The sequence below is a fragment of the Nonomuraea sp. B1E8 genome, from assembly GCF_039871515.1.
GTDB lineage: Bacteria > Actinomycetota > Actinomycetes > Streptosporangiales > Streptosporangiaceae > Nonomuraea.
The window spans coordinates 170,148-396,039 of sequence record NZ_JBDPLS010000004.1; the positions used below are offsets into that span (position 1 = coordinate 170,148).

The 225,892-nt window shown below is 72.1% G+C and carries 215 protein-coding genes, 1 tRNA gene and 1 pseudogene (2 of these 217 only partly in view); 104 read left to right on the plus strand and 113 right to left on the minus strand.

Going from position 1 to position 225,892, the window contains the following annotated elements; translation table 11 throughout:
* Positions 1-484, plus strand: the 3' portion of a protein-coding gene (locus ABGA98_RS15740; RefSeq protein WP_347619026.1) for a hypothetical protein. 119 nt of this gene lie to the left of the window's left edge; 484 of the gene's 603 nt are visible here — the last part of the coding sequence; the start codon falls outside the window, past its left edge; its stop codon occupies positions 482-484.
* On the opposite strand, the gene ABGA98_RS15745 is transcribed toward ABGA98_RS15740, so the two are convergent.
* The 5 genes from ABGA98_RS15745 to ABGA98_RS15765 form a co-directional block, all read right to left on the minus strand.
* Positions 461-1,318: an alpha/beta fold hydrolase gene (locus ABGA98_RS15745; protein WP_347619027.1), complete on the minus strand. Its 858-nt coding sequence runs from the start codon at positions 1,316-1,318 to the stop codon at positions 461-463. The genes ABGA98_RS15740 and ABGA98_RS15745 overlap by 24 nt on opposite strands.
* Before the next feature lie 56 nt (positions 1,319-1,374).
* Positions 1,375-1,839 carry a UTRA domain-containing protein gene (locus tag ABGA98_RS15750; RefSeq protein WP_347619028.1) on the minus strand — a complete coding sequence of 155 codons (465 nt, stop codon included), beginning with the start codon at positions 1,837-1,839 and terminating at the stop codon, positions 1,375-1,377.
* Positions 1,764-2,156, minus strand: coding sequence for a hypothetical protein (locus ABGA98_RS15755; RefSeq protein WP_347619029.1), 393 nt, complete (start codon positions 2,154-2,156; stop codon positions 1,764-1,766). Before ABGA98_RS15755 ends, ABGA98_RS15750 begins: the two co-directional genes overlap by 76 nt.
* 89 nt (positions 2,157-2,245) lie before the next feature.
* Positions 2,246-2,614, minus strand: coding sequence for a DoxX family protein (locus ABGA98_RS15760; protein WP_347619030.1), 369 nt, complete (start codon positions 2,612-2,614; stop codon positions 2,246-2,248).
* The gene (locus ABGA98_RS15765) at positions 2,611-2,907 is read right to left on the minus strand and encodes a hypothetical protein (RefSeq protein WP_347619031.1); all 297 of its coding nucleotides are present in this window, start codon (positions 2,905-2,907) and stop codon (positions 2,611-2,613) included. Before ABGA98_RS15765 ends, ABGA98_RS15760 begins: the two co-directional genes overlap by 4 nt.
* An 89-nt stretch (positions 2,908-2,996) precedes the next feature.
* Here ABGA98_RS15765 and ABGA98_RS15770 point away from each other — a divergent pair, with 89 nt between their 5' ends.
* Positions 2,997-3,878 (plus strand): sigma-70 family RNA polymerase sigma factor, encoded by an 882-nt coding sequence (locus tag ABGA98_RS15770; protein ID WP_347619032.1) that lies wholly within the window; start codon positions 2,997-2,999, stop codon positions 3,876-3,878.
* A gap of 123 nt (positions 3,879-4,001) precedes the next feature.
* On the opposite strand, the gene ABGA98_RS15775 is transcribed toward ABGA98_RS15770, so the two are convergent.
* From ABGA98_RS15775 to ABGA98_RS15800, 6 genes are all read right to left on the minus strand, one after another.
* Positions 4,002-4,664, minus strand: coding sequence for a response regulator transcription factor (locus tag ABGA98_RS15775; protein WP_347619033.1), 663 nt, complete (start codon positions 4,662-4,664; stop codon positions 4,002-4,004).
* Positions 4,661-5,452, minus strand: coding sequence for a histidine kinase (locus ABGA98_RS15780; protein WP_347619034.1), 792 nt, complete (start codon positions 5,450-5,452; stop codon positions 4,661-4,663). The genes ABGA98_RS15775 and ABGA98_RS15780 overlap by 4 nt, the downstream gene beginning before the upstream one ends.
* On the minus strand, positions 5,413-5,901 hold the full coding sequence (locus ABGA98_RS15785; protein ID WP_347619035.1) for a hypothetical protein: 489 nt from the start codon (positions 5,899-5,901) through the stop codon (positions 5,413-5,415). Before ABGA98_RS15785 ends, ABGA98_RS15780 begins: the two co-directional genes overlap by 40 nt.
* A 23-nt stretch (positions 5,902-5,924) precedes the next feature.
* A complete protein-coding gene (locus ABGA98_RS15790; RefSeq protein ID WP_347619036.1) occupies positions 5,925-6,938 on the minus strand; it encodes a DUF418 domain-containing protein in 1,014 nt (337 codons plus the stop codon).
* A 230-nt stretch (positions 6,939-7,168) separates the two neighbouring features.
* Positions 7,169-7,789, minus strand: coding sequence for a TetR/AcrR family transcriptional regulator (locus tag ABGA98_RS15795; protein WP_347619037.1), 621 nt, complete (start codon positions 7,787-7,789; stop codon positions 7,169-7,171).
* Positions 7,790-7,793: 4 nt separating this feature from the next.
* Positions 7,794-8,762 (minus strand): aldo/keto reductase, encoded by a 969-nt coding sequence (locus ABGA98_RS15800; protein WP_347619038.1) that lies wholly within the window; start codon positions 8,760-8,762, stop codon positions 7,794-7,796.
* 292 nt (positions 8,763-9,054) lie between these two features.
* Here ABGA98_RS15800 and ABGA98_RS15805 point away from each other — a divergent pair, with 292 nt between their 5' ends.
* Complete coding sequence (locus tag ABGA98_RS15805; protein WP_347619039.1) at positions 9,055-9,738, plus strand: hypothetical protein; 684 nt, start codon at positions 9,055-9,057, stop codon at positions 9,736-9,738.
* Positions 9,739-9,899: 161 nt separating this feature from the next.
* On the opposite strand, the gene ABGA98_RS15810 is transcribed toward ABGA98_RS15805, so the two are convergent.
* The 3 genes from ABGA98_RS15810 to ABGA98_RS15820 all read right to left on the minus strand — a co-directional run bounded on the left by ABGA98_RS15810 (position 9,900) and on the right by ABGA98_RS15820 (position 13,002).
* Positions 9,900-10,892, minus strand: a complete 993-nt coding sequence (locus tag ABGA98_RS15810) for a magnesium and cobalt transport protein CorA (protein ID WP_347619040.1) — start codon at positions 10,890-10,892, stop codon at positions 9,900-9,902.
* An 18-nt stretch (positions 10,893-10,910) separates the two neighbouring features.
* Positions 10,911-11,915, minus strand: a complete 1,005-nt coding sequence (locus ABGA98_RS15815) for an NAD-dependent epimerase/dehydratase family protein (protein WP_347619041.1) — start codon at positions 11,913-11,915, stop codon at positions 10,911-10,913.
* 289 nt (positions 11,916-12,204) lie between these two features.
* Complete coding sequence (locus ABGA98_RS15820) at positions 12,205-13,002, minus strand: MBL fold metallo-hydrolase (RefSeq protein WP_347619042.1); 798 nt, start codon at positions 13,000-13,002, stop codon at positions 12,205-12,207.
* 46 nt (positions 13,003-13,048) lie between these two features.
* Here ABGA98_RS15820 and ABGA98_RS15825 point away from each other — a divergent pair, with 46 nt between their 5' ends.
* Positions 13,049-13,462, plus strand: coding sequence for a MerR family transcriptional regulator (locus ABGA98_RS15825; RefSeq protein ID WP_347619043.1), 414 nt, complete (start codon positions 13,049-13,051; stop codon positions 13,460-13,462).
* A 47-nt stretch (positions 13,463-13,509) separates the two neighbouring features.
* Here ABGA98_RS15825 and ABGA98_RS15830 read toward each other — a convergent pair whose 3' ends face one another.
* The 5 genes from ABGA98_RS15830 to ABGA98_RS15850 form a co-directional block, all read right to left on the minus strand.
* Complete coding sequence (locus ABGA98_RS15830; protein ID WP_347619044.1) at positions 13,510-14,181, minus strand: response regulator transcription factor; 672 nt, start codon at positions 14,179-14,181, stop codon at positions 13,510-13,512.
* Positions 14,178-15,506 (minus strand): sensor histidine kinase, encoded by a 1,329-nt coding sequence (locus ABGA98_RS15835; RefSeq protein WP_347619045.1) that lies wholly within the window; start codon positions 15,504-15,506, stop codon positions 14,178-14,180. Before ABGA98_RS15835 ends, ABGA98_RS15830 begins: the two co-directional genes overlap by 4 nt.
* A 50-nt stretch (positions 15,507-15,556) precedes the next feature.
* Complete coding sequence (locus ABGA98_RS15840; RefSeq protein WP_347619046.1) at positions 15,557-16,819, minus strand: acyltransferase; 1,263 nt, start codon at positions 16,817-16,819, stop codon at positions 15,557-15,559.
* Positions 16,812-17,765 carry an alpha/beta hydrolase gene (locus ABGA98_RS15845; RefSeq protein WP_347619047.1) on the minus strand — a complete coding sequence of 318 codons (954 nt, stop codon included), beginning with the start codon at positions 17,763-17,765 and terminating at the stop codon, positions 16,812-16,814. The genes ABGA98_RS15840 and ABGA98_RS15845 overlap by 8 nt, the downstream gene beginning before the upstream one ends.
* Before the next feature lie 140 nt (positions 17,766-17,905).
* Entirely contained in the window at positions 17,906-18,742 is an 837-nt protein-coding gene (locus ABGA98_RS15850) for a M23 family metallopeptidase (RefSeq protein WP_347619048.1), read from the minus strand.
* Between the two features lie 239 nt (positions 18,743-18,981).
* Here ABGA98_RS15850 and ABGA98_RS15855 point away from each other — a divergent pair, with 239 nt between their 5' ends.
* The 3 genes from ABGA98_RS15855 to ABGA98_RS15865 are packed head-to-tail and all read left to right on the plus strand — an operon-like array spanning position 18,982 to position 20,443.
* Positions 18,982-19,560, plus strand: a complete 579-nt coding sequence (locus ABGA98_RS15855) for a phosphoheptose isomerase (RefSeq protein ID WP_347619049.1) — start codon at positions 18,982-18,984, stop codon at positions 19,558-19,560.
* The gene (locus ABGA98_RS15860) at positions 19,557-19,847 is read left to right on the plus strand and encodes a HypC/HybG/HupF family hydrogenase formation chaperone (RefSeq protein WP_347619050.1); all 291 of its coding nucleotides are present in this window, start codon (positions 19,557-19,559) and stop codon (positions 19,845-19,847) included. The genes ABGA98_RS15855 and ABGA98_RS15860 overlap by 4 nt, the downstream gene beginning before the upstream one ends.
* A complete protein-coding gene (locus ABGA98_RS15865; protein ID WP_347619051.1) occupies positions 19,844-20,443 on the plus strand; it encodes an SIS domain-containing protein in 600 nt (199 codons plus the stop codon). The genes ABGA98_RS15860 and ABGA98_RS15865 overlap by 4 nt, the downstream gene beginning before the upstream one ends.
* Here ABGA98_RS15865 and hypE read toward each other — a convergent pair.
* The 13 genes from hypE to hypF all read right to left on the minus strand — a co-directional run bounded on the left by hypE (position 20,426) and on the right by hypF (position 32,576).
* Positions 20,426-21,499 carry a hydrogenase expression/formation protein HypE gene (gene hypE, locus ABGA98_RS15870; RefSeq protein WP_347619052.1) on the minus strand — a complete coding sequence of 358 codons (1,074 nt, stop codon included), beginning with the start codon at positions 21,497-21,499 and terminating at the stop codon, positions 20,426-20,428. The genes ABGA98_RS15865 and hypE overlap by 18 nt on opposite strands.
* The gene (gene hypD, locus ABGA98_RS15875) at positions 21,496-22,644 is read right to left on the minus strand and encodes a hydrogenase formation protein HypD (protein ID WP_347619053.1); all 1,149 of its coding nucleotides are present in this window, start codon (positions 22,642-22,644) and stop codon (positions 21,496-21,498) included. The genes hypE and hypD overlap by 4 nt, the downstream gene beginning before the upstream one ends.
* 22 nt (positions 22,645-22,666) lie before the next feature.
* Complete coding sequence (locus tag ABGA98_RS15880; RefSeq protein WP_347619054.1) at positions 22,667-22,939, minus strand: HypC/HybG/HupF family hydrogenase formation chaperone; 273 nt, start codon at positions 22,937-22,939, stop codon at positions 22,667-22,669.
* Positions 22,917-23,282: a hydrogenase maturation nickel metallochaperone HypA gene (locus ABGA98_RS15885; RefSeq protein ID WP_347619055.1), complete on the minus strand. Its 366-nt coding sequence runs from the start codon at positions 23,280-23,282 to the stop codon at positions 22,917-22,919. Before ABGA98_RS15885 ends, ABGA98_RS15880 begins: the two co-directional genes overlap by 23 nt.
* A gap of 125 nt (positions 23,283-23,407) precedes the next feature.
* A complete protein-coding gene (locus ABGA98_RS15890; RefSeq protein ID WP_347619056.1) occupies positions 23,408-24,235 on the minus strand; it encodes a hydrogenase maturation protease in 828 nt (275 codons plus the stop codon).
* Positions 24,232-25,317 (minus strand): hypothetical protein, encoded by a 1,086-nt coding sequence (locus ABGA98_RS15895; RefSeq protein ID WP_347619057.1) that lies wholly within the window; start codon positions 25,315-25,317, stop codon positions 24,232-24,234. The genes ABGA98_RS15890 and ABGA98_RS15895 overlap by 4 nt, the downstream gene beginning before the upstream one ends.
* 6 nt (positions 25,318-25,323) lie before the next feature.
* The gene (locus ABGA98_RS15900) at positions 25,324-25,962 is read right to left on the minus strand and encodes a DUF6084 family protein (protein WP_347619058.1); all 639 of its coding nucleotides are present in this window, start codon (positions 25,960-25,962) and stop codon (positions 25,324-25,326) included.
* A gap of 5 nt (positions 25,963-25,967) precedes the next feature.
* On the minus strand, positions 25,968-26,186 hold the full coding sequence (locus ABGA98_RS15905; protein ID WP_347619059.1) for a hypothetical protein: 219 nt from the start codon (positions 26,184-26,186) through the stop codon (positions 25,968-25,970).
* Complete coding sequence (locus ABGA98_RS15910; protein WP_347619060.1) at positions 26,183-26,827, minus strand: DUF5947 family protein; 645 nt, start codon at positions 26,825-26,827, stop codon at positions 26,183-26,185. The genes ABGA98_RS15905 and ABGA98_RS15910 overlap by 4 nt, the downstream gene beginning before the upstream one ends.
* Positions 26,824-27,279: a hypothetical protein gene (locus tag ABGA98_RS15915; protein WP_347619061.1), complete on the minus strand. Its 456-nt coding sequence runs from the start codon at positions 27,277-27,279 to the stop codon at positions 26,824-26,826. The genes ABGA98_RS15910 and ABGA98_RS15915 overlap by 4 nt, the downstream gene beginning before the upstream one ends.
* 9 nt (positions 27,280-27,288) lie before the next feature.
* Complete coding sequence (locus ABGA98_RS15920; RefSeq protein ID WP_347619062.1) at positions 27,289-29,094, minus strand: nickel-dependent hydrogenase large subunit; 1,806 nt, start codon at positions 29,092-29,094, stop codon at positions 27,289-27,291.
* A 15-nt stretch (positions 29,095-29,109) separates the two neighbouring features.
* Positions 29,110-30,156, minus strand: a complete 1,047-nt coding sequence (locus ABGA98_RS15925) for a hydrogenase expression protein HypE (RefSeq protein ID WP_347619063.1) — start codon at positions 30,154-30,156, stop codon at positions 29,110-29,112.
* A gap of 143 nt (positions 30,157-30,299) precedes the next feature.
* Positions 30,300-32,576 (minus strand): carbamoyltransferase HypF, encoded by a 2,277-nt coding sequence (gene hypF, locus ABGA98_RS15930; protein ID WP_347619064.1) that lies wholly within the window; start codon positions 32,574-32,576, stop codon positions 30,300-30,302.
* A gap of 146 nt (positions 32,577-32,722) precedes the next feature.
* Between hypF and ABGA98_RS15935 the strand changes: the two genes are divergently transcribed.
* Positions 32,723-34,558 carry a glycoside hydrolase family 15 protein gene (locus tag ABGA98_RS15935; RefSeq protein ID WP_347619065.1) on the plus strand — a complete coding sequence of 612 codons (1,836 nt, stop codon included), beginning with the start codon at positions 32,723-32,725 and terminating at the stop codon, positions 34,556-34,558.
* A 33-nt stretch (positions 34,559-34,591) separates the two neighbouring features.
* Here ABGA98_RS15935 and ABGA98_RS15940 read toward each other — a convergent pair whose 3' ends face one another.
* Positions 34,592-35,671, minus strand: a complete 1,080-nt coding sequence (locus tag ABGA98_RS15940; protein ID WP_347619066.1) for a LacI family DNA-binding transcriptional regulator — start codon at positions 35,669-35,671, stop codon at positions 34,592-34,594.
* A 448-nt stretch (positions 35,672-36,119) separates the two neighbouring features.
* Between ABGA98_RS15940 and ABGA98_RS15945 the strand changes: the two genes are divergently transcribed.
* The 7 genes from ABGA98_RS15945 to nrfD all read left to right on the plus strand — a co-directional run bounded on the left by ABGA98_RS15945 (position 36,120) and on the right by nrfD (position 46,650).
* On the plus strand, positions 36,120-36,938 hold the full coding sequence (locus tag ABGA98_RS15945) for a sugar ABC transporter permease (protein WP_347619457.1): 819 nt from the start codon (positions 36,120-36,122) through the stop codon (positions 36,936-36,938).
* Positions 36,928-37,782, plus strand: coding sequence for a carbohydrate ABC transporter permease (locus ABGA98_RS15950; protein ID WP_347619067.1), 855 nt, complete (start codon positions 36,928-36,930; stop codon positions 37,780-37,782). The genes ABGA98_RS15945 and ABGA98_RS15950 overlap by 11 nt, the downstream gene beginning before the upstream one ends.
* A gap of 77 nt (positions 37,783-37,859) precedes the next feature.
* Entirely contained in the window at positions 37,860-39,146 is a 1,287-nt protein-coding gene (locus ABGA98_RS15955; protein WP_347619068.1) for an ABC transporter substrate-binding protein, read from the plus strand.
* Complete coding sequence (locus ABGA98_RS15960; RefSeq protein ID WP_347619069.1) at positions 39,143-41,206, plus strand: hypothetical protein; 2,064 nt, start codon at positions 39,143-39,145, stop codon at positions 41,204-41,206. The genes ABGA98_RS15955 and ABGA98_RS15960 overlap by 4 nt, the downstream gene beginning before the upstream one ends.
* Positions 41,207-41,571: 365 nt before the next feature.
* The gene (fdh, locus tag ABGA98_RS15965) at positions 41,572-44,748 is read left to right on the plus strand and encodes a formate dehydrogenase (RefSeq protein WP_347619070.1); all 3,177 of its coding nucleotides are present in this window, start codon (positions 41,572-41,574) and stop codon (positions 44,746-44,748) included.
* Positions 44,741-45,538 (plus strand): 4Fe-4S dicluster domain-containing protein, encoded by a 798-nt coding sequence (locus ABGA98_RS15970; protein ID WP_347619071.1) that lies wholly within the window; start codon positions 44,741-44,743, stop codon positions 45,536-45,538. The genes fdh and ABGA98_RS15970 overlap by 8 nt, the downstream gene beginning before the upstream one ends.
* On the plus strand, positions 45,535-46,650 hold the full coding sequence (gene nrfD / locus ABGA98_RS15975) for an NrfD/PsrC family molybdoenzyme membrane anchor subunit (protein WP_347619072.1): 1,116 nt from the start codon (positions 45,535-45,537) through the stop codon (positions 46,648-46,650). Before ABGA98_RS15970 ends, nrfD begins: the two co-directional genes overlap by 4 nt.
* A 48-nt stretch (positions 46,651-46,698) precedes the next feature.
* Here the strand turns inward: nrfD and selD are convergent, their stop codons facing one another.
* The gene (selD, locus tag ABGA98_RS15980) at positions 46,699-47,727 is read right to left on the minus strand and encodes a selenide, water dikinase SelD (protein ID WP_347619073.1); all 1,029 of its coding nucleotides are present in this window, start codon (positions 47,725-47,727) and stop codon (positions 46,699-46,701) included.
* Positions 47,728-47,794: 67 nt separating this feature from the next.
* Here selD and ABGA98_RS15985 point away from each other — a divergent pair.
* From ABGA98_RS15985 to ABGA98_RS15995, 3 genes are all read left to right on the plus strand, one after another.
* Positions 47,795-47,888, plus strand: a tRNA-Sec gene (locus ABGA98_RS15985).
* A 14-nt stretch (positions 47,889-47,902) separates the two neighbouring features.
* Positions 47,903-49,201 carry an L-seryl-tRNA(Sec) selenium transferase gene (gene selA / locus ABGA98_RS15990; protein WP_347619074.1) on the plus strand — a complete coding sequence of 433 codons (1,299 nt, stop codon included), beginning with the start codon at positions 47,903-47,905 and terminating at the stop codon, positions 49,199-49,201.
* Positions 49,201-51,000 (plus strand): SelB C-terminal domain-containing protein, encoded by a 1,800-nt coding sequence (locus ABGA98_RS15995; protein WP_347619075.1) that lies wholly within the window; start codon positions 49,201-49,203, stop codon positions 50,998-51,000. Before selA ends, ABGA98_RS15995 begins: the two co-directional genes overlap by 1 nt.
* A gap of 7 nt (positions 51,001-51,007) precedes the next feature.
* On the opposite strand, the gene ABGA98_RS16000 is transcribed toward ABGA98_RS15995, so the two are convergent.
* The 3 genes from ABGA98_RS16000 to chrA are packed head-to-tail and all read right to left on the minus strand — an operon-like array spanning position 51,008 to position 53,412.
* Complete coding sequence (locus ABGA98_RS16000; protein ID WP_347619076.1) at positions 51,008-51,394, minus strand: VOC family protein; 387 nt, start codon at positions 51,392-51,394, stop codon at positions 51,008-51,010.
* The gene (locus ABGA98_RS16005; RefSeq protein ID WP_347619077.1) at positions 51,391-52,191 is read right to left on the minus strand and encodes an ArsR family transcriptional regulator; all 801 of its coding nucleotides are present in this window, start codon (positions 52,189-52,191) and stop codon (positions 51,391-51,393) included. The genes ABGA98_RS16000 and ABGA98_RS16005 overlap by 4 nt, the downstream gene beginning before the upstream one ends.
* 33 nt (positions 52,192-52,224) lie before the next feature.
* Positions 52,225-53,412 carry a chromate efflux transporter gene (chrA, locus tag ABGA98_RS16010; RefSeq protein WP_347619078.1) on the minus strand — a complete coding sequence of 396 codons (1,188 nt, stop codon included), beginning with the start codon at positions 53,410-53,412 and terminating at the stop codon, positions 52,225-52,227.
* 135 nt (positions 53,413-53,547) lie between these two features.
* On the opposite strand from chrA, the gene ABGA98_RS16015 reads away from it, so the two are divergent.
* Together ABGA98_RS16015 and ABGA98_RS16020 are read left to right on the plus strand one after the other, a co-directional pair.
* Positions 53,548-54,177, plus strand: a complete 630-nt coding sequence (locus ABGA98_RS16015) for a TetR family transcriptional regulator (protein WP_347619079.1) — start codon at positions 53,548-53,550, stop codon at positions 54,175-54,177.
* 39 nt (positions 54,178-54,216) lie between these two features.
* The gene (locus tag ABGA98_RS16020; RefSeq protein WP_347619080.1) at positions 54,217-55,386 is read left to right on the plus strand and encodes a cytochrome P450; all 1,170 of its coding nucleotides are present in this window, start codon (positions 54,217-54,219) and stop codon (positions 55,384-55,386) included.
* A gap of 53 nt (positions 55,387-55,439) precedes the next feature.
* On the opposite strand, the gene ABGA98_RS16025 is transcribed toward ABGA98_RS16020, so the two are convergent.
* The 5 genes from ABGA98_RS16025 to ABGA98_RS16045 all read right to left on the minus strand — a co-directional run bounded on the left by ABGA98_RS16025 (position 55,440) and on the right by ABGA98_RS16045 (position 59,341).
* Positions 55,440-56,651: a cytochrome P450 gene (locus tag ABGA98_RS16025; RefSeq protein WP_347619081.1), complete on the minus strand. Its 1,212-nt coding sequence runs from the start codon at positions 56,649-56,651 to the stop codon at positions 55,440-55,442.
* 9 nt (positions 56,652-56,660) lie between these two features.
* On the minus strand, positions 56,661-57,320 hold the full coding sequence (locus ABGA98_RS16030; RefSeq protein ID WP_347619082.1) for a helix-turn-helix domain-containing protein: 660 nt from the start codon (positions 57,318-57,320) through the stop codon (positions 56,661-56,663).
* 146 nt (positions 57,321-57,466) lie between these two features.
* A complete protein-coding gene (locus ABGA98_RS16035; RefSeq protein WP_347619083.1) occupies positions 57,467-57,904 on the minus strand; it encodes a hypothetical protein in 438 nt (145 codons plus the stop codon).
* The gene (locus tag ABGA98_RS16040; RefSeq protein ID WP_347619084.1) at positions 57,904-58,584 is read right to left on the minus strand and encodes a TetR/AcrR family transcriptional regulator; all 681 of its coding nucleotides are present in this window, start codon (positions 58,582-58,584) and stop codon (positions 57,904-57,906) included. Before ABGA98_RS16040 ends, ABGA98_RS16035 begins: the two co-directional genes overlap by 1 nt.
* 136 nt (positions 58,585-58,720) lie before the next feature.
* A complete protein-coding gene (locus ABGA98_RS16045; protein WP_347619085.1) occupies positions 58,721-59,341 on the minus strand; it encodes a TetR/AcrR family transcriptional regulator in 621 nt (206 codons plus the stop codon).
* Positions 59,342-59,456: 115 nt separating this feature from the next.
* Between ABGA98_RS16045 and ABGA98_RS16050 the strand changes: the two genes are divergently transcribed.
* The gene (locus ABGA98_RS16050; RefSeq protein WP_347619086.1) at positions 59,457-60,992 is read left to right on the plus strand and encodes an FAD-dependent monooxygenase; all 1,536 of its coding nucleotides are present in this window, start codon (positions 59,457-59,459) and stop codon (positions 60,990-60,992) included.
* 21 nt (positions 60,993-61,013) lie between these two features.
* On the opposite strand, the gene ABGA98_RS16055 is transcribed toward ABGA98_RS16050, so the two are convergent.
* The gene (locus tag ABGA98_RS16055; RefSeq protein ID WP_347619087.1) at positions 61,014-62,663 is read right to left on the minus strand and encodes a cytochrome bc complex cytochrome b subunit; all 1,650 of its coding nucleotides are present in this window, start codon (positions 62,661-62,663) and stop codon (positions 61,014-61,016) included.
* Positions 62,664-62,980: 317 nt separating this feature from the next.
* Here ABGA98_RS16055 and ABGA98_RS16060 point away from each other — a divergent pair, with 317 nt between their 5' ends.
* Both ABGA98_RS16060 and secD read left to right on the plus strand, forming a co-directional pair.
* The gene (locus tag ABGA98_RS16060) at positions 62,981-63,325 is read left to right on the plus strand and encodes a hypothetical protein (RefSeq protein WP_347619088.1); all 345 of its coding nucleotides are present in this window, start codon (positions 62,981-62,983) and stop codon (positions 63,323-63,325) included.
* 38 nt (positions 63,326-63,363) lie between these two features.
* Positions 63,364-65,607, plus strand: coding sequence for a protein translocase subunit SecD (gene secD, locus ABGA98_RS16065; RefSeq protein WP_347619089.1), 2,244 nt, complete (start codon positions 63,364-63,366; stop codon positions 65,605-65,607).
* A 141-nt stretch (positions 65,608-65,748) separates the two neighbouring features.
* On the opposite strand, the gene ABGA98_RS16070 is transcribed toward secD, so the two are convergent.
* From ABGA98_RS16070 to ABGA98_RS16080, 3 genes are all read right to left on the minus strand, one after another.
* Positions 65,749-66,708: a nitronate monooxygenase gene (locus ABGA98_RS16070; RefSeq protein WP_347619090.1), complete on the minus strand. Its 960-nt coding sequence runs from the start codon at positions 66,706-66,708 to the stop codon at positions 65,749-65,751.
* Positions 66,709-66,951: 243 nt separating this feature from the next.
* Positions 66,952-68,133: a hypothetical protein gene (locus ABGA98_RS16075; RefSeq protein ID WP_347619091.1), complete on the minus strand. Its 1,182-nt coding sequence runs from the start codon at positions 68,131-68,133 to the stop codon at positions 66,952-66,954.
* Positions 68,134-68,231: 98 nt separating this feature from the next.
* Positions 68,232-69,227, minus strand: coding sequence for a LacI family DNA-binding transcriptional regulator (locus ABGA98_RS16080; RefSeq protein ID WP_347619092.1), 996 nt, complete (start codon positions 69,225-69,227; stop codon positions 68,232-68,234).
* Between the two features lie 435 nt (positions 69,228-69,662).
* Here ABGA98_RS16080 and ABGA98_RS16085 point away from each other — a divergent pair, with 435 nt between their 5' ends.
* The 5 genes from ABGA98_RS16085 to ABGA98_RS16105 are packed head-to-tail and all read left to right on the plus strand — an operon-like array spanning position 69,663 to position 75,283.
* The gene (locus tag ABGA98_RS16085; RefSeq protein ID WP_347619093.1) at positions 69,663-71,183 is read left to right on the plus strand and encodes an extracellular solute-binding protein; all 1,521 of its coding nucleotides are present in this window, start codon (positions 69,663-69,665) and stop codon (positions 71,181-71,183) included.
* A 28-nt stretch (positions 71,184-71,211) separates the two neighbouring features.
* Positions 71,212-72,180: a sugar ABC transporter permease gene (locus ABGA98_RS16090; protein ID WP_347619094.1), complete on the plus strand. Its 969-nt coding sequence runs from the start codon at positions 71,212-71,214 to the stop codon at positions 72,178-72,180.
* Positions 72,177-73,052, plus strand: a complete 876-nt coding sequence (locus ABGA98_RS16095; protein ID WP_347619095.1) for a carbohydrate ABC transporter permease — start codon at positions 72,177-72,179, stop codon at positions 73,050-73,052. Before ABGA98_RS16090 ends, ABGA98_RS16095 begins: the two co-directional genes overlap by 4 nt.
* Positions 73,049-74,698, plus strand: coding sequence for an alpha-L-arabinofuranosidase C-terminal domain-containing protein (locus ABGA98_RS16100; protein WP_347619096.1), 1,650 nt, complete (start codon positions 73,049-73,051; stop codon positions 74,696-74,698). The genes ABGA98_RS16095 and ABGA98_RS16100 overlap by 4 nt, the downstream gene beginning before the upstream one ends.
* Positions 74,699-74,737: 39 nt before the next feature.
* The gene (locus ABGA98_RS16105) at positions 74,738-75,283 is read left to right on the plus strand and encodes a hypothetical protein (protein ID WP_347619097.1); all 546 of its coding nucleotides are present in this window, start codon (positions 74,738-74,740) and stop codon (positions 75,281-75,283) included.
* A 42-nt stretch (positions 75,284-75,325) separates the two neighbouring features.
* On the opposite strand, the gene ABGA98_RS16110 is transcribed toward ABGA98_RS16105, so the two are convergent.
* The gene (locus ABGA98_RS16110) at positions 75,326-76,300 is read right to left on the minus strand and encodes an aldo/keto reductase (protein WP_347619098.1); all 975 of its coding nucleotides are present in this window, start codon (positions 76,298-76,300) and stop codon (positions 75,326-75,328) included.
* A 164-nt stretch (positions 76,301-76,464) separates the two neighbouring features.
* On the opposite strand from ABGA98_RS16110, the gene ABGA98_RS16115 reads away from it, so the two are divergent.
* Together ABGA98_RS16115 and ABGA98_RS16120 are read left to right on the plus strand one after the other, a co-directional pair.
* The gene (locus ABGA98_RS16115; RefSeq protein ID WP_347619099.1) at positions 76,465-77,043 is read left to right on the plus strand and encodes a TetR/AcrR family transcriptional regulator; all 579 of its coding nucleotides are present in this window, start codon (positions 76,465-76,467) and stop codon (positions 77,041-77,043) included.
* Between the two features lie 70 nt (positions 77,044-77,113).
* A complete protein-coding gene (locus ABGA98_RS16120; protein WP_347619100.1) occupies positions 77,114-78,286 on the plus strand; it encodes an MFS transporter in 1,173 nt (390 codons plus the stop codon).
* Positions 78,287-78,422: 136 nt separating this feature from the next.
* Here the strand turns inward: ABGA98_RS16120 and ABGA98_RS16125 are convergent, their stop codons facing one another.
* Positions 78,423-78,578 (minus strand): hypothetical protein, encoded by a 156-nt coding sequence (locus tag ABGA98_RS16125; protein WP_347619101.1) that lies wholly within the window; start codon positions 78,576-78,578, stop codon positions 78,423-78,425.
* Between the two features lie 123 nt (positions 78,579-78,701).
* On the opposite strand from ABGA98_RS16125, the gene ABGA98_RS16130 reads away from it, so the two are divergent.
* Positions 78,702-79,463: a hypothetical protein gene (locus ABGA98_RS16130; RefSeq protein ID WP_347619102.1), complete on the plus strand. Its 762-nt coding sequence runs from the start codon at positions 78,702-78,704 to the stop codon at positions 79,461-79,463.
* 111 nt (positions 79,464-79,574) lie between these two features.
* Here the strand turns inward: ABGA98_RS16130 and ABGA98_RS16135 are convergent, their stop codons facing one another.
* The 6 genes from ABGA98_RS16135 to ABGA98_RS16160 all read right to left on the minus strand — a co-directional run bounded on the left by ABGA98_RS16135 (position 79,575) and on the right by ABGA98_RS16160 (position 85,023).
* Positions 79,575-81,692, minus strand: a complete 2,118-nt coding sequence (locus ABGA98_RS16135; protein WP_347619103.1) for a DEAD/DEAH box helicase — start codon at positions 81,690-81,692, stop codon at positions 79,575-79,577.
* Between the two features lie 147 nt (positions 81,693-81,839).
* Positions 81,840-82,283 (minus strand): CBS domain-containing protein, encoded by a 444-nt coding sequence (locus tag ABGA98_RS16140; protein ID WP_347619104.1) that lies wholly within the window; start codon positions 82,281-82,283, stop codon positions 81,840-81,842.
* A gap of 28 nt (positions 82,284-82,311) precedes the next feature.
* Positions 82,312-82,974, minus strand: a complete 663-nt coding sequence (locus ABGA98_RS16145; RefSeq protein WP_132599844.1) for a TrkA family potassium uptake protein — start codon at positions 82,972-82,974, stop codon at positions 82,312-82,314.
* Positions 82,967-84,319 carry a potassium transporter TrkG gene (locus ABGA98_RS16150; RefSeq protein ID WP_347619105.1) on the minus strand — a complete coding sequence of 451 codons (1,353 nt, stop codon included), beginning with the start codon at positions 84,317-84,319 and terminating at the stop codon, positions 82,967-82,969. The genes ABGA98_RS16145 and ABGA98_RS16150 overlap by 8 nt, the downstream gene beginning before the upstream one ends.
* Positions 84,320-84,475: 156 nt before the next feature.
* The gene (locus ABGA98_RS16155; protein ID WP_347619106.1) at positions 84,476-84,805 is read right to left on the minus strand and encodes a DUF3140 domain-containing protein; all 330 of its coding nucleotides are present in this window, start codon (positions 84,803-84,805) and stop codon (positions 84,476-84,478) included.
* Entirely contained in the window at positions 84,802-85,023 is a 222-nt protein-coding gene (locus ABGA98_RS16160) for a DUF2945 domain-containing protein (RefSeq protein ID WP_347619107.1), read from the minus strand. Before ABGA98_RS16160 ends, ABGA98_RS16155 begins: the two co-directional genes overlap by 4 nt.
* A gap of 170 nt (positions 85,024-85,193) precedes the next feature.
* Here ABGA98_RS16160 and ABGA98_RS16165 point away from each other — a divergent pair, with 170 nt between their 5' ends.
* Positions 85,194-85,748: an NADAR family protein gene (locus ABGA98_RS16165; RefSeq protein ID WP_347619458.1), complete on the plus strand. Its 555-nt coding sequence runs from the start codon at positions 85,194-85,196 to the stop codon at positions 85,746-85,748.
* A 156-nt stretch (positions 85,749-85,904) separates the two neighbouring features.
* Here the strand turns inward: ABGA98_RS16165 and ABGA98_RS16170 are convergent, their stop codons facing one another.
* The 3 genes from ABGA98_RS16170 to ABGA98_RS16180 form a co-directional block, all read right to left on the minus strand.
* Entirely contained in the window at positions 85,905-86,450 is a 546-nt protein-coding gene (locus ABGA98_RS16170) for an RNA 2'-phosphotransferase (protein WP_347619108.1), read from the minus strand.
* A gap of 55 nt (positions 86,451-86,505) precedes the next feature.
* Complete coding sequence (locus ABGA98_RS16175) at positions 86,506-88,632, minus strand: ATP-dependent RecD-like DNA helicase (protein WP_347619109.1); 2,127 nt, start codon at positions 88,630-88,632, stop codon at positions 86,506-86,508.
* Positions 88,633-88,725: 93 nt separating this feature from the next.
* Complete coding sequence (locus ABGA98_RS16180; protein ID WP_347619110.1) at positions 88,726-89,859, minus strand: acetate kinase; 1,134 nt, start codon at positions 89,857-89,859, stop codon at positions 88,726-88,728.
* Between the two features lie 121 nt (positions 89,860-89,980).
* Here ABGA98_RS16180 and ABGA98_RS16185 point away from each other — a divergent pair, with 121 nt between their 5' ends.
* From ABGA98_RS16185 to ABGA98_RS16200, 4 genes are read left to right on the plus strand one after another with little or no spacing between them, the layout of a single operon-like run.
* A complete protein-coding gene (locus tag ABGA98_RS16185) occupies positions 89,981-90,469 on the plus strand; it encodes a 2Fe-2S iron-sulfur cluster-binding protein (RefSeq protein WP_347619111.1) in 489 nt (162 codons plus the stop codon).
* Positions 90,466-91,437 (plus strand): xanthine dehydrogenase family protein subunit M, encoded by a 972-nt coding sequence (locus tag ABGA98_RS16190; RefSeq protein ID WP_347619112.1) that lies wholly within the window; start codon positions 90,466-90,468, stop codon positions 91,435-91,437. Before ABGA98_RS16185 ends, ABGA98_RS16190 begins: the two co-directional genes overlap by 4 nt.
* Positions 91,434-93,464: a xanthine dehydrogenase family protein molybdopterin-binding subunit gene (locus ABGA98_RS16195; protein ID WP_347619113.1), complete on the plus strand. Its 2,031-nt coding sequence runs from the start codon at positions 91,434-91,436 to the stop codon at positions 93,462-93,464. The genes ABGA98_RS16190 and ABGA98_RS16195 overlap by 4 nt, the downstream gene beginning before the upstream one ends.
* A gap of 45 nt (positions 93,465-93,509) precedes the next feature.
* Positions 93,510-93,740, plus strand: coding sequence for a hypothetical protein (locus tag ABGA98_RS16200; RefSeq protein WP_347619114.1), 231 nt, complete (start codon positions 93,510-93,512; stop codon positions 93,738-93,740).
* Here ABGA98_RS16200 and ABGA98_RS16205 read toward each other — a convergent pair.
* The 7 genes from ABGA98_RS16205 to ABGA98_RS16235 form a co-directional block, all read right to left on the minus strand.
* Positions 93,668-94,006: a monovalent cation/H(+) antiporter subunit G gene (locus tag ABGA98_RS16205; protein ID WP_347619115.1), complete on the minus strand. Its 339-nt coding sequence runs from the start codon at positions 94,004-94,006 to the stop codon at positions 93,668-93,670. The genes ABGA98_RS16200 and ABGA98_RS16205 overlap by 73 nt on opposite strands.
* Positions 94,003-94,263 (minus strand): monovalent cation/H+ antiporter complex subunit F, encoded by a 261-nt coding sequence (locus tag ABGA98_RS16210; RefSeq protein WP_347619116.1) that lies wholly within the window; start codon positions 94,261-94,263, stop codon positions 94,003-94,005. The genes ABGA98_RS16205 and ABGA98_RS16210 overlap by 4 nt, the downstream gene beginning before the upstream one ends.
* A complete protein-coding gene (locus ABGA98_RS16215; RefSeq protein WP_347619117.1) occupies positions 94,260-94,799 on the minus strand; it encodes a Na+/H+ antiporter subunit E in 540 nt (179 codons plus the stop codon). Before ABGA98_RS16215 ends, ABGA98_RS16210 begins: the two co-directional genes overlap by 4 nt.
* The gene (locus tag ABGA98_RS16220; protein WP_347619118.1) at positions 94,796-96,364 is read right to left on the minus strand and encodes a Na+/H+ antiporter subunit D; all 1,569 of its coding nucleotides are present in this window, start codon (positions 96,362-96,364) and stop codon (positions 94,796-94,798) included. The genes ABGA98_RS16215 and ABGA98_RS16220 overlap by 4 nt, the downstream gene beginning before the upstream one ends.
* Positions 96,365-96,398: 34 nt before the next feature.
* A complete protein-coding gene (locus ABGA98_RS16225; RefSeq protein ID WP_347619119.1) occupies positions 96,399-97,217 on the minus strand; it encodes a Na(+)/H(+) antiporter subunit C in 819 nt (272 codons plus the stop codon).
* Positions 97,214-99,976, minus strand: a complete 2,763-nt coding sequence (locus ABGA98_RS16230) for a Na+/H+ antiporter subunit A (protein ID WP_347619120.1) — start codon at positions 99,974-99,976, stop codon at positions 97,214-97,216. The genes ABGA98_RS16225 and ABGA98_RS16230 overlap by 4 nt, the downstream gene beginning before the upstream one ends.
* A 197-nt stretch (positions 99,977-100,173) precedes the next feature.
* Positions 100,174-100,593 (minus strand): SRPBCC family protein, encoded by a 420-nt coding sequence (locus ABGA98_RS16235; RefSeq protein ID WP_347619121.1) that lies wholly within the window; start codon positions 100,591-100,593, stop codon positions 100,174-100,176.
* Positions 100,594-100,764: 171 nt separating this feature from the next.
* Between ABGA98_RS16235 and ABGA98_RS16240 the strand changes: the two genes are divergently transcribed.
* The 4 genes from ABGA98_RS16240 to ABGA98_RS16255 all read left to right on the plus strand — a co-directional run bounded on the left by ABGA98_RS16240 (position 100,765) and on the right by ABGA98_RS16255 (position 108,290).
* On the plus strand, positions 100,765-102,396 hold the full coding sequence (locus ABGA98_RS16240) for a TIGR02677 family protein (RefSeq protein WP_347619122.1): 1,632 nt from the start codon (positions 100,765-100,767) through the stop codon (positions 102,394-102,396).
* Positions 102,393-103,607, plus strand: coding sequence for a TIGR02678 family protein (locus ABGA98_RS16245; protein ID WP_347619123.1), 1,215 nt, complete (start codon positions 102,393-102,395; stop codon positions 103,605-103,607). The genes ABGA98_RS16240 and ABGA98_RS16245 overlap by 4 nt, the downstream gene beginning before the upstream one ends.
* The gene (locus ABGA98_RS16250; RefSeq protein ID WP_347619124.1) at positions 103,604-107,686 is read left to right on the plus strand and encodes a TIGR02680 family protein; all 4,083 of its coding nucleotides are present in this window, start codon (positions 103,604-103,606) and stop codon (positions 107,684-107,686) included. Before ABGA98_RS16245 ends, ABGA98_RS16250 begins: the two co-directional genes overlap by 4 nt.
* A gap of 133 nt (positions 107,687-107,819) precedes the next feature.
* Entirely contained in the window at positions 107,820-108,290 is a 471-nt protein-coding gene (locus tag ABGA98_RS16255; RefSeq protein ID WP_347619125.1) for an ATP-binding protein, read from the plus strand.
* A 61-nt stretch (positions 108,291-108,351) separates the two neighbouring features.
* Here ABGA98_RS16255 and ABGA98_RS16260 read toward each other — a convergent pair whose 3' ends face one another.
* Complete coding sequence (locus ABGA98_RS16260) at positions 108,352-109,317, minus strand: helix-turn-helix domain-containing protein (RefSeq protein WP_347619126.1); 966 nt, start codon at positions 109,315-109,317, stop codon at positions 108,352-108,354.
* 136 nt (positions 109,318-109,453) lie between these two features.
* Between ABGA98_RS16260 and ABGA98_RS16265 the strand changes: the two genes are divergently transcribed.
* Positions 109,454-112,864 carry a S8 family serine peptidase gene (locus ABGA98_RS16265; protein ID WP_347619127.1) on the plus strand — a complete coding sequence of 1,137 codons (3,411 nt, stop codon included), beginning with the start codon at positions 109,454-109,456 and terminating at the stop codon, positions 112,862-112,864.
* 104 nt (positions 112,865-112,968) lie between these two features.
* Here ABGA98_RS16265 and ABGA98_RS16270 read toward each other — a convergent pair whose 3' ends face one another.
* The 4 genes from ABGA98_RS16270 to ABGA98_RS16285 are packed head-to-tail and all read right to left on the minus strand — an operon-like array spanning position 112,969 to position 116,797.
* The gene (locus tag ABGA98_RS16270; protein ID WP_347619128.1) at positions 112,969-113,979 is read right to left on the minus strand and encodes a LacI family DNA-binding transcriptional regulator; all 1,011 of its coding nucleotides are present in this window, start codon (positions 113,977-113,979) and stop codon (positions 112,969-112,971) included.
* A gap of 51 nt (positions 113,980-114,030) precedes the next feature.
* A complete protein-coding gene (locus ABGA98_RS16275) occupies positions 114,031-114,843 on the minus strand; it encodes an ATP-binding cassette domain-containing protein (RefSeq protein ID WP_347619129.1) in 813 nt (270 codons plus the stop codon).
* Complete coding sequence (locus tag ABGA98_RS16280; protein ID WP_347619130.1) at positions 114,840-115,802, minus strand: ABC transporter permease; 963 nt, start codon at positions 115,800-115,802, stop codon at positions 114,840-114,842. Before ABGA98_RS16280 ends, ABGA98_RS16275 begins: the two co-directional genes overlap by 4 nt.
* A gap of 11 nt (positions 115,803-115,813) precedes the next feature.
* Positions 115,814-116,797 (minus strand): sugar ABC transporter substrate-binding protein, encoded by a 984-nt coding sequence (locus tag ABGA98_RS16285; RefSeq protein ID WP_347619131.1) that lies wholly within the window; start codon positions 116,795-116,797, stop codon positions 115,814-115,816.
* Between the two features lie 148 nt (positions 116,798-116,945).
* Between ABGA98_RS16285 and ABGA98_RS16290 the strand changes: the two genes are divergently transcribed.
* Positions 116,946-118,034 carry a carbohydrate kinase gene (locus ABGA98_RS16290; protein ID WP_347619132.1) on the plus strand — a complete coding sequence of 363 codons (1,089 nt, stop codon included), beginning with the start codon at positions 116,946-116,948 and terminating at the stop codon, positions 118,032-118,034.
* A 106-nt stretch (positions 118,035-118,140) separates the two neighbouring features.
* On the opposite strand, the gene ABGA98_RS16295 is transcribed toward ABGA98_RS16290, so the two are convergent.
* Together ABGA98_RS16295 and ABGA98_RS16300 are read right to left on the minus strand one after the other, a co-directional pair.
* On the minus strand, positions 118,141-118,965 hold the full coding sequence (locus tag ABGA98_RS16295; RefSeq protein ID WP_347619133.1) for a PIG-L family deacetylase: 825 nt from the start codon (positions 118,963-118,965) through the stop codon (positions 118,141-118,143).
* A gap of 131 nt (positions 118,966-119,096) precedes the next feature.
* Complete coding sequence (locus ABGA98_RS16300; protein ID WP_347619134.1) at positions 119,097-120,497, minus strand: tetratricopeptide repeat protein; 1,401 nt, start codon at positions 120,495-120,497, stop codon at positions 119,097-119,099.
* A gap of 353 nt (positions 120,498-120,850) precedes the next feature.
* Here ABGA98_RS16300 and ABGA98_RS16305 point away from each other — a divergent pair, with 353 nt between their 5' ends.
* Positions 120,851-121,450: a TetR/AcrR family transcriptional regulator gene (locus tag ABGA98_RS16305; protein ID WP_347619135.1), complete on the plus strand. Its 600-nt coding sequence runs from the start codon at positions 120,851-120,853 to the stop codon at positions 121,448-121,450.
* Complete coding sequence (locus tag ABGA98_RS16310) at positions 121,447-122,172, plus strand: phytanoyl-CoA dioxygenase family protein (RefSeq protein WP_347619136.1); 726 nt, start codon at positions 121,447-121,449, stop codon at positions 122,170-122,172. The genes ABGA98_RS16305 and ABGA98_RS16310 overlap by 4 nt, the downstream gene beginning before the upstream one ends.
* Positions 122,173-122,230: 58 nt before the next feature.
* Here the strand turns inward: ABGA98_RS16310 and gdhA are convergent, their stop codons facing one another.
* Positions 122,231-123,571, minus strand: coding sequence for an NADP-specific glutamate dehydrogenase (gene gdhA, locus ABGA98_RS16315; RefSeq protein ID WP_347619137.1), 1,341 nt, complete (start codon positions 123,569-123,571; stop codon positions 122,231-122,233).
* A gap of 229 nt (positions 123,572-123,800) precedes the next feature.
* On the opposite strand from gdhA, the gene ABGA98_RS16320 reads away from it, so the two are divergent.
* Entirely contained in the window at positions 123,801-124,541 is a 741-nt protein-coding gene (locus ABGA98_RS16320; RefSeq protein ID WP_347619138.1) for an SDR family oxidoreductase, read from the plus strand.
* Between the two features lie 30 nt (positions 124,542-124,571).
* Positions 124,572-124,982, plus strand: a complete 411-nt coding sequence (locus ABGA98_RS16325) for a cupin domain-containing protein (protein ID WP_347619139.1) — start codon at positions 124,572-124,574, stop codon at positions 124,980-124,982.
* Positions 124,983-124,992: 10 nt separating this feature from the next.
* Here the strand turns inward: ABGA98_RS16325 and ABGA98_RS16330 are convergent, their stop codons facing one another.
* Positions 124,993-125,880: a TIGR03620 family F420-dependent LLM class oxidoreductase gene (locus tag ABGA98_RS16330; RefSeq protein WP_347619140.1), complete on the minus strand. Its 888-nt coding sequence runs from the start codon at positions 125,878-125,880 to the stop codon at positions 124,993-124,995.
* A 96-nt stretch (positions 125,881-125,976) separates the two neighbouring features.
* On the opposite strand from ABGA98_RS16330, the gene ABGA98_RS16335 reads away from it, so the two are divergent.
* The 3 genes from ABGA98_RS16335 (at position 125,977) to ABGA98_RS16345 (ending at position 128,311) form a co-directional block, all read left to right on the plus strand.
* Positions 125,977-126,576 (plus strand): TetR family transcriptional regulator, encoded by a 600-nt coding sequence (locus ABGA98_RS16335; protein ID WP_347619141.1) that lies wholly within the window; start codon positions 125,977-125,979, stop codon positions 126,574-126,576.
* Between the two features lie 200 nt (positions 126,577-126,776).
* Positions 126,777-128,165 carry an OFA family MFS transporter gene (locus ABGA98_RS16340; protein ID WP_347619142.1) on the plus strand — a complete coding sequence of 463 codons (1,389 nt, stop codon included), beginning with the start codon at positions 126,777-126,779 and terminating at the stop codon, positions 128,163-128,165.
* Complete coding sequence (locus tag ABGA98_RS16345; protein WP_347619143.1) at positions 128,162-128,311, plus strand: hypothetical protein; 150 nt, start codon at positions 128,162-128,164, stop codon at positions 128,309-128,311. The genes ABGA98_RS16340 and ABGA98_RS16345 overlap by 4 nt, the downstream gene beginning before the upstream one ends.
* Before the next feature lie 30 nt (positions 128,312-128,341).
* Here the strand turns inward: ABGA98_RS16345 and ABGA98_RS16350 are convergent, their stop codons facing one another.
* The 5 genes from ABGA98_RS16350 to ABGA98_RS16370 all read right to left on the minus strand — a co-directional run bounded on the left by ABGA98_RS16350 (position 128,342) and on the right by ABGA98_RS16370 (position 131,927).
* A complete protein-coding gene (locus tag ABGA98_RS16350) occupies positions 128,342-129,619 on the minus strand; it encodes a cytochrome P450 (protein ID WP_347619144.1) in 1,278 nt (425 codons plus the stop codon).
* Position 129,620: 1 nt separating this feature from the next.
* A complete protein-coding gene (locus ABGA98_RS16355; protein ID WP_347619145.1) occupies positions 129,621-129,821 on the minus strand; it encodes a ferredoxin in 201 nt (66 codons plus the stop codon).
* Positions 129,818-130,435 (minus strand): TetR/AcrR family transcriptional regulator, encoded by a 618-nt coding sequence (locus ABGA98_RS16360; RefSeq protein ID WP_347619146.1) that lies wholly within the window; start codon positions 130,433-130,435, stop codon positions 129,818-129,820. Before ABGA98_RS16360 ends, ABGA98_RS16355 begins: the two co-directional genes overlap by 4 nt.
* 89 nt (positions 130,436-130,524) lie before the next feature.
* A complete protein-coding gene (locus ABGA98_RS16365) occupies positions 130,525-130,869 on the minus strand; it encodes a hypothetical protein (RefSeq protein WP_347619147.1) in 345 nt (114 codons plus the stop codon).
* 50 nt (positions 130,870-130,919) lie between these two features.
* On the minus strand, positions 130,920-131,927 hold the full coding sequence (locus ABGA98_RS16370; RefSeq protein WP_347619148.1) for a hypothetical protein: 1,008 nt from the start codon (positions 131,925-131,927) through the stop codon (positions 130,920-130,922).
* 92 nt (positions 131,928-132,019) lie between these two features.
* Between ABGA98_RS16370 and ABGA98_RS16375 the strand changes: the two genes are divergently transcribed.
* Entirely contained in the window at positions 132,020-132,610 is a 591-nt protein-coding gene (locus ABGA98_RS16375; RefSeq protein ID WP_347619149.1) for a TetR/AcrR family transcriptional regulator, read from the plus strand.
* A gap of 253 nt (positions 132,611-132,863) precedes the next feature.
* Here the strand turns inward: ABGA98_RS16375 and ABGA98_RS16380 are convergent, their stop codons facing one another.
* On the minus strand, positions 132,864-133,838 hold the full coding sequence (locus ABGA98_RS16380; RefSeq protein ID WP_347619150.1) for an aldo/keto reductase: 975 nt from the start codon (positions 133,836-133,838) through the stop codon (positions 132,864-132,866).
* An 88-nt stretch (positions 133,839-133,926) separates the two neighbouring features.
* Between ABGA98_RS16380 and ABGA98_RS16385 the strand changes: the two genes are divergently transcribed.
* From ABGA98_RS16385 to ABGA98_RS16440, 12 genes are all read left to right on the plus strand, one after another.
* A complete protein-coding gene (locus ABGA98_RS16385; protein ID WP_347619151.1) occupies positions 133,927-134,556 on the plus strand; it encodes a TetR/AcrR family transcriptional regulator in 630 nt (209 codons plus the stop codon).
* 683 nt (positions 134,557-135,239) lie between these two features.
* Entirely contained in the window at positions 135,240-136,169 is a 930-nt protein-coding gene (locus ABGA98_RS16390; protein ID WP_347619152.1) for an NAD-dependent epimerase/dehydratase family protein, read from the plus strand.
* Between the two features lie 288 nt (positions 136,170-136,457).
* Positions 136,458-137,219, plus strand: coding sequence for a class I SAM-dependent methyltransferase (locus ABGA98_RS16395; RefSeq protein WP_347619153.1), 762 nt, complete (start codon positions 136,458-136,460; stop codon positions 137,217-137,219).
* Positions 137,220-137,735: 516 nt separating this feature from the next.
* Positions 137,736-138,629, plus strand: coding sequence for an ROK family protein (locus ABGA98_RS16400; protein ID WP_347619154.1), 894 nt, complete (start codon positions 137,736-137,738; stop codon positions 138,627-138,629).
* Entirely contained in the window at positions 138,626-139,744 is a 1,119-nt protein-coding gene (gene nagA / locus ABGA98_RS16405) for an N-acetylglucosamine-6-phosphate deacetylase (protein ID WP_347619155.1), read from the plus strand. Before ABGA98_RS16400 ends, nagA begins: the two co-directional genes overlap by 4 nt.
* A gap of 84 nt (positions 139,745-139,828) precedes the next feature.
* A complete protein-coding gene (locus ABGA98_RS16410; RefSeq protein ID WP_347619156.1) occupies positions 139,829-140,524 on the plus strand; it encodes a GntR family transcriptional regulator in 696 nt (231 codons plus the stop codon).
* A 17-nt stretch (positions 140,525-140,541) separates the two neighbouring features.
* Positions 140,542-141,885, plus strand: coding sequence for an extracellular solute-binding protein (locus ABGA98_RS16415; RefSeq protein WP_347619157.1), 1,344 nt, complete (start codon positions 140,542-140,544; stop codon positions 141,883-141,885).
* Positions 141,882-142,838: a sugar ABC transporter permease gene (locus ABGA98_RS16420; protein WP_347619158.1), complete on the plus strand. Its 957-nt coding sequence runs from the start codon at positions 141,882-141,884 to the stop codon at positions 142,836-142,838. The genes ABGA98_RS16415 and ABGA98_RS16420 overlap by 4 nt, the downstream gene beginning before the upstream one ends.
* A gap of 67 nt (positions 142,839-142,905) precedes the next feature.
* A complete protein-coding gene (locus ABGA98_RS16425; RefSeq protein WP_347619159.1) occupies positions 142,906-143,745 on the plus strand; it encodes a carbohydrate ABC transporter permease in 840 nt (279 codons plus the stop codon).
* A 5-nt stretch (positions 143,746-143,750) separates the two neighbouring features.
* Positions 143,751-145,082 carry a Gfo/Idh/MocA family oxidoreductase gene (locus ABGA98_RS16430; RefSeq protein WP_347619160.1) on the plus strand — a complete coding sequence of 444 codons (1,332 nt, stop codon included), beginning with the start codon at positions 143,751-143,753 and terminating at the stop codon, positions 145,080-145,082.
* Positions 145,079-146,644 carry an alpha-amylase family glycosyl hydrolase gene (locus ABGA98_RS16435; RefSeq protein ID WP_347619161.1) on the plus strand — a complete coding sequence of 522 codons (1,566 nt, stop codon included), beginning with the start codon at positions 145,079-145,081 and terminating at the stop codon, positions 146,642-146,644. The genes ABGA98_RS16430 and ABGA98_RS16435 overlap by 4 nt, the downstream gene beginning before the upstream one ends.
* On the plus strand, positions 146,641-147,462 hold the full coding sequence (locus ABGA98_RS16440) for an endonuclease/exonuclease/phosphatase family protein (RefSeq protein WP_347619162.1): 822 nt from the start codon (positions 146,641-146,643) through the stop codon (positions 147,460-147,462). Before ABGA98_RS16435 ends, ABGA98_RS16440 begins: the two co-directional genes overlap by 4 nt.
* A gap of 20 nt (positions 147,463-147,482) precedes the next feature.
* Here ABGA98_RS16440 and ABGA98_RS16445 read toward each other — a convergent pair whose 3' ends face one another.
* Positions 147,483-148,469: a WYL domain-containing protein gene (locus ABGA98_RS16445; protein WP_347619163.1), complete on the minus strand. Its 987-nt coding sequence runs from the start codon at positions 148,467-148,469 to the stop codon at positions 147,483-147,485.
* Between the two features lie 63 nt (positions 148,470-148,532).
* On the opposite strand from ABGA98_RS16445, the gene ABGA98_RS16450 reads away from it, so the two are divergent.
* A complete protein-coding gene (locus ABGA98_RS16450) occupies positions 148,533-149,678 on the plus strand; it encodes an epoxide hydrolase family protein (protein WP_347619164.1) in 1,146 nt (381 codons plus the stop codon).
* A gap of 59 nt (positions 149,679-149,737) precedes the next feature.
* Here the strand turns inward: ABGA98_RS16450 and ABGA98_RS16455 are convergent, their stop codons facing one another.
* From ABGA98_RS16455 to ABGA98_RS16515, 13 genes are all read right to left on the minus strand, one after another.
* Positions 149,738-150,382: a dihydrofolate reductase family protein gene (locus ABGA98_RS16455; protein ID WP_347619165.1), complete on the minus strand. Its 645-nt coding sequence runs from the start codon at positions 150,380-150,382 to the stop codon at positions 149,738-149,740.
* On the minus strand, positions 150,379-150,855 hold the full coding sequence (locus tag ABGA98_RS16460) for an SRPBCC domain-containing protein (RefSeq protein ID WP_347619166.1): 477 nt from the start codon (positions 150,853-150,855) through the stop codon (positions 150,379-150,381). The genes ABGA98_RS16455 and ABGA98_RS16460 overlap by 4 nt, the downstream gene beginning before the upstream one ends.
* Positions 150,852-151,190, minus strand: a complete 339-nt coding sequence (locus ABGA98_RS16465; RefSeq protein ID WP_347619167.1) for a helix-turn-helix transcriptional regulator — start codon at positions 151,188-151,190, stop codon at positions 150,852-150,854. The genes ABGA98_RS16460 and ABGA98_RS16465 overlap by 4 nt, the downstream gene beginning before the upstream one ends.
* 72 nt (positions 151,191-151,262) lie before the next feature.
* Positions 151,263-152,003, minus strand: a complete 741-nt coding sequence (locus tag ABGA98_RS16470) for an ABC transporter permease (RefSeq protein WP_347619168.1) — start codon at positions 152,001-152,003, stop codon at positions 151,263-151,265.
* Positions 151,996-152,877, minus strand: a complete 882-nt coding sequence (locus tag ABGA98_RS16475; protein ID WP_347619169.1) for an ABC transporter ATP-binding protein — start codon at positions 152,875-152,877, stop codon at positions 151,996-151,998. The genes ABGA98_RS16470 and ABGA98_RS16475 overlap by 8 nt, the downstream gene beginning before the upstream one ends.
* A 38-nt stretch (positions 152,878-152,915) precedes the next feature.
* Positions 152,916-153,338 (minus strand): DUF6069 family protein, encoded by a 423-nt coding sequence (locus ABGA98_RS16480; protein ID WP_347619170.1) that lies wholly within the window; start codon positions 153,336-153,338, stop codon positions 152,916-152,918.
* 195 nt (positions 153,339-153,533) lie between these two features.
* Positions 153,534-154,916 carry an amidase gene (locus ABGA98_RS16485; protein WP_347619171.1) on the minus strand — a complete coding sequence of 461 codons (1,383 nt, stop codon included), beginning with the start codon at positions 154,914-154,916 and terminating at the stop codon, positions 153,534-153,536.
* 57 nt (positions 154,917-154,973) lie between these two features.
* Entirely contained in the window at positions 154,974-155,777 is an 804-nt protein-coding gene (locus ABGA98_RS16490) for an amino acid ABC transporter permease (protein ID WP_347619172.1), read from the minus strand.
* On the minus strand, positions 155,774-156,442 hold the full coding sequence (locus tag ABGA98_RS16495) for an amino acid ABC transporter permease (RefSeq protein ID WP_347619173.1): 669 nt from the start codon (positions 156,440-156,442) through the stop codon (positions 155,774-155,776). The genes ABGA98_RS16490 and ABGA98_RS16495 overlap by 4 nt, the downstream gene beginning before the upstream one ends.
* A gap of 4 nt (positions 156,443-156,446) precedes the next feature.
* Positions 156,447-157,274: a glutamate ABC transporter substrate-binding protein gene (locus ABGA98_RS16500; protein ID WP_347619174.1), complete on the minus strand. Its 828-nt coding sequence runs from the start codon at positions 157,272-157,274 to the stop codon at positions 156,447-156,449.
* Between the two features lie 8 nt (positions 157,275-157,282).
* Positions 157,283-158,026, minus strand: a complete 744-nt coding sequence (locus ABGA98_RS16505) for an amino acid ABC transporter ATP-binding protein (protein WP_347619175.1) — start codon at positions 158,024-158,026, stop codon at positions 157,283-157,285.
* An 88-nt stretch (positions 158,027-158,114) separates the two neighbouring features.
* Entirely contained in the window at positions 158,115-158,936 is an 822-nt protein-coding gene (locus ABGA98_RS16510; protein WP_347619176.1) for a glutamate ABC transporter substrate-binding protein, read from the minus strand.
* Positions 158,933-159,619, minus strand: a complete 687-nt coding sequence (locus tag ABGA98_RS16515; RefSeq protein WP_347619177.1) for a response regulator — start codon at positions 159,617-159,619, stop codon at positions 158,933-158,935. Before ABGA98_RS16515 ends, ABGA98_RS16510 begins: the two co-directional genes overlap by 4 nt.
* Positions 159,620-159,777: 158 nt before the next feature.
* Here ABGA98_RS16515 and ABGA98_RS16520 point away from each other — a divergent pair, with 158 nt between their 5' ends.
* The 7 genes and pseudogenes from ABGA98_RS16520 (at position 159,778) to ABGA98_RS16550 (ending at position 167,037) form a co-directional block, all read left to right on the plus strand.
* Positions 159,778-162,606 (plus strand): response regulator, encoded by a 2,829-nt coding sequence (locus ABGA98_RS16520; protein WP_347619178.1) that lies wholly within the window; start codon positions 159,778-159,780, stop codon positions 162,604-162,606.
* A gap of 272 nt (positions 162,607-162,878) precedes the next feature.
* Positions 162,879-163,382, plus strand: a complete 504-nt coding sequence (locus ABGA98_RS16525; protein WP_347619179.1) for a hypothetical protein — start codon at positions 162,879-162,881, stop codon at positions 163,380-163,382.
* Entirely contained in the window at positions 163,382-164,260 is an 879-nt protein-coding gene (locus tag ABGA98_RS16530; protein WP_347619180.1) for a hypothetical protein, read from the plus strand. The genes ABGA98_RS16525 and ABGA98_RS16530 overlap by 1 nt, the downstream gene beginning before the upstream one ends.
* A gap of 12 nt (positions 164,261-164,272) precedes the next feature.
* Positions 164,273-164,584 carry a YbaB/EbfC family nucleoid-associated protein gene (locus ABGA98_RS16535; protein ID WP_347619181.1) on the plus strand — a complete coding sequence of 104 codons (312 nt, stop codon included), beginning with the start codon at positions 164,273-164,275 and terminating at the stop codon, positions 164,582-164,584.
* A gap of 22 nt (positions 164,585-164,606) precedes the next feature.
* Positions 164,607-164,843 (plus strand): annotated as a pseudogene (locus ABGA98_RS16540) (LuxR C-terminal-related transcriptional regulator); the annotation flags it as partial.
* Between the two features lie 76 nt (positions 164,844-164,919).
* Positions 164,920-165,741 (plus strand): aldo/keto reductase, encoded by an 822-nt coding sequence (locus ABGA98_RS16545; protein ID WP_347619182.1) that lies wholly within the window; start codon positions 164,920-164,922, stop codon positions 165,739-165,741.
* A gap of 96 nt (positions 165,742-165,837) precedes the next feature.
* Positions 165,838-167,037, plus strand: a complete 1,200-nt coding sequence (locus ABGA98_RS16550) for a sigma-70 family RNA polymerase sigma factor (RefSeq protein WP_347619183.1) — start codon at positions 165,838-165,840, stop codon at positions 167,035-167,037.
* Here ABGA98_RS16550 and ABGA98_RS16555 read toward each other — a convergent pair.
* Positions 167,034-167,780: a maleylpyruvate isomerase family mycothiol-dependent enzyme gene (locus ABGA98_RS16555; protein WP_347619184.1), complete on the minus strand. Its 747-nt coding sequence runs from the start codon at positions 167,778-167,780 to the stop codon at positions 167,034-167,036. The two genes, ABGA98_RS16550 and ABGA98_RS16555, sit on opposite strands and share 4 nt — an antisense overlap.
* Before the next feature lie 63 nt (positions 167,781-167,843).
* On the opposite strand from ABGA98_RS16555, the gene ABGA98_RS16560 reads away from it, so the two are divergent.
* A complete protein-coding gene (locus tag ABGA98_RS16560) occupies positions 167,844-168,758 on the plus strand; it encodes a MerR family transcriptional regulator (RefSeq protein ID WP_347619185.1) in 915 nt (304 codons plus the stop codon).
* Here the strand turns inward: ABGA98_RS16560 and ABGA98_RS16565 are convergent.
* Complete coding sequence (locus ABGA98_RS16565) at positions 168,748-170,001, minus strand: MFS transporter (protein ID WP_347619186.1); 1,254 nt, start codon at positions 169,999-170,001, stop codon at positions 168,748-168,750. The two genes, ABGA98_RS16560 and ABGA98_RS16565, sit on opposite strands and share 11 nt — an antisense overlap.
* 66 nt (positions 170,002-170,067) lie before the next feature.
* On the opposite strand from ABGA98_RS16565, the gene ABGA98_RS16570 reads away from it, so the two are divergent.
* Positions 170,068-171,018, plus strand: a complete 951-nt coding sequence (locus ABGA98_RS16570; protein WP_347619459.1) for a LysR substrate-binding domain-containing protein — start codon at positions 170,068-170,070, stop codon at positions 171,016-171,018.
* Positions 171,019-171,171: 153 nt separating this feature from the next.
* On the opposite strand, the gene ABGA98_RS16575 is transcribed toward ABGA98_RS16570, so the two are convergent.
* A complete protein-coding gene (locus ABGA98_RS16575) occupies positions 171,172-171,807 on the minus strand; it encodes a class I SAM-dependent methyltransferase (protein WP_347619187.1) in 636 nt (211 codons plus the stop codon).
* Positions 171,808-172,025: 218 nt separating this feature from the next.
* On the opposite strand from ABGA98_RS16575, the gene ABGA98_RS16580 reads away from it, so the two are divergent.
* Positions 172,026-173,543, plus strand: a complete 1,518-nt coding sequence (locus ABGA98_RS16580) for an acyl-CoA synthetase (protein ID WP_347619188.1) — start codon at positions 172,026-172,028, stop codon at positions 173,541-173,543.
* A 44-nt stretch (positions 173,544-173,587) separates the two neighbouring features.
* Here ABGA98_RS16580 and ABGA98_RS16585 read toward each other — a convergent pair whose 3' ends face one another.
* The 4 genes from ABGA98_RS16585 to ABGA98_RS16600 form a co-directional block, all read right to left on the minus strand.
* Positions 173,588-174,595 (minus strand): hypothetical protein, encoded by a 1,008-nt coding sequence (locus ABGA98_RS16585; protein WP_347619189.1) that lies wholly within the window; start codon positions 174,593-174,595, stop codon positions 173,588-173,590.
* The gene (locus ABGA98_RS16590) at positions 174,592-175,116 is read right to left on the minus strand and encodes a SigE family RNA polymerase sigma factor (protein WP_347619460.1); all 525 of its coding nucleotides are present in this window, start codon (positions 175,114-175,116) and stop codon (positions 174,592-174,594) included. The genes ABGA98_RS16585 and ABGA98_RS16590 overlap by 4 nt, the downstream gene beginning before the upstream one ends.
* 63 nt (positions 175,117-175,179) lie before the next feature.
* Positions 175,180-176,145, minus strand: coding sequence for an adenylate/guanylate cyclase domain-containing protein (locus ABGA98_RS16595; RefSeq protein WP_347619190.1), 966 nt, complete (start codon positions 176,143-176,145; stop codon positions 175,180-175,182).
* A 57-nt stretch (positions 176,146-176,202) separates the two neighbouring features.
* Complete coding sequence (locus ABGA98_RS16600) at positions 176,203-176,949, minus strand: FadR/GntR family transcriptional regulator (RefSeq protein ID WP_347619191.1); 747 nt, start codon at positions 176,947-176,949, stop codon at positions 176,203-176,205.
* A gap of 85 nt (positions 176,950-177,034) precedes the next feature.
* Here ABGA98_RS16600 and ABGA98_RS16605 point away from each other — a divergent pair, with 85 nt between their 5' ends.
* From ABGA98_RS16605 to ABGA98_RS16640, 8 genes are read left to right on the plus strand one after another with little or no spacing between them, the layout of a single operon-like run.
* Complete coding sequence (locus ABGA98_RS16605) at positions 177,035-178,528, plus strand: ABC transporter substrate-binding protein (RefSeq protein ID WP_347619192.1); 1,494 nt, start codon at positions 177,035-177,037, stop codon at positions 178,526-178,528.
* The gene (locus ABGA98_RS16610; RefSeq protein ID WP_347619193.1) at positions 178,525-179,463 is read left to right on the plus strand and encodes an ABC transporter permease; all 939 of its coding nucleotides are present in this window, start codon (positions 178,525-178,527) and stop codon (positions 179,461-179,463) included. The genes ABGA98_RS16605 and ABGA98_RS16610 overlap by 4 nt, the downstream gene beginning before the upstream one ends.
* Before the next feature lie 13 nt (positions 179,464-179,476).
* Positions 179,477-180,301: an ABC transporter permease gene (locus ABGA98_RS16615; protein ID WP_347619194.1), complete on the plus strand. Its 825-nt coding sequence runs from the start codon at positions 179,477-179,479 to the stop codon at positions 180,299-180,301.
* Positions 180,298-181,218, plus strand: coding sequence for an ABC transporter ATP-binding protein (locus tag ABGA98_RS16620; protein ID WP_347619195.1), 921 nt, complete (start codon positions 180,298-180,300; stop codon positions 181,216-181,218). Before ABGA98_RS16615 ends, ABGA98_RS16620 begins: the two co-directional genes overlap by 4 nt.
* Complete coding sequence (locus tag ABGA98_RS16625; protein ID WP_347619196.1) at positions 181,187-181,987, plus strand: ATP-binding cassette domain-containing protein; 801 nt, start codon at positions 181,187-181,189, stop codon at positions 181,985-181,987. Before ABGA98_RS16620 ends, ABGA98_RS16625 begins: the two co-directional genes overlap by 32 nt.
* Complete coding sequence (locus tag ABGA98_RS16630; protein WP_347619197.1) at positions 181,984-183,162, plus strand: M20 family metallopeptidase; 1,179 nt, start codon at positions 181,984-181,986, stop codon at positions 183,160-183,162. Before ABGA98_RS16625 ends, ABGA98_RS16630 begins: the two co-directional genes overlap by 4 nt.
* Positions 183,162-184,232, plus strand: coding sequence for a P1 family peptidase (locus tag ABGA98_RS16635; RefSeq protein WP_347619198.1), 1,071 nt, complete (start codon positions 183,162-183,164; stop codon positions 184,230-184,232). Before ABGA98_RS16630 ends, ABGA98_RS16635 begins: the two co-directional genes overlap by 1 nt.
* Positions 184,229-185,662 (plus strand): aldehyde dehydrogenase family protein, encoded by a 1,434-nt coding sequence (locus ABGA98_RS16640; RefSeq protein ID WP_347619199.1) that lies wholly within the window; start codon positions 184,229-184,231, stop codon positions 185,660-185,662. The genes ABGA98_RS16635 and ABGA98_RS16640 overlap by 4 nt, the downstream gene beginning before the upstream one ends.
* Before the next feature lie 191 nt (positions 185,663-185,853).
* Here ABGA98_RS16640 and ABGA98_RS16645 read toward each other — a convergent pair whose 3' ends face one another.
* Positions 185,854-186,615 carry an SDR family NAD(P)-dependent oxidoreductase gene (locus ABGA98_RS16645; RefSeq protein ID WP_347619200.1) on the minus strand — a complete coding sequence of 254 codons (762 nt, stop codon included), beginning with the start codon at positions 186,613-186,615 and terminating at the stop codon, positions 185,854-185,856.
* A gap of 44 nt (positions 186,616-186,659) precedes the next feature.
* The gene (locus ABGA98_RS16650; protein WP_347619201.1) at positions 186,660-187,193 is read right to left on the minus strand and encodes a GNAT family N-acetyltransferase; all 534 of its coding nucleotides are present in this window, start codon (positions 187,191-187,193) and stop codon (positions 186,660-186,662) included.
* A 120-nt stretch (positions 187,194-187,313) separates the two neighbouring features.
* On the opposite strand from ABGA98_RS16650, the gene ABGA98_RS16655 reads away from it, so the two are divergent.
* From ABGA98_RS16655 to ABGA98_RS16665, 3 genes are all read left to right on the plus strand, one after another.
* Entirely contained in the window at positions 187,314-188,150 is an 837-nt protein-coding gene (locus ABGA98_RS16655) for a MurR/RpiR family transcriptional regulator (RefSeq protein WP_347619202.1), read from the plus strand.
* Between the two features lie 12 nt (positions 188,151-188,162).
* A complete protein-coding gene (locus ABGA98_RS16660) occupies positions 188,163-189,011 on the plus strand; it encodes an aldo/keto reductase (RefSeq protein ID WP_347619203.1) in 849 nt (282 codons plus the stop codon).
* A gap of 108 nt (positions 189,012-189,119) precedes the next feature.
* A complete protein-coding gene (locus ABGA98_RS16665) occupies positions 189,120-189,647 on the plus strand; it encodes a type II toxin-antitoxin system prevent-host-death family antitoxin (RefSeq protein WP_347619204.1) in 528 nt (175 codons plus the stop codon).
* Here ABGA98_RS16665 and ABGA98_RS16670 read toward each other — a convergent pair whose 3' ends face one another.
* Positions 189,648-189,830 (minus strand): DUF1918 domain-containing protein, encoded by a 183-nt coding sequence (locus tag ABGA98_RS16670; protein WP_347619205.1) that lies wholly within the window; start codon positions 189,828-189,830, stop codon positions 189,648-189,650.
* A 90-nt stretch (positions 189,831-189,920) separates the two neighbouring features.
* A complete protein-coding gene (locus tag ABGA98_RS16675) occupies positions 189,921-190,787 on the minus strand; it encodes an NAD(P)-binding domain-containing protein (protein ID WP_347619206.1) in 867 nt (288 codons plus the stop codon).
* Positions 190,788-190,847: 60 nt separating this feature from the next.
* On the opposite strand from ABGA98_RS16675, the gene ABGA98_RS16680 reads away from it, so the two are divergent.
* The 6 genes from ABGA98_RS16680 to ABGA98_RS16705 all read left to right on the plus strand — a co-directional run bounded on the left by ABGA98_RS16680 (position 190,848) and on the right by ABGA98_RS16705 (position 201,254).
* Positions 190,848-191,510 (plus strand): TetR/AcrR family transcriptional regulator, encoded by a 663-nt coding sequence (locus ABGA98_RS16680; protein ID WP_347619207.1) that lies wholly within the window; start codon positions 190,848-190,850, stop codon positions 191,508-191,510.
* A 156-nt stretch (positions 191,511-191,666) separates the two neighbouring features.
* On the plus strand, positions 191,667-193,193 hold the full coding sequence (locus ABGA98_RS16685; protein ID WP_347619208.1) for a CehA/McbA family metallohydrolase: 1,527 nt from the start codon (positions 191,667-191,669) through the stop codon (positions 193,191-193,193).
* Positions 193,194-193,220: 27 nt separating this feature from the next.
* A complete protein-coding gene (locus tag ABGA98_RS16690; RefSeq protein ID WP_347619209.1) occupies positions 193,221-194,231 on the plus strand; it encodes an extracellular solute-binding protein in 1,011 nt (336 codons plus the stop codon).
* Positions 194,231-195,925, plus strand: coding sequence for an iron ABC transporter permease (locus tag ABGA98_RS16695; protein ID WP_347619210.1), 1,695 nt, complete (start codon positions 194,231-194,233; stop codon positions 195,923-195,925). Before ABGA98_RS16690 ends, ABGA98_RS16695 begins: the two co-directional genes overlap by 1 nt.
* 13 nt (positions 195,926-195,938) lie before the next feature.
* Positions 195,939-196,979, plus strand: coding sequence for an ABC transporter ATP-binding protein (locus tag ABGA98_RS16700; protein ID WP_347619211.1), 1,041 nt, complete (start codon positions 195,939-195,941; stop codon positions 196,977-196,979).
* 225 nt (positions 196,980-197,204) lie between these two features.
* A complete protein-coding gene (locus ABGA98_RS16705; protein WP_347619212.1) occupies positions 197,205-201,254 on the plus strand; it encodes a hypothetical protein in 4,050 nt (1,349 codons plus the stop codon).
* Positions 201,255-201,308: 54 nt separating this feature from the next.
* Here ABGA98_RS16705 and ABGA98_RS16710 read toward each other — a convergent pair whose 3' ends face one another.
* Entirely contained in the window at positions 201,309-201,584 is a 276-nt protein-coding gene (locus tag ABGA98_RS16710) for a hypothetical protein (protein WP_347619213.1), read from the minus strand.
* A 119-nt stretch (positions 201,585-201,703) separates the two neighbouring features.
* On the opposite strand from ABGA98_RS16710, the gene ABGA98_RS16715 reads away from it, so the two are divergent.
* Positions 201,704-202,684, plus strand: coding sequence for an acetylxylan esterase (locus ABGA98_RS16715; RefSeq protein ID WP_347619214.1), 981 nt, complete (start codon positions 201,704-201,706; stop codon positions 202,682-202,684).
* 54 nt (positions 202,685-202,738) lie between these two features.
* Here ABGA98_RS16715 and ABGA98_RS16720 read toward each other — a convergent pair whose 3' ends face one another.
* Entirely contained in the window at positions 202,739-203,026 is a 288-nt protein-coding gene (locus tag ABGA98_RS16720) for a Fe-S cluster assembly protein HesB (RefSeq protein ID WP_347619215.1), read from the minus strand.
* Between the two features lie 241 nt (positions 203,027-203,267).
* Between ABGA98_RS16720 and ABGA98_RS16725 the strand changes: the two genes are divergently transcribed.
* Positions 203,268-204,251, plus strand: a complete 984-nt coding sequence (locus ABGA98_RS16725; RefSeq protein ID WP_347619216.1) for a PRC and DUF2382 domain-containing protein — start codon at positions 203,268-203,270, stop codon at positions 204,249-204,251.
* Between the two features lie 175 nt (positions 204,252-204,426).
* On the opposite strand, the gene ABGA98_RS16730 is transcribed toward ABGA98_RS16725, so the two are convergent.
* Positions 204,427-206,184: an exo-alpha-sialidase gene (locus tag ABGA98_RS16730; protein ID WP_347619217.1), complete on the minus strand. Its 1,758-nt coding sequence runs from the start codon at positions 206,182-206,184 to the stop codon at positions 204,427-204,429.
* Positions 206,185-206,414: 230 nt separating this feature from the next.
* Between ABGA98_RS16730 and ABGA98_RS16735 the strand changes: the two genes are divergently transcribed.
* The 8 genes from ABGA98_RS16735 to ABGA98_RS16770 all read left to right on the plus strand — a co-directional run bounded on the left by ABGA98_RS16735 (position 206,415) and on the right by ABGA98_RS16770 (position 214,655).
* The gene (locus ABGA98_RS16735; protein ID WP_347619218.1) at positions 206,415-207,314 is read left to right on the plus strand and encodes a hypothetical protein; all 900 of its coding nucleotides are present in this window, start codon (positions 206,415-206,417) and stop codon (positions 207,312-207,314) included.
* A 69-nt stretch (positions 207,315-207,383) separates the two neighbouring features.
* Entirely contained in the window at positions 207,384-207,677 is a 294-nt protein-coding gene (locus tag ABGA98_RS16740; RefSeq protein WP_347619219.1) for a hypothetical protein, read from the plus strand.
* 42 nt (positions 207,678-207,719) lie between these two features.
* The gene (locus ABGA98_RS16745; protein ID WP_347619220.1) at positions 207,720-209,120 is read left to right on the plus strand and encodes an FAD-binding oxidoreductase; all 1,401 of its coding nucleotides are present in this window, start codon (positions 207,720-207,722) and stop codon (positions 209,118-209,120) included.
* Between the two features lie 194 nt (positions 209,121-209,314).
* The gene (locus tag ABGA98_RS16750; protein ID WP_347619221.1) at positions 209,315-210,850 is read left to right on the plus strand and encodes an MFS transporter; all 1,536 of its coding nucleotides are present in this window, start codon (positions 209,315-209,317) and stop codon (positions 210,848-210,850) included.
* 25 nt (positions 210,851-210,875) lie between these two features.
* Positions 210,876-212,015 (plus strand): FAD-dependent monooxygenase, encoded by a 1,140-nt coding sequence (locus ABGA98_RS16755; protein WP_347619222.1) that lies wholly within the window; start codon positions 210,876-210,878, stop codon positions 212,013-212,015.
* 269 nt (positions 212,016-212,284) lie between these two features.
* A complete protein-coding gene (locus ABGA98_RS16760) occupies positions 212,285-213,253 on the plus strand; it encodes an acyl-CoA desaturase (protein ID WP_347619461.1) in 969 nt (322 codons plus the stop codon).
* Between the two features lie 128 nt (positions 213,254-213,381).
* Positions 213,382-213,954, plus strand: coding sequence for a hypothetical protein (locus ABGA98_RS16765; RefSeq protein ID WP_347619223.1), 573 nt, complete (start codon positions 213,382-213,384; stop codon positions 213,952-213,954).
* Between the two features lie 77 nt (positions 213,955-214,031).
* Positions 214,032-214,655, plus strand: coding sequence for a copper resistance protein CopC (locus ABGA98_RS16770; RefSeq protein WP_347619224.1), 624 nt, complete (start codon positions 214,032-214,034; stop codon positions 214,653-214,655).
* A 15-nt stretch (positions 214,656-214,670) separates the two neighbouring features.
* Here the strand turns inward: ABGA98_RS16770 and ABGA98_RS16775 are convergent, their stop codons facing one another.
* The gene (locus tag ABGA98_RS16775; RefSeq protein WP_347619462.1) at positions 214,671-215,657 is read right to left on the minus strand and encodes an aldo/keto reductase; all 987 of its coding nucleotides are present in this window, start codon (positions 215,655-215,657) and stop codon (positions 214,671-214,673) included.
* A gap of 169 nt (positions 215,658-215,826) precedes the next feature.
* On the opposite strand from ABGA98_RS16775, the gene ABGA98_RS16780 reads away from it, so the two are divergent.
* On the plus strand, positions 215,827-216,684 hold the full coding sequence (locus ABGA98_RS16780; RefSeq protein WP_347619225.1) for a helix-turn-helix transcriptional regulator: 858 nt from the start codon (positions 215,827-215,829) through the stop codon (positions 216,682-216,684).
* Positions 216,685-216,696: 12 nt separating this feature from the next.
* Here the strand turns inward: ABGA98_RS16780 and ABGA98_RS16785 are convergent, their stop codons facing one another.
* The 3 genes from ABGA98_RS16785 to ABGA98_RS16795 are packed head-to-tail and all read right to left on the minus strand — an operon-like array spanning position 216,697 to position 218,968.
* Positions 216,697-217,290: a pentapeptide repeat-containing protein gene (locus ABGA98_RS16785; protein WP_347619226.1), complete on the minus strand. Its 594-nt coding sequence runs from the start codon at positions 217,288-217,290 to the stop codon at positions 216,697-216,699.
* A 17-nt stretch (positions 217,291-217,307) separates the two neighbouring features.
* Positions 217,308-218,468, minus strand: coding sequence for a cation:proton antiporter (locus ABGA98_RS16790; RefSeq protein WP_347619227.1), 1,161 nt, complete (start codon positions 218,466-218,468; stop codon positions 217,308-217,310).
* A gap of 8 nt (positions 218,469-218,476) precedes the next feature.
* Complete coding sequence (locus tag ABGA98_RS16795; protein ID WP_347619228.1) at positions 218,477-218,968, minus strand: cation:proton antiporter regulatory subunit; 492 nt, start codon at positions 218,966-218,968, stop codon at positions 218,477-218,479.
* 225 nt (positions 218,969-219,193) lie between these two features.
* On the opposite strand from ABGA98_RS16795, the gene ABGA98_RS16800 reads away from it, so the two are divergent.
* A complete protein-coding gene (locus ABGA98_RS16800) occupies positions 219,194-219,604 on the plus strand; it encodes an ATP-binding protein (RefSeq protein WP_347619229.1) in 411 nt (136 codons plus the stop codon).
* Positions 219,605-219,789: 185 nt separating this feature from the next.
* Here ABGA98_RS16800 and ABGA98_RS16805 read toward each other — a convergent pair whose 3' ends face one another.
* Complete coding sequence (locus ABGA98_RS16805; protein WP_347619230.1) at positions 219,790-222,093, minus strand: phosphoketolase family protein; 2,304 nt, start codon at positions 222,091-222,093, stop codon at positions 219,790-219,792.
* Positions 222,094-222,268: 175 nt separating this feature from the next.
* On the opposite strand from ABGA98_RS16805, the gene pgi reads away from it, so the two are divergent.
* A complete protein-coding gene (gene pgi / locus ABGA98_RS16810) occupies positions 222,269-223,912 on the plus strand; it encodes a glucose-6-phosphate isomerase (protein WP_347619231.1) in 1,644 nt (547 codons plus the stop codon).
* A gap of 48 nt (positions 223,913-223,960) precedes the next feature.
* The gene (locus ABGA98_RS16815) at positions 223,961-224,596 is read left to right on the plus strand and encodes a LysE family translocator (RefSeq protein WP_347619232.1); all 636 of its coding nucleotides are present in this window, start codon (positions 223,961-223,963) and stop codon (positions 224,594-224,596) included.
* Here ABGA98_RS16815 and ABGA98_RS16820 read toward each other — a convergent pair whose 3' ends face one another.
* Positions 224,597-225,892 carry the 3' portion of an amino acid permease gene (locus tag ABGA98_RS16820; protein WP_347619233.1) on the minus strand. 78 nt of this gene lie beyond the right edge of the window, so only the last 1,296 of its 1,374 coding nucleotides appear in the window; its start codon lies off the right edge, out of view; it ends in the stop codon at positions 224,597-224,599.

The window sequence follows — 225,892 nt, forward strand, 5'->3', positions numbered from 1 at the left end:
CCGGGCTGAAGCGCTGCAGCAGCAAGCGTTGGGTTTGGCCATGCTGGGGGAGCCGGTACGCGACGTCGAGATGAGGCTCGACGAAGCGCGCGAGCTGTTACCTCAGGTCTCGCAGCAGGAGCCGGGGACGCTGGGCAGCTACTTCACGGAGCACATGCTGTTGCTGCGCAGCAGCGCGTGCTTCACCGAGGCCGGCAAGCCCGCCAAGGCGGCGGAGATCCTTGGGGAGATCATCGCCAGCGGCAGCCTGTCGTATCGCGATGTCGGCTATTTCCAGGCTCGTCACGCGGCTGCGCTGGCTCTGATCGGCGAACCAGATGAGGCGGCCACGCTGGGGCTCGCCGCGGCGCGCGTTGCCCGAGCAACTCGCTCGGGACGCACGACAACCGTCTTGGGCGACATGCTGCAGGCGATGGATCGCTGGCGGCGTCGGCCGCCGCTGCGCGCCCTGCAGAATTTTCTAGCTGATCGTCCTGGCGCTTAGGTGGTCGTCACGCAGCCATCCGGCGACTGTACGAATCACCGACGCCTGCCATGCCTGGCTCCGGGGGTTCAAATATTGAGGGTCGTCGTGGACGGCAAACGTGTGCTGCGCGCCCTCGACCTCGACCAGGTCGCAGGGTGCGGTGAACTGTGGCACAGCTGCGCGGGAGGACTCGATCGGTACGAGGGTGTCCTTGGTGCCGTGCACGATGAGGGTCGGGGCCTTGATCGAGCCGAGGACGGTGTGCGGCTGTAGCCAGAAGACCTCGTTGAGGAGGGGTCGGCCGTGCTTCAGGGTGGGTGTGAAGGTGATGGCTCCCTGCTCGGTGAGCTGGCGGGCCATGTCTTCGTCCAGGTAGTCGTCATGCCAGTAGGGGCGGCTGTCGATGGTGCGCTTCTTGTAGTCGAGCTGGGGATTGAACAGCACCAGTCGGGACACGTCGTCAGGCCGGTGGGCGGCGTAGTAGCCGCAGATCCCGCCGCCGAAGCTCGTGCCGAGCAGGCTCAGTCTGCTGGCTCCGGTTCTCTCGTGGGCCTGCCGCAATGCGACACGGATGTCGTTGAGGATGGTCGCGAGGGTCAGTTCTTCCTGCCGGCCCTCGCTCTCCCCGTGACCACGCAGGTCGAAGCGCAGGGACGCCAAGCCGTGGGCGCTCAACCCTGCGGCCAGCCGGGCGAAGAAACCGGCTTCGTGGCGGGTCACTCCGCCGCCGTGTACCAGGGTGACGACATGATCAGATGGTTCATCTGGTGTGACAAGCGTTCCGGCAAGCTGTTGGCCGTCGAGTGTCCGGAAGGTGATCTCGTGCTCCGATGAAGTCACCGTCAGCAGCATAGGCACGGCCCTGGACCGGTGGAAGTATCCGCGACGGCCTGGCGGGGAGGCGCAGTTCAGGGCGAAGTACGTGGCAGCCGCTGGTCCGCGATGCGGACGCGCTGCGGGTTGACGAGACGGCGCAGCAGTTGAAAGGGCTGACCGGTGTTGTTGTGGGTGATGCGGGTGATGTCCAGCAGGGGACTGCCGCGGCTGACCTTTAGCTTCGACGACTCTTCCTGGCCGGCTGGGCGGATGCGGATGCGCACGTCCACGACGCCGGACGACCGTTCGACGTCGAAAGCCGCGTCGTGTAGCTCTGCGGGTACGTACGTCCGGTCGAGGCACACGAGCTGGCCACCGATGTCGCCGTGATCTTCCCACGTCATGACGGGTGTGCCTGGCTCAAGAGGGAGGCCTCCGGCGACCTCCTCGGGTGCGGACTCCTCGCGCGTGGCGTGCGAGGTCAGGTGGCCAGTGCTTCCGGTTCGTCGGCAGGCGGCCGCCCATGCGGCGGGTTCGTCGCGACGGTCGATGGCCATGGCGATCTCGATGGCGACGGCGGATCTTGGACGATCATGCCTCGGTTGGCTACGCGCCAGATCAGGCTTTCCGCCTTGAGTTCTTTCATGGCGCGGGTGATGACGTGCCTGCCGACGCTGCCGACCCCCGGCTCGAAGCGGATGGTGTACCAGCAGTCGCCAGAGTCGCCGCTCACCTCGACTTGCGGGTCGAAGTACCCGAAGTCTGTTCCGGATGGCAGCGGATAAGCCTGGATGCGGCCCACCATGCGCGCCAGCCGGTGGTCATTGATCCACACCGGTGCCTTGACGATCGCCGCGAGCAGTAAGAGCGGCACTAATAGCAAGGCCAGGCAGCCGCTTCGGCGAGCCATTCGCGAATGACTGGACTTCTGCGGTGGTGCGGGTGCGGGCGGGTCCCGCACGATCAGGCGAGCGACCCACCGAAGTGCGCGCCGGCAGCCACTGCCAGGAAGAGGAAGACCACCGGGAAGCCGAGGTTGTGAAACACACGCGCGCGGACATGGGCGAGGACGGCTCCGACGAAGAACAGCACGAGCCCCGAGGCAGCGGCGAGCCCGAGGAGAGGCCAGCCGAGCAGCCCGAGCACGAGCCCTACGACCCCGGAGCCCTCAACGACCGCGAGGTAGGGGATCCACCGCGGATCGAGGCCGACCTCGGCACAGTTACGCACCACGAACTGAGCCGAGACCGCCTTCGCGATCACCTCGAAGGCGTTGGCGAGGATGCAGGCGAGAGTCGCGATGAACAGCCCGATGCCGAGTGCCGTGGTCAACGGGCATACCGCCCCAGCAGCGTCACTGGTCGCGGAGGTATCGGCGCGCCGGCCCACTCCGCGACCTTGGCCCTGAACGCGAGGGCCTCCTGGATGTCGAGGAGCGGATTGATGTCCGCGTCGGCAAGGTGGAGGGTCAGCAGGAACTCCGTGCCGTCCGCCACCCGCACGGCTGTGTAGTCAAGGCCGGTCGGTGCTGCTTCCTCGATTGCGGCGAACAACTTCTTGATGGCCGCTTCCGCTTCCGGAGCCTGTTCGGATGTGGTGTTGAATCGGACAATCTGTACGCTCATGTGTGTCTCCTCAAGGAGGTGTGCTCGTCAGGTAGCCGGTCTCTCTCACCCCTCCTGACGTTGAGCACACGCGAAAGGTGACCTCACCCATGAAACTGGTCGAACACTTCGAGGCGTCTCGTCCCCGGCTGATGTCGCTGGCCCACCGGATCGTGGGCTCGTATCACGACGCCGAGGACGCGGTCCAGACCGCCTGGACGCGGGTCCAGGCGGCCGGGGCGGCCGACGTCGCCAACCTGGACGGCTGGTTCACCACGGTGACCGCGCGTCTGTGCCTGGACCTGCTGCGGGCACGTGAGCGACGTGGCGAACTCCCCTTGCGCTCCGATGACATCGCCGGCGGAAGGATCAGTGCCGACGAGACGTTCCTTCGCCGTGAAGAAGTGTCCAGAGCCCTGCTGGTGCTGCTCGACGAACTCTCGCCCAGACAGCGAGTGGCGTACGTGTTGCACGATCTCTTCGCCATCCCGTTCGATCAGGTCGCCGCGGCGCTCGACACGAACGCGGTCTCGGCGAAGAAGCTGGCCAGTCGTGCGCGCGCACGGCTGCGCGACGTGCGACCTGTCGTACGCCGCCACGACGCGGAAGAAAACGAGATCATCGAGGCGTTCCTGGCAGCCGCACGCGGCGGCGACATCGCACGACTCGTCACCTTGATGGCTCCCGACGTTGTCCGTACCGCTGACCTTTCCCTGCTCCCGGCAGGCTCCGCAACGGAAGTCCGGGGGGCAGCGGCGGTCGCGGAAGAGACGAGGATCTTCGTCGACCGCATCGCCATCGCGGCTCCGGTCCTCATCGCGGGGCGGCCCGGCGCGGTCATCGCACCCGGCGGCCACGCGTACGCGCTCATCCGCTTCCGCATCGACGCCGGTCTCATCACGAAGATCGAGATCACTCCGTACGCGGCCGGCACGATGTCACTGCGCGACCAGCCACGAGATCCCGTCCTTATCGGCCAGCGCAGCAGGTGATCAGAGGGCCGCCCCCAGGCGTGCTGTGCGGCGCCAGGGCCGAGGGCCGGATCCGTGAGTGACCGGGACGGGTGTCGAACTTCGTCGGGTCCGGCGCCGCGATCACCATCGGCATGACTTCGGTCATGTGCCGGGCTCGACGACCCCGTGCTCGTACGCGTAGATGACCGCCTGCACACGGTCACGGCAGCCGATCTTGGGGAGGAGGTTGGCCACGTGGGTCTTGACCGTCGAGACGCTGACCGTCAAGGCTTCGGCGATCTCCACGTTGGACCGGCCTCTGGCGATGAGCTCCAGTGTGTCGCGCTCTCGCACCGTCAGCTCCGGCAGCAACTCCACGGTCCGCGGACGTTTCGAGGTGCGGGCGAACTCGGCGATGAGCCGCCGCGTGACACCGGGCGCGACCAGGCCTTGGCCCGAGGCGACCACTCGGACCGCCTCCACCAGGTCGTCGGGTTCGACGTCCTTCAGCAGGAAGCCGCGCGCCCCGCCGCGCAAGGCGGCGAAGACGTACTCGTCGAGGTCGAACGTCGTCACGACGAGCACGGCGACGGGCTGCTCGATCCCCGGCCCCGCGAGTCGCTCGGTGGCGGCCAGCCCATCGAGCACGGGCATCCGGACGTCCATGAGCACCAGGTCGGGCCGCAGCCGCCTGGCGAGGCGAACGGCCTCATCCCCGTCGGCGGCCTCCCCCACGATCCGGAGATCGGGCTCCGATTCCAGGATCGTGCGAAAGCCGGTGCGCACGACCGCTTGGTCGTCGGCGATCACGATGTCGACGGTCATGGCCGCTCCAACGGAAATGTGGCGCTGACCAGCCAGCCGCCGTCGGGTTGTGGTCCGATGGTGAGCTCACCGCCCGCGTGGTTCACGCGCTCGCGCATGCCGAGCAGGCCGTGTCCGCCGTTCGGCTCGACGGGAGGCGGGGTGCGGGTGGGGCTCGAGTTGCGTACAGCGACTACGAACTCGGCGTCGCCGAAGGCCGTGGTCACGCTGACCGATGCTCCCGGGGAGTGCCGCCTGGCGTTGACCAGCGCCTCGCGCACGAGGCGCGAGGCGGCCAGATCGACGGTGACGGGCAGCGGGCGCGGCTCGCCTGTGGCGCGCAACTCGACGTCCATGCCTGTGGTACGGGAACGGCGGACGGTCTCCTCCAGACCCGCCAGGGTTGGCGCCCTGCCACCGGCGGAGTCGAGATCCGTCCCGGTCTCGCTCTCGCGCATGATCCCCACCAGGGCGCGCATCGACACCAGCGTGTCACGCCCCTGTGCCCTGATCGCGCGCAGCGTGGCCCTGGCCGCGGCCGGGTTGCGATCGAGCAGACGGTCGGCCGCACCCGCCTGGACGACGATCGCCGACAGATCGTGGGCCGCGATGTCGTGCAGTTCCCTGGCGATTCTGGCGCGCTCCTCCGCAACGGCGGCCCTGGCGCGTTCCTCCTGCTCGCCCGCGATACGCGCGGCCCCCCTCGTCTTCGCGGCCCGCCTGGACCGAACGGAGAACCCCAAGGTGGCCGGCAGCAGGTAAGCCGCGGTCACGGCCGCGGCCATGCCCGGCGCGTCGCCCCGCGCCACTCCCCAGAACGTGAGCAGCCCGCCGTGGTCGCGCCGGCGGCGCTCAGGAGCAGACCGCCGAGCATGTGGCCCGCCGCGCAGGCGGAGACCACGACGGTGGCCCTGACCTGCGGCAGGCGGCTCGCCACTGTGTAGGAACAGAACAGCACACCGACCCCGATCAGCGCGGAGCGGGTCGGTGGCAACATGCTCACCAGCGGGATCACGGTGGCGGCCACGAGAGCGGGCACGGCGTGGCTGCGCCGGAAGGCTATGGTGGCGAGGTCGGCGAGGGCCAGCAGGTGACTGACACCGAACGCCCAGCCCGGCAGCCCGGCCATCCGGGCGTCGTCGAGGACGAACGCCAGCCGCGCCGTGACGACGACGGCCAGCACCGCCGCCACCGGGACGTCCCGGCCCTCGGGCAGACCGGCCCTGGGCCGCGCCATCGCCATGCCCTTCCTGCTCACCCTCGCTTCGCCGGCCCTTCCCGTCATCCCGCTTCGACGGCCTGTCCCGTCGCGCGAGCCCGGCTCGCGCCACCACGGATCGGCAGCCGCCGCCAGTACGTCGCACACCGCCACGTCCACTCCAACGGGCCGTAACCGAACCGGCGCAACCACAGGTTACTCACCACGGCCTGGACGAGCAGGATGCCAACGCCGAGCAGCGCCGAGGCCGGCCACCGCTCCGAACCGGGCAGGCCCATCGTCGTGCCCGCGGGGACGAAGATCAGAGCGGCGCTGAAGTAGTTCGTCAACGCCATCCTGCCCATCGGGGCCAGCACCCACGACAGCACGGCGCCCACCGGCGTACGCAGCAGGAGCAGGAACACCGCGAGGTAGCAGCAAGCGGTCGCCAGCGACACCGTCAACCCGAGCCGGATCTGCGCGAGTTCGGGCAAGGGCAGGGTGACGAGCCAGACCCCCAGCCCCCACACGGCCACGGCAGCGACGCCCATGACCACCAGACGGCCTGGGCGGTCGCCAAGGGACTCGTGCACTCGCCACTCCGCCGCGGCGAATCCGAGCGCGAACAGCCCGGGCAGCATCCCCAGCCCGCCCACCCCTGCCAGGATCCCCGCCGCGGTCAGCGTGACGGCCACGGCGAGGAGCGCCCGGCGCGGGAGGTAGCTGAGTGGCAGGAGCACCAGCAGACCGGTGACGGCGAACGGCAGCAGCACCTCGCCGGGTTGGAGCAGGTGGAGCACTCCACCGAGGACGCCCAGCGCGACGAGCCTCCGCACGAGCAGCACCCTCGGACGGCTCGTGCGTCTGGCGGCCGAGGTGAGGAAGATGCCGAAGCCCACACCGAACAGCAGGTAGAAGATGGGGTAGAAGCGGCCGTAGAACAGCAGGAGGAGCGGGGTGGGCAGCTCGCCCGCGTACGCGAACATCTCCATGGTCTGGGGAATGTTGATGAAGATGATGCCGCACAGGGCGAAGCCGCGCAGCGCGTCGAGGGCGGCGATCCGCCTGTGCGGGCGATCCGGGCCAAGTGGAAGCATGCGACCAGGATGACGAGCGGGGGACCGCGTCCGCTTCGGGCGCGTGGCCATTTCCTTCTCGTTCCCGTGGCCGATTCCGCTTCCTCCTCAGGACCCCTGGATGACGTTGACCGTGATCCCGCGCGGGCGCTCGCCGCCCCGATGCCCCGCGATCCACCGGTCACCAGCGCGACCTTTCCCTCAAGGCTGTGGACCTTCTGGCCGTCCACGGGCTCCCGGCCGGTCCATGTTCAGCTGGTGAGGGACGCGCGGCCGTCGATGAGCGCGAGCGTGGCGGCGGCCGCGCGTTGAACCGCACGCTCCACGCCCTGCTCGCCGGTGCCGAACATGCCCAGGTGCAGGAGTTCGGCGTGGCCGTGCGCGGTGGCTGCGACGGCCAGCCCGAGCGCCTCGGCGGCCACCGGATCATCCGCCGACAGGGCCATGGCCCCTGCCTGGAAGGCCTCCTTCACGGGGCGGGACGCCTGTTCCAGCTCCGGTTCGCTGGCCGTCGACCACATGCCGAACAGCGTCTCGAACAGCGCCCGGTGCTTCGCGGCGAACCGCACGTATCCCCTGGCCACAGCGACCAGCCGATCCTGCGGTGCGCTGCCGCCGCGTTCCGCGGTGACGGCTTCGACCAGGAGGTTCGCCGCGCGTACGCCGACCGCGAGCAGCAGCTCGTCGCGATCGGTGAAGTGGCGGTAGGGCGCGCTGAGCGCGACACCCAACTGCCTGCTCGCCTCCGCCATGGAAAAGGCCTGCACACCTCGTTCGGCGACCAGCTCCATGGCGGTTTCGATGAGCGCAGCGCGCAGGTCGCCGTGGTGGTAGCGGTCACGCTTGGTCGTTCGGGACACCTGTCGGGGCATGGTCTCAGATTAACGACAGCTCATCCAGCGTACGGATCTCGCTCTCGGTCAGCCGGAAACTCATCGTGCCCGCCGCCTCGGCCGCCTGCCCGGGTTTGGAGGCGCCAGGGATGGCCACGACCGTGTCACCGTACCGGGTGATCAGCCAATTGAGCGCCACCTGGGAGATCGTGGCGCCGTGCTCCTCACCGATGCGGCGCATGGCGTTGATGAGCGGAGCGGTGCGTGCGAGTCCTCGGTCGCTCAGCCGGCTGCGGGAGAGGATCCTGCGCGCCGGCGGCGCAGACCTGGCCAGGCTCACGTTGCCGTGGTACCGCCCGGTGAGCACTCCGCCCTCCAGAGGCGAGTACGCGATGAGCGTGACGCCCAGCCTTCGTGCGGCCTCCAGCACGCCGTCCTGCTCGATCTTCCGGTGCAGCAGACTGATCCGCACCTGATTGGAGGCCAGCGTGACGCCTTCGGCGGCCAGCACGTCGTGGGCGAGCACGAGCTGCCGAGCGGAGAAGTTGGACACGCCGACCGCACCGATCGTGCCTTCCCTGAACAGCCTCGCCATGACTTTGAGCTGGGCGGGGATGCTCGACAGGCTCCCGCTGGGGAAATGGATCTGGTGCAGAGCGATGGGATGGCCACCCAGGTGCTTCAATCGGTCGCCGACGGTCGCGGCGATGCTGGCAGCGGTGCGCAGATGCGGCGTCCACTTCGTCGCGACGCTGACCTGCCCGGGGGCGAGACCACACTGCTGCAACGCGGTGGAGAGGGTCTCCTCCGATCGGCCCCTGCCGTACATCTCGGCGGTGTCGAACCACGTCACCCCGTTGTCGAGGGCGGCGCGCACGACCGAGGTGGCCATCTCCTGGTCGATCGGATTGATGATCAGGCGCGTGTAATTGGCTGTGCCGGCGAACTGCATGCACCCCAGTCCGATGGGGCTGATCTCGATGTCCGTCCTGCCGAGCTGCCGCACGTTCATGTGATTAGCATTCACATTGTGAAATGCTATCACATTTCGGCTTGATCAACGGGTCCGGATTGGAGCCCCTGACGGCGCGGGCTTATGGACGTCGGCGAGGGCTGGACGCGACTGGAGTTCGGACGGGAGGCAGAGAAGCAAGGGCCGCGAGGTCTGCCGACCATGCCCCCGACCGTAGCCAACCCGTCCCCATCGGCATCCATCTCAGCCTCGTTTCGGCTCCATCCGAAACGGCTCGACCGGTCCGAGTCCGCGATCGGAAAATCGTCGGATGACGACGAGCAGGGGACGCATGGATTTCCCGGATATCGTGTCCACCGCCCGGGCCACGGGCTTCGCTCTTGGGGGGCTCGGTGTGCTGGCGGCGTTGTTGATGTTCCTGGTTCCTGTGGTGGCCGGTGGCCCGCCAGGGTCGTTCGTCGGGTGGCCGGTGGCTCACTTCCTGGGGACGCCGACGACGGTTGAGGTGCCCGCGGACTGCGAAATCGGCCCGTCACGTCGCCGGAGCTCCAGCGAGCCGACCGTCACCTGCCCGGGCGCTGCTTGGTCGGTCGATGGCCGTGAGGACGGCGGCACGTTGTACGGGCGCCTCAGCCAGCTCTCCCAGTCCGAGATGGGCGATCGGGTCGAGGCCCGGGTGTTCAACGGGTCCGCCTATCTGCACCCGTCCGCGGGACGGTACGGGGTCGCGGTGGTGACGCTGGTTCTCATCGGCTTCGGGTTGCTGGCCGCCTTACTCACCGTTCCGCTGTGGGCCGCCCGGCGTTTCGGCGGCGCCTGGAGTGCCGGCGACTGGGATGTCGACGATCTCATGACATTCGGGGTCGTCGGGCTGGCCCTGGCGGCGTCAGCCGGTGCGGCGATGGGCTACCTGACGGCTGAGGACACCACGGACCGGCTCTGGGCCGGTGCGCTGGTGGCCGCAGCCGCCATCGGGGTCGTGGTGAAGGTGCGCAGATGGCGCGCCGAACGTTAGCGGTGGCGCCGCTCGGTGCTGCCATGCTTCCGCGCGCCACCGATGAGTTCCGGTCCGCGCGATGGTCTCATCGTGCATGAGCGAACAAGCACCCAGCACGACCACGAACCACGACCGTTACGGAGACGCGGAGCCGTGGCGCGGCGGGAGCGGGTGGCGCTTCACAACCAGCCGCTTCTGCGCAACAACCGGTGGACGACGATCACGGCGACGACCATGAGGAACAGGCTCAGCGGGTAGCCGAGCGACCAGTGCAGTTCGGGCATGTGGTCGAAGTTCATGCCGTAGATCCCGGCGATCATGGTGGGGACCGCGATGACGGCCGCCCATGAGGAGATCTTGCGCATGTCGGCGTTCTGCTGCATGGCCACCTTGTTCTGGTCACGCCCCACCAGGGCCAGGTGAGCGCTCAGGGCGCTGGTGAGCAGTTCGTTGTGCTCGTCGACCTGGGAGTCCACGCGCAGCAGATGATCCAGGACGTCACGGAAGTGGTCGCGGGTGCCGTCGCACAACGCCACCCGGCCCTTCACGATCTCCTCCAGCACGGGCACCAGCGGGTCCTGGGCGGTCCGGAACTCCAGGACCTCACGCTTGAGCGAGTAGATGTCGGCGGTGACGTCGTCGCGCTCGCCGCTGAAGACGCGCCGTTCCAGCGCGATGAGGTCGAGCTCGACCTCGTGGGAGATCTCGGCGTAGGTGTCGACGACCTGGTCGCAGATCGCGTAGAGCACCCCGGCCGGGCCGGTCGACAGCAGGTCGGGATCGGCTTCGACCCGCCGCCGCACCCCGCCCAGCGGATTGGCCTGGCCGTGGCGGACGCTGATGACGAAGTCGCTCCCCAGGAAGAGGTTGATCTCGCCGACCTCGATGTCGGAGGTCTCCTCGACGTACAGCAGCGGCTTGAGCACCACGAACAGGGTGTCGTCGTAGCGCTCGAGCTTGGGCCGCTGATGGGCGTGGATCGCGTCCTCCACCGCCAGCGGGTGCAGCCGCACCTCACGGGTGATCAGATCGAACTCCTCCTGCGTGGGCTCGTGCAGGCCGATCCACAGGAAGCTGTCGCCCCTGGCCCGGGCGGCGCTGAAGGCTTCGCTGATGTCGCCGCTGACGGTCTCACGCACACCACCGCGGTAGATGGCCTTGTCCACAATCATGGTGAGATTGTCGCGCGGTCACCGGCGTGCGGCCTGTCGGCCGAGGGCGTCGAGGAGTGCGCGCTCGCGCTCGGCGCTGAGGCCGGCGCGTCGTTCGCGGTCGAGGCCCTGCTCGCGTTCCCAGGCCAGCGTGGCGGACACCAGCTCGGCCCGGGGCCGATGGCGCAGCCCCGCCGCCTGCGCCGCGGCGCCGCTCCTGCACGACCATCCTTCCCAGCCCGGTTCGACCAGCCACATCGGCAGCGACTCCGCTCCCATGTACTGGGTCACGCCGTGCTCGAGCAGCCAGGCCGATTCGGCGGTGACGACCGGGCCGGTGTGCCCGCCGGCGGTGCGGCACAGCTCGATCCACTCGTCGAACGGGACGACGGGGCCGACGGCGTTATAGGTGCCGATGGTGCCCCGCTCCGCGGCGTCGAGCAGCCAGGCGGCGAGGTCGCGTACGTCGATGACCTGCGTCGGCTGGTCCGGCGTGGCCGGAACCAGCATCGGCCCGTGCGGGTCGCGCGCGGCACGGGCCACCCAGTAGCCGGAGCGCCCGCTGTGGTCGCCGGGGCCGCCGATGAGACCGGCGCGGGCGATGAGGAGGCGGTCGCCCACGGCGGCCGCCGACGCCTGCTCGCAGGCGACCTTCGCCTCGCCGTAGAGTGCGCGGTCGGCCTCGGCGCGGTCGGTCGGAGCCAGGAGGGGCGCGGACTCGTCCATGCCAGGCTCGGCGTGGGAGGCGTAGGCGTTGCCGGAGGAGACATAGGCCCAGTGCCGGGCCCTGCCGCCCAGCGCGGCGAGCGCCTCGCGCACGAAGCCCGGCTGCCACGACACCTCGATGACCGCGTCCCAGTCGCGGCCGAGCAGCGGCGCGTACGCCGAAGGGTCACGCCGGTCGGCGGCCACCAGGGCCGCGCCGTCGGCCACCGCCCCGCTCTCGCCGCGCGCCAGGCACGTCACCTGGTGCCCCCGCTCGATCGCCTGCCGGGAAACCTCCCGGCCCACCCATGCCGTCCCGCCCAGAACCACGATGTCCATCCCGCCACCCAAGCACCGCAAGTGCCCAGGCGCCCAGGCGGGTTCACCGACAGCGGACCCGGTTCGCTGTCAGCGCACGGAAGGCGCGCCTTCAGGACCTGTACGGGGTTCGGATCAGTGGGACTCGCAGGTGCCTGGCCTGCGGTCATGGTGAGCCACCGCCATGGCGAGTGGATAGCTCACCGAGGACGAGTGGTCCCTGATCGAGCCGCACCTGCCCGCGGGCGAGCGCGGCCCGGCGGCGAGCCCGGCGAGGCAAAGCCTACGGCCTGAAGATCCGAACCTCGTACTAGCGGTAGCGGGCCAGTTCCCACGGGTCGTGCGCGGAGAACGTCTCGACCTCGCCGGCGCGGTCGCGCACCAGCTCGCGCAGCCGGGCCTGGGTGCCGAGCCGCAGGTCGCGATGGACTTCTGAACCCGTCTGGACGAGGTCAAGCAGCGGGTGCGGCTCTTTCGGCGACTCAAGCTCGCGGTGGTAGTAATAGGCGTCGCCGCAGTGCAGGAGCCACCGATCGTCGTCCCGCACGGCAACCCCGGTGTGGCCGCGGGTGTGCCCGCCGAGCGGGATCAGCTTGATCTCCGGCGGCAACCCCTCCGGCTGCACCGCGGTGAAGCCGAACCACTCCTCCCCGGGGGTGGGGGAGTAGGTGACCCAGTCGGGGCCGTGGGCCCAGTGGGCGGAGCGGTAGCGAAAGCCGGGTGCCTCGGCCAGCGCCGCCTCGAGCTCGGCGGCCAGCACGTGGACCCGTGCGCCGGGGAAGTCGGGAAGGCCGCCACAGTGGTCCACGTCCAAGTGGGTCACGATGATGTGGCGCACGTCGGACGGCGCGTGGCCGAGCCGGGCGACCTGGCGGACGGCCGTCTCCTCCTCGTCGAGGACGGGCTGTGCCATCTCGACCCACGAGGTGCCGAGCGTGCCATCCGGATCGCGGACGTCGCCGAGGCCCAGTCCGGTCTCGACCAGCACCAGGCCGTCGGCGTCGGTTTCGATCAGCAGGCAGTGGTTCACCGCAGGCGCGGGCAGCGGGCCATCGTAGGTGGCTTCGATCGTCCGGACGGACCCGCAGTTCAGGTGATGAATCTTCATGCGCCTAGACTGCGACTTGAAGCGCGGTTCAAGTCAAGGAGAGTCGATGGACGAGGTGTTGCTGGACATCGCCGAGGTGGCGCGGCGGTTCGGGCTGGCGCCTTCGGCGCTGCGGTTCTACGAGAAGAAGGGACTGATCGCCGCGGCGGGACGCAACGGGCTTCGCCGCACCTACCACCCGGACGTACTGGAACGCCTGGAGCTGATCACGTGCGCGCGGCACGCCGGATTCACCGTCGCCGAGATCGGCCGATTCCTTTCGGCCCGACCCGGTGACCCTGACCTGCGTGTCCGCATGGACGCCAAGGCCCGCGACCTCGACGAGCAGATCGGCCGGCTCGCCAGGCTGCGCGACAGCCTCCGGCACGCCGCCGTCTGCGACCACGAGCCGATCGTCGAATGCCCCGACTTCAAGCGGGCCATCGGTGATGGGTCCGCCGGATCGATTCTCCACCTCTGACCTCGGGGTCTGATCGGTGGCACCGGAGGGGCGACTCCGTACAGGTCCTAGTAACCCGACGGGCGCACCAGCCCCGTCTCGTACGCGTAGACGGCCGCCTGGGTGCGGTCACGCAGCCCGAGCTTGACCAGGATCCTGCTCACATGGGTCTTGACGGTCTGCTCGGCGACGACCAGGCGCTCGGCGATCTCCGCGTTCGACAAGCCCTGGGCGATCAGCGACAACACCTCGGTCTCGCGTTCCGTCAGGTCGCCCACGCGCTCCTTCAGCGGGGCGCGCGGCGCGCCGCTCATCCGGGAGAACTCGGCGATCAGGCGTTTGGTGACGTTCGGCGCGAGCAGGGCGTCCCCGGCCGCGACCACCCGCACCGCGTGGGCCAGGTCGGCCGCCGACGCCTCCTTGAGCAGGAAGCCGGAGGCGCCCGCCCGCAGCGCCTCGTAGACGTAGTCGTCCAGGTCGAAGGTGGTCAGGACCAGGACCTTCACGGTCGCGTCCGGCTGCCCGGCGATGCGGCGGGTCGCCTCGATGCCGCCCAGCTCGGGCATCCGCACGTCCATGAGCACCACGTCGGGCTCCAGCTCGGCGACCTTCGCGACGGCGTCGAGGCCGTTGACGGCCTGGCCGACGACCTCGATGTCGGGCTCGGCGTTCAGCAGCACGGTGAAACCTTGACGGACCATCACCTGGTCGTCGGCTATGAGCACACGGATTCTGGTCATGGGGTGGCCTCGATGCCTTTCTCCGCGTCTTCACCCGTGTCCTTCTCCGTGCCGACCGGAAGGAACACGCTGACCTCGTAACCGCCGTCCGGCGTGGGCCCCGTGACGAGGTCGCCGCCCAGCATGGCCGCGCGCTCGCGCATGCCCAGCAGCCCGTGATCCGCCCCGGGGGAGGACGGGACCGGCGCGCCGGGTGCGGCGTTGACGATCCTGAGGGTGAGGGCGTCGGGCCGGTAGGACAGCCGGACCGTCACCGGCGTGTCCGGCGCGTGCCGCATGGCGTTGCTGAGCGCCTCCTGCACGATCCTGAACGCCGACAGCTCCACCCCGGGCGACAGCGGGCGCGGCGTGCCCGCGATCTCGGTGGTGAGGGCCACACCCGCGCCGCGCACGTTCGCGAACAACTCGTCGAGCCGGTCGAGCGTGGGCTGCGGCGCGTCCCCGGGCGGGTCCTGCGCGCGCAGGACCCCGAGGACCCGGCGGAGCTCGGTCAGCGCCTCCACGGCGTTCTCGCGGATGCCCGCGAGGTTCTCCTTCAGCTCGTCGGGCGGGTCCGCCACCAGGTGCGGCGCCACCTGCGCCTGGATGGAGATCACCGACATGTGGTGTGCGACCACGTCGTGCAGCTCGCGGGCGATCCTGCTGCGCTCCTCCAGCAGCGTGCGGCGGGCCCGCTCCTCGGCCGTCAGCTCCTCCTGCGCCTCCAGACGGGTACGGGTGGTCCTGAGCGCGCGCACCCCCGCCCCGACCGCGACCGCGGCCGCGTCGACCACCGGGGCCACCAGCACTCCGCCGCTCCCGTTGCTCAAGGGCAGGAACACGACGCAGAGCACGACCGCCAGCGTGGTGATCGCCAGCGCCTGGGCCGTGACCCGGGGGCGCACCCGCAGCGCCAGCAGGAACATCACACCGGCCTGCAGCGCGATGCCGGAGCCCGTCCACGGGTACGCCACCGCGTCGTGGATCACGGGCCTGAAAGCCACCTCGTGCGAGGTGATCATCCAGGGGAAACTCTCGGTCCACGGAAGATAGGTCATTCCCGTACGTGCGCCGATGACCATGACGGCGATCGACGCCCACCAGGCGGGCAGCGGGCGGGACATCGCCAGCACGAGGATCGCCGCGTGGATCATGGCGAGCAGCGGAACCGTCGGGTCGATGCCCTCCCCATCGGGGAGCAGGCCCATGGCCAGCGCGTAGACGATGACCAGAACGTGCGGGAGGCGGGACAGCCCGCGCGGACGCGACATGCGGGGAAGGGGGTCGGCGCGGGCCGTCCACAGGTCCGCGCGTACGGCGTCGAGGGCTCGTCGCAGCCTGCCCACCTCGCCTACGTCCCCTCCGCCCTCGACTCCGCCCTCGACCCGCCCCCCGGTCAGGATGATCCAGCATGCAGGCGCTCCGCAACCGGCCCGGCGGGCGATCGTACCCGCTCGTGACCGCGGAACGCCGCGCAGCACACCAGCAGCGCCACCGCGAACGCCGGAAGCCAGGCCACCCGGGCGAGCACCCAGTCCGGCCCGTCGGGGACGGTGTGCAGCCCGGTCCACGGCGTCGAGCCCGCGGCGAGCAGGGCGAGCGAGGCGACCGCGATCATCGCGGTCTGGTGCCACAGGAAGATCGTCATCGCCGCCAGGTTCGCGAGCGCCACCGCAACCCAGGCGGCGGGGCGGCGCAGCAGCCGCCGCAGCGGGCCGAGCAGCAGCAGGGCCGCGCCGCTCTGGGCGATCCCGAAGGTGACGGCCGCCAGCGAGGGCGGGTCGAGGTTGGACAGCGGCGCCCCCGGCACGCCGACCATGGTGGCGGGGTAGCCGCCCCACCCGACGAGCGCGACGGCGGCGGCCCCGCCGCCGAGCAGCAGCGCCCACCCGGTCGCGCGCCCCTGCAGGCGGTCACGGGCCCAGGCCGCCCCGACGCAGTACGGCACCAGCCACCCGGCCGCCACGCTGACCCACCAGAGCGAGCCGCCCGCGAGCCCGGCCGGCAGGCCCTCCGCGAGGCCGCCGAACCTGACCAGGTCGACGCACGCGACCACGGCGAGCGGCCAGGCCGGGTGCAGCCTCGACACCAGCGGGGTCGCCGCGGTCAACGCCGCGAACACCAGCAGGAACCACATCGGCGACAGCACGAGCTTGACCAGCGCCTGCACGCTCTCCAGCCGCGCCCCGACGGCCAGCATCACCAGGGCCGCCCCCGCCCACACCGCCGCTACGACCACCGCCGGCCGGAACAGCCGGGCCACCCGCCCGGCCAGCCACCGCCCGTACGGCACCCCCTCCGCACGGGCACGGCGGTGGGAACGCGTCCCCACCAGCCCGCCCACCAGGAAGAAGACCGCCAGAGTCTGGAACACCCACGACAGCGGCGCGAGCTGCGGCATGTGCCGCAGCGGGCTGGCGACCCGCACGGTCCCGCTCTCCACGACCAGCGCGGTCACCATCCAGTGCCCGGCCACCACGCCGAGGATGGCCAGGGCGCGCAGGGCGTCGAGGGCGCGGTCGCGGCCGTCCGGGGTCGCGGCGTCGATCCGCGCGGTGAGGTCACGCAGTCGTGCGGGTCGTGCGGACGCGGTCCGCGCGGTGAGGTCACGCAGTCGTGCGGGTCGTGCGGACGCGGTCCGCGCGGTGAGGTCACGCATCGGCGCCGGCCTGCCCGGACACGATCCGCGTGATGCTCCCCAGCGCCTTCGATCCGGGCGCCAGGTAGTCGCTGTGCCCGCCGCCGCCCGCCGCGAAGATCCGGGCGCCGAACCGGGGCGACGCCGGGTCGGCGCCCAGCCCCACCGTGACGAACGGTAACGCGACCGACCCATGCGGCAGGCCCGCGACCCAGTCTCCCGCCGTGCGCCCCGCCCACACCGTGGCCGGGGTACGCAGCGCGGCGGCGTCGGGCACGCCCGCGCCGGGGCTGCCGAACAGGACGATGCCGGCGACGTCCAGCCCCGGCGCGGCCAGGCCGCACACCACGGAGCCGTAGGAGTGGCACAGGAGCGTGACCCGGGCGCCCGGCCTGGCCGCGCGCAGCTCCCGTACGAAGGCGCGCAGGCGGGGAGCGGCCTCGGCGGCGCGGTGCGGGGTCACCGCCTGGAGGCTCACGCTGCTCGGCGTGGGGTAGCCGAGCCAGGCGACCACGGTCGACCGGTCGCCGAGCGCGTCATGGAGGCGCAATGAGCCGCCGCGCAACATCCCGTACTTGTCCAGGTCGATGCCGGCGCCCGGGACCATCACGGCGATCCGCTCGGCGGCGGCCAGGTCGCCGAGAACCTCCACCGCCCGGCCGCCGTCCCGGCCGTCGAAGGCCAGGAACCGCCGCGCGGGGCCGGCCATCTCCCGCAGCCGGGCGGCCCGCCACCGGTGGCCGTGCCTGGCCGCCGTCCGTTCGGCGGCCAGGATCTCCGCGCGGGCGGACGCGTACCGCCGGGCGAGCTCGGACGGGGTCGCGGCGGACAGCGGGGCCACGGGGGCGGGCGCGGGCGCCGGAACCGCCCCTGGGCGGGTCACGCCGCTGATCGGCCCCGCCACCGAGGCGGTGACGAGCGTGGTGAGCAGGACGCGGCGCAGGCTGCCTCGCCGGCGGGTCGCCATGGGCGGTGATCCTTCCGTGCCGGAGACGTACTCGGGCCTCGAAGGTATGGATCATCGCGACTAACCGGCGTCCCGCTGCGGGGTGCACCTCCGGCGTAGCTCTGACGTATTACGGGGTGCAGGCTCCGCGCGCGTGACGGTCAGCGCGCCGGTGACAACAGGGGCTGCCGCTTGCTCGGGACGCTTCGGCGGGTGGTGCCGTCCGGAAGGATCTCCTCGAACGCGAACGGAAGTCCGGCCGCGATGGACGGGTGCGCGTTGTCCATGAGCTGAAAGTGCAGATGCGGCTCGCTGGAGTTGCCCGAGTTGCCGCACTGCCCGATCAGCTGACCGGCCTCGACCCGCTCACCCTTGTGGACCTGGACCGAGCCGCGCTTGAGGTGGGCGAACGCGGCGTACACGCCGTCGCCGAGGTCGAGGATCACGTGGTTGCCGAGCACGCCACCCGGGCCTGCCAGCTCGCGCACGACACCCTCGGCCATGCTGTAGACCAGCGCGGGCCAGGAGTTGCGGCTCAGGTGGTCGCGCCAGAAGTCCCTGGCGGCGACGACGGTGCCGGCGGCGGGCGCGTGGATCGGGCGGCCGAAGCCGGGGAACGTCTCGGGACGGCTCATCAACGGCGCGCGCACCACGGCCTTCCACTCGGTGTCCTCGTCCGGCCAGTTGACCAGGTCCACCGCGTACGTCTGGCCGTAGGCGTGCAGGCCGTGGCTGGGCACCTTGTCGGCCGGGCTGTTGACCGCGAGCCAGCGTCCCCGCACGGGGCTGGCGATCGGGATCGGCGCGCGTTCGACGGAGCCCGCGGGCAGGAACATCGAGGCGAAGCCGGCCAGGAACAGGATCACGCCCGCCACGCTCAGCAGGGGGACGTGGTGGACGAACTCGCCGATCGCCAGGAGCAGGCCGGTGATGATCATCGGCATCCGGATCCGGGCGAGGATGACCGGGAACATGACGTCCTCTCGATGGGGGATCACGTCTGCGCCGCCACGCGGGCGGCGGCATGAGGATCTACCCGCGTCGCGGGCACACAGTCGTACGGACCTCCGGCGGCGGCCTCATGGCGCGGGCCGGAAGGCGGGGACCGTGGCGGGGTCACGTGGGGAAACTTGCCGGGACCTTGCCGGACCCCTTGCGGGAAACGCCGCGCCGGCCGCGCGGGACCACGGTGGAATGGGCGGTGTCGTGGTACGCGGGGGGAAGGCGGGATGGCGGGATGGCCGGAGTGCTCTATCGGATCCGCGCCGGCCGGGAGTCCGCCGGTCGGGCGCTAATGGCCGACGCCGGCGCCGTGGTCGAGGCCGCGGCCGCCATGGCCGGGCGGTTCCGTCGGGGGAGCAGGCTGCTGACCTTCGGCCGGGGCGCGGCGGCGGCCGACGCGGCGCACGTGGCGGTGGAGTTCAGCCACCCGGTGATCGTCGGCAAGCCCGCGCTTCCCGCGCATTGCCTGGGCGGCGATCCCGGCCTGCTGCCGGTGCTGGGACGGCCGGGTGACATCGCCGTGGGCGTGCTCCCGGCCGCCGGCGACTTCGACGCCGCCCGCGAGCTGGACATGCTGACCGTCGCCCTGGTGGCGAGCGCGACCCGTGACACGCCTGCGACAGCGGCGGGCGAGTCGGTGGCCGGGGCGAGGGCGGGTGCGGTCGCGGGGGTGACGGGAGCCGGCGTCGCGGCCGAGCACGTGCTGGCCGCGCACAGTGATGATCCGCTGATCGTGCGGGAGATCCACATCACGGTGTACCACCTGCTGTGGGAGCTGGCGCACGTGTTCCTGGAGTCGGAGGAGGGCTCGTGACCGGCGGCGGTGACGAAGAGGCGGCACCGTTCTGCGACTCGTGCGTGACGTGCGGCGACGTCGCCGTGCGCGTACGCGTCGTCGGCCTGCTGCCCGGCGGGCTGGCGCTGGTCGGCACAGGCGCGGGCATGGGCGCGGGCACGGGCACGGATACAGGCGGCGCGGGTACAGGGGCGGGCACGGGTACGGAGGAGATCAGCGTGGCGCTGGTGGAGGCGCGCGTCGGCGACACGGTGCTGGTGCACGCGGGCGAGGCGATCGCCGTGGTGGAGAGGGCGGAAGCATGACCGAGACGATGTACCCGTTCCTGCGGCGCGACCCGCTGGACGTGCGGGCGTCCACCGAGGAGAAGGCCCGCGAGAGCCTGGAGCTGCGGCGGCGGGTGCTCAACGAGCTGTTGACGCCGCTGGCGGTGGCCGCGGCGGAGCTGGCGGCCGCGTTCCGCGCCGGGGGGCGGCTGTTCGCCTTCGGCAACGGCGGCAGCAGCACGGACGCGCAGTCGATGGCCGACCTCTGCACCGCGCACGGCCTGCCGGCGGTGTCGCTGACCGGCGACGCGGCGCTCGTGACGGCGCTCGGCAACGACGTCGGGTTCGACGTGGTGTTCGCCCGCCAGCTCGCCGCGCTCGGCGGTCCCGGCGACATCGCCTGCGCGCTGTCGACCAGCGGCGGCTCGGCGAACGTGCTGCGCGGCCTGGCCCAGGCCAGGAGCCAGGGCATGACGACCGTCGGCTTCGCCGGCTCGGGAGGCGGGCGCATGGCAGAGGAACGGCTGGCCGAGCACCTGTTCGTCATCCCGTCGTCGTCGGTGCACCGGATCCAGGAGGCGCAGGCGACGCTCTACCACGTGCTGGCCGAGCTGGTCTCAGCAGATGCGCGGTAGCGGATCGCCCACCAGCACGTCGACCACCCGGGTGCCGCCGAAGGCGGTGCGCAGCAGCACCAGCCCCGGTGGGTCGGCGGCGACCGTCCCGACGATCGCGGCCTCGGCGCCCAGCGGGTGGGCGCGCAGCGTGTCGAGGGCCTCCCCGGCGTGCTCGCCGTCGACCACGGCCACGAAGCGGCCCTCGCAGGCGACGTAGAGAGGGTCGAGACCGAGCAGCTCGCACACTCCGGTCACCTCGGGGTGTACGGGGACCTGGTCCTCCTGCAGCACCACGGCCACCTCGGACGCGCGGGCCACCTCGTTGAGCACGGTGGCCACCCCGCCCCGGGTGGCGTCCCGCAGGGTTCTGACGTGCCGCGGCATCGCCATGAGCAGCTCGGCGACGATGCCGTGCAGCGGCGCGGTGTCGGACGTGATCGCCGCCTCGATGCCGAAGTCGTCCCTGGCCAGCATGATGGCGGCCCCGTGAGCGCCGATCGGGCCCGACACGATGACCGCGTCACCCGGCCGCGCGCCCGAGGCCGACAGCGTGACCGGCTGCTCGACGACGCCGACCCCGGCCGTGGTGACGTAGCAGCCGTCGGCCTTGCCGCGCTGGACGACCTTGGTGTCACCGGTGACGATCGTCACCTGTGCCTCCGCCGCGGCCGCCGCCATCGAGGCGGTGATGCGCCGCAGGTCGGCGACGGGGAAGCCCTCTTCGAGGATGAAGCCCGCCGACAGGTGGGCCGGGCGGGCACCGCACATGGCCAGATCGTTCACGGTGCCGTTGACGGCCAGGTCGCCGATGTCTCCGCCGGGGAAGAACAGCGGCGAGACCACGTACGAGTCCGTGGTGAAGGCCACGGGACCGTCGCCGAGCCGCACGAGCGCGCCGTCGTCCAGCGGGGCGAGCATCGGGTTGCGGAACGCCTCCAGGAAGACGGCCTCGATCAGGGTCTGGGTGGCCTTGCCTCCGGCGCCGTGGGCGAGCGTGATGCGCTCCTCCCTGACGACGGGCTTGCGCCGCCGCATCCGCTCGATGCGGTCGAGCACCTGCTGCTCGCGGGTCACGGCCGGCTCGCCTCCCTCGGCTGGCGCGCCGCCGCGCTGATCTGCTCGCGGCTGAACCGCCCGAAGTTGTAGTACGCGGCACACGCGCCCTCGGAGGAGACCATGCACGTCCCGATGGGCGTCTCCGGGGTGCAGGCGGTGCCGAACACCTTGCACTCCCACGGCTTGAGCACGCCCTTGAGCACTTCGCCGCACTGGCACGACCTGGGGTCGGCGACGCGGAGGCCGGGCAGGTCGAAGACCCGTTCGGCGTCGAAGGCGGCGTACTCGTCGGCCATGGCGAGGGCGGAGTGGGCGATGAAGCCCAGCCCGCGCCACTCGAAGTGCGGCCGCAGCCGCATCACCTGGCCCATGGCCGACAGCGCGATGCGGTTGCCGTCCCAGGGCACCACGCGGGCGTACTGGTTCTCCACCTCGCAGCGGTCCTCGGCGAGCTGCCCGAGCAGCATGTGCACCGAGGTGAGGATGTCGAGCGGCTCGAAGCCGGCCACCACCAGCGGCTTGCGGTAGTCGCGGGCGATGAACTCGTACGGCCGGCAGCCGATCACCGCCGAGACGTGACCGGGGCCGATGAACCCGTCGAGGCGCAGGTCAGGCGAGTCGAGGATGGCCTTGATCGCCGGGATGATCATGACATGGTTGCAGAAGACGGAGAAGTTGCCGAGACCCTCGGCCGCGGCCCGCAGCACGGTCATGGCGGTGGAGGGCGCTGTGGTCTCGAAGCCGATGGCCATGAACACGACCCGCCGGTCCGGGTTGGCCCGCGCGATCTTCAGCGCGTCCAGCGGGGAGTACACCATCCGGATGTCGGCCCCCGCGGCCTTGGCGTCCAGGAACGACCCCGATCCGCCCGGCACGCGCATCATGTCGCCGAACGACGTCATGATCACGTCCGGCTGCCGGGCGATGTGGATGGCGTCGTCCACCCGGCCCATCGGGATCACGCAGACCGGGCAGCCGGGGCCGTGCACGAGGTTCACCTCGGACGGCAGGTGATCCTCCAGGCCGTGCTTGTAGATGGTGTGCGTGTGGCCGCCGCACACCTCCATGAACGTGTACCGGCGCCCCGGCCGGCAGCTTTCGGCGATCCGCTCGGCCAGCGCCCGCGCCCGGCCCGCGTCGCGGTACTCATCGACGAACCGCATCCGTGCCCCCTGGTTGTCCCGGTTACCCGATGTCCGAGCCGCGCAGCGCGTCGAGCTCGTCCGTGTACGGCTGCCCGAGCCCTTCGAGGTAGTCGAACACCGCCTGCGCCTCCCGCTCGGAGATCTTCGACAGCGCGAACCCGACGTGCACGAGCACCCAGTCGCCGGGCCGCAGCCCCTCGTCGGCGAGCAGGCCGACGTTGACGCGCCGGCGCACGCCGCTCACGTCGACGACGGCCAGGTCCTCGTGCTCCGGGGAGAACTCGACCAGCTCACCGGGGATGCCCAGGCACATCGGCCGCCTCCTCGCCGAAGGTGACCGATTCCAGGACCAGCTCGTCGCCGCCACTGAGGTCGACGCCCTCGTCGCCGCAGAGCGGGCAGGCCGCCAGCGGGTCGGCCGACTCGGAGCGGCCGCCGCACGCGCGGCAGCCCACCGTCATCGGCGTGATGACCAGCTCCACCACGGCGTCCTGGACGGCGGTGCCGGCCGCGGCCAGCGTGAAGGCCTGCCCGAAGGCGGCGTCCACGACGGCGTGGCGGGCGCCGACCCGCACCCGCGCGGCCGTGACCCGCCTGCCCGCCGCCCGCCGCTCGATCAGCTCGACCAGGCCCTCGCACATCCCGATCTCGTGCATGCCGTCCTACATTCGTTTGATCTTCATGTACCGGTGGATCTCCGGCCATTGGTGGACGACGATCGCCACCAGCCCGCCGAGCGCGACCAGCTTCACCACGCGCTTCTTCCACATCTCACATCACCTCACCGTGGGAGCGGATCCCGGGAACCAGGCCCGGCGTTTTCCGCAATCATTTCCATAACCAGGGACTTCACGAGGCCGGCCGCCGTCCCGACCATGGCGCGTACCGGCTCGCTGAGCTCGAACAGCGCCTCGTCGGCGGTGGCCGGCTCGCAGCAGACGACCCGCACCCGGGCGGGCAGGTGTCCCATCCGCCGGGCCAGCCGCAGGACGCCGACCGGGTCCATGCCGTGCCCTTCCAGGGGCCCTCCCGAGGACGCCTCACCGTCGCCCGGCAGGTCGGGTTCGAGCACGGTGAGCGTGCCGGGGGCGTGGCCGCGTGGCGCCGCGTCCACGAAGATCACGCCCGTGTAGGCGCGCTGGAGCGCGTAGGCCAGGTCCATGCCGCGGATGCCGAAGTCGACGACGTCCGCGCCCGGGACGGCGGGCCCTTCGGCCAGGTGGCGGGCCACCTCGACGCCGAAGCCGTCGTCGCCGAGAAAGACGTTGCCGATGCCGGCGACCAGGATCCGGGCGCCGCCCGGCCGCTCCTGGTGCTCGCCCATCGGCTCGATCTCCTCGGCGGAGTAGAAGAACCGGTGCCCGGGCATCTTGGCCTCGCCCAGGTCGCGTCCGGGATCGTCGGCGAGCGTGACCGCGACGTGCAGGGCGCCCTCGTCGTCCTGCTCCACGCTCTCCACGACCGCCACCCGGCCGTCGAGGACGAGGTCGAAGACGTCGGTCCGGCTTCTCGGCCGCAGCCTGACCAGGCTGCCGGGGCCGACCACCGTCCCGTCCACGATCACCTCGCCGGGGCCGCGCCCGGCCATCCGCGTCCAGAAGTCGTTCATGCCTGTGGCTCCGTCCTGCGCATGAGACCGTGCAGGCGCATCAGGTCCTCGGGTGCGAGCGCGGTGCAGCGGTCGAGGATCGCGCGGGCGCGCGGGTCGCCGTCGCGGATCTCCTGCCGCTCCTGGTCGCTGAGCGCGAGCACGCTCAGCGTGAGCAACTGGTCGATCTCGGTGTTGTCGAAGAGGTCGCCGGGGCTCTCGGGCGCGATCTCCGGGTGGTCGTACAGGATGATCGGCGACGCCAGGACGGTGTGCCGGTCGCCGTGCGGCCCTACGAGCACCGGCCAGGCACCCTCGTTGCGGCACGCCTCGGCGTGTTCGCGCAGCTCGGGCGGCGGATCCATGAGCGAGACGAACCGGGCCCGCGGCCCGTGCAGCACGGTGTGCGCGGAGACCAGCGTGCGGCGCAGCGCGTCGGCGCGGGTGCCCGGACCCCAGGGCGTGGTGTTGACCACCTCCACGGCGATCGTGAACAGGCCGGGTCCCAGCCGCCGGGCGCTCGCCTCGATCCGGCCGCGCAGCGCCTCCCAGCTGCGCACCACCGTCCCCGCCTGCCCGCCCGCCCCAGGAGACAGCCCGGTCGGCGGCCCGGTCGGCAACCCGGTCGGCAACTCGGTCGGCGGCTCGACCGGCAGGTCGGCCGGCGGCGCGGGCGCCCGGTCCGTGGCGCCGCCGGGCCCGTGCAGCGGCTCGATCCGGCGTCCGGCGGGCAGGTCGATGGCCGTGACGGCCGGGCCCCGCGCCAGCTCGTCCACGACGAGGCCGGGCATGGTCAGCTCGCGTTCCCGCGCCTCCTCGCCGGACAGGCGGCCGGGGCCGCCGGCGACCGGCTCGCGGGTGACGACGTGCAGGAACCGTACGCACACGTCGACGGTGTCGCCGGGCTCCGCTTCGACGAGGCATTCCGTGCGCATCCGCCAGCGGTCGCCCTCGTGGGCCCGGCCGTACGCCTCCGGGTGCACGCCGCCGATCGTCCAGCGGTGCCGGTTCTTCAGCGACGACTCGCGGTACGGCCACAGCAGGTAGCCCTCGTACAGCACGGCCTGGGCGATCTGCCGGACCTGATTCGTCTGCGGGTCCATGCGCGGTCAGCCTCCGCTCGTTTCCAACAGCGACCTGACCGTGTCGTCCCATCCGAGCAGGGTGTGCCGCACCCGGTGCGCGTACAGGCGGTCGAACGTGTCGCGCTCCAGCCGGATCCAGGCCGTGCGCGGGAAGTGGCGGTCCATGAGCTCCTTCCACACCCGCACGGGCATGCGGTGGTCCGCCTCGGTGTCCCACGGCAGGCAGGCCGCCTGCAGGCGGCCGTCGTCGAGGTAGAAGACGGTGCCGGTGAACAGGAACCGCAGCGGCGCCTCCCCGCCGGGCAGGCCGTGCAGGTAGGTGGCCGCGGCCACGTCGAAGTCGTAGGTGCACGGGACGGTGAGCGTCGCCTGGGTGCTGCCGGTGAAGGCGGGCACGTGGGTGACGGTCCGCGCCCACAGCAGGCTGGACACGTTGCGCCCCCACGTCTCGGGCGGGCCGAACAGCCCTTCGAGCCGCCTTCGCGCGTCCTCGTCGTAGTCGCGCGCGTCGGCGTCGATGCGCAGCTGCGTGGCCAGCGTGAGCGCGCGGACCGGCGCGTCGGCGTGCACGCGCAGCCGGAAGTCCAGGGCGGGCGCGGCGGCCGGAGCGGCCGGCTCGACGCCGTGGACCTCGATCCGCACGGCCGGTGCTGTCGGTGGCATCGTGATCAGGCGGGCGACAGGTTGGGCATGTCGGGGTCGATGGGATCGTGTTTGCGTGGACTGATGCCGGTCGAGCGCCGGGCCGTGGAGCGGCCGTCGGGCAGGTGGCCCTCCTGCTTGTCGTAGTTGCCGCGGCTGTTGCCCTCCTTGACGCCCTTCACGTGTGAGGAGGCGTCGGGGTGCACGTCGGGGCGGCCCGTCCTGATCGGGTGTTTCTTGCTCACGCTGGGCTCCTGGTGTCGGTGGCCGGTACGGTGACGGACCGGTCGTCGAGGTCGGTGAAGAATGTGGCGAGGTGCCGGCGCATGTCCTGGCCGCCGGTCAGCCCGCGCCAGCGGGCCCGGATGGTCCCCACGAGCGCGTAACAGTCGTCCAGCGGCACGATCCACGCGCCGCGGTCGCGGTCGACGAGCAGGGCCTCCACGTCCTGGCGCAGCTGCGCGAGCACCGGGTTGTCCCGCACCAGCAGGTCCCAGGCCGCCGGGTCGGCGGGCGCCCGCACCGCACCCGCCGGGCTGGGGTAGAACTGGACGACCCCCCCGGAGGCCGAGTCGCGCACCAGGCACACCATGCGCACCGGGGCGCCCAGCCGCGCCCAGACCGGCTCGGCAAGCACGAAGCCGCTCAGCCGCCGGCGCTGGTCCGGCACCAGGACGAGATGCCCGCCACCGGCCGCCACGTGGTCGAACAACACCTGGCAGGCCCGGCACGCGCAGCGCAGCTCGCGGGACGGCAGCTCCAGCAGGTGGCGGTGCACGTCCGGCAGCGCCTCGCCGCACACCGCGCACGCCTCCGCCTGACGGGACGGCTCCGGCTCGCGCGCCTGCCGCGCCTGCGCGGCGAGCCGGCGCAGCAGGCCGGTCACGGCGCTCGCGGGCCGGAACGCACGGCCAGGCTCTCGACCGGGATCAGCGGCGTCTCCCCGCGTTCGACCTCGATGTCGACGTGCTCGATCTCCGGGGCGGCGGCGCGTACCGCCTCCCGCAGGGCCGTCGTCGCCGCCTCGGACGAGGAGCGGCAGCCGGCGGGGCGCACGCGCAGCCGTACCAGGTCGTCCTCGACGGCGAGCACCTCGGCCGAGCCGCCGATCGCCGCCTGCACGCGGGCCCGCACGTCCACCGGATGCAGGTCGTGCAGCAGCAGCAGCGGCGCCACCGACTCGTCGGCGGCCAGCCGCGCCGCCTGCTCGTCCTCCAGGACCGCCATGACACGGGCCAGGCCCTCGCCGTACAGGTCGAGCAGCTCCTTGACGAGCTCGACCGCGTCAGGGCCGGCCTCGTCGAGCATGACCTCGATCCGCGCGATGCGATCGTCCATCCCCCGCCCCTAACCGGAGAGACTTGCGCCGAAGGTGGGGGAGTGCACCTGTTTGAGCTCCTTGCCGCCGCCCAGGTACATGTGCACGCCGCACGGCAGGCAGGGGTCGAAGCTTCGCACCGTACGCATGATGTCGATGCCCTTGAAGTCCTCGGGCCCGTTCTCCTCGAAGATCGGCAACCCCTGCACCGCGTCCTCGTACGGCCCCGGCGTGCCGTACATGTCGCGCGGGCTGGCGTTCCACGGCGTCGGCGGGTACGGATGGTAGTTGGCGATCTTGCCGTCGCGGATCACCATGTGGTGCGACAGCACGCCCCGCACCGCCTCGTGGAAGCCGCAGCCGATCGCGTCGTCCGGCACGTCGAAGTCGGAGAACACCTGCGTGCGGCCGGCCCGCACCTCTCCCAGCGCCTGATCGAGGAAGTGCACCGCCATCGCCGCCGCGTACGCGACGAAGTACGCGCGGGCCCGGTTGCGCTCGATGGTGTTGGCCCAGCGCGGCACCTTCCACTCCAGCCGCATCTCCGGCAGGGAGCCGCTCTTGGGCAGGTTGATCTCCACGCTCCGGCCCGTGGCGCGTACCGTGCCGGTGTCGACCAGGCCCGCGAGCGCCGTCGACCACAACCGCGCCAGCGGGCCGCCGCCGGTGTCGAGCGCCAGGTGGTCGCCGGTGCGCTGGTCGTACCAGCGCGGGCTCATCACCCAGCTGTAGTTGCCGTGCTCCAGGTCGCGTTTCTGCGGCTTGGGCAGGGTCGTCTGGTTCCACGGGTGGCGCTGGTCCACCGGGTTGCCGAGCGGGTCTTGGGTGACGAACGTCTCCTCGGACTGCCAGTCGTCGTAGTAGGAGCTGCCCAGCAGGATCCGGATGCCGAGGTTGATGTCCACCAGGTTGGTGGTCAGCAGTTCGTCGTCCAGGACGATGCCCGGCGTGACGAACATCTTCCTGCCCCACGCGTTCATGGTCCGGTAGTCGTAGTCGACCGCGGACGGATCCTGGAAGGCGCCCCAGCAGCCGAGCATCACCCGCCGGCGGCCGACCTCCTCGTAGCCGGGCAGCGCCTCGTAGAAGAAGTCGAACAGGTCGTCGTTCATCGGGACGGCCTTCTTCACGAAGTCGAGCACCCGCAGCAGCCGCACCAGGTAGTCGGTGAACACCTGGGGCGTCGCCACCGTGCCCACGCCGCCCGGGTAGAGCGTCGACGGGTGCACGTGCCGGCCCTCCATCAGGCAGCACATCTCCCTGGTCACCCTGCTGACCTGCAGCGCCTCCTTGTAGACGGAGCCGCTGAACGGGTTGAACGCGCGCATGATGTCGGCGATCGTGCGGAAGCCGTGCACCCCGGCGTTCGGCGCCTCCGCGGTCTCCGCCCGCCGCAGCAGGCTGGGGTTGGTCTCCTTGACCATCTGCTCGCAGTAGTCGACGAAGACCAGGTTGTCCTGGAAGAGGGTGTGGTCGAACATGTACTCGGCCGCTTCGCCCAGGTTGATGATCCACTCGGCCAGGGGCGGGGGTTTGACCCCGTACGCCATGTTCTGGGCGTAGATCGAGCAGACCGCATGGTTGTCACCGCAGATGCCGCAGATACGGCTCGTGATGAAGTGCGCGTCGCGCGGATCCTTGCCCTTCATGAACACGCTGTAGCCGCGGAACAGCGACGAGGTGCTCTTGCACTCGACGACCTCGCGGTTCTTGAAGTCGATCTTGGTGTAGATGCCCAGGTTGCCGATGATCCTCGTGATCGGGTCCCAGGACATCTCCACCAGCTCGCGGGACTCGCCCGCCTGCTGCCTGGCGCCCGCTGTACGGGTTGTCACCTCGCCACTCTCCCTTTAGCCGTTTCCCCAGCGCGGGTCGTACCCGCTCGTCAGCCTGCGGCGGTTGTGACGCCACTTCGGTTCCTTGTTGGCCGTGTTGTTCGTGATCGACCGCATCTTGCGGATCAGTGAGCCGTACGCGCCGCTGACCGCCGCCGACACCGATCCGCCGGGGGGTTCGTCCATGAACGGCATGAACTTGTCGGGGAAACCGGGCATGGTGCAGGCGATGCAGATGCCGCCCACGTTGGGGCAGCCGCCGACGCCGTCCATCCAGCCGCGCTTGGTGACGTTGCAGTTGACCACCGGGCCCCAGCAGCCGACGCGCACCAGGCACTTGGGAGAGTTGTAGTCGTGGGCGAAGTCGCCCTGCTCGTAGTAGCCGCCCCGGTCGCAGCCCTCGTGCACGGTCTTGCCGAACAACCAGGTGGGCCGGAGCATCTCGTCGAGCGGGATGGTGGGGGCCATCCCCGCCGCCTGGTAGAGCAGCCAGGTCAGGGTCTCCATGAAGTTGTCCGGCTGCACGGGGCAGCCGGGCACGTTGACGATGGGCAGGCCGCCGGCCGAGCGGAAGTCCTTGCCGAGGTAGTCGGCCAGCCCCATGCAGCCGGTCGGGTTGCCGGCCATGGCGTGGATGCCGCCGTACGTGGCGCAGGTGCCGATGGCGACGACCGCCCAGGCCTTGGGAGCCAGCCGGTCGATCCACTCGTTCACCGTGATGGGCTCGCCGGTGACCGGGTCGTTGCCCATCGACGTCCAGTAGCCGTCGCCGTTGATCTTCTCGTTGGGGATCGACCCCTCGACCACGAGGATGAACGGGCCGAGCTCGTCCTGATGGGCCTGGTGGAAGGCGGCCATGAAGGCGTCGCCCACCTCGGTCGCCAGAACCTTGTTGTGCAGGTGCACCTTGGGCAGCCCCGGCACGAGCCCCAGCAGCACGTCCTCCAGGCTCGGCAGGGACGCCGCGGTGACGGAGACGGTGTCGCCGTCGCAGCTCATCCCCTCCGAGGTCCACAGGATGTGAAGCTCGTCCAGACCTGTTGGCGTCTGAGTGGTCGTCATGGCCCAAGCCCCTTTCGTGGCCGGATGCAGAGATTCCGGTCCGGTGTCGTGATGTGCCCGGACGGTAGCTCTACGTAGCGGACATACCGCCCTTGATGCCGGCCGAAACCTCGCTGACCTGCGCGGAGGCCGAACGCGCCCGGCTACCGGAAGAGGTCGCGGGCGGCGGCGACGGCTGCCTGGCCGAGGCTGATGCCGCCGTCGCCGGCCGGAACGCCCGCATGGGTGAGCACTCTGAACCCGGCGCGCTCCAGCCGCTCCACCGTGCGCTCCACCAGCAGCACGTTCTGGAAGACGCCACCGGACAGCGCCACCGTCGTCAGCCCCGTCTCCTCGCGCAGCGCCGTGCAGCAGCGCACGATGAGCTCGCGGACGCCGTTGTGGAAGCGGGCGGACACGACCGGCGGGCCGGCGCCCCCGGCCAGGTCCTCCAGCGCCGCCCGCACCAGGTCCGCGCCGGCGACCACGAGCACCCCGTCGTGCCGCACGATGCCCGCCGGGTAGGCGCCGCGTTCCAGGGGGTCGGCGAGCTGCTCCAGCTCGATCGCGGCCTGCCCCTCGTACGTGATCGTGTCGCGCACGCCGGCCAGTGCCGCCACGGCGTCGAACAGGCGCCCGGCGCTCGAGGTCAGCGGCGCCGCCGCCCCGCCGCGCCTGGCCAGCGCGGTCACGCTCTCCCACCGGGCGCCTGCGCGGCGGGCCACGGCCGTCTCCGCCGCGCCGTCCAGGCCCGCCAGGTAGGCGGCGGCCATCCGCCACGGCTGCCTGACCGCCACCTCGCCGCCCGGCATCGGAACGGGCGCCAGATGCCCGGCCCGCTCGAACGACACCAGGTCGGCCAGGAGGAACTCGCCGCCCCACAACGTCCCGTCGGCGCCGTAGCCGAGGCCGTCGAACGCGACGCCGATCACCCGGCCGTGCTCGCCGTTGTCCGCCAGGCACGAGGCGATGTGCGCGTGGTGGTGCTGCACCGGGACCGGTTCGGCGTCCGGCAGGCTCAGGGCGTACCGGGTGGACGGGTAGTCCGGATGGAGGTCGTGCGCGGCCACCTCGGGACGCACGCCGAGCAGGGCCGAGAAGTGCTCGATCCCCGCCGCGTACGCCCGCAGCGTCTCGTAGCCCTCCAGGTCGCCGAGATGCGGGGAGACGACCGCGTGCCGCCCCCTCACCAGGCAGAACGTGTTCTTCAGCGCCGCGCCGCAGCCGAGGACCGGCCGGGGCGCCTCCCACGCCAGCGTGAACGGGGCCGGGGCGTGGCCGCGCGAGCGCCGCAGGAGCGTGCCCCTGCCCCGGACCACCCGCGCCACCGAGTCGTCGGCCCGCAGGTGGATGGGACGGTCGTGGGTCAGGAACGCGTCCGCCATGCCTCCGAGCCGGTCGAGGGCGGCGCGGTCGTCGTACTCGATCGGCTCGCCGGCGAGGTTCGCGCTCGTCAGCACGATGGGCGCGCCCGTCTCCGCGAGCAGCAGGTGGTGCAGCGGCGTGTACGGCAGCATCAGCCCGAGGTGACGCTGCCCGGGGGCGACCGCGCCCGCCACGGCCCCGGAGACGTCCGTGCGGCGCGGCAGCAGCACGATGGGGCGCTCGCGGCCGGTCAGGAGCGCCCGCGCCACCGCGTCCACCTCGCACAGCAGGCGGGCCTGCGCCAGGTCGGCCACCATGACGGCGAACGGCTTGTCCGCCCGCCGCTTGCGCCGCCGCAGCTCCGCGGCGGCCCGCTCGTCGGAGGCCACGACCGCCAGGTGGTAGCCGCCGAGGCCCTTCACCGCCAGCACCCCGCCTCCGCGCAGCACCCGGGCGGCGGCGGCCGGCACGTCGCCGCCGGCCCGCGGGGCGTCCCGCGCGTCCACCAGCCTGAGCGCCGGGCCGCAGGCCGGGCAGCAGACGGGCTGGGCGTGGAAGCGCCGGTCGGCGGGGTCGTGGTATTCGGCCAGGCAGGCGTCGCACATGGCGAAGCCCGCCATCGTGGTCAGCGGCCGGTCGTACGGCAGGGCCCGGGTGATCGTCAGCCGTGGCCCGCAGTTGACGCAGTTGACGAAGGGGTAGCGGTAGCGCCGGTCGGTGGGGTCGGCCAGCTCCGCCAGGCAGTCGGCGCACGTCGCGATGTCGGGCGAGACCAGCGTGCGCGGCGTTCCCGAGCGCTCGCTCGCCACGATCAGGAACCGGCCGTCGCCTCCGGCGGCCGCCCGGCCGCTCGGGGTGACGGTCACGCGCTCGATCGCGGCCAGCGGGGGCGCGTCGCGTTCGAGCCGCGTCAGGAACTCGGCGATCCGGTCGCGCTCGCCGTCCAGTTCGACGAAGACGCCGCGGGCGTCGTTGCCGACCCGGCCCGCCAGCCCGAGCCGGGTGGCGAGCCCGTGCACGAACGGGCGGAACCCCACCCCCTGGACCACGCCCTCGACCCGGACCCGCACCCCCATCGGGCCAGTGTGCACCGGAAGGCGGCGGGATCGGGGCAGCCCCGCCGACACCTGGCACGCCCATGACGGTTCGCACCGCCGGATCGGGGGAGAGACGGCGGCGCAACCGTGGGTAGGGGCAGCGCGACGCCGGAGAAGAGGTTGCCATGGCCGAGACATCCGATCGGGGGGCCCGCGGCGGGCCCGCCCGTTACCTGCCGATCGCCGAGCACGGCCTGATCGGCGACCTGCGCACCGTGGCGCTGGTGGGCACCGACGGCACCATCGACTGGTACTGCTGCCCGACCTTCGACTCGCCCAGCGTCTTCGGCTCGATCCTCGACGCCGGCAAGGGCGGAGCGTTCGAACTGGCCGCGAGTGTGCCCGCGAAGACCAAGCAGTTCTACTTCCCTGACACCAACGTCCTGATCACCCGGTTCTTCACCGAGGGCGGGGTGGGCGAGATCCAGGACTTCATGCCGGTGACCACCGACTCGGGCGAGGCCCGCCGCCACCGGCTCATCCGGCGGGTGATCTGCGTGCGCGGGTCGATCCCGTTCCACGCGCGGGTCGCGCCCCGGTTCGGCTACGCGGCGCAGCCGCACCACGTGCGCGAGCACGACGGGATGGTGCTGTTCGAGTCGGAGGACCTGTCGCTGGCGCTGACCGCCACGGTGCCGGTCGAATGCGACGACCTGGACGCCAGGGCGGCCTTCACCCTCGACGAGGGCGAGTCGCAGGTGTTCGCGCTCGACCAGGTCGGCGGCGACGTGATGCCGCGCTCGTGCCCGTACGCCGAGGCCGAGGCCGAGTTCGCCGCCACGGTGACGTTCTGGCGGCGGTGGTTGTCCGCCTCCCGCTACCACGGCCGGTGGCGGGAGATGGTGCACCGGTCCGCGCTGACCCTCAAGCTGCTCACGTACGCGCCGACGGGCGCGATCGTCGCCGCGCCGACGACGAGCCTGCCCGAGCAGATCGGCGGCGAGCGCAACTGGGACTACCGCTACCTGTGGGTACGCGATGCCGCCTTCGCCGTGTACGCCCTGCTCCGGCTGGGGTTCACCGGCGAGGCCGAGGCGTTCATGAACTTCCTGACCCGGCGCGTCACCCGGTGCGCCGACGGCCCTTCCGGGCCACTTCAGATCATGTACGGCATCGACGGGCGTACCGACCTGCCCGAACGCGAGCTCGACCACCTGGAAGGACACCAGGGCTCCGCCCCCGTGCGCGTCGGGAACGCCGCCGCGGGCCAGCTCCAGCTCGACATCTACGGAGCGCTCATCGACTCCATCTACCTCTACGACAAGTGGGGGCAGCCCATCTCCAGCGACCACTGGGACGAGGTCTGCGGCCTGGTGGACTGGGTGTGCGACCACTGGGACCAGCCCGACGAGGGCGTCTGGGAGACCCGCGGCGGGCGCAGGAACTTCCTCTACTCGCGGCTGATGTGCTGGGTGGCGATCGAGCGGGCCATGCGGGTGGCCATCCGGCGCGGCCTGCCCGCCGACATCCCGCGCTGGCGGCTCGTCCGCGACGCGATCTACCGCACCCTCATGAGCCGCGGCTGGTCCAAGGAGCTCAAGGCGTTCGTGCAGTACGAGGACGCCGACGTGCTCGACGCCGCTGTCCTCATGATGCCGCTGGTGAAGTTCGTCTCGCCCACCGACCCGAAGTGGCTGGCCACCCTCGACGCGCTCACCGCCGAGCTGGTGTCCGACTCGCTGGTCTACCGCTACGACCCGAAGGCCAGCCCGGACGGCCTGCGCGGGGAGGAGGGCACGTTCTCCATCTGCTCGTTCTGGTACGTCGAGGCGCTCGTGCGCGCGGGCCGCGTGGAGGAGGGCAGGCTGGCGTTCGAGAAGATGCTGACCTACGCCAACCACGTGGGCCTGTACGCCGAGGAGATCAGCCGCAACGGCGAGCAGCAGGGCAACTTCCCGCAGGCCTTCACCCACCTGGCGCTGATCAGCGCGGCGTTCAACCTCGACCGCGCGCTCGGCTGAGGCTCGGCCCGCGGCCCAGGGGAGGTCCCGCTCCTAGGACGGCGCCGGCCCCGTGCTGTCGCGGATGAGCAGCCGGGGCTGGAAGCGCACGTTGTAGCCGCCGCTCTCGCCGTTCATCAGCGCCCACAGCCGGTCCCACGCCTGCCGGCCCAGCTCGTTCTTGGGGATCGACACCGTGGTCAGCGGGGGAGTGGTGTAGCGGGCGAACGGGATGTCGTCGAACCCGGTGACGGACACGTCGCCGGGCACCCGCACGCCCAGCTCGTGCAGGCCGGTCAGCGCCCCGGAGGCCACCATGTCGTTGAACGCCACCACCGCGCTCGCGCCGCACTCCAGCACCGCGCCGGCCGCGGCGTGGCCGTCGTCGAACATCGAGCCGCACGGCAGCTCCGTCAGCGTGAACCCCGGGCTGCGGGCCGCCGCGGCGCGCAGCGCGGCGAGCCGCAGCGCGTGCGAGGAGCTGGCCTCGGGACCGCTCAGGTAGGCCAGGTGGCGGTGGCCGAGGCCGGTGAGGTGGGAGACCAGGTCGTCGATGCCCGCGACGTTGTCGACCGACAGCGACGGGGCGGCCAGGCCGGGGACGTCGCGGTAGACGAGCACGAAGGGCGCCAGGCGGTCGCTGAGCTCGCGCAGCCGCTCGTCGGGGGCGCGCGGAGAGGCCAGCACGAGCCCGTCGGAGTTGCGCCGCGCCTCGATCGCCAGGATCGTCTCCTCCTCGACGTCCTCGTTGGACTCGGCCACCAGCAGCTGGCGTCCTGCCTTGCCCGCGGCCTGGCTGAGCCCGCGCAGCACGCCCTGGAACAGCGGGTTGGCCAGGTCGGGGACCACGAGGGAGACCGTGCCCGTGCGGCCGAGCGCGAGGCTGCGGGCGGCCACGCTCGGCTCGTAGTCGAGCGCCTGCGCGGCCGCGCGCACGCGGGCGGCGAGCTCCGGCTTGACGGTGGTGGAGCCGTTCATCACCCGCGACACGGTGGCGCGGGAGACGCCCGCGGCCTCGGCGACCCGGCTGATGGTCGGCGCGCCCGCCGGCCGTGGCCCCCGCCTCCCGGCCGATCCCGGCCGGAGGGCCGGCTCCTCCCGGTCCTCTGCACGCTCTCCGGTTCCTGCCCTCATCCGCTCCCCCAGCATGACTGCGGCCGTTCCGCCTGCATGCATTAAACCGCCGAGCCGTGACGAGCGCGCCCGCGGCCGGGCGCGCTCGCAAGATACCGGTTTCTGGAGAGGGCTGCAATCGGTTGTCCCAGAGGCCGGAGGGAAATTCCGTCCGGCATCGCCGCAGCTCAGTGCTTCGCTCGACAAGCGTTGACACCTTCTGGTGGCTCTGTTAGAAACTGGTTACTCACTGGCCGGGCGGCACCTTGGCCCCGGTCGCCCTGACGCGCGCATCCCCCGCGCGATTGGCAAAGGGTGGTCTATGAGCAACCGTTCGACCCCGGCCATCGCCCCGCCCGAGCGAGAGCCCCCTCTCGCGCGGGGGAGGCGGCGGCGACGGCGGTCCTCGCCGAGCGGCCCCGCGCGCGACCGCATCGGCTACCTCTTCCTGACGCCGTGGTTCATCGGCATGGCGCTGTTCACCGTGGGGCCGATCCTGGCCTCCCTCTACCTGTCGTTCACCGAATACACCCTGCTCAAGCCGCCCGAGTGGCTGGGGCTGGACAACTACCGGCAGATGCTGGCCGATCCGCGGCTGCACAAGTCGCTCGCGGTCACGTTCGTCTACGTGTTCGTGTCGGTGCCCGTCCAGCTGGTCCTGGCGCTGGCGCTGGCGCTGCTGCTCAACCGGGGCGTGCGCGGGCTGAGCTTCTACCGCTCGGTCTACTACCTGCCGTCGCTGCTCGCCGGCAGCGTGTCCGTCGCGATCCTGTGGCGGCAGATCTTCGGCAAGGAGGGCCTGGTCAACCAGGTGCTCGCGATGGCCGGCTTCGAGGGCGTCAGCTGGGTCGCCCACCCCGACTTCGCCCTGGGCACGCTCGTCGTGCTCAACGCGTGGACGTTCGGCGCGCCGATGGTGATCTTCCTGGCCGGGCTGCGCCAGATCCCGCACTCCTACTACGAGGCGGCGGAGGTCGACGGCGCCGGCCCGGTGTCGAGGTTCTTCCGCATCACGCTCCCCCTGCTGACGCCGATCATCTTCTTCAACCTCGTGCTGCAGCTGATCGGCGCCTTCCAGAGCTTCACCCAGGCGTTCGTGATCAGCGGTGGTCGCGGCGGCCCGTCCGACGCCACCCTGCTCTACACGCTCTACCTCTACGAGCGCGGCTTCGGCTCCTTCGACATGGGCTACGCCTCCGCGATGGCGTGGGTGCTGCTGGCCATCATCGCCGTCCTGACCGGGCTCAACTTCCTCTTCGCCAAGCGGTGGGTGTTCTATGGCAACTGAGCCGAGTCCTTCGCGCCGCCGCCGGTCGTGGCGGCTGCCGAGGCACGTGCTGCTCATCGGCTTCGGGCTGGTGATGCTCTATCCGCTGTTGTGGATGGTGTCCAGCTCCGTCAAGCCCACCGAGACGATCTTCCGTGACCCCTCGATCTGGCCGACCGAGCTCGACCTGGGCAACTACGTCGAGGGCTGGGGGGCGCTGAGCCACCCGTTCCACTTCTACCTGTGGAACTCCGCGGTGATCGCGGTCCTCGCGGTGGCCGGCAACCTGCTGTCGTGCTCGCTGGCGGCCTACGCGTTCGCCCGGCTGAGGTTTTGGGGCCGCAACCTCTTCTTCGCCGCGATGCTGGCCACGCTGATGTTGCCCATCCACGTGCTCATCGTTCCGCAGTACGTGCTGTTCTCCCAGCTCGACTGGATCAACACCAACCTGCCGCTGGTCGTGCCGAAGTTCCTGGCGCACGACGCGTTCTTCATCTTCCTGATGGTGCAGTTCATCCGCGGCCTGCCCAGCGAGCTCGACGAGGCGGCCCGCATCGACGGCTGCGGCCACATCAGGATCTACTGGCGGATCATCATCCCGCTGTCGGTTCCCGCGCTGGCGACCTCGGCGCTGTTCACGTTCATCTGGACCTGGAACGACTTCTTCAGCCAGCTCATCTTCCTGACCGATCCCGAGCTGTGGACGATGCCGGTGGCGCTGCGGTCGTTCATGGACGGCCAGGGTGAGACGGCCTGGGGCGAGTTGTTCGCCATGTCCATCGTCGGGCTGATGCCCATCTTCGGCTTCTTCCTCGCCGGTCAGCGTTACCTGACCCAGGGCATCGCGACCACGGGCTTCAAGTGAGCCCGGCACGGCATGTCTCGCGGGCGTCGCCGCACGGGCGATTAAAACGTTCTATCCCAGGAGAAAGGAAAGGGCCCATGTCACGAAGGTCCAGAAGGCTCGCGGCGCTCTGCCTGGCCGGCGTCATGCTGGCGGTCTCCGCCTGCGGCGGCGGGTCGTCCGAGAGCGACGACGGCACCGTGGAGCTGCGCTTCGGCTGGTGGGGCAACAACGACCGCGCCGAAGCCACCCAGAAGGTCATCGACGCGTTCGAGGCCAAGAACCCCGGCATCAAGGTCAAGGGCTCCTACACCGACTTCAACTCCTACTTCGACCGGCTGGCCACCGAGGTGGCCGCCGGGCGCGCGCCCGACGTCATCACGCTCGGCGGCGCCTACCCGCGCGAGTACGGCGACCGCGGCGCCCTGCTCGACCTGTCCAAGGTGACGCTCAAGACCGACAAGATCGGTGCGGCGGCCCTGGACAACGGCACGTTCGGCGGCGTCCAGTACGGTGTTCCCTCCGGGGTCAACACGATCGCCACCGTGATCAACCCCGCCGTGTTCGAGAAGGCGGGCGTGGAGGTGCCCGACGGCGACACCTGGACCTGGGACGACTTCGAGCGCATCACCAAGGAACTGGCCGGCAAGCTGCCCAAGGGCACGTTCGCGCTGGCCGACCCCACCAGGACCGACATGCTGGACGTCTACTCGCGCCAGCGCGGCGAGGCCCTCTACACCGCCGACGGCAAGGTCGGCATCAGCGCCGCGACGCTGGTCGACTGGTGGACGATGACCCTCGAACTCCGAGACGCCGGGGCGACCCCGCCGGCCTCGCAGACGGCCGAGCTCATCACCCAGCCCGCCCCCGAGCAGTCGCTGATGGGCCGCGGCCTGGCCGCGATGCAGTTCGACTGGAGCAACCAGCTCACCTCGCTGACCAAGGCCGCGGGGACGCCGCTGAAGCTCATCCGCGTGCCCGGCGAGACCGGCGCCACCCAGCCGGGCATGTGGCTCCAGGCGTCGCAGATCTACAGCATCAACGCCAGGAGCGAACACCAGGAGGAGGCGGCCACGTTCGTGGACTTCCTGGTGAACAGCCCCGACGCCGGGAAGATCATCCTCGCCGACCGCGGGATCCCGGCCAACTCCGACGTACGGCAGGCCATCGCGAGCGTGCTCGGCGAGGAGGAGAAGGCCCAGGCCGAGTTCATCGACGACCTGACGCCCAAGGCCGGCCCGCCGCTGGTGATCGGGCCCGCGGGCTCCACCGACACGCCCAAGATCCTCGACCGGGTCAACGCCGAGGTGCTGTTCGACCGGCAGAGGCCGGCCGAGGCGGCCGCCGACTTCATCCAGCAGGTCGGGACGGCGATCCAGCAGTGACCGGGGCCGGGATCGACCGCCGTGCGCTCGTCGGCCGGCACGCGGTCGAGGTGACGCGGATCGTGCCGGAGTCGCCGCTGTCGGTGGGCAACGGGGAGTTCTGCTGCACGGTCGACGTCACCGGGTTGCAGACCTTCCCGGACGCCTACCCGGTCGAGGACCGCACCGCCGCCGCGCCGGGGACGCTGCTGGCCACCATGTCCGCGTGGGGCTGGCACAGTGTACCCGGCGCGTACGACCCGGCGGAGACGACCCGCACGTACGACACGCCGCGCGGGCCGGTGCCGTACGTGGACATGGCAGGCGACCTGAGCGGCTCGGGCGAGTCGCCCGCCTCGGCCGCCGAGGCGTGGCTGCGGGCGAACCCGCACCGGCTGGACCTCGGCCGGATCGGGTTCGCCGCGACCGCCGGCCCGCCGCTGACCCCCGGCGACCTCACCGGGATCCACCAGCGGCTCGACCTGTGGACCGGCGTGATCACCAGCCGTTACCTGCTGCGTGGCGCGCCGGTCCGGGTCACCACCGCCTGCCATCCCGAGCGCGACGTGCTCGCCGTGCGGGTCGAGTCGCCGCTGCTGGCCAGCGGTCTCGCGGTGCGGCTGGCGTTCCCGTACGGGTCGCAGGCGTGGGGGAACGCGGCCGACTGGTCGCGTCCCGGCGCGCACACCTCGAAAGTGCGGCACTCTCCGGGCGGGTGCACGGTGGAGCGGGTGCTCGACGGCACCGCGTACGACGTGGCGGTGGCCATGACCGGCGGCGGCCGGGCCGCGCCGGACGGTCCGCACGAGGTGCTGCTCACCTTCACCGAGCCGGCCGCCGAGCTGGTGGTCGCCTTCACGCCCGCCGGCGGCGGCCAGCTCCCCCGCTTCGGCGAGGTCGCCGCCGCCTCCGGCCGCCACTGGGCGCGCTTCTGGAGCACGGGCGGCGCGGTGGACCTGTCGGGCGCCGGCGACGCGCGGGCTCCCGAGCTCGAACGCCGCGTCGTGCTGTCGCAGTACCTCACCGCGATCCACTGCGCCGGCTCCACCCCTCCGGCGGAGACCGGGCTGATGGCCAACAGCTGGCGGGGCCGCTTCCACCTGGAGATGCACTGGTGGCACGCGGCGCACTTCCCCCTGTGGGGGCGGGCGGCGCTGCTCGAACGCAGCCTCGGCTGGTACGCCTCCATCCTGCCGCGGGCCCGCGAGACGGCCAGGGCACAGGGGTGCCCGGGGGCGCGCTGGCCCAAGCAGGTCGGCCCCGACGGGCGGGAGAGCCCCAGCCCGATCGGGCCGTTCCTGCTCTGGCAGCAGCCGCATCCGATCTTCCTGGCCGAGCTGGTGCGCCGCGCGACCGGCCCCCGGGCGCTGGCCGAGTACGCCGGCATCGTGCTCGACACGGCCGCGTTCATGGCCGCCTTCGCGACCGAAGGGCCCGGCGGGCACGGGCTCGGGCCGCCGCTGGTGCCGGCCCAGGAGTCGTACGCGGACGTGCGGGCGAGCGCCGCCAACCCGACGTTCGAGCTCGCGTACTGGTCGTGGGCGCTGGAGGTGGCCCAGCGCTGGCGGCGGCTGCTGGGCCTGCCGCCCGAGCCGGTGTGGGCGCAGGTCGCCGCCGGCATGGCCCGCCCGCTGGTCCGCGACGGGGTCTACGCCGCGATGGACGCCCCGCCGTACACGGTGCGGGACGACCACCCGTCCATGCTGTACGCCCTGGGCTTCGTCCCGCCCACCCGGCTCATCGACCCGGGGATCATGCGCGCGACGCTGCGCGACGTGCTCGCCACCTGGGACTGGGAGAGCACCTGGGGCTGGGACTACCCGGCCATCGCCATGACCGCGACCCGGCTCGGCGAGCCGGGGACGGCGGTGGACGCCCTGCTGATGCCCGTGGCCAAGAACGCCTGCCTGCCGAACGGCCACAACCGGCAGACCGCGTCCCTGCCCGTCTACCTGCCGGGCAACGGCGGCCTCCTGGCGGCGGTCGCCCTCATGGCCAGGGGCTGGGACGGCGGCCCGCCCGCCCCCGGGTTTCCCGCCTCCTGGCAGATCCGCCACGAGGGCCTGCTGCCGCTGCCCTGACCCTTCCCGAAAGGGGCAACGGACGGCCCTGATAGGGGAAAGGCGAAATTGAGGGGCTTCCGCCCGGCCAGATGGCAGGGCACAGCAGGTGGAGATGGCGAAGCCGAGGGTCGCGGCCGGTGTCGTCAACCCGGCGGACGCGGCGGTCCCGCTGCGGGGCCTGCGGCGCGCCCGGCTCAAACCGGGGGAGGCGACCGGGGTCGCTCGGGGACGCGGCGGCGGTGCCCGACCTGACCCGCCCGGGATCGGTGTGCCCGCAGACCGCCCAGCACGCGATGCGGCAGGGCCACGCCGGGGCCGTTGCGTGCCCCGAATTTGACTGAGCCGCCCGAATGGGCGAGTCCCAAACGGGCAGAAGCCGCATCATGCCAGGAAGGGGATGGCTGGCCCGGTGGCCGGTGATTCGCCAGCTCACGGGCGAGGACGGCAGGAGCGAAGCGGCCCGATCGGCCCGCACCGACGCTCTGCGCCCCCGCACCGAGGACGCCGGCACGGTCGCCCGCTCGATCTGCCCCTACTGCGCCGTCGGGTGCGGCCAGCTCGTCTACGTCAAGGACGGTGAGGTCACCCAGATCGAGGGAGATCCCGACTCGCCCATCTCCCGAGGCCGGCTGTGCCCCAAGGGCTCGGCCAGCAAGCAGCTCGTCACCCATCCGGGCCGCCAGACCGAGGTGCTCTACCGCAGGCCGCACGGCACCGCCTGGGAGCGGCTCGACCTGGACACCGCGATGGAGATGATCGCCGACCGGGTGGCGCGCACCCGGCGGGAGACCTGGGAGGAGACCCACGAGGGCAAGGTCGTGCGCCGCACGCTGGGCATCGCCAGCCTGGGCGGGGCGACGCTCGACGACGAAGAGAACTACCTCATGAAGAAGCTCTACACCGCCCTCGGAGCCATCCAGGTCGAGAACCAGGCCCGCATTTGACACTCCTCCACCGTCCCCGGTCTGGGGACCAGCTTCGGGCGTGGCGGCGCGACCACCTTCCAGCAGGACCTGGCAGGCGCGGACTGCATCGTCATCCAGGGCTCCAACATGGCCGAATGCCACCCCGTCGGTTTCCAGTGGGTGATGGAGGCGAAGGCCCGCGGGGCCAGGGTCTACCACGTCGACCCGCGCTTCACCCGTACGAGCGCGCTGGCCGACCGGCACCTGCCGATCCGCGTGGGCAGTGACATCGTGCTGCTCGGCGCGCTGATCAACCACGTGCTGGAGAACGAGCTGGACTTCCGCGAGTACGTGCTGGCCTACACCAACGCCGCCACGATCGTGTCCGAGGACTTCCGCGACACCGAGGACCTCGACGGCCTGTTCTCCGGCTGGGACCGGGAGACGGCCACGTACGACCCGCGGAGCTGGGCGTACGAGCCCGCGGGTGAGCGGCCCCCGGCCGATCAGGCGGAGGGCGGGCCCGAGCACGCCGAGGCGGCCGGCGCGGACACCTACGGGGCGGGCGGACCCGGCGCGCACCCCAGCCCGCGCACCGACCCGACGCTGACCCACCCGCGCTGCGTCTACCAGATCGTGAAACGGCATTTCGCCCGCTACACCCCGGAGCTGGTCGAGCGGCTGTGCGGCATCCCGCGCGACGGCTTCGCCGAGCTGGCCGAGGCGGTGACCGCCAACTCCGGCCGCGAGCGCACCACCGCCTGGGTCTACTCGGTCGGCTGGACCCAGCACACCGTCGGCGCGCAGTACATCCGCACCGCCTCGATCCTGCAGCTCCTCCTCGGCAACATGGGACGGCCCGGCGGCGGCATCCTGGCGCTGCGCGGCCACGCCAGCATCCAGGGCTCGACCGACATCCCGACGCTGTTCAACATCCTGCCCGGCTACCTGAACATGCCGCACGCCGAGCGGCACCGCGGCCTCGACCACTACCTGGAGGTGGAGGGCGGCACGACGGGCTTCTGGGGCAACCGGCGCTCCTACATGGTGAGCCTGCTCAAGGCGTGGTGGGGCGAGGCCGCCACCGAGGAGAACGACTTCTGCTTCGGCCACCTGCCGCGCATGACCGGCGACCACGGCCACTACACCACCGTGATGGGCCAGATCGACGGCACCGTGAAGGGCTATTTCGTGGTCGGGGAGAACCCCGCCGTCGGCTCCTCCGGCGGCCGCGCTCAGCGCCTCGGCCTGGCCAACCTCGACTGGCTCGTCGTCCGGGACCTGACCCTGGTGGAGACCGCCACGTTCTGGCTGGACGGCCCGGAGCTGGAGACGGGCGAGCTGCGCACCGAGGACATCGGCACCGAGGTGTTCTTCCTGCCCGCCGCGAGCCACGTGGAGAAGGAGGGCACGTTCACCAACACCCAGCGGCTGCTCCAGTGGCGGGAGAAGGCGCTCGACCCGCCCGGCGACTGCCGCAGCGAGCTGTGGTTCTACCACCACCTCGGCAAGCTCCTCAGACAGCGGATGACCGGCGACGAGATCGACCGGCCGGTACGCGAGCTGACCTGGGACTACCCGGAGCACGGCGTGCACCGCGAACCCTCGGCCGAGGCCGTGCTCCGCGAGATCAACGGGGTCGGCCCCGACGGGCGGGCCCTGTCGAACTCCACGCAGCTCCAGCCCGACGGCTCCACGACCTGCGGCTGCTGGATCTACTGCGGCGTGTACGCCGACGAGGTCAACCAGGCCGCCCGCCGCCGCCCCGGCCGGGAGCAGAGCGCCGTGGCGCCCGAATGGGGCTGGGCCTGGCCGGCCAACCGGCGCATCCTCTACAACCGGGCCTCCGCCGACCCCGAGGGCCGCCCGTGGAGCGAGCGCAAGGCGTACGTGTGGTGGGACGCCGAGCGCGGCGAGTGGACCGGGGACGACGTGCCCGACTGCGAGATCGGCAAGCCGCCCGGCTACGTGCCGCCCGAAGGCGCCCGCGCCCAGGCCGCGCTCGCCGGGACCGACCCGTTCATCATGCAGTCCGACGGCAAGGGCTGGCTGTACGTGCCGGCCGGACTCGTCGACGGACCGCTGCCCGCCCACTACGAACCTCACGAGTCGCCGGTCGCCAACCCGCTCTACACCCAGCAGGCCAACCCGGCCCGCCGCACCTACCACCGGCCCGAGAGCCCGTACAACGCGCCGGGGGGACGGTTCCCGTACGTGCTGACGACGTACCGGCTGACCGAGCACCACACGGCGGGCGCGATGAGCCGGCCGCTGGCCTACCTGGCCGAGTTGCAGCCCGAGCTGTTCTGCGAGGTGTCCCCGCAGCTCGCCGGTGAGGTGGGACTGGTCAACGGCGGCTGGGCCACGATCGTGACCAGCCGCGCCGTGGTGGAGGCCAGGGTGCTGGTCACCGGGCGGATGCGGCCGCTGCGCGTCGGGGGCGGGATCGTGCACCAGGTCGGGCTGCCGTACCACTGGGGGTGGGGCGGACGCGGGTTGGTCACCGGTGACGTCGTCAACGACCTGATGCCGCTGGTGCTCGACCCGAACGTCTACATCCAGGAGGGCAAGGCCATGACCTGTGACGTGCGGCCGGGCCGCCGGCCGAGGGGCCGGGCGGCGCTGGACCTGCTGGAGAGGTACCGCCATGGCTGAGCGGATGGGGTTCTTCACCGACACGAGCGTCTGCATCGGGTGCAAGGCGTGCGAGGTCGCCTGCAAGGAGTGGAACCAGATCCCCGACGACGGCTTCGTCTTCGAGGCGACCTCCTACGACAACACCGGCATGCTGGGGGCGAACACCTGGCGGCACGTCGCCTTCATCGAGCAGTCACGGCCGGTGCGCGCCGGCGACGAGGAGGGCGTGGACCGGTGGCTGATGTCCTCCGACGTGTGCAAGCACTGCACGCACGCCGCCTGCCTGGACGTCTGCCCGACCGGGGCGCTGTTCAGGACCGAGTTCGACACGGTGGTGGTGCAGTCCGACATCTGCAACGGGTGCGGCTACTGCGTGCCCGCCTGCCCGTACGGCGTGATCGACCGGCGGGAGGACGACGGGCGGGCCTGGAAGTGCACGATGTGCTACGACCGCCAGCTCGGCGGCCTCGAACCGGCCTGCGCCAAGGCGTGCCCCACCGACTCGATCCAGTTCGGGCCGCTCGACGAGCTGCGGGAGCGCGCCGAGGAACGGGTGACCCGCCTGCGCGCCGACGGCCACGGGGAGGCCCGCCTGTACGGCGAGAGCCCCGGCGACGGCGTGGGCGGCGCGGGGGCGTTCTTCCTGCTGCTGGACGAGCCCGAGGTGTACGGCCTGCCGCCGGATCCCGTGGTGACCACCCGTGACCTGCCGGCCATGTGGCGCTGGGCGGGCGCGGCCGCGCTGTCGGCGGTGGGCGCCGTGGCCCTCGCCTTCCTCGGGCCGTCGCGCAGGGGGGAGCGGCGGTGACGCGGGAGCGGGCGGTGGTGCCGGAGGCGGAGTTCCGGTCCTACTACGGTCGCCCGGTGCTCAAGCCGCCCATCTGGCACGAGCCCCACATGCCGACATATCTCTATCTGGGAGGGATGTCGGGAGCCTCGTCCACCATCGCCGTCATGGCCCGGCTGACCGGCCACACCCGCCTGGACCGCACCGCCCGCATCGCGGCGGCGGCCGGGGCGTCCCTCGGAGCCGCCCTGCTCGCCGCCGAGCTGGGCAGGCCGGAACGGTTCCTCAACATGTTGCGGGTCTTCAAGCCCACCTCCCCGATGAGCGTCGGCTCGTGGATCCTCACCGCCCAGAGCGGGCTGTCGGCGGTCGCCCTTCCCGGCGCCCTTCCCGGCGCCCTTCCCGGCGCCCTTCCCGGCGCCCTTCCCGGCGCCCTTCCCGGCGCCCTTCCCGGCGCCCTGCCCGGCATCCTGCCCCGCGCCCTGACCGGCATCCTGCCGGCCGCCGGAGACGCGGCGCTGCTGGCCACCGGGGTGACCGGGCCGCTGACCGCCACCTACACCGCCGTCCTGGTCGCCGACACCGCCGTGCCCGCCTGGCACGAGGCGTACCGGGAGCTGCCGTTCCTGTTCGCGGGCAGCGCGATGGCCGCGGCGGGCGCGGTCGCCATGCTCGGCACGCCCCGGGCCCAGGCCGGCCCGGCCCGTGCCGTCGCCGCGCTCGGGGCGGCCACGGAGATGGTCGCGGGCGAGGTGCTGGAACGGCGGCTCGGGTTCGTCGGGGAGCCGTACCGGACGGGCCGGGCCGGCCGGCTCATGCGTGCCGGGCGTGCCCTGACGGCGGGTGGCGGGCTGCTCGCGGTGGTCGCGGGGCGCAGCCGCGCCCTCACCGCCCTGGCCGGGGTCGCCCTCACGGCGGGTTCCCTGTGCACCCGCTTCGGTGTCCTGGAAGCGGGCCGCGCCTCGGCCGCCGACCCGAAGTACACCGTCGTCCCCCAACGCCAACGCCTCGACGCGGCCTCGGCACCCGCTCCCGACGGCGGCGGCCTCCACGCCGGACGCCTCACGCACGACGCCGGCTCCGACGGCGGCGGCCATCGTGCAGGACACCTCCCGCACGACGCCGGTGCCTGAGGCGGGGCCGTCGCGGGGCACGTCTCCCACGCGCCGCTGCCCGAGGCGTCAGCGCAGGCGGAGGTGAGGGCCGTCCAAGGGGACCAGCTCGCCGATGACCGGCGCGCCCGGGACCTCGCCGGCGACCAGCAGGCCGCCCGACGTCTGGGCGTCGGCCAGCAGCAGGAGCTCGTCCTCGCCGAAGCCGCCAGGGTCGAGCCGGGGCCGTACCCAGTCGAGGTTGCGGCGGGTGCCGCCGCTCACGTAGCCGTCGCGCAGCGCCTGCCGGGCGCCCTCCAGGTACGGCACCGCCGCCACGTCCACCACGGCCGTCACGCCGCTCGCCCGGCAGAGCTTGTACAGGTGCCCGAGCAGGCCGAAGCCGGTCACGTCCGTGGCGCACTCCACCCCGGCGGCCAGCGCGGCCCGCGCGGCGTCGCGGTTCAGCGTGATCATCGTGTTCACCGCCTGCGCGAACGCCTCGCCCGTCGCCTTGTGCCGCGTGTTGAGCACGCCGATGCCGAGCGGCTTGGTCAGCGAGATCGGCAGGCCGGGCCGGGCGGCGTCGATGCGCAGCAGCCGTGCCGGGTCGGCCAGGCCGGTGACCGCCATGCCGTACTTCGGCTCCGGATCGTCCACGCTGTGGCCGCCGGACACGTGGCAGCCGGCCTCCCGCGCCACGTCCAGGCCGCCGCGCAGCACCTCCTTCACCAGATCGAGCGGCAGCCGATCGCGGGGCCAGCCGAGCAGGTTCACCGCGACGAGGGGCTCCCCGCCGACCGCGTACACGTCGGACAGGGCGTTGGCCGCCGCGACGCGCCCCCAGTCGTACGGGTCGTCCACCACGGGTGTGAAGAAGTCGGCGGTGACCACGACCGCCCGGTCACCGCCGATCCCCACCACGGCGGCGTCGTCCCCGTCGTCCAGTCCCACGATCAGCTCCCCGGCCGGTGTGCCTGCGGCGCCGGGACGCGGCGCTCGCAGACCGGCGACGACGGCCTCCAGCTCGCCGGGCGGAATCTTGCAGGCGCAGCCGCCTCCGTGCGCGTACCGCGTCAGCCGGACTGGGCCGTCCTCCACCACGTTCGCCGATGTCATGGCCGTCCTCACTGCAGTTCGCGTGTGCCGCCGGGTCACCTACCCCGTGGTGGGTAGGTTCTCCCCTGGAGGCGTCTGGGCGCCTGGTGGCCCCCGCGGTCTTCAAAACCGACGAGGCCGAGGTCCTCGGCCTGGCGGGTTCGATTCCCGTCCGCCTCCGCTTATGTTCGGGAACATGGACCGTCGCAGGCTGGTGCCGCGCACCGACGCCGTGCTCGCCGACCCGCGCCTGGTGGAGGCGGGCGGGCGGCTGGGCAGGCCGGTGGTCAAGGCGGCGGTGGCGGCTGCCCAGGATCGGGCGCGGCAGGGCGAGATCGGTCCCGGGGACGTGGCCGACGCGGCGGTGGCGGCGCTCCCGGCGCACGCGGCCAGCCTGCGCCCGGTCGTCAATGCCACGGGCGTACTGATCCACACCAACCTCGGCCGGGCGTCGCTGTCGGCGGCGGCCGTCGCGGCGATGACCGCCGCCGCGGGGCCCGCCGACGTGGAGTTCGACCTGGTGACGGGCGCCAGGGCACGGCGGGGACGGGGCGCGGTCGAGGCGCTCGCCGCGGCCGTTCCCGCCGCGGCGGCCGTCCATGTCGTCAACAACAACGCCGCCGCTCTCGTCCTGGTCGCCACCGCGCTCGCCGCCGGGCGGGAGATCGTCATCAGCCGCGGCGAGCTGGTGGAGATCGGTGACGGGTTCCGCATCCCCGACCTGCTCGCCTCCACCGGGGCGCGGCTGCGCGAGGTGGGCACCACCAACCGCACCTCCGCCCGCGACTACGCCGACGCGGTGGGGCCGCTGACGGGGTTCGTGCTCAAGGTCCACCCGTCGAACTTCCGGATCGAGGGCTTCACCGGCGCCGCCGAGGTGCCGGAGCTGACCGGGCTGGGCGTGCCCGTCGTCGTGGACATCGGCTCGGGCCTGCTGGTCCGCGAGCCGCTGCTGCCCGCGGAACCGGACGCCACCACCATGATCGAGTCGGGTGCCGACCTGGTGACGGCCAGCGGTGACAAGCTGCTCGGCGGGCCGCAGGCGGGGCTCCTGCTGGGCCGCGGCGACCTGGTCGAACGTTGCCGCCGGCACCCGCTCGCCCGCGCGCTGCGGGTGGACAAGCTCACGCTCGCCGCGCTGGAGGCGACGCTGCGCGGTCCCGTACCGCCGGTCCGGGAGGCGCTGCACGCCGTCCCGGCGGCGCTGGCCGGGCGCGCCGAAGTCCTGGCCGGCCGGCTGGCCGGCGCCGGGGTCGACGCGTCGAGCGTGCCGAGCACGGCCGCCGTTGGGGGTGGCGGCGCGCCCGGCGTGAGGCTGCCGAGCGCCGCCGTGAGCCTGCCCGAACGGCTCGCCGTGCCGCTGCGCACGGGCGATCCGCCGGTCGTCGGCCGGATCGAGCACGCTCGCCTGCTGCTGGACCTGCGCACCGTCCCGCCCGAGCGCGACGACGACGTGGAGCGCGCGGTGCTGGCGGCCGCGGAGGTGCGGGGCTGATGCACGTCGTGGCCACCGCGGGGCACGTCGACCACGGCAAGTCCACCCTGGTACGCGCGCTCACCGGCATGGAGCCCGACCGGCTGGACGAGGAACGCCGGCGCGGCCTGACCATCGAGCTCGGCTACGCGTGGACGGCGCTCCCGTCGGGCGAACGGCTCGCGTTCGTGGACGTCCCGGGTCACGAACGGTTCCTCGCCACGATGCTCGCGGGGGTCGGGCCCGTGCCGGCCGTCATGTTCGTGGTGGCGGCCGACGAGGGGTGGATGCCCCAGTCGGAGGAGCACCTGGTGGCCCTGGAGGCCCTCGGGGTACGACACTGCCTGCTCGTGGTGACCCGGTCCGACCTCGCCGATCCGGCCCCGGTGGTCGCCCAGGCCCTCGCCCGCCTGGACACGGCCGGCCTCGGCGAGGTGGAGGCGGTCGCCGTGAGCGGGCGCACCGGCCAGGGGCTGCCCGAGCTGCGGCAGGCGCTGGACCGGCTCGTGAGCGGGCTGCCCCGCCCCGATCCGGCCGCAGCGGTACGGCTCTGGATCGACCGGGCGTTCAGCGTCACCGGCAGCGGAACGGTGATCACCGGCACGCTGCCCGCCGGAACGGTCTCGGTGGGCGACGAACTGCTGCTCGCCGGCGAGCCGGTGCGGGTGAGAGGGCTCGAGTCGCTCAAGGAGCCGCGGGGGACGGTGACCGGGGTCGCGAGGGTGGCGGTCAACCTGCGCGGCCATGACGTCCCTGGGCGCGGGCACGCGCTCGTCACGCCGGGCGGCTGGACGTCCACGGACCTGGTGGACGTCCGCCTCTCCCACGTCGGGGCCCACGTCGGAGGGCTGCGGCGCGAGGCCGCCGGGTTGCCCAGGCGGTTGACGGTCCACATCGGGTCGGCGGCGGTGGCGGCCGAGGCGCGGCCGCTCGCCGGGCGCGTCGTACGGCTGCGGCTGGCCCGGCCGGTGCCGCTGCACCTCGGCGACGTGCTGCTGCTGCGTGACCCCGGACGCGACCGGTCGGAGATGCGGGTGCTCGCCGGGGCGAGCGTCCTCGACGTGCGCCCGCCCGCCCTGGGCCGCAGGGGCGCCGCCAGGCAGCGCGCGGCCTTCCTGGAGTCGGCGCTGCTGGACGAGGCCCTGCCGGAGGCCTTCGCGCCCGGCACGGCGTACGCGTTGCGCCTGCACCGGTTGTTGCGCGCCGCCGACCTGCGTGCGATGGGCGTCGCGCCGGACGCTCCCGGAATGTCAGGGGAGTGGCACGCCGACCCGGGGCACTGGAAGGATCTGGGCCGGCGGCTCGTGGCGGCGGTGCGGCACTACGCGGCCGGCCATCCCCTCGATCCCGCCATGCCGATCGAGGCAGCCCGCCACGAGCTGGGCCTGCCCGACCGGCGGCTGGTCGCCCCGCTGGTACGGCCGCCGCTCGCGCTCGCCGGAGGGCGGATCGTGGCCGGGCCCGCGGGCCTGCCGGAGCGGGTGGCCAGGGCGGTCGAGCGGATGAGGCGGGACCTGGCGGCGCGGCCCTTCCACGCGCCGGACGCGGGCCGGCTGGCGGAGCTGGGCCTGGGCCCGCGGGAACTGGCCGCGGCCGAACGGGCCGGGAGCCTGCTGCGCGTGGGCGAAGGAGTCGCGCTGTTGCCGGGAGCCGACGCGCGGGCGGCCGAGCTGCTGAGCCGGCTGCCGCAACCGTTCACGGTCAGCCAGGCCAGACAGGCCCTCGACACCACCCGCCGCGTCGTCGTGCCGCTGCTCGAACACCTCGACAGAGCCGGCCTCACCGAACGGGTGGACGAGGTGCACCGGCGCTGCAGATGATCGTGGCTCAGCGCCCGGCGGGCTCGAACAGCTCGACGAGATTGCCGGCCGGGTCGGCGAGCAGGATCTGGCGCCCGCCCGGCCCCGCGACGACCTCGCCGCGGAAGGACAGCCCGGCGGTTCGCAACCGGCCGATCTCGGCGTCGAGGTCGTGGACGGTGAGATGGATGCGGTTGCGGCCCGGCGCGGCGGATCCCTCAGGCGTGGCCCGGGCGCCGGAGCTTTCCGGCCCGGACAGCAGCAGCCGCAGCGGGCCGCGGACCACGTCGGCGAAGGCGGGCGCGGGGTTGGCGCGCAGGGTGAAGCCGAGGTGGGTGGTGTAGAAGCGCACGGCGGCGGCCACGTCGTCGACGATGTAGCGGACGCCGGCGAGTTCGGCGGGTGGTGAGGTCATGGCGTTTCCTCCGGGTCGGCGGTGCGGGTGAGAACGGGCAGCAGGTAGCGGATGCGGGTGTCGATCTCCTCCGCCGTGCGCAGGAAGGCGGGGTAGCTCGCCTGATCGTCGTCGCCCGGCGCGGCCGGGTCGGGGATGCTCCAGTGCGCCGGCCGCGGCCGGCCGCCGAACACGGGATGCACCTCGCGGACCTTGTCGCACAGGCTGATCAGGTGATCGAAACGGCGGTGGGCCACGGTGTCGAGATGGCGCGTCCGCCGGTCGGGCAGGTCGACGCCGTAGTGCTCGCGCAGGACGCGTACGGCGTTGGGATGCACGTGCGGTTTCGGGTGGCTGCCGGCGCTGGTCACCTCCACGTGCCCGCCGCTGCGGTGGCGCAGCAGCGCGGCGGCGATCGGCGAGCGGGCGCTGTTGCCGGTGCACGCGAACAACACCCGGGGAGACGCCGGGAGCTCGCCGGATGGCGGGGTGGGCGGCGGGGCGGGTGGCGGGGCGGGATCGAGGCGCAGCGCCGGATGGAGGGCGGCGCCCGCCTCGGTCAGCGCGTGCGCGCAGCGATCGAGGTCGAGGTGGTAATAGCTGTCGCGGGCGTCGAAGCCGCTGCGACGGGCGGTGACCAGCCCGCTTCCGCGCAGCAGCCGCAGATGGTAGGAGATCAGGTTCTGCGGGTGGCCGAGCAGCTCGACGAGCTCACGCACCCGGTGGTCGCCGGTGGCCAGCGCGGCCAGCAGCCGCCATCGCAGGGGGTGGGCGGCCATGCGTACGAACGCCGGGGCGGTTCGGCCGGTGGGCACCATGCCGCCAGAATACATCAAAACCATTTGATGGGCTCAGGAGAGCAGCGTGCGGGCCAGCCCGACGGCGGCGCCGCCGGCGATCAGCCAGGCGTTGTTGAGCCTGGTCGTCCAGAGCAGCACCAGGCTGAGCACCGCTATGGCCGCGGTCAGCGGGTCGACGACGGCCGTGCGGGCGAGCTGGTAGGAGACCCCGGCCATGAGCGCCAGCGCCGCGGCGTTCACCCCGTCGAGCAGGGCGGACGCCCACCCGCTCGAGCGCAGCCAGCCGGTGAGCCGGGTGAGCAGGCCGACGAAGACGAACGACGGCAGGAAGATGGCCACGGTGGCCAGGAACGCCCCGATCGGTCCCGCGACGACATAGCCCACGAAGGTGGCGGTGGTGAACACCGGCCCAGGGGTCACCTGCCCGATGGAGACGGCGTCGGCGAGCTGCTGCGAGGTGAGCCAGCCGAGCCGCTCGACGAAATCCCCGCGCAGGAAGGCCAGCAGCACGTAACCGCTGCCGTACAGCACCGAGCCGATCTTCAGCATGGTGAGGAACAGCTGCGTCAGCTGACCTCCGGTCGGGTCGGGGAAGAGGGGAGATCCGCCGAAGGCGAGCATGGGGGCGGCAAGCACGCCGGGCAGCCGGTTCTGGCCGCCGGGCGGGCGGCGCGGCAGGCGTACGGCGAACGCCAGCAGCGCCCCGGCCGCCAGGATCAGCAGCTCGTTGACCCCCGCCAGGTAGGCGGCCAGCGCGGCGAGGGCCAGGGCGGCCAGCCACCCGGTCTTGATCACCGTGCGCCACAGGCCGAACAGGGCGTGGGCGATGATGGCGATCACCGCCGGGACGACGCCGTACAGGAGGCCCTCGGCCGCGGGCGTGCTGCCGTAGGTGACGTAGGCCCAGGCCAGGGCGGTGACGATGAGCGCGGCAGGCAGGATGAAGCAGACCCCGGCTGCGACGAGACCGCGCATGCGCGCACGGTCGTGGCCCAGGTGGATGGCCAGCTCGGTGGAGTTGGGCCCCGGGATCAGGTTGGTCGCGCCCATCAGGTCGGCGAAGCGCTCGTCACTCACCCAGCCGCGGCGGCGCACCACCTCGTCGCGCATCATCGCGGTGTGCGCGGCCGGGCCGCCGAAGGCGATGGTGCCCAGCTTGAGGAAGAGCAGCGCCACCTCCCGCACCGCGTGCCAGGACGCCCTCGCCTCGCCGGAACCTCCGGTGACGTGCTCGCTCATCGCCGCGGTCCTTCCTCTGGTGTGGCCCGCCGCGGCGACTCTATCAAATCCATTTGATGTAACAGTATGGCGTGGATCAAATGTACGGGCTGACCAATTGTACAATCTGCTGGCCGTTTGGTTATTATACTGAGCATGAGGTCAGACACGGACGATCTCAAGGCACGTGCCAGGATCAGGAACGCCGCCCTGGAGCTGTTCGGGGCCGAGGGCGTCAGCGGGGTGAGCCTGCGTGCGGTCGCCGCCCGTGCCGGCGTCTCCCACGCCCTGGTCCTGCACCATTTCGGCAGCAAGGAGGGCCTGCGCAAGGAGTGCGACGCGTACGTGATCTCGCTCGTGCGCGGCGGCCCCGGCGTCGAGGCGCTGGAGGACACGGCGGGGTTGGCGGCGATGCTGGAGGCCGCCGGCCCCGTGCGGAGATATCTCGGCCGGGCGTTCCTCGACGGCACACCGGAGGCGGCTGCGCTCTACGACGAGATCGTCGAGACCACCGAGCGGTGGCTGGAGCGGGGCGTGGCCGAGGGGTGGGCACGGCCGAGCCAGGACCCGCGCGCCCGCGCCGCCATCTACGTGACCTGGCTGCTCGCCCCGCTGGCCTTCGGCGAGCACCTGTCGCGGGTGCTCGGCCTTCCGGACCCGCACGACATGGACGCCACGTTGCGTTACTCGCGGGCCGGCATCGAGATCTTCACCGACGGCGTGTTCGCCGACGACCGCGCTCTGACGGCCTGGGAGGCGGTCAGGAAGGAGCGGCGGGCGCGGTGACGGCGCTGCCGCCACGACCACCTTCCCCACCGAGGAGACATGACCATGACCGACATCGCCGGTTTGCTGACCGCCCCCGACAGAGACGCGTTCCTGGCCGATCTGGCCAGGCAGGGGCCGGTGTGCCGCGGCACCTACATCGACGGCACCCCCGTCTGGCTGGTGACCGGCTATCCCGAGAGCGTCGCGGTGCTCACGGATCCGCGGTTCAGCAGCGACATCACCCGGCAGTCCGCGATCGACCTGGCCGCCGTCGCCGGGCTGCCCGACGACGTCGCCCCCTACCTGCTGCGCACGCTGGGCGTCAACGATCCGCCCGACCACACCAGGCTGCGGCGGCTGGTGTCGCGGGAGTTCACCGCCCGCCGGGTGGAGAAATTGCGCCCGCGCATCCAGGAGATCGTCGACGCGTTGGTGTCCGGCCTGCCCGAGGAGTTCGACCTCATCGAGCGCTTCGCCTACCCCCTGCCGGTCCAGGTGATCTGCGAGTTGCTCGGCGTTCCGGCGCAGGACCGCGGCACGTGGCGTTCCTGGGCCGCCGACCTCGGGGCGTTCGACGTGGAAAAGGTCGCGGCCGGTGCCAGGGGCCTGGTCGGATACATGTCCCGGCTGATCGACGCCAAGCGCGCGGATCCCGGCGACGATCTGCTGTCAGGGCTGATCAGGGTGCAGGAGGCCGACGGAGACCGGCTCGCCGACGAGGAGCTGATCTCGATGTCGATCAGCATCCTGATGGCCGGGCACGAGACCACCGTCGGCCTCATCAGCCAGAGCGTCTGGCTCCTGCTCACCCGCCGCCTCGACCCCGGTGACATCTCCGACGCCGTCGAGGAGTTCCTGCGCTTCACGGGGAGCGCGGAGATCGCCGTCCTGCGTTACACGCTGGAGCCCGTGGAGATCGGCGGCGTGACCATCCCGCGAGGGGAGGCGGTGCAGGTGGTGTACGCGGCCGCCAACCGCGACCCTCGCCGCTTCGACCAGCCCGGCCGGCTGGACCTGAGCCGCGCCGACAACGCGCATCTCGCCTTCGGCCACGGCATCCACTACTGCCTGGGCGCGGCGCTGGCCCGGTGCGAGACGCAGATCGCCCTCGCGACCCTGCTGGACCGCTTTCCCGGGCTCACCCTGAGCGTGCCCGCCTCGAAGATCGGCTGGCAGCCCGGGATGAAGCGGGCCCTGACCTCCCTGCCGGTCCGTACGGCGCCCTGACCGGACCGCCGGCCGGGGCGGGCCCCAGGGCTCGCCCCGCCGGCGGGGCGCGGTCAGCGCGGCGGCCAGAGCAGCGGCAGGCGGCGCACTCCCGTCATGGTCGGGGTGGGGATGAACTCGACGGGCTGGTCAGGGTCGGCGCGCAGGGGGTCGAGGCGATCGAGCAGGATGTTGAGCGCGACCCGTCCTTCCAGGCGGGCCAGGGGCGCGCCCAGGCAGAAGTGGATGCCGCGGCCGAAGGCGAGATGCGGGTTGGGGTCGCGGCCGGGGTCGAAGGCGCCGGGGTCGGGGAACTGCCGGGGATCCCGGTTGGCCGGTCCCAGCCAGGCCATGACGAGCTGGTCGGCGGGTATCGTCACGCCGCCCAGGGAGGCCTCGCGGGTGGTGGATCTCGCGAGTGCGGCGAACGGGGTGAAGAAGCGCAGGGACTCCTCGATCACGGCCGGAACGGTGGAGCGGTCGGCCCGGACCCTGTCCTGCGCCTCGGGGAAGGCATCGAGGCACAGCACCGTGTTGCCGAGCAGCATCGTCGTGGTGATGTGCCCGGCGAGCAGCAGGACGATCGCGAAGTTGACCACCTGGTCGTCGGGCAGCCGTTCGCCGTCCACCTCGGCCTCGACCAGCTTGGTGAGCAGGTCGGCGCGCGGTCGCGCCCTGCGCTCCGCGGCGTGGGCGGCGAGATAGCCGGACATCTCCATCCACGGCTTCATCGCCGCCTTGAGCTCGGCCTCGCGCTCTTCCGACTGCTCGGTGAGTGAGATCTTGCTGTCACGCTCGAACAGCGCATCGGCCCACTTTTTGAACAGGGCACGGTCGCTGCTGGGCACCCCCAGCAGTTCGGCGATGACGATGACGGGAAGGGGGTAGGCCAGGTCGGTCACCAGCTCGAACCGGCCCCGTTCGGCCGCCGCGTCGAGCAGTTCGTGGGTGAGGGTGGCGATCCTCGGTTCGAGATCCGCGACCACCTTCCGGGTGAACGCGCTGCTGACCAGCTTGCGCAGCTTGCCGTGCTCCGGCGGGTCGATCTGGGTGATGAAGCCCTCCATCGAGAACTCCTCCGCCTCCGGCATCATGCTCTTGGGAATCACGCGCATGGTGTCGGAGGAGAACGTCGCCGGATCGCCCAGGATCTCCTGCAGTTCCGGATATCCGTAGACGTTCCACATCCCGGTGGCCGTGTCGAACTCGACCGGCCGGCCCGATCGCGGCCCGTGCAGCCAGAAGTGCTGCTGGGGAATGGCGTACCGCTGGACGATGTCGGCCATCGCCTCTCCTTAGTCGTAGATCCACTTTTTGTAGGGCGGGACCAGTTCCGTAAAGATCGAGATGTACTCCGTGGCCGCCGCGGCGAGCACCTCAGGCGGCGGTGCCTGCGCCGGCTCGAAGAGCTCCCGTACGGCGAAGGCGAGCGCGTCGGCCCTGGCTTCCTCGTCCACTTCGGCTTCCGTGGTCTCAGTGCCGTCGAAGATGTAGAAGCCCCCCTGTACGGCCTGCATCGTGTACCGCAGGTTGGGCACGTCGGTCCTGAGCAGCGCGTACTTCTCGGCCACCCGGTGGAAGCGCTCGGCCGCGAGGAGGTCGTGGCTGCGCATCGGGTGTTTGGCAAGCTTGCCGAGCAGATCGATGTCCGTGGTGAACATCGCCCGAAGGAGCGGCCGGCGGCTCACGGTGAGGAAGGACGCACGCGCGAAGCGGTGCGGCTGCACCTGCGCCGGATCCTGGCGCAACATCGCGGCGAACTCCTCCACGACCTCGATGGCCTCGCGGAGCAGCAGCGCCTCGAAGAGCTCCGTTTTGGTGCGCCAGTGCAGGTAGACCGTGCCCTTGCCGACCTCGGCCCGCGTGGCGATGTCTTCGACGGTGACCTTCCGGTAACCGTGCCGGAGCAGCAACTCCCCGGCCGCGTCGAGAATCCGGTCTGCCCGCTCCCGCACCAGAACTCCTTTGACTCGATGTGAAATCTGGTCAATGAGTCACACTACGCCTGTTGCCGGCCCCGTCAAGGGTTTTCACCCCAGGAGGTGCGGCGAGAGGCCGAGGATGCGTTGCGGCGCCGGGGCCTGGCCAGGTGGGACGGCGCTCAGGCGCCCGTGACGAGCATGTACAGCGCCCAGACGAACAAGGCCGTCTGGACGATGAGCTCGCGCCAGGCCAGCGCCGGGGTGGCTTGGATGGCGTACGACATGCTCTTGATGGGGGAGACGGGCGGCGGCGGAGCCTTGTCCGCGTCGAGTGGCCGGTTGAAGCGGTGGAACAGGAGCTGGGTCAAGGTCAGGCCGACCATGAGCCCGGTGATGAAGCTGAGATGTTCGAGCCCGGCTGACGCGAGCATCGCCACGAGGAGCACCGTGAAGGCGAGCAGCACGTCGTCGAACACTTTGACGGAGCGGCCGCCGCCGCTGTAGATGGCGGCGATCCGCTTGATCCGGAAGGAGTAGGGCACCACGAACAGGTTGAAGAACTTGATCAGGGCCTGCAGGGTGTACAGGCCGAGAAGGATCTTGAGCGCGACGGTCATCATGGCTCCTCTGCGAACCACTTGAGCAGGGCCGCTGGATCGACCAGCGTGAGGGATCCGGCCGGCGCGCCGAGCACCCGCTCGACCGCGTCGGTGTGCGCGGCGATGATCTCCTCGACGGTGTCCGCTGTGCCGCCGGACAGGAAGACGTCGCCGAGCGCGTCGTTGAGGTCCTGGATCATGCAGACCAGGACGTGGCCGGTCTGGTCGGGGTGCCGCACCGGGAAGACGCCCTCGTCCACCCCTGCGCGTACGATCTGCGCCAGCAGCGGCGCGATGCGCTTGGTCAGGCGGGGGCGCAGCTTCTGGCGGACGACGGCGTTGTCGTCGGAGTACCAGTACTGAAGCATCGCGACGAGCAGGTCTCGTCGTGCCAGTTTCCATCCGGCCAGTGCGTTGAGGAAACGCTGGAGCCGCTCCATCGCGGACAGTCCGGGCTCCTCCACTGCCGTGGACAGGTGGGCGCGCAGCTGGTCGGAGGTCCGCTCGATCAACGCCTCCAGCATCGCCGGCCTGGAGTCGAAGTAGTGGTAGAAGGCACCCTGTGAGACTCCCGCCTCCTGCGCGAGTTCCTGCACGCTCACCTGGGCGTAGCCCTTGGTATCGATGAGCCGCTGGGCCGCATCCAGAAGCGCGTCCCGCCGGGCCGCGTATGCCGCGGGGTTCACCGTCCGTGCCACTGTCTCACTCCATTAATAAAGCGACGCTCGCTTTATTAATATACCCACAGCACCCCGTATGGCCAGTCACAGAAGACCTGGACGCCAGTTCGTGCATGCCGTCGCGCTGTGTCGCGCCCGCCATCGGTGGCTGGAGCTACCGGCGGCAGGCCGCCAGCGCGGCCAGAATGACCTCTACGAGTGGTGTGATGTCGTCGTCCGGGGGCTCCGCGGGCTGCCACGGGGTGCGCGGCCTCAGGTAGGCCAGCCCGACCAGGCAGTCGACGGCCAGCTCGGTGTCGAGGTCGGCCGGCAGCTCGCCCCGCTCGACGGCGCGGTGGAGCAGCCGGGCTCCCGCGGAGCGGCGGGGCTGCTCCGCGCTGGTCTGCAGGGCCGCGGCCAGGCGCGGGTTCCTGGTGGCCTCGGCGGTCAGGTCGGTGAGGACGCGCATGGTCCGCGGGTCGGCCCGCAGCGCGGAAGCGTGGCGTACGAAGCCTTCGACGTCCTCGCGCAGGGCGCCGGTGTCGGGCAGCGGCACGGCCTCGTCGGCCAGGCGGGTGAGGAGCTCCAGCACCAGCGGCTCCTTGGAGGCCCAGCGCCGGTAGATGGCGGCCTTGCCGACTCCTGCGCGGCGGGCGATGGCGTCCATGGACATCCGGGCGTAGCCGCTGTCGATCAGCTCGTCCAGAGCCGCCTGGCGGATCGCGTCGGTGAGGTCGGCGCGCAGCACGGCCGCGCCTGCCGGCCGGCGGTCGGGGCCGGAGGTGGCGTCGGGCATCCGGAAGACCCTCCAATGAGACGGAACGGTTGTGTTCCATCGTAGTGGGGGCTAACGTAACGACGAAGGAACGTAACAGTTCCGTCCTGACGTCGATCATTCATAGGTGGTGGCCATGGCAGATTCCGCTGAGGTCCTGGTGGTGGGGGCCGGGCCCGCCGGTCTCGCACTGGCCTGCGCTCTACGGCTGCACGAAGTGACGGTGCGGGTGGTGGACCAGGCGCCGGGCCCGGCCACCACCTCACGCGCCAACATCCTGCACGCCCGCGGCGCCGAGGTGCTCGACCGGCTGGGCGCGCTCGGCGACCTGCCCGGCCGCTCGGCCCCCTCCCTCGTCCTGACCACCTACATCGGCGGGCGGGCCGCGATCGTCACCCGCTTCGGCGAGGCCGGCCCGGGCACGCCCAAGCCGGCGCTGGTCCTTCCCCAGACGGATATCGAGGCCCAGCTCCGCGCCCGCCTGGCGGAGCTGGGCGTCGACGTGGAATGGGGCACCGCCCTGACCGACCTCGCCGAGGACGACCACGGGGTCACCGCCGTGCTCGACGGCGGGCGCAAGGTGCGCGCCGGCTGGCTGGCAGGCTGCGACGGCAGCCACAGCACGGTGCGCAAACTGGCCGGCATCCCCTTTCCCGGCGCGCCGCTGACCGACCAGTGGCTCCTGGCCGACGTGCACGCCGGCTGGGATCTCGCCCGCGCCGGCGGACACGGGTGGGCGCACCGGGACGGGCCGCTGTTCGCCATGCCCATGCCCGGGGGCGAATCGGACGACCGGTGGCGGCTGATGGCCTACCTGCCGGGCGCCAAGGACGAGCAGCTCACCGAGCCCGAGATCCTCACGGCCTTCCGCCGCCTGGTGGGCGAGCGCGCCGGCCTCGACGGGGAGAAGATCCGCGACGCGGTCTGGGCGTCGGTCTTCCGCGTCCACCGCCGGCTGGCCGACGCCTACCGCCGGGGCCGGGTCCTGCTGGCCGGTGACGCGGCCCACATCCACAGCCCGATGGGCGGGCAGGGCATGGTCACGGGGATGGGCGACGCCGAGAACCTCGCCTGGAAGCTCGCGCTCGTCATCCAGGGCCACGCCGGCGAGCGGCTGCTGGACACCTACCAGGACGAACGCCGTCCGCTCGCGACCGAGGTGCTCCGCAACACCAGCGCCACCACCCGCCTCCAGATCGGCGACGGCCCGCTGCTGCGGCTGCTGATCAAGTGGGTGCTGGCGCCGCTGGGCAACCACCCCGCGGTGCAGCGCCGATCCACCCAGATCGCCTCGCAGCTGGGAGTGAGCTACCGCCGCGGCCCCCTGGCGGTCCGCGCCTCCGTGCTCGGGCCCGGCCGCCGTCCACGATCCGGCGACCGCGTTCCCGACCTGCGGTGCGTCGACGCGCACGGCGACGTCACCCGGCTGCATGCCGAACTGGGCGGGCGCTGGGCGTTGCTGGCCACCGGCAGCGCCGCGCCCGCATGCCGGTCGGAGGCGAGCGCGTCCCTGGGCGATCGCGTCGTCGTGCTCACACCGGCCGGCTGGCGAGACGACGAGGTCTGGCTCGTCCGTCCCGACGCGCATCTCGCCTGGCGCGGCCGGCCGGCCTCCGGCGGCCTCGGCCGCTGGCTGCGGGGCGCCCTCCAGCACGGACGCGCGCAGGCGTGACCGGCGACGACGTGGCGGACGTCAGCCTGGTGGCGCCTTCTTCTCGGGTGTCTTCGCGGCCTGTTTCTCGCCGTCGTGTTTCTCGCCGTCGTGGCCGTCGCCGTACGGGATCTGGTCCTCGCCGTACGCGCGGCTCATCCTCAGCCTGAGCCGGCCGAGCGGGCCCCGGGCGGTCTCGGGCGGGACGCGCTCGCCGTCCCCGCGCGCCCCGGGCAACATCGGGATGGCTGACCTGCCGCGCAGGTGGGCCTCGACGTCGTCCGACGGCGGTGTGTGGACCTCGACGAACTCCCCGTGGGGCAGCCGTCGGATGACGCCGGACTCCACCCCGTGATCGATGGTGGCGGCGTCCGACCGCTGCAGGCCCAGGCACAGCCGGTAGGTGACCAGGTAGGCCAGCGCCGGGCCCAGGAAGATCAGCACCCGGCCGGCGTACGTCGTCCAGTTGAGGCTGACGTTGAAGAAGGTCGCGATCAGGTCGTTGGCGCCGAGCACCAGGAGCAGGCCGTAGAACGTGATGCCGGTCACGCCGATCGCGGTGCGGTGCGGGTTGTTGCGGGGACGGTCCGCGACGTGGTGCTCGCGGCGGTCGCCGGTGATCCAGCGTTCCAGGAACGGATAGAGCACCAGGCCGGTGAGGATCAGGCCCAGCGGCGCCAGCGCCGGGATCAGCACGCTCAGCGGCAACGTGCCCGCCTGGGCGGTGCCGAAGAGGTTGATCTCCCAGGAGGGCATCATGCGCAGGGAGCCTTCGAGGAAGCCCATGTACCAGTCCGGCTGGGATCCCGCGGAGACGTCCGACGGCGTGTAGGGGCCGTACAGCCAGATGGGATTGATCTGGGTGAAGGTCGACAGCCCGGCCAGTACGGCGACCGTGAAGAGGAGGAACGCGCCTGACTTGGCCATGAAGGCGGGCAGGAGCGGCGCGCCCACCACGTTCTTCTCGGTACGGCCCTTGCCCGGCATCTGCGTGTGCTTCTGCACCCACATCAGCACCAGGTGGGCGGTGATGAGCGCGATCAGAATGCCCGGGATCAGCAGGATGTGCAGGGTGAAGAAGCGCGGGATCACGACATCGCCGGGATACTCGCCGCCGAACAGGAGGAACGACAGGTACGTGCCCACCAGCGGGAGCGACATCAGCACTCCCTGAGTGATCCGCAGCCCGGCTCCGGACAGCAGGTCGTCGGGCAGGGAGTAGCCGGTGAGCCCTTCGGCCAGGGCGAGGGTGAACAGCGCGATGCCGATCAGCCAGTTCAGCTCGCGCGGCCTGCGGTAGGCCCCGGTGAAGAACACCCGCATCATGTGCACCATCAGACTGGCGGTGAACAGCAGGGCGGCCCAGTGGTGGATCTGCCGGAGCAGCAGACCGCCGCGCACGTCGAAGGTGATCTCCAAGGTCGAGGCGTACGCCTCGGACATCATCACGCCCCTGAGCGGCGCGTAGGAGCCGTCGTAGACGACGTGTTCCATGCTGGGCGTGAACCAGAAGGTCAGGAACGTTCCGGTGAGCAGCAGGATGATGAACGAGTAGAGGGCGATCTCGCCCAGCAGGAACGACCAGTGGTCCGGAAATATCTTGCGCAGGTTGCGTTTGAGGGCGGGCGCCACCCCCAGCCGATCGTCGAGATATCCGCTCGGACCGGCGATGAATTTGGGCACTGTGTTCATGCATGGCCTCCCCGTGGGCCGCCGTGCGGCGCGGCGGGACGCGGGAGAACGTCGTCACTCCCCCCGCGGTGAGCCGCCGAAGCAACTGGTGAGCCGCATTACGGAAGCGTAGTCTCGCGACCGTCAACGGCCGGCTAAGCCGGACCGGTGTTCCGGGCAAAAGGATGGAAGTCCGGCGCGGGTCAGCTCAGCCGCCCGGCCGACGCCCGGCAGCGGGGACGGTTCGCCGGGGCCGGCGTGCCACGCCGCGCGGCGGGAATGATCCTCGTACCGGCCGCAGAGGGCTAGGCTGGGAGCTTTGAGGGGGAGGAGGAGTGATGCGCGGGAGACTGCCTGCCGCACTGGTCTTCCTCCTTTCCTGGTTCCTGCCGGCCGTCGCGCACGCGCAGCCCGTCCAGCCGGTCACCACGGTCAAGACCGCCACCTTCGCGGCCGGGCAGCCGCCCGCCGCCCGGCAGCACCCGCTCCAGCCCGCCGCCGCGCGCATATGGGCCGGCACGCACACCTTCACCGGCGCGGGCGGCGCGGCGCTGCCCGTATCCGAGCTCCTGCACGTCCGGCACGCGTGGGCCGTGGTCGTCTCCAGGCCCACCCCCGAGGCCACCGCGCAGCGCAAGCCGGTGGCCTCGCCCGCCCGCGCGCCTCCCTCCACAGTGCACTGACGATCTTTTTCCGCACGTTTTAGCCTGTGGAGGCTGCCATGTTCCGTGCGCCGTTCTGGCGTGCGGTGACGGCGCTCGCCGTCATCGCGATCTCATCCGTACTAGCGCTGTCCATGGAGCCGCGCCTGGGTCTCGACCTGCGCGGCGGCACCCAGCTCGTCTTCGAGGCGAGAGACTCACCGACCGTCAAGGCCGACGCGGCCGCCACCGACCGCGCGCTGTCCGTGCTGCGCCAGCGGGCCGACGCGCTCGGCGTGGTCGATCCCACGCTGGTCCGCTCGGGGGAGAAGCGCATCATCGTCGAGCTGCCCGGCGTGCTCGACCCGCGCAAGGCGGCCGAGGTCATCGGCCGCACCGCGCAGCTCGCGTTCCACCCCGTGACCGGCGCGGCCAAGCAGGGGGACAAGTCGGCGCTGCCCGACGAGAACGGGCAGCCGCTGAAGCTCGGGCCGCCCGCCATCACCGGCGACGGGGTGAGCGACGCCGCCGAGCAGAGCGACCCCCAGCGCGGCCCCGGGTGGTTCGTGACGCTCGACTTCCGCGACGCCGCCGCCTGGCAGCGGCTGACCGGCGCGGCCGCGTGCGAGCCGGTCGGCGACCCGAAACGCAGGGTCGCGATCGTGCTCGACAAGGAGATCATCTCCTCGCCGCCGCTCGACCCGTCGGTGGCCTGCAAGGCCGGCATTCCCGGCGGGAAGTCCGAGATCACCGGCTCGTTCACGCACCAGGAGGCCCGTGACCTCGCCGTGCTGATCAAGGGCGGCGCGCTGCCCGTCCCGCTCGCCATGGTCGAGCAGCGTACGGTGGGCCCGACGCTCGGAGAGGCGGCCATCGAGGCGAGCGCCCAGGCGGCGGTCGTGGGCCTGATCCTGACGGCCGGGTTCATCATCGCCGTCTACCGCCTGTCCGGGCTGCTGTCCACGATCGCGCTGGTCTGCTACGGCCTGATCTCCTACGCGGTGCTGGTGGCGATGGGCGCGACGCTGACGCTGCCGGGCCTGGCCGGGTTCGTGCTGGCGATCGGCATGGCCATCGACGCCAACGTGCTGGTCTTCGAACGAGCCAGGGAGGAGTACGGCCAGGCGCCCAAGAGAGGGCTGAAGTCGGCGATGGCCAAGGGCTTCAAGAACGCCTGGAGCGCCATCGCCGACTCCAACATCACCACCCTGATCGCCGCCGGCCTGCTGTTCTGGCTGGCGTCGGGTCCCGTCAAGGGCTTCGGCGTGACGCTGGCCGTCGGTGTGCTCGCCTCGCTCGTCTCCGCGATGCTCATCACCCGCGTGCTCACCGAGCTCGCCATGAACACGATGAGCCCCCGCCTGTCGGGCGTCGGCTCGCCCGGCACCGTCAGGACCTGGCTCGCCCGAAGGAACCCGCAGCTGATGAAGGCCGGAAAGGTGTGGCTGGCGGTCGCGGGCGGACTGGTCCTGGTGGCCGTCGCCGGGCTGCTCGTCCGCGGGCTGAACTTCGGCGTCGAGTTCACCGGAGGCCGGCTCGTGGAGTTCACCACGAACCGCCCGATCCCGGCAGAGGCCGCGAGTGAGGCGGTCTCGCGCGCCGGGTTGCCCACGGCGGTGGTGCAGTCCAGCGGCGACACCGTCACCGTGCGCGCGGCCGAGCTCGGCATGAACGAGGCCGCGCAGATCGAGCAGGAGCTGGAGCGGGAAGCCGGCGAGGTGACGAAGCAGCGCGAGGAGTTCATCGGCCCGAGCCTGGGTGAGGAACTGCGCCGCAACGCGCTCATCGCGCTCGGCGTGGCCGTCGCGATGCAGCTGCTCTACCTGGCGGTCAGGTTCCGGTGGACGTTCGGCGCGGCGACGGTGATCGCGCTGCTCGTGGACGTGTTCGTGGTCGCGGGCCTGTTCGCGTGGCTGGGCAAGCCGATCGACGGCGTCTTCCTCGCCGCGATGCTGACCATCGTCGGGTACTCGGTCAACGACAAGGTGGTGGTGTTCGACCGGGTGCGGGAGTTGTGGACGGCACGCCGCAAGGAGCCGTTCGCCACGTCGGTGAACGGCGCGATCCTGCAGACCATGCCGCGCACGGTCAACACCGGTCTCGGAGCGCTGTTCATCCTGATCGCGCTCATGGTCCTGGGCGGTGACTCGCTGCAGGACTTCGCGATCGCGCTGGTGGCCGGCATCGTGATGGGTACGCTGTCCTCCTCCTTCGTGGCCGGGCCGGCGTCGATCGTGTTGTCCAGGTTCGACCGGCGGCCGCCGCCCGAGCCCGCCAAGCGCCGCGCACCCGAGGCCCGAAAGGGGTCGGGCGCCGTGGTGTAGCCCGCGCTTCGGCCGGGGGCCGCTACGGTGCCCACGTCGTCCGGGGGAGGCCCGCCGTTCGCATCGCCCCGGGCGTCCGGCCGGCAGCCCGGGTTCCCCGGCGTGCGCTCCGACAGCCGCCAGGGGGTGAGGCGGCCGGGGTCAGCGGGGGGTGGTGAAGCGGGACAGCAGGGTGTCGGCGGCGGCGAAGTCCGCTACCACGTCGGCCGCCGTGCGCTGCCGCCGCACCAGGCCCACGGCCTGACCGGCGTAGACGTAGGCGGTGTCGAAGTCGCCTTCGCGACGGGCCCGCGCCAGCTCCGCCTGCGCCGCCTCGTCGCCGGCCAGCTCCGCCTCCCGGCCGGCCCACCGGTCGAAGAACGTGTTGCGCAGGGCGCGGCCGCCGTACTCGGAGGGCCAGGCGAGCCGCTGGGCCACGTCGAAGACACGCCCGTACGCGGTGCCGGTCTCGCCGGCGTCGAGGATCCGCTGCCGAGCCGCCTCCGAGGCGGTCGTCTCCGAACACCCGAGGAAGGCGGTGCCCACCCAGGCGCCCTCCGCGCCCGCGGCCAGGACGGCGGCCAGGCCACGGGCCGTGGCGATACCGCCGGCGGCGAGCACCGGCACGTCCACCACGTCCAGGACGCTCTGCAGCAGTGGCAGCGTGGCCACGTCGGCGCGCCCGTGCCCGCCGCCCTCGCCGCCGCGGGCGACGACCACGTCCACCCCGGCCCGCTCGGCGGCGCGGGCCTCGTCCGTGGTGCCCGCCTGGACGGCCACGGTGACGCCGGCCTCCCGCAGCGGTCCGACGTACGGAAGGTAGTCGCCGAAGCTGACGGACACCAGGGCGGGACGGGCCGCGAGCACCGCCTCGAACTGGCCGGGGTTGCCCGGCAGCGCCCAGGCCATCAGCCCGACGCCGTACGCCCGCCCGCTGGCGGCGGCCACGGCGGCCTGTTCGGTGACCCACTGGCCGGACGCGGTGGGGGGCACGCCGACCATGCCGAGCCCGCCCGCCCTGGAGACGGCCGCGGCGAGCCGCCCGTCGCCCACGCCCGCCATCGGCGCGCCGACGAGCGGCACATCGAGCCGGAAACGGCCGGTCAGCCAGGTGTTCGGCATCCTGTCAGCTCCTTCGGGACTCCGTGGAGCGCCTGCCGCGCTCCACGCCGGTCGTGACCATGGTGCCAACGACCCGGCCCGCACCGCACGAGGCGCAGGTGAGGGGCATGTCGCGGGCCACGCCCTGCCGCCCCCGGGACCCCGCCGGGCGCACCCGGCTGTCCGCCCCGGCCCGCCGTCCCGGCTGGCTGCCCGGCTGTCCGGCCCGTCCCGGCAGGGCTCCAGGGTGGGACGGCGGGGGAGTCACGTCCGCTGCTGGGCCTTGAAGGCGCCGAGCCAGTAGTTGGGGGCGGACGTCCCCTCTCCGCGCGGCTTGACGGTGTAGGTGGCGAAGACGCTGTTGAGCAGCCACGGGTTCTTGTCCGGGCCGAAGTTGCGCACCATCAGGTCGTCCTGCTTGAAGCCGTACGTCGCCACCGCCAGTCGGCCGGTGCCGCGGTAGAGCCGCATCTGGTCGCGCAGGAAGGTCGACTGGCTCGTGAACCACGGGCAGCTGGTCAGGAAGTCACGCCATTTGCGCTGGGGGAAGGGGTTGTCGATGGCGGCCTTGATCACCTGCCACACCTTGGTGCCGGGGGCGAATCCGTACCGCCGGGCGAAGTCCGCCGCGATGGGGTCCTCCAGGTGCTGTTTCCAGTGCCACACCAGCGAGAACTCGGTGACGAGGAACGTCTGGCCCGCGCGCATCCGCGGCAGGATGTAGTCGAGGAACGGCTGCGTGTTCTCCGGCGCGGGCACGTGGGGATGGATGTCGACGCCCTCGATCTCCGGAGTCTCACGGACGAAGGTCATCCAGCGCTCAGTGGCGGGCGTGCGGCGGTCGGCCAGGTCGAGCCGGTTGAGCGCGCCCATGTAGAGCTTGGTGCCGCAGCCCGCGCCGCAGTGCTCGCGCCGATAGCCGATCACGTGCCGGGCGACGGTCTCGTAGAAGGTGTTGAGCCGCTCGTCGCGTTCGGCGGGCAGGCTCTCGATGAACGGCTCGTTGCCGATCGTCATGATGTCGATCTTGCCCATCACGGCGGGCAGCACCCGGTCGAGGCGGGCCAGCTCCGCGGCCATCTCCTTGCTGCCGGGCGCGGGGAAGGAGGCCTGGTTGTACGGGAACTTCAGGCTCAGCAGGGTGTCGTAGCCGCGTCCTGCGGCCTCGGTGAGGGTGCGGATCGCGAAGTGATCGGCGGGGTCGGCGTCGTCGGTTGCGGGCATCGGGAAGAACCCGCGCACCCATTGGGCGCCGGCCTCCCGCAGCTCGCGGTAGTCCAGCGCGTCGAGGTTCTGGTTGAAGTTCGCCCCGAGGGCTCCGAGAGCGCGGGGCTGGACGTTCCGTACGGGCCCGCCTTCCTGGGCGGTGGCGTGGGCGGTGGCGTGGGCGGCGGTCGAGAAGGCCAGAACCGCGGTCATGGTGAGGATCGGCAGTCGGCGCAGCATGGTTGCTCCCTGGGGGATGAGCGTGTGGTCATCGGCGCACTCGTCGGGCCATGTTTGCGCTAACTCGATCGAGCTGTCAACGGCCGGCCCGCGTGGGCTCAGCGGCGCGGCGGCGCGGTGGACGCGCGGACCACCAGCTCGGGACGGACGAACCGGCTGGTGCCGGCGGCCGTGGCAGGTCCGGCGGGCGTCTCGATCTGGGCGATCAGATGCTCCAGGCAGCGGCGCCCCACCGCGGCGAGGTCCTGGCGCACCGTGGTCAGCGGCGGGGTGAGGAAGGGCGCGAAGTCGAGGTCGTCGAACCCGACGACGCTCAGGTCATCGGGCACCCGGCGGCCCAGCTCGGCCGCCGCCCGCAGGACGCCCACCGCCATCTGGTCGTTGGCGGCGAAGACGGCGGTCACGGAGTCGTCGGCCAGCAGGCGCAGTGCCGCGTCGTAGCCGGACCGCGGCGACCAGTCGCCGACGACGGGCGGCGGGATCGCGCGTCCCGCCCGCTTCAGCAGCCGCTGCCAGGCCGCCCTGCGCCGCTGCGCGGGATTGGACCCGGCGGGCCCCGCCACGTGGTGGACCGTGGCGTGCCCCAGCTCCAGGAGGTGGTCGACGGCGGCGCGGGCGCCGGCCGCCTCGTCCATGCCGAACGTCGGATGCCGGTGCGCCGCCTTGCTGTCGGCGATGACCAGGGGCACCTCGTCGGACAGCCGGAGGTGGGGGGTGTCGAGCACGCGCGCCTCGATCACGATCACGCCGTCGACCGCCCGGTCGGTGAGGCCGCGCACGGCCGCGCGCACGTCCTTCTCCGTGGGGGCGTCGACCACCGCGATGCTCACCGAGTAGCCGCGGGCCTGGGCCCCGGTCACGACGGCCTCGACGATGCGCACGTTGAGCACGGCGCTGAGGTTGAACGTGACGACGCCGATCGTGCCGAACCGGCCGGTCGCCAGCGCCCGCGCGGCGATGTTGGCGCGGTAGCCCAGCTGTTTCATGGCCGTCTCGACCTTGAGCCGGGTGGCGGCGGTCACGCGGTCGTTGCCGTTGACGACCCTGGAGACGGTCTGGCCGGAGACCCCGGCGAGTTTGGCGACGTCGGCCATGGACGGCCCTCCGGACGCTCTCGTGCCTGGTGCTCGAACCACGCCGGGCGTCTCCCTTCGTCATCGCAGCGGGCGGAGCGTACGAAAAAGGCGGGGACGGGCCGGTCAGGGCCTGGCCGCCGGCGCTCTCGACGTCGCTCAAGGACGTGTCGCCGCCGACAGCGTACATCCCCGCCCAGGGCCGCGGAAATCGTTCCCCGAGCCCTCGTGTGCTCGCTTCTCTTGTTTACGCAAACATGCATATCACGACGTCAAGCCGATCACGCCCAGCGCAGTGACAGATGCCGTCCGCGCGGAATCCTCACCGTCACCATCTTGACGCTGATGGACGGCGGACATAGGTTTGCGCAAACATAAATCCGCTTGACCGGGGGATCCCTGCGATCAGGGACGGGCGGGACAGGTCGCTGACCGAACCGACGAAGAGGAGTCGCCATGCGGCGGCAGCAACGGATCCTTGGAAACCGGCCCGGCGCCGGGAGCGCCGGGCGACCCAGCATGGGCCGGCGCCAGTTCATCGGCGGCGCCGGCGCCGCCGCACTCGCCGCGGCGCTGGCCGGATGCACGGGTGGCGGGCAGATGAGCCGGGAAAGCGGCGGTTCGAGCGGATCCCTCCAGTGGTGGGACCAGTTCCGCCCGCTGACGAAGATGTTGCAGGAGGATCTGTTCGGCCCCTACATGAAGGAGCATCCCGGGGTCACGATCGAGCGGCGCCAGATGGACGTGCCCGACCTGGGGCAGGCGCTCCAGGTCGGGCGGCGCAGCAACCAGATGCCGGACGTGCACTCGCTGGCCGGCCTGGGAACCTCCGCCGCGGCGCTGGTCAGCGAGAGCTGGTTCCAGCCGATCGGCAAGCTCGCCGACTTCAAGGGCAGCCCGGTCGGCGAGTTCCTCCATGACGGCATGCACCGCTTCGACGGCGAGATCTACTCCTTCCCCATGTTCTCCGGCCGCTGGCACGAGGCGGTGCCGTGGTACAACACCGCGATGCTCAAGCAGGCCGGGATCGACCCCGAGGAAGAGCCGGCCACCTGGGACGACCTGCGCGACGTCGCCCGGCGCCTCACCAAGGGCACCGGCGACGGCGTGTACGGGATCGTCGTGCCGAGCAAGGAGACCGAATACCTGCAGTTCCTGGTGAACCGGCTGGCCATGACCGCCGGCGCGCCCGGCGGCATCGACTGGACGACGGGCGCGTACGCCTTCGACGCCCAGCAGTACGCCGACGCCATCGAGTTCCTGACCGCCCTGCAGACCGACAAGGTCGTGCATCCCGCGTCACCGTCGATGGGCGCCCGCGACGCCCGCGCCCGCTGGGCGGCCGGTCAGGCGGGCGTGTACCTGTGGGGCGCCTGGTTCATCGGCGGCCTGCGCGTGGACGAGCCGGAGGCCGTGGAGCGCGGGGTCGGGACCTGGCACATCCCCTGCCCCGAGACGAGCAGGAACTTCGTCTACAGCCCTCCGCAGTCCGGCACCTTCTGGGTGTCGAGCCAGTCGAAGCGGGCCAAGGACGCCGCCGACCTCATGCTGCAGATGACGACCAAGGAGTTCCAGGCCAGGCTGGCCGCCGCCATGGACCAGCCGCCCGCCCTGGCCGACGTGGTGGAGGAGGCGGAGGTGCACCCGGCCTACCGGCAGTGCGTGGCCAACTTCCAGGACGACGTGCGGATCGCCCCGGCGCCCGAGGTCGCCACCCCCGGCGTCTGGCAGGTGCTCGCCGAGATGCGCGACGTCCACCCGAACCTCGGCGACATCGTCCAGTCGGTGCTGACCGGGTCGACCTCCGACGTGGCCGGCGAGCTGCGCCGCTACACCGACGCGATGAGCGCCGAGCGCGAGCGCGCCATCAAGGCCGTCCGCGAGGAGAAGGGCGTCGAGGTCGACACGAAGGCCTGGGTGTTCGCCAACTGGGACAGGAAGGCGGACTACGACCAGCAGGCCTACGCCGAGCGCTGAGCCGAGCCCGCCCGCGAACAGGAGCACGATGACAACGACAATCCGGCGGCGCGAGCGTCCGGCCGTGGCGGCCGCGCGGGACCGCGGCGGGCGCGGCCTGCTGCGCCGCCTGCGGCAGGACTGGTGGATCTACCTCTTCCTGCTCCCGACCCTCCTCGGCTACGGCGCCTACACCGTCTACCCGCTGCTGGCCTCGTGGTGGTTCGCCCTCCTCGACTGGCCGGGCTTCGCGACCGCCGGCACCTTCGTCGGCGTCGAGAACTTCGAGCGGCTCATCGGGGACGACCTCTTCTGGAACGCGTTCTGGAACTCGATCGTGTTCCTGGTGTTCGCCGTACCCCTGCGGGTGGGGCTGGCGCTGGCGCTCGCGCTCGTGCTGAACCGGAAGAAGACGCCGTTCAAGGGCTTCTTCCGCACACTGTTCTTCCTGCCGGTCGTCACCACGGGAGCCATCGTCGGCGTCGTGTTCACCCTGCTGCTCGACGCGAGCGGCCCGGTGAGCCTGGCGCTGGTCTGGTCAGGGCTGATCGACTCGCCGGCGAACTTCGCGGCCAACGCCGGCACCTCCCTCTACGCCGGGATCGCCGTGTGGGTGTGGAAGTGGCTGGGCATCACGCTGATCTACTGGCTCGCCGCGCTGCAAACGATCCCGCAGGGGGTGCACGAGGCCGCGATGATCGACGGCGCGGGCGCGTGGGCGGAGTTCCGCCACGTGACGATGCCGCTGCTCGTGCCGTTCCTCGTGATCATCACCCTGATCGACACGGTGGCCGCGTTCAACGTCTTCGACCTGATGCAGACCCTGACCGGCGGGGGCCCGTCCTTCTCATCCGAGGTGATCGAGATCTTCATCTTCCGCACGGCCTTCCAGGCCACCGTTCCCCAGCTGGGTTACGCGTCGGCGGCGGCGGTGCTGTTCGGGCTGCTGACCGTGGGCTTCGCGATCGCCCAGGCCGTCGGCATGCGCTGGGCCAGAGGAAGGACCGGGGCGTCATGACGGCGACCGCGCAGGCCGGCCCGACCTGGCGTGCCCGCCTGCTCCGCCGTCCCAGCCCGGGTCAGGTGGTGACCGTCGTCCTGCTCCTCGTGCTCGGCGGCCTGTGGGTCTACCCGTTCGCCTGGCTCGTCTCGGCGTCGCTGAAGTCCTCGCCCGAGATCTTCGGCCGCGGGCTCGCCCTGCTGCCCGAGGAGCCGGTCTGGGAGAACTACGCCCGGGCCTGGAACGAGGTGGGCTTCGCCACGTACTTCGTCAACACGCTCGTCATCACCGTGGGCACCGTGCTGCTCGTCGTCGTGCGCAGCGCGCTGGCGGGCTACGTGCTCGGACGTTACGACTTCGTCGGCAAGAAGCTGCTCATCGGGGTGTTCCTGGTCACCTTCTTCCTCCCCGAGGGGTACACGATCATCCCGATCACCCAGCTGACCGACCAGCTCGGCCTGCTCAACACGCACGCCGGCGTGATCCTCGGGCTGGGCGCGGGCGGGCAGATCGCCTCGACCCTGCTCTACGCGGGATTCTTCCGGCGGATGCCGAAGGAGCTGGAGGAGACCGCGCGCCTGGACGGCGCCGGACATTTCATAATCTTCTTCCGCGTGATGCTCCCGCTCGCCTGGCCGATCACCGCCACGGTGGTCATCCTCACGTTCCTGTTCGCCTGGAACGCCTACCTCCTGCCGCTGGTGTTCACGCTCAGCGAGCCCGGCCTGCGGACGCTGGCCGTGGGCATGACCGTCTTCGTCGGAGAACGGGGCACCGACTGGTCGGGGATGGCCGCCGCGGCGGTCATCTCGCTGATCCCGGTGATCGCCGTCTTCGTCGTGCTCCAGCGCAAGTTCGTCGACAGCATCGCGGGAGCGGTGAAGCAATGACCGGAACGGAGATCCCTGACATGCCCGTCCCCGCCCGTGAGGCGCTCGTGACGATCGACACCCGCCACCCGGAGGGCCGGATCGATGACGACGTCTACGGCCACTTCCTGGAGTCCGCCTTCTTCGGCAACATCGAGGGCGGCGTCTTCGACGAAGGGTCGCCGCTGTCCATCGACGAACCCGGCCTGCTCCAAGGCGTGCGCGCCGACGTGCTGGAGCTCTGCCGCGAACTGGCCCCCGGCCCCATCCGCTGGCCCGGCGGCAACTTCACCTCCGCCTACCACTGGGAGGACGGCGTCGGCCCGCGCGACACCCGGCCCCGCCGGCTGGAGCTGGCCTGGGGCGGGCTGGAGTCCAACCGCTTCGGCACCGACGAGTTCCTGGCCTGGTGCGAGGCCGTCGGCGCGGAGCCGTACCTCGTGCATTCCTGCCGGGACGTCGACGAGGCGGTGCGCTGGGTCGAGTACACCAACGCCGCCCAGGAGACCGCGCTCACCGGCCGGCGCGCCCGCAACGGGCGCGCCGAGCCGTGGAAGGTGAAGTACTGGGGCGTGGGCAACGAGGTCTACGGCCCGTGGCAGATGGGCCACCGCCCGCCCGAGGAGTACGCCGCCGCGGCCCGCGAGCACGCCAGGTTCATGCGCCTGGTCGACCCGGACCTCCGCCTGATCGGCGTCGGCATCCCCTGGCAGCAGGAACAGTGGACGCGCCCCCTGATGCGGCAGGCGGGCCACCTGCTCGACTACCTGTCCCTCCACCTGTACGGCGCCGGCACCCACCTGTGGACCGGAGACGACTACGACGACGTCGTCGCCCAGTCCCTCTACTTCGAGCGGGAGATCCAGTCCTACTCCCAGCTGGTCACGGCGCTCGCCGCGGAGGCCGGCCTGGACCGCCCGCCCGCGCTCGCCCTCGACGAGTGGAACATGCGCCACCTGGAGCCCGCGGCCTGGCCGGACCCGCTCCCCGGCGACGACGGCGGCATCGCCCCGCGCGAGCTCCCCGACGTGACGCCCGCTGATCGGCCGGGCCCCGTGCGGGTGAACCGGTGGAGCCCGCGTACGGTCGGCGACCTCGTCTTCTACGCCGGTGTGTTCCACGCCGTCCACCGCACCGTGGGCCTGCCTGCGCCCGTGAGCATGGCCAACCCGGTGAACCTGGTCAACGCCAACGGCGTGATCGTCGCCCGTCCCGGCGGCGCGCTGCGCTCGGCCATCTACCACGTCTGGCACCTCTACCGGCACCACACGGGCCCGACCGTGCTGCCGTCGCGGGTGGACGGCCCGGCGCGGTCGGCGGCGGTCCGGCTCGGCGACAACCGCGGCCCGGACGGGCGGCTGCTCACCGCGCCCATGACCGTCCCCTACATCGACGTGTCGGCCACCCGGGCCGACGACGGCTCCGTGCGGGTCGCGGTCGTCAACCGGCACCGCGACGAGAGCGTGCGCCTGCGGATCGTCCTCGACGGCGCCGCCGGCGAGACCCCCGTGAGCGCGCGGGTCCGCACCCTCGGGACCGGCGACCTGCACGCGGTCAACACCCTCGGGGCGCCGGACACGGTCGCGGTGCGCGATCTGGGGCAGGTCGAGGCGAGCGACGGCACGTGGGCCGTGGGCCCGCACTCGGTGACCGTGCTCGCCTTCTGAGCCGTCCGAACGACCGGCGCCCTCTGGCAGGCTGGGGGCATGCGGTTCCGGGTGCGCGAGTTCGAGCTGGCCCTGATGCACCGGATGCGCGACCTCAACGCCGGCCGGGTGGAGGACGCGCTCGCCGCCATGGGCGCGTCCAGGGCCGAGGTGCGGGCCGCGCACACCCACTGGACCCGGCTGGCCCACGCGGCGCGGGCTCCCAAGGGAGCGGCGGTCTTCCGGATGGCGCTGGGCCCGCCCCACCACGCGGGCCCGCGCGCGTTCGGCAGCCTGACCTGCGACGTGCACCGGTGGGCCCTGCCGTCGTGGCCGGGCCTGGAGTTCGAGGTGCTGACGGGGCCCGGGGGCGAGGTCTGGCACCAGTGGTTCGTCCGGCCCCGCGGCGCCGTGCGGCTGGCCTTCGCCGACCTCACCCCCTGGACGTGCGTCGTCGCCGACGTGGGCACGAGCTTTCCGGGGGCCACCTCGCTCGAGGGGCAGGCGCCGCACCACTGGTCGGTCGAGTTCGCCCACGCGGGCACGGCGTACCGTGCCCGCTTCGTGTACGGCCTCTACCAGCGTCTCGACCGGCCGGACGGCTGAGCACCGCAGGCGCCGCCGTCCGGCCGGCCGAGGGGCGGCGCGCTAGGCCGCGACGCCGGACTCCTTGGCGGCGCGGTCGATGGCCGCCAGCTCCTCGTGGGTGAAGCCGAGGTTGTCGACGGCGGCCACGTTGGCCTCCAGCTGCTCGGGGCTGGACGCGCCCACGAGCACCGAGGTGATGCGCGGGTCGCGCAGCGTCCAGGCGAGCGCGAGCTGGGCCACCGTCTGGCCGCGCGCCTCGGCCAGTTCGGACAGCGAGCGCACGAACGCCAGCACCTCCGGCGTCACCCGGTCGGCCGTGAGGAAACGCCCCTCGGCGGCGCGCGAGTCGGCGGGGATGCCGTCGAGGTAACGGTCGGTCAGCAGGCCCTGCGCCAGCGGCGAGTAGACCACGCAGCCGACGCCCTGCTCCTCGAGCACTCCCAGCAGCGAGTCCTCGATGCCCCGGTTGAGCAGGGAGTAGGACGGCTGGTGCACCAGGAGCGGGGTGCCGAGCTGGCGCAGCAGGCGGGCGGCCTGGGCGGTGCGCTCGGGGGAGAAGTTGGAGACGCCGACGTAGAGGACGCGCCCGCTGCGGACCATGTGGTCGAGCGTGGCCACCTGCTCTTCGAGCGGGGTGTCGGGGTCGTCGCGGTGCAGGTAGTAGATGTCGACGAAGTCGAGGCCGAGCCGCTCCAGCGACCTGTCGAGGGTGGCGAGCAGGTGCTTGCGGGAGTTGCCCTTGCCGTACGGGCCGTCCCACATGGGGTTGCTGCCCTTGGTCGTGACCACGACCTCGTCGCGCATCGACCGGGGGAAGATCCGGCCGAACGTGGACTCGGCGGCCCCCAGCGGGGGGCCGTACCGGTCGGCGATGTCGAAGTGGGTGATGCCGAGGTCGAGCGCCTTGTGCAGGATCGAGCGCTGGCTGTCGAGCGGCCTGCCTCCGCCGAAGTTGTGCCACAGGCCGAGCGACACGGCGGGGAGCAGGAGACCGCTGCGGCCGCACCTTCTGTACGGCTGGCGTTCGTAGTCCAAGGGTGTCCTTCCGGGGTGACGCGGAGCGAATGAAACGTTTTACGTAGCCAAGTTAAGCACTTCTTCCCCCTCGTCCGCCGCCACCCGTGCCGCGCCCGCGCGTGGCGTGGGCTGGCGCGGCATGTTCTTTACTGATCTGTACAGAATCCGGTAGCCTCCCCTCCATGGGCAGGCCACGCGAGTTCAGTGATGCGGCAGCCGTCGACGCCGCGATGGAGCTGTTCTGGGAGAAGGGGTACGAAGCGACCACCACCCAGGACCTGTGCTCCCGCACGGGGCTCGGCCGCGGCAGCCTCTACAACGCCTTCGGCAGCAAGCACCGGCTCTACGAGGCGGCGATCCGCCGCTACGCCGACACCAAGGGCGAGGCCCAGCTCGCCATGCTGGCCGAGTCCGGCTCCGTGCGCGACCGGCTGAAAGACCTGATGCTGGGCGTCATCGACGCCGACATGGCCGACCCCGGCCGGCGCGGCTGCCTGGCGCTCAACGCCGCCACCGAGTCGAGCGGGCGCACCGAGGCCGTCGCCGGGCTCGTGCGCCGCCAGTTCACCGATCTGGAGCAGGCGATCCTCCGGCTGGTGGAGGTCGGGCAGAGCACGGGCGAGCTGGCGTCCGACCGGCCGCCGCTCCAGGTGGCGCGCGCGTTCCAGAGTGCCTACTACGGTCTGCGCGTGCTCGCCAAGGTCACCGGTGACCGGCAGGCGCTGCTCGACGTCGTCGAGGGGGCCGTCGCCGCCCTGTGAACCCCGCGGGATCCGCCGCGGGGTTCGTGCTGCCGTAATTTTGTACAGATCAGTAAAGAATGGAGTCTTCGTGACCAGGACCAACGCCGGCGTGCCCGCGCTGATGCTCTGCGTCTTCGGCATCACGACCGGTGAGTTCGTCATCGCCGGCATCCTGCCCGACCTCGCTGATGACCTGACCGTGTCGATCCCGGCCGCCGGGCTGCTGGTGACGGCGTACGCGATCGGGATGATCGTCGGCGGCCCGGTGCTGACGGCGCTCAGCGCCCGCTTCCCGCGCAAGCCGCTCATCCTGGCCCTGCTCGCGATCGCCATCGCGGGAAACCTGGCCTCCGCGCTCGCGCCCGCCTATCCCGCGCTCTTCGCCGCGCGGGTGGTGACCGCGCTGGTGACGTCCACGTTCTTCGCCAACGCGATCGTCATCGCCGCCTCCACCGCCCCGCCGGACAGGCAGGCGTCCACCGTGTCCACGCTCGTCTTCGGGATGAACCTGTCGATGATCCTCGGCGCGCCCATCGGCACCCTCATCGGCGAGGCGCACGGCTGGCGCGCCACGTTCCTGGCCGTCGCCGCGTGTTGCGCGGCCGGGTGGTTGCTGGTTGCGCGGCTGGTGCCGGACGTCCGCGACGCCGCGCCGGCCACCTCCGCGGTGGCCGAGCTGCGCGTGTTCCGCAGGCGCGACGTGCTCCTCGCCATCGCCGTCACCGCCGTGGGCAACGCCGGGCTGCTCATGGTCTTCACCTTCTTCGCGCCCCTCGTCACCACCGTCACCGGGTTCGCCGCCGGCGCGGTCGCCGTCCTGCTGCTGGTGTACGGCGTGGGCGCGGCGGCCGGCAACATCGCCGGAGGCCGCCTGTCCGACATGTCGCCGATGCGGGCGCAGATCGGGCTGCTGGCCCTGCTCGCCGGGGCGCTCGTGCTCATGTGGGCGGGCAGCGGCAGCACGGCCGTCACGGCGGTGATGGTGTTCGTGGTCGGCGCGCTCGGCTTCTCCGTCATCCCCGGGATGCAGGCACGGGTGCTGGCCACCGCCGCCGCCGCGCCCACGCTGGCCATGGCGGTGAACGCCTCCGCCTACCAGCTCGCGGCGGCCTTCGCCGCCTGGCTCGGCGGCCGGGTCATCGACGCCGGGCTCGGGCTGCGCTCGCTCTACCTCGTGGCGGCGGCCGTCACGGTCGCGGGCATCGCGGTGAGCGGTTACGCCTGGCTCCGCGACCGCGGGCGAGTCGTACGCGCCGGTTGACCGCCTCCCGGCTGGACGATCACCAGCACGACCACGACCGCCCACAACACGTCGTAGCCGCCGGTGAGCATGCTCAGCGTGCGCAGCGCCGCCGGCTCGCCGGGCTCGGCCGGCGCGGCCCGCTGGCGGGGGACGATCAGCAGGGCCGGCAGGGCAGCCCCAGCCGGCCGACCGTGAGATCCAGCGGCGCCAGGGCGGCGCCCAGCTCGCTCTCGATGCGGCGGGCCAGCGTGAGCAGGACGATGGAGGTGCTGGTCACGGGCGGCCCGGGACGGTCCTCCTCGGCGGTCATCCCTTCAGAATCCCGCAGCGCGCTTCGAAAATGCTGGAAGTCTCACCGACGGCTTTATCTGATCTTTCGGTGCTCGCTGGTTGAGTGACCATCGCGACATTGATCGACCCCCTTGGAGGATCCATGAAAGCGAAGCTCGCGCTGGCCGCCCTGACCGCGCTCGCGTCCTTGACCGTCCTCGCGGCGCCCGCGTCCGCCGCCCCAGCCGACCCCGCGCCCGGCGGGCCGCAGCGGCCCCACGAGGCGGACGTCGAGGGTCCCCGCAACATCGACTCCCTGGAGGTGACGGCGACCGCCGGTCCAGGCCGCGGCGTGACGCTCGCCTGGGACCGGCGCAGCCGTGCCGGCACCGGGCAGGTGCCCGCGGGCGCCAGGCGGTTCGTGTTCCTGTTCGACCGGTCGGTGAGCTTCAACCCGGACGCCTTCCCCACCTGCGACCGCGCACTGATCGAGGAGAAGGGCGCGACCGCCTGCCCGGACGGCTCCCAGGTGGGCAGCGGACTGGCCGAGTACGCCACCGGGGAGCCGCGCGAGGTGCTCGCCTTCAACACCCGGATCGGCCGCTCGCCCGGCGTGCTGGTCGTGCTGCCCTCCACCGGCGTGGTGCTGGAGCAGACCCTGGAACGTGTGTCGCGCCCGTACCGGAAGGACTACCGGTGGGCGCTGGACGAGATCCTGCCGCCGAACGACACCCCGCCCCAGGAGCGCGCCGGCACCACCAGGTTCCGGTTGTCGTTCGGCGCCACCCGCGAGCACCACGGCCGCACCGTCGGCTTCGTGGAGACCACGGCCAAGCCCGGGTCGTCGCTGACCTTCGGGTTGTGGAGCGAGTTCGTCACGGGCCAGGTGCTGGTGCCGGTCGCGAAGGCGCGGCTCGGCCGCTGAGCGGCGGGCTCACGTCCAGGTCGCGAGGTCGCGGTCGTCCGGTGAGCCGCGGGCTCACCTCCAGGTCGCGTCGATCATCGAGGCCGGGGAGCCGGTCGTGCGGGTGTGAGCTCACCCGGTGCCGTCACCGCGGTCGAGCAGGCGGCGCTGCTCCTCCTCGACCACCTGCCGGGCCAGCGCCTGCTCCGAGATGTCCACCGCGTCGGCCGCCGACTCGGCCAGGTCGCTGCGCCGGGCGTAGGCGTCGAAGAGCCGCGACTTGCGGTGCAGGATGTCCAGCATGCGCTGGTCGACCGAGTCGACCGTGAGCAGCCGGTGCACCTGCACCTTGCGGACCTGCCCCATCCGGTGGGCGCGGCCGATCGCCTGGGTCTCCATGCTCGGCTTGACCTGCGGCTCGCACAGGATCACGACGGAGGCCGCCTGCAGGTTGAGCCCCACCCCGCCCGCCTGCACCTGGCTGAGCAGCACCGCGTGGCCCTTGGCCGCGGAGAACTCGTCGACCACCTGCTGCCGGCGCGCGGCGCCGACGTCACCCGACAGCGGCCCGTGCGCGCGGCCGTTCAGCTCCGCCCGCACGCAGGCGAGCACCGCGCGGAAGTAGGAGAACACGACCACCTTGAGCCCGTTGGCCTCGGCGTCATCGAGGAGTTCGAGCAGGCGCTTCAGCTTGGCCGAGGTGGCGGGCTCGGCGTAGGCGGCGCGGCGCATGGCCATGAAGTTGCCGTCGGACACGGCCTGCCGGTAGGCCGCGAAGTCGGCGCCGCTGAACTCCACCCACTCGTCCGCATCGACCCGGTCGGGCAGCTCGGCCAGCACGTCCTGCTGGTTGCGCCTCAGGTAGACGGGCGCGACCGCCTTCCTGAACGCCTGCGCGCCCGCCACCATGTCGCTGTTGCGCAGGCCGGCGGCCAGCTCGGGCCGCAGGTAGGAGACCAGCACGCGGAACTCCTCCACGCGGTTCTCCATCGGCGTGCCGGTCAGGAAGAGCACCCGGTCGACGCGCCGGCACCACGAGGCGACCGTCTGGGACCGTTTGGCCTGCGGGTTCTTCACGTAGTGGGCCTCGTCCACGACGAGCAGGCCGGGCACGGCCTCCGTGCCGAGCCGGTGGAGGCTGTCGAGGGTGACCACGGCGACGCCGCCCTGCCGCTCCCACTCCTGCTGGGCCGCGAGCCGGCCGGGCCCGTGCAGCGGGTGGGCGCGCAGGGTGCTGCGCGACTCGATCTCCCGCACCCAGTTGATCAGCACGCTCGTGGGGCACGCCACCAGGAAATGTGTCGCCCCTTCCGCCCTGAGGTGCGCCATCACGGCGATGGCCTCGATCGACTTGCCCAGGCCCATCTCGTCGCCGATGATCACGCGTTCCTGGGCGAGGGCGAAACGAGCGCCGAACGCCTGGTAGCCGCGGAGCGACACCCGGCGGTAGGTGTCGTCGAGCGGCTGCCCGCCGACCTTGGCCGCCAGGTCGCCGGGCAACGTGGTCTCGCCCGTCGGCAAGGGCTCCCCGGCGAGGCCGGTCAGCAGCCCGAAGTAATCCGGGGAGCGGGACTCGAAGTCCGTCCAGGCCTCCAGCTCGGACGCGGGCGGGCGCAGCAGATCGGTGGTGACCTGGGCGAGCAGCAACGGTATCTCTGCCGAGGCGTCGAGCAGGCCGGAGATCTCGGCCAGCGCGTCGCGTGCCCGCTGCCGCCGCTTGGGCAGCGTGAACCACATACGCAGGCGGCTGCGCGCCGGCCCGGCCGCGGCCAGCAGCGGCCCCAGCCGCCCGTCCAGGTCGCGGGCGGCCGCGACGGCCCGGGGCAGGTCGGGGCCCACCCGCACCAGGCGGTGCAGGGCGATCACGAGGTCGGTGACCGGCTGGTCGTGGTGCTCGACGTCGATGCGGACGCTCGCGGCGTCGGCCGCCGCCCGCTCGATCTGCCGGGCGGCCGCGTGGATGTGGCCCGCCGTCCGCGCGCCGATCCCCGGCAGCAACTGCAGCCGGTACGCCGAGGCGTCCAGCACCTGACGCACGGTGGTGTAGCCGGCCTTCTCCAGGGTGGCGACGCGCAGCCGGCCGTCGGTGACGTCCTTCAGCCGGGAGATCGGGACCGACTCCAGCTGCGCCCTGGCCGCGTCGAGGCGCACCTGGTCGAGGGCGGCGGCGGCCTGCCGGTGCACGACGGCGTGCTCGCCCAGCAGCGCGCGTGCGGCGGCGAGGAGACGGTCCGCTTCACGGAGTTCCACCGAACCTAGGATGCCGTCGCCGAGGTTGCGACCGTGTAACGGCCCGCCCAGGACACCAGGAAGGCGCAGGTCACGGCTCGGGATGCCCGGAGGGCGAAGGTCACGGCACGAAGCGGGCCGCGGCGCCGGGCGCCAGGAGGGTGGGGGCTACAGTTCGAGGGTGTGGTCGAGGAGGGATTGCAGGGTGACCGCGCCGGCCAGCCGTCCGTCGTCCACGACGGCCACGAGCGGGCTGCGCGTACGCGCCATCAGCGCCGCCAGCTCCAGCACCGTCGCCGTCACGTCGGCCACCGGCAGCTCGCGCGGCTGCTCCGGCAGGCACTCGCGTACGGTGCGCCCCCCGAGCTGCCGCAGGAAGAGGTCGGCGTGGGCCTCGTCGACCACCCGGGCCAGCGCCGGGTCCTCCCGGCAGTAGGCGGGCACCGCCAGGCGCAGCACCTGCGTGCCGGGCAGGATGCTGACCGGCATCCCGGCGCCGTCGACCAGGATGAGCCCGGGCAGGTCGCGCTCGGCCAGCAGCCTGGCCGCCTCCAGCGCCGGGGTGTCCATGGTGACGGTGGGGAACTCGACCGTGAGATCACGTGCACGCATCATGACCTCCGCAGCACGAGCCTAGCCCTCATGGCAGCTCCGCGAAGCGTTCGACCTGTTCGGTACGGCCGGAGACGAGGACCACGTCCCCGTAGGACAGCTCGGTCTCGGCGGTGGCGTAGGTGAACTCCTCGCCCGAGGGCTTGACGGCCACGATGGTGACCCCGTATTTGCGGCGCAGGTTGGACTGGCCGAGCGGGATGCCGACATACTCCTTGGGCGGCGTGGTCTTGGCCAGCGCGAAGTCGTCGTCCACCTGCATGTAGTCGAGCATCCGGCCGCTGACCAGGTGGGCGACCCGCTCGCCCATGTCGTGCTCGGGGAAGACGACGTGGTGGGCGCCGATGCGGCTGAGGATACGGCCGTGCTGGGTGCTGATGGCCTTGGCCCAGATGTCGTTGATCTCCAGTTCGACCAGCAGCGACGTGGTCAGGATGCTGGCCTCGATGTCACTGCCCACGGCCACCACCGCCTGGTAGAAGTCGGACACTCCGAGCTGGCGCAGCGCTTCGATGTCGGTGGCGTCCGCGGTCGCGATCTGGGTGATCCGCCCGGCCAGGCTCTGCGTGATCTTGGGCCGGCTGTCGATGGCCAGCACCTCGGTGCCTCGGCGCGTGAGCTCAAGCGCCAGGGACGTACCGAACCGCCCCAGCCCTATGACGACGACGGGGTCGCCTTTGTACTCAGCCAACGATGACTCGCTCCTCGGGTAGTTCGTAGTGGCGGGCGCGCCTGTTGAGTGCCAGGGCGGAGCCCAGGGTGAGAGGGCCGATCCGGCCGATGAACATCAGCGCAGTCAGCAGCAGGTGCCCGGCCGTGCCGACGGCCGGGGTGATGCCGGTGGACAGGCCCGCCGTGCCGAACGCCGAGATCACCTCGAACAGCACCTGGTCCAGCCTGTGGGGGGTGAGCGCGAGCAGCGCGTACGTCGACACGGTCACGAGCGCGACGCCCATCACCATGATCGTGACCACCTGGCGCTGCGTGGTCTCGGGAAGCCGCCGGTGACCGATGTTCACCCTGCTCTCCCCGCGAAGCTCGGCCCAGACGATGAACGCGAGCATCCCGATCGTGGTCACCTTGATGCCGCCCGCGGTGCCGGCGCTGCCGCCGCCGATGAACATCAGCAGGTCGGTGGCCAGCCAGCTCGATGGGTACATCTGCCCGATGTCGACGACGTTGAACCCGGCCGAGCGCGGCATCACCGACGTGAAGAAGGCGGCCAGCAGCTTGCCGCCGTCGTCGAGCGGGCCGAACGTCCGGGGGTTGCGCCATTCGGTGACCAGGAAGACGAGCGTGCCGAGCGCCAGCAACGTCACGGTCACCGCGACGGTGATCCTGGTCAGCACCGTCCATCTGCTCGGATGCCGCCATGACCGGGCCAGCTCGAACACCACTGGGAAGCCCAGCCCGCCGACGATGGCCGCGGTCGCGATGGTCAGGCAGATCCACGGGTCGGCGACGAACCGGGTGAAGTTGTCCGGCCAGAGCACGAACCCGGAGCTGTTGAAGGCCGAGATCGCGTGGAAGGCGCCCAGGTAGGCGGCGCGGCCTAAGGACTCGCCGTAGCCGATGACGAAGCGGCCGGTGAGCAGGACGGCGGCGACGGCCTCGCAGGCCAGGCTGAAGAGGAAGAGCTTGCGCACCAGCTTGCGCACGTCGCTCATGCTCAGCGTCTTGGTCTCCGTCTGGGCGGCGATCCGCTTCCGCAGCCCCAGCCGGCCCGAGAGGAGCAGGGTGGACAGGGTGGCAAGCGTCATGATCCCGAGGCCGCCCGCCTGGGACAGCCCGGCGATCACCACTTCGCCGAACGCCGACCAGTGTGACGCGGTGTCGACGACGGCCAGCCCGGTGACGCAGACGGCCGAGGCGGCGGTGAACAGCGCGACCACGGTGTCCGTGGCCTCGCCTTCTTCGGTGGCGACCGGTAGCGAGAGCAGGGTGGTGCCGACGGCCACGGCCAGGCCGAACGCGGCGACCACGAGCTGGGCGGGATGCCGGAATCTGGCTGGAAAGGGCGGTGTCGCGCTCATCATCGATCGCCGCCCCGCATGTCACGCATCGTGAACGCCCCTAGGGAACCCTCAGCAGGCAGTCGAAGCCGAGAGACTCCCCTGCTCACAGCGCACTACGGTAACAGCCTTCCAGGGCGCCGGCGCACCCGAGTCGTCTGACCGTGAACACGCCCCGCGTCACTTGAGTGGATCATGGCCCCAGTTCATCAGCGAGTAACGCCACCTGGACGCCTTGAGGTCGCCGGAAGGACGCTGCGCGAGATGGCGGTGGACGTAGCCGACGACCTTCTTCATGTGGTCGTAGTCGTCGTCCGTCCAGTCTCCCTTCTTCCTCCGGAGGAGGTCGACGATCTTCCTGCCGGACTCGTGGCCGACCGACTCGCCGCCGCCGTCCTTCTGTCCGACCGCCCGGGACTCGTCGGTGGCCAGCCAGCGTTCGAGCTCGCCGGCGGTCATGTTCACGGACTTGCCGAACTCGGCCGCGACCTCCCGGCGGTCCTCGCTCACGAGCCTTCCCTGCGCAGCGCCGACGGCTTGTGCACGGCCTTCTTGCCGCTCTTCTCGCTGCGCACCACGTACTGCGGCTCCTCGGGAGAGGCCGCGACCGTGCGGCCGGCCTCCTTCTGCCTCTTGGTGAGCTTCTTCTCCACCTTGCCCTTGGCGGTGGAGCCGTGGCTGCGCCAGGTGACCTCGTCACCCTCGGCCGGTTCCTTCTTCTTTCCCATGCGCTCCGGCTACCCGGCGCCCGACCGGGTAGCCCCTGGGTGCGCGTTCTTTACCCGACGGCCCGGCCCAGCGCCCGGCCGGCGCCCGGACCGGGCGGCCCGGCGCGGGACGGCTGGAGCCGGGTCGGGTCTTGTACGTTGAGGTCGTGCCAGACGAAGCCCCCCTGCCGATGACCGTCGACGAGGCGATCGCCGCGGAACGCGCCGGTCGGTCACTCAAGTTCCTCTTCTTCTGGGGCCACCGGCCGGCCCGCGACGGCGGACCGGGCCCGGGCTGCCTCAGCCAGTGGTGGCCGGTCACGTTCCACGAGGACGGGCACACGTACGCCACGGCCGAGCACTACATGATGGCGCACAAGGCGTGGTTGTTCGGTGACGAGGAAAGCGCGGCCAAGATCCTCGCCGCCGGCCACCCTGGGGAGGCCAAAGCCCTCGGCCGCACCGTGCGCGGCTTCGACGAGGCGACGTGGGACACCCACTGCTACGACATCGTGGTGCGGGGGAGCGTCGCCAAGTTCGGGCAGCACGCGGAGCTGGCCGCGTTCCTGCTGGGAACGTCGAACCGGGTGCTGGTGGAGGCGAGCCCGCTCGACCGGGTGTGGGGCATCGGCCTGGCGGCCACTGACGAGCGCGCCGCCTCGCCCGCGACGTGGACGGGCCTCAACCTGCTCGGCTTCGCTCTCATGGCCGCCCGCGACGCGCTCCGCCACGCCACCCCGCTATGACCGTCGGCCGCTCCCACCTGGGCGACGTCGTCCGGGGCGGCCGTCGGACCCGAGGGGCCGGCAGGCAGACTTCGAGCGAGCCGCAGGGAGACAGGAGGCGACGGGGCGTCTGGTAAGCGGGCACCCACACGGACCTTGGCCCGCGCTCACCGTCGATCAGCCTGAGGGGAAGCGGAGGTAGCCGGGCGGCACGTGGTCGGCCAGCCACACCCCGTTGGCGCTGCGCAGGAACACGTGCCCGTCCCTGTGCATCGCCCCGGCCGCCACCACGAGCACCACGGGAACGCCCCGGCGGCCGCCCACCCGCGTGGCCGTCTCCCGATCGGGCGACAGGTGCACGTGGTGCCGGCTCATCGGCCGCAGCCCCTCCTCCTTGATCGCCGCCACGAACCGCCTCACGGTGCCGTGATAGAGCGTCTCGGGAGGGGCGACGGCGGGCAGATCGAGGTCGACGGGCACCGAGTGCCCCTGGTTGGCCCGGATGCGGCCGTCCGCGATCGTGTAGCGCCGCTTGTCGTTGGACGCGACGACCTGACCCAACTCCGCCTCCGTGAACGGGAACCCGTGCTCGGCGGCGGCCCGCAGCAGCTCGTCGACCGGCGTCCATCCCTGGGCGTCGAGCGTCAGCCCGATGCGCTGAGGGTCGTGCCGCAGGTGCCGGGCCAGGTATTTCGAGATCCGTGTCAGGCGACGCTCGTCCACCACCCCATGGTCCCGCGCCCGTCAACCGCATGTGCCCGGGCCACGGCGGGCGACGTCAGCTCTCGAGGCTGAGAGCCAGGCGACGGGCCAGGCCGGTGTTCCTGCGCCGGCCCACCCGGTGCACCGCCAGCTCCAGCGCCTCGCGCTGGCCGACGAGCACGACCCACGCCTTGGCCCTGGTGACCAGCGTGTAGAGCAGCTTGCGCCGCAACATGACGCCCCCGGCCTCGGCCACGATCGGCGCGACCACGAACGGGTATTCGCTGCCCTGCGAGCGGTGCACGCTGATGGCGTAGGCATGGGTCAGATCGTCGAGCTCGTCGAACCCGTAGCGCACGCTCTCGCCGTCGTCGGTGCGGATCTGGATCGTCCGCTCCTCCGGGATCACCGCGGTGACGGTCGCGGTCTCGCCGTTGAAGACTCCTTTGTCGTAGTTGTTGCGGATCGGCATGACCCGGTCGCCCACCCGGAACACCGTCGCCCCCGACCAGTGCTCGGCCTTGCCGTCGGCGGCGGGGTTGCGATGGTCCTGGATCAGCCGCCCGAGCGCGACGGCGCCCGTCTCGCCCCGGCGCATCGGGCACAACACCTGGACCTGGTCGGGCTCGACCTGCTGCTTGCGCGGGATCGCCACCATCGCCAGGTGGGCGACCCGCCGGGCGACCTGCTCGGGATCGTCGAGCTCCTCGAACCAGAACCCGCCCCCCACCGCAGGCGACCGGCCGGCGCGGATGCGGTGGGCGGCGTCGACGATGCCGCTGCCGCCCGCCTGCCGGAAGACGTGGGTGAGCTGGACCCGCGGGATCTCCGTGACGCGCAGCAGGTCGGCCAGCACGTCGCCGGGACCGATGCTCGGGAGCTGGTCGCTGTCGCCGATCAGCAGCAGGTGGCTGCCGGACGGCACGGCCGCGGTCAGCCGGGTCGCCAGGTGCAGGTCGAGCATGGACGCCTCGTCGACCACGATGAGGTCGGCCTGGGCGGGCCGCTCGTCGAACAGCGTCTCGGGGTCGGGATCGGGCTGCTGGGCGAGCATCCGGTGCACGGTCATGGCCGGCAGCCCGGTGAGCTCGGACAACCGCTTGGCCGCCTTGCCCGTGGGAGCGGTGAGCGTCACCGTGCCGCCCGCGGCCCTGACGGTGGTCGCGATGGCCTTCACCGTGTGGCTCTTGCCGCACCCCGGGCCGCCGGTGAGGAGGGAGAGCGTGCTGGTCAGCGCCATGTTGACGGCGGCGCGCTGGTCGTCGTGGAGCTCAGGGTCCTCCCGGAAGGCGCGCAGCGGCAGCGTGGAGCGGGCCCGCGCCAGCCGGGTGAGCTGCTCGGTCAGCGCCACCTCGCGGGCGTGGACGTGCTTGGCGTAGGCGACCGCCTGCCCGGGCCGGTCGGGGGCGGTCTCCACGACCAGGCGGCGCTCGCCCACGAGCGCGTCGACCATCGGCCGCACCAGCTCCTCGTCCTGCTCGATCAGCTCCGCCGTCTCTCTGACCAGGGCGGCGACGGGCACGAAACAGTGGCCGTCGCGGTTGCCCGCCGCCTCGACGCGGTCGAGCAGGGCCGCCTTGACCCGCTGCGGGCTGCGCTCGGGCACCCCCGACTGCAGAGCGATCTTGTCGGCGACGCGGAAGGCGATGCCCCTGACCCGCCCGATGAGTGTGTAGGGGTCGGTGGCCAGGACCTCGTCGGCGTCGGGCCCGAACACCTGGTAGATCTTCGCGGCCAGCAGCGGGCTGACCCCCAGGCCCTGCAACGTCACCATGAGCGCGGCGATCGCCTTCTGCTCCTGCCACGCCTGGACGATCTGCCCCTGCCGCTGCGGCCCGATGTTGACCACCTCGGTGAGCCGCTCCGGCTCGGCGTCGATCACCTTGAGCGTGGCCTCGCCGAAGTGGTCGACGATCGCGTACGCCAGCCGCGGCCCGATGCCCCTGATCAGCCCCGACCCGAGGTAGATGCGGATGGCGCGGACCGACGAGGGCGTCACCCGCTCGCACGCGCTCACCGCGAACCGCCTGCCGTGGCGCGGATGCCTGCTCCAGTCGCCGGACAACCGCAGCGTCTCGCCCGGCTGCACCCCGCCCAGCGCCCGCCCGGTGGCCACGAAGCCGGGCACGCCGTCGGCGCTCATGCGCGCCACGGTGTATGCGTCCTCGCGGACGTAGACGAGCTGCTCGACCGACGCCTCCACAGCAGGGATCCAATCACCCGCCACCGACAGTCGTCCAAACGCCGGGCGCCGCGGTCAACGGCGGCGCCGGCCCGAGGGCCTGGCGGCGCTCCGTCAGGAATCCGTGTCCGCGAGGACGTCCAGGCACTCGCGGGCGAGCTGCAGCTCCTCGCGTGCCTGGACCACCAGGACGGGTACGGCGGCGCCGGGCGCGCTGACCGGCCCGTCGTCGTGGCGGTTGCCGCGTACGGGAGGCAGCACGCCGAGCAGGCCGAGACGGCCGCAGACGGCTTCGCGCACCTCGGGCTGGTCCCAGCCGATCTCCCCGGTGAACACGAGGGCGTCGATCCGCCGGAGCGAGGTGGCCGCGGCGGCGATCTCCCTGCTCACCCGGTGGCCGAACACGCGCAATGCCAGCGCGGCCGCGTCGTCACCGTCGCGCTCGGCCTTGACCAGGTCGCGCGTGTCACCGGACAGGCCGTCGGACAGGCCGAGCAGCCCCGACCGGCGCTCCAGCCCTTCGCCGAGCTCCGCCACCGACAGGTGGCCCTCCGACAGCAGCCACACCAGCATCCCCGGGTCCACGCTGCCCGAGCGCTTGCTCATGGGCAGCCCGTCGAGCGGAGTGAACCCCATCGAGGTGTCGAGGCTGCGCCCGCCCGACACCGCGCACACGGAGCAGCCGCCGCCCAGGTGCGCCAGCACCAGGTCCAGCTCCGCGAGCGGCCTGCCGAGCAGGTCGGCCACCCGGCCCGCGGCCCAGGCGTACGACAGGCCGTGGAAGCCGTACCGGCGCAGGCCGTGCCGCCTGCGCCATTCGGACGGCAGCGGATAGACCGCCGCCGCGTCCGGCAGGCCGGCGTGGAAGGCGGTGTCGGGGCAGAGCACGTGCGGCACGGCGGGCAGCTGCTCGCGGGCGGCGTCCAGCAGGGCCAGCGCGGGCGGCAGGTGCAGCGGCGCCAGGCCCGTGACGCCGCGCAACGCGGCGGCCGTCTCGTCGTCGGCGACCGCCGGGGCGCGCACGACCTCGCCGCCGTGCACCAGCCGGTGCGCCACGGCCCTGATGTCGCGGTCGAAGTGGCCGCCGAGGAACGCCGACAGCTCCTCCCGCGCGGCGTCAGGGGCGGCGGCGCGCCCAGCGTGCGCGCTGTCGATCACGCTGCCGCCCTGGACGAGATCGAGGCGCAGGCTCGACGAGCCGGCGTTCACGGTCAGGATCGCCGCGGAGTCCGTCGTCTGTTCGTCCATGGCCCGCCCCATGACCGCCGCGCTACCCGGCAGCGTCTCCGCAAAACTGGGCAAATCAAGGCTCCGTCTGGATTTGGCGTGCTCAGGATTGTTGCGCGAGGGCGTCGGGTAGTCGTGCGCCATGGACATCACCCTGAAGGTGAACGGCGCACCGCGCGCGGTCGACGTCGACCCGCGGATGTCGCTGCTCGATCTGCTGCGCGAGAGGCTGGGGCTGATCGGCGCCAAGAAGGGCTGTGACCACGGGCAGTGCGGCGCATGCACGGTCCTCGTCGACGGGCGGCGCGCCAACGCGTGCCTCGCGCTGGCGGTCGCCGTGGACGGTTCCGAGGTCACCACCGTCGAAGGGCTGGCCGAAGGGGACGACCTGCACCCGCTGCAGGCGGCCTTCATCGAACACGACGCGTTCCAGTGCGGCTACTGCACGCCGGGGCAGCTCTGCTCGGCCGTGGGCATGCTGGGGGAGCCGGGGCCGAGCGCCGTCACCGGCGATGTCGCGCTCGATCCCGAGCTGACGCCCGAGGAGATCAGGGAACGGATGAGCGGCAACCTGTGCAGGTGCGGCGCCTACGTCAACATCGTGAAGGCGATCGCCGAGGCCGCCCCGTGAAGCGCTTCGAGTACGCCCGCGCCGGCAGCCCGTCCGACGCCGTGCGCCGGTTCCGGCCCGGCACCATGTACCTGGGCGGCGGCACCAACCTGGTCGACCTCATGCGGCTCGGCGTGGCCGAGCCCGACCTGCTGGTGGACGTCAGCCGGCTGCCTCTCGACGTGATCGAGCCGGTCGGCGACCGGCTCCGCGTGGGCGCGGCCGTGCGCAACACCGATCTCGCCGCCGACCCGCTCGTGCGCACCCGCTACCCGATGCTCGCGCGGGCGGTGCTGGCCGGGGCGTCCGGGCAGGTGCGCAACATGGCGACCGTGGCCGGCAACCTGCTGCAACGCACCCGCTGCGCCTACTTCCAGGACGTGAGCAGGCCGTGCAACAAGCGCCGGCCGGGCTCCGGCTGCCCGGCCATCGAAGGCGACCACGGCAACCTGGCCGTGCTCGGCGCCTCCGGCGCGTGCGTGGCCACCCACCCGTCGGACATGGCGGTCGCGCTGGCCGCGCTGGACGCCGAGGTGCACGTCACCGGCCCGGGAGGCGACCGGATCATCCCGATGCCCGGGCTGCACCGCCTGCCGGGCGACGAGCCGGAACGTGACACGGTGCTGGAACCCGGCGACCTGATCACGGCCGTGGAGCTGCCCGCACCGCCGCCGGGGGCCTCCGCCTACCGGAAGGTGCGCGAGCGGGCGTCGTTCGCGTTCGCGCTCGTGTCCATCGCCGCCTCGCTCGACGTCGGCTCCGACGGTGTCGTGCGCGACTGCCGCATCGCGCTCGGCAGCGTGGCCCACGTCCCGTGGCGGGCCGCGCGCGCCGAGCGGCTGCTGGTCGGCGGGCCCGCCACCGGCGCGGCGTTCCTGGAGGCCGCGGAGGCCGAGCTCGGGCAGGCCCGCCCGCTGCCGCGTAACGCCTACAAGCTGCCGCTGGCCAGGAATCTGATCGTCGCGACCCTCGAGGAGCTGGCACCGTGAACCGCGTCGAGGGCCGCGTCAAGGTCACCGGGCTGGCCACGTACGCGGCCGAATACCCGGTCGAAGCCGTCGCCTACGCCTACATCGTGCAGTCGCTGGTCGCCAAGGGCCGCATCGTCCGCGTCCACGACGCCGAGGCCCGCGAGATGCCCGGCGTGCTGGCCGTGCTGTCCTGCGAGGATCCGCCCCGGCTGGCCGAGGACGCCGATGCCGAGCTGGCGCTCTTCCAGAGCCGCGACGTCGCCTACCGCGGCCAGATCGTCGCCGCCGTCGTCGCCGGCACCTACGAGAACGCCCGCGCCGCCGCCGCGGCCGTGCGCGTCGAGTACGACCCGGACGACCACGACGTCGCCCTCCGCACCGGCCATCCCGGCTTCTACCGGCCGGACGTCGTCAACCCCGATTACCCGTCCGACACCGTGAAAGGCGACGTCGAGGCGGGTCTCGCCGGCGCCGCCGCGAGCGTCGACGTGACGTACTCGACGCCTGTCCTGCACAACAACGCGATGGAGCCGCACGCCGCCCTGGCGGTGTGGGACCCCGAGGGCAGGCTGCTGGTCTACGACAGCACGCAGGGCGCGTCTCCCGACCGCGACACCATCGCGCGGACGTTCGGCCTGCGTGAGGAGGACGTGCGCGTGGTGTCCAGGCATGTCGGCGGCGGTTTCGGGTCGAAAGGCTCCACCAGGCCGCACGCCGTGCTCGCCGCCCTGGCGGCCAGGGCCGCGGGCCGCCCGGTCAAGATCGCGCTGACCCGGCAGCAGATGTTCGACGTCACCGGTTACCGCACGCCGACGATCCAGCGGCTGCGGCTCGGCGCGGACGCCGGCGGCCGGCTCACGGCGGTGGAGCACGTGGCGTACGAGCAGAGCTCGACGCTGGTGGAGTTCGCCGAGCAGACCGCGACCCCGGCCCGCGTCATGTACGCCACGCCCGCGCTGCGCACCGCGCACCGGCTGGTCCGGCTCGACGTGGCCACCCCGTCGTGGATGCGCGCGCCGGGGGAGTGCCCCGGCATGTACGCGCTCGAGTCCGCCATGGACGAGCTCGCCTGCGCCCTCGGCATGGACCCCGTCGAGCTGCGCGTCGTCAACGACGCCGACGCCGAGCCGGAGGGCGGGCTGCCGTTCAGCTCCCGCAACCTCGTCATGTGCCTGCGCGAGGGCGCCCGCCGCTTCGGCTGGCGGCACCGCGGCCCCGAGCCCGGCGTCAGGCGCGAGGGGGAGTGGCTGGTCGGCACCGGCGTGGCCGCCTCCACCTATCCGTCCAGGCGCCGCCCGGCCAGCGCGTTCGTCTTCCTGCGCGACGGTGACCACGTCGTCCAGGTGGCCGCCGCCGACATCGGCACCGGCGCCCGTACCGCGCTGGCCAGGATCGCCGCGGACACGCTCGGCGTCCCACCCGATCAGGTGCACGTCGAGCTCGGCGACAGCGACCTGCCGGAGGCGCCCGTCGCCGGCGGCTCCATGGGCACCGCCTCGTGGGGGTCGGCCGTCGTACGGGCCTGCGAGGAGCTCAGGAACGGCGACGGCAAGGAGGGCCGCGCCGACACCACCGGCGAGGTCGGGAACGACGCGCAGCTGGCCAGGCACGCCTTCGGCGCGCAGTTCGCCGAGGTCCGGGTCAGCTCCGTGACCGGCGAGATCCGCGTGCCGCGCCTGCTCGGCGTCTTCGCCGCCGGGCGCATCGTGGAGCCCAAGCTGGCCAGGTCGCAGTTCATCGGCGGGATGACGATGGGCCTCGGGATGGCGCTGATGGAGGAGACGCTCACCGACGAGGAGTTCGGCGGGTTCCTGCGCAGGGACCTGGCGCAGTATCACGTGCCCGCCTGCGCCGACGTGCCGGACGTCGAGGCGGTCTGGCTGGACGAGCAGGACGGCGAGCTCAACCCGATGGGCAGCAAGGGCATCGGCGAGATCGGCATCGTCGGCACGGCCGCGGCCATCGGCAACGCCGTGCACCACGCGACCGGTCATCGCGTGCGCGACCTGCCCATTACGCCGGTCAAGATTCTGTCAAGGTTGTAGCCGCCGCGCCGGAGGAAGGAGAGGGGCCGCTCCAACCGTTACGGCTTGGCCGGCGCGCTCGCCCTGGCCGCGTCGATGACCACGGCCAGGATGTTCGTGATCGACTACCTGTTCGACGCCGCGCCGGCCGGGGCCACCGCGGGCGTGCCGGCCCTGCCGGCGTCGTGGACCCGGTTCGGCCAGCCGGCGCTGACCAGGTCGGATCAGTCGACGGATGCGTCGCCGGGCGGCGCCGACGAGCCGTCGCCGGGCGGCGCCGACGACCCCCGGGCGTAGGACGCCCTGGCCACCATGTAGGCCGCGACCGACACGGTGATCACCTGGGAGATCCCGGCGAGGAGCAGCGGGCCGGCGGTCGCCCAGGTGGGACGGTGCAGCCACATGGCGAGCAGCACCAGCAGCACGCCCAGGACCTGCGGTTTCGTGCCGGCGTGCATACGATCCAGTGTGGTGCGGAACCGTACGAGGCCGACGCCGGCCGCCAGCGCCAGCACCGACCCCAGCAGCAGGAAGGCCGCCGCCGCCACGTCGAGCGCGCTCACCGCGACCTCCCCGAGAAGAAGCGGGCCAGCGACACCGAGCCGACGAACCCCAGCAGCGACAGCACCAGCAGGATCGGCAGGTCCGAGTAGTCGTCCATGACCACCGCGAACGCCCCCGCGCCGCACATCGCCATGGCCGTCAGCACGTCCAGGGCCACGGCCCGGTCGAGCATCGAGGGCCCGCGCCACAGCCGGAAGAGCGTGGCGGCCGCCCCGCAGCCGAGCAGGCCGATCGCCACCAGGTACACCGCCTTCACCGCAGTTCCTCCCTGTCGGCCCGGGTGCCGAAGGCCTCCACGATGCGCCTCTCCAGCGCGGTGATGTCGGCCCGCACGGCCTCGGTGACATCGCCGGGGCGCCCCAGCACGTGCACCGCCAGCTCGTGTTCCTCGGGGTAGAGCTCCGCCACCAGGCTGCCGGGCAAGGAGGTGATCGCGACCATGGTCAGGACGACCATGGACTCCGACGACGTGCGCATCCGCACGCGGACGACCTGCGTCGGCGGCGGGCCCGGATGGACCACCCAGTACACCACCCGCAGGGTCGAGACCACCCCCTCCGCGGTGAGCCAGAGCAGGAACCGCACCAGGCCGGCCGGGTTGACCCTGATGCCGGGGTCCACGGCGGGCAGCGGCAGCAGCCAGGTCACCACGATCCCGGCGGCCAGCCCGCCCAGCAGGTTGCCGGCGCTGACGTCCCCCCACAACGCCGTCCACACCAGCGTCAGCCAGGCGACCAGCGGCAGCGGCACCCGCCTGCCGAACACCCGCGGCGCCAGCACGTTCAGGTTCACCGTTCCCTCCCCAGGACCGCCGTGATGTACGGCTCGCGCTCCATCAGCTCGCTCGCCGCCCGCCCGGCCAGCGCCGACAGCGGCCCGGCGAACGCCGTGAACGACAGGCCGAGCGCCACCAGTGCCGTCACCGACACGGTCAGGGCCGCCGGCAGCGACGTCGTGGTCACCGTCGGGTCCTCGCCGGTGTCCTCCTCGCTCTCCACCACCGTGCCCACCCGCTCGGCGCGCGAAGCGCTCCAGAACGCCCTGTTCCAGGCCTTGGCGAGGGCGTACAGCGTGAGCAGGCTCGTGACGAGGCTCGCGGCCACCAGCAGGCCCGCCTGCCAGCCGCCGGCCGCCAGCCCGGCCTGCACCAGCAGCAGCTTGCCCAGGAAACCCGACATGGGCGGGATGCCCGACAGGTTCATGGCCGGCACGAAGAACAGCACCGCGATCAGCGGCGTGGCCTTCATCAGGCCGCCGAGCCTGGTCACCGACGTCGTGCCGAAACGCCGCTCGATCATCCCCGTCACCAGGAACAGGCTCGTCTGCACGGTGATGTGGTGCACCACGTAGAAGATCGCGCCGGTCAGCCCGGCCCGCGTGGACAACGCCACGCCGAACACCATGTAGCCGATGTGGCTGACCAGCGTGAACGAGAGCATGCGCTTGAGGTCGGTCTGCGCGACCGCGCCGAGCACGCCCACCAGCATGGTGGCCAGCGCCAGCCACATCAGCAGCGTCGACACCGGGCCGCCGGGGAAAAGCAGCGCCTCCAGCCGGATGATCGAGTAGACGCCGACCTTGGTGAGCAGACCGGCGAACACGGCCGTGGCCGGAGTCGGCGCGGTCGGGTAGGAGTCGGGCAACCACGCCGACATGGGGAAGATCGCCGCCTTGATCGCGAACGCCAGCAGCAGTGTCAGCTCCAGCAGCAGCTTCACGTCCTCGGGCAGCGACGGGAACCGCTCGGCGAGCTGCGCCAGCGCGAGCGTCCCCGTCGCCCCGTAGGTGACGGCCAGCGCCACCAGGAACAACATGGACGAGGCCAGGGCCATCAGCGTGTACGTCGCCCCGGCCCGGATCCTGGCTTCGGTGCCGCCGAACGTGAGCAGCACGTACGAACCGCTCAGCAGCAGCTCGAACGCCACGAACAGGTTGAACAGGTCGCCGGACAGGAACGCGTCCGCCACCCCGGCCACCATGACGAGGAAGGCCGGATGGAAGATCGCCATGGGAGCGTCGTGCTCCTGCTCGTCGTAGGCGTTGGCGACCGAGTACGCCATCACGCAGAACGTCACCGCCGACGAGATCACCAGCACCAGGGTCGAGAGGCGGTCGGCGACCAGGCAGATCCCGACCGGCGACGGCCACCCGCCCAGGGAGGTGACCAGCGGGCCGCGCGACTCGGCCGCCACCAGCAGCACCACGGACACGGCGAGCGACAGGCCGAGGGTGACGAGGCTGATGACCGACTGCAGCCGTCGCAGCCGGCCGCCGATGGCCAGCTTCACCCCGGCCGCCAGCAGCGGCAGCAGCACCGGCACGCAGATGAGGCTCTCCACGGGCAGGGAGGGCACCACGCTCAGCCCCTTTCCGCGTCGGAGTGGCGCTCCATCAGTCGTCCCCCTCCAGGTCGGGGTCCTGCGCGAGCGCCTGGCGCTCGCGCTCCTCCCTGATGGCCGCCCGCATCTGCCTGCGCGCCTCCCGCTGCCGCACCCGCAACCTCCTGCGCAGTTCCTTCACCTCGGCCGCCTGGGCCGCCCGCCGGCGGGCGTGCTCGCCGCGCAGTTCCTCGATGCGCGCGAGGTTGTCGCCCGCCCGTGCCTCCTCCCGCAGCCCGACCTCCTCGAAGCGCCGGTGCAGCTCCTCCTCCGACAGTCCCTGCTCCCGGCCCTGGCGCATCCAGTCCTCAAGCTCGTCGTGCACCCGGGTCAGGCGCCGCTCCAGGTCGGCCTCCTGCAGCCGCTCCCGCTCGGCCTGCTCGGCCTGCAGGTTCGCCAGCTCGGCCCGCTGCCGCACGAGCAGCCGGCGGTAGTCGTCCACCCTGCGCCGGACCGCGTCGCCCAGCTCGCCGCGCCGAGAGAGCAGCCGCACGCGCCGGTCCTCGGTGTCGTCCTGCACCTCGTCGGACCCCGTCAGCTGCCACGTCCGGTGCACCATGGCCAGCAGGAACGCCGTCACGCCCATGGTGATCACGATGGCGGTGAGCACCATCGCCTGCGGCAGCGGATCGGCCATCCTGGCGGGCGGCGTGACCCCCAGGAGGGGCGGGCCGCCGGCGCTGCTCCCCGCCGTGACGATCAGCAGGTTCACGCCGTTGCCGAGGACGATGACGCCGGCGAGCGCGCGTACCAGGCTCCGCTCCAGCAGCAGCGTCACCCCCGTCGTGATCATCACGAGGCAGGCCAGGAACGGCGCCAGGGAGACGGTCACGAGATCTCCCCGGCGTCGATCTGCCGGTCCAGCTCGGCGCCCAGGCCGCGCAGCACGTCCTGCACCATGCCGATCACCGACAGGTACACGCCGAGGTCGAACAGCAGCCCGGTGGACAGGTGCACGTGCCCGGCGAGCGGCACGCTCACGTCCGTGGCCAGCATGTCCAGCGCCGCCGAGCCGAACAGCAGCCCGATCAGCGCCGTGCCCGCCGACAGCGTCAGCCCGGCGCCCATCAGCACGCCCGCGTGCACCGGCACCGCCACGGCCAGCTCGTTCCGCCCGCCGGCCAGGTAGCGCACGGCGATCGCCAGCCCGGCCACGATGCCGCCGGCGAACCCGCCGCCGACCCCGCTGTGCCCGACGAACAGCAGGAACACCGAGAGCAGCAGCACCGTGTGGAACGTCAGCCTGGCCACCACGTCGAACGCCAGCACCCGCTGCCCGCGCGGAAGCGTGGAGGCCAGCCAGTGCGGCTCCGCCGGCGGGTGCTCCGCCTCCACCGGCTCGATCTGGTACGACCTGCGCCGCAGGAACACCAGGCTCGTCAGGCCCAGGGTCAGCACGACGAGCACCGTGCTCTCGCCCAGGGTGTCCCAGGCGCGGATGTCGACGATCAGCGCGGTGACGATGTTGCGGGCGCCCGCCTCCTCGGCCGCCATCGCCATGTGCGCGCCGACCGGATCGACGTCGCGCGCGCTGCTCGCGAGCATGCCCGCGCCGGTGAGGACCACCCCCACGGCCAGCCCGAGCGCGATCCTGACCGGGAACGGCAGCCGCCCCCTGCCCGGGTCGACCGGCAGCCGCCGCAGCACCAGGGCGAAGACCACCAGGAGCAGCGTCTCGGCCAGGAACTGGGTGAGCGCCAGGTCGGGCGAGCCGTGCACGAGGAACAGCAGCGCGGTCCCGTACCCCAGCATGCCGACGACGACGGCCAGGAAGATGGAGGCGCGGGCGAGCAGCGCCAGCACGGCCGTAGCCGCGACCAGCACGGTGATGACGGGCTGCTCCGGCCGCTGCCAGGCGACGACCGGCACGTCCAGGCGCGGCGCACCTCCGTAGGCGACGGAGAACACGCCGACGCCGACCGTGGCCAGCATGGTGAGCATCAGGTAGTCGGGCACCGAGCCGCGCTGCACGAAGCCGGTCAGCTGGATGGCGAAGCGGTCGAGCCCGCGCAGGACGATCCAGAAGACCTGGCTGGAGTCCAGCACGGGCAGCACCGCCCTCACCCTGGCCACCGGCTCTCTGGCCGCGAACAGCAGCACGCCGGCGGCCAGCGCCGCGGCCGACAACAACAGCGGCAGGCCGAACCCGCTCCACACCACGAGGTGGGTCTCGTGGCCGGGATCGCGGAAGGCCCCCGTGTAGGCCGACATCGCGCTCGCGTACCAGGAGGCCGCCGGCGCCAGCGCCAGCCCCAGCACCGACAGCAGCGCGGTGGGGACGAACATGGCCGCGGGCACGCGGTGCACCGGCCGCGCCGCCACCCCCGGCTTGGCGGCGAACGCCCCCCACAGGAAGCGCAGCGTGTACGCCGCCGTCAGCGCCGACCCGGCCACCACGCCCGCCAGCGCGAACGGCGCGTCCAGCAGCGACTCCAGCGCCGCCTCCTTGGCGGCGAACCCCGCCAGCGGCGGCAGACCCGCCATCGACGCCCCCGCGAGCGCCGCCGCCGCGCACACCCAGGGCATCGCCCGGCCCACCCCGCTGAGCTCGCCCGTCTCGCGGCTGCCGGCCGCGTGGTCGACGATGCCCACCACGAGGAACAGGGAGGCCTTGAACAGCGCGTGCGCCACCAGCATGGCGACCCCGGCCAGCGCGGTCGCCCGCGTTCCCGCGCCGAAGAGCGCCACGAGGAAGCCCAGCTGGCTGACCGTGCCGTAGGCCAGCAGCCGCTTGAGATCCGTCTCGCGCAGCGCCCGCCAGCCGGCGAGCACCATCGTGACCAGCCCGAGCGGCACGGCCACCGCCCGCCACAGCGCCACGTCGCCGAACGCCGGGCCGAGCCTGGCCACCAGGTACACGCCCGCCTTCACCATGGCCGCCGCGTGCAGGTACGCCGACACGGGCGTGGGCGCGGCCATCGCGGCGGGCAGCCACGTGCTGAACGGGAAGATCGCCGACTTGGCCAGCGCCCCCGTCAGCACCAGCACCAGCGCGACCGGCCCGGCCGCCGGGGGATCGGCCGCGATCGCCGACACCCGGTACGTGCCCGCCGCCTGACCGATCAGCACGAACCCCGCCAGCATGCACAGCCCGCCGAACGTGGTGATCGTCAGCGCCTTCATCGCCGCCTGCCTGCTCGCCCGGCTCACCGGGTCGTAGCCGATCAGCAGGTACGAGAAGACGGTGGTCAGCTCCCAGAACACGTACAGCAGGAGCAGGTTGTCGGCCGTCACCAGCCCCAGCATCGACCCGGCGAAGGCCACCATCACGCCGCCGTAGCGGCCGAGCCCGTCGTCGTCCGCCGGCAGGTACGCGGCGCTGTAGCCCAGCACCAGCACGCCGACGCCCGTCACCAGCGCCATCATCACCACGGCCAGCGGGTCGGCGCGGAAGTCCAGCTCCAGCTGTATCACCGGCGCCCACGTGGTGGCCTCCCGCGCGGGCAGCCCCCGCACCGCCACCCAGAGCGTGTAGACGAAGGCGGCGGCCGGCGGCACGGCCAGTACGGCGAAGGAGGCGCGTCCCATGCGGGCGGCCAGCCAGGGAGCGCAGATCGCCGCCACCGCGTGGAGGACCAGCAGCAGCTCCATGGGCTCCTCGGGCGGGAAATTCCGGTTACGTCCGCCCAATCTCTCCCGCGGTGCCCCCGCCGCCGCGCAGGCACGGCCGGGGTTGACCCGAACCTCACCACTCCCACACCCGGGTGTGGGACGGAGCCGTCAACGCCGTGGCGCCTCAGGGCGCCGGCACGCCATCCGCCTGCCGGCGACAGGAGCCGTCAGCGCGTTCAGCCGGCGTCGTCGACGCGCCGGCGCACCTCGTCGGCCAGCTGGCCCAGTGACCGGTCGAGCAGCTCGCGCACCTCGTCGGCGTGGGCCCCCGAGCCGGGCTCGTCGAGCAGCGAGATGTGCACGGTCACCTCGCTGGTGCCGCTCGCCGCGTCGGAGACCTGCAGCCAGCCGGCGTAGCCGGGATGGTCGCGCCCGCCCCACTCCACGCGCAGCTGCTCGTCCGAGGCCCGGAACAACCCTTCGTGCGGGCCCGGGCCGGGCACCAGCTCGCCGCCCGCCTCCACGGTGCCGGGGCCGCTGCCGGTCACCGTCAGGCCCTGCGGCAGCCACCTGTCCATGATCTCCACGTCGGACGCGACGCCGTACACGATCATGCTGTCGGCCGGCATGCCGCGCGTCGCCTCGAACTCCGCCATCACACCCCCCGGCACACCCCCTGGCACACCCCCTGGCACACCCCCCGGTCAATGCTCCCGCCGTACCCGTGTGATGTGCGGGCAAACAGCCGCCGGTCCGCCGGGTCCTGCCGCTACCTTTGCTGCCGGCGCGAGTCGTGCGGGTGTGTCGCGGGGGAGGGGAGCGGGGCGATGGCGGAGTTGCCACGGGTGCCGCCGGAGATGTTCCGGTTCACCACCACCGAGCGGGCCGACCTGAACACCGCCGTCCTCTGCGCCTTCGGCGAGGCCGCCGAGCGGCTCGAGACGGCGCTGACCTCGGAAGAGGTGCACGAGCGGCTGCGATCGGTGGGATGGTACGCGCCGGTCGCCGACCACGACCTGTCCGGCACGCTCAAGCAGCTGGCCGGCTGGGGGCTGCTCGACGTGATCTTCAACCACGCCGGCGGTTTCGCGACCGCCGAGGAGTACGAGCGCAGGAACCTGCACTATGCGCTGACCAGGCGCGGGGAGGCGGCGCTCGCCGGGCTGCGGCACGCGATGGCGACGCTGGACTCGGCGGGCGCGTTGCAGACCGCGGTGCTCGACGCCATCGCCGAGCGGCTGGGGGAGCTGGAGGTCCTGCTGCGCGACCCCGATCCGGGGCGCAACCGGCGCATCTTCACCTGCCTGCGGGAGCTGGAGGGGCATCTCGACGGGCTGCGCACCGACACCAGGCGGTTCAACGGCGAGCTGCAGCGGCTGCTGCGCCTCGAAGGCGCCGATCTCGCCACGTTCCACGAGGTCAAGTCCGCCATGGTGACCTATCTGCAGGAGTTCGCCACCAGCCTGGAGCAGCGCGGCGAGGCCATCGCCGCCGCCCTGGAGAAGGTCGAGGAGCACGGCGTCGGCGTGCTGCACGCGCGGGCGCTCGACGGCGCCGACCTGCCGGGGACGCCCGGCACCGACCACGCCACCCCGTGGCTGGGGGTGCGGGCGGCCAGGTGGGAGGGGCTGCGGTCGTGGTTCGCCCACCACGACGGCACCGGCGACAGCGCCGACGGCGGCGCCGACCGCAGGGCCGGGGAGCGGGTCGTGCCGCGGGTGCGGCAGCTGCACGACGTGGCCAGGCAGGCGATCGTGGCGCTGTTGCAGGTGCTCGACCGGATCACCGACTCCCGCCGCCGCTCCTCCAGCGCCGCCGCCGACTTCCGTACGCTGGCCCGCTGGTTCGCCACCGCGCCCGCCGAGCACGACGCGCACCGGCTGTGGGACGCGGCGTTCGGGCTCGGCTCGGCCCGGCACGCGCACCTCGGGCACCCCGACGCCGAGCTGATCCCCTCCGGGGTCCCCTGGTCGGAGGCCGAGCCCGTGGAGGTGTCGGCGCTGCTGCGCTCGCGCGGGCGCACCGAGCGGATGGGCCGCACGGGCAGGGTCCGCGACGTGGCCGAGCTGCGGGCCGGGCGCCGGTCGCGGGCCGAGAAGGAGCGCGCCGAGCTGGAGGCCGCATGGGCGGCGCTGGCCACCACAGGGGCGATGCGGCTGTCGCGGCTGGGGGAGCTCGACCACGAGGCGTTCGGGCGGCTGCTCGACCTCCTCGGCCGGGCCCTCGCCGAACGCCCCGACGCGACAGGGGCCCGGCGGGCCGTCACCTCCGACGGGCGCGTCGAGATCGTGCTCAGGACGCCCGGCGACGGGGCCGTCGCGGTGTTGCGCACCTCCGAAGGGTGGTTCCGCGGTCCCGACTACCTCGTCGACGTACGCGCGCTCGGCGACACCCGCGCCGCCGCGCCCGCCGCCGCGCCCGCCGCCAGGCCGGCCGGCGAGCACCGGGTGGGCGCATGAGCAGCCTCGCCAACCAGCTCGTCAGGGCCGAGAAGGAGGAGATCGCGCGGGCGATCAGGACCCTGCTCGGCCGGCCGCTCGTGTCCCGGCAGAGTGACCCCGCCGCCTTCGACCTGATCAGGAAACGCCGCCGGCCGCTCATCCAGTGGTTCGACTACTTCTGCGGCTGGCGGCTGGTCGTGGAGCCGCGCCAGGGCTACGCCCGCCTGGTCAAGGTCAGGACCGAGCCGAGCGCCACCCGGCCCGCCCGCCGCCGCCGCGCCACCAGGGCGCCCTTCGACCGCCGCCGCTACACCCTGTTCTGCCTGTGCGCGGCCGAGCTGCTCACCTCGCCGGTCACCACGATCGGCATGCTCGCCCAGCGGGTCGTGCAGGCGGCCGCCGTCGAGCCGGACGTGCCCGTGTTCGACCCGGTCAAGGCCGCCGAGCGGGCCGCCCTCGTCGATGCGCTCAAGCTGCTCGAACACCTTGGCGCGATCACCGTCATGGACGGCGCGACCGACTCCTACCTGGACGACGAGGACGCCAAGGTGCTCTACCGGGTCGACACCACCCGCGTGATCAGGCTGCTCGCCGCGCCCGTGCCGCCGTCGAGGATCGCGGCCGGGCAGGCGGGCTCCGGCACGCTCGCCGAGCTGACCGCGGCGCTCGTCGCCGAGTCCCGCTACGGCGCCGACGAGCCGACCGAAACCCAGCGCACCCTCAGGGCCCGCCACTCGCTCGTCCGCCGGCTGCTCGACGAGCCCGTCGTCTACCGCGCCGACCTGACCTCCGCCGAGTCCGGCTACGCCGCCTCGCTCACCGGCCGCCGGATCCTGCGCCGCGCCGCCGAGGAGGCCGGCTTCGTGCTCGAAGAGCGCGCCGAGGGGTTCCTGCTCATCGACCCCGACGGCACCGCCACCGACACCCGGTTCCCCGACGACGGCAGCCACGCCAAGGTGGCCGCCCTGCTGCTGCTCGACCTGCTCGTCTCGGCCGGGCCCATCACCGCCCGGCGGCTCCACGCCGAGGCGGGCGGGCTGCTGCGCCGCTTCCCGCAGTGGGCGAAGGCGTACCAGTCCGACGGCGGCGGGGCGCGGCTGGCCGCCGACGCGCTGGAGGTGCTCACGATGTTCGGGCTGGCCCGCCGCACGGGTGACCGGGTCGCCGCCCTGCCCGCCGCGGCCCGCTACCGGGTCGACCGCGGCACGGCCGTCCAGGAGGATGCATGACAGTCACCGAGCTCACGCCCTCGCGCACCGCGCAGGCCGGTGAGGACCGCTGGGTTCCCGTACGCGCGGGGATCCTGAACGTGTGGCGTTACTACGACGAGGTGTTCGAGTTCCACCGGGGGCGGCTGCTGCTGCGCGGGCCCAACGGCAGCGGCAAGTCCAAGGTCCTGGAGCTGCTGCTGCCGTACCTGCTCGACGCCAGCCTCAAGCCGAGCAGGCTGTCGACGTTCGGCGGCACCGAACGCACCATGCACTGGAACCTCATGGGCGACGGCGCCGCCGGCGCCACCCGGGTCGGCTACGTGTGGATCGAGTTCCGGCACTCCGGCGGACGCTGGTTCACCTGCGGCGCCCGGCTCCAGGCCACCGTCCACACCAAGAACGTCACCGCCGCCTACTTCACGACCGAGTCCCGCGTCGGCACCCCCGACGGCATCCGGCTCAGCGGCGAGAGCGGCCAGCCGCTGACCAAGGTCCAGCTCGCCGACGAGCTCGGCACGTCGGGCACGGTGCACGACTCCGCCGACGCCTACCGCGCCGTCGTGCGCCGGACCCTGTACCGAGGGCTCAACGAACAGCGCTACGACTCGTTGCTCACCGCGCTGCGCCAGCTCCGCACCCCCAAGCTGTCCGAACGCCTCGACCCCGGGCTGCTGTCGGAGCTGCTGTCCAGCGCGCTGCCGCCGCTCGGCGAGGGCGAGATCCACGAGATCGCGGAGGGCTTCGAGCGGCTCGACCGGCAGCGCGAGGAACTGCGGCTGCTCGACCGCGACGTGGAGGAGGCCGACCGGCTGGCCGCCCGGCAGCGCGGGTACGCCCAGCGCGTCCTGCGGGCCGCCGCCGCGGCCGTGACGTCCGCCGGCCGGACGGTGGACTCGCTGGCCGCCGAGGTCCGGGCCAAGCGGGAGGCGCTCAAGGAGGCCGAGGGCGAGCTGGACGCCGCCGCCGTGCGGCTGGCGGAGGAGGAGTCGCAGGAACTGGCGCTGGCCGCCCAGATCGAAGGGCTCAAGGAGAGCGAGGCGTACCAGGCCGGCGGCGAGCTGCACCGGCTGCGTACGGAGGCGCAGGCCGCGCACGAGACGGCGGCCCGGCTGCGTGACCAGGCCGGTGCGGCGGCCCGCGCCTCCTCCGCCAAGGAGGAGCTGGCCGCCCTGGCCCAGGACGGCGCCCGCACGGCCGCCGCGCTGGCCGGCCGCGCCAGGGGCGAGGCCCGCAGAGCGGCCGAACGCGCCGGCCTGCTCGGCGTCCACGAGGAGAGCGCACGCGCCGCCGCCCGCGACGCCCGCGCGGAGCTCGGGGACGGGCCCGGCGGCGAGGCGGCCGGCGCTCCGCCGGGCGGGCCGGACGGCGAGGAGGACGTGCGCAGGGCGCGGGAGCTGCTGCGCGCCGCCGTGTCCAGCAGGGCCGCCCAGATCAGGGAGGTCAGGGCGGGGATCGCGGACCACCACGAGGCGATCGACCGCCGCGCCACCGCCGAGCAGGACCGCGACGTCGCCAGGGACGACCTCGCCGCCGCGAGGGCCGCCCACGACCAGGCCGAGCGCCTGCGCGACGAGCGGGCCCGCGACCTGGCCACGGCCCTGGCCGAGTGGGCCGCCGGCTGCACCCAGCTCAAGCTCGATCCCGGCGAGGCGGCCGAGCCGGCCGGGTCCGAGCAGGCGGACGAGCTGGTCGGCGCCGCCCGCACCGCCGCGGCCGTCCGCTACGCCGCCCGCGAGCAGCACCTGACGGGGCTGCGCGACCGGCTGGTCGCCGAGCGCGCCGACCTGACCAAGGAGCGCGAACGCCTCAACGACCAGACCGTCCTGGCGCCCCCCGCCCCGCCCACCCGTACCGCGAGCCGGCAGGGCCGCCCTGGCGCGCCGCTGTGGCGGGCCGTGGCGTTCAGGTCAGGGCTCGACCCGGTCGCCCAGGCGGGCGTGGAGGCCGCGCTCGAAGCGGCCGGCCTGCTCGACCTGTGGCTGCTGCCCGACGGCGGGTTCGACGCGGGCGAGCACGACGCCTTCGCCGTGGCCTCGCTGGCCAAGCCCGCCCCCGGCTACAGCCTCGCGCACGTGCTGTTCACGGAGGCGGACTCGCCCGTGCCCGCCGACACCGTGCTGTCCGGCATCGCGTTCGCGCCCAGCGCGATCGGCGTCGACCATCCGGCGGTCATCGGCGCCGACGGCACGTGGCGGCTCGGCCTCGCGGCGGGCCGCTGGGTCAAGCCCGAGCCCGCCTACATCGGCGCCACCGCCCGCGAGCGGGCCAGGCGCCGCCGCATCGCCGAGCTGGACGACCGGCTCGGCGAGCTCGCGGGCACGATCGCCGAGTGCGACCACCTGCTCGCCGTCGTCGAGGGCGACCGCGACACGCTCGCCGCCGAACTGCGGCGCAGGCCCGACAGGACACCGTACGCCGAGGCGGTCCAGGAGCTCGACGGCGCGGTACGAGGCGTCGCGTTGCTCGAAGACCGGCTCCACGCCTGCGAGCAGCGCCTGCACGAGCGCGAGCGGGACGTCGCCACATCACTGCGGCGGCTCACCGAGCTGGCCGCGAGCCACGCGCTGCCCACGGGCGCACCCGCGCTCGACAACCTGGAGGAGGCGCTGCGCGCCGCGGAGATGACCGGCACCGTCTGGCACGACCGGCGCGCCGCCGCCCGCACCGCCAGGGAACGCGCCGGGCACGCGCGCGAGACCGCCCGCGAATACCAGGCTCTGGCCGTGGCGGCCGTCGAACGCGCCGAGCAGGCCGCGGCCGCCGCCGTCGTCCTGGCGGAGAAGCTGACCGCCGTCGAGTCCGCCGTCGGCGCCGAGCACCACCAGATGCTCGAACAACTCCAGGAGACCCAGGCCGCCTACCAGGCCTGCCGCCGGCTCATCAAGTCGGTCAACGAGAGCCTGGCCCGGCTCAACGCCAGGCTCGGCCGGCTCAGGGGAGAGCTCGGCACGGCGGAGGAGAAGCACGCCGAGGCGGGGCGGACGCGCGACGAGGTGTGCGAACGGTTCCGGCGGCTGGCGGCCGGCCACCTGCCGGCGGACGCGCGGGTGACGGCCGAGCCGCCCGCGGGCTCCGGGGCCAGGGCGGTGCTGGAGTCGGCCGGGGCCGTCGCCGAGCAGCTGGCGGCCGTGCCGTACGAGCAGAAGAACGTCAGGGAGGCCGAGGCGCGGCTGCAGGACGCCTTCCACCACGCCAGGGAGGTCCTCGCCGGCCGGGCCGACCTGGAGCTGGCGCCCGACGACGACGTGCAGATGCTGACCGCCACCGTGAGCGGCGTGCGGGCGGGGGCCGCGGCTCTCAGCGCGGCCCTGCGCAAGGAGCGCGACGAGCGGCGCTCCGACATCACCGAGGCGGAGCGCGACCTGTTCGACCGGACGCTGGCCGGTGACACGCGCCGGCACCTGGCCGACCGCATCAGGCAGGCGAGTGCGCTGGTCGAGGGCATGAACCAGCGCCTCGAACGTGTCCGCACCGCCTCGCGGGTGGCCGTGCGGCTGGTGTGGCAGGTCGATCCCGCGCAGTCGCCCGGCACCCGCGCCGCCCGCGACCTGCTGCTGCGCGATCCCGCCGGGCTGAGCGAGGCCGACAAGGAGGCCCTCTACGTCTTCTTCAGGGACCGCGTGGAGGAGGCGCGGGCCGACGACTCGTCGGCGAGCTGGGAGGACCAGCTCATGAAGGTGCTCGACTACACCTCCTGGCACCGTTTCGTGGTCAGGCTCGAGCGGGGCGACGGGCAGGGCTGGCAGGACCTGACCAGGAAGCTGCACGGGGCGCTGTCCGGCGGGGAGAAGGCCATCGCCCTGCACCTGCCGCTGTTCGCCGCCGTGGCCGCGCACTACCAGACCGATCCGGGGTGCCCGCGCTTCATCCTGCTCGACGAGGTGTTCGTGGGGGTCGACAGGACCAACCGGGGGCAGGTGTTCGACCTGCTGGTCGATCTGGGGCTGGATCTGGTGCTCACGTCCGACCACGAGTGGTGCGAATATCGGGAACTGGACGGGATCGCGATCCACCAGCTCATCACGGGAGACGGCGACGACGCGGTGACCACGGCCCGGTTCGTCTGGAACGGCTACCGTACGCTGCCCGCCGAATGACCGTCGCCGCGCAGGCGAGATCCGGGCTGGACACGGATTGGCAACAATGTGTGCCGTCACGGATTCCCATCCGTGCGGAAAGAGCTTACCGTAGTATGGGAGCGCTCCCAAAAAGCCGAGAGATGTGATGTGCATGCCCCTCCGCCACGGGTCCCCGCCCGCGACGCCGATCCGGACGGCGGAGCACCTGCTGCCCTCGGTGCCGGCCGGCGTCGGGGAGGCGCGCGCCCTGGTCCGCGCGGACCTGGTCGCATGGGGCCACGACGACCTGATCGACGACTGCCTCATCATCGTCAGCGAACTCGTCACCAACGCCGTGCTGTACGGCGGGTCGGCGTACGCGCTCCGCCTGGAGGACCGCGACGACCGCGTCTACGGTGAGGTGTTCGACCCCGGCGACGGCGTGCCGCGCCCGCGCTCGCCGGGGCCCGACGCGACGTCGGGGCGGGGCCTGCGGATCGTCGCGGCGATCGCCGACGACTGGGGAGTGCGGGCGGCCGACGGCGGCAAGGTCGTGTGGTTCTCGGTCACCGACCCCGCGCCGGCGCGCCCGGCGGCCCTCCAGGTGCCGCCGTCGGACGCGGAACATCCTCGCGACCATTGACGCGCTCCCGACTGCCGAGGGGAGCCGGCTCTCGGCTTCGCCGGCACATCACCCGAACGGTTCAGATCCAGCCGCGCCGGGTCGCCTCCATCGCCACCTGGAAGCGGGTTCGCGCGCCCAGCCGCCGCATCAGCTTCGTGATGTGCCGCTGCACCGTTCGCTCACTCCATCCCAGCGCACGGCTGGCCGCGCGGTCCGTCGCGCCCGACGCCAGGAGCGTGAGCAGCCGTTCCTCGTCGTCGGACAACTCCCCGACCCCCGCCGTCATCCGGACGGGCACGCTGCGCTCCCACAGCGCCTCGAACAACGCCACCAGGGCGTCCAGCAACGGTGACGGGTGGATCAGGTACGACGCCGTGACCGCGTCGTCGCCGGCCCGCAGCAGCGGGATGATGGCGAGCCGGTCGTCGGAGATGGCCAGCTTCATCGGCAGGCCGGCGGCGATCCTGGCCTGTTCCCCGTGCCGCATTCCGGCCGTCACGTCCTCCAGCCAGCCGGGGAGTTCCAGCACGCTGGTGTCGTAGATGACGCGATATTTCACACCGCGCCGGAGCAGGTTGAGCTCGATCGGGTTCGACTCGGTGTGCTGCTGCGGAGCGGCGTACGGCGGCCGGTCGAACCCGCGCATCTGCGCCCGCGTGTCCTGCTGCATCCGCACCCACCGGTGGTTGACCTCGTCGCGGCCCGAGACCACCTCGATCAGCTCGCCGGGGTGGGCGAAGCGGGTGCCGGCTCGGTAGACGTCCATCAGCGACCTGATGTGCGCGCGCACGCCGTCCAGTTCGCGTTCGCGCTCGCGCAGGATGGCCTCCAGGCTGCTGTCGGGCGAGACCGCGACGTAGCGGGTGGGCCGGCCGACCGAGCGGGTGGCCAGCCCGAGTTCCACCAGCGACTGCAGGATGCGCCGCGCGGCCGTGGCGGGCAGGTGGCAGTCGCCGACGATCTCGGTCACCGTCGCCTGCGTCCGGCGGACCAGGGCGTCGTACACCTCCTCGTCCTGGGGCCTGAGTCCGATGGCCTCGAGCACGCCGCTCCTTCTGAATGTCGGGATCACGTCATATGGCGGAAATTCGTCACACATCGATCTTGTCAGGAAATGTCGGGAGATGTCAGCGTTCCAGGTGCACCATCGGCCCCCGTGGCCACAGCACCGAAGGAGCACCATGCCGCCATCCTCCCGACGATCCGCCACGCGTCGCCTGCTCGCCTCACTGTTACCGGCCGTCATGCTCGGCGCGCTGGTAGCGGGCCCGGCCGCGGCGGAGACCCGTACCGCGGATCCGGAGGCCGCACCGAAGATCGACCAGAAGCTGACCGCGCAGCTCAAGAGTGCCGACGCGCGCGTCGAAGCGGCCGTCGTGCTGCGAGTCCCCCACACGCCGCCCGGCGCGCCGGTGTCCCGCGCCGAGGCGCGGGACACGCTGCGGCGCAGCGCCGAGGCCAGCCAGAACCCCGTGGTCCGGCTCGTCACCTCACGCGGCGACCAGGTGGTCAACACCTTCTGGCTGAAGAACATGGTCCTGGTACGGGCCACGCAGGGCACGCTGAACGCCCTGGCGGAGCTTGAGACGGTCGAGCGCATCATCCCCAACTTCACCTTGACCGCGCCCGACCCCGGGAAGGGCGCCACCACCAAGGCCGCAGGAGCCTCCACGTGGGGCATCGCCAAGATCGGCGCCGACCGGGTGAACAGCGAGCGCGGGCTCACCGGCAAGGGCGTGCACGTGGCCGTGCTCGACACCGGCATCGACATCACCCACCCCGACCTGCAGGGCAAGCTCGTCACCGCCGACCCCTCGGACCCGAGGCATCCGGGCGGCTGGATCGAGTTCGGCCGTGACGGCATGCCGGTGGCCTCGGAGCCGCACGACAGCAGCTCTCACGGGACACATGTGGCGGGCACGATCGCGGGCGGCGACGCCTCCGGCACCCGCATCGGCGTGGCGCCCGGCGTCAGCCTGATGGGCGCCCTGGTCATCCCCGGCGGGCAGGGCACCTTCGCCCAGGTGATCGCCGGCATGCAGTGGGCGATCGCGCCGTTCTCGGCCGACGGGACCAAGGTGGGCGAGCCGGCCGACATCGTCAGCATGTCGCTGGGCGGCGAGGGCTACGCCGACGAGATGATCCAGCCGGCCAGGAACATCTACTACGCGGGCGCGTTCCCGTCGTTCGCCATCGGCAACAACTGCCGCCCCGGCTCGTCGGGCAGCCCGGGCAACGTGTACGAGTCCGTGGCCGTGGGCGCGACCGACGCCGACGACAACGTGCCCGACTTCTCCTGCGGCGGGGTGGTCGACCGGACCGACTGGGTCGACGCCCCGCCCGAGTGGCCGGACTCGTACGTCGTGCCCGACGTGTCGGCGCCCGGCGTCGACGTGCTGTCGTCCATGCCCGGGGGCGGGTACCAGGCGCTCAACGGCACCTCGATGGCCACGCCGCACGTGTCGGGCACGGTCGCGCTCATGATGGAGGCCCGTCCTGACCTGACCGTGGACGCCGCGCTGGACATCTTGACCGGCACGGCCGTCTCCGACGACCGGTACGGCCCTCGCCCGAACCCCCGCGTCGGCGCCGGCCGGATCGACGCCTACGCCGCCGTCGCGGAGGCCGCGCTCGAAAGCGGCGTGCGCGGCGTCGTCACCGACGAGCGCACCCGCGGGCCGCTGGCCGGCGTGAAGGTGGCCAGGACGGACGGGCGCAGCGTCGAGACCGGCGAGGACGGGCGTTTCGAGCTGCGACTGCCCGAGGGACAGCACCGCCTGACGCTGTCCCGGTTCGGTTACGAGGACCGCACGGAGACCGTACGCGTCCGGGCCGGCCACCTCTCCGACGAGCGTATGAAACTGGAGCGTACGAACTGGGGCACGCTGTCCGGGCGGGTGACCTACGGGCCGACCGGGTCGACGGTGCCCGGCGCCACGGTCACGGTGCTCGACGTGCCCGACGACCTGTCGGCCACCACCGACAAGCACGGCCGCTACACCATCAAGGACGTCCCCTACGGCGACGACTACCGCGTCTCCGCGAACGCCCCCGGCATCTCACGCTCGGAGCCCGCGCAGACGAGCGTCGGCCGAGGAAGGAACACCACCGACCTGACCCTCCCACGGCGTCCCGGCACCGAACGGGTGTCGCTGGGTACCGACGGCCGCCAGGCCAACCACGAGACGTGGTGGCCGGAGCTGAGCGGGGACGGGAACGTCGTGGTGTACGCCAGCTTCGCCTCCAACCTCGTCAGCGACGAGGACACCAACGGCGAACTGGACATCTTCGCCACCGACCTGCGGACCAGGACGACCGAGCGGGTGTCGGTGCCGACCGGCGGAGGCCTGGGCGACTCGTTCTCCCTGTCGCCGACGGTCAGCCACGACGGGAGGTTCGTCGGCTTCACCAGCGGGTCGACCAACCTGGTGCCCGGCGACACGAACGGGCAGACCGACGCGTTCGTGCGCGACCGGCAGACCGGCACGACCGAGCGGATCTCCCTGTCGTCCGAGGGCGCCCAGGGCGACGGGCTCTCCGGCGCGCCGGACTTCTCGTCGGACGGCCGGTTCGCCGTCTTCGTCAGCGACGCCGCCAACCTCGTGCCCGGCGACACGAACGGCCGCGCCGACATCTTCCTGCGCGACCGCCAGGCCGGCACGACCGAGCGGATCTCCGTCGCCCACGACGGCTCGCAGGCGGCCGACCAGTCCCGCGAGCCGTCCATCAGCGCCGACGGCCGTTTCGTGGCCTTCCAGAGCGACGCGGACGGCCTCGTCCCCGGCGACGACAACGGCGAGACGGACGTCTTCGTCCTTGACCGCGAAACCGGCGCGCTCAAGCTGGTCGTGTCCCCGCACCCGGAGACCGACACCAGGTCCCCGGTGCTCAGCGCCGACGGCAACGCGCTGGCCTTCACCAACGGCGTCGGGCTCGGCCAGATCTATGTCCAGGACCTGACGACCGGCAAGTCCACGCTGGTGTCGGCGAACAAGGACGGAGGCGAGGCCTCCAACATGTCGTTCGCGCCGTCGCTCAGCGCCGACGGGAGCCTGGTCGCCTTCTACAGTCTCGCCGACGACATCGTCGAAGAAGACACCAACAGGTCCAACGACGTGTTCGTCCGCGACGTCGCGGCCGGCACCAGCAGGAAGATCTCAGGAGCTCCCAAGGGAGCCGAGGGCGACGGCGGGGCCGACATGCCGTCCATCAGCGCCGATGGAAGGTACGTGGCCTTCGAGAGCTCCGCGGGGAACCTCGTCGAAGGCGACACCAACCACCGCTCCGACGTCTTCGTGCACGACCTGACCCCCGGCCCCGAGCCGCTGTTCGCACCGAGCGACCTGAAGATCACCCCGGAGCACTCCCGGTCGGGGCGCGTACGGGTGCGGGCCCAGGTGAAGAACGTGGGGGAGCGGGCCGGCGAGTACGCGGCCGTCTTGCGAGTGAACGGCCAGGAGGACCAGAGCAGGACCCTGTCCCTGCGGCCGGACAAGAGCGGGCGCGTCTCGTTCGACGTACGGCGTGGCGAGCCCGGCACGTACACCGTCGACCTCGGGCCCCTGTCGGGACGGTTCACGGTCCGCCACTGACGACCGACCGGCCGGGCCGCGCGGCGCGAAGCGGCCCGGCCGGCCGGTCACCGGCGCTTTCAAGGGGCCGCGGTCACGTGCTCGTTCGCTGAGAAGGGCGGACGTCACGGGGGCGGTGGGAGCTCGCCGGAGCCGCGGACGATCAGCCGGGTGGGCACCACCTGCCTGCGGGCCTTGGAGCGGTCGCCGTCCAGCCGCGACAACACCAGCTCCGCCGCCGCGGCCCCCATCCCCGCCGGATCCTGGGCCACCACCGTCAGCGGCGGGTCGAGGACCTCGGCCAGCGGCAGGTCGTCGAACCCGACCAGCGCGACGTCGGTGCGCCGCGCCCGGGCCAGCGCCACCACCGCGCCCATCGACGCGAGGTTGTTGGCCGCGAACAACGCCGTCGGCGGGTCGCTCAGCGCCAGCAACCGCAGGGTGGCCTGGGCCGCGGCATCCTGGTCGTGCCCGGTCTCCGCCAGTGAGCGGTCGAACGGCAGCCCCGCCCGCTCGAGCGCGTCGCGGTAGCCCTGGAAACGTTCGCGGCGGGTGTAGAGGGAGGCGGGCAGGTCGCCCACGAAGCCGATGCGGCGGTGGCCGTACGCGATCAGATGGGCGACGCCGGCCCGCGAGCCCTCCCGGTTGGCGCTGACCACGCTGTCGGCGGTCAGGCCCACCGCCGGGCGGTCGAGAAAGACGATCGGCAGCCCGGCCACCCGCTCGCCGCGCAGCCGCCGGTGCTCGCTGGTGGCCGACGGGACGATCATGAGGGCGCTCACCCTGCGGGCCAGGAACGTCGCGATCAGCGACTCCTCCAGGGCGGCCGTCTCGCTCGACGAGCCGACGATGAGCGTCAGCCCGCGGGCCCTGACGGCGCTCTCGACGCCGCCCGCGACCGTGCCGAAGAACGGGTTGCCCATCTCGGGGATGACCAGGCCGATCGCGGCGTCACGCGCGCCGACCCGCATGTTGCGGGCCATCAGGTTGGGCTGGTAGCCGAGCTTCTTGACGGCCGCCAGCACGCGCTCGCGGGTCTCGACGGCGACCGGGCCGTCGTCGTTGAGCACCCGCGAGACGGTCTTGGCGGTGACGCCGACCTCGCGCGCCACATCTGTCATCGTCGGACGCCGCATCCCGCCCATGCTAATGACCCGTCACAGCGGCAGGCGGAGTACGGGAACGTGTCACGACAGCCCGATCGCCTCCGCCGCGTCCTTGTCGGTCACCACGGACCTGCCCTCCGACAGCTGGATGGCGCCCGTCATGATGGCGACCACCTCGGCCATGCTGTGGTCGCCGGGAACGATCTCGGCGACCCTGCGGCCCAGGCGCTGGATGTGGACGCGGTCGGCGATCTCGAACACGTGCGGCATGTTGTGGCTGATCAGCACCACCGGCGTGCCGCGGTCGCGGACCTGCCTGATCAGGTCGAGCACCTGGCCGGACTCCTTGACCCCGAGCGCCGCCGTGGGCTCGTCCATCACCACGACGTTCGTGGCCCACGCCACCGCCCTGGCCACGGCCACGCCCTGCCGCTGCCCGCCCGACAGCGACTCGACCGGCTGGGTGAGCGAGCGCAGCCCGATCTTGAGCTCGGCCATGTGCCTGGCCGACTCCTCGCGCATGCGCTTCTTGTCGAGCATCCGGAAGACGCGGCCGAGGATGCCCGGCTTCCGCAGCTCCCTGCCGAGGAACATGTTCGTCGCGATGTCCAGCGAGGCCGCGACCGCGAGGTCCTGGTAGACGGTCTCGATGCCGTGCCTGCGGGCGTCGAGCGGGTCGCGGAACCGCACCGGCTTCCCGTCGAGCAGGATCTCGCCGGAGTCCGGCTGCAGCGCGCCCGTCAGCGCCTTGATCAGGCTGGTCTTGCCGGCGCCGTTGTCGCCGATGACCGCGAGCACCTCGCCGGGCATCAGGTCGAAGTCGGCGCCGTCGAGCGCGGTCACGTGGCCGTACTTCTTGACCAGGCCGCGCGCCTGGAGCACGGGTGCGGTCATCGGGTCCTCCTGCGGGAGAGCTGGTCGACGGCGACGGCGAGGATCACCAGGATGCCCGTGATGAGCGTCTGGTAGATCGACGGTACGCCCATCAGCTGCAGGCCGTTCCTGAACACCCCCACGATGAGGGCTCCGACCAGGGTGCCCAGCACCATGCCCCGGCCGCCGAACAGGCTGGTGCCGCCGAGCACGACCGCCGTGATGCTGTCGAGGTTGTCGGTCTGGCCGGCCTGCGGGTCGCCCACGCCGGTACGCGAGACGAGCAGCAGGGCCGCGATGCCGTACACGAAGCCGGCCAGCGTGTAGACGCCCACGGTCAGCCGCCGCGTCCTGATGCCGGTCAGCCGGGCCACCTCGGGGTTGTTGCCCAGCGCGTACACGTGCCGGCCCCACGCGGTCGAGCCCAGCAGGTACGCGAACAGCAGGAACAGCAGGATCGTCAGCAGCGAGCCGTAGGTGACGTTCGTCTGGCCGACCTGGAACGTCTGACCGAGGAACGTCAGCAGCGGCGGCAGGTCCGTGACGGTCTGCTCGCCGGAGTAGATGTGGGTGAGCGCGAACGCCACGTTCAGCATGCCGAGCGTCACGATGAACGGCGGCAGCGAGATCCGCGTCACCAGCAGCCCGTTGACCAGCCCGAACCCGGCGCAGACCGCGAGCCCGGCGGCGACCGCGAGCAGCGGGGGCAGGCCGCTGTCCACCGCCAGCTTCGTCATCACGATGCCGCCGAACGCCATGATCGCGCCGTTGGCCAGGTCGATGCCCGCGGTGAGGATGATCAGGGTCTGCCCGATGGCCAGCGTGCCGACCACCATGACCTGCTGGATGATCAGCGAGAAGTTCGTCCCGGTGAAGAACTGGTCGGTGTTCAGGCCGAAGTACAGGCAGGCCAGCAGGAGCGCGGCGAGCGGGCCCGCGACGGGGGTGCTGATCAGGCGGCGCGGCAGCGACGCTTCCATCACGGCCACGATCAGCCCCAGCAGTTCGCCAGGCCGAAGGCGGTGTCCTCGGCCTCGACTCCGTCGGCCGCCTTGTCGGTGATCAGGGTGACGCCGGTGTCGGTGTAGCCGGAGGGCTTCTGGCCGCCCTTGGCGTACGAGGCCACCGCCTTGACACCGTCCTCGGCCATCTTGAGCGGGTACTGCTGGCTGGTCGCGGCGATCTGCCCGGACTGCACGGCCTTGACGCCGGTGCAGCCGCCGTCCACCGAGACGATCAGCACCTCCTTCTCGCGGCCCTTGGCCTTCAACGCCGTGTACGCGCCCAGCGCGGCGGGCTCGTTGATGGTGTAGACGAGGTTGATGTCGGGGGCCTTCTGCAGGCAGTTCTCCATCGCGGTCTGGCCCTTGGCCTGGTCGCCCCTGGTGTCCTGGGAACAGACGACCGACGGGTCGCCCTCCTGGATGCCGAACCCCTTCAGGAAGCCGTCGTGCCTCAGCTTGCCGACCGTGATGCCGGGGGCGAGGTCAAGAGTGGCGATCTTGGCGGGTTTGCCGGCCATGGCGGCCTTGGCGTACTGGCCGATCAGCTCGCCCGCCTTGAGGTTGTCGGTGGCGAACAGCGCGTCGGTGGCCTCCTGCGGCTCCGTGGGGGTGTCGAGGGCGATGACGAGCACGCCCGCGTCGCGCGCCTTCTTGATGGCCGGGACGATGGCCTTGGTGTCGCTCGGGGTGATGAGGATGCCCTTCACGCCGGCGGCGACCATGTTCTCGATGGCGGTGATCTGGGCGGCGTTGTCGCCGTCGAACTTGCCCGCCGCGCTCATCAGCTCCATGCCGCCGGCCTGGGCCGCCTTCTGCGCGCCCTCCTTCATCTTGACGAAGAACGGGTTGGTCTCGGTCTTGGTGATCAGTCCTACCTTGGGGGCGGCGGAGTCGCTTCCCCCGCCGCTGCCGCCGCAGCCGGTGACGAGAAGCGCGGTGACGAGGAGGCCGGCCGAAAGCTGTGCATTCATGGCGCTGTCCTATCAGGGGGGATCCGATGTCATCGTTGACATATGTCAACGTTGACATCTTCCGTGCTGCGATGATGAACTCCGATCCTGGAAACGTCAATGCCCTGCTGCCGTAACGAATCGGCAACATGCCAGAGAGGCAGGTCCGATGATCGCCGTCCTGGGCGAGTGCGTCGCCGACAGCTTCACCACGCGCCACCCGGCCGCGCCCAGCGGGCCCGCCCCCACCACGCCCGCCGACCCTGCACCGCCCGCCGGCGACCCGCCCACCCCGGTCGGCGGCGCATCGCGACCCGGCGGTGAGCCGCCGGGCGAAGGCGGTCGGCCGGTCGGTGGTGAGGTGCGGCCGGGCGAGAAGACCGAAGGGCTGGCGCTGCGGGTGCTGCCGGGCGGGGGGCCGGCGAACACGGCGGTGGCGCTGGCCAGGCTCGGCACTCCCACCCGCTTCCTGGGCCGCCTTTCGCGTGACGTGTTCGGCGAGATGTTCCGCGACCGCTTCACCGCCTCCGGCGTGGACCTGTCGGCGTGCGTCGAAGCCGAGGAGCCGAGCACGCTCTCCGTCGCCGCTCTCGACCCGCACGGACGGGCGGCCTTCACGTTCTACTCCGACGGCGCGGCGGACTGGCAGTGGCGGCCGCACGAGCTGGACGCGCGGCGCGTGGGCCCCTTCAGGTGCCTGCACACGGGCTCGATGGCACTGGTCGGAAAGCCGGGACGGGAGGCGGTCGAGGAGTTCGCGAGCTCCGCCGCCGAGCATGCGACGATCTCGATCGACCCGAACGTGCGTCCCAGCTTCGCCACCAGAGACGACTATCAGGTCACCCGCTGGTGCGAGTGGACCGACATCCTCAAGCTCAGCGACGACGACCTGGACTTCCTGCTGCCCGGCACGTCGATGGAGCGTGCCTGCGACACCTGGCACGCCGCCGGCGCCCGCCTGATCGTCGTCACCAGGGGTGCGGCGGGCGCCATGGTGTCGGTGGACGGCGAGCGGGCGGGCGTGCGGGCACCGGAGGTGGACGTGGTGGACACGGTCGGCGCTGGCGACGCCTTCACCGCCGGGCTGCTGCACGCCTTGGACGCCCAGGGCCACCTGGGCGGGCGTCTCGACGATCTGGACCTCGCGACGGCGGTGGCGGCGGCCGGCTTCGCCACCCGGGTGGCGGCCCTGACGTGCTCAGTGGCAGGCGCCAACCCACCCTGGTCCCACCAGCTCACCACCCCCGCCCCGCGATGACCCCGAAGCGACCGACCCGGCAGGACCATGGGGCGCCCGCTCCGGCATGATCCGACCGCCTCTGGCTGGCTCCGGCCAGCGGGGGACGCGACGCACGGCGGATGGATCACGTGGGGCGCAGGCCGGCGAAAAGGTCTTCCTCGCGGGCGGGGGCGTCGACCTTGCACAACTTGCGCTCGAAGGCCTCGCGGGAGAACGCCTGCTGCTGGATGTGCTCAGGCATGTCCAGCACGAAGATGCTCTGCCCCTGGCTCTCGTGCGCCTTGAGCGCCTTGAGCTTGCGCTCGGTGTAGGGGCCGACGTCGACGAGGGTGGTGACCCGCTCGTCCGGGGTGCCGAAGTCGCCGGACGGCTCGAAGCCGAGCTCGACGCCGTGCTCGCGCAGCAGCTCGAACATCTTTTTCATCTCGGCGCGGGGCATGGCCGTGTAGTAGAACTTCTCGGGGATGCCGGTCGCCTCGACGGCCGCGACCGTGACGCGGTGCGCCTGGACGTGGTCGGGATGGCCGTAACCGCCGCCGCCGGTCTCGTCGTAGGTGACCACGACCTGCGGCCGGTAGCGCTCCATCAGCGCGCCCAGCCTGGCGGCCGCCACCTCGACCGGCACGTTGGCGAACGCGCCGGCGTGGGCGTTGCCCTCCCATCCGTCCATGCCCGAGTCGCGGTAGCCGAGCAGCTCCAGGTGGTCGACGCCCAGGTGGGTGACCGACTCGCGCAGCTCGGCGAGCCGCCGCTCGGCGACCGCGGCGTCGTCGTGCCCGGCCTCGCCCGGCTTGACGCCACCCTCGGCGTCGCCCTGCTCGCCGTTGGTGCAGGTGACCAGGACGGTGCGGATGCCTTCGTCGGCGTAGCGGGCAAGGATGCCGCCAGTGCTCAGGCACTCGTCGTCGGGGTGGGCGTGCACGACCATCAGGGTGAGTTGCGGGTCCATGACCGGAACACTAGCGGCCGGTTCCGACAGTTGCGGCCCGCCGCGAGCTCGGCGCCGGCCCGGAGGCGCTCGGGGCCGGCGCTCAGGGCCGGTGTGCGCGGTGCTCGCGTACCTGGAGGATCAGCACGCCGTCACGTGCGGCCGCCGGTCCTGGCGAGGTCGCCGGCGCGGAGCCGGGCGGCCGCGGCGGCGGCGCGGCCGCCGAGGTGGTCGGCGAGCGCCGCCTGCTTGAGCCAGTTGTACGGGCTGCACGGCCGCACGTTGATCCGCTCGCTCACCAGCGCCCGCGCGACGTCACGAAGCCCCGCCCGCAGGGCCGCCTCCAGCAGCGTCTTCTGCACGGCGTCCCGCTGCGCGTGGCTGCCCCCGAACTCGTTGACCCGATGCCTGATGGGATAGAGCAGCTCCACCACCGAGGCGTGGTCGCCGCGCCCGAACGCCACGATGGCCCGGCACACCGGCAACCCGACCTGCAGCGTCATGGTGTGGTTGGTGACGCCGGGACGCGGCTCCCGCACGTACGCCTCCCGCTCCGCGATCAGCCGCTCGGCGTCGCCGATGCGACCGGCGCCGACGTACGCCATGACCGCGTGCATGTCGTTGAACGCGTAGAACGGCTCCGCCACCCGCGGCGGCCAGGCGGCGGCCAGCGCGCGCCAGCGTTCGTGCTGCTCCGAGCCCTCCAGGTGGAGGCGCCAGAGCAGGGCGGCGGCGTCGAGCAGCTCCATGCACGACTGCCCGTCCGCCAGCACCGCGTCGTAGATCTCCAGCACCCGCGCCACGTCGCCGGACTCCAGCGCGTACAGGCAGTAGTGCCACCAGGTGTGGACGTTGAAGAACGTGCCGGTGGACCAGTCGGGCAGCCGCGCGTCGAGGTAGCGCAGGCCGTGGCCGAAGCGGCCCTGCATCTCGTACGTGTGCGCCACCGCGTGGATGCCCCACACGTCGCGCGGGTTGAGCTCGACCGCGCGCAACCCCACCTCCTCCGACCGGTCGTAGTGGCCCGCCTCTTCGAGGCCGAAGGCGTACATGCCCAGGACGTGCCCGAAGTGCCGGTCGTCCGGGCGCCAGGCGTTCAGCGCGCCGCCGACGCGGTCGCGCAGCGAGCGTGCGTCGCCGGTGAAGAAGTCGATCTGGTGGCCTGCCACCAGCGCCAGGGCGTCGCGCGGGTGCTCCACGGTGATCCAGGCCAGCAGCGTGCCGCACCGCAGGAAGTCGCCGTCGAGCAGCGCCTGCACGGCGGCCACGTGCGCGCGCTCGCGGGGGAGCAGCGACGCCTCGTCGCCCGCGCGGCGGAACGCCCCGAACCGCGCCCGGGCCTCGCGCGCGTCGCCGGCCTCGGTGGTGAGCAGCCCCAGGTAGGCCGACAGGACGTTGCCCATCGGGAAGGCGGGGGAGTCGGCCAGCGCCGCCCTCGTCTCCGCGGCGACCTCTGCCCGGAAGTGCAGCAGCTCGTGGACGGCCCGGTCGTAGTGCCGCGCCGCGGCGGCGCTCGCCCCGCTCATCGCCAGGCCGTGCTGGTCGTCGAACACAGCTCCAATGTAACGGGGGGTTCACCCGTCCCGCGGGCCAGGGACCGTGCGTATCAGACCGTTCGCGTGCAGAGCTCGCATCACCTTCACACCTGCGGCGGATGCGATGCCGAACTCTTACGGGCAACGACCGGGACGGCCCGCCGGGTTCCCCGAGCCAGCTCTGTTGCCCTTCGCGCGCGACGGTCATCCCGGACCCAGCTTGACGGGGACGGCCGAAGTCCTCCCAGACCAAGCCGCGGCGAGTTACGGGGCCATCTCATGGGCACCTCCCGTCCTCGACATTGGCACGTCGGCCCGGCGCCGTCCAGTGAGGGCTGGTTAATTGAGTTGAACTCAACTAACTTGGGGGTGTGGAGCCCCTGACCGAACGCGCCGCCACCACCCGCCGCCGCATCCTCGAGGCCGCCGCGGCCGAGCTCATCGAGACCGGTGACGTCGAGGTCGCGGCCGTCGCCCGCCGCGCCGGGCTCAGCGTCGGCCTGCCCTACCGCTACTTCGGCACCCGCAGCGGGCTGATGAGCGCCCTGCTCGCCGACTTCTACGAGCGCCTCGTGACCGAGACCGTGCTCGGCCACTTCGACGGCACCACCTGGCTCGACCGCTGGCGGGCCCAGCTCACCGTGTGGGTCGACTGGGTGTACGACGAGCCGCTCGCGCCCGTCGTGCTCGGCCGCATGGTCGGCGACGCCCAGGTCGCCGCCATGGAGGCCCGCTGCGCCCGGCAGGTCATCGCCCTCGGCGCCGAGCACGTCGCCGCCGGTCAGGCCGAAGGGTGCGTCACCCCGGGCCGCGACCCCGGCCTCATGTCGGCCGCCGTCGTCGGCGGCATGCGCTCGATCCTCGCGGTCGTGCTCGACCAGGACCCGCGCCCCGGCCGGGCCGCCGTGCTCCAGGAGATCTGGGAGTTCACCACCGCCGCGCTCGGCGCCGCACGCGCGGAGGCGTCATGACCGGGACGGGGGCGATGTCCGCGCTGCACCGCGACGGCCACCTGGTCCTGCGCGACCTGCTGACCCCGGCCGGCTGCCGCCGCATCCGCGAGGAGCTGGCCCCGCTGCTCAGGCCCGCCGGCCGCGACCCGTTCCGTTCGCGCCACACCCACCGCGTGTACGGCGTGCTGCACAACACCCGCGCCACCGACCCCCTCATCGACCACCCCGGCGTGCTCGCGCTCGTCGACCGGCTGCTGCTGCCCAACTTCCTGCTCTCGCAGCTGGAGGTCGTCGAGGTGGGCCCCGGAGCGCCCGCCCGGCCGCCGGCCTACGACGACCGGCACTACCCGGTGCCCCGCCCGCGCCCCGCGCTGTCCGTCGCCGCGCTCTGGACCCTCGACCCGGGCACCACGCTCACGGTGTGGCCGGGCAGCCACCGCTGGGCGGGCCGCCATCCCGCCACGGCGGGCGTGCTGCTGGCGCCCCCGCCGGGCTCCTGCACCCTGCTCCTCGGCACGCTGTGGCACGCCCGGCCCCCGCAGCGGGGGCAGTCGCACATGACCGTCACCACGCACTACTGCGAGCCCTGGCTGCGCACGAGGGAGGCGTTCCTCCTGTCCCCGGGCAGGGACGTGGCCAGGCAGCTGAGCGCCAGGACCCGCCGCATGCTGGGGTACAGCATCCACCCGCCCGAGCTGGGGCTGGTGGACGGCATGCACCCGCACCGGCTCTTCGCCTGATCCACGCCCCGCCGGGCGGGCCTTCCGGCTCGAAGGCGGCGTTCGAAGGGGGGCGGGCTCAGATCAGGCCGAGAGCCAGCATCGCGTCGGCGACCCGCCGGAACCCGTCGATGTTGGCCCCGGCCACGTAGTCGCCCGGCATGCCGTACTCGTCGGCGGTCCGCAGGCAGCGGTCGTGGATGTCGCGCATGATCTCCTCAAGCCGGTGCTCGGAGAACTCGAACGTCCACGAGTCGCGGCTGGCGTTCTGCTGCATCTCCAGCGCGCTGGTCGCCACGCCGCCCGCGTTGGCGGCCTTGCCCGGCCCGAACGCCACGCCCGCATCCAGGAACACCTTGATGCCCTCCGGCGTGGTGGGCATGTTCGCGCCCTCGCCGACGGCGATGCAGCCGTTGCCGACCATGACGGCGGCGTCGCGGCCGGTGATCTCGTTCTGCGTGGCGGACGGCATCGCCACCTCGCACGGCACCTCCCACACGCTGCGGCCCGCCACGAAGGTGGCGTTGTGGCCGCGGCGCTCGGCGTACACGTTCAGGCGGCCGCGCTCGACCTGCTTGATCTGCTTGAGCAGGTCCAGGTCGATGCCCTTCTCGTCGAGGACGTAGCCGGAGGAGTCGGAGCACGCGACGACCCGGCCGCCGAGCTGCTCGATCTTCTCGATGGTGTAGACCGCCACGTTGCCGGAGCCGGACACCACGACGCGCCGGCCGTCGAACGACGTGCCGCGCGCTTTCAGCATCTCGTCGACGAAGAACGCGCACCCGTAGCCGGTGGCCTCCGTGCGGACCTGCGCGCCGCCGTACGCCAGGCCCTTGCCGGTGATGACGCCCGACTCGTAGCGGTTGGTGATGCGCTTGTACTGGCCGAACAGGTAGCCGATCTCCCGCCCGCCGACGCCGATGTCACCGGCGGGCACGTCGGTGTACTCGCCGATGTGCCGGTAGAGCTCCGTCATGAAGCTCTGGCAGAAGCGCATGACCTCGCGGTCGGAACGGCCCTTCGGATCGAAGTCGGAGCCGCCCTTGCCGCCGCCGATCGGCAGGCCCGTCAGGCTGTTCTTGAAGATCTGCTCGAACCCCAGGAACTTGACGATCCCGAGGTAGACCGACGGGTGGAAACGCAGCCCACCTTTGTACGGCCCCAGAGCGCCGTTGAACTCCACCCGGAAGCCGCGGTTGATCTGCACCTCGCCACGGTCGTCGGCCCACGGCACCCGGAAGATGATCTGCCGTTCGGGCTCGCAGATACGCTCTATGATCTTCGACTCGGCGTATTCGGGGTGCTTCCCGAGAACCGGGCCGATGCTCTCGAGCACCTCGCGCACAGCCTGGTGGAACTCCGTCTCACCGGGGTTGCGGCGAAGGACGTTGTCGTAGATCGACGACAGCTTCTCGTGCAACGCGTACTCCTCAGCTCACTGCATGCGTTCCTCACTGTAAGGGGAGGCTTGATGTGACCTGCACCCGTATGACCCCTTAGCGGGGATCTGGTGTCGCCTCTGTGCGCCTGGGCACCGCCGGTCAGCGGAACGCAAAATCTTCCGCGCGGGCGTCACAGGCGGGTGCGCCGCCCTGTCCTAGCTCGCGAGCGGGGGCGAACGGTGCTCCCGGCGGACGGGGAGGAACGTCATGAGGATCGTGGTCATCGGCGGGACCGGCATGATCGGGTCGAAAGTCGTGGCCAAGCTCGGCGAACGTGGCCACGAGGCGGTGCCGGCCTCGCCGAACACCGGCGTCGACACGCTCACCGGGGAAGGGCTGGAGGAGACGCTGGCCGGTACGCAGGTGGTGATCGACGTGTCGAACTCGCCGTCGTTCGAGGACGCCGCCGTACGGGAGTTCTTCGAGACCTCCACGCGCAACCTGCTGGCCGCCGAGGAGGCGGCCGGAGTCGGGCACCACGTCGCGCTGTCCGTGGTCGGCGCCCGGCGGCAGCGGGGCAAGGGCTACTTCGGGGCCAAGGCCGCCCAGGAGGAACTGATCGAGAAGTCCTCGATCCCGTTCTCGATCGTGCGCGCCACGCAGTTCTTCGAGTTCGCCCGCGGCATCGCCGACGGCGCCACCGAGGACGGCACCGTACGGATCGCGCCGGTGTGGTTCCAGCCCATCGCCGGCGAGGAGGTCGCCACGGCGGTCAGCAGGGTCGCGGAGGGCACCCCGCTGAACGGCGGCCTCGACGTCGCCGGGCCCGAGCGGGTGCTGATGGACGACTTCTTCCGCGACGCCCTGACCGCCTGGAAAGACCCGCGCCAGGTCGTCACCGACCCGGAGGCCCGTTACTTCGGCCTCCACCTCGACCAGGACACGCTGGTGCCCGTCGAGGACACGATCCGCGGCGAGATCACCTACGACGGCTGGCTCGGCGAGTAGCCCGCCCATCCCGTCAAGGAGGAACCCACCATGAGGGAACACCGATCGAACGCCTGGCAGACGGCGATCACCATCGTGCAGGAGGCAAAACCGCCGTACATTCCCGAGGGAGCGCACGAGATGACCCTGGTCGTCGAATATCCGCCCGGAGATCCCGGCGCGCCGCCGCACCGCCACTACGGACCAGCCTTCGGCTACGTGCTGGAAGGCGAGATGCTGCTGGAGCTCGAAGGCGAGCCCGAGCGGGTCGTACGCGCCGGTGAGGCGTTCTGGGAGCCCGGCGGGGACGTCATCCACTACCAGGACGGCAACAACCGCGACGACATCCCGCTCCGGTTCCTCGTGACGATGTTGTGCGAGCCCGGCAAGCCGATGCTCACCCTGGTGGACGACGAGGAGCTCGCCCAGCGAGCCGACCGGCGCGCCGCCCGCCCCGTCTGACCGCCCGCGGTCAGGCCCGGGGGAGCAGGCGGGGGGCGAGCCGCGCCAGCTGGTCGACCGTGGTCGTCAGGTCGTCGGCCAGCGGGTGGAGCAGGACGTGGTCGGCGCCGGCGGCGAGGTGCCGCTCCGCCCGGGCGGCGATGGCCTCGTCGTCCCCCCAGGCCACGATGGCGTCGACGAGGCGGTCGCTGTACCCGCCGTCGAGATCGGCGTCGCCGTACCCGAGCCTGCGGTAGTGGGCGGTGTAGGCGTTCTCGCTGCCGCCGGCGCCGAAGAGGGCGCGGATCCGTCCCCTGGCGCGGACCTCGTCGGTGTCGAGGAGGAGGGCCAGGTGCGGGATCACCAGGGGCCCGGGGCCGAGAGCGTCGCGCGCGGCCCGGGTGTGCTCGACGGGTTGCAGGAAGGGGTGGACGCCGCCGGCCCGTCCGGCGGCCAGCCGGTGCGCCTTGGGGCCGAGGGCGGCCAGGACGCGCGGGTAGCGGGCTTCCGGCAGGACGCGGGTGGCGGCCTCGTCCATGGCGTCCAGGTAGGCGCGCAGCCCGGCCAGCGGACGCTCGCCGCCGTGGCCGCCGAGGCCGAGGATCACGCGGTCGGGGTACGCCTCGGCGAGCGTGGCCGCACCGCTGTGGGTCGCCCGCGGGTCGCGCATGTTGATGTTGGCGACGCCGGCGCCCGCGACCAGTCGTTCGGTGGCGGCGAGCACCACGGCCAGCTGGGTGAGGATGTCACGCCCGGCGACGGGGGCGGCCGCGGGAGGCTCGCCCGTCCACACCGAGCCGTACCCGAGTCGCTCGATCCGCGCGAACTGCTCCCGTTGCCTGGCCACCGGCGTGTGCAGCAGCGTCATCGGCGCGATCCACACGCCGAAGCGGCCGAGGCGGTCCTGTGTCGGGGTCATCGGCACTCCTGTCCGAGCTTAGCGGAGCCAGCCTCCGCTTATTGGGAGACTACGATACGGAAGGAGGCTCCGGTTCGTGCACCCCAGGAGGCGGATGTGGCCGACACCACCACCCGGCGCGCCATGCGGGCCGACGCGCGGCGCAACCGCGACCGGCTGCTGGCCGAGGCGCGCACCGCCTTCCTGGACCACGGCACCGACGCCTCGCTGGAGGACGTCGCCGCGCGCGCCGGGGTCGGCGTCGGCACCCTCTACCGGCACTTCCCCACGCGGGAGGCGCTGCTTGCGGAGCTGCTGCGCGAACGATTCGACACCCTCGCCGCGGGCGCGCGGCAGCTCGCCGCCCACCCGTCGCCCCGCGAGGCGCTGGTCACCTGGACGCTCGACTTCGTGCGGACCACCACCGTCTACCGTGGGCTCACCGCGGCGGTGACGGCGACGCTGCACGACCCGGCCTCGGCCCTGCACGCCTCCTGCGAGACGATGCGCGGCGCGGCGACGGCGCTGCTGACCCGCGCGCAGGAGGCGGGCGAGGTGCGCGCCGACGTCGCGCCGCTGGAGTTCCTGGCCCTGGTCGCGGGCGCCTCATGGGCGCGCGAGCAGATGTCGGGGGCCGAGGTTCCCGGCGATCGCCTGCTCCTGCTGCTCTTCGAAGGTTTGGGACGCCCCGGTCAGGGAGCGTCCGACGATCAGTGACGAGCCGTGACGGCCGCCGTCGCCGGAACCGGGACGCTGACCACCTCCCACAACGTCACCCGGCCGGGAACACCACCGGTACGAGGTGGCGGGCGGGCGTGCCGGGCTTCGCACGCCGTTCGCCGACCAGATTTGACCGCTCGCCGTAAACCCGCTCCGGATGCGAAATACGGCATACCGTATGTGTTACCCGTATCTTCGTGGCAATCAGTACGAGGTTCGCGAGTCCCACAGGTTTCCTGAGCCGTTCCCGTACCGTGGCGGCCCCCACGTGGAGCCGGTGGCTGGTGCCACCCGCCGCCCTCTCCGTGCACCTGGCGATCGGGCAGGCGTACGCGTGGAGCGTGTTCAAACCGCCACTCGAATCCTCCCTCGGCCTGTCGGGCACCCAGAGCGCCCTGCCGTTCCAGCTGGGCATCGTCATGCTCGGCCTGTCGGCGGCCTTCGGCGGCACGCTGGTCGAGCGCAACGGGCCACGCTGGGCGATGTTCGTCTCGATGGCCTGCTTCTCCTCCGGGTTCCTGCTGTCCGCGCTGGGCGTGGCCACGGGACAGTACTGGCTGGTGGTGCTCGGCTACGGTTGCGTGGGAGGGATCGGGCTGGGGATCGGCTACATCTCGCCGGTCTCCACGCTGATCAAGTGGTTCCCCGACCGGCCGGGCATGGCCACCGGCATCGCGATCATGGGGTTCGGCGGGGGAGCGCTCATCGCCTCGCCGTGGTCGGCGCAGATGCTCGGCACGTTCGGCACCGGCACGGGCGGGATCGCCACGACGTTCGTCGTGCACGGCGTCGTCTACGCCGTCTTCATGTCCATGGGCGTGCTGCTGGTGCGCGTCCCCGCCGACGGGTGGACGCCGAAGGGGTGGCGACCGCGCGAGGCGGCCACGCGCCGGCTGGTCACCACCGCCGACGTCTCGGCGCGCAACGCCGTCCGCACCCCGCAGTTCTACCTGCTGTGGCTGGTGTTGTGCCTGAACGTCACCGCCGGGATCGGCATCCTGGAGAAGGCCGCGCCGATGATCGCCGACTTCTTCTCCGACACCTCCACACCCGTCGCGGCGGGAGCGGCGGCGGGCTTCGTCGCGCTGCTGTCGCTGGCGAACATGGCGGGGCGCTTCGGCTGGTCGTCCACCTCCGACCTGATCGGGCGCAAGAACATGTACCGCGTCTACCTGGGCGTGGGCGCGCTGCTCTATCTCGCGATCGCGCTGGCGGGCGACACCTCCAAGCCGCTGTTCATCATCTGCGCGCTGGGCATCCTGTCCTTCTACGGCGGCGGCTTCGCGACGGTCCCGGCGTACCTGAAGGACCTGTTCGGCACATACGAGGTCGGGGCGATCCACGGCAGGCTGCTCACCGCCTGGTCCACCGCGGGCGTGCTCGGCCCGCTGATCATCAACGCGATCGCCGACGGGCAGGAGGCCGCGGGGCGGTCGGGACCCGCGCTCTACACCACGTCCCTCTACATCATGATCGGCCTGCTCGTGATCGGCTTCGTCGCCAACGAGCTGATCAGGCCGGTGCACGACAGGTACCACGAGCGGCCACGGCAGGAGAACGTGACGGAGAAGGGGCAGGCGGTATGACGGACACGACGGCCACGACGGGCGGCGCGGACACGGCGAACCGGCGGACGGGGCTGATGGTGCTGGCATGGGCGTGGGTGGGGGTGCCGTTCACGTACGGCGTCTACCAGCTGTTCCTCAAGCTCACCCAGCTCTTCTCCGGCTGAGCGGTCCCTGGGACGCCCATGCGGCCGGCGTCACGCCCGTCCGACGCGCAGGGGCAGCGTCCGCGGCCCGCGGACCTGCCCCGTCGCCCAGGTCACCGCCGCAGGGTCGGCCAGGGAGAACTCCGGGATCCGCTCCAGCCACACCTCCAGGGCGACCCGCAGCTCCATGCGCGCCAGGTGGGAGCCCACGCAGCGGTGGATGCCCAGGCCGAACGCGACATGCCGGTTGACCTCGCGGTCGATGACGACCTCGTCCGCCCGCTCGACGTGCGCCGGGTCACGGTTGGCCGCTGGGAACGACAGCAGCACCCAGTCGTCGGCCTTCATGTCGACGCCGCGCCAGTGCATGTCCTGCTTGACCAGCCGCGCCATCGTGACCGGCGCGTACGCCCGCAGGAACTCCTCCATCGCGGTGGGCAGCAGCTCCGGCTCGGCCACCAGGCGCTCCCGGTCGGCCGGCGTCTTCGCCAGATGCCACAGGGACGCGCCGATCGCGCTCCACGTCGTGTCGATGCCGGCGATGAGCAGCAGGGCCATCGTGCCGGACACGTGCGCCGGCTGCAGCTTCTGGCCGTACAGCTCCGCCTCGATGAGGTAGGTGGTCAGGTCGTCGCGCGGGTTGTCGAGGTGGTCGCGGATCTGCTCCAGCAGGTAGTCGAACAGCTCCCCCATATGCGCCATGCGCTCCTCGGGCGGCAGGTTGACGCCCTCGAGCGCGTGCTCGATGAACGCGCGGAAGCGGGGCCCGTCCTCCGGAGGGAAGCCCAGCATGTCGGCGATGACGCGGACCGGGATGTGCTGCGCGTACTCGCGGGCCGCGTCGACGTCGCGCCGGCCCTCTAAGGCGTCGATGAGCGTGTGGCAGTAGGCCCGCGTGGCCGCCTCCCGCCTGGCGACGGCGCTCTTGGTGAACGCCGGCAGCAGCAGCCTGCGCGCGTCGCGGTGGAACGGCGGGTCGGAGGAGATCGGGGGCACGCCGCCGACCGGCGCCAGGTCGAGCGGCGGCCGGTAGTTGCTCATGATGATCGCGCGCGAGGAGAAGTGTTCGGTGTCGTAGGCGATCGCGGCGACGTCCTCGTACCGCGTCGGCAGCCAGCCGCCGCCGAACCGCTCGGTGCGCGCGATCGGGCAGCCCTGCCGCAGCTCGTCCTGGATGGGGTACGGGTCGGCGGCCCACTCGGGCTCCAGGTGGGAGAAGTCGGTCGTCCAGTCGGAGACGGGACCGGTGACGATCTCGCTGCGGGTGCCGACGAACGCGTCGTCCTGCCCGTCCCTGTAGTCCTGCGTGAAGCGCTCGTCAACGGCCATGTCAGGTCTCCTCGTGCGCGTCGATCGCCCTTTCGGGACAGTTGGCCACCGCCAGGCGCGCCGCCTCCTCCTCGCCCGGCGGAACGATGCCATGGCCGAGAACCTGCCCGTAACCCTCGTCGTCCTCGCCGAACAGGCCCGGAGCCAGGTCGTAGCAGCGCCCGTGCCCCTGGCACCGTTCGGGGTTGATCTGTACTTTCACGGGATCGACTCCTTCTTCTCTGTGATGCCCGCGGGACCGAGGACCGTCACGACACGGGCGAGCAGCTCGGCCCACTCCTCGTCGGCGACCGCGTGCAGGTCCGGCGTGACCAGCACGCTGCCCATCGCCAGCAGGAGGCAGAAGTGCGCCAGCGCGTCGGGCGACAGCGCGGGATCGAGCTCACCGTCGTCCTGGGCCCCGCGGACGAGCCCGGAGATCTGGCCGGCGCGTTCGCCGATGTAGTCGCGCATCGGCAGGGCGACCTCCTGGTCACGGGGGGCCGCGACGAGCGCCTCGACGATGAGACGGCCCCGGACGTCGGGCCTGCGGGGGAGCCGGCGGCCGATGACGAGGAGCAGCTCCGTGACCGGCCGGTTCGGGTCGGCGGCCAGCAGGTCGGCGAGCATGCTGCGGCCGTGCGCGCGCAGGGCCGCCACGAGCAGGTCCGCCTTTGAACCGAAGTGCGCGTAGAGCGCGCCGTTGCTCACCCCGGCGGCGGCCGCGATGTCGGCGACACGGGTGCCGTCGTATCCGCGCTCGGCGAAGGCGTCGGCGGCCGCGCGCAGCAGCCGCTCCCGCGTTTCCGCGGCGGTGACACCGGCGATGCGCCCCATGAACGAATTAAAAAGTCGTTCATTTGATTCGTCAAGGGCACTGTGCGGAGTTGAGGCTGTTGTCTGGCGGCCTTGAAGATGACAGTCCGTCACGCCATCTGGAAGCGGACATGCCGGTAGGCCATCGGAGTGACAGTGGGGACGTGTGCGGCAGGAGGTTCGGCTCGGGAGATGGCGGCGCTCTGGCCCCGGCGGCTGGCGTTGGTGGTGGCACCGGCGTACGGCGAGTCGTTCGCGTCGCGGGTGGATCGGATGGCCCTGCGGAACGGATGTCCGCCGTGGACGATGGCCGAGGCGTCAGGGCTGGATGTACGCGCGTCAAGTGACGTCCGTGCCCGCGAGCTAGGCGGGGCGGTCGGGCCGCGGTCGCCGTCCTCGGTGTCGAGACGCCCGGGCGAGCCCGGCGGGGCGGCCCGTGCCGACAGAGCCATCATGAACCAGGTCATCTCACGGGTGCGCCGCCCCCGATTCTCGATCGGCGGAGTCAGTGATCGCCGTGCGCGCCGGTAAAGGCGGCGCCGATCTCCGCCATCCGCTCGGCCGCGTAGCCGGGGTCGATCAACGCCTCGGGGGTGTGGAGGCCGGGCGGCACGGGGTCGCCGCGCAGGCCGAGCAGTCGCTCGACGCCGAGGGCGACGCCGAGCGCCGTCAGGGGGCGCTGCCCCTCCGGGTGGAGGAGGTAGCGGCTCGTCCTGAGTGGTGCGCCCGCGCGGTCCACGCCTTCGAGGTCGATCTTGACCTCCGTGGACGCGGGCCCGCCGCGCCGCCTGCCCGCCGATTCACCGATCGCGAACGCGAAGCGGACGTTGGGCGCACCCGTCGCGACGGCCAGGCTCGGCACGTCGAGGATGGGGACGATCTGGCCGGGCAGCACGGCGCCGTCGACACTGGTGACCTCCACCTGCGCGTCAGGGCCGCTGACCCAGTCGAAGACGCCGTCGCGGCGGACGTGCCCCGCCGAGGTGGCGGCCAGCAGGCGTGCCATGTCCGCCGTGGCCGCGGGCCCGCCGCTGTCCTGTTCGTCCAGCACGCCGCCGACCTCGATGGTGTCGAGCCTGTCGAACTCCCTGGCGAGGCCGAGCACCGCGAGGACGACGAGCCCCGCGTACCAGTGGCTGGCCAGCAGAATCGGCGCCGCGCCGGCTCGCAGGCCGGCGGCGACAACCTCGGGGCCGATGTCGACCAGGCCGCTGGAGATGCTGACGTACGGCAGGCCGCGGTCCTGTGCGTAACGCAGTCCGTTCAGGTGGCTGTCCCACACCGTTGCCACGACCGCCGAGTAGCGGTCGGTCCACTGGAGGCCGAGGTCGCCTCGCCGCAGATCGATGGTCACGGCTGTCGCGCCGCCGAGCTCGTCGGCGACCCGCCGGGCGCGGCCGAGATCGCGGCCCGCGATCGTCAACGGCAGCTCTGGGTACCACCGGCGCAGGAGGGCTGCGGTCCCCGCGCCCGCCTGGCCGGATCCGCCCATGATCAGTACGGCCTGCTCCACGGTGATGTCCTCTCGCTAACCTACATTCGCTAACCTACATTCTGTAACTTACATTTTGTAGCTTATGCTGGAAGGCGACGCAAGGGAGGACGATGGCCACGGGATCGACTCGCCTGTCCAAGCCGGCCAGGCGGGAGCAACTGCTCGACACCGCCATGGCGATCGTGCGCGCCCACGGCACCGACAGCCTCACGCTACTCAGCCTGGCGGAGGCCGCCGGAGTGAGCAGGCCGATCGTCTACGACCACTTTGGCACCCGCCCCGGCCTGCTGATTGCGCTCTACCGGCGGCTCGACGAGCGGCACCGGGCCGCCTCGGAGGAGGCCCTGCGTGACGCCCCGGCCGTCCCCCGCGAGATCGCCCGCGTCCTGAGCGCCGCCTACTTCGCCTGCGCCACCGACATGCCGGAGTGGACCGCCATCTCGGCCGCGCTCAAGGGGAACCAGGAGATGGAGGCGATCGAGCGCGAGCTGCTCGACGGCTACACGGACCTGATGGCCACCGCCCTGCGGCCGTACTCCAGGCTCACGCACGAAGCCCTCCGGCTGCGCTGCGTCGGCGCGCTGGGCGCGGCCGAGGCGATCGCCGCGGAGCTGAACCGGGGGCGGGCCACCGTCGCCGAGGCCATCGCGGCGCTGACCGACCTGACCGTCGGCAGCATCGACGCCGGAGCCCAGGACTGACGCTGTCGCGGCCCGTTGTGTGGTGGTGCTGTGGAGGTATCGGGCGGGCCCCGTGCGAAGGGTCGCCCTGGGCGGGGCGGCGTCCCTAACCCTTGATGCCGCGGCCTTCTGCCCCAGTGCCTGGCCGCGCCGGTCTTGCGCGTCGCCCGGCATCCGCTGCCCTGCGGGACCCGCCCCCGGCATCGCGTCTATCTGTCGGCTGGTGTCCGAGCCGTACCCGAATAGGAGAAAAGGCCGTGCCCGGTCAGCGAGGTCAGTCCCAAGTGGGCAGCATGCCCTCGGGGTAGCGGGCGCCGAAGCCACCGGTCGGGAGGATCTTGGCGATGCGCTTCAGGTCGGTGTCGTCGAGGGTGAGATCGGCGGCGGCCACGTTCTCCTCCAGCCGCTGGATGCTGCGGGTGCCGGGGATGGGGACGATGTCGTCGCCCTGGGTCAAGAGCCAGGCCAGGGCGAGCTGGGCGACGGTGGCGTCCTTGGTCGCGGCCAGGTCGGCGAGCCGCTGGGTGGCCTCCAGATTCTTCTCGTAGTTGCCGGGCTGGAAGCGGGCGTCCCAGGTGCGCATGTCGGTGGGGTCGTACTCGGCGCCGGGCTTGGCCTGCCCGGTGAGGAAACCCCGGCCGAGCGGCGAGTAGGCGACGAACCCGATCCCGAGCTCGCGCAGGACGGGGAAGAGGATCTCGGCGTCCCGCTCGAACAGGGAGTATTCGGTTTGCAGGACCGAGACGGGCTGTACGGCGTGCGCGCGACGGATGGTGTTCGCCCCCGCCTCGCTCAGCCCGAAGTAGCGGACCTTACCGGCGTCGATGAACTCCTTGACCGTCCCGGCTACGTCCTCGATCGGCACGTTGGGGTCGACGCGGTGCTGGTAGAGCACGTCGATGACGTCGACGCCGAGGTAACGCAGGCTGTTGTCGACGACCTCGCGGATGTGCTCGGGACGGCTGTCGACACCGCCCTCTCTGGTGCCGGTGAAGTCGAAGCCGAACTTGGTCGCGATGACGACCTCGTCGCGTATCGGTGCGAGCGCGGCGCCGACGATCCGCTCGTTCTCGCCCTGCCCGTACAGCTCGGCCGTGTCGAAGAACGTCACGCCCAGCTCGTGGGCCCGACGGATCGTCGCGATCCCCTCGTTCTCATCCGACGGCCCATAGGCCAGGGAGATGCCCATCGCGCCGTATCCCAGCGCCGACGCCGCCAGCCCCTGCCGTCCGAGGGCCCGTTGCTTCATGATGCGTCCTCATTCCCGCAGATGTAAGAGTGCTCTAACATTAAGTAAGAGTACTCTAACATTGGGAAGGGAGGGAGAATCGTTCGCCGTGAGCAGACCCACGCCGCCGAAACGCGGCTACCACCACGGCGACCTGCCCGCCGAGCTCATCCGCGAGGGCCTCGCGCTCCTGGCCGAGTCGGGCATCGCCGGTTTCTCCGTGGCGAAGGTCGCCGCCCGCGTCGGCGTGTCATCGGCCGCGCCGTACCGTCACTTCCCCGATCGGGAGGCACTGCTCGCCGCCTGCGCAGCCGCCATCATCAGCGACATCACCGAGGTTCTCGTCGAGGCGGCCGAGCGGGCGGGGCCCGATCCCGTGGACCGGCTCGCTGCCACCGCGGGCGCCTACACCCGCTTCGTCCTGGAGCACCGCGCCGGCCTCGACCTCGTCTACTCCTATGACTTCGCCGAGCCCCACCGGCCGACGGTCCAGGAGCAGAGCCGCCACCTCACGGCCGCCCTCATGCGCCTGGCCGCGGACGTGCTGCCCGCCGACACCTCCTGGGCCGACACCGCCGATTTCGTCTACGTGCACCTGTCCACCACGCACGGCTACGCCACCCTGCTCTTCAAGGGCACCCGCCCGCCACAAGGCATCGACGATCACGCAGTTCGCGCTGTCACCGCGGCCCGTGACCACATCACCGGGCATCTCCTGCGCCTGCGAAACGCCCGCTGACGAAACCGGCGACGACTCAGTAGGCCAGCGGGTGTGCAACCTGGCGATCGGCGCAATGGTTACACCCTGGCGCCACCATCGCAAGATCGCCAGTTGGTCTTTGCGATGTACGATGCGGACTCTTCCGCAGGATGGACCAAGAACGCGAGCTCCGAGAGCTGATTCTCTCCCGGCTTCAAGCGCACGGCGTCCGACTCCCTGAAGCCTCCGCGCGGAGTCATAGCCCTCTCAAGGGGACGCGATCTTCGACCGGGTACTGCCAACTTCGATGACGCGAGCGCCGATATTTCGACACCTATCGAAGTGACAGCGCCCAGGTTAGGAGCAGGCTCCACTGTCATCTTCGCTAGGTTCAGACAGGCTGTGAACGATAGATGGCCACTGGGAGCGATAGGTGGCCAATCGAGAGTGGTGGTTGGCCGGGTGTGGTGACGGCGCCAACTGACATTCCTCGCGTACGGCCGACTGGGACATCACTGCCCGTAGTCGAGACCAGGCAGCGCAATGCCGTGCCGCACGGGCTGGGCGCCGGCCCAGAGGCCCGGGTGTGCGGGAGACAGGCTCGCACCCCGAGCTGATCCGTTTTGCCGTCTCGGCAACGGAAGTTGTGGCTCGGCCAAGGGGCAACGAGGCTGGCTCCGGCTGAACGACCAGCTCCAATCGCACGAGGAAGCAGGACGCTGATGCACGTTTTCGTCACCGGAGCAAGCGGCTACATCGGTGGCACCGTCGCTACCCGATTCCTTCGGGCGGGTCACACCGTCACCGGCCTGACCCGGAACGCGGCCAAGGCAGGCGACCTTGCTCGGCTGGGCATCCAGCCGGTGGTGGGCAGCCTGGACGACGCGGGAATACTTACCAAGCACGCCGGCCGTGCCGACGCGGTCATCAACGCGGCCGACAGTGACCACCGCCGAGCAGCGGAAACACTCATCTCCGCGCTGGCCGGGTCCGGCAAGCCGCTCATCCACACCAGCGGCTCCAGCATCGTGGGCGTCGGCACCAGCGGTGAAGCATCCGAGACCATCTTTCACGAAGACCTCTTCAACCCGGACTCCACCTGGCAGCCCGAACACCCCATACGCCAAGCACGCTTCGCCATCGACCGGCTGGTCCTGGCCGCCGCGGCACAAGGAGTGCGTACCGCGGTCCTGTGTCACAGCCTGATCTATGGAGACGCACGCGGGCTGCCGAGCGACAGCGTTCTGATCGCCGCGCTGGTGCGGCAGGCGCGTTCCAGTGGGTCGGTCCAGTACGTCGGCGCGGGAGGCAACATCTGGTCCAACGTGCACCTCGACGACGTCGCCGACCTGTATCTCCTTGCCCTGGAGAAGTCGCCCCCCGGCACCTTCTACTTCGTCGAGAACGGTGAGGAATCCTTCGCCGCGATCACCAAGGCCATCGCTCGCCGCCTCGGTCTGCCCGGTCCACGGCCCTGGAACCCCGACTCCGCTGACAATGTCTGGAACCCCCAGTTCGCCATGCACGCCCTTGGCTCCAACAGCCGTGTCCGCGCCATTCGTGCCCGCGATCTGCTCGGTTGGCGCCCCCGGTACCACTCGATCCTCGACTGGATCACTGGCGCCGACCTCGATGGAACGATACGCCGATAAGCTCCGTCCGACACGTCAGCGGCGACGTTCAGTGGCTCCAGACAAGCGACCACGTTGATATCCGGTGGAGCCCGGCTCGGGGTGACTGAGCGCTTCAGCCGGCGGATTGCGCTTGAGTCGGCGAGCTCCGCGCGTTCTATGGGCGGGGACGGGCTACTTCGGCTGGCTCGATCTGCTGCGTCTTCGCTGGTGAGGGCAAGGCGGCGATTCCGGCCGGTCGAAGCGCTCAGTCACGGCGAACGGGCCATATGTCTGTGCCGCCGAGACTGCTGGGCCACAATGGCCCGCATGCCTACCATGCCCGAGGATCACGTTGAGACTGCACATCCGTCCCGATTCAACGACTACGACAGCTTCGCCGAGGGGTACACGGCCGAGAACGAGACCAGCCTCCTGAACGCGTACTACGAGCGTCCCGCGATGCTGGGACTCGCCGGGGACGTGACCGGCCGGCGCATCCTCGACGCCGGCTGCGGCTCAGGCCCTCTGTTCGCCGAGCTGCGCGATCGAGGCGCCATCGTCACCGGTGTCGACGCGAGCGCCGGGATGCTGGAGATGGCCCGGCAGCGGCTGGGCACCGACGCGGACCTGCGGGTCGCCGACCTGGCCGGCCCACTGCCCTTCCCCCACGACACCTTCGACGACGTCATCGCGTCGCTGGTGCTGCACTACCTGGAAGACTGGGGACCGACACTGGCCGAGCTCCGACGCGTGCTGAAGCCTGGTGGCAGACTCCTCGCCTCGGTCGACCATCCTTTCTCCATCGCTCTCTTTCAGCACATGGCCGGGGAGAAGCCCAAGTACTTCGAGACCCGCTGCCGGACCGAAGAATGGACCATGGGTGGGCAGGCCACCCAGATGAGATTCTGGGACCGGCCGCTGCACGCGATGACCGAAGCCTTCACCGCGGCGGGCTTTCGCATCAGCGTCGTCAGCGAACCGCCGTTCGTGCCGGAAGCCCGCGAACTGTTCCCCGAGGAGTTCCGCGAGATCGAGCCCACCCGCATGAGGTTCCTGTGCTTCTTGTTCTTCGTTCTAGAAGCCGGCTAACGGCGCCTCGTAACGATCACCTGCGGTGACTCAGCGCACCGCTCACGCACGGTGACGGGGCCGGAGGCGGGACGCGCCTTGTCCGCGGCAGATCCGCATGGGTCAGAATGTGCCGATGACGATCTCCGCTGACGACTCCGGTCCGGTCCGGATCGTGACGGCCGTTCTTCGCGACGGCGATCGGGTGCTGCTGTGTCATCGAAGCGCCGGACGAGCACGACGCTGTGGCGTGGTTCGAGACGTCCGACCTGGACAGCCTGCGTCTCGCCCATGAGTCGTATCTCTCGATGCTCACCGCCGTGCTCGTCGCGTGACGTCGCTCCGGAAGCCAGGGCGCGCGCTCAGTGGCGCCCGAAAGTCGAGAACACCTGGCGCCCGATCTCGCGAAGGAAGCCACATAGCTGGGCGACGCAGTCCATCCGCATGTGCCTTCGCAACGGTGCAGGACGCGCCGCGTAGCCCCGCAAGGTCATGACCCCGCCGGAGGAGATGGTCGGCAGGACCTACGATCGGCGCATGACAAGCCATGTGATCGCTGTGGACGTGGGCGGGACGGCGATGAAGGGGGCACTCGTCACCCGCGACGGCGATGTGGAGGCCTTCGAGCAACGCCCGACCAGACGCGAGCGAGGGCCGGAGCACGTGCTGAACAGGCTCGGGGACTTCGTGGCAGACCTGGCGGCGCGGGCGCCAGCGCCCCCGCATGCGGCCGGGGTGGCCGTTCCCGGCCTGGTGGACGAGAAAGCGGGCGTCGCCTCCCGGGCGGCGAACCTCGGCTGGCGGGACGCGCCCATCTCCGCGATGCTCGGCGAGAGGCTGGGCGTGCCGGTGGCCCTCGGGCACGACGTGCGGGCGGGCGGCCTCGCCGAGAACGTCTACGGCGCCGGGGCGCACGCGCGGAACTTCCTGTTCCTGGCGATCGGCACGGGCATCGCGGGCGCGATGATTATGGAGGGCCGGCTGTACGGCGGCGCCTGTGGCCATGCGGGAGAGGCGGGCCACATTCCGGTCCGTCCAGATGGGGAGCCCTGCGTGTGCGGGCGACGCGGATGCCTGGAGACCTACGCCTCGGCCGCCTCGATCGTCCGCCGCTACGGCAAGGGCCGCCTGCGGACGGAGGACATCTTCGCCCGCGCCGACCAGGGCGACGACCATGCGCAGCGGGTGCTGAACGAGGCGATCGAGGCGCTGGCGACAGGTCTGGCCACGTGCACGCTCCTGCTCGACCCCGAGCTCATCGTGATCGGCGGCGGCCTGGCCGGCGCGGGAGAACGGCTCCTGGATCCGCTGGCGAAGGGGCTGGCGGCCCGGCTGTCGCTCCGGGAGCCGCCGCCCATCTCGCGGGGGGCGCTGGGAATCCGCGCGTCCATGCTCGGTGCCGGAATCCTCGCCTGGAGTGTGGCGGAATGACCGATCAGATTCTCGCGGGCGCTCGCGTGGTGACCCGCTCAGACGTACTCGAACCAGGCTGGGTCCAGATCGGGGGCGGGCGCATCGCCGGTGTCGGGGCCGGGGCGCCGCCGCGCGATGGCACCCCGATCCGTGATCTCGGCGGTGGCTGGCTCCTGCCCGGGTTCGTGGACATCCACGCGCACGGCGGAGGCGGTGTGTCGGCGATCGACTCACCGGCCGACTTGGCGGCCACCGTGGCCTTCCACCGCTTACACGGAACCACCCGGACCCTGATCAGCCTGGTGTCCTCTCCCATGGAACAGATGGCCCGGGCCGCCGGTTGGGTAGCCGATCTGATGGCGAGTGAGCCCGGTGTGGCCGGGGCCCATCTCGAAGGGCCGTTCCTGTCCCACCTGCGTTGCGGGGCCCATGATCCTGATCATCTGCGCGCGCCGGCGACGGCGGAGCTGCGCAAGCTCCTGGAGGCCGGACGGGGCGGCATCCGCATGGTCACGGTCGCCCCCGAGCTTCCCGGTGGCCTGGATCTGGTCAGGGAGCTGGTGGCGTGCGACGTCATCGCCGCCGTGGGCCACACCGACGGCGACTACGCCACGTGTCGCGCGGCCTTCGAGGCCGGCGCGCGGGTGCTCACCCACACCTTCAACGGCATGCGCGGGCTGCATCACCGCGAGCCCGGGCCGTTCCTTGCGGCCTGCGAGTCGCCGGATGTCGTCCTCGAGGTCATCAACGACGGCATCCATCTGGCCGATCCCATCGTCAGGCTCATCGTGCGCCAGGCGCCCGATCGCGTCGCCCTCATCACCGACGCGTCGGCCGGGGCCGGCATGGGCGACGGCCGGTACGCGCGCGGTGCCCGGCAGGTGCAGGTGAGGGCGGGGCGCGCGGAGCTGGTCGGCAGCGGATCGCTGGCCGGCAGCACACTCACCATGGCGCAGGCGGTACGGCGGGCCGTACGCGAGGTCGGGCTGCCGGTGACCGTCGCCTCGGCCGCGGCCTCTGCCGTGCCCGCCCGGCTGCTCGGCCTGGACTGCGGACGCATCGAAGCGGGCCGCGCGGCGGAGTTCGTGGTCATGACCGACGACTTCGAGGTAAGCGAGGTGCTGGCCCATTGACTCGGCCACGACCATTGATATACCAATGGTCTACTTAAGTGGGGGGAAGGGTTTTCCGTGGCGCGTACGGCGAACAAGGCTCAGATGGTCAGGACTCTGATCGAGGCAAGGTTCATCGCCGTTCCCGGGCCCGCCACCGTGCTTCCCTCGGAGCGCCGGCTCGCCGAAGAGTTCGGCGTCGCCCGCATGACCGTTCGCGCCGCGTTGAAGCTGCTGGAGGCCGACGGGTTGATCCGCTCGGCGCCCGGGGCCAGCTACATGGTGGTTCCTCCGCAGGTGTCCAAGGGCCCGACCCTGTCGTCGTTCACCCAGGACGCGCACAAGCGCGGGTGGCGGCCGGGATCCCGGGTGATCGAACGGACCGCCTTCGACGCCGACCCGCGGCTCGCCGCCACCCTCGGGATCAAGCCCGGCGACGCCGTTTACCAGATCGGCAGGGTGCGGACCGCTGACGACACCCCGCTCAGCTACGAGCGGGTGTGCCTGCCCGCCGCCTTCGTCCCCGGACTGATCGACGAGGACCTCACCGGCTCGCTCCATCAACTGCTCGCCGATCGCTACGACATCCGGATAACCCGGCACGAGCGCACGATCACCGCGATCAACGTGGACGCGGAACAGGCCGAGCTCCTCGGCGTCAAGGAGGGCACCGCGGCCCTCTGCGTGCCCCACATCGGCTACGACCAGACCGGTCGCCGGGTCGAGCAGGTGCACGCGCTGTATCGCGGTGACCGGTACGAGTTTTCCAGCGTGACCTATCTGCGGGAGACGAACCCATGAGGAAAGTCACCTTAAGCGTGGCGACGACGGCTCTGCTGTTAACGGGAGCCTGTGGCGGCGCGGAACCTCAGGAGTCGTCCGCCGCGGCGACCCTCACCTTCTGGACACCGCACACCACGCCGGACCGGCTGGCCGTCCAGCAGTCCGTCGCGGCGAAGTTCACCAGCAAGACCGGCATCAACGTCAAGGTCGTGCCGCTCGAATCCAAACAGGCCAGCCAGAGCCTGGCGACCGGCGCCGCCTCCGGCAAAGTGCCCGACGTGATCCTTTACAGCCCCAACCTGATCGCGGCCTGGAACGCCCAGGGCTTCATCGACACCGAGGCGCCGCAGCAGATCGTCGATGAGCTGGGAGCCGACACCTTTACCGAGAGCGCCATCCGGATGGCCACGGTCGGCGGAAAGCTCGGCGCTGTGCCCAGCGACGGCTGGGGGCATGTGATCTCCTACCGCAAGGACTTGTTCAAGAGCGCGGGCCTGGAGGCTCCCGAGTCGGTCGAGGACATGGTCACCGCGGCGCAGAAGCTGGCGAAGGACGGCGTGCGGGGCATCGCGATGGGCACCCAGCCAGGCGACGGCTACACCGGCGAGGGCCTGGAGTCGCTGCTGCAGGCCGCAGGCTGCCAGCTCGTGACGAACGGCACCGTCGCCATCGACTCGCCGGAATGCGTCACCGGCCTGGACGCCGTCCAGAAGCTCGGCGCCGCAGCGGGCACCGGGGAGCTCGACGTCGCCGCCGCACGAGCCGCCTACCTCGCCGGAGACGCGGCGATGCTCCTGTTCTCCTCGCACATCGTGGACGAGGTCGCCGGCCTGGACAAGGACAACCCGGTCACGTGCGAGGAATGCAAGAAGGACCCGACGTACCTGGCGGAGAACACCGGCTTCGTGACGGCTCTCGGCACGGCTCCGCAGTACGGTCAGACGTCCAACTACGCTATTCCCCGAGGCGCGTCGGTGGAGAACGCCAAGAAGTTCGTCTCCTTCGCCATGTCCGAGGGATACGTGGAGATGTTGTCGACGGCAGCCGAGGGCCGGATCCCGATGCGGCCGGGACCGGCGAAGGGGTCCACCGAGTACCTCGACGCGTGGGCCGATCTCCCGGTCGGCAACGACCCGGCCACGAAGAAATCGATCAAGGCGGTCTACGGCGAGGACGTCGTGGACCAGCTCGCGAAGGGCGCCGCGTCGTTCGGCCGCTGGGGATGGGGCACCGACGACGCCACCCTGGCCGGCGTGGTGTTCTCCCAGGGCACCCTGTCGAAGGAGCTCGGGCCCCTGTTCAGCGGGACGTCGCCGGCCGACGTCGCGAAGAAGATGGCGGCAGAGGTCGGCTCCGTCAAGCAGGACCTGGGTGAATGACCTCGAAACGGCTGGTGTTCACCCGCTGGGGCCGCCCGCTCAACCGGTCCCAGCGGGATGACCTGCACGGCAGGTTGCTGGTCGGCCCGACCATGCTCGTCGTGCTGGCCTTCGTCGTGCTGCCCTTCCTGGCCGTCCTCCTGCTGGCGTTCGCCGATGTCCGGCTCGTCGACATCCCCCGGCTGACGCTCGACCGGCTCACGCTGACCCTGGACAACTTCCGGTCGGCCTGGGGGAGCGACAGGTTCTGGTCCGCGCTGGGCACCACGCTCGCATACGCGGCCTGCACCACCGCGGGGGCGATCACGACCGGTCTGGTGGTGGCCATGGCGCTGCGCCGGCCGTTCCGTGGTCGTGGGCTGGTCAGGGCCCTGGTGCTGATCCCGTACGTGCTGCCGGTGGTGGCGGCCACCACCATCTGGAAGACCCTGCTCAACACCGAGTACGGCCTGGTCAACGCCGTCGGCAGGCAGCTGATCGGCTGGGAGGACCCGATCGCCTTCCTCACCACCCGCAGCCAGGAGTTCGGCGGGATCCCGATCCCGGTCGCGCTGGTGACCGTGATCGCCTTCGAGGTGTGGAAGACGTTTCCGCTGGCCTTCCTCTTCATCACCGCGCGACTGCAGGTCACGCCGATGGAGCTGGAGGAGGCGGCGGCGATCGACGGCGCGGGCAAGGTCAGGGCGTTCTTCCACATCGTCCTGCCGCAACTGCGCGGCGTGATCGCCCTGCTGATCGTGCTGCGGTTCATCTGGTCCTTCCAGAACTTCAACGACATCTATCTGCTCACCGGAGGAGCGGGCGGTACCGAAGTGCTGGCCGTACGGGTGTACGAGGAACTGGTCACCCGGGCCGACATCGGCACGGCCTCGGCCACCGGGCTCCTGATGACCGCCATGCTCCTGGTGCTGCTGTTCGTGTACGCCTGGATGATCAGGGGGGAGCGGACATGAGCGAGCGCAGCGAGCGGCCGGTCGAGCACAGTCGGTTTCCGTTCACGCCGCCGGCGAAGGAGGCGGTATGAACGGCGGAGACCGCATCCTCGGGGTGCTCAAATGGCTGGTCATCACCTTGACGGTCATCGTGTGCGCGGGCCCGCTGGTCTACGGCTTCCTGCTGTCGCTGCGGCCGTTCGCGTCGGTCGCCGCGTCGCCGCTGTCGCTGATCCCTTCGGCCGAGGAGGTGACGCTGGAGGCATACCCCAGGGCGATGGGCGAGTATGGACTGGGCGGCTTCATGCTCAACTCGCTGCAGGTCGCTCTGGCGACCGTTGTGCTGGCCGTCCTGTTCAGCGTGCTCGGCGGGTACGCGGCCGTGCGGCTGGACTTCTTCGGGCGCCGCTCCGTCAACGTCCTCTTCCTGGGCGTCTACATGCTCCCCGGCATCGTCCTGGCCGTTCCGTTGTTCGTGCTGCTCAGCCGCGTGGGGCTGACCGGCACCCTGATCGGGCTGGTGCTGGTCTACATCGCCCAGACCGTGCCGGTCGCGCTCTACATGCTTCGCAACTACTTCATCGCCGTGCCCGCGAGCGTGGAGGAGGCGGCGATGATCGACGGTTGCGGGCGGCTGGCTCTCATTCGCAGGGTCGTGCTGCCGATGGCGTTGCCGGGCATCGCCGCCACGTCCCTGTACGTCTTCATGATCGCCTGGAACGAGTACCTGTTCGCGCTGCTGTTCCTCGTGCACGACCGGCCGCGCTGGACGGTGGCGCTGGGCATCTCGCAGCTCACCGAGTTCTCGGTGCCGGCCACCGTGCTGATGGCCGGGTCCATCGCGGTCACCATCCCGGTGGTCGCGGGGTTCTTCCTGGCGCAGCGGTTGTTGATCTCCGGGCTCACCGCCGGAGCGGAGAAGGGGTGAAAGACATGCCGGTTCGGCTGGGCGTCCTCGGCGCCGGGAGCCGCGGGAGGGATTCCTACGGGCGATGGATCATCCGGCATCCCGAGCGGGCGCAGATCGTGGCCGTGGCCGACCCGATCCCGGATCGCCGGGACGGTCTCGCGGCCGCGGCGGGGGTTCCGGACGAGCGCCGCTACCACGACTGGAAGCCGTTGCTGGCCGACGCCGAGCACCTGGACCTGGACGGGGTGATCGTCGCTCTGCCCGACCGCGACCATGTCGCGCCGACGCTGGAGGCGGCCCGCCGCAGCCTGGCCGTGCTCGTGGAGAAGCCCGTCTCGTCGACGCCGGCGGAGCTGGAGCAACTCGCCGACGGCGGCAGCCGCCTGAACGCGCGCATCTCCGTCGGCCACGTCATGCGCTACCAGCCGTTCTGGCAGACCCTGCACCAGCTGGTGGCTGGCGGCGCGATCGGAGACCTGGTCACCATGCGCATCGAGGAGAACATAGGTTTCTGGCACTTCGCGCACTCCTACGTGCGCGGCAACTGGCGAAACTCCTCGACGTCGAGCCCGATGGTGCTCGCCAAGACCTGTCACGACCTCGATGTGATCCGCTGGTTCGCCGGCTCCCCTCCGGTGAGCGTGTCCAGCGTGGGCGAGCTGACCTACTTCCGTCCGGAGAACGCGCCACCCGGCGCTCCTGAGCGATGCCTGGACGGCTGCCCGCACGCGGACGACTGCCCCTTCTACGCCCCCCGCTACTATGTGGACGCGCTGCGCGACGTGCACGGCTCCCCGGTGACGCTGCTGGGCGCCGACACCTCGCCGGAGGGACGGCTGCGAGCCCTCGAACACGGGCCGTACGGCCGATGCGTGTTCGCCGGCGGCAACAACGTCGTCGACCACCAGCAGACCGTGATGTCCTTTCCCAGCGGTCTCACCGCGACGCTGTCGACCTCGGCCTTCACCGGGCAGAACACCCGGACGGTGCGGCTGACGGGGACCGGCGGGGAGATCGCGGGGCATGTTCGGTCGGGGTCGGTGAAGGTCGACCTTTTCTCCCCCACCGCGGTCCTGCCCACGCTGACCCACGCCAGAGACGTCGTACGAGCCAGGCGGGGCCCCCTGCTGCACCAGACGATCGAGCTGCTCGCCGGTCCGGCCGAGGGCGAGACGAAGGATCATCGCGGCCATTCGGGCGGCGACGACGGGCTCATGGACGCCTTCGTCTCCTCGCTGACCGGCGGCGGCGCTCCGGCGACCTCTCTTGAGGCGTCGCTCGACAGCCACCGGATGGCTTTCGCGGCCGAGAGATCGCGAGTGGAAGGCCGCACGGTGCTGTGGGGGGAGACATGAGCTGGTGGCGGGGCGCCGCGATCTACCAGGTGTACCTGCGCAGCTTCGCGGACGGGAACAGCGACGGCGTGGGCGACCTCGCGGGGCTGCGCGCTCGCCTGCCGTACCTGCGCGAGCTCGGGGTGGACGCGCTCTGGCTCACCCCCTGGTACGTGTCGCCGATGGCCGACGCCGGCTACGACGTCGCGGATCACCGCGACATAGACCCCCTCTTCGGGACGCTGGCGGAGGCTGACGCCCTCATATCCGAGGCTCACGGCCACGGGCTGCGGGTGATCGTCGACATCGTCCCGAACCACACCTCCGACCGGCATCCGTGGTTTCGAGCAGCGTTGGCCGGCGGACCCGGGTCGCCGGAACGCGAGCGCTACCACTTTCGCGACGCTCCCAACGACTGGCCGTCGCGCTTCGGCGGACCCGCCTGGACCCGGGTGCCCGACGGCGAGTGGTACCTCCACCTGTTCGACTCCTCCCAGCCCGACCTCAACTGGGAGCACCCCGACGTGCGGGCGGAGTTCGAGTCGATCCTCCGGTTCTGGCTCGACCGCGGCGTGGACGGCTTCCGGATCGACGTGGCCGACCGGCTGGTGAAGGCGGACGGCCTGCCCGACCTCGGTCCCGACCCCGATCCGGTGGACCAGCCGCACGCCGACCGCCCGGGGGTCCATGAGATCTACCGCTCGTGGCGCAAGCTGCTCAACTCCTACCCGGCCGAACGGATGTTCGTCGGCGAGATCTGGGTGAGCGACCCCGCCCGCTTCGCCCGGTACCTACGCCCCGACGAGCTCCACACGGCGTTCAACTTCCCCTTCCTGCGCAGCCCTTGGGAGGCCGGTCGGCTACGCGCCGTCATCGATGCCACGCTCGCCTCGCACGCGCCCGCAGGGGCGCCTCCGACCTGGGTGCTGTCCAACCACGACGTCACCCGGCACGTGACCCGCTACGGCCGGAGCGACACCGGATACACCCAGCGGACCCGCGACGAGTCCGCCGATCTCGCGCTGGGCACCCGGCGGGGCAGGGCCGCCGCGCTGCTCACCATGGCGCTGCCCGGCAGCGTCTACCTCTATCAGGGGGACGAACTCGGCCTGTGGGAGGTCCTCGACATCCCTGCGGAGCTGCGACAGGATCCCGTGACCCGCCGTACGAACGGTGAGGAGCTCGGCCGCGACGGGTGCAGAGTGCCGATTCCCTGGGAGGGGGCGGACCCGCCGTTCGGGTTCGGCCCGGCACGCACATGGCTGCCGCAGCCGCCGGAGTGGCGGGCGCTCACGGTCGCGGCGCAGGAGCGAGACCCGGACTCGATGTTGTCGCTGTACCGGACCGCGCTGCGGATCCGCCGAGACGAGACCGTCCTCGGCGACGGCACGATGACGTGGCTGCCCGCCGGGCCCGACGTGCTCGCCTTCACCCGCGACCCCGGCTTCGCCTGCGTGGTCAACCTGTCGCGGGAGCCGATCGAACTACCCGCGCACACCCGGGTGCTGCTGCTGAGCGGCGACCTGGCCCACGGCCTGCTCCCGCCCGACACGGCGGCCTGGTTACAACAAGGAGAACCATGACACACTCCCGCGTCCGCGCCCTGATCGTCGTGCTCATTGCCGTCCTGCCCCTCGCCGCCACCCCTTCCCACGCCGACAGCGTCCGGCAGTTACGCGTCGCCACGTACAACATTCACCATGGCGTGGGCAACGACGGCAAGCTCAACCTCGAACGGATCGCGCAGGTCATCCAGGACTCCGGCGCCCGGGTGATCGGCCTCCAGGAGGTGGACCGCCACCACAGCGAGCGCTCCGACTTCGTGGACCAGGCGAAGTGGCTGGGCGCCCGGCTCGGCATGCACGCCGTCTTCGGCGCGAACATCGACCGCGATCCCCCCGAGCCCGGCGCGGAAAGGCAGCAGTACGGCACCGCCATCCTGTCCCGTTACAAGATCCGCGAGTGGCGGAACACGCTGCTCCCCCGGCCGGAAGGCGGGGAGCAGCGGGGTCTGCTGGAGGCGCGGATCAAGGTGCGCGGCGTCGACGTCCGCGTCCTCACCACGCACCTCCAGCACAATTCCCAGGTCGAGCGCATCGCCCAGGTGGCCGTCATCCGGGACCTGCTCGCCGAGTCGTCCGACCCCGTCATCTTCACCGGCGACACCAACGCCTCGCCGGACTCCGCCGAGATGGTCACGCTCAAGGAGTCCCTGGCCGACGCCTGGGACACGGCCGGCCACGGCGATGGTCTCACCTACAGCACGGACAATCCGCGCACGCGCATCGACTACGTCATGTCCTCGCCCGACGTCAGGGCGACCTCGGCCACCGTGCTGAACACCGACGCCTCGGATCACTTCCCCGTCGTGGTCGACGTCGAGCTGCCGTCACCTGCCTGATGCCCAGGGGGTGGCGGTATTCAGCGGCGGTGGGATGGCGTCCGCGCGATCTCGCTTGATCTGGCAGCGGTGGCCAGGCGGGTGGAGAGGGCGCGGATGCGGTCGATGAGCTCAGGCGGCTCGTGCACCTCGAAGTCGATGTCCATGAGAGCGACCCAGACGGCGAGTTCGTCGAGGTCGTTCGCGCCGCTGGACAACGTGCAGGACCGCCCGTCGATCGGCTCGATCGTCCCCGTCGTGGGCGGCATGTGCTCGGCGACGACCTCGGCCGGAGCGTGCATCGTGAAGCGGCCCTGGTAGCGATAGGGCGCGCTGGAGATCGACCGGGACACGTAGGTCGCCAGATCGGGGTCGGGTGGGTCCCGGGGGACGAACCGCGGTCCGTTCGGCGTCCGCAGGCTCAGGCGGTCGACCCGGTAGGTGCGCCAGTCGGCCCGGCCGGTGTCCCAGCCGAGCAGGTACCAGTGCCGCCCCGAATGGATGAGCCGGTAGGGCTCGGTGGCGCGGGCGCTCTCCTGCCCCTCACGCGTCCGGTAGTCGAACCGCAGGGTCTCGTGGTCGCGGCAGGCGGCGGCGATCGCGGTCAGGGAGGCCGGGTTCACCGCCGAGCCCGCCCGTCCCATCGGCACGGTCATCGACTGCAGGGCGTGTACGCGGTGCCGGAGCCGGGATGGCAGCACCCGCTCGAGCTTGGCCAGCGCCCGCATGGAGGTCTCCTCGATCCCCGACACCGAGCCGCCGGCCGCGGTCCGCAGTCCCACCGCGACCGCCACCGCCTCGTCGTTGTCCAACAGGAGTGGCGGCAGGTCGGCTCCCGCGCCGAGCCGGTAGCCGGGCGTGCCCACGGCGGCGTGCACGGGATAGCCGAGTTCGCGTAGCCGCCCGACGTCGCGGCGGACGGTCCGCGCGGTCACGCCGAGCCGCTCCGCCAGTTCCGCGCCCGACCACTCCCCGTGCGTCTGCAGGAGTGAGAGGAGTCTGAGCAACCGGGCCGATGTCTCCAACATGCGTTCCAGATTGCCCCATCCCTAGGACTGATCCTGTCCTAACCCGTCTCTAGCGTGTTCCCCATGACGTTCACCACGGAGATCAGCCCGTTCCGCATCGACATCGCACAATCCGAGCTCGACGACCTGCACGACCGGCTGGCGCGCACCCGCTGGCCCGACGAGCTGCCCGGCGTCGGCTGGTCGTACGGAATCCCGGTCTCGTACGTGCGGCGGCTGGCCGAATACTGGCGCAGCGGATATGACTGGCGGAAGCACGAGGCGGCGCTCAACGAATACCCGCAGTTCACCACCGAGATCGACGGCCAGAACATTCACTTCCTGCACGTGCGCTCCCCGGAGCCGGACGCGCTGCCGCTGGTCCTCACCCACGGCTGGCCCGGCTCGATCGTGGAGTTCATGAAGGTCGTCGGCCCGCTCAGCGACCCCCGCGCCCACGGCGGTGAGCCCGCCGACGCCTTCCACGTCGTCGCCCCGTCCATCCCCGGCTTCGGTTTCTCCGGCCCCACCCGCGAGACCGGCTGGGACCTGCGCCGGGTCGCCCGCGCGTGGGCCGAGCTGATGAGCCGCCTCGGCTACGAGCGCTACGGCGCCCAGGGCGGCGACAGCGGCTCGGTCATCTCCCCTGAGCTGGGCCGCGTCGCCCCCGACCGGGTGGCCGGCGTGCACGTCAACGGCGCGCTGGGCTTTCCGGCCTTCGACCCGTCCGAGATGGAGGGCCTCACCGAGACCGAGCAGGCCCGCATGCAGCTCTACGCCGACGACGACCGCTCCGGCTACGCGATCATCCAGGCCACCCGGCCGCAGACCGTCGCCTTCGGCCTGCACGATTCTCCCGCCGCCCAGCTGGCCTGGATCGCGGAGAAGTTCAAGGAGTGGACCGACCCCGCGCACGACCTGCCCGAGGACGCGGTGGACCTTGACCAGATGCTCACCGACGTGACGATCTACTGGCTGACCCGCACCGCAGCCTCGTCCGCCCGGCTCTACAAGGAGGGCTCGGCACAGTGGGGCATGCCGGTCGAGCGCTCGGAGGTCCCGCACGGGGTCGCGGTCTTCCCCGGCGACGCCGGGATCCGGCGTGTCGCCGAACGCGAGCACAACGTGATCCACTGGTCGGAGTTCGGCCGGGGCGGTCACTTCGCCGCCATGGAGGCCCCCGACCTGCTGGTCGACGACGTCCGGGCGTTCTTCCGCAAGGTCCGCTGACGGCTCGGCGTCGCGGAGCCGGCCGACCTCGCGGCGGACCAGGATGGCGGTGGCGTGGCCTACGGCGCGCCTTCCCCGGGGAGGAAGGCGGTGACGCCCTCGTACGCGCCCTGGGACGCCTGGCCTGTCGTGTCGTACTCCAGGAGCAGCAGGCCGTTCGGTGTCGCCTCGTGGCGGACCAGGCGCAGGCCGGACGTGGCGCCCGGGCCGGCGACCAGGCGGCGGCCGGTGCGCAGCAGCGTGGGCGCGACGGCGAGGCGGACCGTGTCGATCAGGCCTGCCGCCAGGAGCGCGTCGGCCAGGCGGGCGCTGCCGTGGATCTGCAGCTCGCGTCCCGGCCGTGCCTTCAGCGCGGCGAGCGCCTGGGCGGGGTCGCCGCCGAGCACGGTCGTGGGGTGCCAGGTTCCCTCGGTGAGGGTGTTCGACACGACGTATTTCGGCAACGCGTTCATGCGTTCGGCGTACGGATCGGCCGGGTCGGTGATCTTCGGCCAGTCGCGCGCGAACGCTTCGTAGGTACGGCGTCCGAACAGCAGGCCGTCGGCGAGGCCGAGCCATTCGGAGGTGCGCCGGACGAAGGTCTCGTCGATGTGGGGCACGAGCCAGCCGCCGCGGGTGAAGGCGTCGCTGGTGTCCTCGTCCGGCGAGCCCGGTGCCTGGCTGACCCCGTCGAGGGTGACGAACTGGAGCAGGACGATCTTCATCGCGGTGCCATGCTCTCGGCGAAGGCGGCCAGCTGGCGCGTGACCGAGCCCCAGCCGTCGGCGAAGCCGAGTTTCTCGTGGTGGGCACGCGATTCCGGGTCGCCGTGCCGGACGACGATCCGGTAGTCGGTGCCGTCGGGGTGGTCGCTCAGCGTGATCGTGGCGGTCATGGCGACGGGGGCGGGGGCGGCGGGGCGCCAGGCGCTGGTGATGGCGTTGGTGAAGACGATCCGTTCGGGTTCGTCCGCGGCGAGGAAGCAGGCGTCCAGGTGGGGGACGAACTCCGGCCCGCCGTCGCTCATCCGCGTCACGAACGCCCCTCCGGGCCGCGGGTCCAGGCGCTCCACCCGGCAGCGGGAGGGTGCGGGGAGCCACCACTGCTCCAGCTTGGACGGGTCGGTCCAGGCGCTCCACACGGTGGCGCGCGGGGCGCGGATGATCCGCTCAATACTGAGGTCGAGGTCGGGGTTCATGGCCTGTTCTCCTGCGGGTCGGTGACGAACTGTTCGAGACGGTCGGTGCGTTCCTGCCAGATCCGGCGCTGCTCGCCGAGCCAGTCGTCGACGAGGGCGAGGCGCTCGCGGTTGAGCACGCAGGTGCGTACCCGGCCGGTCTTGGTCGTGTGGATGAGCCCGTTCGTCTCGAGAGTCCGTACGTGCTTCATGAACGAGGGGAGGGTGATGGGGAAGTCGCGGGCGAGGTCGCCGACGCTCGTGGGACCGCGGCCGAGGCGCTGGACGACGGCGCGCCGGGTCGGGTCGGCGAGGGCGAGTAACACGCCGTCGAGCTGTGCCGAATGCTGTGCCATGAAGCTAAGTATTGCGCGAAGTGATGGTTAGCGCAAGGGCTAAGTGTTCCTGCCGTCCGCGACGGCATGCGGTCAGGTGAAACGCCGGCCCTCGTCGCGGCGGTAGGCCCAGGCGGCGGCGGCCACCATGGCGCCGGTCCAGACGGCCAGCATGACCAGCGGCACCACGCCCGGCTGAGCGCCGGTGATCGCCCACCAGATCAGCTCGGCCGCGCCCCTGGTGGGCACGTACGGCGAGACGGCCTGCACGAACCCCGGCAGGATCTGCGGCGGCAGCAGCAGCCCGCCGAGGATGGCCGTCGGGAAGAACAACAGCTGCGACACCGCCATGGCTGCCTTCGAGGTCAGCAGGAAGCCGACGCACAACCCCATCAGCATGAACGGCACCACGCCCACGACCAGCGCGCCGATCCCCAGCAGCAGCCCGGCCGGCGTGATCGTCGCCTCCGTGAACAGCGCCGCCACCACCAGCACGGGGATCACCGAGAGCAGCATGACGACCAGCGTCGACAGGATCCGCCCGGCGAAACGCGGGAGCGGGCCCGCGGGCAGCGTGCGCAGGTACGGGTTCCACGGCAGGTCGCGGTCCTGGGCGACCGCGCTGCTGAGCCCCATGAGCGCGGCCGACATGGCGCCGAAGAACATCAGCGAGCCCGTCGCCGTCGTCGCGGCCACGGGGTCCCGGCCCGCGAACGGCACCACGAACGCCACCATCGAGACGGCCGGGAAGAACGCGCTGGCCAGGATGGCGATCGGCACCCTGATCTGCTCGATCACGAGGTAGCGGGTGTGCGCGAGGACCAGGCTAGACATGTGCGGGCTCCTTCGAGGTGAGGGTGAGGAAGGCCTCCTCCAGCGTGGCCGGCCTGATCTCCAGGCCGGAGAACGGCACCCCGCTGCGTACCAGCTCCACGACCAGCCGGTCGGGGTCGTTGACGACCAGGTCGAACCGGTCGCCCGAGCGTTCGGCGCCGAGCACGCCCGGCAAGTGCGGCAGGTGCTCGGCGACGAGGGAGACGCGCCGGGTGCCCACCATGCCGCGTACGGCCCGCACGCTGTCGTCGGCCAGGACGCGGCCGTGACCGACCACCAGGACCCGTTCGGCCAGGGCCTCGACCTCCTCCAGGTAGTGGCTGGTGAGCAGCACGGTGCCGCCCTCCTCGTGGAAGGACCTGATGCCCTCCCACAGCGCCCGCCTGGCCTCGACGTCCAGGCCGGTCGTCGGCTCGTCGAGGAACACCAGCCGCGGCCTGCCCGCGAACGCCAGCGCCACCGCCAGCCGCCGCCGCTGCCCGCCGGACAGGCCGCCGACCTGCCGCCTGACCAGGTCGCCGAGGCCGAACCTGGCCAGCAGTTCGCCCGTGCCGACGTTGTCGGGGAAGTGCGCGGAGACGAAGTCGGTGATCTCGCCGACGCGCAGCGACTCGGGCAGCCCCGTCTCCTGGGGGGTCATGCCGATGCCGCGCCGCATGGCCGGGTCCAGCGGCGAGCCGCCGAACAGCTCCACCGTGCCGGACGTGGGCCGGCGCAGCCCTGCGAAGAGGTTGATGAGGGTGGACTTGCCGGCGCCGTTCGGGCCGAGCAGGCCGGCCACTTCGCCCGCTCTGATGTCGAACGAGACGTGGTCGAGTGCGAGCACGTCGCCGTAGCGGCGGGTGACGCCGATCGCCCTGGCGAGGACTGTCATGTCGGGTCTCCTGTGTGGTGGTGCCGGCGGGAGCGCGGTCATCGCCGGGCCAGCCCCGGAACGAGCACGGCGCCGACGATCAGGTGCAGCAGGAGCAGCACCAGCGTAGAGGCGGTGCCGACGGCGCTGCCCAGCGGGCCGAGCAGGGACAGGGCGAGCACGACCAGGGCGACGACCTTCCAGAGCCGGCCGGCCCGGGCGGCGAACCGCTCGAGAACGGCCAGCAGCGCCCAGCCCGCCAGCCCGGCCGCCAGGCTCGCCACCACCACCGCTGCCGGCCCGACCTGCTGGATGCCGCCGCCCATCCGCACGGTCAGCGCGGTTCCGGCCACAGGGACCGCCAGAACCCAGGCGGCCAGCGCGGCCGCGGACGCGCCGAGCGCGGTGAGCAGCCTTCTGACGGAGATGCTCATGGAGGTGGCCGGGGCGGCGTGCACGGGGGCGTTCGAGGAGGTGTCCATGACGGCCAGCCTCTCCCGCCGGCCCGGTCCGCCACATCGGGCGCGCGGTCGCGCCGTGCCCTCCCCCGGAGGGGAGCGGCTCCGCCTTTGGTAGGGGATGGGCGTGCCGCCTGCACCGAAGGTGCGACGGGTGAGGCGTGACGCCGGCCGTTCCGCTGCCGGGCAGAGAACCGGGTCCCCGCCGGGTGTACGCAGTCAGGGGCGGGCGAGGCGGGCGGCCACCTCGAACAGCAGCGACTCCCGTCCAGGGCGGCAGACGAGCTGGACCCCGACCGGCAGGCCGTCCACCGGGCCGTCCACCGGGCCGGCCGGTACGGTCAGCGCGGGCAGGCCGAGCACGTTCCACGGGCTCGTGTACGCCAGCAGGGCGGCCCGGACGGCGACCTTCTCCCCGTCGAGCACGGTCTCGCGCCGGCCGATCAGGGGCGCGGTGATCGGCACGGCCGGCAACACGAGCACGTCATGGCGGTCGAACAGCTCCCCGACCGTCCGGGCCAGCCGCTCGCGGGCGGCCATGGCGCGTACGTACCGCCAGCCGGGCATCTCGGCGGCGGCCCGCAGGCGGTCGAGCACCTCGGAGTCGAACAGCTCGGGCGCCTCGGCGAGGCGGTCGGCGTGCACGGCGGCGGCCTCGCAGCTCTGGATCGTCGTGTACGTCTCCCGCAGCTCGCCGCCGACGCCGGCGGGGAGCCGGACCTCCTCCTCCACCCCCGACGCTGCCCGCACCGCGCGCACGACGCGCGCGTCCCCGGGGAACAGCCCGGCCGGATCGAGCCACGCCACCCGCACCCGGCCGGCGTCCAGCCCTGCGTCCTGCCCGGAGTCCTGCCCGGCGACCTGCCCCGCGTCCTGCCCGGTCAGAGCGTGGTAGGCCAGCAGGCAGTCGCGGGCGTCGCCGGCGAGGACGCCGACGTGGTCGAGCGTGCGCGACAGGGGGAAGACGCCCTCCGCGGGGATGGCGTCGTACGCGGGCTTGAACCCGGCGATCCCGCACAGCGCGGACGGAATGCGGACGGAGCCGCCCGTGTCGGTGCCGAGCGCGAGCGGGACCATGCCCGCCGCCACCGCGGCCCCGCTGCCGCCGCTGGAGCCGCCCGACATGCGGGCGGGATCCCAGGGGTTGCGTGAGGGCCCGGTGGCCGAGCGGTCGCCCGTGGGGCCGTAGGCGAACTCGTGGGTCGTGGTCATGCCGACGATGACGCCACCGGCCCGGCGGAGCCGCGTCACGCAGGCCGCGTCCTGGTCGGGGACGTGCCCCGAGAAGTGCCGCGACCCCATGGTCGTGGGCAGGCCGGCGACCATGATGAGGTCTTTCACGCCGACCGGGATGCCGTGCAGCGGGCCCCGATCGGTGCCTCCGGCCAGCTCGCCGTCGGCCCGCCGGGCGGATTCCAGCGCACCGGCGGCGTCCACGGTGACGAACGCGTTGAGCGCCGGGTCGAGGCCGGCCACGGCGTCGAGCGCCTGCCGGGCCAGCTCGGTCGCGGTGGTGCGTCCCTCACGCAGGTCCTGGCCGAGCGCGGCCACGGTGCGCCCGGCGAACGGTCCGGTCCTGATGGGCTCTGGGGGTGTCGGCATGCATCCCTTTGTACGACATCCCGCCCGCCTCCCGCCGAGCGCCCCCCCGCGCCCGGGTTAGGAACGGCGGGTGGCGCTCAGCCGGTGCGCGAGGCGGTCGAGGCTGAGGTTGATGAGGATGAAGATGGCCGCGATGAGGATCGCCGCCGGGATGACGTTGGAGAAGTTGGCCGCGATCCCGTTCAGACCCCGGTCCACCAGCTCGTCATAGCCGACGATCAGCCCGAGCGCCGAGTCCTTCAGCAGCACCACGAACTGGCTGACCAGGGCCGGCATCATGGCCCGCAGCGCCTGCGGCAGCAGGACGAGCCGCATCACCTGCCCCTTGCGCATGCCCATCGCGTACGCCGCCTCCCGCTGGCCCCGCGGCAGGCTCTGCACCCCGGCCCGGATGATCTCCGCGATCACCGACCCGTTGTAGAGGGTGAGCCCGAAGACGACGGCGCTGAAGGCGGAGATGTTCGTGCCGAGCAGCGCGAACGACCCGAAGAAGGCGAAGAAGATGAGCAGGAGCAGCGGGACGGACCTGAAGAACTCCACCACGGCGGCCGCGGGCACCCGGACCCACCGGTGGTCGGACATCCGGGCGGTGGCGAACACGATCCCGAACAGCCCGGCCAGCACCACTCCGGCCACGGCCGCGGCCAGCGTCCCGGCCAGGCCGGGCAGGATGAACGTGGCCCACACGTCGCCGCGCAGCAGCGGGGTCCACTTGTCGGCGGCCCACTGGTCCTTCTCGTCGAAGCGCACGAAGACGAAGTACGCCAGCGCCAGCAGCACGATCGCCACGCCCGCGGCCAGCGTCCGGTTGCGCCGGATCCCGCGCGGCCCGGGGGGCTCGTAGAGGTTCGCGTACGTCATCGTGCCACCGCCATCCGCCGCGACAACCAGCCGAACGCCAGCCCCATGGGCAGGCACAGCAGCACGAATCCGGCGGCGAAGCCGAAGAAGATCTCGATCACCTGGTCCCCGTACGTCTCGATCATCTCGCGCATCCGCACGGACGCCTCGCTCACGCCCACCACCAGCGCGATCGTGGTGTTCTTGGTCAGCGCGATCATGATGCTGCCCAGCGGCGCCACGACGGAGCGGAACGCCTGCGGCAGCGTGATGAGCCCGAGCGTCTTGATGAAACCGAGCCCCAGCGACCTGGCGGCCTCGGCCTGGCCGACCGGCACCGTGTTGAGCCCGGAGCGCAGGGCCTCGCAGACGAACGCCGAGGTGTAGGCGGTCAGCCCGATGACGGCGAGCCAGAAGTTGTTGGTCGCGATGTCGTCGGACAGCTCCACCCCGAGGTTCGCGCCGACGCCGAGCCCGGTGAAGAGCAGCACGAGGGTGAGCGGCGTGTTGCGGGCCACGGACACGTAGACGCTCGCGGCGCCGCGCAGGGAGGCCAGCGGCGCCACCCGCATGGCCGTCAGCAGGACCCCCAGCACGAGCGAGCCGAGCGCGCTGACGGCCGTCAGCCGTACCGTCATCCAGAACGCGGCGAGGACGGTGTCGCCCTCGATCAGCAGCGCGTCCATGGGATCAGTACCGCTCCAGCTTCGGGGCCTCCGGCAGGGTGAAGCCCGAGGAGCCGACGCTGGCCTGCAGCGCCTTCGTCCAGCTCCCGTCGGAGAACATCTTCTCCAGCGCGTCGTTGACCGCCTTGCGCCCGGCCGTGTCGTCCTTCTTCAGCCCGATGCCGTACTTCTCGGTGCTGAACGGCTTGCCGACCACCTTGAGCTTGCCGCCGTGCTGGGCGGCGTAGCCGGCGAGGATCACGTCGTCGGTGGTGATGGCGTCGAGCTGGCCCCCGAGGACGCGGTCCACGCACGCCGAGTACGTCCGCTCCTCCTGCAGCTGCACCTCCTTGGCGTACTCCGTCTTGACCTTCTGCGCCGGGGTGGAGCCGGCGACGGAGCACAACTTCTTGCCGTTGAGCGCCTCCGGGCCGGTCAGCGCCGCGTCGGCGGCTCGCACCAGCAGGTCCTGCCCGGCCACGAAGTACGGCCCGGCGAAGGACACCTTCTGCTTCCTGGCGTCGGTGATGGAGTACGTGGCCACCACCATGTCCACCTGGCCCTGCTCGATGAACGCCTCCCGGTTGGCGGAGACGGTCTCCTTCCAGGTGATGTCCTTCGCCTCGACCCCGAGCTGCTTGGCGACGTAGGTGGCGACCTCGATGTCGAATCCGGAGAAGTCGCCGTTGGGGGTGCGCAGCCCGAGCCCGGGCTGGTCCGCCTTCACGCCGATGACCAGCTTCTTCTCGTTCTTGGCCTTGTCCACGACGGAGGCGTAGCTCTCCTGGCCGCCGCCGCAGGCGGTGGCCAGCGTGACGACGGCGAAAACGGCATAGAGGGATCTGCCGAACATGACACTCCTTAGTGCGTGAGGATCTTGGCGAGGAAGGACTGGGCGCGCTCGCTGCTCGGGGCGCCGAAGAAACCGTCAGGGGTGTCCTGCTCGACGATCTCGCCGTCGGCCATGAACACCACGCGGTCGGCCGCGCGCCTGGCGAAGCCCATCTCGTGGGTGACGACGACCATGGTCATGCCGTCGCGCGCCAGCGCCGTCATCACCTCGAGCACCTCGTTGACCATCTCGGGGTCGAGCGCGGAGGTGGGCTCGTCGAAGAGGATCACCTTGGGGTCCATGGCCAGCGCCCTGGCGATGGCCACCCGCTGCTGCTGCCCGCCGGAGAGCTGGGCGGGGAACTTGGCCGCCTGGCCGCCGATGCCGACCCGGTCGAGCAGTTCCCGGGCCTTGCGCACGGCCTCGTCCTTGGGCCGCCTGAGCACGTGGACCTGCCCGAGGACGACGTTGTCCAGGACGGTCTTGTGCGCGAACAGGTTGAAGGACTGGAAGACCATGCCCACCTCGGCGCGGAGCCGGGCGAGCTGCCGCCCCTCGGCGGGCAGCGGGGTCCCGTCCACGCTGATCACGCCGGAGTCGATGGTCTCCAGCCGGTTGATCGCGCGGCACAGGGTCGATTTGCCCGCCCCGGACGGGCCGATGATCACTACGACCTCGCCCTGCTTGACGGTCAGGTTCACGTCCTTGAGCACATGGTGCTCGCCGTAGCGCTTGTTGACCTGGTCCAGGACGATCAGGTCCGCCTGGGTCATGCGTCACGCTCCTCGTGTCGGTCAGCGTTGGCGTAACCGTAGGAGGCGCGTGTTCCGCGCACAGGCTTGTGAGCGTTCTGCTCAGCGATCAGCGGGGTTTCGACGATTCCGAAGTGGCGCCGGAGACCCCGATCGTGGACATGAAGGCGCGGTCCCACTGCCCGTCACGCAGCCAGCCCGCGATCAGGCCGTTGAGGTAGTCGCGGAAGACCGTGTCCTGCTTGCGGACCCCCATCCCGTACGGCTCGCGCCCGAACGGCTTGCCCACGAGCCGCAGCGTGTCGGGATGCTGGGCCATCAGCCCGTACAGGATGGTGTCGTCGGTGCTGACCGCGTCGATGCGCCCGGAGATGAGCGCCGGCACGCACACGCTGTAGACGTCGACGACCTCGAGGTCGGCGCCGGGCAGCAGGGTGCGCAGCCGATCGACGGACGTGGAGCCCTTGGCCGTGCAGACCCGCTTGCCGTCGAGGTCGGACACCTCGCGGATGGTGGAGTCGCCGGACCTGACCAGCATGTCCTGCCCGGCGTAGTAGTACGGGTCGGTGAAGGTGACCAGCTCGGCCCGGGCCGGCGTGATCGAGTACGTGGCGATGACGAGGTCCACGACCTCCTGTTTGAGGAAGTTCTCCCGCTCGCGTGACACGGTCTCGACGAAGCGGATGTTGCGTTCGCTGCCGGTGAGGTCCTTGGCCACCAGCCGGGCGATCTCCGCGTCGAAGCCGGTGATCCGCCCGCTGGCCGGGTCCTTGTAGCCGAACAGCGGCTGGTCGAACTTGATGCCCACGGTGAGGACGCCGCGATCCCTGATTCGCTTCATGGTGGAGCCCTCGGGGAACGGGCTCGCCTCGCCGCAACCCGCGGCCAGCAGGCATAACAGCACGGCGAGCAGAGCCCTGAGCGCGGTCACCGTACGCGGTACCGGTGCTGCGGGCGCCCGGTGGGGCCGTATCTCGGCCGCCCCTCCACCAGGCCGCGCTCGGCCAGGTGCTCCAGATAGCGGCGGGCGGTGGCCCGGCTGACGCCGATCAGCTCGCCGAGCTCGTGCGCGGAGGCGTCCTCGTCGACGCCGGCCAGCGCGTCGAGCACCGCCTGCTCGGTGGCGGCGGAGATGCTCTTGGGCCGGGATCCCTGGTCGAGGTGGAGCGAGCGGAAGATCCGGTCGATCTCCTGCTGTTCGGCGAAGCGGCCCCCTGACTCCAGCTGCGCGACCGTCGCCGCGTACCGCAGCAGCGTCTGCTCCAGCGTGCCCGCCCGGGTCGGCTTGACCAGGTAGTACAGGGCGCCGCGCTGGATGGCCGCGCGGACCGTGGCGGACTCCTTGCGGCCGGAGATCACGATGACGTCGGCGGGCGGCTGGTCGGGCCGGCGCAGCCGGTGCGCCACTTCCAGCCCCGGCAGGTCCGGCAGGTGCAGGTCGAGCAGGACCAGCCGGGGCGCGAAGCGGGCGGCGGCGGCGAGCGCCGCGTGCCCGCTGTGGGCGATGCCCACCACCCTGAAGCCCAGGACCCGGTTCACCTGCGCGTGCAGTGCCGCGGTGACGACCGGATCGTCGTCCACGATGAGAACGGTGATGTCCCTGGGCTCAGGCATCGCCACGCTCCTCGTCCAGCTGTTAGGGGGTTCTAGCAGCTTAGGAGGCTTTTATCACAAAAGATCGACTTTTGCTCGTTATGCTCATCACGATCCGCCGTTGACGCCCGTTTCCTCCTAGTCTGTACGCGGACGACAGCGGGAAGGGACGGACGCCGGTGAGATGGCTGCTCGCGGTCACGGCCCTGTGGACGTTACTCGGCCTGCTGCCCCTGGCACTGCTCACCTCCTCCAGCATCTCCCTGTCGGAGCGGGCGGTGCGGGACGAGGTCACCGACCGGGTCAGGACCACCGCCTCGGTGAGCCGGGTCGTGGTGGAGCAGCAGATGGACTCCCTCAAACAGCTCGTCACCGCGTTCGCGCAACGCCCCCAGGTCCGCGAGGCCGTCGGGCGCGTCACCACGACGTCCATGCGCGGCTTCCTCGACCAGCTCGAACGGCAGCGCGACGGCGTCAGCGGCCTCATCCTGATCACGCCCGACGGCGACATGATGGGCGCCGAACCGCCGAGCGGCCTGCCCCAGGACATCGGCAACACCGACTGGTACCGCGCCGTGCGCGACCGGCGGCAGGCCCACGTCTCGCAGGCGTACACGCCGACGATGGTCGGCGTGTCCAGGGCCGTCGCCGTGGCCGCGCCCATCCCGAGCGCCGACGGCGAGCGCATGCTCGGCATCCTCACGGTCGTCTACAGCCTGGACGCCATCCAGAAGTTCGCCGAGCAGGCCGCGAACGCGCAGGGCATCAGGCTGCTGATCACCGACCAGGCCGGCGTGCTCGTCGCCGACCCCGGCAGGAAGCTCTACGCCCTCACCTCCCTGCGCGAGGACCCGCGGGTCGACGCGGCGCTCGCCGGGCGCACCTGGAACGGCACGTTCCGCGGCATCGACGGCACAGTGTTGTCGGCGTCCGAGCCGATCCCCGGCATCGGCTGGACGGTCACCGCCGAGGTGCCGGCCGCCGCGGCGCTGGCCTCCGCCGAACAGCTCAGGTCCAACGTGCTCGCCGTCGCGGCCCTGCTGGCGCTGCTCATCCTCATCGGCCTCGGCCTGCAGATCCGCAGCGAGCACGGCCGCCGCCGGGCGCAGGCCACGCTGGCCAGGTACGCGGCCGAGCTGGCCGCCGCCAGGGACGACGCGGTCAACGCCTCCAGCGCGAAGTCCGAGTTCCTCGCCAAGATCAGCCACGAGATCCGCACCCCGATCAACGGCGTGCTCGGCATGAACTCCCTGCTCATGGGCACCCGGCTGGACGACGAGCAGCGCCACTACACCACCACGGCCCAGGGCGCGGCCCGGAACGTGCTGCGCCTGCTCGACGACTTCCTCGACCTGTCCAGGATCGAGGCGGGCCACCTGCAGGTCGAGGCGGCGCCGTTCGACCTCCCGCGGCTCTGCGACGAGGTGGTCGCGCCCTTCGCGCCGCACGCCTACGAGCAGGGGCTCTGGCTCACGCTCCGGCTCGACGAGGGCGTGCCGCGGCAGGTGGCCGGCGACCCCGCCCGGCTGCGCCAGGTGCTCACGAACCTGGTCGGCAACGCGCTCAAGTTCACCGTCCAGGGCGGGGTCGACCTGCACGTGACGCTGGACGAGGGCAGCCCCGGCGACGAACGGGCGGTGCTGCGGTTCGCGGTCGCCGACACCGGGATCGGCGTCGGCCCCGACGACCGTGACCGGGTCTTCGGCGTCTTCCGCCAGGTCGACTCGCCGATCACCCGCAGGACCGGCGGCAGCGGCCTGGGCCTGGCCATCAGCAGGCAGCTCATCGAGCTCATGGGCGGGCGGATCGGGCTGGACAGCGTGGAGGGCGTGGGCAGCCGGTTCTGGGCGACCCTGCCGGTCGACGTCCTGACCTGGTCGGAGCCGAAGCCCGAGGCGCTGGAGGGGCGGCGCGCGCTCGTCGCCGACCCGCGTCCCCAGGACCGCACCCTGGCAGGGAGGTCCCTGACGGAGGCGGGGCTCGCCGTCGAGGAGACCAAGGACGAGGCGTCCGCGCTGACGCTGCTACGGGCCGCCGCCGAGAGCGGGCGGCCGTACGAGCTGGCGGTCGTCGCCCTGGACCTCGGCGAGACGGAGTCGCTCGCGCACGTGATCCTCACCGACCCGCTGCTCCAGGCCACCAGCGTCGTCGTGGTCGTGACGCCGGGCCGCTCGGGGTTCGCCTGGCCGGGCGCCTCGGGGGAGCGCGCCGTGCAGTCGATCACCCGGCCGCTCAGCCGCCGCCGGCTGCTCGCCGCCGTGGAGAACGCCCTGGGCACCGCCGACGCCCCCGGCGATCCCGGTGAGGGCGCGCAGGCCGAGGGGAAGGACGGCGGCACGCGCATCCTGGTGGCCGAGGACGACGAGGTGAGCCGCCAGGTGGCGATGCTCATCCTGGAGCAGGCCGGGCACGAGGTCGAGACCGTGGACGACGGCGAGCAGGCCGTGCGGGCCGTGCTGGCCGGCGGCTACGACCTCGTGTTCATGGACTGCCAGCTGCCCGTGCTCGACGGGCTGGCCGCGACCGCGGAGATCCGCGGCCGGGAGGAGGGGCACACCCCGATCATCGCGATGACCGCGGCGGCCATGCCGGACGACCGGATCCGGTGCCTGGAGGCGGGCATGGACGACCACCTGGCCAAGCCGGTCGACTGGCCCAGGGTGCTGGCCAGGATCCCGGAGTGGGCGGCGTACTCGAGCCTGCCGCCGGAACTGGCGGGTCTGTCGCCGGAGGCGGTCGCCGACGTGGCGCAGGCATACCTCGCCACCGCGACGAGAACGTTCGACGAACTGCGGCGGGCGGGGGAGGCCGGCGACGCGGAGGAGACGGGCGCGCTCGCCCACCGGCTCAAGAGCGCCTGCGCGACCGTCGGCGCCGTCCGCGAGGCGGCGCTGTGCCAGCGCGTCGAGGACGCGGCCCGTACGGGGACCGTCGAGGGAGAGGCGATCGATGAGCTGGGCGAACTGCTCGCGGAACCTCCCTCGTGGATGAACGCCCTTTTAACATGAATTAGCGTTATATTCCTGGAGATTAGCCCTGTGCGAGGTTCGTCGCCGTCACTGTCTTCCTGTCGTCGCGTGATCGCCTACTGGTGAAGGAGGGGTCGATGGCGGATCCGTCCAGTGAGTCCGGCCCGGCAACCACCCCCGGCCCCACAGCCTCGCCCACCGGGCCACCCAGCCCGCCGGGATCCCCGACGCCGTCGGAAACGCCCACGCCTTCCGAGACGCCGACTCCTTCCGAGACGCCGACTCCTTCCGAGACGCCGACTCCTTCCGAGATGCCGACGCCGTCGGAAACCCCCACTCCTTCGGGCACCCCGAGCGGCACGCCGTCCCCGCCGGAGAGCGCGACGAGCGACCCCGCCCTGCCGCCGGAGCGCGCGCCCGCCGGACAGGCCCCGCAGTCCCCGGCCGAGTGCTCCCGCGACCAGGTCCAGATCGACTGGCGGTCGATCCGCGAACTCGCCTGGCTCTTCGACAAGACCGGCGACGAGGTGGTGGCGTTACAGCGCGGGGCCACGGCGCTGGCCGGCACGTCCGGCCTGGTCGGCGGTGACGACCAGGGCCGCACGTTCGCCGAGTGGTACGCCGACGGCTACGACTCCCTGACCGACGCCATGCGCCGCATCGCGGACAAGAGCTTCGTCTCGGCGGCCGGCCTGCGCGACTTCGAAGAGCTGTGGGACTACCTGGAACAGCAGATCATCCGGTCGCTTCCAGAGATCCCCGACCTCGCTCAGCCGCCGATCCCGCAGGCGCCACCGCCCAGGGACGGCGCCTGATGCTCGACCCCTTCCAGGCGCTCGCCTGGTTCGCCGAAGTGCACGTGCCCGAGGCCGACACGTCCAACCTGAGGGCACGCGCCAAGGCCCTGCGCGACCTGGCCGGCTCGATCGGCAGGGTCGCCGCCCGCACCGAGATGGCCGTCGCCGCGGCCCGCAGCCAGAACGACAGCCGGGCCGTGGACCGGTTCGCGGACGTGTGGCCATTGGAGCTCGCCCCCCGCTACAGGGCCCTGCAGGAGGAACTGCACGAGCTGGCCGACGGCTGCGACGAGTACGCCGACGCGGTCGACAGCCACCGGGAACAACTCTGGATCATCGGCACCCAGCTGGCCGCCCTCGCCTTCACCATGATGTTCGGCTTCATCTATCCGGCGGCCAGGTTCGCGGCGCAACGCGCGTTCAACATGCTGGTCGCCAGGGCCAAGCTGGAGCGCACCCTGTTCCAGAAGATCGTCAAGATGATCCTGGAACAGCGGATGGGCAAGCGCCGCGTCGGCACCTACATGGTGCGCGAAGGGCTCGACGCGCTGGCCGACTCCGCCACGTGGGCCGTGCTCAAGACCGGCGTGCACGCCGCCAGCTCCGCCGCCACCGGCCAGCCGATGGGCAACCTCTTCGAGTACGCGGGCAAGCACTTCGTCGCCGAGTTGGCCTACAACGGCGGCATCAAGGCCCTGAGCGACGTGCGCAGGTTCTTCCCCGCCACGAGGGTCACGGAGACGCTGCTGGGCACCGGCTCGGCAGGCCGGTTCTTCCGCCGCACCCTCTCGGCGTCCACCATCTACCCCCTCGTCATCAGCGGGGAGCTGAGCGCGGCGGGATCCCTGCGCTCGGCGATGGCGCACGCGCCGAGAGCGTTCATCTTCAAACGCTGACCGAGGAGCGAGTTGATCACACCACCGCCCACCGGCGACCCCGAGCTCGACCGCGTCCTCGCCGAGATGGCCGCCCAGACGGCCGGGTTCGAGGAGGTAACCCGCCGGCTGCAGGAGACCAGGGGACGCGGCGAGAGCGCGGGCGGGCAGGTCGCCCTCGAGGTCACGCCCGCCGGGTCGCTGGCCGCGCTGCACATCGACCCCCGCGCCATGCGGCTGGGCTCGAAGGCGCTGAGCGAGGCCATCGTGGAGGCGTACCGGCTGGCTGAGGAGGACGTGACGGGCCAGTCGTTCGACATCGCCAAGACCGTCACCGACCCCTGACGGACGCGCTCAGGAGCAGTCGCAGCAGGTCGCCCGCACCACCCACGCCGACCCGCTGAGCAGGCTGAGCCCGCGTGAGGGCGAGGTGCTGCGGCACCTGGCGCAGGGCTTCGTCAACGCCGCCATCGCCGAGCGCCTGCACGTCTCGCTCAGCACCGTGGAGAAGCACGTCAACGCCATCATGGACAAGCTCGACCTGCCCCGCGACCCCGGCTACAGCCGTCGGGTGCTGGCCGTCCTGCGCTACATCGAGGGCTGACCCTGCCCAGAGCGACGCGGGGGACGAATGCGACAAAAGTGGTTGTTTTGGGTGGGCATCGGGCAAGGATGTGGCCATGACCATCATGCTTTGCGACGGCCGCCCGATGCCGCGTCTCGGTCTGGGCACGTGGCCCATGAACGACGACGGAGCGCACCAGGCCGTGAGACACGCCATATCGCTCGGCTACCGGCTGATCGACACCGCCGCCAGCTACGGCAACGAGACCGGCGTGGGAGCCGCCGTGGCCGAGGCGAGCGTGGCCCGCGACGACCTGTTCATCACCACGAAGCTGCGCGGATCCCACCACGGCTACGACGCCGCCATGCAGGGCTTCGAGGAGAGCCGGGCCAGGCTCGGCCTCGACTACGTCGACCTGTACCTGATCCACTGGCCGCTGCCGGGTCGCGACCTCTACGTCGACACCTGGCGCGCCTTCGTCGAGTTGCGCGAGCGGGGCCTGGCCCGCTCCATCGGCGTCTCCAACTTCACCCCCGCGCAGATCGAGCGGCTGGCCGAGGCGACCGGCGTCCTGCCGGCCGTCAACCAGGTCGAGCTCCACCCCGGCCTGGCGCAGCGTGAATTGCGCGCCTGGCACGCCGAGCACGACATCGTCACCCAGTCGTGGAGCCCGCTCGGCAGCGGCTCCAAGCTGCTCGACGAACCCGTCGTCACCGACCTCGCCATCACCCATGCGCGCACCCCCGCGCAGGTCGTGCTCCGCTGGCACCTGCAGCTCGGCGCCGTGCCGATCCCCAAGTCGGCCCACCCCGAGCGCATGCGGCAGAACCTGGAGGTGTTCGACTTCAGCCTGTCGGACGCGGAGATGGCGAGGATGGCCGAGCTCGACGGCGGTGGACGGCTCGGCGGCGATCCCGAAACCCACGTCGAACTCTGACCTGATGTCGCGGACGGCGGACCCCCGATCGTCTGTCCCATGACGAACGAAGGGAAATGGGACGATGGACACCGGGGAACACGAGAAGGAGCGGTCATGACGGACGTCTCCCACGCCGCACTGGCCCGCGTGGTGCGCGAGCACGCCGGCCGGCTGGCCGCCTCGCTGGTGACGCTGCTGGGCGACTTCTCCGCCGCCGAGGACCTGGTGCAGGACGCGGTGGAGAAGGCCCTGGTGCGCTGGCCGGAGGACGGCGTGCCGGAGCGGCCCGAGGCGTGGTTGTACACCGTGGCCCGGCGGCGCGGCCTCGACCTGCTGCGCCGCGAGAGCAACCACCGCGACAAGCTGGCCCGGCTGTGCGTGCCGGAGCCTGGCGAACCCGACGGCCGGCTCCGGCTGATCTTCACCTGCTGCCATCCCGCGCTGCCGCGGCAGGCGCAGGTCGCGCTCACGCTGCGGGTGGTGTGCGGGCTGACGACCGCGCAGATCGCCGCCGCGTTCCTGACCCGGGAGAGCACGGTGGCCCAGCGCATCACCCGCGCCAAGAGGAAGATCGCGGAGGCGGGCATCCCGTACCGCGTGCCGGCGGCGGGGGAGCGGCCGGAGCGGCTGCGCGAGGTGCTCACCGTCATCTACCTGCTGTTCAACGAGGGCTACCTGTCCAGCACGCTGGAGCGGGCCCAGGCGCGTGACCTGGTCGACGACGCCGAGTGGCTGGCCTCGCTGCTGGCCGGGCTGATGCCGGACGAGCCCGAGGCGGCCGGGCTGCTGGCCCTCATCCGGCTGCACCGGGCCCGCGGCGCCGCCAGGTTCGGCGCCGACGGCCGGCTCGTGCTGCTGGCCGACCAGGACCGCTCCCTGTGGGACCACGCCGCCATCGAGGACACGATCCGGCTCCTGACCCGGACGGCACGCGCACATCGGCGTCCCGGGCCGTACCAGCTGCAGGCGGCCATCGCGGCCTGCCACGCCGAGGCCGCGTCATGGGCGGGCACCGACTGGCGGCAGATCGTCATGCTCTACGACATGCTGCTCTGCCTCGCCCCGTCGCCCGTGGCCCGGCTCAACCGCGCCATCGCCCTGCGGTACGTGGACGGCCCGGAGGCGGCGTTCACCGAGCTCAAAGACCTCGGCGAGGCGCTGGGCCGCTACCCGCTCCTCCACGCCACCCGCGCCGAGCTGCTGCGCGATCTCGGCCGCAGGGAGGAGGCCCGGCGGGCCGACGAGCGCGCCCTCGCACTGACCGCCAACCCCGCCCAGCAGGCGCTGCTGGAGGAGCGGATCGCCTGGGGTTAGAACGCGGTGTGCGCCAGCCAGTGGTCGAGCAGCGCGCGGTCGCCCGTGACGTCGCGCGGGGGCACGCGCCGGGTGAACACCAGCATGAGCTCCGTCACCGAGCCCGACACCACGACGTCGCCGTCGCCGCCCCCGCGATCGCAACGGATTCCGTCCGGCGTCCTGGTGATCATCCAGCCCTGCCCCGAGTCCGGCCGCAGCACGATCGTCTCGCCCCGGCCCCGCAGCTCGGCCAGCTCCGGCCTGAACTCCGCCGCGGCCGGCACCGCCAGCAGCCCCATCCCCTCGGAGATCACGTCGGCCGCCAGGTCGCCGGCGACGTCGAACGAGGCGCCGGTCGTGGCCGCCGCGTCATAGTGGTGGATGACGGTGTCGCCCAGCATCCTGCGCAACCAGAACACCGGCGGCGTCGGACCCGTCAGCGACCAGACCCGGGCGCCGGCGGGCGCCTCCTGGACCGCGCCGATCACCTCCTCCGCGCCGTCCCGCAGCCACCGCGCCCACGCGTCCAGAGGACCGGGATCGTCCGTGGCGGGATCGGCGATGGGCACGGGCGCGGCCTCGCGCACCAGCTCGGCCGCCCACCGGTGCGCGTGCCCGACGTGCCCGGCCAGGTCGCGCAGCCGCCACTCCGGGCACGTCGGCACCCGGGCGTCCGGGTCACCGCCGGTGACCGCGCGGGCGAACCTCGCCGTCTGCTCCCGCAACCCCTCCGCGAGCCGGGCGGTGTCCAGTGTCGTCATGGCGAAAAATCCTCTCAACGGGTACGCCGGTACCGTAGAAACTCCAGTCCGGTGGAGGTTCAAGTGGATGTGAGCAACGACACGCTCGGGATCGGCGATCTGGCGGCGCTGACCGGCGTACCGGTGCGGACCATCCGCTTCTACTGCGACGAGGGCATCATCGAGTCGGTGCGCAGTGCCGGGGGCCACCGCAGGTTCGACGGCGCCGCGGTGGAGCGGCTCGGCATGGTCAGGCGGCTGCGCGGGCTCGGCCTGGGGCTGGCCGCCATCGCGCGCGTGCTCGCCGGCGAGCGGTCCGTGGCCGAGGCGGTGGCGGAGCAGCGCGCGGCGCTCGACGTCCAGCTCGCCGGGCTGGCCTGGCGGCGGGCCGCCCTGCGCGCCGTCGAGGAGGCGGGCCCGGCCGAGCGGGCGGCCCGGCTGGATCTGCTGGCCGCGGCCGAGCAGGGCGCCGCCGCCCGCGACGAGCTGGTCGGGTTCTGGCGGCGGCAGATGGTGGCGCCCATCGCCGACGAGATGTTCGCGTCGTTCGTGGCCATGGCCGTTCCCGGCCCGCCCGCCCATCCGACCCCGCCCCAGGTCGTCGCGTACGCGGAGCTGGTCGCCCTGGTCGCCGACCGGTCGCTGACGCGCCTCCTGCGCGCGCGGGCGCTGGAGAACGTGAAGGTGATCCACGACGAGGACGAGCTGATGTACGGCGTCGGCGAGGCGTGCGCGCTGGTCGAGCCGCTCGTGATCGCAGGAGAGGCACCGCGTCCCGGGCCCGAGCTGGACCGGTTCGTGGCGGTGCACGCCACGGTGCGGAGGGTCGGCGACACCCCGGACTTCCGGCGCGAACTGCTGGCGAACGTGGCTCCCGACCGCGACCCGCGCTTCCGCCGTTACTGGCGGCTCGTGAGCGAGGTCAGCGGGGAGAAGGCCACGCTCGGCTCGACCCACCTGTGGCTGGCCGACGCGCTCGAGCGCGCCCTCACCGCCTGACCTGCGGCGCCTGCGCGGTCGGATCGTGCGGCCCGCACGGTCTGACCCGTCGTCCCCTCCCCGCGCCTGACACGAGGACGGCCAGGCCCGCCAGCAGCAGCCAGGCCGACGTCAGGACCACCAGCCAGGTCCAGCCCGCGTGCCCGTAAACGATGCCCCCTGCGGTGCCGCCCACGCCGCTCCCCAGGTAGTAGGCCAGGGTGTACATCCCGGCGGCCCGGCCGCGGGCCCGCGGCGCGGCATCGGCGGTGACCCAGGCGTTCGCGATGGCGTGTGCGGCGAAGAAGCCGGCGGTCAGCACGGCGAAGCCGAGCACGACGAACGGCAGCGCCGGATGGGCGGTCATGACGGCGCCGGCCACCGTGACCATCAGCGCCGTGACGAGGGCGGGCCTACGCCCGAGGCGGGCGGCCACCCGTCCGGCGGCGGCCGACGAGGCGGTGCCCATGGCGTACGCGAGGAAGACCAGGGACGCGGCGGCGGTGCTGAGCGAGATCGGCGGCGCGGACAGGCGGAAGCCGGCGGCGTTGTACAGCGCCACGAACGCGCCCATGCCCAGCGCGCCGACGGCGTAGGCGGCCACCGGCCGCCCCGGCCCCTCACGCGACGGCGCGGATGCCGCGACGTGGGGGTGCCGCGGCCCGTGGCCAGGGGGCGGGGACTGGTCGCGGGGGAGGGCCAGGGCGGTGAACAGCGCGCACAGCAGGGCGACGCTCGCCACGGCGAACAACGCGCCGTGCCAGCCCAGCGGGCCGGCGGCGAAGCCCGCGCCCAGCCGGCCGAGCATCCCGCCCATCGTGTTGCCCGCGATCATCGCGCCCACCGCGCCCGGCAGCCGCGCCGTGCCGAGCCGGTCGGCCAGGTACGCCGCCGCCACCCCGGCGAACCCCGCGACCGCCACCCCCTGGACCGCCCGCATCGCCAGCAGCACGGGGTACGACGGAGCCAGCGGCAGCAGCAGCCCGATCACCGCCGACCCCAGCACCGACCAGAGGATCACCCGCCGCCGCCCCGCCACCCCGGCGAGCCAGGCCAGCGGCAGCACCGTCACGGCGAGCGCGGTCGTGGCCACGCCGATGGCCAGCGACGCGCTCCCCGGATCCAGCCGGAACGCCCCTGCGAGCTGCGGCAGCACCGGCTGCGGCGCGTACAGCAGGGCGAACGACGACACCCCGGCCGCCGCCACGGCCGCGCTGACCCGCCGCGTGCCCGCGGGCAGAGCCTGAGCCTGAGTGACCACCACCCGCGCCACGCTAAGCACGGCACATAGATACGTCCAATGCAGAAACAGGCGATGATTCATACCGTGATGGATGAGTCCGACGAGCAGCTGGCCGCCCGCCTCGCCTCCGACCTCGCGCTGGTCGCGGCGGTCGGCGAGACCGGGCACGTGACCCGCGCGGCCGAGCTGCTCGGCATCCCCCAGCCGACCGCCAGCCGCCGCCTCGCCGCGCTCGCCGACCTGGTCGGCGCGCCGCTCGTGCTCCCCGAGGGCCGCGGCATCCGCCTGACCAGGGCCGGGCGCGTGCTCGCCGCCGCCTCCGCCCGCGCGCTGGGCTCGGTGACCGCGGCCGTCCGTGAGGTGCGCGAGGAGACCGACCCGGGCACGGGCCGCGTCGTCCTCGGCTTCCTGCACCTGCTCGGCCGCACGCTCGTCCCCTCCCTCATCCGCGACTTCCGCGAGCGCCATCCCCGGATCCGGTTCAGCCTGGTGCAGGGCTCGCGGCAGACCATGTTGCGGGCCGCGCGCGAGGGCGAGATCGACCTGGTGTTCCTCGCGCCCATGCCGCTGGACGATCCGGGCCTGGTCAGCAGGCGGCTCGCCGACCAGGAGCTGGTGTTGTCCGTGCCGGGCTCGCACCGGTTCGCGGCCAGGAGGCGGGTGCGGGCCGCCGAGCTGGCGGGGGAGGAACTGGTGACGCTCGAACCCGGGTACGGCCTGCGCCAGATCACCGACGACCTGTGCGCCAGGGCGGGATTCGAACCGCGGATCGTGTTCGAGGGGCAGGAGTCGGAGACCGTGCGCGGGCTCGTGGCGGCGGGGCTGGGGGTGGCGATCCTGCCCCGCTCCGGGCCGCCCGGCTCAGTCGCCGGGGTCATGGAGATCCCCCTGTCGCCGCCGCTGTTCAGGACGATCGGCGTGAGCTGGCCGGCGGGCGAGCGGCTGACCCCCGCGGCGCGGGTGTTCAGGGACCACGTGTGCGCCGGTGTGACGGACCTGGGGCCGGGATTCCGCGGCGAGCAGCCCGGCCCTTCGTGACCGGTGAGGCCGGCGAGGCTCATGGTCCAGACTGGGAGATGGCTGAAGACGGTGATGCGGGCGTGCCGGGCTCGCTGGCGAGGGTGCCGGCCGGGGGGGGGCACGGACCGCCGCCGGGAGGACGGCCTGCGGTCCGCTGATGTCGCGGGTGAGTCACGCGGGCGGCGGGCCGGCCCTCGTGGTGTAGATCGTGACGGCGTACGGGCGGTGAGGCGCCAGGTAGACCTCCTCGGTCAGCCGCGACAGCGCCGCGTCGGCGTCGAGGTAGCGGTGCAGCCGCCCGGCCTCCGGCCATGGGTGCACGGCCACGAGCACCCCGTCGCCGGGCACGAGCAGCCGGCCCAGGCGGGCGCTGGCCAGGCGCAGGCGCTCGTGGCGGCCGAGGTAGTAGAGGGTCTCCGAGCAGAACACGAGGTCGAAGCGCTGCTCGGGCACATGGGTGAGGATGTCGGCCCGGACGAAGCGCACCCGGCCGGCGCCGGGGAGCCGCCGGCGGGCCCGCGTCAGCGCCCGAGCGGAGACGTCGACCCCGACGATCTCGGCCTCGGGATAGGCGGCCGCCAGCGCGCGGGTGAAAGCGCCCTCGCTGCACCCGACCTCGACGATGCGCCGGTACGGCCTGCGCGGCACGTGTTTCAGCGTGGCCTCGTACTTCTGCCGCTCGTAGTCGTCGGTCGACAACTTCCAGGGGTCGGGGACCCGGTGCCGCCAGTCGAAGAAACGGCCGAGGACCATGCCCTGGGCCTGCGGCGGGAGCAGTGACAGGGTGCGGAACAGCGTACGGTGCATGATCTCTGGAATGGGCGGCATGGCGGTGGCGCGGCCTCTCTCGGATGAGACGCGTGAGCGTCTCCGTGAACTGAGATGACGTCGTCACCGAAGCGAGTTCCCGGATGACCACCGTCTATGCCCCGCCACCCGATGCCGGGGCATCGCGCGCGGGCGCAGGAGACGGAGAACGGTTAGGATCACCCGAACATGGTTCTGCGCGACTGAAGGATGTCTCCATGATCCGCCGGCATACCATCGCTGACCTGCTGCGGCGCTCGGCCGCCCGCCACCCCGCCAAGACCGCCGTCGTCTACGGTGATCTGCGCCAGAGTTACGCCGACCTCGATCTGATGGTCAACCGCACGGCGAATGCGCTGGCGGCGCGGGGCGTCGGCAAGGGCGACCGGTTCGCGGTGCTGAGCCACAACAACCACGCGTTCGTGGTCGCGTATTTCGCGCTGGCCCGGCTGGGCGCGATCTCCGTGCCGATCAACTTCATGCTGGGGAGCGACGAGGTCGCGTACATCCTGGAACATTCGGGCGCGACCGGGATGCTGGTGGAGGAGGGGCTGCTGCCGGTGGCCGCCGCGGCGGCGGGCCCGCGGGTCACCGTGCGCGGGGTGGTCGGCGCGGCGGCGGACGGCTGGGAGCCGTTCGCGAGCTGGGCGGCCTGCGACGACGCGTCGGAGCCGCAGGTGGACATCGCCGACGACGACCCGATCCAGCTCATGTACACCAGCGGCACCGAGTCGCGCCCCAAGGGCGCCACGCTGTCGAGCCGCAGCCTGATCTCCCAGTACGTCACGTGCGTGGCCGACGGCGAGATGAGCCCCGACGACGTCGAGGTGCACGCGCTGCCCCTCTACCACTGCGCGCAACTGCACTGTTTCCTCACGCCCGGCATATACCTGGGCGCCACCAACATCATCCTGCCGGGAGCCACCCCCTCGGTGATCCTGGCCACGATCGAGGGCGAGCGCGCGACGAAGCTGTTCTGCCCGCCCACCGTCTGGATCGGCCTCCTCCGCCACCCCGACTTCGGCCGCCGCGACCTGTCGTCGTTGCGCAAGGGCTACTACGGCGCCTCGATCATGCCCGTCGAGGTGCTGAAGGAGATCGCCACCCGCCTGCCCGAGGTGCGCCTGTTCAACTTCTACGGCCAGACGGAGATGGCCCCCGTCGCCACGATCCTCAAGCCCGACGAGCAGCTCACCCGGCTGGGCTCGGCGGGCAGGCCCGCCCTGAACGTCGAGACCAGGATCGTCGACGACGAGGACAGGCCGGTGCCGCCCGGCGTGGTCGGCGAGATCGTGCACCGCAGCCCGCACGCCATGCTCGGCTACTGGAACGACCCCGCCAAGACGGAGGAGGCGTTCCGCGGCGGCTGGTTCCACAGCGGAGACCTGGGCGTCATGGACGCCGACGGCTACCTGTCCGTGGTCGACAGGAAGAAGGACATGATCAAGTCGGGCGGCGAGAACGTGTCGAGCCGCGAGGTGGAGGAGGCCGTCTACCAGCATCCGGAGGTCGCGGAGGCGGCCGTGTTCGGCGTGCGGGACGAGCGGTGGATCGAGGCGGTGACGGCCGCCGTGGTGCTGCGCGAGGGCGCCGCGGTGACGGCCGACGAGCTGATCGCGTTCCTGCGGGAGCGGCTGGCCGCCTTCAAGACCCCGAAGCGGGTGGTGTTCGTGGACACCCTCCCCAAGAACGCCTCGGGGAAGGTGCTCAAGCGGGAACTGCGCGACAGGTTCTGACCGGCCGCCGCCGGCGGCCGGTCATCGGTGCACGCCCGGGGCGGTCACTTCACGTACGCCGCCACCGACCAGCGGACCGGCCGGTTGGTGGCCTCACCCCACAGGCTCACCTTCCCGGTGATCGTCACCTTCTCGCCCTTGGGCACGGTGTGCTGGCCCATCGCCAGCGGGAAGGGGCCGCTCTTCCAGGTGCCGCAGTCCGCGGTCGAGCCGGTGTCCTCGCCGTTGATCCGGTAGGTGAACCACATGCGACGGGCCAGGTCGCCCGTGCAGAGCTGTTCCAGGCCCAGCTTCCCGCCGGGGCTCCTGACCACCAGCTCGAACGAGCGCTCCTTCGTCCACGTGCCGCCCGTCCTGGCGGCAAGTCTCATACCGGCCAGCTTGGCAGGCGGGGAGCGCAGCTCGCCGGGCTCGACCGGCTCGGCGGGCGGCGTCCACTCGTAGACGGCCAGGCTCCAGGCGGCCCAGTGCGGCTTGAGCGGCTCGCACTTCCCGCCCTTCTTCTCGCGTACGCAGCCGTACCCGGTTATTTCGGTGTCGAAGGCGACGGTGACCTCCGTGGCGCCGTCCGGTACGACCAGCGGTCTGAGCTCCATGTCCTTCCCGCACCTCAGGGAGCCGGCCCGGTGGGGCCTGCCGTTCACGGTGATGTGCGGCGGCTGGCTCCCGGGCCTGCCCTGGCACAACCCGGCCAGGTCCAGCGGCTTTCCGGTGACGGGGACGGTGACCGACGTCTTCTCACCGCCCTTGGCCGCCAGCTCGGCCGTGGCCACCCGCCGGTACTCGGTGCCGTCGCCGGAGGTGAACGTCTCGGGCAGCTCGGCCGCGGGCCTGGCCGCCGCGGTGATCTCCCGGGCGGGGGGCTCGGCCGCGCCGGGGATGAGGGAGACGCCGGCGAGCACGGCCGCCGCCACCGCCGCGCCCGCCATCGCGCTCCGGCGGACGCGGGTCCTGCGGATGCGTGTGCGGATCTGGTCGTGCCGGTGCGGGTTCGGGGGCGCCGGGGCCTCGGCCCGTTCCCGCAGGACGTCACGCAGGTCGTGCGCGCTCATCGGTGCAGCTCCTTCACGATCGATTCGTCCACTCGCAGCTTGGCCAGCGCCTTGGCGCACTGGCTCTTGACCGTGCCCTCCTGGCAGCCGAGGATCCTGGCCACCTCGGCCACCGGCAGGTCCTCGTAGAACCGGAGCACGACCACCGCGCGCTGCCGGGCGGGCAGGCGGCCGACCGCCTGCCACAGCTCCTCCCGCTCGCCGCCGGGAGGATCGTGCGCCACGGCGTGGGGCAGGTCGTCGCTGGGCAGCTCCCTGCGCCACCTGCGCCGCCACCAGGACGTGTACGTGGTCACCAGGACCCTGCGCACGTACGCCTCGGGCTCGTCGATGCCCGGCCAGGCGAACCAGGCCTTGGCCAGTGACTCCTGCAGCAGGTCCTCGGCGACTCCCCAGTCGCGGGTCAGCAGGTACGCGGTGCGCAGCAGCCGGTCGGACCTGGTCGCCACAAAGTCATGAAATATCGCCCTATCCGCCAACGTGAGTTGCCTCCTCGAAGCTTGCTGACGGTAGTGACGCATCGAGCGCGACGCCAGGTTGCCCGCGCCGTGGAGAACCGGCGCCACCGGGCGGGGGAACCGGCGTCAGGGGGTCTCGGCGCGCGTGACCGTGAACGGCACCAGCTCGCCCAGCCCGCGTACCGACAGCCGGTCGACCGCCCGCAGCCGGAACTCCCGGTCGCCCTCGAGCTCCTCCGCCAGCTGCGGATCGGCCAGGATCGTGCCGGGCAACGACAGCGCGGTGAGCCGGCTGGCCAGGTTGACCGTGGTGCCGAACACGTCGCCCATGCGCCACATCACCGGCCCTGCCGCCAGCCCCACCCGCAGCTCCGGCATGTCCTTGCCGCGCGCGTGCGTCTCCACCAGCCGTACCGCGATGTCCGCCGCCACGTGCGCCTCGTCGGCCACGAACAACACCGAGTCGCCCAGCGTCTTGACCACCCGCCCGCCGGACGAGGTCACGATGTCGGCCGAGCGCCCCTCGAACCTGTCGACCAGCCGGGCCAGCTGGCCGAGGGTGATCTGCCGGCTCAGCCGGGTGAACGCGACCAGGTCGGCGAACCCGACGGACAGCCGCACGGCGCTCATGTCCTGGCCCGCGATGCGCCCCGCGGCGGCGGCGAGCTGGCGTTGCCAGGCGTAGACCAGCAGCCGCGCCAGGTCGGGCACCACGAGTTCGGCCCGCCTGCGCCACGCCCGCGACCGCTCCTCCAGCGGCACGCCCGCCTGGTCGAGCGACTCCACGCCCACCTCGGCCTGCGACTCGGCCAGCCTGGTGGTGGCCCGGCCGATGGAGCGGGCGATCAGCAGCATGTGCTCCTCGTCGTAGGCGCCGGAGCCGACCATGCGCAACATCGTCCTGAGCGCCTCGACGTCGGAGTCGGTGAACTCGACCGCGTCGTCGGCCACGTTGGGGAACCCGAGGGCGCGCCAGAGCCGCCGCGCGCGGTAGACCGGCACCCCCGCCATGTCGGCGACCTGGTGGCTGGTGTAGCGGCGCGGCTCGCGCAGGAACGCCTCGCGCAACGCGTCCCCATCATCGAGCGGCACGTGGGCAAGATAACATTCGGAGCCCCGGGTCAGGTGACCAGTGCGGAGTCAGCGCGATCACTCCAGCAGGGCTCGCAGGGCCGGACGCTCACCGTCCGGCACGTAGTCCGCGTAATAGTCGTACATCGCCTTGCGGGTCAGCCGGGCGGCCAGCGGCCCGTCGCCCGCGCGCACGGCGGCCAGCACCTCCTCGTGGTGCTTGATCGTCTGCCGCATCAGCGCCGGCCGGTCGGGGGCGGCGGCGAGCTTCTCCGAGATCAGCCCGAGCACGATCGAGCGGACGACGTCGGTGCAGATCTGGATCAGCTTGTTGCCGCTGGCCCGCGCCACCACGTCGTGGAAGGAGACGTCCTCGGCCACGAACGCGTCGTGGTCCGTCGCGGCGCGCATGCGCGCGACGGCCGCCCCCATCTCGTCGAGTTGCTCCTCGGTGCGCAGCCGGGCGGCCAGCAGGCTGGCCGACGAGTCGAGCACCATCCTGAACTGCACCAGCTCGGCCAGCGACAGCTCCGCCACCCTGGCCAGCGTGGTCATCGACTTGTGCAGGGCGGCGGGCGTGAACGGCAGCACCTCCGCCCCGTGGGGATCGCCGGGACGTGACCGGACCAGGCCGCGCGCCTGCAGCACCCGCAGTGCCTCGCGCACGGTGGACCGGCTGACCGAGAACTGTGCCATCAGGTCGCGTTCGCTGGGCAGCCGCTCGCCGGGGCTGAGCACGCCGCTCTCGATGGCCTCCTCGACCTGCTCCACGACCCGCTCGTAGGCGCGGACGGCACGCACCGGCTCGAACCGCGGACCACCCATGCAATCCCCCTTGACCCGAGCCGCCGACGACTGGCAATGTGCAGCCTACTGGTCCGACCAGTGCACTAGCCAGGAGGCTGAAGACATGAGGCGCATCGGCATCTGGATCGCCGTCGGCGGTCTCCTGCTGGCCACGGCCGCCTGCGGCGGCGGCGACGGCGGTGAATCCGCGTCCGGCACCCCCGAGGCACAGTCGCTGGCCGTCGGGTTCGTGGCCGAGCCGGCCAACCTCGACTTCACCTCCACCGAGGGCGCCGCGATCCCGCAGGCGCTGCTCGTCAACGTCTACGAGGGCCTGGTCAAGCTCGACCAGGCAGGCGAGATCGTGCCGCTGCTGGCCGAGAAGTGGGAGGTCTCCGACGACCGGAAGACCTACACCTTCACGCTCCGCGAGAACGTGACGTTCTCCAGCGGTGCGCCCTTCACCGCCGACGACGTGGTGTTCTCGCTCGACCGGGTGAAGTCCGACTGGAAGCTCAAGATCAAGTCGCAGCTCGACGTCGTCGACAAGGTGGAGAAGAAGGACGACTCCACCGCCGTGGTCACGCTCAAGCAGCCGAGCAACGGCTTCCTCTACTCCATGGCCACCAGGCTGGGCGCGATGTTCAGCCGCACGGGAGTGTCCGACCTGGCCGGTAAGCCCGTCGGCACCGGCCCGTACGTGCTCGGCTCGTGGCGGCGCGGCGACTCGATCAAGCTCGACGCCAACCCCTCCTACTGGGGTACGAAGCCGCCGCTGTCGTCGATCACGCTGAAATACTTCAAGGACGCGACGGCGATGAACAACGCGCTGCTCACCGGGGGCATCGACGTCATCTCCAGCGTGCAGGCGCCCGAGTCGCTGCAGCAGTTCGCCGACCCCGGCCGCTTCGAGGTCATCGAGGGCACCACCAACGGCGAGGTCGTGTTGTCGATGAACAACGGCCGCCCGCCGTTCAACGACAAGAAGGCCAGGCAGGCCGTCCGGCACGCCATCGACCACAAGGCGCTGCTCGACACCGCCTGGGCCGGGCGCGGCGGGCTGATCGGCTCGATGGTGCCGCCCACCGATCCCTGGTACGAGGACCGCACCGGCGACTACCCGTACGACCCGGCCAAGGCCAAGCAGCTGCTCGGCGGCAAGACGTACAACGTCAAGATGCGCATCCCCAACCTGCCGTACGCGGTGGCGAGCGCGCAGGTCGTCAAGTCGCAGCTGGCCCAGGTGGGCATCACGGCCGAGATCGAGCCGCTGGAGTTCCCCGCCCGCTGGCTGGACCAGGTGTTCACGAAGGGCGACTACGACCTGTCGATCATCAACCACGTCGAACCCCGAGACATGGGGATTTTCGCCGATAAGTCTTATTACTTCGGTTACGACAATCCCGAGTTCGGCAAGCTCCTCGCCTCCGCCGACCAGGGCACCGAGCAGGAGCAGGCCGACGACCTCAAGCAGGCCGCCAAGCTCCTGTCCGACGACGCCGCCGCCGACTGGCTCTTCCTCTTCCCCAACCTGATCGTGGCGAAGAAGGGCGTCACCGGCCTGCCGAAGAACGCCATCTCGGAGTCCTTCGACTTCACCGCACTCTCCAAGCAGTGACCCTTTACCTGCTCAAACGCCTGGCGGTGCTGCTCGCCAGCACCGCCGTGGCCGCTGTCGCGGTGTTCGCGTTCATGGCGCTGCTGCCCGGTGACCCGGCCGAGATCGCGCTCGGCGTCAACGCTACGCCCGAGGCGGTGGCCGCGCTGCGCGAGCAGTTCGGCACCGACCGGCCGCCCGTCGCGCAGTTCCTCGACTGGTCCGGAGGTCTCCTCCAGGGCGACTTCGGCACCTCCTACGTGACCAGCTCGCCCATCGGGCCGCAGATCGGCGACCGGCTCGGCGTGACGGCCGTGCTCGTGCTCGGCGGCATGGCCGTGGCGCTGGCCGTCGCGGTGCCGCTGGGCACGTACGCCGCCGTGCACCACCGCGACCCGCTCGGCGCGGCGATCAGCGCGGCCAGCCAGGTCGGCATCGCGATCCCGGCGTTCCTGGCCGGCATCCTGCTGGTGTTCGTGTTCGCGGTGCAGGCCCAGGTGCTGCCGTCCGGCGGCTACGTGCCCTTCGCGGAGGACCCGGGGGAGTGGCTGCGCGGCCTCCTGCTGCCGTGGGCGTCGCTCGGGCTCGTCCAGGGCGCGGTGCTCACCCGCTACGTGCGCAGCGCCGTGCTCGACGTCATGAGGGAGGACTACCTGCGCACCGCCCGCGCCAAGGGCCGCGGCAGCACCGGCGCGCTGTGGCGCCACGGGCTGCGCAACGCCTCCGTCCCCGTGGTCACCGTGCTCGGCCTGCAACTGGCCACGCTGCTGATCGGCGCGGTCGTGGTCGAGCGGGTCTTCGTCATCCCCGGGCTCGGCGACCTGCTGCTGAACGGCGTCGCAGGGCGCGACCTGCTGCTCGTCCAGGGTGTCGTGATGGTGCTGGTGGCGGCCGTCCTGCTGATCAACTTCGTGGTGGACGTCGCCTACCACCTGCTCGACCCGAGGCTGCGGTGAACCGGAGGGTGCGATGAGGGGCAGGACGAACGCCGGGCTGGTCGCCGGCGGCGTGCTCGTCGGGCTCGTGGTGCTGGCGGCCGTGGCGTCGTTCTTCTGGACGCCGCACGACCCGACGCTCGTCGACGCCGCGCAGAAGCTGCGCGAGCCGGGCGGCGGCTACCCGCTCGGCGCCGACAAGTTCGGCCGCGACACCTTCAGCCAGCTCATGGTCGGCGCGCGCACCACTCTTTACGTCGGCATCGTGGCCGTCGGCATCGCCGCCGCGCTCGGCGTCCCGCTCGGCATGATCGCCGGGATGACGCCGCGCGGCTGGCTCTCCGAGCTGATCATGCGGGTCAACGACCTGGTGTTCGCCTTCCCCGCGCTGCTGCTCGCCGTCATGTTCGGCGCGGTCTACGGTGCCGGCACGCTCACCGCCATGATCGCGATCGGGGTGGCCACCGTGCCCGCGTTCGCCCGGGTGGCCCGCGCCGCCACCCTGCAGGTCATGGTGACCGACTACGTCATGGCCGCCAGGGCCGCGGGGCGCCGGCGGCCCGCCATCGCCGTGCGGCACGTGCTGCCGAACATCGGCTCCATGCTGATCGTGCAGGCGTCGGTGTCGTTCGCGATCGCGATCCTGGCCGAGGCGGCGCTGTCGTTCCTCGGCTTCGGCACCCGCCCGCCCACGCCTTCGTGGGGCCGGATGTTGCAGGAGTCGCAGGAGTTGTTGTTCTCCACCCCGCGCCTGGCGCTCTGGCCGGGCCTGGCGATCGCGCTGGCGGTGCTCGGCTTCAACCTCCTCGGCGACGGCCTGCGCGACTATCTGGACCCGAAGCTCAGGAGGATCCGGTGAGCACGCTGAGGGTCGAGAAGCTGACCGTCAGGGCCGAATCGCTGGAGCTCGTCCGCGAGGTCTCGTTCACGATCGCGCCCGGCGAGCGGGTCGGCCTCATCGGCGAGTCGGGGTCGGGCAAGTCGCTGACCGCGCTGTCGCTCATGGGCCTGCTCCCCGAGGACGTCACCGCCTCGGGCACCGCCCGGCTGGGCGATCGCGACCTGGTCGGCGTGCCGGAGAGCCGGGTCAAGGACCTGCGCGGGCGCGAGGTGTCCATGGTCTTCCAGGAGCCCATGACCGCGCTCAACCCGCTCATGCGCGTCGGCGCCCAGGTGGCCGAGGTCATGACGCTGCACGGCACGCCGCGTCACGAGGCCCGCGAACGCGCCGTCGCGATGCTGGAACGCGTACGCCTACCCGAACCGGGCCAGGTCGCCCGCGCCTACCCCCACCAGCTCTCCGGCGGCCAGCGGCAGCGCGTCATGCTCGCCATCGCCCTCGCCAACGGACCAGGCCTGCTCATCTGCGACGAGCCCACCACCGCGCTCGACGTCACCGTGCAGAAGCAGATGCTCGAGCTGATCGCCGAGGTCGCGCCCGCGCTGCTGTTCATCACCCACGACCTCGCCGTCGTCGCCTCCGTCTGCGAGCGGGTCCTCGTCATGTACGGCGGCCGCGTCGTCGAGAGCGGCCCCATCCGCGAGGTCTTCACCCGCCCCCGCCACCGCTACACCGAAGGGCTGCTGGCCGCCTCCAAGCTCACCCCGCGCGGCACCCGGCTGCCCACCATCCAGGGCAGCGTCCCGCCGGCGGGACGGTTCCCCGGCGGCTGCGTGTTCAGGAACCGCTGCCCGCACGCCACCCCCGCGTGCGAGACGGCGCCGGCGCTGACAGGAGACGGACATGCCTTCGCATGCTGGCACCCCGCTGATTGAGGCGAGCGGCCTCAACCGCGTCTACCACCGGCCCCGCACCTCGCTCACCAGGCCGGGCGCCGCCGTCCACGCGCTGCGCGACGTGTCGCTGACCGTCCGGCGCGGGGAGCGGTTCGGCATCGTCGGCGAGTCCGGGTCGGGCAAGTCCACGCTCCTGCGCCTGCTGTGCGCGCTCGACCGGCCCACCAGCGGCTCCATCCGCTTCGACGGGCAGGAGATCGCCGGCCTGCCGGAGAAACGGCTGCGGTTCCTGCGCGAGAACCTCCAGATCGTCTTCCAGGACCCGATGAGCTCGCTCGACCCCCGCATGCGCGTACGCGACCTCGTCGCCGAGCCGCTCGTCGCCCTCGGCCTGCCGGCCGGCGACCGCGTGAGCGAACTGCTGGCCGAGGTCGGGCTGCCGCCCGAGGCCGCCGGCCGTTACCCGCACCAGTTCTCCGGCGGGCAGCGGCAGCGCATCGCGATCGCCCGCGCGCTCGCGCCCCGGCCGAAGGTGCTGGTCGCCGACGAGCCGGTGAGCGCCCTGGACGTGTCCGTACGCGGGCAGATCCTCAACCTGCTGGCCGACCTCGTCGACGAACTGGGCCTGACGCTCGTCTTCGTCTCGCACGACCTGTCCGTGGTGCGGCACGTGTGCGAGACGGTCGCGGTCATGAGCGAGGGCGAGATCGTGGAGACCGGGCCCGTGGACGACGTCTGGGAGGCGCCCGCCCACCCGTACACGCAGGAGTTGCTGCGGGCCGTACCGACATTGGAGGGTTTGTGGTGATCGAGGTCGACGCCGACGGCGTGGTGGAGTTCACGCAGGCGCTGGTGCGGATCCCCAGCACCAACGACCCGGCGCGCGGCCGCGACGAGCGGCCCGCCGCCGAACTCGTCGCGGCGAAGATGCGCGAGTGGGGCTGGGAGCCGGTCGTGTACGAGGCCGCGCCGGGACGGCCCAACGTCGTGGCGGTCGTCGAGGGCGGCGGCGGCGACGGGCCGACCCTGATGTTCGAGGGCCACACCGACGTGGTGACCGAGGGCGACCTGTCCACCTGGACCGTCGACCCGTTCGGCGGCGAGATCCGCGACGGGCGGTTGTGGGGCCGCGGCAGCGCCGACATGAAGTCCGGCCTCGCGGCCACCCTCTACGCCACCCGCGCCCTGCAGCTCGCTGGACCGTTCCCCGGCCGGATCAAGGTGTGCGCGCTCGCCGACGAGGAAGGGCTCATGATCGGCGCGCACCACTTCGTCGCCGAAGGGCTGGCGGCCGACGTGGACGGCGCGATCGTCGCCGAGCCCGAGGCGGGCGAGATCTGCGCCGTCGCCAAGGGCGCGCTGCGCCTGCGCGTCGACCTCACCGGCAGGATGGCCCACGGCGCGATGCCGCAGCACGGCCGCAACCCCATCCAGGCCGTGGGCGAGCTCCTCGCCGGCCTGCGGTCCCTGCAGGACGAGCTCCAGGCGCTGCACCCGGCGCACGAGCACCTCGGCGAGGTGTACGTGACGCCGACCGTGGTGCGGGCCGGGTCCGAGGAGCAGGTCAACGTCATCCCCGCGCTCGCCTCCGTCTTCGTCGACGTGCGGACCGTCCCCGGCGTCGAGCACAAGGCCATCGCCGACCGGGTGGCTGCCCTTGCCTCCCGCGACGGGATCATCGCCGAGGTGTCGACGCTGGTGGACCGGCCGCCGGTGGACGTGCCCGTCTCCGACCCGGTCGTCGCGGCGCTGGCCGCCGCGCACCGCACCGTGACCGGGCGGGAACCCGTGTACGGCGGCGTGCCCGGCTCGACCGACGGGACCGTGCTGACCCACTGGGGCGGCATCCCCTCCGTCGTGTACGGGCCGGGCGGCAAGTGGATCGCGCACCAGGCGGACGAGTTCGTCGAGGTCGCCGAGATCGTCCAGTGCGCCAAGGTGTTCGCCGAGGCCGCCCGCCGGTTCCTGACCGGAGACCACTGATGCGCTCGGGCCCCGCCAACGCGCTGGTGGACGTCCCCGGCCTGCGCGTCGGCCACGCGCAGCGGGTCGGCGGCGGTCACCGCACCGGCACCACCGTGGTCGTGGCGCCCGCCGGGGGCGCGGTGGCCGGGGTCGACGTGCGCGGGGCCGCGCCCGGCACCCGGGAGACGGAGCTGCTCGACCCGCGCAACCTGGTGGAACGCGTGCACGCCGTGGTGCTGTCCGGCGGGAGCGCGTTCGGGCTCGGGGCGGCGTGCGGGGTGGTGGACCGGCTCGCCGACGCGGGCGCCGGCTATCCCGTGGCGGGCGGCGCCGTACCGATCGTGCCGGCGGCCGTCATCTTCGACCTCGGGCGGGGTGGCACGTTCCGCGCCGTCCCTGACGCCGCGCTGGGCGCCGCCGCCTACGACGCCGCGTCCGCCGCAGAGTTCCCGGCCCCCGGCGGACCGCCTCTGGTGACCCAGGACGGCGGGGTGTCGTGCACGACGGCGCCGGCGACGGCGAACGGGTCGGTCGGGGCCGGAACCGGCGCGGTGGCGGGCGGGCTGGCCGGAGGCGTGGGGACGGCCAGCGCCGTGCTCCCCGACGGCACGACGGTGGCCGCCCTGGCCGTCGTGAACGCCGCGGGCTCCGTGCTCGACCCCGCCGACGCCACCCTCTCCGGCGCCAGGTACGGCCTGCCCGGGGAGTTCGCCTTGGAGGCGCCCACGCCGGAGGAGGCCGCGGCCTGGCGTCCGGAGCAGGCTCCGTCGTTCAACACCACCATCGGCGTGGTGGCCACCGACCTCACTCTCACCAAGGCCCAGTGCGGCAAGCTGGCCGCGGTCGCCCACGACGGCCTGGCCAGGGCGATCAGGCCCGCCCACACCATGACCGACGGCGACACCATCTTCGCCCTGGCCACCTGCGCCCGCCCCGCCCCCGACCACGACGTGCTCCAGGACGCCCTGGCGGCGGCGGCCGACGTGTTCAGCCGCGCCGTGGCGCACGCCGTGCTGGCCGCGACCGGCCGCGAGGGCGCGCCCGCGTACCTCGACGTGTTTCCCAGCGCCCTACGGAAAGAGCCATGAGCATCGAGCAAGCCTGGCCCGCCGGACTGCCCATCGGCGACGGATGGACGGAGACCGCGGCCACCACCGACGTGATCTTCCCCTACGACGGCACCCGGGTCGCCGCGGCCCCGCTGGGCACGCCGGCGCACGCGCGGCAGGCCCTCGACGCGGCGCTGGCCTCCGCTCCCGCCATGGCGGGGCTGCCCTCGCACGCCCGGCGGGCCGCCCTCACGCACGCCCACGACGCGCTGGAGGCGGCCCGCGAGGAGTTCGAGCGACTCCTGGTGCTGGAGACCGGCAAACCGCTGGCCGACTGCAAGGTCGAGGTCGCGAGGACGCTGGTCACCCTGGCCACGGCGGCCGAGGAGGTCGCCAGGCTGCACGGGGAGACCGTGCCGCTCGACCTGATGCCGTCGGGGGAGGGCCTGATCGGGTTCTGGACCCGCCGGCCGATCGGCGTCGTCGTCGGCATCACCGGCTTCAACTACCCGCTGCTCCTGGCCGCGCACAAGATCGCCCCGGCCGTGGCGGCCGGCTGTCCCGTGATCGTCAAGCCGGCGCCCGCGACCCCGCTGGCCACGCTCTGGCTGGTCCACCTGCTGCGCTCGGCCGGCGCGCTGCCCCCGGCCGCCGTGCAGCTCGTCACCGGGGACGTCGAGGTCGGCAGGACACTGGTGGAGGACCGGCGGATCGGCGCGGTCTCGTTCACCGGCTCGGCCGCGGCGGGCCACGCCATCGCGCGCGGCGCCGCCCCCACCAAGGTGCTGCTGGAGCTCGGCTCGAACGCGGCGCTCGTGGTGGCGGCCGACGCCGACCTGGAGGCCGCCGCCGACGCGGTCGTGCGCGGCGGCTACTACGCCTCCGGCCAGGCGTGCATCTCGGTGCAGCGGGTGCTGGTCGAGGAGCCCGTACGCGACCGGTTCGTCACCCTGCTGGCCGAGCGCGTCAAGAGCGTCACCGTCGGCGACCCGCGCCTGCCGGGCACCCGCGTCGCCCCGCTCATCGACGAGGCGGCCACCGACCGCGTGCTCGCGTGGATCTCCGCCTCGGGAGCGCGGCCGATCATCGGCGGGCACCGCGTCGGACGTGCCCTGGCGCCCACCGTGCTCGCCGACGTCCCCGACGGCGCCGACGCCTGGGACGAGGAGATCTTCGGTCCCGTGGTGTGCGTGCGCTCGGTGCCCGACCTCGACGCCGCCTTCGCCGCGGTCAACGCCTCACGGTACGGCCTGCACGCCGCGGTCCACACCCGGTCGCTGGCCACGGCCTTCGCGGCCATCGAGCGGATCGAGGCCGGGGGAGTGGTGGTCAACGACGTGCCCGGCTTCAGGGCGGACAACATGCCGTACGGCGGCGTGAAGGACTCGGGCGCCGGCCGCGAGGGCCCGCGGTTCGCCATCGAGGAGCTGACCGTCACCAGGATGGCCATCATCCGGCCACAGGTGTGACGCGCCGGCCCCGCCTCCGGTAGGCGGCGAAGGCGGCGCCGCACGGGAGCGCCGGCAGCGCCGCCAGTGGCGTGCCGGAGGCTACCTGCTCAGGGACACCCCGCCGCACGAGCTGGTGGCCGCCATCCCGAAACCGGCCCGAGCGCCGACCCGACCCGGCCGCCGAACCGGCCCGGTCGGCGCGCCTGCGGTCAGTTCGGAGGGTCGAAGCGGCCGTCCACGGCGGTCCAGCCGCCGTCGACGTACAGGACCGAGCCGGTGACGAAGCTGGCCGCGTCGCCCGCCAGGTAGACCACGGCCCCGGCCATCTCCTCCGGCGCCGCCCACCGGCCGAGCGCGCTCTTGGCGGCGTACGCGTCGTACCAACCGGGGTCGTTCTTGATCTGCTCCGTCAGCGGCGTCTCCACCACGCCAGGCGCGATCGCGTTCACCCGCACCCCGTGCGGCCCGAACTCGGCCGCGGCGGTCCGCAGCAGCTGCACCAGCCCCGCCTTGGTGGCGGAGTAGACGCTCTGCCCCGGCTCGGTGACGGACGCCCGGATCGAGGCGAACCCGATGATCGAGCCGCGCCCCCGCTCCACCATGCCCGCCCCGAACGCCCGCACCACGTCGAACGAGCCCCGCAGGTTCAGCCTCACGACCCGGTCGAACTCCTCGCCGGTGTAGTCGAGCAGCCGCTTGCGCACGTTGGTCGCGGCGGTGAACACCAGGACGTCGGCGGGCTCCTCGCCGGCGAGCCGGCGCACGGCGGCGGAGTCCAGCACGTCGACCAGCCGCGCACGGCCCGCGCATCGGCCGGCGGTCTCCTCGGCCGCGGCCAGGTCACGGTCGGCGCACACCACGGACGCCCCGTGCGCGGCCAGCGCCAGCGCAGCCTCCCTGCCGATCCCGCTTCCCGCCCCGATCACCACGGCCCGCCGCCCGTCCAGGCGGAACAGCGCGTCATATCTCATACGAGGCACCCTAACGACTGGTCAGACCAGTGCACCAGGTCCGTTCACGGCCGCCAGTCGGAGCGCAGCAGTTCGTACTCCACCTCGCCCTGGTCGGAGCCGGGAAGGGGGTCGGGCCAGTCCTCGAAGAACGTGCGGACGAACGTCAGCCCGCATTTCTCCATGACGCGCCGGGAGCCGAGGTTGACGGCCATCGTCTGCGCGAACACCCGGCGGGCCCCCTGCTGCTCGAACGCCTCGCGGATCAGCGCCCGCGAGCCCTCGGTCGCGTACCCCTTGCCCCAGGCCCGCTTGTGCAGCCGGTAGCCGAGCTCGGGTTCGTCGGCCGGCCCGCCCTCGGGCGCGCGCAGGTGGAACCAGCCGATGAACTCCCCCGAGGACTTCTCGGCGGCGGCGAAGAAGCCCGTCGCGATGAACCTGGGCAGCGTCTCGCCGACGATCACCTCGCGCGGCGTCGGCTTGCCGCCGTTGAGGTAACGCATGACGTCGGGGTCGTTGTGCAGGGCGAGGAGCAGGTCGGCGTCGGACTCGGTGAAGCGGCGCAGTGTCAGCCGCTCGGTCTCCAGGTGAACGTGCACGGGGCAACGGTAGCCAGCGGGTCGTACGGGCTCGACTGATTTTCGCGCGGCCGTCCGCGGGGCCGGGCCGTCGGCCGGCCGCCGCGCGGGCGGAATTTCGTTCTCTGCTAGCCTTCCGCTGTGGAACGAAATTCTCTGTCCGCGGCCGTGCGCGCCCGGATGCGAGGGCTGCACGCGGCCGAGGCCCGGGTCGCGCGGGTGGTGCTCGACCAGGGAGTTCACCTCGTGCACCTGAGCGTGATCGACGTCGCGAGGCTGGCCGGCACGTCGGCGTCCACGGTGGTGCGGGCGTGCCGGCGGCTGGGGTTCCAGGGCTTCCAGGAGCTGAAGATCACCGCCGCGCGGGACACGCCGCGGAGCGCCGACCCGCAGGACGACCCCGATCCCGCGGCCCGGGTGCTGGCCGCCACCGTCCGCGCCGCCCAGGAGGCGCTCGGCGGGCTGGACGTCACGCTGTCGCGCGCGAGCCTGCGCGACGCGGCCGAGGCGCTCAGTCGGGCCTCCAGGGTGCTCGTCGCGGGGACAGGCCTGTCAGGGGCCACGGCCACCGACGCCGCCTACCGGCTGCGCGCCCTCGGCCTGCCGGTGGATCTGCCGCCCGACCCGCTCACCGCCCAGCTCGCGGCCGAGCTGCTGCCCGAGCCTTCCGTCTGCCTCGCCATCAGCCACAGCGGAGCCACCCGGTCCACCGTCGACACCGCCCGCCGCGCCGGAGCGGCTGGGGCACGGGTGGTGGCGATCACCAGCTACGCCCGCTCGCCGCTGACCGAGCTGAGCACGTGGGCGCTCGTCGGCGGCGGGCAGGACCTCGTCTTCGGCATGGAGGCGGTCGCCAGCCGCCTGGCCCACCTCACCATCGTCGACGCGCTGTCGATGCTCGTGCTCGGGCTGCGCGGCGGCCCGGCCGAGCGGGCGGTGTCGGCCTCCGCCGAGGTCACGGCAAGCCACAGCTACTGAAAGGGGGCCGGGTTGACCGGCGACAGCTTCGACATCGCGGGTGTGCTGCGCGTCAGACGCCTCGGATACGGCACCGGCATGCTCACCGGTCCCGGCTACTGGGGGCCGCGCATGGAGCCCGGCCAGGCGGTGGCCCTGCTGCGCCGCGCCGTGGAGCTCGGCGTCACGCTCATCGACACGGCCGACAACTACGGCCCCGGCCTGGCGGAGGAGCTGGTCGCGCGGGCGCTGCACCCGTACCCCGGCGGGCTGGTGCTGGCGACGAAGGGCGGCGTGGTCCGCACTGCGCCGAACGTCTGGCACGTCGCCGGGCGGCCCGAGCGGCTGCGGGCCATGTGCGAGGCGAGCCTGCGCCGCCTGAGGACCGAGACGATCGACCTCTACCAGCTCCACCGGCTCGACCCGGAGGTGCCGATGGCCGACCAGCTGGGAACGCTGGCCGAGCTGCGGCGTGAGGGCAAGATCCGGCACATCGGCCTCGACACGGTCACCGCCGGGGAACTGGCGCGGGGGCTGGAGATCACGGAGATCGCCTCCGTGCAGAACCGCTACAACCTGCTCGACCGGGAGTCCGAACCGGTGCTGCGGATGTGCGAGGAACGAGGGCTGGCGTTCCTGCCGTGGTTCCCGCTGGGGAACGGCGCGCTGGCCGGGCCGGGCGCGGCCGGACCGGCGAAGGTGGCGCGGCGGCACGGCGCCACCGCCGGACAGGTGGCGCTGGCGTGGCTGCTGCACCGTTCGCCGGTCATGCTGCCCACGCCCGGCACGGGCTCCCTCGCCCACCTGGAGGACAACCTCGGCGCGGCGCACGTCTCGCTGACCCCCGACGATCTCGCCGTCCTCGACCGGCTCGGCGGCTGACGGCCGCCGCGCGTTCACGTTCCCCGGAGACGGCCCGGGGGTGCCGGTTCCGTACGGATTTCGTCGGGCGGCTTGCGGGAGTTTCGTAAGGAGGCTTCCGATCTCCGGATGATCAACATGGCACGGCCCGCGTACGACGAGCTCGTGGCCCGCCTCGGGGCGCCGCTCGGCGTGGAGGACGCCCGCGCCCGCTGGGGTGCGCTCGTGCGGGAGGCCAGGAGCGGCGCCATCACACTGATCACCCGGGAGCGCTCGGAATGGGCCGCGCTGGTGCCGCTGTCGGAGGTCTCCGGGCTGCTGAGCGGCCTGCCGCTGGTGCCGGTGTCGACGGCCCGCGGCAGGCTCGGCGACCTCGTACGCCAGGTCGCCCATCCGTACGAGCAGGAGCCGGTGCTGCTGTCCCGGCACCGACGCCCCGTCGCCGCCCTGGTCGCGGCCGCGCGGCTGGCCGACGGCCCCGCTCCGCGCCATCTGCCCGCCGCCGACGTGATGCTGCTCGGCGGCGGCACGATCGTCCTCGCCCTCGACGAGCACGGGCGGACCACCGCCAGCGTGCGCGACCAGGAGGGCGCCGAGGTCGCGTTCGGCTCGGGCGGCAACATCGCCCAGGCACTCGACGCGCTGGAGGACGACTGATCAGGCCGGCCTGATCACCGCGTCGGGTCCGGGGAAGACGAGATGCTCGCTCCCGTCCTCGAACCTGACGATGTAGGGCGGGGTACCGTCAGGGCCGCGGATCTCGATGATCTCGCCCTTCCTGTCTCCCTGGCCCACGACATGACCGTGGACGATCAGCGTGTCGCCGACGTTCGCCTGCATGGTGACTTCCCCTCGGCCGGCTCTGGAGGCTCACCCCCACATTGCACCAGGTGGGCGGCTTCGCAAAGACGACTGGCCGTGGGGGCGGGGTCAGCGTGCGAGCTCTTCCACGATGCCGGTGAAGCCCTCGTCGCCGCGGCCGTCTGCGATGCGCCGGTTGACGAGGGCCAGCAGGTGTTCGAACTGGCTGGTGCCGAGCTTGGCGGCGGCGCGTAGCCGGACGAGGTGTTCCAGCACCGGGGCGTGCTCGGTCAGCGAGGCAGGGCCCCGCGGGTAGGAGCGGTCGCGCACCTCGCGGGCCGTCTCCTGGGCCGCCGCCACGACGTAGCCCATCTGCTTGGCCGCGAACGGCGCGAACGTCTCGGGCTCGACGCCCCCGGTCCCGTTGGCCAGCGCGAGGGCGTTCAGGTAGGCGAGCGTGGTGTCGTACCAGAGGCCGAGCAGCGCGAGGTCGTACAGTCCGGCCTGGCCGGGGTCCTCGCCGACGTGGTGGGCCGTCCCGAGCGGCTCCAGTGCCGGACGGCAGGCCGCGAACGCCCGCGCCGGGCCGCTGTAGATCAGCGTGGCGGCCAGGGTGCCGATGTCCTCGGGGCCCGCCTGGACGACCGCGTCGAGATGGACGGCGCCGTGCTCGCGGGCCCACGCGGCGCTCTCGCGGGCCTCGTCGGGGGTGCCGGTGGAGAAGTCCGCCAGCGTACGGCCGGCCGCGGCCTCGCCCCCGGCGGCCAGCACCTCCATGACCGCGTCGTGGCCGGTCAGGCAGAGGACGACGAGGTCGCTCGCGGCCATGGCGTCCGCGACCGTGCCCGCGTGCCGCGCTCCGCCGGCCACGAGGGGGGCGGCCTTGGCGGGGGAGCGGTTCCAGACCGTGGTCGGGTGCCCGTGCTCCAGGAACGTGCGGGCCAGGGCCGCGCCCATGGCGCCGAGGCCGAGCACCGTCACGGAGAGATCGTTCATGGGGAGTCCTCCTTATTACATTACGGGTCGAAACGAAACATAAAGGTTAGACTCGGGCGCGTGCAACCACGTCAGGAGGGGCGGGCGCCGCGTGCGGGCCGCCCGCGCGACCCGCAGATCGGCCGGACCGTGCTGGACGCGACGCTGGCGGTGCTCGACGAGGCCGGCTACCCCCGGCTGACCATCGAGGAGGTCGCCCGGCGCGCGGGCGCGACCAAGCCGGCGATCTACCGCCGCTGGCCCGACCGGCGGCGTCTCGTCCTGGCCGCGCTGGCGACCCGGCTCGGCACAGCCCGCGCGCCCGACACCGGGTGCACGCTCTGCGACCTCAACGAGGGGATCAACGTCTTCGTCGCGGCCTTCCGGCGGATCAGGCCCGGCGTGCTGGGGCCGCTGTTCGCCGACTGCGCGGCCGAGCCGGAGGCGCGCGAGACGTTCATGACGACGTTGTTCGACCCGCCGAGAGCGGCGGTGGCCGAGATGATCGAGCGTGCGGTGGCGCGTGGCGACCTGCGGGCCGACCTCGACCGCGAGCTGGTGCTGGACATGCTGGGCTCGCTGGTGCACTACCGCGCGCTGTTCGGGCACGCGCCGGTCACCGGGGACCAGGTGGAGAGCGCCGTCGCGGCGGTGCTGGGCGGGATCGCCACCGACTACCCGGCACTGCTGGCGCACAGCCGCGAGGTCGCGGGCGATCCGCGCACCCACGCCGGCCACGGGTAGCCGGCCCCACCTCGTGAACGGCCGGCGCCCTTCTGGGGCACGCCCGGCTCGCGGGTAGACAACAGATTGCCCTTATGTCTTAACAAATGTTGACATGCCGTTCATCTGCTGGATAGAAAGCATTAACCATCCAGACAGGACGGAGGCGGGCACCGCATGATCGGGGGGACCGAGCTGCTCTCGGTGGTGACCACCCTGCCGGAGCCGGCGTTCGACCTGCACTACCTGCACTATCCGCTCGACGTCCCCGACGGGGTGAGCGAGCTGGAGCTGGTGCTGGAGTACGACAAGATCGTCGACGTCGTGCAGATCTACGCCGTGCTGCTGGAGCCCGACGGCACCTTTCGCGGCCATGTCCAGTGCCCGGGAGGTCCCGGCCCGCGCCGGCTGGCGATCAGGGTGGGCGCGGACGGCGCCGGTCCCGGCTGCGTCGCCGGGCCCGTCCCGGCCGGCCGCTGGACGGTGCGGCTCGACCTCGACCGGCACAAGGCGGCGGCGCCGTACACGCTGACCGTACGCGCGGCACGGACCCCCGCCGGGCCCGCCGCCGGCGCGGTGACCGAACCGGAGCGCGGCGCGGCGACCGGCGCCGCACCCGGCGCGGCGACCGAAGCGGCACGCGGTGCCGCGGCGGTGGCACGCGGTGTGGCGGCCAGGCCGGGAGGCCGTGAGGCGCGGCCGCGGGGGGCCGTCGGCGGCCCCGGCTGGTACCGCGGCGAGCTGCACAGCCACTCCGCGCACTCCGACGGCCGCCGGCCGGTCGCCGACCTGGTGCGCGCCGCCAAGGAGGCGGGCCTCGGCTTCCTGGCCGTCACCGACCACTTCACCGCCGCCCACTGGCCCGATCTCGACGCCCATGACGGCATCGTGCTGCTGCACTCCATGGAGCTGACCAGCCACCGCGGCCACGCCAACCTGCACGGCCTGACCCGCTGGGTCGACACCTACGTCGACCGTCCGGACCACACCATGGTCGACGTCGCGGCCGACGTGCACGAGCAGGGCGGCCTGGTCTGCGTCAACCACGCCTTCAGCGGAGACCAGGCCTGGCGGCGCTTCGACACCCCCTGGGACGCCGTCGACCTCATCGAGATCGCCCACCTCCAGCAGGGCGCCAACAACGACGCCCAGATCGGCCTGTGGGACCGCCTGCTGACCTCGGGCCACCGGGTGATCGGCGTGGCGGGCAGCGACTGCCACGACCCGGCCGACCCCGGGCAGGCGCTCGGCCAGGTGGTCACCGTCGTGCACGCGGACGAGGGCAGCGAGCACGGCATCGTCGAGGGCCTGCGGCGGGGGCGCGTGCGCGTCTGGCGAGGCGCGGACGTCGACATGCACGTCAACGGCGCCCCCATGGGCGCGACCGCCGCCGCGCCCGGCGGGCGGGTCCAGGTCGACGTGGACGTGCGGGCGGACGAGCCCGTCGTGGTGTTCGTGCTGCGCGACGGGCTGCTGATCAACGTCGTCCCCGCGGCCGACAAGCGGGGGGAGTGGCAGCGGATCACCGTCGAGGACCGCCTCGCCGCACCCGGCGGCCCCAGCGCCTGTTACCGGGCTTATTACCGGGCGGAGGTCCACGCCGACCCCGGCAGGAACGACCCCCAGTTCTGGGCGAGCTCCCTCAGGGACCACAGCTCGCTGCGGGCCGCGGGCAACCCCGTCTGGGTGCGCCCTGACGGTTGAAACCCCCCTCGTGTCAGGAGAGAGTTCATGCGGTATGCCACCACGCTCGGCGCCGGCGTGCTCGCGCTGGTCCTCACGGGCTGCTCGGGCGTGCTGACCAACAACGCCACCGCGGGCAAGAGCGACGACAAGACGGTGACGCTCTACTCGGTGAGCGGCCCCGAGGTGACCGACCCGATCCTCGCCGCGTTCAAGGCCAAGCACCCCGACATCAAGGTCAACAAGATCGGCCTGCCGGGCACCGGAGAGGCGTTCGCCCGGGTGCGGGCCGAGAAGGACCGGCCGCTCGGCGACGCGATCTGGGGTGGCTCGTCGGAGCTGTACACCGCCAACGCCGACCTCATCGCCCCCGTCGAGTTGCCGAACGACGCCGCCACCGTGGCCAAGGACCCCGCCCACATCTGGCACGCCACCGACCTGCTCTTCCAGGCGATCGCCGTGAACACCGACAAGTTCCCCGACGCGGCCGAGCACCCGAAGACGTTCGAGGACCTGGCGGAGCCGGGGTACGCGGGTGGGAAGGTGGCCTTCGCCACGCCCAAGTCGTCGGGCACCTCCTACAGCCTGCTCACCACCATGGTGACCCTGCACGACTGGGACTACGTCGACCGCTTCGTCAGGAACGCCCGCATGCTCGACGGCTCGACCGCGATGTTCAACATGGTCAAGGACGGCGAGGTCGGCACGTCGTTCATCAACGAGGACCTGGGCGCCAAGTGGATCGACGCCGGCGTGAAGATCAAGCTGATCTACCCCGAGGACGGCGTGTCCGGCCAGATCGGCTCCGCCGGCATCATCAAGGGCGCCCGGCACGAGGCGGCCGCCAAGACCCTCGTGGACTTCCTCATGTCGAAGGAGGCCCAGCAGATCATGGTCGACCAGGTGCAGCGCCGCTCGTCGCGTGGCGACGTGCCCGCGCCCAAGGGCCTGCCGGCGGTCGAAGGGCTCAAGCGGGCCGACGTCGACGAGAAGTGGGCGGCGGAGAAGAAGGACGAGATCCTCGCCAAGTTCGACGACGCCGTCAAGAGCGCCGGTTGATGGCGGCCTCCACGACCGCGCGGGGACGGCCGGGCCGGCGGTCCCGGTCGAGCTGGCGCGACCCGTGGCGGCTCGCCGGGCTGATCGCGCTGCTCATCCTGCTGATCTTCATCGTCTACCCGCAGTTGTGGATCGTCCGGGCGGCGTTCACCGACGACGCGGGCGCGTTCACGCCGGCCAGGTTCGGCGCGTTCGTCACCGACGCGCGCTTCACCGAGCCGCTGCTGCACAGCGTCGTCGTCAGCCTGGCGGTGGGGGCGGGCGCGGCGCTGGTGGCGGTGCCGCTCGCGTTCGTCGTGGCGCGTTACCGCATCCCCGGCCGGCAGGGCGTGCTCACCATGCTCACGATGGCCACCACCTCGCCGCCGTTCCTCGGCGCGTACGCGTGGCTGCTGCTGCTCGGCAGCGGCGGCATCATCACCAAGGCCGCCAGGGAGGCCGGCCTGCCCCTGCCGTTCGAGTCGATCCTCGGGGTCGGCGGGATCATCTGGGTCGGCGTGTGGTTCACCTTCGCGCTGATCTTCCTCATGGTGTACGACGCGTTCAGGGCGGTGGACCCGGCGCTGGAGGAGGCCGCGGCGTCCGTCGGGTCGACGCCGTGGCGCACCCACGCGAAGGTGACGCTGCCCCTCGCCGTGCCCGCCATCGCCACCGGCTGCTACCTGGCCGCGATGCGGATCTTCGCCGACTTCGGCACGCCCATGCTGATCGGCGGCGGCTACTCGATGTTGCCGGTCGTGGTGTACCAGAACTTCATGTCCGAGGTCGCCGCCAGCCCGGGCGTGGCCGCCACGGCCAGCCTCATGATGGTGCTCGTCTCCGGGCTGGCGCTGGTGGCCCAGCGCAGGATCGTGGCCAGGCGGTCGTTCGCCGTGACGGGAGGCAGGGGCCAGCCGCTGCGGGAGCTGCGCCGCGGCCCCAGGGTGCTGGTGCTGACCGGCATCTGGACGGCGCTGCTGCTCGGGTTCGTGCCGCACCTGGTGGTGGTGCTCACCAGCTTCCTGCGCTGGCAGTCGGGCATCCTGCAGTGGGAGCCGACGCTGGAGAACTACCGGCGGTTGTTCGAGGAGTCGTTGCAGCCCATCGTGCTGAGCTTCGTCTTCGCCGGCATCGCCTGCCTGATCGCTCTCGTGCTGGGCGTCGTGGTGGCCTACATCGTGGCGCGCAAGCGGTTCATGATCTCAGGGCCGCTGCTGAACAACCTCGTCATGGTGCCGTACATCCTGCCGGGCACGGTCTTCGCGATCGGGTTCATCCTGGCCTTCAACCACCTGCCCGTCATCCTCACCGGCACCGCGCTGATCATCGTGGTGGCGTACTTCATCCGGCGGCTGCCGTACGTGATGAAGTCGATCGAGACCGCGCTCGGGCAGGTGCACCCGTCACTGGAGGAGGCCGCGATGAGCGTGGGCGCGCCGCCGCGGCGCAGCTTCCGCGACATCGTCGTGCCGATCATCAGGCCCGCCGTCATCTCCGGCGGCACCGTCGGATTCCTGCAGATGATCACCGAGCTGTCGGCCACCGTCATGCTGTACGCGGTGCCCTGGGTGACCATGACCGTGGTCATCTTCACCAACGCGATGCAGCCGGGCAGCCCGTTCGGCGTCGCCTCGGCCATGACCACGGTGCTGCTGGTCTCGGTCTACGTCCCGCTCTACCTGCTGCGCCGTCGCTACAAGACGGTCTCCCTGTGATCCGGAGCTCATCATGGACATCAACATCGAAGGGATCTCCAAGACGTTCGGGGAGACCACCGCGCTCGAGTCGGTCGACCTGTCCGTGCCGTCGGGGCGGCTGGCCACCCTGCTCGGCGCGTCCGGCTGCGGGAAGACCACACTGCTGCGGATCATCGCCGGGTTCGAGACCGCCGACACCGGCGCCATCCGCTTCGGCGAGCGCGACATCGCCAGGGTCCCCGTCTGGAAGCGCCGCATCGGGTTCGTCTTCCAGAGCTACGCGCTCTGGCCGCACATGACGGTCGCCGAGAACGTCGCGTACGGGCTGCGGCTGCGCAAGCTGCCGAAGGAGGCCGTCGCGGACAAGGTGGCCGCGGGCCTGGCCATGGTCGGGCTGACCGGCAGGGAGCAGCACCGGCCCGGCCAGCTCTCCGGCGGCCAGCAGCAGCGCGTGGCCCTGGCCAGGGCGCTCGCCCTCGAACCGGACGTGCTGCTCATGGACGAGCCCCTGTCCAACCTCGACGCCAAGCTCCGCGTCGAGATGCGCAGGGAGATCCGCCGCATCCAGCAGGAGACCGGCATCACCGCCGTCTACGTCACCCACGACCAGGACGAGGCCCTGGAGATCTCCGACCTGGTCGCCGTCATGAACGGCGGCCGGGTCGAGCAGATCGGCGCCCCCGAGGACGTCTACGAACGGCCGGAGACCACGTTCGTGGCCTCGTTCGTCGGCAGCGTCACCCTGCTGCGCGGCCAGGTCACCGACGACGGCGAGCTCGCGCTCGGCAGCGGCGGCAAGGTCGGCTTCGGCCGGCCGCTCGGCCCGGCCGGGGCCGCCGTGCACGTGGCGCTGCGCCCCGAGGACCTGCGCATCGTCGAGAGCGGTCAGGCCCAGTTCACCGGCAAGGTCGTGCGCAGCAGCTTCCAGGGCGGCACCAGGGAGTCGGTCGCCGAGCTGCCCGGAGGGGAGCAGCTGGCCTTCGAGCACCGCCGCCCCCTGTCCACCGGCGCCACCGTGGGCCTGGTAGCCGAGAGGTTCACCGTCGTCGGCAGGGACACCGGCGTCGCCTGAGGGCTCGTCACCGTCCGCATCTTCCCGGCTGGTGGCCGCGGCTCCACCCCTACCAGCGCGGACGCGCCCTGCCGGCCGCTGCGGCGGTGACCGTGAGTGATCGTCCGGGTCAGAAAACTGGAGTTCCAATGTCCGAACCAGTTTGACGGCCAGTGAGGGGATGTGGTCGGCTCGTGACCTATGTTTCTGATGGGATGAATTAGACCGGTACGGGGAGAACGCTACATGCCGCACGCCTTCCTGCGCGTGCTCGTCTCGACGTCCATCGCAAGTGCCGCGGCCCTGGTGGCCGTGCCGCCGGCCGTCGCAGAAGCCGAGATCACCCCAGCTGGGGTCGCATCAGCCGCAGTCCAGACGGAAGCGGCGAAGGTCCGTCCCGTGCCCGCCGTGGAGGAGCCGGCGCCCGCCACGGTCACCGTGCCCACCCGCGAGTCGCTCGCGCTCCGGCCCGCCGGCGACGACAAGGTGGGGCCCCAGGCGCCCGAGGTGACCACCTCCGCCGGCCCAGGGCTCGTCCAGGAGATCACCGCCGAGGCCGCGGCCGTCCAGGAGGAGCAGGGGCTCGGCGCCAAGGCGCCCGACACGCGTGACGTGCTGCCCGACACCTCCCAGGCCGAGACGCTGACGCTCATCAAGCCGCTGGCGTCCGTGCTCAAGACGTTCGGCAAGCTCGGCAAGGCCGTGCCGGGGCTGACGTACCGGCTCTGCGTCGAGAGCGAGAGCGTGCCGGTGTCCTGCTCGATCTCCAAGCCCGTCGGCGTGCCGGTCGCCGCCGACGTCACGGGGGACGTCAAGCCCGACCTGGCCGCCGACCTCGTACCCACCGCCAGCCCCGCCAACGGCTCCGTCGGGCTCGGGTTCGCCGTCAGGCGGCTGTCGCAGGAGAACCTCAGGGCCCGCGTCTGGGCCGAGTACGACGGCAAGGTGTCGGTCGGGTTCGACGGATTGAAGCGCGGATCCTCCCTGTCGGCCAGCGACTGGGGGAACTTCACCGTCGACATGGAGGGCAGGCGGGTCAAGGCGAGCATCACCCGCAAGGAGCCCGGCGAGTCCGCGGCCATGATCGCCGGCATGACCGGGCGCAGCGCGGTGAGCCTGCGCCAGACGCCCGCCACCGAGAAGCTGACCGTCAACGCCGCGCTCGACACGCCCACCCTGGACGTCGCCGCCTCCTCGCCCGCCACGCTGGACGCGCTCGCCGTGAACGGCCGCCGCTTCGTCCACGCGGTGCTCGACAAGATGGCCGCCCGCGCCGAGGTGAGCCTGTCCGGCGGCCAGATCCGCTTCACCAGCTCGTCGAGCGTCCCGCGCGCCCGCCTGAACTCCTTCACCTACCGCGACGGGCGGCTGTCGAAGGTGGTCAGCGCCGAGCTCGAACGCGTTCCGCGCTCCTTCGTGGCGAAGTACGGCTCCGGCAAGAGCAAGCAGACCGTGTCGGTCGACGCCGGCCCGGGCCGGTCGCGGGCCGGGGCCGCCAGCCTGCTCTATTACGACAGGAACGCGTCCCAGACCGTGGTCAGGACGGAGCTGAGCGCCCTGCCGGCCAAGGTGCGCCTGGTCAACGACCTGACCAGGCATCGCGTCACGCACAAGACGAGCTCGCCGGTCGGCAGGTTCGAGGCGGTGCTGCAGCGTAACGGGGGCGCCATCTCCAGCCCGCGCGGCGGCCACGTCACCATGATCAAGAACGGTGCCGCGGTCGGGGTCTCCGCGCTGCTGTCGGGCCTGTCCGAGTTCGACGTCACGTACGGCGGCAAGCCGCACGCCCACCTGGAGGTCGACTCCGGCGGCCGCTCCTTCACCGGCGCGGCCAGTCTCGACGGCACCCACGTGGCCAGGATGGAGATCTCGAACACGCCCGCCACCGTCGACATCACGCTCGACCCCGCCGCCAGGAAGGCGGCCTTCCGGGCCAGCGGCGAGATCAAGCGCATCCACGCCGCCTACGCCAACCTGAAGTCCGGCCCCACCGTGGACGGCACGCTCGTGGGCGTGCGCGACGACGTGAAGGCGTCATGGGAGCTGGGCGAGCGGTCCACGATGCGGATCGCTGCGCCCAGGAAGCTCGACGAACTGCGGATTTATGCCAATAAAGCGTACGTGAAGCAGCCGACGGGCGAAGACCTGCAGGTGACCGCCAAGGGCTTGAGCAAGCAGGCCGAGCTCGTCGCCGACACCAGGGCGGGAACGCTCACCTGGACCGCCGCCGACCCGATCGACAAGGTGACGGCGCTGGCCAGGGTCAAGCTCGGCGACCGCTACGTCAGGGCCGCCGCCGACGTACGTGACGTGCCGGCCCGCTTCGACGCCTCGTGGAACGCCACGTCCTCCCGCTTCCGCGGCCAGTCGGGCCCCGTCGGGACGGCCGAGCTGGCCTTCACCAACCACGACGGCGCCAAGTCGCCCACCGGCCCCCACCTGGCCGCGCACTACGACGAGGCCTCCGGCGACATGGACGGCAGCGTGCTGGTCAACGGGCTCGAACGCGTCGAGTTCACCCCGGCCGCCGAAGGCTTCACCGCCGACTTCCGCTCGGCCAAGCAGACCCTCGCCGTCGACGCCGACGTCACCCGGGGCGACACCCGCTTCGGCCTGATCGGCACGCTCGGCCCCGCGCCCGGCCGCCTGGCCGTCACCTCGGCCGGCGGCAAGCTCACCTACGAGGGCTCCCGGCTCGACGTGCGCGCCCGCGCCTGGCTGGGCAAGGTCGCGGCGCTCGACCGCATGCGGGCCGCCCCCGCCCTGCCCGGCGGCGGCGTGTCCCTGGTGGACGGAGGCTGCGCCACCGGGTCGAAGGGCTGCTCACCAGGGCCCTTCTGCACGCCGCAGCGCGGCTGCTACGGGCTCCAGGGCTTCCTGGACGTGACCGGGCTGCCCGAGCGGGTCTCGGTCGACCCGGCGGGCAAGACGTTCGGGTTCTCCGGGTTCAACCCCAAGCGCGAGAGCCTGGGCGTCTACCTGGCCAGCAGCGTGCTGGCGCCCGTCCCGATCAAGGCCAGGGCCACCCTGACCGGGCTGCCCTCCAAGATCACCAGCATGGCGCTGGGGCCGTTCGACGTGGCCAAGGGCAACGCCGTGAACGCCGGATACCGCATCGAGCCCGCCGCCACCCTGGGCAGCCTCGACGTGCACGCGGAGTCGGGCGGGGTGCGCGGCAGGGTCGCGGTCGATCCGGTCCCCGCCTCCGTGGCCGTCCAGGGCACGTACGGCGCCAAGACCCGCATCCGCGTGACGAACTCCGCGGCCGTCGAGCGCCTCAGCGCCAAGGTCACCCTGCCCGGCAAGGGCACCGGCGAGCTGCGCTTCTCCGACGTGCCCGCCCGCTTCGGGGTGGACGCCGACGCCTCGGGCGCCGGGTTCGGCGTGCCGGCCGTCACGTACAAGGCGCTGGGCGGCGTCAACACCCTCGACGGCTATCTGGGCGTGGAAGGCGGTCTGATCGACCCGAAGGGCCGCCTCGGGGACGTGGCGGTCGCGGTCAGGAACCTGGCCTCGGACACCACCATCCGCATGAATCCCGACCAGTCGCTCAACCTCGTCTCGAAACCCGTCGCCACCGGCCGTATCACGCTGCGCGCCGGGCTGCGGATGGACCCGGTCGCCAAGCAGCGCATCGCGGTGAGCAAGGAGGTCCCGCACACCAAGGGCTTCCTCACCTACCAGGTGGCCGGCCAGTTCGGGCTCGGCAGGAGCTCGGTCGAGGACGTCGGGCTGTCGGTGCAGGGCATGTCGTGGTTGCGGATCAGGCCGGGCAAGATCCCGTTCGGCATGAAGGCGCCGCCCGTCCTCGGCTACGTGGCGCCCTCCTTCGAGGGGAACTACGGACGGCTGAAGCTCTCCGCCGACGGTGTCGACCTGCGGCCGGACGTCTCCCTGGACATCAGGCTGAGCAGGGACATCGGCAACGACCTCTTCCACGAGTCGGTACGGATCGGCGGCACCAAGTCGCTCGCCATGCGCCGCTACGACCAGCGGATGAGGCGCATCGGGGCCAAGCAGGAGATCAAGGCCGCCGGGTTCAGCGTGGCCTGCCTGACGGTGGACGCCAAGCCCGGCTTCGTCGCCGGGGGCGGCAAGAACTCCATCACCCTGCGCGGCGCCGACGGGCCCCAGATGGTCTCGCTGCTCGACCCCGGCGGCCAGGTGCCGGACTACGCGGTGGACCTGCTGACGCACTTCATGAGCCCGTTCCCGGGCGCGGAGTGGAAGGTGGCGAACACCAAGGCGGGCGCCTGCGACGCCGGCGGCGACTCCTCGCGACCGGAATCCCGCTGACGGCGGGGTCGGCTGGCGGCGCGGTCACGGGTCGGTGCCGGCGGGAGGGAACGGTCAGGGGAGGGAGCGGCCCAGGCGCAGCCGGACGCGGTCCCCGTGCCGCACGCTCTCGCGTACGGTCCACACACGCTCGTCGATGACGGTGCCCCTGGCCGTCATGTAGCCGCCCATCCTGAGCACCGGGCGCCCGGTGTCGTCGTTCACCAGCTGCGCCCGCGACTCGGAATCGTCGCCGAACAGCACGAGGAAGTCGAAGGCGCCGGCGGGGGCGTCCAGGACCAGGCCGGGATAGAGGTGCGAGTAGGGAACTTCGACCACGTGTTCCGTCACGGTGATCGGCTACCCGGCGGAGACGCGTTCGAACAGCCGGCCCGATACGGGGGGCGGGATAGCGCTTTCCAGTGCTATGCGATGAAATGTCATTGTTCCCGCTACAGGTTGGAGACCTCGTGCCCCTGTTCGACATGCCCCTTGAGCAACTTCGCGGCTACCTTCCCGACCGCGACGAGCCCGCCGACTTCGACGCGTTCTGGTCCCGCACCCTGGCCGAGGCCAGGGAGTCCGGCCCGGCCGCCGAGTACGTCCCGTACGACCTGCCCCTCGCCGCCGTGGACGTGTTCGACGTCTCGTTCGCCGGCTGGGGCGGTCACCGGATCAACGGCTGGTTCCTGCTGCCGAAGGGCGCGGACGGCCCGGTGCCGTGCGTGATGCACTACATCGGCTACAGCGGCGGGCGCGGGTTTCCCAAGGACCACCTGATGTGGCCGGCCGCCGGGTACGCGGTGTTCGTGATGGAGACGCGCGGCCACGGCGGCGCCAACGTGGGCAGCCCCGGCGTCACCGGCGACCCGCACGGCAGCGCGGGACCGCAGGCGCCCGGCATGATGACCCGCGGCATCCTCGATCCGGACGACTACTACTACCGGCGCGTCTTCACCGACGCCGTCAGGGCCGTGGACGCGGCGATCGAGCACCCGGCGGTCGACGCCGCGCGCATCATCGTCTCGGGCGGCAGCCAGGGCGGCGGCATCGCGCAGGCCACCGCCGCGCTGCACCCGTCGGTCAAGGCCGCGCTCATCGACGTGCCGTTCCTGACCCACTTCAGGCGCGCGGTCGAGATCACCGGGCGCGACCCGTACCAGGAGCTGGTGCGTTTCCTCGCCACCCGGCGCGACACGGCGGACCAGGTGTTCCGCACGCTGTCGTACTTCGACGGCCTGAACTTCGCGGCGCGCGGGCGGGTCCCGGCGTTGTACTCGGTGGCGCTGATGGACGACGTGTGCCCGCCGTCCACGGTGTTCGCCGCCTACAACCACTGGCAGGGTCCCAAGGAGATCACGGTGTGGCCCTGGAACAACCACGAGGGCGGCGGCGGCTTCCAGTCCGAGGAGCAGCTGCGCTATCTGGACAAGCTGCTCGGCGACGGCTGAGCGGACGCCCGCCGTGCCGGACCGCCGATCGGGTCCGGCACGGCGGAGGCCGCGTCAGGCGCTCTGCTCGGTGACCAGGAAGGACACGCTCCCCTGGTCGTCGGCTCCGGCGTCCAGAGACTTGTCCTCCAGCACGGTGGCAGCCACCGGATCGAGGTAGACCCGAGCTCCTTCCGACTCGACCACCGAGTCCGCCGGTTCCGGGGCGGTGGCCAGGGAAAGGGTGAGCGAACTCGCGCCCTCGCCCTGGGACGAGATGCGGATCCCGCTCTGAGAGGGCTCGGGCGCGGCCGCGGTCAGGTCGCGGATCGCCTGGGCTGCGTTGGCTGTCAGGGTGAGCACTACGGCTCCTCCTCACGTTCGACGTTCACGAGTTGCCTGCCCTTCCCTCCTCGCTCCGGCTCAACCCTTCGTGACCCTTTCTTTACCAAATTCTCAGGAAGGGCGCTGTCGGCACGCCGCCCCTCGGACAGGGTGCGTGATGCCCGGATCAGGCCAAAAACTGCCCGAGAGAACGTGGATTTATGGCGATATGGGGTATTTGTCCTGTTTGAAACCAGGACGAGCGCATTGGGGGATCGTCGTGGCACCGGAAACAGAGATCCGTAACCTGCTCGACTGCCACGTGGTCGGGTCGGACGGTCAGTCGATCGGCAAGGTGGGCCAGGTCTACCTCAATGATCGTTCGGGCGAGCCGGAGTGGGTGACCGTACGCACCGGGCTCTTCGGTATGAAGCAGACCTTCGTGCCTCTGGCCAACGCCCGTCGCTCGGGGGAGGAGATCAGGGTCCCCTTCGACAAGGAGATGATCAAAGGCGCGCCGAACATCGACGTCGACGACCGCCTCACGATCGAGGAGGAGGCCAATCTCTACCGCTACTACGGCATGCGGCCATCGAGTGTTCCGCAGCAGCGTGCCGGCGAACCGCGTAAGGAAAAGGCGCCGGTCACGGGGGAGCGGCCCGACAGGCCCGTGGGCGCGCCCCGCGACGACCTCATCACCGGAGGCGCGGCGGGCGGCCCAGCGGGCAAGGGGACGGCCGGAGAAGGCGCCGTGGGGGAGACGGGCCGCCGGGACTTCGCCGGCAGGACGGCCGGTCCCGGCGTCACCGGCGAAAGGCTCACCGGCGACCTCGCCGACGTCGACGACATCTCCATGACCAGGTCGGAAGAGCGGCTGCGCATCGGCAAGGAGACCAGGGAGACCGGCCGCGTCCGCCTCCACAAGTACGTCGACACCGAGACCGTCCACGAGACGGTGCCGCTCTCGCGCGAGGAGGTCGTGATCGAGCGCGAGCCCATCCGTGAAGGGGACGCGACGGCGACGCAGGAGATCGGCGAGGAAGATCGCGAGATGATCCTGCACGAGGAGCGTCCGGTCGTCGGCAAGGAGAGCCGGCCGGTCGAGCGGATCCACGTACGCAAGCGGGACGTGCAGCACGAGGAGACCGTCGAGGGCCAGATCCGCAAGGAGCGGCTGGAGATCGACGAGGACGGGGTGACCATCGACAGGGACGACGACGGGATGTTCGGCCGCGGCGGGAGTGACCTTCCCCCGGAGCGGTGACATACGGGGCAGTGGCGCCGGACGCGCCGCTGCGGACCTTACAGGCAAAAGCCCCGGTCGCTGGTGAGAGGCATCAGCGCCCGGGCTTTTCCGTGCCGCGTGGCGGGCATCAGCACTCGCGCGGCCGGTGGCGGGCCTCAGTGGCCGGGTTGCTCCGCGCGGCTGGTGGCGGGCCTCAGCGGCCGGGCGCGCGCCGCCCGGGCTCGGCCCCCGCGTACAGCTCGACCTCGTTCAGCATGCTGCACGTGCGGCCGATCTCGGGGTCGCAGTCACGCGTGCGCGTGAGAACGATCTTGACGTGCCGGCCCGTGCCCTCGACCTCCGAGTAGCGCATCGCGTAGTCGGTCCTGCCGGTGACGGTGAGCGCCGGCTCGCCCCAGGAACGGCCGTCCCGTGAGACGTACACGCGGGCTCCGGCCGGATGCCCGGGGCGCAGGCTGAGGCCGATCCGGGTGAAGGCGTACGGCCGGTCCAGATGCAGGACGTAGCGGCCGCGCCCGGCGGCGACCGCGCCCGACCAGTAGGACGTGCTGCCGTCGAAGGCCGCGGCGGGCCGTGTCCTGGGGCGGTGACGGCCGGCCCACGTCATGGTGGTGTCGATCGTGAGGTCGCCGCGCCGGCGCATCGCCGCCAGGTCCAGCAGGCCGGGGCCGGGCGGGGCCACGGTGAACAGGCGGCGCTTGATCGCGTACCAGCCGCCGTGCTCGAATCGGCCGTGCGCCGGGCACGCCGTCTCGTTGAGCAGCCCGTCGGGCCGCACGCCCGGGAGTTTGCAGTTGTCGAAGACCTGGATCAGCCGGTGCGGGCCGACGGCGGCCAGGCCGGTGTAGCCGGACGATCCGTGCGTGTCCCAGATGCCGTCGCGGTTGTGGTACGTCACCCGCGGCTCCTGCCACGCCTCGCCACGCCCGTCGGGGGAGACGGCCAGCCAGTTGTCCGGCCGCCCCGCGCTCAGCACGAGGACGCCCGCCGGGGTCAGCAGCAGTCTCGGCGCCACTCCGCGTACCACGCAGCCACCGTCAGCGGACGGGCCGGCGAGAGGGCCGGTGAAGCGCAGCTCGCGCGCGGGCGACCAGGTGCGGCCGCCGTCCACCGAGCGGCTCTGGCGCAGGGTGGAGTATGTCCCGCCGTCGTGGCGCAGCACGGCCAGCAGGCTGCCGTCCACGGTCTGCGCGAGGGCCGCCTCGGTGTAGGCGAACCCCTCGGCCGGCGTGGCGATCACCCCGCGCCGCGAGAACGTCGTCCCGCCGTCCTCGCTGGCGTACACCTCGGCCTGGTACGCCCCCGTGCCGCTGTAACGGGCGTAGAGCGTGATCAGGATCGTGCCGCCGGCGAGCTGGACCGGCGTCCCGTGCACGGCCCCGCCCGGCAGCAGGTCGCCCGGTGTGGTCAGGGTCGCCTCGGAACGCAGCCAGCTCTCGGCGTCGTCCAGCGAGGACGAGGTGAGCACGCCGAGAGCGGCCGTGTGCGGGCCTGTCCTGGCCGGGTAGTACTCGGTGGCGAAGAAGCGCCCGTCGTGCAGCTCGACGGGCGACTCGCGCAGCGGCGTGCGGCTCGGCGGGCCGAACGTGGCGCCGCCGTCGTCCGAGACCACGGCCGCGTTGGTGAGGGTCACGACCTCGTCGACGTTCGTGGTGTAGGTGACGATCACCTTCCGCTCCGGAGCTCCCCCGCGGCCGGTCACGTCGAGCACCGACACGTTCGGGAAGCCGGCGAAGTCGAGCCGCTCGGAGGCCGTGGGCTCCCGCGCGGGCGGCCGCGGAAAGGGATGGACGAGATCGGGTGAGGAAGCACTGGCGATCAGGTAACCCTCGCTCGCGGCGGGCTGGTCGGGCAGCGGGCAGTAGCCGGGCGGCGCCTGCGCCGGCGCGGGCGCGGCGGGCAGCGTCAAGGTCGCCGACAGGGCCGTGACCACGGTTGTGTGCACCAGCACCGGCCCCGCCTTTCCCCCGTACGCCAACGGTACGGACTCTAGATCACCCCGCGCCGCCAACCCGGCATTCACCTGCGGGGAGTCGCCGGTTCATGCCCGGGCGGCCGATGATTCATGCCATTCGTAAACTGACAGTTGACATAGAACCGCTGTCTGACGACGATCGAGGCGGCACCATTAAGTGTGAATTTACGTAGGTCGAAAGACCGCGGGTTCGGAGGTGGCCCCAGATGAGCATCGAGCCCAGGGCGCAAGTGGCCCCAGAGCGCGTGCTGCCAGGCCCGGTGCCCGTGGCGCCGGAGGCGGCCGCGCAGCAGCGCGTGGTCCAGCGGATCTGCGCCAGGGTGGCCCCCGAGGGCATGGAGATCGGCGTCGGCGACCTGCCGCCCGGCGGGCTGCAGGTGTGGATCGAGACGACGGTGGACGCCGGCGCCGCGCCGGAGCCGTGGGTGCTGCACCACCGCATGGCCCGCGAAGTGGCGCTGGTCGGCTGGCACTGCGAGGCGGACGCCGACCGCCTGCTGGTCCTCGGCTGGAGCGCGGCCTGCCTGCACAACCGCGTGCGCCTGCTGCAGAGCGGGCTGCGCCGCCTGGCCGACTTCGAGCACACCGCGCAGCGCGCCGTGCAGCTCGACGGGCAGGACCCGGACGGCGAGCCGCCCGCGCTGGTGGCCACGACCGTCTGCGCCTCGATCGAGCGGCGGCTGCGCTGGCCGGAGCGGCTGGCCGAGCTCGCCGGGTACGAGCGCAGCTCCGAGCTGCCGCACCTGCAGCTCCTCCTCGCGCAGGTCGCCGGCCTGGAGGCGAAGGTCGCCCGGGCCTGCGAGGAGCACCTCGTCATGGCGCGGGTGCTCGCCCGGGCCGTCTGCGAGCAGTACGCGCGGCACCGCGACCTGCCCCGCGCGCAGCGGGACGTGCTGGCGGAGTCGCGCCGCTGGGTGCACGCCAGCACCATGATCCGTGGCTCGGCCGGCGCCCGGCCGAGTGCTCCAGGCATCGGCCGCCCGCACATGGGGCTGGCCGAACGCCGCATCGCCGCGAGCGTCATCAACCACGGCGTGCCACGCGTGACCCGCGCGGCCGCCGCCCCACGGGCCGAACACCTCGGCCGCACGGAGGACGCACGCTGACCTCGATCCGCTCAAGGGCGAGCGGTCACCCGGAAAACCCCATCCGAGTCCGGTAGGAGAGCTCCCGTCATGCGAACCCCCCCGCACCTGCCCGCCCGCGCCAGGCGCGAGCACCGAGACACCGAACACCGGGACACCGAACACCGGGACACCGAACACCGGGACACCGGGCACGTCCGGCGTCACCCGTACGGCCTGCACGAGATCCCCGCGCAGGCCGGGCCGCGCGACACGCTCGTCCTCCCCGACCCCCTCCACTCCGACGAGCCCGACGAGTACGTCGAGCGGCGGCTGCTCGAGATCAGGGAGATGTCCAACCAGGCCATCGGCTCCATCGACGACCTGCTCCAGCACACTGCCTGAAGTGTGCCCCCATCGAGCGATATCTGATCTTTGAGGAGAGTCATGCAGGATCTGTCGCGACCGGAGCTGAGGTCGCGTGACGTCGGGGGACACCAGCCACGCTCCCTGGCGGGCATCGAGACGCCGCGCACGCTCGACGAGGTACGCGCGCTCGTCCGCCAGGCCATGACGGCCGGGCGCCGCCTCTACCCGATCAGCACCGGCAGGAACTGGGGCATGGGATCGGCCATGCCGGTCACCGACGACAACCTGGTCGTCGACCTCGGCGGCATGAACCGCGTACGCAGCCTCGACCTCGAGGCCGGCTTCGCGGTCATCGAGCCGGGAGTGACCCAGGCCCAGCTCGCCGAGGTGCTGCGCGGCACCCCCTGGATGCTGAACGTCACCGCCTCGTGCGCCGACACCTCCGTCATCGGCAACGCGCTCGACCGCGGCGACGGCTGCATCCGCTCCCGCGTCCACGACGTCGCCGGGATCGAGGCCGTGCTGGCCGACGGCAGCGTCGTCACCACGGGCGGGCTCGACCCCGCGGGACGCTACCACGGGCGGGTCGCCGGGCCGGACCTGACGTCCTCGTTCGTCCAGCACAACCTGGGCATCGTCACCGCCATGGCCGTCTCGCTCGTGCCGCGCCCGCAGACCATCGCCCTGGTGCACGGCCGCATCCCGCGCGACCAGGCCGGCGTCGCGGTCGGCGCGATGACCGGGTTCCTGCGCCGCGGCAACCCGGCGGAAGGGCTGATGCGGGTGCGCGAGCTGTCGCTCACGCCCGGCCACGGCGACTGGGTGCTGCCCGCCGGCGTCGACCCCTCCCTGTTCACCATCCTCGGGCCGCTCATGGGCAGCGACGCCACGGTCGAGCTGGCCGAGGAACTGCTGCGCAAGGCGCTGATCGAGGTCGAGGGCGCCGAGGCGCTGCGCGTGGTCGACGCCGCCGAGGTCGACGCCGGCGACCCGCTCCACCCCCGAGCGCTCATGGCGCAGGGCATCCCCACCTGCATGGGCGTGCACAACGCGCTCGGCGTGACCTCCTGCGACCAGATCGACGAGGGCCCGATGGGCTTCCTCGCGCTGCTGCCGCTGATGCCCATGCACGCGCGGAAGACCGAGCACGTCCTGGCCGCCCTGCAGACGGCCGTCGACGCGCACACCACCGCCCTCATGGTCGAGTGGAACCTGGTCAGCAGGCACATGGCCAACGGCGTCATGCAGATCTTCTTCGACCGCGGGGCGCCCGACGCCGCCTACCGGGCGCACCAGCTCCGCAACGACGGCAGCTGCGTCCTGCGGGCCAACGGCTGCGCCATCTACCGCTCCGACATCGACCACGCGGCCGCCGACGTCTGGTCCGAGACCAGCACCGCCAGCCTCGGCATGCTGCACCGGCTCAAGACGGCGCTCGACCCGGACGGCCTGCTCTCGCCCGGCCGGTACGGCGCCTGACCCCACCCGTCCGGCTCCGCCGTCCGCACAGCCGGAGTGTGCCAGGCGGCGGGGCGACCTGAGATCGACAGCGAAGATGGAGGGACCACGTGCGTTCGTCACCAGCGGCCGTCCGGGGAACGAGCACGGCCGGCGCAGACCGCCGACACGGCGTGATGCTGCGGCTGGTCGGTGCGGGTGTCATGTTGACGGTGATGGCCGACACCACGGCCACCACCCTGGCAGTCGGGGTGCTGCGGTACACGCCCGCCGGCGCGGGCATGCCGCTCGGTGACCTGGTCTGGCTGACCAGCGCGGCGTTCATCCCGATCGCGGCGCTGCTGGCCACCGCGGGCCGGTGGGCCGACCTGTTCGGCCGCCGGCGGGTGCTGGCCGTCGGCCTCGTGGTGTTCGTGCTGGGCGGGATCGCCGCCGTCACCGTGGAGCCCTGGTCGTACGTGCTGGCGGCGCGGGCGGTCCAGGGCGCGGGAGCGGCCGCCATGATCCCGGCCAGCCTCGGCCTGCTGCTGGGAGAGCTGCCGGAGTCGGAGCGGCGCGGCGCGATCGCGTTGTGGAGTTCCGCGTCCGGCCTCGGCTGCCTGCTCATGCAGGCGGGCGGCGGCTGGCTGGCCGCCTCCGTCGGATGGCGGGCGCTGTTCATCCCCGACGTCGTCATCGGCGTCGCGCTGCTGATCGCCTGCGCCTGGCTCCCGTCCGGCAGGCGGCCCGGCGCCAAGGGTGTCCCCGACGTGCTGGGCGCCTGGCTGCTCGCGGCCGGCATCGCGATCATCGTGCTGGCCATCTCCAAGGCGATGGCCTGGGGCACGGACGTGTTGTGGCTCGCGCTCGCCGCGCTGGCCCTGCTGGGCGGCGCGCTCGCGCAGGCCAGGCACCACCGGCTCCCCGCGATCGACCTGGCCCTGTGGCGGCGGCCCCGCTTCGTCTGGGGCTGGCTGGCGACCTGGGGCTTCGGCGCGCTGTCGTACGGGCTGCTGACCGTGCAGCCGCTCTACCTGCTGCACCTCGGCTACCCCATGCTCGAAGTGGCCATGTGGCTGACGCCCACGTCGGTGGCCGTCGTCGTGTCGAGCTTCCTGGCCGGGCGGCTCATCAAGCGCGTCGGCCCGTACGGGCTGATCTACGCGGGCTCCCTGCTCTGCGGCGGCGCCTGCGTGCTCGTCCTGGTGCAGTCAGGGCCCACCGTGTGGGGCCTGATCGCCAGCGTCGTGGTCGGGGTCGGCGTCGGCGCGCTCGCCCCCGGCACCTCCGTCGCCACGACCCTCGCCGCCAGCCCCCACCAGTACGCCTCCGCCGTCGGCTCGGCCACCATGGCGCGCATGGTCGGCGGCGCCGTGGGGGTCGCCGTGGTGTCGGTCGTCATCGACCACCCGTTCATGACCGGCCCCTTCGCCGGCCTCGCGGGCGCGCTGGCGCTGTGCGTGGCCATCTCCGTGCTGATCGGCGCTCTGGCCCTCACCAAGATCACCAAGATGCGCCCCGACCCGGGCGACGTCATGGTCAAGGTGCCGCGCAAGCTCCTGCTCGAACTGCGCATGACCCTCGCCACCGTCGCGGCGGAGGCGGACGCCCTGCTGCCGGTCGAGACCCGCACACCCCCCACCACCACCCCACCGGCCCTCCGGCCGGACGCCCAGCCGGTTCCCCCCGCGGACACCCGGATGGGCCGGGTCCCGCTGCCGCGGGCGGCCGGAACAGGCCCCCTCGCCGGCACCCGCGGGCCTGCGAACTAGTTCAACCTTCAGAAGGGCTCTCGTCATGGCAACCACATCGTGCGACGTGGCCATCGTCGGCGCCGGGCTCGGCGGCTGCTTCCTGGCCTTGTTACTGGGCCGCCGCGGACAGCGCGTCGTCGTCATCGAGCAGGGACCCTCGGTCCCCAGCGCGGGCGCCGACTTCCTCAAGCCCCCGGGCCAGCGCGTGCTCGCCCGCCACGGGCTGGCGGACCTCGTCGAACGCCATGGCCTCAGGCGTGACACCATCCGCTACTACCACGACGGCGACCCGATCAGGGAATGCCGCTTCCCCGACGGCGGCTTCCTCATCCGCCCCTACCGCGAGCTGGTCGAGCTCATCTACACCTCCTGCGCCATGGAGGGCGTCGAGTTCTGGTTCGACACGAGCATCGACGACATCGCGATCGGCGACGGCCAGGTGGAGGAGCTGACGCTCTCCGACGGCCGCACGCTCAGGGCCGGCGTCGTGATCGGCGCCGACGGCACCAAGTCGGCCGTACGCCGGGCGCTCGACATCGAGCAGCAGACGATGCCGTACGAGCGGCTGCTCATGCGGGTGGCCACCGTGCCGCTGACCGCCAGCGTCGCCCGGCTCAACCGGCTCTACCTCAGCTCCGAAGGCTGGCTCGCCTACCTCTACCCGCTCAACAGGGACCAGGCCAGGGTGTTCGTCGGCCTGCCGCCGGAGGACGACAAGGAGATCTTCCAGGACGGCATCCCCGTCCTCATCGACACCTTGAAGAAGTTCGTCACCGACAGCTCGGACGCCTTCAACGCCCTGCAGCCCGCCACCTGGCAGCGGATCAAGGTCTCGTCGCTGCGCGTGGCCGCCTACCACAAGGGCAACGCCGCGCTGCTCGGATCCGCCGCCTTCGCCTGCCACCCGATGACGGGCATGGGCATGAGCTACACGCTGCACGACGCCGAGATCCTGGCCGACGTCATCTGCACGGCCGGCGGCGACCCCGGCCTGCTCGACCGGCTGCTCTACGCCCGCTACGAGCCCCGCAGGCACGCGCACAGGGAGCTCATCGACTACGGCGACGCGCTGGCCGCCACCTTCCGCGACCGGGCCGCCTATCTCGGGGCCTTCCGCCCCGACCTGCACGTGTACGGCGACGCCGCCGCGCCCGAGGAGGTGCCGGCCCCGCAACCTATCTGAGCCGGGCGTCCCCGCCGCCCGCCCCACCCCGGAGGGCACGGCAGCCCAGGCCCAGGCGGCGGGGACGTCGTCCCGGCGTCCGTGGTAGGGCCTGCCCTACCACGGGAAAGGGTGACAGCGGGGGTCACACCCGGTCGCATCGTCCGCGATGCTGTAGGTAATCCCCGTACGACGCCTCAGCATCGGAGAAGACTTTGACCGTGGTGGACACGTCCCGTGCCCGGCCATCAGGAGAGAGAGGAAGCGACTTCGCCAAGCTGGCGCGCCGTATGGCGCAGGAGGGCCTGCTGGAGAAGCGGCCAGGCTACTACGCGGCAAGGATCACCCTGGTCGCCGGCCTGTTCGCGGGAAGCTGGGCGCTGTTCGCCTGGGTCGGCGACTCGTGGTGGCAGCTCGCCGTCGCGGTCCTCATGGCCGTGGCGTTCGGGCAGGTCACCCTGCTGGCCCACGACCTCGCGCACGGGCAGATCTCCCGCTCGCGGCGCACCAGCAGGATCGCCGGGCTGATCACCGGCAACCTCGCCATCGGGCTCAGCTACGGCTGGTGGATGGACAAGCACACCCGCCACCACGCCAACCCCAACCACGAGGACCACGACCCCGACGTCTCGCCCGACTTCCTGCTCTGGTCGGAGAAGCAGGCCGAGGCCAGCCGGGGGCTGCCCAGGTTCGTGGGCCGCTGGCAGGCGTTCCTGTTCTTTCCGCTGCTCACCCTCGAAGGGCTGAACCTGAAGGTGTCGAGCTTCCGCGCGCTGCGCAGGAAGTCGCTGAAGAACAGGAGACTCGAAGGGCTGCTGCTGACCGGCCACGTGCTGGCCTACGCGGGCGCGCTGCTGCTGGTGCTGCCGCCCGGCCTGGCGCTGGCCTTCCTCGCCGTGCACCAGGCGTGCTACGGCGTCTACCTCGGCTGCACGTTCGCGCCCAACCACAAGGGCATGCCGGTGCTCACCGCCGAGGACGAGCTGGACTTCCTCCGGCGCCAGGTGCTGACCTCCCGCAACGTCCGCGGCGGCCGCCTGGTCAACACCGCGCTCGGCGGCCTGAACTACCAGATCGAGCACCACCTCTTCCCCAGCATGCCCACCGCGAACCTGCGCAAGGCGCAGCCCATCGTCAGGGACTACTGCGAGTCGCTCGGCATCGACTACGTCGAATGCGGCCTCTTCCGGTCCTGGGGGCAGGCACTGCGCCACCTGCACGAGGTGGGCCGGCCCCTCCGGGCGACCGCCAGGGACTGACGGCCCGGTCCCCGCGAGGCGCCGGATGGCGGAACGCGGGACCCGCCAGGGCCTGACGGCCCGACCGGCGAGGCGCCGCGGGCGGTGAGAACGCGGGACCGGCCGGCCCCTGTGTAAGGATGGCGGCTGTGCCCCTTCCGTCATCACCCGCGCTCCCGGCGGCGGCCGGGCTGCGGCTCGCGCGGGCCGTCGTGTTCGCGGCCGCCTGCGGCGCGATGTCGGCGGGCGGGCACGCGCTGGCGGGCGGCGGGCCGGTGCCGCTCCCGGTCCACGGCGCCGCGGTGCTGGCGGCGCTCGGCCTGGCCTACCTGATCGACGGTCGCGAGCGCGGGCCCGTGGCGGTGCTCGCCGCGACCACGGGCACCCAGATGGTGCTGCACCAGCTCTTCGAGCGGCTGGCCCCCGCCCCCGCGTCCGAGCTCGCGCACGCGCACCCGGGGCCGGGCATGGCGCTGGTCCATCTCACGGTGGCGGCGCTGACGGCGTGGTGGCTGCACCGCGGCGAGCGCGCGTTGTGGCTCATGATCCGCCTGTACGCCACGCCGCCGCCGGTCATCCGGCTGCTCGTCGCCGCCCCCGTGGAGGTCGCCCTGCCGTCATGGCGGCCCTCCACCCCCGGCGTCCCCGCGTACACGGGGGAGATCGTCTCCGGAACGGTCAGCAGGCGCGGCCCGCCCCGAAAGGTCCAGCGTTCACGCTGAAGCCCGCCGCCCTGCCAGCATCCGGACGCCGGCGCCACGGGCGCGGTCGTCCGGGAGACCCTTTCCGGAGACCTGTCATGGCATTCCCGCCACCCACCATCCGCACATCACGCATCCGCAAGGCGGCCGTGCTCGCGGCGTTCGCCTGCCTGCTCGCCCTCGTCCTTCCCGCCGCGCCCGCCCACGCCCACGACACGCTCAAGAGCAGCTCGCCCGCCAAGGACGCCGAGGTGTCCGCGATCGAGGAGATCGAGCTCGAATACACCGCGACGGTCAAGTTCCCGTTCGTCGTGCTGCGCGACGCGGCGGGCGAGCAGGTCGGGCTCGGCGAGCCCCGGCTCGACGGGCCGAAGGTGTCCGCCGCCGTTCCGCAGCCGCTCGCCCCCGGCTCGTACGTGATCGCCTGGCGGGTCGTCTCCTCCGACGGCCACCCCATCGAGGGGGAGATCCCCTTCACCGTGAAGGGCGCGGCCGCCACCTCGTCCGCACCGCCTTCTCCCGCCCCCGCTTCCGCCGAGCCGGCCTCTTCCGGGCCCGCCACCGCGACCGGGCAGGACGCAGCCGCCTCCTCGGAGACGGCGGCGTCCGGCGTGCCCGCCTGGATCTGGGTCGCGCTGGCGGTGCTCGTCGTGCTCGGCGCGGTCGTCGCGCTCAGGGCCGCGCGCCGCCGCCCCGGAGGAGAGCAGCCGGATGCTCAGTGAAACAGGCCGGACACGTCACCGGCCGTCGAGGCGGTCGACGGCGTCGCCGTAGATGCCGGGGCTGCGGTCCACCTCGCCGATGAAGTCGCCGGGGAAACCCAGCTCGAAGCCGACCGCCGACTCCAGCCGCCGCACCGCCTCGCCGGGCAGCTCCACCTCGGTCGCCCCCAGGTTGTCCTTGAGCTGCTCGGCGCTGCTCGCGCCGAGGATCGGGTGCACCCCGCGCCGCAGCACCCACGCGATGGCCACCTGCGAGGCGGTGACGCCCAGCTCGGCGGCCACCTCCGTCACGGCAAGCGCCGCCGTACGGTCCCGCTCGGTGAGGGAGCCGGGCGACAGCCGCGACGCCGCCGCGTCCGGCGCGTTGTAGCGGCCCGACAGCACCCCGCGCGCGAGCACCCCCCACGCCGCCACGCTCATCCCGTACGCCTGCGCCATCGGCAGCAGCTCCCGCTCCACGTCCCTCGACAGCAGGCTGTACGGCACCTGCAACCCGGCGAACGGAGTCCACCCGCGCCACTCGGCCAGCGTGTTGGCCCGGCTCACCACCCAGGCGGGGGCGTCGGAGATGCCGGCGTAGAGCACCTTGCCCGCACTGACGGCGTCGTCCAGCGCCCGCATCGTCTCCTCGACCGGGGTGTGCCGGTCCCAGACGTGCACCCAGAAGAGGTCGATGTAGTCGGTGCGCAGCCGCCGCAGGCTCTGCTCCAGCGACCGGACCAGGCTCTTGCGGTGGTTGCCCGCGGCGTTCGGGTCGGTGCCGTCGATGGTGCCGGTGTACTTCGTGGCCAGGACGTAGCGGTCGCGGCGGCCCTGGAGCAGCCGGCCGACGACGTTCTCGCTCTCGCCGTACATGGAGGCGGTGTCCACGACGTTGCCGCCGGCGTCGGCGTACAGGTCGAAGATGCGCCGCACCTCCGGGGACGCCTCGCCGTAGGTCATCGCGCCGAGGAACAGCTGGGAGACCCTGAGCCCGGTACGGCCCAGCAGACGGTAACGCATCATGGGAGCACCCTCCCGGCACGCACGGCCGGCGCTCCGGCTTTCGATCGAGTCGTGGACGTCATGCGCACCACCCTCCCGGAAACCGGACGGCCGAGGGAGACCGTGCCGGGACTGGCCCTGCCGGGGCCACGATAGGGCGAGGCGGATGTTCCGTACACTCGGGCACGTGAGCGACAACGAGCTGGGCGCCTTCCTGCGCTCCCGCCGCGAGGCCGTCAAACCCGCCGACGTGGGGCTGCCCGGCGGCCAGCGCCGGCGCACGCCGGGGCTGCGCAGGTCCGAGCTGGCGACGGTGGCGGGCATCAGCGTCGAATATCTCACCAGGCTGGAGCAGGGGCGCGACCGTAACCCGTCCACGCAGGTGCTCGTCACGCTCGCCGACGCCCTGCGCATGACGCAGGAGGAGCGCCTGCACCTGCGCAACCTGGCCAAGGTGGCCGGCGGCGGCGTCGCGCTGTGCATGTCGATGGGGCAGGAGCCCTCCCACGACGTGCGTCCCACCGTGCGCGCCCTGCTCGACCGGCTGGAGCCCGCGCCCGCCGCGGTGCTCAACAGGCTGGGCGACGTGATCGCCCACACCGAGGGGTACGCGCGGCTCTTCGGGCCCCTCGGCCTCCTGGACGCGGACCCGCCCAACGTGCACAGGTTCGTGTTCGGGGACGAGCGGGCCAAGGACGCCTACCCGGAGTGGGAGCGCGTCGCGGCCGAGCACGCCGCCCGGCTGAGGCTGGTCAGCGGCTACGACGACCTCTATGTCGACGACCTGGTCTCCGAGCTGTCGTTCGCGGCGGGGGAGGCGTTCACGTCGCGGTTCGCCGCCGTGCCGCTGACGCCGCCGACGGTGCCGGTGGAGCGGGTGGCTCATCCCGGCGTCGGTGAGCTGCGGTTGTCGCGCGAGACGCTCGACCTGCCGGACGGCGAGCAGAGCGTCGTCGTCCACCTGCCGGCCGGCGCCGGCACCGCGGGCGCGCTCGACCGCCTCGCGGGCCGGGTGACGGGGGCCCTGCACGCGGTGAGCGGCTGAGCCCGCGGCCGCTCACTCGCGGACGTCGAAGCCCAGCGCGGCGGCCACGACCGTGGCCTGGAACGGGTCGATGATCGCGCCGGTCATCGTGACCGTGCGCGGGTCGAGCGTGCTGAGGTCGCTGCCGCGAAGGTCGCACCTCGTCAGGTCGGCGCCGCGCAGCGACGCCCCCGTCAGGTCGGCCCGCCGCAGCTCGGCCCGCTCCAGCCGGGCGCCCGCCAGGTCGGCCTCGCGCAGCCGGGTGCCGTGGAAGGTGCTGCCCCGCAGATCGGCCCCCGCCAGGCCGGTGTAGGACCAGTCGCCGCCCTCGACCTTCAGCAGGCCGTACGTGCAGCCGTCGAACACGCTCCCGGTGAGCTTGCACCCGGTGAACGTGGCGTCGAACAGCGAGCACCGCGTGAACGTGCAGTTGAGGAACCTCGCGTCGATGTGCTCCGACACGTTGAACCGCACGTCGCTGAAATGGCACTCCTCGAAGGAGGATCCATGGTCGACCAGCTCCGTCATGTCCACGTCCTGGAAGAGAACCCGGCGGTGGCTCTCGCCGGTGATCTCGAGCGTGTCCCAGTCCGTGGACCAGACCGTCTTCTCCGTGGGGTGTGCCATGCGAACAAGCTAGCGGATCAGGCCCGCTTCGCGATGGCGGTGATGAGGGGCTGCACGGCCTTGGCCGCCAGGGGCCCGAACGCCGCCAGGATGAGCACGTACGCCGCCGCCAGCGCCCCGAGGTCGGGGTGGGCTCCGGCGCCCACCGCAAGGCCGGCGATGACGATGTTGAACTCACCGCGCGGGATGAGCGCGATGCCCGCCCGCGCCTGGCCGGCCTTGCCGATGCCGGCCCGCCTGGCGGCGTACACGCCCGTGAGCAGCTTGGTGATCATGCTGACCAGGGCGAGCAGCGCGGCCAGCCCCGCCACCGGCAGGATCTTCGCCGGGTCGGTCTGGAAGCCGAAGAACACGAAGAACACCGCGGCGAACAGGTCGCGCAGCGGCGCCAGCAGCGCCTGAGCGTCCTCGGCCAGCTCGCCGGAGAGCGCGATGCCCACCAGGAACGCGCCGACCGCCGCCGACACCTGCAGCTGCTGGGCGAGGCCGGCGACCAGCAGGGCCAGGCCGACGACCTTGAGCAATAACACCTCGGAGTTGGGGCTGGACACGAACGCCTCGATGAAGCGCCCGAACCGCAGCGCCACGACCAGGACGATGCTGACCGTGAGCAGCGCGACGCCCACCGAGATCGCCCCGCTCACCAGGCTCAGCCCGGCCAGCATGGTCGTCAGGATCGGCAGGTAGACCGCCATCGTGAGGTCTTCGAACACCAGCAGCGACAGGACCGTCGGCGTCTCCCGGTTACCGATCCACCCCAGATCCGACAGCACCTTGGCGGTGATGCCCGACGAGGTGGCGTAGGTGACGCCGGCCATGGCCACCGCCGCGACCGGGCCCCAGCCCAGCAGCAGCGCGATGATCGCGCCGGGCGCCGCGTTGAGCACCAGGTCGACGATGCCCGCGCGGGCGTTGCTCGTGAGGCTGGTGACGAGCTCGTCGGCGTTGTACTCCAGACCCAGCGTCAGCAGCAGCAGGACCACGCCGAGCTCCGCGCCGACGGAGATGAACTCCTCGCTGGTGGCCAGCGGCAGCACGCCGCCGGTACCGAACGCCAGCCCGGCTATCAGATAGAGGGGGATGGGGGAGATGCCGCCGCGCAACGCCAGCGCGCCCAACACTCCGAGACCCAGCAGTACCGCACCGAATTCGAGGAAAAGGATCGCGGTATGGTGCACCCGCGGCCCTACCCTTCTGCCAAAATGCCGGCGACCTCGGCCGTGGTGTCCTCGCTGCCGACGACGACCACGACGTCGTCACCGGTGAAGACGAAATCGGGTCCCGGGCTGGCGAAGACCTTGCCGCTGCGCACGACGGCCACGATGGAGGCGCTCGTACGCGTGCGCACACGCGCGTCCCCCATGGGGCGTCCCACGTACGGGGAGTCCGCCGAAATCGGCAGTTGCACGCTGACCAGGCCCTCGACCTGCTCGTGCAGTTGGTTGAGCCGCTGCACGATGCGCGGCGCCCCCAGGAGCTCGGCCAGGGTGTCGGCCTCCTCGTCATTGAGCTTGACCGTATGGCAGACGGCGTCGGGGTCCTCTTTGTCGTAGATCACGAGGTCCCGGCGCCCGGTGCGGTGGGACACGATGCCGACTCGTTGTCCTTTGCGCGTCGTGAAATCGTGCCGCAGACCGATGCCGGGCAGTGCTGTTTGTTCGACCTCCACCTGTCCCACCTGTTCAAATCCGCATTTTTCCGGACAACCCTACCAATGCAATACCCGCGCTATACCCGCGCTTACCGGCCCCGCCGGCCACACCTGCGAGAGCCGGCTCGCGGCCGGTCGCGCCCCCCGTCGCGTGCTGGACGGTGACTCGTGGGAGACTGCTCAGCGGCGCAACGTGACGAACCCGTTCGACGGACGGCCGGCCGGCCGCACAAGACCCCCGAGAGCAGAGGAATGGGCAGCAAGGAGGCGCAGCCGTACACCGTGGACACCCGGTTGCCGGAGGAGATGAGCAGCATCACGGCGTCGCGGCAGATCATCGGTGAGGCTCTGGCCGCCCGCGGCTACCAGGGGCGGCACGAGGACGTCCTCCTGGTGGTGTCCGAGCTGGTCACCAACGCGCTCGTGCACGGCGACGGCCCGCCCTCGCTGCGCATGCGGGCCGACGCGTCGGACGTGCGGATCGAGGTGGGTGACACCGGTGCCGGGCTGCCCCGGCCCCGCGAGCCCGGCCCCGGCGACGGCTGGGGGCTGCACGTCGTCAGGCTGCTGTCCACCGGGTGGGGCATCGCGCCGGCCGAGAACGGCAAGACGGTGTGGTGCGAGCTCACCGCCGACCTCACCCGGAGCCCGGCAGAGCTCTGATCCGCCCGCCGCTGACGTGATCCGTCCGTAAGCGCGGCCCGTCAACGATCCGTGCCCGTTTGTCAGGGGATCCGGCGCGGTGTCCTGCTCGGGTCCCGTGCTGACACGCCCGGCCAGGCCCCTGGGGGGCGCTCGTGGGGCGCGGACGTCGATGAGCTCGTACTTGATGGACGAGGAGCCGGTGTTCAGGACGAGGATGCGGTCGGCCACGTCCAGGACCTTATGTCGGCGGGGTCCTCGCCGTGCTCGCGCGTGTGGGCGCGGGCGCGCAGCCGCTCGTCGCTCATGTGCTGGCGCAGGTGCGCCTGGGTGGAGCCGAGCCCGGGAACACGGTCGATGACGTCCATGACCAGGTGGTAGCGGTCGATGTCGTTGAGCATGCACATGTCGAAGGGCGTGGTGGTGGTGCCCTCCTCCTTGTATCCGCGCACGTGGATGTTGTCGTGGCCGGTGCGCCGGTAGGTGAGCTGGTGGATGAGCGAGGGGTAGCCGTGGAAGTTGAAGATGACCGGCCTGCCCGTCGTGAAGAGCGTGTCGAACTCGGCGTCGGACAGGCCGTGCGGGTGCTCCGACCGCGGCTGGAGACGCATGAGGTCGACGACGTTGACCACGCGCACCTTCAGCTCGGGCAGGTGCTCGCGCAGCAGCGCGGCGGCGGCGAGCGTCTCCAGGGTGGGCACGTCGCCGGCGCAGGCGAGCACCACGTCGGGCTCACCTCCCTGGTCGGTGGAGGCCCAGGGCAGGATGCCGAGGCCGCGCGTGCAGTGGGCGATGGCCTCGTCCATGGTGAACAGGTCGAGCACGGGCTGCTTGCCGGCGACGACGACGTTGACGCAGTCACGGGAGCGCAGGCACTGGTCGCCGACCGACAGCAGCGTGTTGGCGTCCGGCGGCAGGTAGACCCGCACCACGAAGGCCTTCTTGTTGACCACGACGTCGAGGAAGCCGGGGTCCTGGTGGCTGAAGCCGTTGTGGTCCTGGCGCCACACGTGCGACGACAGCAGGTACGTCAGCGACGCGACCGGCCGCCGCCACGGGATCTTCCGCGACGACTCCAGCCACTTGGCGTGCTGGTTGAACATGGAGTCGACGATGTGGATGAAGGCCTCGTAGCAGTTGAACAGCCCGTGGCGGCCGGTCAGCAGATAGCCCTCCAGCCAGCCCTGGCACAGGTGCTCGCTGAGCACCTCCATGACGCGCCCGCCGGCGCCGAGGTTCTCGTCGGTGGGCAGCAGCTCGGCGTTCCAGGCCCGGTCGGTGACCTCGAACACCTCCTGCAGCCGGTTGGAGGCGGTCTCGTCCGGCCCCATCAGCCGGAACGTGTGCGGATTCCTGGCGATCACGTCGCGCAGCAGCCCGCCGAACACCCGCGTCGGCTCGGTCTCCTGCACGGCGGGCGACTTGACCTCGACCGCGTGGGTGCGGAAGTCCGGCAGCCGCAGCGGCTTCAGCAGCTCGCCGCCGTTGGCGTGCGGGTTGGCGCTCATCCTGCGCGGTCCGGCCGGCACGGTGCCCGCGATCTCCGCGGCCGGGCGCCCGTCGGCGTCGAACAACTCCTCGGGGCGGTAGGAGCGCATCCACTCCTCCAGCATGGCCAGGTGGGCGGAGTTCTCACGTACCTTCGCCAGCGGCACCTGGTGGGCCCGCCAGGTGCCCTCGACGGGCTTGCCGTCCACCTCGCGCGGCCCGGTCCACCCCTTCGGCGTGCGCAGGATGATCATGGGGAGGCGGTCGGCGTCGCCGGCCTTGTACGCGGCCATCTCCTCCCAGGCGGTGTCGAGCGTGCCGGCCATCTCGGCGTGGTCGGGGCCGACCAGGTGGGGGCGGTGGCCGTACCCCTCCATGAGTTTGATCAGCTCGTCCTCGGGGATGCGGGCGAGCACGGCCGGGTTGGCGATCTTGTATCCGTTGAGGTGCAGGATGGGCAGCACCACGCCGTCGCGGCGGCGGTCGGTGAACTTGTTGGCGTGCCAGCCGGCGGCCAGGGGGCCGGTCTCGGCTTCGCCGTCGCCGATGACGCAGGCCACGACCAGGTCCGGGTTGTCGAAGGCGGCGCCGTAGGCGTGCGCGAGCGAGTAGCCCAGCTCGCCGCCCTCGTGGATGGAGCCGGGCGTCTCGGGCGCGACGTGACTGGGCACGCCACCCGGGAAGGAGAACTGGCGGAACAGCCGCCGCATGCCCTCGACGTCCTGTGAGACGTCGGGGTAGCGCTCGGTGTAGGAGCCCTCCAGCCAGGCGTGCGCGACCGCCGCCGGGCCGCCGTGCCCGGGACCGGCGATGTAGATCATGTCCTGGTCGCGCTCGTTGATCACCCGGTTGAGGTGGGCGAAGACGAAGTTCAGGCCCGGCGTGGTGCCCCAGTGGCCGAGCAGGCGCGGCTTGATGTGCTCGGGCCGCAGCGGCTCGCTCAGCAGCGGGTTGTCCAGCAGGTAGATCTGTCCGACCGACAGGTAGTTGGCCGCCCGCCAGTATGCGTCTATATGCTCCATGCTCTGCTGCTTCCTCTGGAGAGCGAGCTGAATCCACTTTCGCCCGGCAAGGTGTGGGACATGACAGGAGTCCTGCGTACGCAAAAGGTCTCATCCGCCACGGGCGGAATCAACCCGGGAGGGTACGTGGTTACGGGACGATGGTGATCGGTTTGGCGACGCGAGGAGGAAGAGCGTGAACGGCGACATCACCCGGAGCCAGGAGTGGGCGGCCCTCGACAAGCACCATGGCGAGCTGGCCGGCAAGCAGCTGCGCGAGCTGTTCGCGGATGACCCGGGCCGGGCCGAGCGCATGACGGCGACCGCCGGCGACCTCTACCTCGACTACTCCAAGCACCGCGCCACGCGCGAGACGATCGACCTGCTGCTGGCCCTGGCCGAGCGGGCCGGGCTGCGCGAGCGGATCGCGGCCATGTTCGGCGGCGAGCACATCAACGTCAGCGAGGACCGCGCGGTGCTGCACGTCGCGCTGCGCATGCCCCGCGAGACGCGGCTGGTGGTCGACGGCCAGGACGTCGTGGCCGACGTGCACGCCGTGCTCGACAAGATGAGCGCCTTCTCCGGCCGGATCCGCTCGAAGGAGTGGAAGGGCGCGACGGGCAGGCCCATCGAGACCGTCGTCAACATCGGCATCGGCGGCTCCGACCTGGGCCCCGCCATGGCCTACGAAGCGCTGCGCGACTACGCCGACGCGGGCATCGCGGCCAGGTTCGTCTCCAACATCGACCCGGCCGACATCACCGGCGCCCTCGCCGGGCTCGACCCCGCGACCACGCTGTTCGTGATCAGCTCCAAGACGTTCACCACGCTGGAGACGCTGACCAACGCCAGGGTCGCGCGCCGCTGGCTGGTCGGCGCGCTGGGCGAGGACGCGGTGTCCCGGCACTTCGTGGCCGTCTCCACCAACGCCGCGAAGGTCGCCGAGTTCGGCATCGACACCGACAACATGTTCGGCTTCTGGGACTGGGTCGGCGGCCGCTACTCCTTCGACGGCGCCATCGGCCTCTCGCTGATGATCGCGATCGGGCCCGAGCGGTTCCGCGAGATGCTGGCCGGTTTCCACGCCATCGACGAGCACTTCCGCACGGCGCCGTTCGAGGCCAACATGCCGGTGCTGATGGCCCTGCTCGGCATCTGGTACAACGACTTCTTCGGCGCGGAGACCCGCGCCGTGCTGCCCTACAGCCAGCGGCTGCACCGCTTCCCGGCCTACCTGCAGCAGCTCACGATGGAGTCCAACGGCAAGTCCGTGCGCGCCGACGGCACTCCCGTGACCGCCGCCACCGGCGAGATCTTCTGGGGCGAGCCGGGCACCAACGGTCAGCACGCCTTCTACCAGCTGCTCCACCAGGGCACCCGGCTGGTGCCCGCCGACTTCATCGGTTTCGCCGAGCCCTTCGAAGACCGTGAGGGCATGCACGACCGGCTCGTCGCCAACCTGCTCGCGCAGACCTCGGCGCTGGCGTTCGGCAAGACGGCCGAGGAGATCGCGCGCGAGGGCACCGCGGCCGGGATCGTCCCCCACAAGGTCATGCCGGGCAACCGCCCCTCCTCGACCATCCTCGTGCCCAGGCTGACCCCGTCCACGCTGGGCCAGCTCGTCGCCCTCTACGAGCACATCGTCTTCGTCGAGGGCGCCGTCTGGGGCGTCGACTCCTTCGACCAGTGGGGCGTCGAACTGGGCAAGAAGATGGCGCTCGACCTTGCGCCCGCGCTCACCTCCGGCGAGCCGCCGCAGGTGAGCGGGGCCGCGCTGCCCGACCCCTCCACCGAGCGGCTCGTCCGCCGGTACCGCGAGCTGCGCGGCCGCCGAGCCTGAGTCCCCGCCCCGCGTCACCGGCCAGGCGGGGCACCTAAAGTGGACGCCATGACCTCTGTGGCGCAGCTTGTCGCTTTCGGTGGGGTGGTGCTGCTCGGCGCGATGTCGCCCGGCCCCGACTTCGCGGTCGTCGTACGCCGCTCGGCCGTCTCCGGGCGCGGCCACGGCATGGCGGCGGCGACGGGGATCTCCGTGGGCGTCTTCGTCTGGGTGGTGGCCGCGGCCACCGGCGTCGCGGCGCTGCTGGCCGCCTCGGCCATGGCGTTCACCGTGGTGAAGGTGGCCGGCGTGGCCTACCTGCTCTATCTCGGGGTCAGGGCGCTGCGCGCCGCCCTGCGCCGGGGCGGCGGCCTGACGCTCGACGCGCCCGACCCGGCAGGGCAGGGCACGTGGGCGGCGTTCGCGGAAGGGCTGCTCACCAACGTGCTCAACCCCAAGGCCGCCCTGTTCTTCGTGGCCCTCATGCCCCAGTTCCTCAGCTCCGGCGCCTCGCTGCCGGACACCCTGGTGCTGTCGGTGGTCGCGCTGGCGGGCACGGTCGCGTGGTTCCTGGTGGTGGCCACCATCGTGGGGACCCTGCGCAAGGCCTTCGCCAGGCCCGCCGTACGCAGGACCGTGGACGGCCTGACGGGCGCCGCCCTGATCGCCCTCGGCGTCAAGCTGGCCACCTCCGGCAACCCGTAGCTACCCCGGTGACGCCGGGCGGCGGGAGACGACGGCGTACGCCAGGCTGACGATCACGAAGAACGGCACGCCCGCCCACCACGCCGGCCGCAGCGACTCGATGAACAACGTCGAGAAGAGCACTGCGGCGAGGAAGAGCATCACGAGGCCCGACGTGACGGGCGCGCCCCAGAGCCGGACCGGTGAGGGCGGCAGCCCCTGCGCGGCGCGGGTACGCCGGAAGGCGTGATGCGTGAGGAGGATCAGCAACCACACGACCAGCGCGCCGAACACCGACACGCCGAACAGCGCCAGGTAGGCGTCGCTCTCGCTGGCCGCCGACACGACCGCGGCGAGCGCGAGGCCGAGCGCCGACAGCGCGAGCGCGTTGCGCGGCACGCCGGCGGCGCTGAGCCGCCCGGTCCAGGCGGGGGCGTACCTGTTGGCGGCCAGCGAGTGCATCATCCTGGTGGTCAGGTAGAGGTTCGTGTTGGCGCTGGACAGCGCGGCGGTCAGCACGACGAAGTTCATGACGGTCGCCGCGGCCGGGATGCCCGCGGCGGAGAACACGCTGACGAACGGGCTCTCGGTCACGGAGCCGCCCTGGGCGGTGGTGGTCCACGGCACCACCGTGAGCACGACCGCGATGGCCAGCACGTAGAAGAGGGCCAGCCGGGTGACCATGCGGCGGGCGGCGCGCGGGATGTCGCGCACCGGGTTCTCCGACTCGGCGGCGGTGACCGAGACGACCTCGGTGCCGATGTAGCTGAACAGCACGAACACCATGGCGAGGAACAGGCCGCTCATCCCGTTGGGCAGGAACCCGTCGTGCGCGGTGAGGTTCGAGACGCCGGTGGCGTCCGCGCCGGGCAGGCCGGCGGTGACGAGCAGCACGCCGAGCAGGATGAACACGATGATCGCCACCACCTTGATCATCGCGAACCAGTACTCGACCTCGCCGAACAGCTTGACCGCGGCGGTGTTCACGACGAGGACCACGGCCGAGAAGACGGTGACGGGCAACCACAGCGGCAACGACGGCCACCAGAACTGCACGTAGATCCCGGCCGCGATGACCTCGCCGCCGATGGCGATGACCTGGATCGTCCAGTACGTCCAGCGGACCACGAATCCGGCCCACGGGCCGAGGTACCGGTGTGCGATGACGCCGAAGGCGCCGGCCTCGGGGTGGACGACGACCATCTCGGCCAGCGACCAGCCGATCACCAGGGCGACGCCCGCGCAGATGATGTAGGCGACGATGGTCGCGGGGCCGGCCTGGGAGATCGCCAGGCTGGAGCCGAGGAAGAGCCCGGT

Coding starts and splice junctions, on each gene's coding strand:
- selA (WP_347619074.1), top strand. CDS start 47,903: ATGGACCGTCGCAGGCTGGTGCCGCGCACCGACGCCGTGCTCGCCGAC.
- ABGA98_RS16590 (WP_347619460.1), bottom strand. CDS start 175,116: ATGCGTCACTACCGTCAGCAAGCTTCGAGGAGGCAACTCACGTTGGCG.
- ABGA98_RS16240 (WP_347619122.1), top strand. CDS start 100,765: ATGGCGGAGTTGCCACGGGTGCCGCCGGAGATGTTCCGGTTCACCACC.
- ABGA98_RS15825 (WP_347619043.1), top strand. CDS start 13,049: ATGGACGAGGTGTTGCTGGACATCGCCGAGGTGGCGCGGCGGTTCGGG.
- ABGA98_RS16285 (WP_347619131.1), bottom strand. CDS start 116,797: ATGAATGCACAGCTTTCGGCCGGCCTCCTCGTCACCGCGCTTCTCGTC.
- nagA (WP_347619155.1), top strand. CDS start 138,626: ATGACCGATCAGATTCTCGCGGGCGCTCGCGTGGTGACCCGCTCAGAC.
- ABGA98_RS16115 (WP_347619099.1), top strand. CDS start 76,465: ATGGGCAGGCCACGCGAGTTCAGTGATGCGGCAGCCGTCGACGCCGCG.
- ABGA98_RS16615 (WP_347619194.1), top strand. CDS start 179,477: ATGAGGGGCAGGACGAACGCCGGGCTGGTCGCCGGCGGCGTGCTCGTC.
- ABGA98_RS16430 (WP_347619160.1), top strand. CDS start 143,751: ATGCCGGTTCGGCTGGGCGTCCTCGGCGCCGGGAGCCGCGGGAGGGAT.
- ABGA98_RS16545 (WP_347619182.1), top strand. CDS start 164,920: ATGACCATCATGCTTTGCGACGGCCGCCCGATGCCGCGTCTCGGTCTG.
- ABGA98_RS15970 (WP_347619071.1), top strand. CDS start 44,741: ATGGCTGAGCGGATGGGGTTCTTCACCGACACGAGCGTCTGCATCGGG.
- ABGA98_RS16095 (WP_347619095.1), top strand. CDS start 72,177: ATGACGGCGACCGCGCAGGCCGGCCCGACCTGGCGTGCCCGCCTGCTC.
- ABGA98_RS16320 (WP_347619138.1), top strand. CDS start 123,801: ATGAGGATCGTGGTCATCGGCGGGACCGGCATGATCGGGTCGAAAGTC.
- ABGA98_RS16735 (WP_347619218.1), top strand. CDS start 206,415: ATGAGCATCGAGCCCAGGGCGCAAGTGGCCCCAGAGCGCGTGCTGCCA.
- ABGA98_RS16365 (WP_347619147.1), bottom strand. CDS start 130,869: ATGATGGCTCTGTCGGCACGGGCCGCCCCGCCGGGCTCGCCCGGGCGT.
- ABGA98_RS16420 (WP_347619158.1), top strand. CDS start 141,882: ATGACCTCGAAACGGCTGGTGTTCACCCGCTGGGGCCGCCCGCTCAAC.
- ABGA98_RS16460 (WP_347619166.1), bottom strand. CDS start 150,855: ATGAACCCCGACCTCGACCTCAGTATTGAGCGGATCATCCGCGCCCCG.
- ABGA98_RS16035 (WP_347619083.1), bottom strand. CDS start 57,904: ATGACCGTCGCGCTCAAGATCCTTCTCGGCCTGTACACCCTGCAGGCC.
- hypD (WP_347619053.1), bottom strand. CDS start 22,644: ATGCGGTTCGTCGATGAGTACCGCGACGCGGGCCGGGCGCGGGCGCTG.
- ABGA98_RS16235 (WP_347619121.1), bottom strand. CDS start 100,593: ATGGCGGAGTTCGAGGCGACGCGCGGCATGCCGGCCGACAGCATGATC.
- ABGA98_RS16480 (WP_347619170.1), bottom strand. CDS start 153,338: ATGGACACCTCCTCGAACGCCCCCGTGCACGCCGCCCCGGCCACCTCC.
- ABGA98_RS15945 (WP_347619457.1), top strand. CDS start 36,120: ATGGCGCTGTTCACCGTGGGGCCGATCCTGGCCTCCCTCTACCTGTCG.
- ABGA98_RS16020 (WP_347619080.1), top strand. CDS start 54,217: ATGACCATGACCGACATCGCCGGTTTGCTGACCGCCCCCGACAGAGAC.
- ABGA98_RS16005 (WP_347619077.1), bottom strand. CDS start 52,191: ATGGTGCCCACCGGCCGAACCGCCCCGGCGTTCGTACGCATGGCCGCC.
- ABGA98_RS15950 (WP_347619067.1), top strand. CDS start 36,928: ATGGCAACTGAGCCGAGTCCTTCGCGCCGCCGCCGGTCGTGGCGGCTG.
- ABGA98_RS16770 (WP_347619224.1), top strand. CDS start 214,032: ATGGCATTCCCGCCACCCACCATCCGCACATCACGCATCCGCAAGGCG.
- ABGA98_RS16055 (WP_347619087.1), bottom strand. CDS start 62,663: ATGAACACAGTGCCCAAATTCATCGCCGGTCCGAGCGGATATCTCGAC.
- ABGA98_RS16255 (WP_347619125.1), top strand. CDS start 107,820: ATGCCCCTCCGCCACGGGTCCCCGCCCGCGACGCCGATCCGGACGGCG.
- ABGA98_RS15795 (WP_347619037.1), bottom strand. CDS start 7,789: ATGCCCCGACAGGTGTCCCGAACGACCAAGCGTGACCGCTACCACCAC.
- ABGA98_RS16685 (WP_347619208.1), top strand. CDS start 191,667: ATGATCGGGGGGACCGAGCTGCTCTCGGTGGTGACCACCCTGCCGGAG.
- ABGA98_RS16275 (WP_347619129.1), bottom strand. CDS start 114,843: ATGACCGCACCCGTGCTCCAGGCGCGCGGCCTGGTCAAGAAGTACGGC.
- ABGA98_RS16760 (WP_347619461.1), top strand. CDS start 212,285: ATGGCGCAGGAGGGCCTGCTGGAGAAGCGGCCAGGCTACTACGCGGCA.
- ABGA98_RS16230 (WP_347619120.1), bottom strand. CDS start 99,976: ATGGAGCTGCTGCTGGTCCTCCACGCGGTGGCGGCGATCTGCGCTCCC.
- ABGA98_RS16600 (WP_347619191.1), bottom strand. CDS start 176,949: ATGGGTGGTCCGCGGTTCGAGCCGGTGCGTGCCGTCCGCGCCTACGAG.
- ABGA98_RS16380 (WP_347619150.1), bottom strand. CDS start 133,838: ATGAAGCAACGGGCCCTCGGACGGCAGGGGCTGGCGGCGTCGGCGCTG.
- ABGA98_RS16585 (WP_347619189.1), bottom strand. CDS start 174,595: ATGAGCGCGCACGACCTGCGTGACGTCCTGCGGGAACGGGCCGAGGCC.
- selD (WP_347619073.1), bottom strand. CDS start 47,727: ATGACATCGGCGAACGTGGTGGAGGACGGCCCAGTCCGGCTGACGCGG.
- ABGA98_RS16070 (WP_347619090.1), bottom strand. CDS start 66,708: ATGCCGAACACCTGGCTGACCGGCCGTTTCCGGCTCGATGTGCCGCTC.
- ABGA98_RS16150 (WP_347619105.1), bottom strand. CDS start 84,319: ATGATGAGCGCGACACCGCCCTTTCCAGCCAGATTCCGGCATCCCGCC.
- ABGA98_RS15865 (WP_347619051.1), top strand. CDS start 19,844: ATGACCGAGACGATGTACCCGTTCCTGCGGCGCGACCCGCTGGACGTG.
- ABGA98_RS16250 (WP_347619124.1), top strand. CDS start 103,604: ATGACAGTCACCGAGCTCACGCCCTCGCGCACCGCGCAGGCCGGTGAG.
- ABGA98_RS16675 (WP_347619206.1), bottom strand. CDS start 190,787: ATGAACGATCTCTCCGTGACGGTGCTCGGCCTCGGCGCCATGGGCGCG.
- ABGA98_RS16245 (WP_347619123.1), top strand. CDS start 102,393: ATGAGCAGCCTCGCCAACCAGCTCGTCAGGGCCGAGAAGGAGGAGATC.
- ABGA98_RS16555 (WP_347619184.1), bottom strand. CDS start 167,780: ATGACGACACTGGACACCGCCCGGCTCGCGGAGGGGTTGCGGGAGCAG.
- ABGA98_RS16345 (WP_347619143.1), top strand. CDS start 128,162: ATGACGGACACGACGGCCACGACGGGCGGCGCGGACACGGCGAACCGG.
- ABGA98_RS16670 (WP_347619205.1), bottom strand. CDS start 189,830: ATGCAGGCGAACGTCGGCGACACGCTGATCGTCCACGGTCATGTCGTG.
- ABGA98_RS15815 (WP_347619041.1), bottom strand. CDS start 11,915: ATGGACATCGTGGTTCTGGGCGGGACGGCATGGGTGGGCCGGGAGGTT.
- ABGA98_RS15895 (WP_347619057.1), bottom strand. CDS start 25,317: ATGGACCCGCAGACGAATCAGGTCCGGCAGATCGCCCAGGCCGTGCTG.
- ABGA98_RS16475 (WP_347619169.1), bottom strand. CDS start 152,877: ATGACAGTCCTCGCCAGGGCGATCGGCGTCACCCGCCGCTACGGCGAC.
- ABGA98_RS15765 (WP_347619031.1), bottom strand. CDS start 2,907: ATGAGCGTACAGATTGTCCGATTCAACACCACATCCGAACAGGCTCCG.
- ABGA98_RS16580 (WP_347619188.1), top strand. CDS start 172,026: ATGATCCGCCGGCATACCATCGCTGACCTGCTGCGGCGCTCGGCCGCC.
- ABGA98_RS16295 (WP_347619133.1), bottom strand. CDS start 118,965: ATGGACCCGCAACTCACCCTGATGGTCGTGCACGCCCACCCCGACGAC.
- ABGA98_RS16700 (WP_347619211.1), top strand. CDS start 195,939: ATGGACATCAACATCGAAGGGATCTCCAAGACGTTCGGGGAGACCACC.
- ABGA98_RS15845 (WP_347619047.1), bottom strand. CDS start 17,765: ATGGCGACCCGCCGGCGAGGCAGCCTGCGCCGCGTCCTGCTCACCACG.
- ABGA98_RS15800 (WP_347619038.1), bottom strand. CDS start 8,762: ATGAACGTGCGGCAGCTCGGCAGGACGGACATCGAGATCAGCCCCATC.
- ABGA98_RS15745 (WP_347619027.1), bottom strand. CDS start 1,318: ATGCTGCTGACGGTGACTTCATCGGAGCACGAGATCACCTTCCGGACA.
- ABGA98_RS15880 (WP_347619054.1), bottom strand. CDS start 22,939: ATGTGCCTGGGCATCCCCGGTGAGCTGGTCGAGTTCTCCCCGGAGCAC.
- ABGA98_RS16425 (WP_347619159.1), top strand. CDS start 142,906: ATGAACGGCGGAGACCGCATCCTCGGGGTGCTCAAATGGCTGGTCATC.
- ABGA98_RS16290 (WP_347619132.1), top strand. CDS start 116,946: ATGATCGCCGTCCTGGGCGAGTGCGTCGCCGACAGCTTCACCACGCGC.
- ABGA98_RS16450 (WP_347619164.1), top strand. CDS start 148,533: ATGACGTTCACCACGGAGATCAGCCCGTTCCGCATCGACATCGCACAA.
- ABGA98_RS16265 (WP_347619127.1), top strand. CDS start 109,454: ATGCCGCCATCCTCCCGACGATCCGCCACGCGTCGCCTGCTCGCCTCA.
- chrA (WP_347619078.1), bottom strand. CDS start 53,412: ATGAGCGAGCACGTCACCGGAGGTTCCGGCGAGGCGAGGGCGTCCTGG.
- ABGA98_RS16410 (WP_347619156.1), top strand. CDS start 139,829: ATGGTCAGGACTCTGATCGAGGCAAGGTTCATCGCCGTTCCCGGGCCC.
- ABGA98_RS16490 (WP_347619172.1), bottom strand. CDS start 155,777: ATGACGTACGCGAACCTCTACGAGCCCCCCGGGCCGCGCGGGATCCGG.
- ABGA98_RS16515 (WP_347619177.1), bottom strand. CDS start 159,619: ATGCCTGAGCCCAGGGACATCACCGTTCTCATCGTGGACGACGATCCG.
- ABGA98_RS16395 (WP_347619153.1), top strand. CDS start 136,458: ATGCCTACCATGCCCGAGGATCACGTTGAGACTGCACATCCGTCCCGA.
- ABGA98_RS15935 (WP_347619065.1), top strand. CDS start 32,723: ATGGCCGAGACATCCGATCGGGGGGCCCGCGGCGGGCCCGCCCGTTAC.
- ABGA98_RS15995 (WP_347619075.1), top strand. CDS start 49,201: ATGCACGTCGTGGCCACCGCGGGGCACGTCGACCACGGCAAGTCCACC.
- ABGA98_RS16570 (WP_347619459.1), top strand. CDS start 170,068: ATGGATGAGTCCGACGAGCAGCTGGCCGCCCGCCTCGCCTCCGACCTC.
- ABGA98_RS16550 (WP_347619183.1), top strand. CDS start 165,838: ATGACGGACGTCTCCCACGCCGCACTGGCCCGCGTGGTGCGCGAGCAC.
- ABGA98_RS15890 (WP_347619056.1), bottom strand. CDS start 24,235: ATGAACGACTTCTGGACGCGGATGGCCGGGCGCGGCCCCGGCGAGGTG.
- ABGA98_RS16360 (WP_347619146.1), bottom strand. CDS start 130,435: ATGGGGCGCATCGCCGGTGTCACCGCCGCGGAAACGCGGGAGCGGCTG.
- ABGA98_RS16060 (WP_347619088.1), top strand. CDS start 62,981: ATGCGCGGGAGACTGCCTGCCGCACTGGTCTTCCTCCTTTCCTGGTTC.
- ABGA98_RS16775 (WP_347619462.1), bottom strand. CDS start 215,657: ATGCGTTACCGTCTGCTGGGCCGTACCGGGCTCAGGGTCTCCCAGCTG.
- hypF (WP_347619064.1), bottom strand. CDS start 32,576: ATGGGGGTGCGGGTCCGGGTCGAGGGCGTGGTCCAGGGGGTGGGGTTC.
- ABGA98_RS16465 (WP_347619167.1), bottom strand. CDS start 151,190: ATGGCACAGCATTCGGCACAGCTCGACGGCGTGTTACTCGCCCTCGCC.
- ABGA98_RS15925 (WP_347619063.1), bottom strand. CDS start 30,156: ATGACGACCACTCAGACGCCAACAGGTCTGGACGAGCTTCACATCCTG.
- ABGA98_RS16805 (WP_347619230.1), bottom strand. CDS start 222,093: ATGGAGCATATAGACGCATACTGGCGGGCGGCCAACTACCTGTCGGTC.
- ABGA98_RS16695 (WP_347619210.1), top strand. CDS start 194,231: ATGGCGGCCTCCACGACCGCGCGGGGACGGCCGGGCCGGCGGTCCCGG.
- ABGA98_RS15900 (WP_347619058.1), bottom strand. CDS start 25,962: ATGCCACCGACAGCACCGGCCGTGCGGATCGAGGTCCACGGCGTCGAG.
- ABGA98_RS16105 (WP_347619097.1), top strand. CDS start 74,738: ATGCGGTTCCGGGTGCGCGAGTTCGAGCTGGCCCTGATGCACCGGATG.
- ABGA98_RS15830 (WP_347619044.1), bottom strand. CDS start 14,181: ATGACCAGAATCCGTGTGCTCATAGCCGACGACCAGGTGATGGTCCGT.
- ABGA98_RS16130 (WP_347619102.1), top strand. CDS start 78,702: ATGAAAGCGAAGCTCGCGCTGGCCGCCCTGACCGCGCTCGCGTCCTTG.
- ABGA98_RS16180 (WP_347619110.1), bottom strand. CDS start 89,859: ATGGACGAACAGACGACGGACTCCGCGGCGATCCTGACCGTGAACGCC.
- ABGA98_RS16435 (WP_347619161.1), top strand. CDS start 145,079: ATGAGCTGGTGGCGGGGCGCCGCGATCTACCAGGTGTACCTGCGCAGC.
- ABGA98_RS16445 (WP_347619163.1), bottom strand. CDS start 148,469: ATGTTGGAGACATCGGCCCGGTTGCTCAGACTCCTCTCACTCCTGCAG.
- ABGA98_RS16165 (WP_347619458.1), top strand. CDS start 85,194: ATGACCGTCGACGAGGCGATCGCCGCGGAACGCGCCGGTCGGTCACTC.
- ABGA98_RS16635 (WP_347619198.1), top strand. CDS start 183,162: ATGCGCTCGGGCCCCGCCAACGCGCTGGTGGACGTCCCCGGCCTGCGC.
- ABGA98_RS16495 (WP_347619173.1), bottom strand. CDS start 156,442: ATGGACGCGCTGCTGATCGAGGGCGACACCGTCCTCGCCGCGTTCTGG.
- ABGA98_RS16690 (WP_347619209.1), top strand. CDS start 193,221: ATGCGGTATGCCACCACGCTCGGCGCCGGCGTGCTCGCGCTGGTCCTC.
- ABGA98_RS15955 (WP_347619068.1), top strand. CDS start 37,860: ATGTCACGAAGGTCCAGAAGGCTCGCGGCGCTCTGCCTGGCCGGCGTC.
- ABGA98_RS16075 (WP_347619091.1), bottom strand. CDS start 68,133: ATGCTGCGCCGACTGCCGATCCTCACCATGACCGCGGTTCTGGCCTTC.
- ABGA98_RS15855 (WP_347619049.1), top strand. CDS start 18,982: ATGGCCGGAGTGCTCTATCGGATCCGCGCCGGCCGGGAGTCCGCCGGT.
- ABGA98_RS16455 (WP_347619165.1), bottom strand. CDS start 150,382: ATGAAGATCGTCCTGCTCCAGTTCGTCACCCTCGACGGGGTCAGCCAG.
- ABGA98_RS15750 (WP_347619028.1), bottom strand. CDS start 1,839: ATGGCCATCGACCGTCGCGACGAACCCGCCGCATGGGCGGCCGCCTGC.
- ABGA98_RS16800 (WP_347619229.1), top strand. CDS start 219,194: ATGGGCAGCAAGGAGGCGCAGCCGTACACCGTGGACACCCGGTTGCCG.
- ABGA98_RS16025 (WP_347619081.1), bottom strand. CDS start 56,651: ATGGCCGACATCGTCCAGCGGTACGCCATTCCCCAGCAGCACTTCTGG.
- ABGA98_RS16375 (WP_347619149.1), top strand. CDS start 132,020: ATGGCCACGGGATCGACTCGCCTGTCCAAGCCGGCCAGGCGGGAGCAA.
- ABGA98_RS16045 (WP_347619085.1), bottom strand. CDS start 59,341: ATGCCCGACGCCACCTCCGGCCCCGACCGCCGGCCGGCAGGCGCGGCC.
- ABGA98_RS16705 (WP_347619212.1), top strand. CDS start 197,205: ATGCCGCACGCCTTCCTGCGCGTGCTCGTCTCGACGTCCATCGCAAGT.
- secD (WP_347619089.1), top strand. CDS start 63,364: ATGTTCCGTGCGCCGTTCTGGCGTGCGGTGACGGCGCTCGCCGTCATC.
- ABGA98_RS16750 (WP_347619221.1), top strand. CDS start 209,315: ATGGCCGACACCACGGCCACCACCCTGGCAGTCGGGGTGCTGCGGTAC.
- ABGA98_RS16100 (WP_347619096.1), top strand. CDS start 73,049: ATGACCGGAACGGAGATCCCTGACATGCCCGTCCCCGCCCGTGAGGCG.
- ABGA98_RS16485 (WP_347619171.1), bottom strand. CDS start 154,916: ATGCCGACACCCCCAGAGCCCATCAGGACCGGACCGTTCGCCGGGCGC.
- ABGA98_RS16470 (WP_347619168.1), bottom strand. CDS start 152,003: ATGTCTAGCCTGGTCCTCGCGCACACCCGCTACCTCGTGATCGAGCAG.
- ABGA98_RS16815 (WP_347619232.1), top strand. CDS start 223,961: ATGACCTCTGTGGCGCAGCTTGTCGCTTTCGGTGGGGTGGTGCTGCTC.
- ABGA98_RS16160 (WP_347619107.1), bottom strand. CDS start 85,023: ATGGGAAAGAAGAAGGAACCGGCCGAGGGTGACGAGGTCACCTGGCGC.
- ABGA98_RS15940 (WP_347619066.1), bottom strand. CDS start 35,671: ATGAGGGCAGGAACCGGAGAGCGTGCAGAGGACCGGGAGGAGCCGGCC.
- ABGA98_RS16085 (WP_347619093.1), top strand. CDS start 69,663: ATGCGGCGGCAGCAACGGATCCTTGGAAACCGGCCCGGCGCCGGGAGC.
- ABGA98_RS16140 (WP_347619104.1), bottom strand. CDS start 82,283: ATGCGTGCACGTGATCTCACGGTCGAGTTCCCCACCGTCACCATGGAC.
- ABGA98_RS16325 (WP_347619139.1), top strand. CDS start 124,572: ATGAGGGAACACCGATCGAACGCCTGGCAGACGGCGATCACCATCGTG.
- ABGA98_RS15775 (WP_347619033.1), bottom strand. CDS start 4,664: ATGACCGTCGACATCGTGATCGCCGACGACCAAGCGGTCGTGCGCACC.
- ABGA98_RS16755 (WP_347619222.1), top strand. CDS start 210,876: ATGGCAACCACATCGTGCGACGTGGCCATCGTCGGCGCCGGGCTCGGC.
- ABGA98_RS16505 (WP_347619175.1), bottom strand. CDS start 158,026: ATGACCCAGGCGGACCTGATCGTCCTGGACCAGGTCAACAAGCGCTAC.
- ABGA98_RS16330 (WP_347619140.1), bottom strand. CDS start 125,880: ATGACCCCGACACAGGACCGCCTCGGCCGCTTCGGCGTGTGGATCGCG.
- ABGA98_RS16090 (WP_347619094.1), top strand. CDS start 71,212: ATGACAACGACAATCCGGCGGCGCGAGCGTCCGGCCGTGGCGGCCGCG.
- ABGA98_RS16500 (WP_347619174.1), bottom strand. CDS start 157,274: ATGTTCGGCAGATCCCTCTATGCCGTTTTCGCCGTCGTCACGCTGGCC.
- ABGA98_RS16280 (WP_347619130.1), bottom strand. CDS start 115,802: ATGGAAGCGTCGCTGCCGCGCCGCCTGATCAGCACCCCCGTCGCGGGC.
- ABGA98_RS15885 (WP_347619055.1), bottom strand. CDS start 23,282: ATGCACGAGATCGGGATGTGCGAGGGCCTGGTCGAGCTGATCGAGCGG.
- ABGA98_RS15790 (WP_347619036.1), bottom strand. CDS start 6,938: ATGCTTCCACTTGGCCCGGATCGCCCGCACAGGCGGATCGCCGCCCTC.
- ABGA98_RS16350 (WP_347619144.1), bottom strand. CDS start 129,619: ATGGCCGTTGACGAGCGCTTCACGCAGGACTACAGGGACGGGCAGGAC.
- ABGA98_RS16645 (WP_347619200.1), bottom strand. CDS start 186,615: ATGAGATATGACGCGCTGTTCCGCCTGGACGGGCGGCGGGCCGTGGTG.
- ABGA98_RS16785 (WP_347619226.1), bottom strand. CDS start 217,290: ATGGCACACCCCACGGAGAAGACGGTCTGGTCCACGGACTGGGACACG.
- ABGA98_RS15915 (WP_347619061.1), bottom strand. CDS start 27,279: ATGGACGATCGCATCGCGCGGATCGAGGTCATGCTCGACGAGGCCGGC.
- ABGA98_RS15840 (WP_347619046.1), bottom strand. CDS start 16,819: ATGCGTGACCTCACCGCGCGGACCGCGTCCGCACGACCCGCACGACTG.
- ABGA98_RS15820 (WP_347619042.1), bottom strand. CDS start 13,002: ATGAAGATTCATCACCTGAACTGCGGGTCCGTCCGGACGATCGAAGCC.
- ABGA98_RS16310 (WP_347619136.1), top strand. CDS start 121,447: ATGACCGGGACGGGGGCGATGTCCGCGCTGCACCGCGACGGCCACCTG.
- ABGA98_RS16270 (WP_347619128.1), bottom strand. CDS start 113,979: ATGCGGCGTCCGACGATGACAGATGTGGCGCGCGAGGTCGGCGTCACC.
- ABGA98_RS16745 (WP_347619220.1), top strand. CDS start 207,720: ATGCAGGATCTGTCGCGACCGGAGCTGAGGTCGCGTGACGTCGGGGGA.
- ABGA98_RS16125 (WP_347619101.1), bottom strand. CDS start 78,578: ATGACCGCCGAGGAGGACCGTCCCGGGCCGCCCGTGACCAGCACCTCC.
- ABGA98_RS16740 (WP_347619219.1), top strand. CDS start 207,384: ATGCGAACCCCCCCGCACCTGCCCGCCCGCGCCAGGCGCGAGCACCGA.
- ABGA98_RS16400 (WP_347619154.1), top strand. CDS start 137,736: ATGACAAGCCATGTGATCGCTGTGGACGTGGGCGGGACGGCGATGAAG.
- ABGA98_RS15770 (WP_347619032.1), top strand. CDS start 2,997: ATGAAACTGGTCGAACACTTCGAGGCGTCTCGTCCCCGGCTGATGTCG.
- ABGA98_RS16080 (WP_347619092.1), bottom strand. CDS start 69,227: ATGGCCGACGTCGCCAAACTCGCCGGGGTCTCCGGCCAGACCGTCTCC.
- ABGA98_RS16185 (WP_347619111.1), top strand. CDS start 89,981: ATGGACATCACCCTGAAGGTGAACGGCGCACCGCGCGCGGTCGACGTC.
- ABGA98_RS16530 (WP_347619180.1), top strand. CDS start 163,382: ATGCTCGACCCCTTCCAGGCGCTCGCCTGGTTCGCCGAAGTGCACGTG.
- ABGA98_RS16605 (WP_347619192.1), top strand. CDS start 177,035: ATGAGGCGCATCGGCATCTGGATCGCCGTCGGCGGTCTCCTGCTGGCC.
- ABGA98_RS15805 (WP_347619039.1), top strand. CDS start 9,055: ATGGATTTCCCGGATATCGTGTCCACCGCCCGGGCCACGGGCTTCGCT.
- ABGA98_RS16640 (WP_347619199.1), top strand. CDS start 184,229: ATGAGCATCGAGCAAGCCTGGCCCGCCGGACTGCCCATCGGCGACGGA.
- ABGA98_RS16000 (WP_347619076.1), bottom strand. CDS start 51,394: ATGACCTCACCACCCGCCGAACTCGCCGGCGTCCGCTACATCGTCGAC.
- ABGA98_RS16050 (WP_347619086.1), top strand. CDS start 59,457: ATGGCAGATTCCGCTGAGGTCCTGGTGGTGGGGGCCGGGCCCGCCGGT.
- ABGA98_RS16665 (WP_347619204.1), top strand. CDS start 189,120: ATGATCAACATGGCACGGCCCGCGTACGACGAGCTCGTGGCCCGCCTC.
- ABGA98_RS16440 (WP_347619162.1), top strand. CDS start 146,641: ATGACACACTCCCGCGTCCGCGCCCTGATCGTCGTGCTCATTGCCGTC.
- ABGA98_RS16625 (WP_347619196.1), top strand. CDS start 181,187: ATGCCTTCGCATGCTGGCACCCCGCTGATTGAGGCGAGCGGCCTCAAC.
- ABGA98_RS15810 (WP_347619040.1), bottom strand. CDS start 10,892: ATGATTGTGGACAAGGCCATCTACCGCGGTGGTGTGCGTGAGACCGTC.
- ABGA98_RS16390 (WP_347619152.1), top strand. CDS start 135,240: ATGCACGTTTTCGTCACCGGAGCAAGCGGCTACATCGGTGGCACCGTC.
- ABGA98_RS16525 (WP_347619179.1), top strand. CDS start 162,879: ATGCCGACGCCGTCGGAAACCCCCACTCCTTCGGGCACCCCGAGCGGC.
- ABGA98_RS16575 (WP_347619187.1), bottom strand. CDS start 171,807: ATGCACCGTACGCTGTTCCGCACCCTGTCACTGCTCCCGCCGCAGGCC.
- ABGA98_RS16015 (WP_347619079.1), top strand. CDS start 53,548: ATGAGGTCAGACACGGACGATCTCAAGGCACGTGCCAGGATCAGGAAC.